Raw genomic sequence first — 180,246 nt, 5'->3', positions numbered from 1 at the left:
ACATGTTGAATTTAAAGCGATGGGGTGATGACCAGAAGGCACGCAGAGTGCGCCGCGCGGCTTGGCAAGACGGCCAGTCTTCCCGGCGCCGCACAACACACTCTGCGAGCCTTCTGGTCATCATGCCGCCTGCGTAGCATGGATCAGAGCATCCCTAGCCAGTGGCACGATTCGAATTCATATTCATAGTGATCGGCTTCGCTTGCGTGAAGCCATTAGCGTGTTATGCGGCGATTGGTAACACTGATTTACGAAACACAGACACTGACCATGGTCGCCACTGACTTGGATGGCAGGATTTTCTAGATCTCGCCTACATACAACAGGCCGGAATTCAAAAAGAATAGGGCGACTAAGACTGAATCGCCATGCGTTATGCGCTGACAGGTTAATGACGTGAAAGCTGTTATCCAGCGCCGACTGACGCCTGTACTTGTATTGTTGTGTGCGGTGTTGGTGTTTGTGCTATTGGCATTGGTCGGCGGTGTCGGTCGCGATGTGCGGTGGAAACCTGCGTTGCCGATACGATCCGTCCCGATCCATTTGATTCATGAGCCGGGCCCGGTTACGCGGCCACTGGCTTCTATGCAGGATATCTGGCAGCACATCTTGTTCGAGCCATCACGCAAGCAGGCCGCGATGGTGGTGTTAGGCCAGCCGGCCGTGACGTTGGAAGGGCTCACATTGACAGGTTTGGTGCGGACGCCGTCGTTGCATGTTGCCCTGCTGCAGGATAGTTCCGGCAAGCCCTTACGCATTCCGCTTGATGGAATGTACCAGGGATGGCGGCTGTTGTCGCTCGAATCGCATCGTGTGGTGTTTGCACGCGGGGCCGACCGCGCAGAGCTCGTTTTTCCGAAACCAAAAGGCAAATTCGCCCCGGGGACCATGGATAGACCAGAGGGCACATCCTCAACGGTCATCGCAGCCGCACCACAGTCAGCGCCGATGTTGACAACCGCTTCCTCCCGGGAACCCGCACTCGAGTCCGTGGCAGCACCCGTAGATGATGTTGCCATTCGCCGGGCACGGATGGATGCATTGAAAAAGATTGTCATGCGGCGGCGGCAAGCCTCACCAACTTCGACAGGGAGCCCTTGACGATGCCACAGATGCAGTGCCGTCCCTTTTTGCTAGGAATGTTTCTGCTGGGAGTGTTACTGATCTCCGCCTGCGCAAAAAACCCCGCGCGGAATGACGCCATGCTGCAGGAAGCATTCAACGGTGTCGACAAGCCGGTGCCCGCGTCCTTGCCCATCACTACTTCCGAGACATATAGCGCTCATGATCGGGGCTCTCAGATGGGGCTCAACGTGGGTACCGGTGAGTTTGTTCGACCGATAGCGTTGCCCAGGCCGCGCCCATCGCCCAGCGGCGGTGAGCGCGTCAACTTCGATTTCGAGGATCAGCCGATCCAGGCTGCCGTAGGCGTCATCCTGGGCGATTTGCTTAAACAGCCTTATACCCTGGCGCCGGGCGTGCAGGGGCGGGTGACGTTTTCCACCGCCGAGCCGGTCGACCGCAGCCAGGCGCTGCCGATTCTACAGATGTTGCTTGCATGGACCGATAACGCACTGGTGCGTCAAGGTACTGGCTATATCGTGTTGCCGGCCAAGCAGGCGCTGGCGGGAAACGTGGTGCCGCGCGTCGGTACTCCTGCACCGCTAGAGGGATGGCAGGCGCGGCTGTATCCACTGCACTATATCGCCGCCAGCGAGATGCAGAAGCTGTTGACGCCTTTTGCCAAGCCCAATGCGATCCTACAGGCGGATGACCAACGCAACGTGCTCACGCTTGCTGGCAACAGCGAGGATCTGGAGAACTATCAGCGTGCCATCGAAGCGTTCGATGTGAACTGGTTGAAAGGCATGTCAGTGGCGCTATTCAACCTCCAGCACACCGATGCGAGCGGCGTGCAGGCGGAACTGGACAAGCTGTTCGGCGCTAACTCGGGCACGCCGGTTGCCGGCATGGTCCGCTTTATTCCGATGGAGCAGACCAATACATTGATCGCCATCAGCGGGCAGCCGGCCTATTTGGAAGAAGTGGGGCGCTGGGTGGAGCGCCTCGATCGTGGCCGGAGTCATCAGCCGCAGCTTTACGTCTATGACGCACGCAATATCGATGCCAGCGATTTGGCCGGATATCTCAACGATATCTACGGCTCGGGAGGATCTGGTTACGCGGCGCAAGCTCCCGCCAGCGTGGCACCTGGGCTGACGCCATCCACGATCACGGCGGCGGGCGGCTTCAGTGCGGCACCTCCTGGTCTGGGTAGCAACGCGGCAGGTTTTGGCGCCATCGACGCCTCCCGCCCGGCGGCCGCCGCAACATTGAAAAGCGCCTCCAAACGGGGTGGTCCCTCACAGACCTTAGACAACGGCATACGTGTCACGGCCACTGACACGGGCAACCAATTGCTGGTGCGTGCGGCAGCCGAGCAATGGGCCGAAATGCTGCCTGTCATCGAGCGCCTGGATATGTTGCCGTTGCAGGTGCAGGTGGAAATGCGCGTACTTGAGGTCAAGTTGACCGGTGAGTTTCAGTTTGGTGTGCAATGGTACCTGCAAGGTCTGGCAGGGGCTTCCGATGCTGCGGATAAATCCATCCATCCCCGTCAGGTGGCACTTGGACGTGGCGGCAGCGCTTACAGCGCCAACGACACGTTCTTCTATTCCTTCGTCAATAACTCTATGCGGGTGGCGCTGCATGCGATGGAAAGCAGCGGCACTACCAAGGTGTTATCGGCGCCTTCGGTGATCGTTGCAAACAAAGAATCGGCGCACGTGCAGGTAGGCAGCCGCATTCCGATCACGCAAAACTACCTCGATACCAACGGCAATGCCGACGCCACGGTGGGCAATGTGCAATACGAGGATACCGGCGTGATTCTGGATGTCACGCCACGCATCAATCCGGGGGGATTGGTTTATCTTACGGTAGGGCAGCAAGTGAGCAATGTCGATACCACGGCCAGCGCCGATGCCGTGGGCAACCCCACTATCCAGGAACGCCAGATCACCACCCATGCCATCGTGCGCAGCGGCCAGACAGTACTGCTTGGCGGCCTCATCCAGCAGGACGATTCGGAAGGACGCGCCAAGGTACCGTTGCTGGGAGATATCCCGTTGCTGAGTCAGTTGTTCGGTAACGTCGAGCGCAAACACGACCGCACTGAGCTGATCGTGCTGATCACGCCTACCGTGATTTCCAGCGGTGAAGACGCAAGGCGCATTACCGAAGAATACAAACGCAAGCTGAAAGCATTGCAGCCTTTGAGGGGCGGGAAAGAAAATTAAGTGAAGTCCGTGCCTGCTCGGCCCTCTGCCAGAGCGTTCAGCCTGGACGAACCGCTATTTCGCGAAGGGACAGTCTGCAAAACGGTTAGTCCAGCGTTGTGCGGTCGCCCGCTGATTTCCTTTTGTCTCCTGCGGAGGGCCTGCGTCGGATGCGGCGCGGGAGCGCGAGGAATATCTGGAAAAAGTACCGCGATTCGCTCCCCGCCACATGCCATCCAAACCGATCGGATCAATCGATCCCCAGCTTCTTCAACTTGTAGCGCAAGGCCCGGAACGTGATGCCGAGCTTCCGTGCCGCGGCCGTCTTGTTGTAGCGGGACTCTTCCAGCGCCTTCATGATCGCGGTGCGTTCGAGGTTGCTGATGTAGTCGTCCAGCGGCAGTTCGCTGGAGGGCGTATTCGCGGCCGTCGCCGTGGCGGGTGCCGGCGCAGGCGCGAAGCCGGGCGGCGCGTGATGGCCCAGGGCGGTGCCCATGTCGGCCGTGCCGTGGCGCGAGGGGCGCTGCGGCAGCATCAGGTCGCTGGCGTCGATACGATCGCCATCGCACATCGCCACGGCGCGTTCGAGGATGTTCTCCAGCTCGCGCACGTTGCCTGGAAAATCGTAGTCTTCCAGCGCCTGGCGCGCTTCGGGCAGCAACCGCACGGGAGCATTGCCGCCACTTTTCGTCGCCAGCTGGCGCAGCACGAAATCGGCCAGCAGCGGCACGTCGCCGCGGCGTTCGCGCAAGGGCGGTACGCGCAATTCGATCACGTTGATGCGATAGAACAGGTCCTGGCGGAACTGGCCCTGCTCGACCAGCGAAGCGAGATTCTTGTGGGTGGCCGAGAGGATGCGCACATCCACCGCGATTTCCTCGCGTGCGCCGATCGGACGCACCGCTTTTTCCTGGATCGCGCGCAGCAGCTTCACTTGCATGTGCAGCGGCAGTTCGGCCACTTCGTCCAGGAACAACGTGCCGCCGTGAGCGGCCTGGAACAGGCCTTCCTTGTCGGCGACCGCGCCGGTGAAGCTGCCTTTGCGATGGCCGAAGAACTCGCTTTCCATCAGCTCGGAGGGAATCGCGCCGCAATTCACCGGCACGAACGGACCGCTCGCGCGCGGACCCTGTTCGTGGATCAGCCGCGCCACCAGCTCCTTGCCCACGCCCGATTCGCCGGCGATATAGACCGGTGCCTGGTTGCGCGCGAGCTTGGCGATGGTGCCGCGCACCTGCTGCATGGTGGCGGAGTCGCCGATCAGCCGATCGCTGGAACGGGTAGCGGTGATGCCGGGCGCTGCGCCCGTGCGCTTTTCCTCGGCCAGCTTCAGCGCGGTGCGTACCAGCCGGCGCAACATCTGGATGTCGACCGGCTTGGACACGAAATCGAAGGCGCCGGCTTTCAGCGCCGTGACGGCGGCGTCGACGTTGCCGTAGGCGGTAATCATCGCCACCGGCGTTTCATCATGCTCGGCCGCAATCAGCTCGATGATCTCCTGGCCGCTGCCGTCGGGCAGGCGCATGTCGGTAAAGCACAGGTCGTAGCTGCGTTCGCCGAGTGCATGGCGCGCTTCGGCGACCGTGCCGACCGCATCGACTTTCAGGTCCATGCGGCCCAGCGTGATAGTCAGCAGTTCGCGAATGTCGCGTTCGTCGTCGATGACCAGGACGGTCTGTTGGCTCATGATTCGGAGGCGGGAGGGGGTTGTCGTTCAGGATACTCGCCATACCTGCAAGTGGCAAAGCGTGGTGTGTACATGTGGCGTCAGTGGCCTAGGTGATGTAGGAAAAATGTCGCGATCACGCGGTAGGCCTGCTGTGATTCGGGCAATTCGGGGTCCGAGAAGAACGAATGCCACATGCCTTCCCATACGTGTAGCTCGGTCGGCACGCCGGCCTGGTCGAGCAGCTGCTGGCTGTACAGCACCGAGCTCATGGTCATGTCGCGCGTGCCGGTGATCAACAGCGTGGGCGGGTACTTGGCCAGCAGCGCCGGCGACAGGCCCGGCTGCACCAGCGGATCGCGCGGATTGACGCCATGGAAATACGGCAGGTCCATCAGCTTCAGCTGATGCGCGGGCACGCCCGCGCCGTTCAACAGCGGGGCGACGTAGGACGAGTCGCCGTCGATGTCGAGCAGCGAGCCGCAGAAGGTGCCGATGGCGCCCGGCACCGGCAGCTTGTCGCTGATGAAGCGGGCCGTCGCCTCGGCGGTGAGCACGCCGCCGGCGGAACAGCCGTAGATGCCGATCTGGTTTGGCTTGTAATGCTTGAGCAGTGCGCGGTAGACCGCCTCCACGTCATCGCTGGCGGCGGGGAACGTGTGCTCGGGGCCTTGCCGGTAATCGACCGTGATCACCTTGATGCGGCCGAGGCTGGCGATCGGAATCGCTTCCACCAGCCCGCCGCTGTGCGCGCCCCACAGAAACGCGCCGCCGTGCAGGTTGACCAGTACCCGGTTGCGGTTTTCCGTCGATACGCCTTGCGCGGGCAGCACCACGTCGGTGCCGACGCCGGCGATGGTTTCGCTGTGGATGTTTACCGGATACATCTTTTCCATGCGCGCGGCGCGATCGCTGTTCATGCGGTCGTAGAACGCGCGGCTTTGCGCGATCGGGGCGGTGATCGGCGGCGCCTTGCTGCCGGCGGCGAGCATCTTGGGAAAGAACGCGCGCGCTTGGGGCGAGGCGTAGGCGGAATAGGGAATGGTGATGGCGGGCGAGGTAACGCTGCCATCGGCGTGGAAAGCGGGAGCGCTCGCCTGGGCGCAAGCGCTTGGGCTTACGACGCCGGCGAAGAGCATGGCCGCCGATGCGGCCAACGAAAAACGTAGTGTGCGCATGATGGAATTCCTCGAATCGGTCAACGATGACAAGCTTCGTGCCTCGCGCATCGTTCAGCCGGTGGCAGGATGCACGAGGTGTGGGGATCTGGCCGTTACGGCGTACTCGCCGGCGACTTGCCAGAACGGGCCGGCTTCCCGGCGTTGTCGCCCGCTATCTCGCGCAACATCAGGTATACCCCGTTGGTCCAGCCAAAGCCGATTACGTTCGCGGTGTAGCCCGCGCTGATGTTCACGTCGGCGTTGCCCAGCGCCATGTTGTATTTCTCGCGGATGGTGCCGTCAGCGGCGAAGCTGCGGTCGATCGTGGCATCGAACTTGGCGGCGATGCGCCGGGCATCGTCATGGAAGCCGTAGCTATCCAGGCCGGAGACAGCCAGCCAGTTGGTCGGCGCCCAGCCGTAGGGGCTGTCCCATTGCGCGCCGCTGGGGCGATCGTCCATGGTCAGGCCGCCGGGCAATTCGAACAGGGAGAGCTTGCCGCGCACCGCCGCCGCCTGTTGCGGGGACGCCGCGCCGGCCCATAGCGGATAGAACGTGGTGAGATAGGGCGTGGCAATAGGCTTGCCCGCGATGAAGTCGTAATCCCGGTACATGCCAAGCTCTGGCCGCCACAGGTATTTGTCCATGGCGGCCTTGCGTGCCGACGCGGCCTGCGCCCAGCGCTCGGCATCGGCGCTCTTGCCCAGTTGCATGGCGAAATCGTGCAGGTCGCGTTCGTAGCGATAAAGCAGGCTGTTCAGGCCGACCGCCGCGTAGTGATGGGTGGAACCGGCGAACGGACCAAAATGGAAATTGATATCGAATCCCGACTCGCGCATGGCCCGATCGCCATGGTAGTAGTCGGCGGTCAGCCGGTAGCCACCCAGCCAGTTGCCGGCGCAGACGCGGGAAGCGGCCAGGTCGCAGCTCTCCGTGCGCAGGCGCGCGCTTTCGGCGGCGTCCGGGTGTTCGGCGGCTTTGACCAGATAGCCCGGGTTTTCCGCCGGATGCGCGATCAGCCACTTGATCACGCCGCGATAGTAGGTGCTGTCCAGCGCCTCCAGCACCGGGCCATTGCCCAGGTCCTGGTAATGCGCCAGGCCGGTGTCGCCGGCACGATGCTCCGGCCGGGTCCAGATGTCATGGTTGCGCACCGCCAATGGATACGCCTGTTCGAGCCATGCCCGTTTTTCGGCGGCGCTGTGGAAGCTGGCCGGATCGTTCAGCACCGCCACCATCATCGCGGTCAGGAACGGCGGTTGCGAACGACTGAGGTAATAGGTGCGGTTCGCGTTCAGCACGCCACCGTAGTGCTGCACTTCGAACAGGGCGTTGTCGACCATGTCGCGGGCCAGCTCGGTCCGATGATCGGCTACCAGGCCCAGTACGATGAAGTAGCTGTCCCAGCCGTACATTTCGTTGAAGAAGCCGCCCGGCACGACATAAGGATGCGGCAGGTAAAGCAGTCCCTGCACCGGCAGCTTGGTCGCATCGACGTCGCCGAGCTGGTCGATGGTCCGTGGCAGCGCATGCACATCGATATTGCAGCGCTTTTCCGCCTGTGCCAGTTCCGGCGGCGTGGTGAACGGGGTGGGCACGTACAGCACCGGGCGTGCCTTGATCTTCGGATCGCGCAGCGACGCGCAATCGTCCATGGAGCGCGTCAAGGTGTTCCAGGCTTGGTCGATATAGGCGCGGGTTTTGGCTGGATCCGGTTGCGTCGTCGCGGCGGTGGCGACGAGGGCGGCCGATAACAGCAAGGCCAGGCATCCGGCGCGCATGGCAAGGCGCGATCCCTTGGCGTGGTTCCGAGTAAAGCGATGTGTGGTCGTCATGCCCATTCCCCGTTCGATGCAAACGGCGACCATGGCGGGCGCCGGTCGCGTGGTTCAACTTTCAAAGCGCTGTGCGCGTCAGCGTGACGTCTCCATTCGCGCCGCGCTTCAGTTCGATGTCGTAGTGTTCGCCACCAAAAGCGATGTGCTTGAGCGTCAATCCGGTCCAGTGCGCCGGCAGCATCGGCCGGTAGGCTTGCACCAGCCCTTGCTGCGCAATGCGCAGGCCTGTGAAGCCGTACAGGATGTTCTGCAGCAGGCCGCCGCTGGCGGTCAGGAAATAACCGGTATTGTTGCTGGCCGTTTCGGTGCGCACGTTGAAGGGTGGCTTGAGCACATGCGCGGTGATGTTGCGTTCGAACCATGCGTCGGCGGCGGTGCTGTCGCCGGCGGTCGATGCGGCGATCGACAGCGGCGCGATACCCATGCTGTTGGGATCGCGATGCAAGTGTTCGATCGGCTCCATGGCGTAGGCGTAGTCGTGGCGGCGAACGTCGGGCGGCATCGGCAGGTCCAGCGATGGCAAGGACAGCATGGGCAGCGAACTGCCGCTCCACGAATCGATGTCATGCGCGACCGATGGATCGAAATCGAGGTAACGCGCTTGCTGCGCGGAGAAAGGCAGGTACAGCCCTTTCGCTACCGTCTCCCAGTGCGGATCGGGCGGTTCGCCCACGACCGCGGCGGCTTGCGCGGCAATCTCCAGCGCCTTGCGCGCCAAGGCGTTGGTGAATGTGTCGTTCGGCACGTCGCTGTAGTCTTCGTCCACCGAGGTAACGTGCTCGATCTCATAGCGTTGCGTGGCCGCCACGTAGGTGGCGCGGCTGGCCCAGAAATCGGCCACGGCGCGGATCACCGGCCAGCCATGCTGGACCAGCCAGTCGCGATCACGGGTGGCCAGGTAGTACTGCCATTGCGCGATGGCGATATCGGCGTTGACGTGGATCTCGTGTTCGTCCAGCAACTGGGCGAAGTGCGGTGTTTGCGAGCTGCCGTTATCCGGATCAGCCTCCCATGGATACATCGCGCCGCGCAGGCCGCGCGCACGCGCACGCTGTTCCGCCTGCGCCAGGGTGGCGGCGCGGAACGTCACCAGCGATTTCGCGCGCTCCGGATGCAGCAAGAGCAAGGCGGGGAACACCCACGAATCGCTGTCCCAGAAAATGTGCCCGGTGTAGCCGGGCGTCATGCCGCAGGCGCCGATTGGCCAGGCGGTATCGGGCGTAACGTTCGAGAGCAGGTAATACAGGTCCGAATGCACGATCTGCTGCGCCTTGGGATCGCCCTCGATCACGATGTCCGATTGCCACAGCGCATGCCATGCGGCCTGCTGGTTCGCGAGCAGGCTGTCGTAGCCGCCGGCGCGTGCGGCCGTGGCCAGCGCCAGGTCCTGCTGCGCATCGCCGCCCCAGTGATCGCGGGAGATGGCGACATATTTGGTGAATGTGTACGTATGGCCTTTGCGTACATCGATGCGAATATCCAGCGCAAGGCGATACGCATCGCGCTGGAGCCGCACCGACTCCGCGTGCATGCCTTGCGGCAGCGACACGGCCGCGGCTGCCGCCATGCGCGCGCCCTGCTCGGCATGGCCGTTGAGCCATAGCGTCAAGGACCTGGTATCGCCGTCGCTTTCCAGCACGTGCGTATCGCCGTGATACCAGAGCGGCGCGCGGTCGGGCGTGGCCGGCGGGATCGGTTGCAGCTTCAGGTTGTTGGCGGCCACGGCTTCTTGCATTTGCGCGCCGTCCAGTTGCGCGAGCGCAAAGCGCGGCTGGTGCGGCGCCCACAGATCGAAGGCGAAGGACAGTTCCACTTCGCCATCAAAATCCGGCGTCATCGACAACTGGGTAGCCGCCAGGTGCGGTGAAGCCTGGCTTACCAGCGTGGCGACCTTGATCGCGGTGCTCTTGCGTCCGTCGATGTAGCGATAACTGGTGGTGAGTACGCCGTCGTGCATGTCCAGGGTCTGGTGGTAATCCTGGAAGTGCGCAGCGTTGAGATCGACCTGGTTGAGCCAGAACTGTCCGGCGTGCGACGGGCCGGTGCTGTAGTCGATGCCGGTCCAGCCCGGGATCGCGGCGGGACGCGAGACGTCGCCCTTGGCGTAATCCATGAAGGCGACCATGTAGGCCAGATTGCCTTCGGTGCCGCGCGGTGCGGTCAGGGTCGAGATATAGCCGTTGCCCAATTGGCCGGGAAAATACGCATCCAGATCCTTCCAGGTCGCGGTGAGCTGGAAGCTGGGATCGGTCGCGGCACATACCCGGCCGGCCAGCCATGCCAGCGATAGCAGCATGTACCGCGACCTCTTCATGTCAATGCTCCCGGGATCACGTCGAACGCGACCGTAAGCCGGGCCCGGTCGCTGTGGAACGGCACGGTGCCGTGCCAGAAATAAGATGGAAACAACACCAGCCTGCCTGCTTCGGGCCGCACTACATGCTCGGCCTGCAAGGCAGGAACCGTCATCACGCTGGGTACGCCGAACGCAAGGCAGCCGTCTGGCGTGGACGCATCGCCCATGCCGTCGGGCAGGTCCACGTAGCAGGCCGAGGAAATCCAGCCACGCGGATGCACGTGGCTGGTGTGATAACCCGCGCGGCGCAGCCGCACCGACCAGCTGCCGTTGAAACGATAGCTGCTGCGATTGCGGCGCCGCAGCGGATCGTCGCCATGGCCGAGGTATGCGAGATAGTCGCGGATCGGCGCATCGAATGCCTCGAACAGCGCGCGGATCAGCGGATCGGCATGACGGGTCAGGTCTTCGGTAGTTTCCGTGCCGTGGCGCAGCGATTGGAATAGCAGCGGATGTCCATCCGGCGGATGCAGGCGTTCGAGGCGGTCTTTCAGTTCGGCCAGGAAACTGGCGAGGTCCGGCCACGCCGATGGTGTTTGCAGCAGGTATTGCCGCACCAGCTGTGGGTAATCGCAGAACAGGTCATAGCGCGCGTCGCCAAGCAGGCGCCAGGCGGTGGTCTGGAGTGCGATCAGGTATTGATCGTCGGGCGCGTTGACGCGCAAGGCCTCGACATGCAGTAACGCTCCGCGCGCATCGCCGACCCCGAGCAAGGCGGCGGCCAGCAGATTTCGCGCAGCCGTGGCGGATGGCGACAGGCGCAGCGCCCGTTCGGCCAATGCCCGCGCCGTGTCCGGATCGAATTCCAGCGCGGCCAGTCCGGCGCGCACCAGCAAGGCGGGCGTGGCCTGTGCGCGCGCAGCCTGCGCGGACAGGCTTGCATAGGCGCCACGCGCATCGCCCGCGCCTTGCAGCACGGCGGCTTTCGCGGCAAGCAGTGCGTCATCGCCGGGGAATGCCTGCAAGGCCTGATCGAGCGTCGCGATGGCTTGCGCATGATCGCCGGTGCGCATCCATACCAGCCGGGCGAGATGATTGTGCGCCTCGATGTGGCGTGGTTCGCGTTGCAGGCAATCGCGCAGGGCCGTTTCGGCGCGATCGAAATCGCCGAGTGCGACCAGGTTGCTCGCATGGGTGAAGTAGACGGCGGCGGTGGTGTGTCCGCGCGCCAGCGCGTGACTGCTTGCGTGTTCGGCTTCGGCATGCAGGGCGGCAGCGCCGAGCGCGATCGCCAGCGCGTGCGCCGCAGCCGGACTGTCGGGCGCAGCGTCAGCCGCTCGACGATAGAACGCGAGCGCTTCGTGCTGGCGTCCCAGCGCGGCCAGCGCCGTGACATGTTGGGTGACCCATTCGGCATCGGCCTGGCCGGACGCACATAACGGCGCGACCAGTGCGAGCGCTTCGGCCGGACGCTGCTGGGCATTGCAATGGCGTGCAAGCAACAAGGCGGCTTGCGGCAGGCGCTGCGCGGCGCGGCGCAAGAGCGACTCGGCTTCGTCATGCCGGCCGCTGTTGAGCAGCAGTTCGCCCAAGGTTGCGAAGGTCGGCGCCCAGCCGGGATCGATCGCCATGGCCTTGCGCAGGAATGCCTCCGCGCTTTCGTGGTCGCCGAAGGCCTGGCGGACGCCGCCGAGCAGGCGCCATGCTTCGGCGTAGTCCGGATGGTGCTCGACGATCGACTCAAGCCGATCCTGCGCGCGGCGCAGGTCGCCGGCTTGCAGCAGCGTGCCGACCTGCCGCATCGCGTCGAGCAGCGTAGCCGGGAAAGTGGGCGTCGAATCGCTCATGCGCGTATGCAGCTATCGATCGGACGAAAGTAGCAGCGTGCCTGATGACGCCGCGTGCGGCGCGACCGAAAGCGGCGATGGCGTCCACCTGTCACAGCGGTCGCCGTACCAAGGTGGTCTTGCCGCTTGCGTCACGCTCGACCGTCACATCGTACTGGTGGCCGCGAAAGCTCACGCGCTTGAGCGTGAGCGATTTCCACGTTGGCGGCAGCACCGGCGCATAGGCGGCGTCCAGCCCCTTGTCGTCGATGCGCAGGCCGGTCAGGCCATACAGCATGCTTTGCAGGAAGCCGGCCGAGGTGGCGAGGATGTAGCCCGCGTTATTGGCGACGGTCTCGGTGCGCACATTGAACGGCGGCTTGAGAAAGCCGGTCAGGTTGCGCTGGATCCAGTCGCCGGCGCTCTTCGCGTCGCCCAGCTCGGAGGCGCCGACGGCCAGCATCACCATCATCATTTCGTTGGGATCGTCGCCATGCACTTTCAGTTCGTGCAACTGGAAGTCGAAGTCGTTGCGCCGCACCGTGTCCGACATGGGAAGGTCGAGGTTGGGATACATCAGCCACACCAGCGAGGAGCCCATCCAGGTGATCTTGTCGTGCGGTACCGAAGCGTCGAAATCGAGATGGCGCTGATCCTGGGCCAGGAACGGGATGTACATCTTCGCCGCGATCGCCGCCCATTGCGGATCGGCCGGTTCGCCAACCTGCCTGGCAGCCTCGATGGCAATCTGCAAGGCCTTGCGCGCGGCGGCGTTGGTGAACGAGTCGTTCGGTACGTCGTCGTAGGCTTCGTCGGGTGAGGTGACATGCAGGATCTCGTAGCGATCCTGCGCCTTGTCGTAGGTCACGCGGCTGCTCCAGAACTGGGCGATCTCGCGGATTACCGGCCAGCCGTACTGTTTCAACCAGGCCTTGTCGCCGCTGGCGAGGTAATACTGCCATTGCGCGATGGCGATGTCGGCGTTGACGTGGATCTCGCGGAACACGCCATAGGCAAAGTGCGGCGTGTTGTCCACGCCGGTCTGCGGATCGGCTTCCCACGGATACATCGTGCCCTTGGCGCCATACTGGATCGCGCGCTCGCGCGCGGGCTGCATGGTGCGGTGACGGAACATCACGATGGGCTTGGCCCGTTCCGGATGCAACAGCAGCAGCGCCGGGAATACCCATGAATCGCTGTCCCAGAATGCATGGCCGGCGTAGTTCGGCGTCAGCGCGCAGGCGCCCATCGGCCACGCGGTGCCTGTCGTGGTGTTGGACAGCAGGTAATACAGATCGGAGTGCACCGCCTTCTGCACTTGCGGATCGCCGTCTACCACGATGTCCGATTTCCACAGTTCATGCCACGCAGCCTGGTGCCGGGCCAGCAAGCTGTCGAAGCCGCGCTGCCGCGCCTGTTTGGCGAGCGTGACATCCGCGTTGGCGTCGCCGCCCCAATCCTGGCGGGAAGCGGCGAGATACTTGTTGAAGGTATAGGTATTTCCATTCCTGACCTTGGCGATGACATGCAGCGACAACAGTTCGGCGGTTTTCTCGAGCTTGACGTTCTCGATAGCCAGGCCCTTGGGCAGCTCGATCGCTGCCGCCTCGGCCATCTCCAGGCCCTGTTTGGCGCGGCCATCGAGCCATAGCGTCAAGTCGTGGGTGTCGCCGTCGCTGGATAGCACTTGCGTGTAGCCGGGATACCACACCGGCGCGCGGTCGGGCGTGGGAATCGGCTTGTTGTCCAGGTTCTGCCCGCTGGCGATCACCGCCGCGATCATCTGGTCGCCGCTCATGCTGCCGATCGGGAAGCGCGGCTGGTGTTCGGACCACAGGCGGATCGGAAAGGTGAGTTCCACGCTGCCGTCGAAGTGCGGGGTGATCGATAGCTGGGTCGCGGCGAGATGATGGTCGGCCTGGCTGACGAAGGTGACGACCTTTACGTCGGTCGATTTGTTGGCGTAGTCGAAGCGATAGCGCGTGGTGAGCGTGCCGTCGTACATATCCAGCGCCTGGGCATAGCCGGCGAAGATTTTCTTGTCCAGCCGGGTGGAGTTGATCCAGCCGCCGCCTGGGTTGTAATCGATCTCGCTCCAGCCGGGGATCGCCGCCGGGCGTGAAATGTCATCCTTGCTGTAATCCATGAAGGCGACCATGTAGGCCCGCGACGGTTCGGTACCGCGCGGCGAAGTCATGGTCGAGAAATAGCCGTTCGCAAGGTAGCCGGGAAAGTAGCTGCCGAACTGATCGGATGACGCGGTAAGCACGAAGCCGGGATCGGTGGCCTGGGCCAGCAGCGGCGAACCGGGAGCGAGCAGCGGCAGGACAACCCAGGCGCGTCGCCATGCACGCGGCCATGATCGATGCATGAATCGGATCAAGCTTCTACTCACTTCTCATTCCCCTTGCTCGACGGCGACTTTCACGGTTTCGCGCTTGAACAGAAACAGCGTGATCAGGATCAGCAGCATCGGCAGCAGCGAGAAATAGAACGCATGGATGCCGTCGAAGCGCGAAAAGACCATCGCCGTGATGCGTGAGCCGAGCGTGCCGCCCAGGGCGGAAAAGATCACGATCAGGCCGGTCATGGGCGCGTGCGAAGGCTTGGGCAGCGAGCTGAGCGCCACCGAATTGATGACCGGATAGATCGGCGCCATCAGCAGGCCGATCAGCGGAATCAGGTACGCGGCGACCGGTGCATTCAGCCAGCCTGCGTCGGCGCGTGCGGTCACGCCCTGCGCCAGCGGCAGGGTCAGCGTGACCAGCAAGCCCATGCCGACGACGCAGATATTCAGCAGTACGTACCAGCGTATGCGCCGCAACAGCTGGCCCGCCGCAAGGCGACCGATGGCCGAGGCGCCGGCCAGGATGGTCGCAAGCTGGATGCTCATGGCGTTCGGCAGCTTGAGAATCTCGTTGTTGAACGTCGGCAGCCAGGTGCTGAAGCTCTGCTCGATCAGCACATAAAGAAATGCCGAAGCGAGGAACACATACACCAGCGGCCGCAGGAACAGATGCAGCATCTCCAGCAGCGAGCCATGCATGGTCCTGGTTTCCCTGGAATGTGCCGCCGATTCGTCCAGGCGCGACACGGCGAGCAGCACGATCACCAGCAAGCAGACCAGGGCAAGCACCCAGTACACATTGAGCCACGCAGGATCGGCCGGTGCCGAGCGATCGACGAACGCGCTGAACAGCCAGCCGGCGAGCAGCACGCCCACCATGAAAAGACCCTCGACCGTATTGGTGAGCCGTCCATGCTCGCTGCGATCGCCGGTCAGCAGGCCGATCGACGAATACACCGCCACCTTGACCAGCGCGAACGAAATGCCGACGCAGGTGAACAGCAATTCCGTGGTGTGGAAGCCCGGGAAGAGCGGCATCAGCACACAGGCGCAGGCAACCATGCCCAGTGCGATCATCATCGCGCGCCGGTAACCGAGCAGGGGAAGAAAAGACGCGACCAGGAAAGAGGTGATCGCAATCGGCAAATCCTTGAACAACTCCAGCAGGCTCGCCTGCGGCTTGTCCACGCCGAAGGTGTAGATCGACTGCAGGATGACCGTGCCGACGCTGTTGAGCAGGATCGCGAAGAGCATGTACGTCAACGCCAGCGCGGCAATGATGCGGAATCGATTCATGTCATGGCGACCTGCTTGCTGGTGAATGCACGAGCCTGGACATGATCGTCACCGTCGCCTTGGATCGGCGAACCGTGCATGCACGGGCGCGTCCTTGGAAAAAAGACCATGACCGTCCGGTCCACTTTACAACCTGCTTCGTATGGAAAGTCCATGGCCGGGTAGTTTGCCCCCGGCCATGGGTGCCCCAGGGAGGGGAGGGCGGCTAACACATTGTTCGGCACTGGCATCGCCGTTCGGCGCGCTTCCCTGGATGTTTCGCGGAGAGCGCGCCGAACGTTATTCATGCTGCGATGCCGAGGTCCGGGCGTTGCTTAGAAGTTGTATTTGATTTGACCGTTCACCTCGCGGCCTTCGATCGAGCGGGCCAGGATCACGCCATTGCTGCTGGCAAAGCCGAACAGGCGCGAGTTGCCTTCGGTGATGCCGATCTGGTTGGTGAGATTGGTGCCTTGCACGCTGTACTGCCAGTGTTGTCCCACGTCGGCACGCACGCCGAAACTGAGGTCGTAGTAATGGCCCAGCGGCTGTTGTTCGATCAGGTCGCCGTAGCGGTCGCCCACGTATTCATACGTCAGCCATACCTTGAAGTCGCCCCAGCTCGTGGGCATGTCGTAGGCAGGGGTGACGCGCCCCTGGAACTTCGGCTGGCGCTGCAACTGCATGCCGTCGAGGCTGGCGCAGGCCTGGATGTTGTCGATGGTCGTATACGGCGTGCAGGCCTGGTTGTGGGTGTAATGGCCATCCATGTAATCGCCGCCGAAGGCAATCGTCACGTGTTCGATCGGCTTGAACGTGGTGTTGAAGTTGATGCCCTTGGTGGCCGAACCGTAGTCGAACGAATACTGTCCGGTGGTCAGGGTGATGGTGTACGGCACGTTGTAGAACAGGCGGCGATAGGCGTTGACGTCGAGGAATACCCAGTCAGCCTGGTACTTGAAGCCGACTTCCATGTTGTGGATCTTCTGTACCGGTGTGTCCGGCAAGCCGCGCAGATCGTCGAAGCCAGGGAAATGCACGCCGTCATTGATGCGCACGTAGGCGCTCATGTTCGGGTCGAATTCGTAGTTGGCGCCGATGGTCCAGGACGGCGCGGTCTTCTGGTAATGGATGTAGCTCAAGCCCGGGGCGAAATACGGCGAGTTGTTGTTGTAGAGCGTAGCCGGGTTGTCATCCAGGTCGCCGGTCGCCGTATTGGCGATGCCGCCGTTGGCGCGCTGCTGTTCGACACGCACGCCGCCGTCGAACAACCAGTTGTCGAGCTTCCAGGTATCGGTCAGGAAGAACGCGGTGTTGAAGCCATTCCAGCGTTCGCCGATCGCGCCGGAAGTGGCGCCGGTGACGAAGCCTTGGGGACTGCTCAGCTGGTCGCCGTTGCTGAGGTCGACCACGATCGGGTTGGGGTTGTTCTGAGCCTGCAGCAGCATTTCGTTGCCGAGATACCAGGTGTCGTGGTCGCTGTAGACGGCGGTGTAATTGCCGAACGTCAACGTATTGCCATCGAACAGCTCTTTGCTGATGTGGAACTCATTGCTGATCGAGGCGATGCGCTTGTGCACGTACCACAGGCCTTGCGTGGTGACCTGCTGGTTCATGCTGGCCGTCTGCCCATTGGTGTAGGTGGCGGTGGCGGGCAGGCCCGCAATGGTGGGGTCGGCAGCTTCCGCGCCGGCAATATAGTCGCCCAGCGATTCGGGATTGGTGCCGGTGCTGAAGAACGAGATGGTGTTCATCTGGCCGCCGGTGAAGCCCAGCTTGTCCGACAGGGTCAGGCCATTGCCGAAATCCCAATCGAAGTTGGCGCCGAATTCATGGATATCCGAACCGCGCCCCTTGGCCAGGTTCACCGGAATACCGCCCGGGGTACAACCCGGGGTGCCGCATGGCGTGGTCTGGATGAATTCGTATTGATCGGCCTTGCTCCCGAAGGTGCCGGTCAGCGGGCTGAATCCGGGATAGTCGGAGTATTGGCCGCGGCCCGGGTTGAGGATCGGCGTATCGGTAACGAACTGGTTGTGATCTTTCAGGGCGCGCGCGTAGAACATCAGCGAGCCGCTATCCCAGTCGCGCGACAGTGTGGCGGTCAGCTGGCCGCCATTGTCGGCCGGGAATTGCGGATTGCGCACACCGTCGGAGCGGCGCCAGAAACCGCCGATGCTGCCGTACCAGCCGTCGGCCACCTTGAAGCCCAGAAAGCCGTCCAGTCGCTCCATGCCTTCGGAGCCGTAGGTAAAGCCGATGTCGCCCGAAGGCACGTCGGTGCCTTCCTTGAGCAGGAAGTTCGCGGTCAGGCCCGGCTGCCCGTTGCCGTATAGCACCGCCGGGCCGCCCTGCACGAATTCCGCATGGTCGATGGTGTCATCGAGCCGGAACATCGAGGAGTTGTCCATGAAGGACAGCGAGGACTGCGCGAAGATCGGCGAACCATTGAGCTGGAAGCTGACATACGGCGCATCGCCGCCACCGGGGAAGCCGGCCACTTCGATGTTTGCGCCGGTCTGGCCACCGGACGATTCCGGGAACACGCCGGGCGACGCCTTCAGCAGGTCGGCGGCGCTCTTGGGGTTCGCTTCCTTGATCTGGTCCGCGGTGAGCGAGGTGATCGAATAGCTTGCGTCGATCTTCTTGACGCCACCGAGGGTCGCGGTACCGGTCACGACCACTTGCTGCAACGTGGCTGCATTCTTGGCATTGGCCTGCTGCGCGGCAGAACTCTGCGGATTAGCGTTGGCCGGCGGTTGCGTGCCGGCGTTTTGCGGATTGGCGGGGACGGGCGCCGGGCTCGGCGCCTGCTGCGCATACACGGCGCCGGACATGAGCGTGGCCGCGATCGCCGCCGATAACGTTACACGTGCTAATGGCTTGGTCTTCATCAAACGTTCTCCCCAACGATTCGTATGTGATGGCGCGGCGTCACCGCGCCTGTTAGCCGCTTATGTCGTAAATCGGCTGATGTCGAACGCGGCGACGTCCGGCAGCAGCAGGTCCGCTCCGGCCAGGGCTTGCGCCTGGCCGATTCCCACCGCTCTCATTCCCGCAGAGTGGATACTGGCAATTCCTGCCGCGGCGTCCTCCACGCCGAGGCATTCACCCGGTGCCAGCCCGAGACCGCGCGCGGCGGCCAGGAAAATTTCGGGATCGGGTTTGGCGCGACTGATGTGGTTGGCATCCACCACGTAGTCGAACAAATCGGCGATACCGAGCCTTTCCAGCAAAAGTGGTGCGTTGCGGCTGGCCGAGGCCAGCGCCGTCTTCAAGCCCGCGCGGCGCACCGATTCCACCGCGGCGCGCGCGCCGGGCAGCAGGTTTTGTGGCCCGAAGCTTTCGATCTGTTGCCGGTAATAATCGTTCTTGCGCGCGGCGAGGGCTTCTTTCTCATCTTCGGAGTAAGCATGCGGCGCATGCTCGAGCAGAATGTCCAGCGAGCCGCGCCGATCGACGCCCTTGAGTCGCTCGCCGACGTTGTCGTCGAAAGGAAGGCCGATCTCGGCGGCAAGTTTTTTCCACGCCGCGTGATGCACGATGGCCGTGTCGGCGATCACGCCGTCGAGATCGAAGATCACTCCCTTCAGCGCTTGTGATAGTGCGTGCAGCGGCACGCTGACCGGCTGGCCGGCGCGCAGCGCCAGCGTGGCCCCGCGATGCAGGATCTCCAGTTGCGCGCCCTGGGTAAGCGCGTAGGTCACGCGCTCCTTGTCGACCTCAACCCGGATGTGATGGTCGCGCCAGCGAATACCAAAGCGATAGCCGTTCCACGCCGCGGGCAATACCGGTGCAAATGCCGGGCGTCCATCGATCGGCCGCAGGCCGCCGAAGCCCCACGCCAGCGACAGCCAGCTGCCGGCCATCGCGGCCATGTGCACGCCGTGCGAGGTATTGCCGTGCAAGTTGTCGATGTCCACGCGCAGGGTGTCGAGGAAGTAGTTGTAGGCCTTCCTGGCGTAACCGACCTCCGCGGCCACGATGCTGAAGGTCGACGCCGACAGCGTGGAATCGTGCACGGTGACGGCTTCGTAGTAATCGAAGTTGCGCCGCTTGCTGTCTTTGTCGATGGCATGGCCGGCCAGCACGAAGGCTTGCAGCACGTCGGCCTGCTTGCATACCTGATGGCGATAGATCGTCAGCGGATGCAGTTGCAGCAGCAGCGGGCGATGGCCATGTTCGCCCGGATGCGCAATCGGCAGGCGTGGCTTGTTGAGGAAGTCGTCGTCCTGCGGAAAGATGCCCAGCACCGGGTCGACCGGCAGGTACATCGCATCCGCCGCGCCGAGCCAGGCGGCGATTTCGCGATCGGACAGATCGATCGACGCGGCGATCCGCGCGTAATCGTGCGGCCGTTCGCGGCCCAGTTGCGAGGCCACGTCGGCGGCGTAGCGCAGGTGCTGCTGCGCCATGTGGTTGGTGTAGTAGTTGTTGTCGACCAGCGCGGTGTATTCGTCGGGACCGGTCACCTGGCAGATGCAGAAAGCATTATTGCGGCGCGCGTTGTAGTAGCCGACCTGGTGCCACAGGCGCGCGGTCTCGAACAGCATTTCCGCGCCGCCGCGAACCAGGAAATCGATATCCCCGGTCACGTCCACATACAGGCGGATCGCGAACGCAATCGCCGCATTGATGTGGTACTGCGCCGAACCGGATGGAAAATAAGCCGAGCATTCGTCGCCGCTGATCGTGCGCCAGGCGTAGAGCGCGCCGACCGGGTGGTTCATCTCGCGCGCATGGTTGCGGGCGCGGTCCAATGTGTTGACGCGGTATTGCAGCATGCTGCGCGCCTGCTCGGGCGAGGTGAGCGCCAGCACAGGCAGCACGAAGGCTTCGGTGTCCCAGAAGTAGTGGCCTTCGTAGCCTTCGCCGGTGAGCCCCTTGGCCGCCGCGCTGCCGCTGCCGTCGCGGCCGGTGGATTGCAGCAGGTGGAACAAGTTGAAGCGCAATGCTTGTTCGACTGCCGTGTCGCCGTCGATCTGCAGGTCCGCCGCTTGCCAGAATGCTTCGCAGGCGCGCGCCTGCTCCGCCCGATGCGCGTCGAAATCCAGGGTCAGCGCGCGCTCCAGGCTGGTGGCGACGGTGTCGAGCAAGGACGCCTCGGTGTCGCCGCCTTCCGGGCGGCTCCAGGCGTAGGCGACGAATTTTTCCAGCACCACGCTGTCGCCCGGCTGTAGCTCGGCGGCGTAATGCTGCTGCACGCCCTGGCCGTCTTCGATGATGGCGCGGGCAAAGGCGAGGTTCGGCCGCACGGCGCGATGGCGTTGACCGCTGGCCAGGCGGATGGAGCTGTTCTGCGTGCGCTGGCAGATCGAGGCGAGGGTGCGGTCCGCATCGGATGCGGTGATGCTCAGTCCGCCGCTGACGCGCGTGCCGATGCGCGGATCGTCGCCTTGTTCGGCGGCGGTATTGTTGGCGACCAGGGCCGATTCGAGGGTGATCGGACCGCTGTAGTCGATAGAGGTGACGCGGTAACGGATGCACAGCAGGTTGGGCGTGTGCAGGGGAACAATCCGTTCCGCGTCGATCTGCAAGGTGACGCCCGTGGGGGAGCGCCAGCGCAGCTTTCTTTCCAGGCAGCCGGTACGCAGGTCCAGCGCCTGCTCGAAGGCTTGCCATTCGCCCTCGCCCAGATCGATCGGCGCCTCGCCCAGGCGCACGCCGATGCGCACGCCATCGGGAACCGGAATGCGCGTATCGGTGCTGCGGGCGAAGCCGGGGAAGCGTTCGTGGTATTCGATCGGCGTGCGTTCCCACACGCCAGTGAGGAAGCTGCCCTGGCTGGGGCTGCGGCCCTCTTCCAGGCCGCCGCGCACGCCCAAGGTGCCGTTGGCCAGCGCGAACAAACTTTCCAGTTTGGCCTGCTCGCTTTCGGCCGGGCGATGCGTGTGCGCCAGCCGCCATGGATCGGCGGTCACCTGATAGGCCGGTTCCATGGCTATGGCAGGTGCTTCGTGGCGGTGCACGCATTCTCCCCTTGGCATGTGCTGGGTCTTCTCATGGGGCCGGCGGCCTCTGTGCGGCGAGCATAAGTTGGGATGATATCGATATCAAGATATCGATATCATTGTCGCGGCGCATCATTCTGCCGCGCTCGGCGTGGTCAAAACGTGGTCGCATTTGGACGAAAGGATGCTGTCGGGCACACTTGCGAGGTTTCTACCGGCCGATGCCGCCGCACTCCGATCCGAGGGTCGCCTCTTGACGCACGCCAAGAAGAAACAACCCCTTGCGCAACGCCCCAGCCTGACCATGGCGGACTTGGCCGAGTTGGCCGGGGTTTCCAAGATCACTGTGTCACGCGCGCTCAGCGAAAGCCCGCTGGTCAATGCCGACACCCGCGAACGGGTGCAGGCGCTGGCGCGCAAGCATGGTTACAAGTTGAACGTCAGCGCGCGCAATCTGCGCCTGCGTCGCAGCCATACGGTGGCGGTGATCGTGGAGATGAAGCCGTCATCGGGCCGCACCATGTGGGACCCGTACCCGCTGTCCCTGCTGGGCGGCATTTCCCAGGAGCTGACGTCGGCTGGCTACAGCGTGCTGCTGACCACCCGCCAGGGCGCGGCCGATGCCGCGGTGCAGGCCGCCGACGGGCTGATCCTGCTGGGCCAGGGCGTGCGCCAGGATGCGGTGCGCCTGTACGACAAGCTCGGGCTGCCGATGGTGGTGTGGGGCGCGGCCGCCCAAGGCGGCGACAACCATATCGTGGTCGGCAGCGACAACCGCCAGGGCGGGGTAAGCGTGGCCGAGCGCTTTCTTTCCATCGGACGGCGCAATCCCGTGTTCATTGGCAACCCGGATCACCCCGAAATGGCGCAGCGCCTGTTCGGCTTCGTCGATGAACTGGCCGGCCACGGCATCAAGCCGCTGCTGCTCAGGCGCGTGGACTTCACCTTGGAATCGGGGGTCGATGCGGTGCGCTCGCTGTCCGCGCGCAAGGTGCGCTTCGATGCGATCTTCGCCTGCAGCGACTTGCTGGCGATGGGCGCCATCCGTGCGCTGGTCGAACTCGGGCAGTCGGTGCCAAACGACGTCTCGGTGATCGGTTACGACGACACGCCGCTGGGCGCAAGCTTCCTGCCACCGCTAAGCACCGTGCGGCAGAACTGGCAGGAGGGCGGCGTGCTGCTGGCGCGCAAGGTGCTGTCGCTGATCCAGGGACATAGCGTGCCGTCGCAGATGATGGCGACCACCCTGGTGGTGCGTTCCACCTGAGCCGTTGCTGCCGGCATCAGGGCATGGCGCGCGGGAAATCCGGCTGGCTCAAACAGTCGGTTCGATGCGTGCCGGCGGCGTCAACACCAGCCGGAAACAACTGCCGCCGCCGGCGACCCGCACGTATTCCAGCGCGGCCTGGTTCGCCTCGGCCATCTGGCGCGCGAGATACAGACCCAGGCCAGTGCCGTACTCGTGCGTGGTGTAGAACGGCTCGAAGATCTGTGCCGCCACTTTCGGCGCGATGCCCGGACCGCGATCGATGACCTCCAGGATCGGCACGCCATGTTCGCCATGCCGCACCACCACCATCACGCGGGCCGGCTCGCCCGGCATGCGTCCATAACGCAGCGCGTTCTGCACCAGGTTCCATACCACCTGCTGCAATTGCTGCGGATCGGCCACCGCGGCGACCGGCGCGGCGCTGTTGTCGATCACGCGCAGCGAATCGCCGCCCAGGTCGTTGCCCTGCTTGTATTCCTCGACGAAGGCGTGCGACCAGTCGCCGAGGTTGAGTGTTTCCGGGCGTGAGCGCTCGCGCCGCGACAATTGCAGGATGTTCTCGATGATCTCGTTGAGCCGGCTGCAGTGGTTGTTGATGATCTCCACCATGCGCAGGTCGGTGGCATTCATCTCGTTCGACTCGGCCAGCAGCTGCGCGGAGTAGCGGATCGCCGCGAGCGGGTTGCGGATCTCGTGCGCGATCGAGGCCGACAGCCGGCCCAGCGAACTGAGCGTAAGTTCTTCCGCGCGCCGCGATACCAGCGAAGTGTCGTCGAGGAAGATCAATACCAGCGAATCGTCGTTCGGCGCGAGACGGCTGAAACGCGGTACCACTTCGGGCATGCCGTCGGCCAATTGCGTGGCGGTTTCGTCGAGCTTGCCCGAGGTGATCCAGTGATACAGGCGGCGCGACAGCTCCGGCGCGCAGCGTCCGAGGTCGCGCTGGTCGGACGAAGGATTGCCCAGCAGCATCCAGGCCGATTCGTTGATCTGGTGGATGCGGTTGGCGTCGTCCACCAGCATCACGCCGGTCTTCATGCGGCGGATGATCAATTCGTTGACCTGCGAGAGATTGACCAGGTCGATGCTGCGCTGCTCGGCCAGCGCTTCGCTGGCGCGCAACTGGCGGCCCAGCACGTTGCACAACACCACGATCGCGAAATAGGCCATGCCGAACAGGCCCGATTCCAGGAAATCGCGGTCATCCGCGCTCACCACGTGCGGCAGCGACAGCAGGGTGCGGCCGAGCACGCCCAGGGTGGCGAGCGCCGCCAGGAACAACGCCAGCCGCAGCGGCAGCAGCAGCGCGCCGGCGGCCAGGTTCACCGCCAGCATCATGGCGATGCCGATGCGCGCATCGTTCATGGCGGCGATCGCCAGCACGGCCGCGACGATGTCCACGAACAAGGTGCCGAGAATCCCCAGCCAGCCCAGCGACCGGGTCAGATGGGTAATGGCGACCACTGCGACGGCGAACAGCAGGTAGCTGACGGCGACCAGGCGCGCCAGGCCGATATTGTCCAGGTGCGGCCAGCCCATGCCCGCGGGCGTGAAGGCGAGCCCGACGTAAACCAGCCCCTGGGCCAGCCGGAAGTAATTCAGGAACAGCAATTCATGGCGGGTCGTAGTGCTGTTGGTCGAGTCGGACATCGCGCGGCTGGACACGGGTTTGGGCACTCGGCAGGAAGGATGGGTGCGGCATTTCCCCGCTCCCGTTTCGGGAGGTGGCGCGGGGGGCGGGGCCAGTCTTGCGGGTCGATTACAGCGACGCGGAAACTCGCTTTAGTCTCGCCACTTTCGCAAGATTGGCCCCGCACCTCAATCCTCCTCGCCGGCGGGAGCGGGCCGCAAGCCAGGCGACTTTCTTACGTGCCCCTTTCCATCGGGTCCCGCTTCCGCGAAAATACCCGGCCGTATTGCGCGGTTTTTGCCATGTTGACGCATGGCCGCGGCGCACTGCACGCCGGTAGTGCGTTCCAACGCCGTCCGTTCTCCCAAGCCTGCGCTGTTGTCACCGCAAGGGCTCGATCCTTCCCCATTCACTCGAGGTATCGAATGAATTTCCACGAGTACCAGGCCAAAGAGCTGTTCGCGCAGTACGGCATTGCCGTGCCGCCGGGCAAAGTCGCCAATTCCCCCGACGCCGCCGTCGACGCCGCCAAGCACCTGGGCGGTTCCCAATGGATGGTCAAGGCCCAGATCCATGCCGGTGGCCGCGGCAAGGCCGGTGGCGTCAAGTTCTGCAAGAGCCTGGATGACGTCCACGCCGCCGCCAAGGGCATGCTGGGCAAGAACATGGAAACCTACCAGTCCGCCGGCCGCGCGCTGCCGGTGAACCTGGTGCTGGTCACCGATGCCACCAACATCGCCAAAGAGCTGTATCTGTCGATCCTGGTCGACCGCGACAGCAAGGCGGTCACCTTCATCGCCTCCAAGCATGGCGGCGTGGACATCGAACAGGTGGCGAAGGAAACGCCGGACGACATCCACACCATCGTGGTCGATTTCGTCGAAGGCCTGCAGCCCTACCAGTGCCGCCAGCTCGGCTTCGCGATGGACCTCAATCCCAAGCAGGTCACGCAGCTGACCAAGATCATGCTGGGCCTGTACAAGCTGTTCAACGAGAAAGACCTGTCGCTGGTCGAGCTCAATCCGCTCGCCATCCTCGAAGACGGCAACCTCGCCGCGCTCGACGGCAAGGTCAACTCCGACGATAACGCCGAGTTCCGCCATGCGGACCTGGCCAAGATGCGCGACCTCACGCAGGAAGACGCCGCCGAAGCGGCCGCCGTGCAGCACAACCTCAACTACGTGACGATGGACGGCAACATCGGTTGCATGGTCAACGGCGCGGGTCTGGCGATGGCCACCATGGACGTGATCAAGCTGGCGGGCGGCGAGCCGGCCAACTTCCTCGACGTCGGCGGCGGCGCCACCAAGGAGCGCGTGACCGAGGCGTTCAAGCTGATTCTTTCCTCCGACAAGGTGCGCGCCATCCTGGTGAACATCTTCGGCGGCATCGTGCGCTGCGACCTGATCGCCGAAGGCATCATCGCCGCGGTGAAGGAAGTGGGCCTGACGATTCCGGTGGTGGTGCGCCTGCAGGGCACCAACGTGGAGAAGGGCCGCGAACTGCTGGCCAACTCCGGTCTGGCGATTACGCCGGCTGACGATCTCAACGACGCGGCCAAGAAAGCCGTGACTGCCGCGAAGTGAGGAGCATCTAAGTCATGAGCGTACTTGTTAATAAGAACACCAAGGTGATCGTGCAGGGCTTCACCGGCCAGCAGGGCACCTTCCACGCCGAACAGGCGATCGACTACGGCACCAAGGTGGTCGGTGGCGTAACCCCGGGCAAGGGCGGCAGCGAGCACATCGGCCTGCCGGTCTTCAACAGCGTGGCCGAGGCGGTCGACGAAACCGGCGCCGATGCGTCGGTGATCTTCGTGCCGCCGCCGTTCGCGGCCGATTCGATCCTGGAAGCGATCGACGCCGGCGTGCGCGTGATCGTCACCATCACCGAAGGCATCCCGGTGCTGGACATGCTGCGCGTGAAGAACGTGCTGGCGCAGCATCCGGAAACCGTGCTGATCGGGCCGAACTGCCCCGGCATCATCACGCCGGGCGAATGCAAGATCGGCATCATGCCGGGCCACATCCACAAGCCGGGCAAGGTCGGCATCGTGTCGCGTTCCGGCACGCTGACCTATGAAGCCGTGTTCCAGACCACCAACGAAGGCCTGGGCCAGTCCACCTGCATCGGCATCGGCGGCGACCCGATCAACGGCCTGAACTTCATCGACTGCCTGAAGCTGTTCCAGGACGATCCGCAGACCGAAGGCATCATCATGGTCGGTGAAATCGGCGGCAGCGCTGAAGAGGAAGCCGCCGAATTCATCGGCGAATACGTCAAGAAGCCGGTGGTCTCGTTCATCGCGGGCGCCTCGGCGCCGGCCGGCAAGCGCATGGGCCATGCCGGTGCGATCATCTCCGGCGGCAAGGGCACGGCGGCGGCGAAGTTCGCGGCGCTGGAAAAGGCCGGCGTGACGACGGTGAAGTCGCCTGCCGACCTGGGCAAGACCTTGGCTGGATTGTTGAAGAAGTAATCGATCGCCCATGTCGATCGTTATGAGGGCCGCGGTGACGCGGCCCTTTTTCATACGTATCCCATCGGTCCGGGCCCCGCGCCGTCGTACGGGATTGAAATTGAAATCGATATGGCGCTGATGGCCTCTGCCGCGCTTGTTCCCCGCGGCTTCCACTACCATTTAGCGCCAGTTGACCCTGGAATACGTACCCGATGGCTGTCCTCCGCCTGGCGCTGGCCCAACACGATTTTCCCGTCGGCGCGGTCGCCGCCAATACCGCCAAGGTTCGCGAGCTGATGGCGCGCGCCCGTGCTGGCGGCGCGGCGCTGGCGGTCTTTCCCGAGCTCACCATCAGCGGCTATCCGCCGGAAGATCTGTTGCTTCGCCCCAGCTTCCTGGCCGCGTGCCAGGAAGCCATGCAGCAGTTGGCCGAAGGCACGAACGGACTGGCCGCCATCGTTGGTTTCCCGCACAGCCTGGGCGAGGTGTATAACGCCGCCGCCTTCCTGCGCGGCGGCGAGATCGCGCAGGTTACGCACAAGCAGGCGTTGCCCAATTACGGCGTGTTCGACGACAAGCGCTATTTCCGCCCGGGACGCACCAGCGCGGTGGCGGTGATCGAGGGCATCAGGGTCGGGTATCTGGTGTGCGAGGACATTTGGCAGGCCGAGCCCGCCGCCGCCGCCGCCGCGGCCGGTGCGGAATTGATCGTGGTGATCAATGCCTCGCCCTGGGACGATGCCAAGCAGTCGGCGCGCGAAGAAGTATTGGTGGCGCGCGCGAAGGAGACCGGCTGCGCGCTCATCTATCTCAATCTCGTCGGCGGGCAGGACGAAGTCGTCTATGACGGTGGATCGCTGCTGGTCAATGGCGATGGCCGCATTGCAGCGCGCGCGCCGTCGTTCGTGGATGCGCTGCTGTGGGCCGATTTCAATCCGGCCGATCGCAGCTTGCATGCGCGGGACTGGCCGACCGTTCCGGATGCCTCGCGCGAAGCGACGTTGTACGCCGCGCTGGTGCGCGGCGTCCGCGACTACATCAATAAAAACGGTTTCGGCGGCATCCTGCTCGGCCTTTCCGGCGGCATCGATTCGGCGTTGACGTTGGCGCTGGCCGTGGATGCGCTCGGTCCCGACCGCGTCACCGCGGTGATGATGCCGATGCGCTATACCTCGCAGCTCTCACTCGATGGTGCGCGTGAGCAGGCCGAGCGCCTGGGCGTGGATTACCACGTGATCGGCATCGAACCTGCCTACGCAGCCTTCATGGATGCGCTTGCGCCTCTGTTCGGCGGCAAGCAAGCGGATACCACCGAGGAGAACCTGCAGTCGCGCACGCGCGGCGTGATGCTGATGGCGCTGTCGAACAAGCATGGCCGGTTGCTGCTGGCCACCGGCAACAAGAGCGAGATGGCGGTCGGCTACGCCACGCTTTATGGCGACATGTGCGGGGCCTATGCGCCGCTCAAGGATGTCTACAAGACCGAGGTGTACCGGCTTTCGCGTTGGCGCAACCAGGAGCAGGCGCGCCAGACCGGCAACGCCGGCGACTGGATGATTCCGCCGGCCGTGATCGAACGGCCGCCATCGGCCGAATTGCGCGACAACCAGACCGACCAGGATTCGCTGCCGCCTTACGACGAACTCGATGCGATCCTCGCCCGCTTTATCGAGGACGAGCAATCGCAGGCGGAAATCATCGCAGCCGGCTTCGACGAAAACATCGTGCATCGCGTGGTACGGCTGGTATTGGTGAATGAATTCAAGCGGCGGCAATCCGCGCCCGGACCGCGCGTGACCACCCGCGCCTTCGGGCGCGAGCGGCGCTATCCAATCACTTCCGGCTGGAAATGACCGCATAGCGCAAAGCAGGAGCCAGGCAGCCTTGCGGCTTGCACTTGCATCCACCTGTGCGATCGGTTTCGGAAGCCCAAACAAAAAAAGCCGGTGGCCCATGGCGCACCGGCTTTTTCGTTTGGCGATGAAGATCGCTGCTCAGTAATGGCCCGAGAACGGGATCATCTTGCGCAGGATCGACGGCGAACGCGGCCACTTTGGATCCTTCAGGTACGGATGATCCGGATAATTGAGCGCCAGTACCTTGCGTACCTGCGCGGCCAGCTGCTTCTGGTTGAGGCTCAGGTAGCTGCGGCACAGGATCGCCAGTGCATCGCCGTCCTCAGGCGATTCCTGGTAGTGCTCGATCACGTACTGGGCGCGGTCGGCCGAGGCTACATAGGCCTTGTTGCGCAGGTAGAACTTGGCCACGTTGATTTCGAACTGCGCCAGCACGTTGCGCAGGTAGATCATGCGCTGGCGCGCATCGGCGGCGTAGGCGCTGTCGGGAAAGCGGCGGCTGAGCTCGGAGAAATCGTCGAACGATTTCAGGTTGTAGCCCTGGTCGCGTCGCGACTGGGCGCCGGTGCGCTCGCTGGCAAAGGCGCGCTCGAACACGCCGGTGGTACGGTCGAAGTTGATCAGGCCGCGCAAGTAATAGGCATAATCCACATGTTTGTTGAGCGGATAGGTCCTGATGAAGCGGTTGATGGTGGAATAAGCATCATCCGGCTTGTTGTTCTTGTATTGCGCGTAGGCCAGCTCCAACTGGGCCTGTTCGTTGAACGGGCCGGAAGGGAACCGCGCGATCAGACGCTGGTACGCTTTCTCGGCCGCCGAATAATCGGAATGGATCACATCGTTGTGGGCCCTGGCGTAAAGCTGCGGCAAGGGCAGGGTATCGAGTGGATCACCATTGTGCCGGAACCATGAGCAGGCGCTCATCGTCAAAACCAGGACAAGCACGATCAGTACTTTAAGGGCAGATGTCGGGACGGCCGGCAGCTTGGTTACGCGCATGAGTAAGAGGTTCAGATGTTTGAGCGAAAAGAGATGATAGCTGATAGAGCCGGGGCCCGGGACTTGGGACAGGGCGCTCGGCAAAGCAGCATCGGCGGATGGACGTTTTCGGGTTCCTTTGGGACAACGGCGGCGGGATCTTGCCAGTGGCGATGCGGCGTGCGGGCCTTGCCCCGGGGCGTGGCGGCATGACCACCATTCGTCACGAGGCGGTCGTTCCCCTTTCGGCTGCAGGCCGGAGGTTCGACCAGGCGCTGGCCGAGATGTTCCCGGACTATTCGCGCTCCCGTCTCACCGCATGGGTGAAAGCCGGCGCGATCACCCTGGACGGCGCGCCGGCACTGCCGCGCTATCTGCTGCGGGGCGGCGAGCAGGTACGGCTGGAGGCGGAGCTGGAAACCGAGGTAACCAGCGCGCCGGAAGCCATCGCGCTGGACATCGTCCACGAAGACGATCATCTGCTGGTACTGAACAAGCCGGCCGGACTGGTGGTGCATCCGGGCGCCGGCAACCCCGCCGGTACGGTGCTGAACGCCCTGTTGCACCATGAGGCCCGGCTGGCCGAGCTGCCGCGCGGCGGCATCGTGCACCGTCTGGACAAGGACACTTCCGGCCTGATGGTGGTCGCCAAGACGCTGGCCACGCATACGGCCCTGGTCGACATGCTGTCGCGCCATGCGGTCGGGCGCCAATACGAAGCCGTGGTGCTGGGCACCCTGATCGCCGGCGGCACCGTCGATGCCCCGATCGGTCGCCACCTGAGCGACCGGCTGCGCCAGGCCGTGCGCGACGAGGAGGACGGCAAGCATGCGGTCACCCACTATCGCCTGCGCGAGCGGTTCCGCGCGCATACGCTGATCCAATGCAACCTGGAGACCGGGCGCACGCACCAGATCCGCGTGCACCTGGCGCACATCGGGCATTCGCTGGTCGGCGATCCGCTGTACGGCGGCGGCCTCAAATTGCCCCGGCGCGCCACGCCCGAGCTGACCGCTGCGCTGCGTGGATTCCGCCGCCAGGCGCTGCATGCCGAGCGCCTGTCGTTCGAGCATCCTGCCACTGGCGAACCGCTGGCATTCGACGCCGCGCGCCCGCCGGACATGGATGCGCTGCTCGATGCCCTGCGCGCCGATCTTGCCGCCAATGGCCCGGACGAGGCCTGATGCCGTGCCTGCGATGAGCGATGCCTGGCTTTTTCCCGATTGGCCCGCGCCGCCCAATGTGGGGGCGGTGGTCACCATGCGCGATGGTCCCGGCGTATCGCAGCCGCCGTTCGGGCGCTTCAATCTCGGCCTGCGTAGCGGCGAGGACCGGCAAACGGTTTGCAGCAATCGCAGCGCGTTGCGCCAAGCGCTGAACCTGCCGGCCGAACCGCGCTGGCTGCGGCAGGTGCATGGCGCGGCGGTGGCCGAGCTCGGTCCTTTGCCCAGCCAGGAAGAACCCGAAGCGGATGCCGCGGTTTCGCATCTGCCCGGCACGGTGTTGGCGATTCTCACTGCCGATTGCCTGCCGGTACTGCTGTGCGCCAACGATGGCAGCACGATCGGCGCCGCCCATGCCGGCTGGCGCGGGTTGGCCGCGGGCGTGCTGGAGGAAACCGTCGAGCAGATGCAGCTGCCTCCCGCCGGCATGATGGCGTGGCTCGGTCCCTGCATCGGCGCGGCTTCCTATGAGGTGGGCGAGGAAGTGCGCAAGGCGTTCGTGCAGCACGACCCGGCCGCCGTCGAGGCTTTCATCGCGACCCGCGCCGGGCATTGGTGGTGCGATCTTGCCGCGCTGGCGCGCCAGCGCCTGCACGCCGCGGGCGTCACCCGCATCTACGGCGGTGGCTTCGACACCCGCACCGATGCGCGGTTTTATTCCTACCGTCGCGAAGGCGCGCGCAGCGGGCGCTTCGGCAGTCTGGTCTGGTTGAACTAGGCTCGGCTTGCCTGGCGCGCAAACAGCTCTCGGCGCGGACCACGCATAAGCCCTGGCGGCAAATCGCACGGCAAAAACCAGCAGCATCGTGCGGTCCTGCATTGGATGGATAAGTGCCTGCGTTTCCCCAGGCATCCGCTGGCAGAGGATTTCCCAACTGAACCCGGATGCGGAGCGCGCCCCGCGCCAGGCTTGAATCATCCCCCTCCGTCCGCATTTTTGCCGGCAGTGGCGGCGTGTCCGCCAAACCTCTTTTGGGGATACACCGATGCGAATGGACAAACTCACCTCGCGTTTCCAGCAGGCGCTCGCCGACGCCCAGTCACTGGCAGTGGGACGCGACCACAACATGCTCGAGCCGGTGCATGTGATGGCGGCGCTACTGGACCAGCAGGGCGGCTCGACCGGGCCGCTGCTGACCCAGGCCCGCGTCAACGTGCCGGCGTTTCGCCAGCGCGTGACCGAAATGCTCGAACGGCTGCCGAAAGTCAGCGGGCAGGAAGGAAACATCCATGCCGGCAACGAGCTGACGCGCCTGCTCAACCTCACCGACAAACTCGCGCAGCAACGCGGCGACCAGTTCATCGCCAGCGAATTGTTCGTGCTTGCCGCGCTGGAAGATAAAGGCGAACTCGGTGCCGCGCTGAAAGCGGCCGGCGCCACCCAGTCCAATCTGGAAACGGCGATCGACAAGCTGCGCGGCGGCGAAAAGGTGCAGAGCGAGAATGCCGAAGAGCAGCGCCAGGCGCTGGAGAAATACTGCATCGACCTGACCGCGCGAGCCGAAAGCGGCAAGCTCGATCCGGTGATTGGCCGCGACGAGGAAATCCGCCGCACCATCCAGGTGCTGCAGCGGCGCACCAAGAACAATCCGGTGTTGATCGGCGAACCCGGCGTGGGCAAGACCGCCATCGTCGAAGGGCTGGCGCAACGCATCGTCAAAGGCGAAGTGCCCGAAGGGCTGCGCGACCGCCGCGTGCTGGCGCTCGACATGGGCGCCCTGATCGCCGGCGCGAAATTCCGCGGCGAATTCGAAGAGCGGCTCAAGGCCGTGCTCAATGACCTGGCCAAGAACGAAGGCCAGATCATCCTGTTCATCGACGAGCTGCATACCATGGTCGGCGCCGGCAAGGCCGAAGGCGCGATGGACGCCGGCAACATGCTCAAGCCCGCGCTGGCGCGTGGCGAACTGCATTGCATCGGCGCCACCACGCTGGACGAATACCGCAAGTACATCGAGAAGGACGCGGCGCTGGAGCGCCGCTTCCAGAAGGTGTTCGTGGGCGAGCCGAGCGTGGAAGACACCATCGCGATCCTGCGCGGCCTGAAGGAACGCTACGCGGTGCATCACGGCGTGGAAATCACCGACCCGGCCCTCGTCGCCGCGGCCACGCTGTCGAACCGCTACATCACCGATCGCCAGCTGCCGGACAAGGCCATCGATCTGATGGACGAAGCCGCCTCGCGCATCCGCATGGAAATCGATTCCAAGCCGGAAGAACTCGATCGCCTCGAACGCCGTCTGATCCAGCTGAAGATCCAGCGCGAGATGCTGAAGAAGGAAACCGACGAAGCATCCAGGAAACGCCTGGCCGACCTCGATGCCGATATCGCCAAGCTGGAGCGAGAATTTTCCGACCTCAACGAAGTATGGAAATCCGAAAAGGCCGCGCTGCAAGGCACAACCAAGGTCAAGGAACAGATCGAGCAGGCGCGCCTGGAACTGGAATCGGCGCAGCGCCGGCAGGATTACGCCAAGATGAGCGAGATCCAGTACGGCAAGCTGCCCGAGCTGGAAAAACAGCTGGCCGCCGCGCAGGCCGCCGAGCAGCAGGATTTCAAGCTGGTGCAGGATCGCGTCACCGAAGAGGAAATCGCCGAGGTGGTATCGCGCTGGACCGGCATTCCGGTCAGCAAGATGCTCGAAGGTGAGCGCGACAAGCTGCTGCATATGGAAGCCTCGCTGCATCAGCGCGTGGTCGGCCAGGACGAAGCGGTGCGCGCGGTGTCCGATGCGATCCGCCGCGCCCGCGCGGGCCTGTCCGATCCAAACCGGCCTTATGGTTCGTTCCTGTTCCTCGGCCCCACTGGCGTGGGCAAGACCGAGCTATGCAAGGCGCTGGCCGAATTCCTGTTCGACACCCAGGACGCGATGGTGCGCATCGACATGAGCGAATTCATGGAAAAACATTCCGTGAGCCGCTTGATCGGCGCTCCCCCGGGCTATGTAGGCTACGAAGAAGGCGGCTATCTCACCGAGGCCGTGCGTCGCCGTCCGTATAGCGTGATCCTGCTGGACGAAGTGGAGAAGGCGCATCCGGATGTCTTCAACATTCTGTTGCAGGTACTCGACGATGGACGTCTCACCGACGGCCAGGGGCGCACGGTGGATTTCCGCAATACCGTGATCGTGATGACCTCCAACCTCGGCTCGCAACTGATCCAGGAGCAGGCCGGCGATTCGGAGGCCGATTACTTGCAGATGAAGGCTTCGGTGCTGGGCGTGGTGCAGGCACACTTCCGCCCGGAATTCATCAATCGGCTGGATGAGCTGGTGGTGTTCCGTCCGTTGCAGAAGACGCAGATTCGTGCCATCGCCAAGATCCAGCTGGCCTCGCTGGAAAAGCGACTGGCCGAGCGTCAGCTGAAACTGGAGATCGGCGACAAGGCCCTGGACCTGTTGGGCAACGTCGGCTTCGATCCGGTGTATGGCGCGCGGCCGCTCAAGCGTGCCATCCAGCAGCAACTGGAAAATCCGCTGGCCAGGGAAATCCTGGAAGGCCGCTTTGCTCCGGGCGCGACTATTGCAGTCGATGCGGAGCACGGTCATCTGATCTTTGGCCAGTACTGAACTGCCGACCTCCTCTCTCCTGCGGGGGAGAGGATCGAGGTGAGGGGCAATCTTGCGGTGAAGTTCATCAGAGCCAAGTTCTGCATCAATGTCTCGGCAAGATTGACCCCTCATCCCAGCCTTCTCCCCGGCGGGGAGCAGGAGTTAAAAGCAACGATCGCGTCTTGCGCCAGTACTGAACTGCCGACCTCCTCTCCCCTGCGGGGAGAGGATCGAGGTGAGGGGCAATCTTGCGGTGAAGTTCATCAGAGCCAAGCTCTGAATCAATGTCTCGGCAAGATCGACCCCTCATCCCAACCTTCTCCCCGGAGGGGAGAAGGAGTTGAAAGCAACAGTCGCGTCTTGCGCCATCCCGGCTATTTTTCAGTGCGGCGGCTCGGTGGTGCTGGGCAAACCGTTTTCCATGTGGCCGCAAAGCCGGCGCGACCAATTGCTCACTTCCGCGACCGTCGCCTTGAGGTCGTACCAGTTGGCGGTACTGCCCAGCTCCCAGGTATCGCTGACGCTGCCGCCCGCAGGTACGCTGTAGATGCGCACGTCTTCGGTGTCGTAGCCATTGCTGACGGTCATGGTGCAGGTGCTGCTGCCGGCGTTGGTCATCTTCAGCTGCACGCTATTGCCGGCAGGGTTGTAGACGATCTGCGTTTCGGGCATCACCGCGGCGGCCTCGGCGCTGCCTTGCCAGTGGCGCACGAAGCCGTTCGGCCCGTGTGCCTCCAGCGCATAGATGCCGCTGTTGAACACGCTGCCGTTCCAATAGTCCGACACGCTGCTGCCGGCACCGACCGTGTAGGTCCACGGGCCGGTCGAGCTGCTGCGATTCAGCGCATAAACCTGGAACACCGCACCGACGGTGCCGCTGTTGATGAAATCGATATCGAACTGGTTGGCCGAGGTATTGATGCTGCCCTGCGCGTCCAGCGCATAAGGCAGCGCGCAGGCCGGATACGTACCCGCCTCGGCGCTCGGCATGGCCTGCGTGGAAGGTACCGTCGGCGCAGGCAGGTCCGAGCATTCCGTGCTCGACTGCGAAACGTAGTTCGCGGTCGAGGGCAGGCTCGGCCAGCTGGTGTTGCTGCCGCTGAAATCGAATGCCGAGGTGAGGTCGCCGCATACCGCGCGACGCCACGCGCTGATATTGGTTTCCGATACGCCCGTCCACTGCTCCAGGAATTGCAGCACGGAGGTATGGTCGAACACTTGTGAGCACACGCGGCCGCCAAAGGTCCACGGCGAGATGATGATCATCGGCACGCGGTAGCCCAGTCCGATTGGCGAGGACGTGATCGTATCGCCGCTTTCGTTGACCGTGGTCAGTTCGCCCGCGGTACTGACGGTGGACTTGCCGCCCAGGATGCCCGAGGGCGGACATGGTGGCGGCACGTGGTCGAAGAAGCCGCCGTTCTCGTCGTAGTTGAGGAAAAACACCGTGCTCGCATAGACGCCGGGGTTGGATGCCAGCGCGGCGATCAGCTGCGCGCTGAGATTTTCGCCATCCGGCGGCTGGTAGTTCGGATGCTCCGATTGTGCCGCCGGCGCGACGATCCACGATACCTGCGGCAGGGTATTGTTGGTGACGTCATCCTGGAACGCGGTGACGATACTGGAGACCGTCGCCATCCCGTTCTTGTACAGCGCCGAGCTGGACTTGGCGTTCTTGAAATTGGCAAACCAGGCCAGCGCGTTGTCGTCGAAGTTGTCGGTCTGCTGATAAACCTTCCAGCTGATGCCGGCCGATTGCAGCCGTTCGGCGTAAGTGCTCCAGGTCCAGCCCGAACTGGATTCGGTGTCGTCCAGCACCGGCGAATCGCCTGCCGAAAGCCCATTGCTGCCGGTAAACAGGAACAGGCGGTTAGGGTTGGTATCGGTCAGCGTGGAGCAGAAATACTGGTCGCAGATCGTGAAGCTGTCGGCCAGGGCGTAATAGAACGGCAGATCGCTGCGGTTATAGAAGCCCATGCCCATGCCCGCCGAACGCGCGGTATTCCACGCATTGAACTTGCCGCCGTTGTTGATCGCCGTATCCGTGGTGAAACCCATCGACGATGCGTTGACGCAGGTGGCGCTGGTCTTGGTGGTGTCCAGGTGGAACGGCAGCATGTAGCCGGCGGCATTGCCGGTATACGGCTGGTACCAGACGCTTTGGCCGGTCAGCGCCGTGCTCGGCAGCGGATGCGGCACGGGATCGTTGAAGCCGCGCACGCCGGGGCGGCTGCCGTAGTAATGATCGAAGGAGCGGTTCTCCTGCATGAAGATCACCACGTGCTTGACGTCGGCGATCGTGCCGCTTTCGGTCGCGGCCGGCGTGGCCAGGGCCTGGCGGATCGCCGGTGGCAACATCGACATGGCGGTCAGCCCGCCCGCCGCGCCCGCCGTCAACTTCAGGAACCGCCGCCGCTTGATATCGTCGATCTCGCTCATGTCGCCCTCCCACCGTAGTTGCCGGCCCACGCCGGCCCACGCGCAGCACAACGCAATGCTGTTGCAGCCGGTTGCCAGCGGCAGGTCAATGCAGGGACATCAATTGGATGGGTATTGGCGGTTGTCGCTTGTCGTCGACAAGTGGGCCGCGGCTTCACTCGTCCATCACGACGCGGTACACGCTTTGCGTGCGTGTGCGGCGCATGGTGGCGCCGGCAGGCATGCATGCAGTGCGATCGCGAAAAAAAATCCCGGCCGGAGCCGGGATGTTCGATGCGATGCATCGCAGGAGTTTGGCAGTGGGTCGAATCACCAGTGATAGATCACTTTGGTGTAATAGTAGCGCCCATTGAAGCCGTCGGGTGAAAATTCTGAATAAGGAATCGTGCCGTTGGTGCTGTTCGCGGCGATCACCGTGTCCGGATAACTGTTGGTCGCGTTGTCCACGCCCAGCGTAAACGTCCAGTTGTCGAGGTTGTAGCTGCCGGCGATATCCAGCACCCATTGCGGACTGAAGGTCTGGTTGAGCAGGTAAGTGCTGTTGCTGTATGCGGTGAAAGTGCCGTAGCGGGTCAGGTTGCCGTTGAAGCTCCAATGGCCCAGCGTGTAGTTCTCATTGAAGATCAGCTTGCTGCGCGGGGTGGAATTGGCCAGCAGTCCCTTGATGTCACGGTAGCTCACCCGTTCCAGTTGCAGGCCGAGCGCTTGCAGCTGCGGCGGATTGGGCGCCACGCCGCTGACTTGCGTGCGGTTGTAGTTGTAGCTCAACGTGCTGTTCAGCACGCCGGCATTGCCGAAGTCGGAACGGTAGCTCGCCACCAGGTCGCCGCCCTGGGTGCGCGTGTTCACCGCGTTGGTGAAGTACTGCGCCGAGCTGTAGGCGACGTCGGTAACGCCGTTGGCGGCCAGGTAAGCCACCACCGCCGGATCGTTCAGCCCGCTGAGCGTGCTGGACAGCACGATGCGGTGATAAATCTGGATCTGGTAGATATCGAAGGTGAGCGTCAGCGGATCGAGCGGATTGAACACCGCGCCCACGGTGTAGTTGTGCGACTTCTCCGGCCGCAACGATTGGGCGCCCAGCAATTGCGCCACCGGATTGCTCACCGGCAGCAGGCCGGTCTGGTAGATGCCTGGCGTGACGCCGGGTCCCGCATTGCTCGGGGTCAGATACAACGAGCCGATCTGCGAATAATCCTCCTGCGCCAGCGATGGCGCGCGGAAGCCGGTGGATGCGCTGGCGCGCAAGGCAAAGCGATCGGTGAAATCGTAGCGGGCGGCCAGCGCGCCGGACACGGTATTGCCGAAGTCGTTGTAATCCTCATGGCGCACGGCGAACGAGGCGCCGAGTTTGTCGGTGAGATTGGTTTCCAGGCTTACGTACTGCGCCACGTCGCTGCGGCTCCATGCGCCCACGTTCACCGGGCTGTAGCCGCTGAAACCTTGTGCGCCGCCGCTCACGCCGGACGTTCCCACGTAATAGGAATCCGGATTGCCGGCGCTGATGCTGTAGGTATCGCGCAAGTATTCCGCGCCGAAGGCGAGCGTCACCGCATTGGGCAGCCAGTTGACGCTGAAATCCTTGGCGATGTCCACATCCACCGCTTGTTGCGCCGCCGACACGACACCGTCGAAGAAGCTGTTGGGCGTGTAGCCGAAATCATTGAGGAAGGCGTAGTTGGCGCTATGGATGGTATCCAGCGATACGCGATTGCCACCGTAATTGCCGCTTACGTCCCAGCGCCAGCCGCCGTCGGTGGTGCCGCGCACGCCGGCGACCAGCGCCTGGTCGGTGCTGTGCGACTGCAGCAGGGGCTGGTAGCCGCCAGGGTAGAGCGCGTCGAGCAGCGAGGTGACCGCACCGGGATAACCGTAGGGATTGCGATACAGCTCATCGGAAATCGCATCGCGCTCGTGGTAGCTGCCGAAGGCATAGAACTGTACGTGACGGGTGATGTCGTACTGCGTGTTGAGGAACAGGTTGTGCTGGCTTACCGAAGGGTCGCCGAATACCTGCTTTTCGCCCAGTTGCGGATAGCGCACATCCGCCCCGCCGTGGTTGGTCGGGTCCTGGTGTCCATCGTCCAGGCTGATGCGCAGCCAGCCTTTGTCGCCACCAAGCGGGATGCCGAAATTGGCCGAGCCCAGCCATTGGCGTCCGCCGCCGCGCTGGAACTGGCCGCCGTCGAGTTCGATCGAGCCGCCTTGCGCGCCATGCTTGAGGATGATGTTGATCACGCCGGCGATGGCATCGGAGCCGTACTGGGCCGACGCGCCATCGCGCAACACTTCAATGTGGTCGATGGCGGAAAGCGGGATGGTGTTCAAATCCACCGGCGCCGAGCCGCGGCCGATGCTGCCGTCGGTGTTTACCAGCGCGCTGGTGTGCCAGCGCTTGCCATCCACCAGCACCAGCACTTCGTCCGGCGCCAGGCCGCGCAGCTGCGCGGGGCGTTGCGAGTCGGTGGTGTCGGTGGCGGCGGGGCGCGGAAAGTTCAGCGACGGAATCAGGCGCGCCAGGGCGGTAGCCAGTTCATTGCTGCCGGTGCTTTGCAGCGCGGTCGCCGGGATCACGTCGATCGGCGACAGCGAGGTGCTGTCGGTACGGTTTTGCGCGCGCGTACCGGTCACGATCACGGCTTGCAGGTTTTTCGCGTTGCCGGATGAGGGGCTTTGCGTAGCGTCCTGTGCGGCGGCGGTGCCGGTGAGGGCGAGCAGTACCGCGGCGGTGAGGCATGCCGTGGCGTGCCGGTCGAGCTTTTTATAGTGATAAGTGCGCTTGCCTGTCTTCATTAGCGAAATCCCCTGGCATGTCATTGCTGCGAAGCAGCAATTTCAGATTAGTGACAGCGGTGCCCGGCATCAAATCGACGATTGGGCGCCTAAAAGTCCAGATGGGAATATCCATATCGAACATCCGGTTAGCCGCCCCGTTCGGACCGGCGCGGCCCTCTCTCGGCAACCGGCAAAGACGCTGGACATGAGAATACGCTTCCCTCGCGCGCGTCTCGAGCATCGTTATACGCACGTAGAAAGGTTGTGTAGAAACATCCGGCGTGCTGCTAGGCGCGGTGCTGGGCAGGCACTAAGATGCTTCGGCCTGAGGTGACCATCGGCAGGCAGTCGATGGTTGAAACGGGAATCCGGTGACGCCGCGTCACGGCCAGTCCGGAGCTGCCCCCGCAACGGTAGGCGAGCAACGCGATCCGCTGATAGCCACTGTGCAGCGTGCATGGGAAGGCGTGGATCGGAAGGTTCTTCCTTCGCTCGCGAGCCCGGAGACCGGCCTCAAGGCATCACCGGACAGGCGGAGGGCCCGTTTAGGAACCGCTGCGTTCGCAGCCGTGCCTTCTCACTGTCCATGCAGCAATGCGCAAGTGGCGCGTGAGGAGTATTGAAGCGATGAAACCCTTGTCCCGGACCACCTTTGCGTGGCTGTGCGCGATGTTGGCGCTGTTGATGGTCACCACGCGCTTCAAGCATTTCGGCGATGCGTTGCATTTGCCGGATGCCTCGATGGCGGTGTTCTTCCTGGGCGGCCTGTATCTGCGCCGGCATCTGGCCTTCGTATGTTTTGTACTGCTGGCCGTGCTGCTCGACGAAGTATCGATCCATTACGCAGGCATCAGCGATTTCTGTGTGACAGCCGCCTATGCCTTCCTGCCGCTGGCTTATGCCGCACTCTGGTATGGCGGCCGGCTTTATGCCGATCGGTTGTGCGCCACCGTGCCGTCGCTGCTGGGTGCTTTCGGAGTTGCCGTGCTCAGCGCGGTGTTGTCGTTCGCCATTTCCAATGGCTCGTTTTATTGGCTGGGTGGCCGCTACGCGCACCCGCATATGGCCGAGTATGTGCAGCGCCTGTGGCAATGGGGACCCTTGTTTGTGCGCACGACGCTGACTTACGTGGCGGTGGCGTTGCTGGTGCAGGGCTTGTTGCAGCGGCTGAGCGCGCGCGTGGCCGCGCCGGGGGCGCGCGCATGAGCGAGCAACCGCCACGCGCCGGGATGACACCGGAGCAGCGCCATCGCGAGCGCATGCAACGCAAGAAGGAATTGGTGGATCGCAAGATCGCCCGCGCCACCATCGATCGCGGCGTGCTGGTAGTAAATACCGGCAATGGCAAGGGCAAGAGTTCGTCCGGCTTCGGCATGCTGGCGCGCTCGCTCGGGCACGGCTTCAAATGCGGCGTGGTGCAGTTCATCAAGGGCACTTTCTCCACCGGTGAAGAAGCCTTCTTTCGCCGCCTCGCCGGCGACCAGCTCGATTATCGCGTGATGGGCGAGGGCTTCACCTGGGAAACCCAGGACAAGGCACGCGACATTGCCGCCGCGCAGGCAGCCTGGACCATCGCCGCCGGCATGCTGGCCGATCCGGCCTACGACTTCGTATTGCTGGACGAACTCAACATCGCGCTGGTCAAGCAATACGTGCAGCTGGAGCACGTGCTGGCGGCCGTGGCAGCGCGCCCGCCGCGCCAGCATGTGGTGATCACCGGCCGTGGCGCGCCGGATGGACTCATCGCCGTGGCCGATACCGTGACCGAGATGCGCATGGTCAAGCATGCGTTCGATGCCGGCATCATGGCGCAAAAGGGCGTGGAGCTGTGATCGCCACCGCTCAAGGATGCCTTCGTCCGTGCGCGGCACGGGTGCCGGTCGCATGACGCAATCCGCCACTCGGCACTGCCCGGCATGGCTGGTTTCCGCGCCGGCATCGGGGCAGGGCAAAACCTCGGTGACAGCCGCGCTGGCACGCTGGCACACGCGCCAGGGCCGGCGCGTGCGCGTGTTCAAGACCGGGCCGGATTTCCTCGATCCGATGGTGCTCGAACGCGCCGCAGGTACGCCTGCCTATCAACTCGACCTGTGGATGTGCGGCGAAGCGGATGTACGTTCGCGCCTGTTCGCTGCTGCCGGCGCTGCCGACCTGATTTTGGTCGAGGGCGTCATGGGTCTGTTCGACGGCTCGCCCTCCAGCGCCGATCTGGCGCAGCAGCTGGGCCTGCCGGTGATGGCGGTGATCGACGGCTCCGCGATGGCGCAGACGTTTGGTGCGCTTGCGTGCGGACTGGCGGCGTACCGCGAAGGCTTGCCGATGCATGGCGTGGCGGCGAACCGCATCGGCAGCGCCTATCACGCGCAATTGTTGCAAGAGAGCCTGCCCGCATCGCTGCCGTGGCTGGGTGCGCTGCCGCGCGCGGAGGCGCTGGCCTTGCCCGAGCGGCACCTCGGCCTGACTGCCGCCGCGGAAGTGGACGATATCGATGCACGCCTCGATGCCCTGGCTGATGCGTGGGCGCAGCACGCCACGGCAGCGTTGCCGCCGGCGGTCACGTTCCAGGCGCCAGTGAACACGCCGGTGCCGGCGTTGTTGCGCGGACAGCGCATCGCGGTGGCGCGCGATGATGCGTTCTGCTTTCTTTATCCAGCCAACCTCGAGCTGCTGCGCGAAGCCGGCGCCGAGCTGTGCTTCTTTTCGCCACTGGCTGGTGATGCATTGCCGGCATGCGATGCGGTATGGCTGCCGGGCGGGTATCCGGAACTGCATCTGGACGCCCTGTCGCAGCAAAAAATGTTGCATGACGCGCTGCGCGCGCATCGCGATGCCGGCAAGCCGATGCTGGCCGAATGCGGTGGCCTGCTGTGCTTGCTGGATTCGCTGGCCGACCGTGCGGGCCGCGAGGCACCGATGGCCGGCCTGCTGCCAGGTCGCGCCGCGTTGCAATCACGGCTCACGGCGCTGGGCCTGCAAAGCGTGGCGCTGCCGGAAGGCACCCTGCGCGGCCATACTTTCCACTATGCGCGCGCCTGGATCGATGCGCCGGCGCTTGCGCATGCGTCCAATCCAAATAATGGTCCCAGCGCGGAAGCGGTATATCGCGATCGCCGGCTCACCGCCAGCTTCGTGCACTTCTATTTTCCTTCCCATCCACGCGCGGCATTGCGCTTGTTCCTGCCATGAACACGGTCTGCGCGATGCTGGCGGCGGTGTTGCTCGATGCATGGCTGGGCGAGCCGCGCCGCGCGCATCCGCTGGTCGGCTTCGGTCGTCTCGCGCAGTGGATCGAAAAACATGGCTACGCGAACCGTCGGGCGTCGGGCGTACTGGCCTGGACATTGTCGGTAGTGCCGCCAGTGTTATTGCTCGGCGGCCTGCAGCGATGCGTGCCGGCGTGGATTTCGTGGTGCCTGGCCGTGCTGGTGCTCTATGCGGCATTGGGATGGCGCAGCCTGCACGAACATGCGCGTCCGGTCGCCGATGCCTTGGTAATGGACGATCTTGCTGCGGCACGCCGTGCGGTGGGACGCATGGTAAGCCGCGACACTGCTGTGTTGAACGCTTCGCAAGTCGCCGCCGCCGCGACCGAATCGGTGCTGGAGAACGGCAACGACGCCGTGTTCGGCGCACTGTTCTGGTTCGCCTTGCTGGGTGCGCCAGGCGTGCTGCTTTACCGGCTGGCCAATACGCTCGATGCCATGTGGGGCTATCGCACGCCGCGCTACGCACAGTTCGGCTGGGCTGCCGCGCGCATCGATGATGTGCTGAACTTCCTGCCGGCACGGCTTACCGCGTGCACGTATGCATGCTGCGGACATGTCGAGGCAGCGCTTCGCTGCTGGCGCACGCAGGCGCCGCAGTGGGACAGCCCCAATGCCGGCCCGGTGATGGCGGCGGGCGCGGGTGCGCTGGGCGTGCGCCTCGGTGGCGCGGCGCCTTATCACGGCGTGTGGGAAGAGCGGCCGCAACTGGGCGAAGGTGACGCGCCGGATGCGCATTCCATCCGGTGCGCACTGCGATTGCTGCGCCGTGGCGTGCTGATCTGGCTGATCGTTGCGTTACTGCTCGGCTTTGTCCTGCGCGGAGGCATGCATGCTTGAGCATGGCGGTCGCTTGCAGCGCGCGGTGCGCGAATACGGCATTCCCGCCGAGCAATGGCTGGATCTTTCTACCGGCATCAGCCCGTTCGGCTGGCCGGTGCCGGCGATACCGCCATCCGCATGGCAGCGCCTCCCGCAAGATGACGATGGCCTGCTCGAGGTGGCGTGCGCTTACTACCACGCACCGCACGTATTGCCGGTGGCGGGTTCGCAGGCGGCTATCCAGGCCTTGCCACGGTTGCGGCCGGCATCGCGGGTCGGCGTGATCGCGCCTGGTTACGCCGAGCATGCGCAAGCGTGGCAACGCGCGGGACATAACGTGTCGTGTCTCGCCGCCGAGGCGCTATTGGCCGATCCGCAGCAGTGGGATGTCGTGGTATTGATCCATCCGAACAATCCCGGCGCGGAGCGTTTCGATCCGCAGACGCTGTTGCGCGTGCACGCCGCGCTCGCCATGCGCGGCGGATGGCTGGTGATCGACGAGGCATTCATGGACACGACGCCGCAGCACAGTCTTTGCGCCCATACGGATCGCGATGGATTGGTGGTACTGCGTTCGGTCGGCAAGTTCTTCGGCCTGGCCGGCGCTCGCGCCGGATTTGTCTGCGCGGCGCCCGCCTTGCTCGACGCCTTGCGCGAGCAGCTTGGCCCTTGGACGGTGAGCGGACCGGCGCGCTACGTATTAGGGCGTGCGCTGGCCGACCACGCATGGCAGGCCCAGGCGCGCACGCGCCTGGCCGATGCCAGTCGCCGGCTCGCTGACTTGCTTGCTCGCCATGGCCTCGCTCCTGCCGCGGGCTGCGACTTGTTTCAATGGTGCCGTCGTGACGATGCTTCAGCGCTGCATCGTGCCCTCGCACGGCGCGGCATTCTCACCCGCCTGTTCGAAACCCCGGCCAGCCTGCGCTTCGGTCTGCCGCCGGATGGCGCGGCTGCCGAACGCCTGGCGCGGGCCTTGGCCGAGATAGCGCCATGACCGCGCGCGTGCTGATGGTGCAAGGCTGCACCTCCGATGCCGGCAAGAGCGCCCTGGTGACGGCGCTGTGCCGCTGGGCGCACCGGCGCGGCCTGCGCGTTGCGCCGTTCAAGCCACAGAACATGGCCTTGAATTCGGCGGTGACCGTGGACGGCGGCGAGATCGGCCGCGCGCAAGCTGTGCAGGCGCAGGCGTGCGGACTGGCGCCGCAGGTCGATTTCAATCCCGTGCTGCTGAAGCCTAATAGCGATACCGGCGCACAGGTGATCGTGCACGGCCATGCCGTGGCGAACATGGGTGCGCGCGATTATCACGATTACAAGCGCCTTGCCTTCGACGCAGTGATGGCTTCGCACCAGCGGCTGGCGGCGAACTACGAGGCGATCGTCGTGGAGGGCGCCGGCAGTCCGGCGGAGATCAACCTGCGCGATCGCGATATCGCCAACATGGGTTACGCCGAAGCGGTGGATTGCCCAGTGATCCTGATCGCCGATATCGATCGCGGCGGTGTTTTCGCGCATCTGGTGGGTACGCTGGCGTTGCTGTCGGCGAGCGAGCGGGCGCGCGTCGTCGGCTTCGTGATCAATCGTTTTCGCGGTGATATCGCCTTGCTGCAGCCGGGGCTGGATTGGCTGGAGCGCGAGACCGGCAAGCCAGTGATCGGCGTGTTGCCGTATCTGCATGGCCTGTATCTTGAAGCCGAAGATGCCTTGCCGCGCGAACCCGCAAGCAAGCCGCAAGCGCGCGTGCGGGTGGCGGTGCCGGCCTTGCCGCGCATCAGCAACCATACTGATTTCGACGCGCTGCGCGCGCATCCGCAGGTCGATCTGCAACTGATCGGACCGGGTGAAGCGTTGCCGGCGTGCGATGTGATCGTGCTGCCGGGCTCCAAATCCACGCGCGCCGATCTGGCGTGGCTGCGTGCACAAGGTTGGGATGCCGCGTTGGCGCGACACCTGCGCTATGGCGGCAAGGTGATCGGCATCTGCGGCGGCCTGCAGATGCTTGGCCGTGCCGTGCATGATCCGCATGGCATCGAGGGCGATCCGGGCTCCAGCGAGGGCCTGGGCTGGCTCGACCTGGAAACCACGTTGCAACCTGGCAAGCAGCTGCATCGCGTGCAAGGTCGCCTTGGCTTCGCGGAAGCCGCCGTGCAAGGCTATGAAATCCATTGCGGCGTCAGTCGCGGCCCGGCCTTGGCGCACCCATTCGCGCAACTCGACGACGGCCGCCACGACGGCGCGCTTTCGGCGGACGGCCAGCTGCTGGGCAGCTACCTGCATGGCCTGTTCGACCACCCCGAGGCATTGCGCGCCTTGCTGGTATGGGCCGGCTTGCGTGACGCTGCAGCATTGGATGTGCACGCGCTGCGCGAAGCCAGCATCGATCGCTTGGCCGACGCCGTGCAGTCCCACCTGGATACCGCCACATTGGAGCGATGGCTGGGAATGAACGCATGCGTACCCTGATCCTCGGCGGTGCCCGTTCGGGCAAGAGCGCACTGGCCGAACAGCTGGCCGCCGTCAGCGGCAAAGAACGGGTGTACATCGCCACCGCTCAGGCCGGCGATGCGGAAATGGCCGCGCGCATCGCGCATCATCGCGCGCGGCGCTCCGCGCAATGGCGCTGCGTGGAAGAACCGTTACGGCTTGCGGATGCGTTGCGCGAACACGCGCGCGCCGACCGCTGCTTGCTGGTCGATTGCCTCACGTTGTGGCTCAGCAACGTGCTCGGCGATGCGGATCCGGCATGTTTTCCACGGCAGCGCGCGTCGCTGCTGGAAGCCTTGCATGGCTTGCCCGGCGAGACGTTGATGGTCAGCAACGAAGTCGGCCTCGGCGTCGTGCCGATGGGCGAGCTGACCCGGCGCTTCGTCGACGAAGCCGGCCGCTTGCATCAATCTATCGCCGCGGCGAGCGAGCGTGTGCTGTTCGTCGCCGCGGGCCTGCCGCTTGTCTTGAAAGGAACCCTCGCATGAGTTTTGACTGGCTCAACGCGCCGTGCGCCCAGCCCGATGCCGCGCTCGCCGAAGCGGCGCGCGCGCATCAGTTGCAATTGACCAAGCCGCCTGGATCGCTCGGCATGCTGGAAACACTGGCGATCCAGTTGGCATCGTTGCAACGCACGCCGCGGCCAAGCGCGGATCGCGTCTGGATCAGCGTGTTCGCCGGCGATCACGGCGTGGCGGATGAAGGCGTCTCGGCATTCCCGCAGGCGGTGACCGGCGAAATGGTACGCAACTTCGCCAGCGGCGGCGCGGCGATCAGCGTGCTGGCGCGCAGCCTGGGCGCCAGCCTGGAAGTGGTGAACCTGGGCACGGTGAATGATCCAGGCGAAATCGCAGGCGTGCGCCGCGCGATCATCGCGCCTTCGACCGCGAATTTCTGCGTGGAACCGGCGATGACCGAAGCGCAGTTGCAAGCCGCGCTTGCTGCGGGCGCCGAAAGCGTGCGGTTGGCTCAGGCCGCGAACGCGCAGCTGTTCCTCGGCGGGGAAATGGGCATCGCCAATACCACCTCCGCGGCGGCGCTGGCCAGCATCCTGCTCCACGAACCGCCGTCGAGCCTTGCTGGCGCCGGCACCGGACTTGATCCGGCGGGCGTGCTGCACAAGGTGACCGTGCTCGAACGTGCGCTGGCCCGGCATGCGCAAGCGACCCGCGCGCTGGAGCCATTGCGCTGCCTGGGAGGCTTCGAGATCGCCGCACTGGTCGGCGCTTATATCGCCGCCGCGCAAGCGGGGTTGCCGGTGCTGGTCGATGGTTTCATTACCACCACGGCCGCGTTGGCGGCGGTGGCGATCCAGCCGGAGGTGCGTGCATGGCTGCTGTTTGCGCATCGCTCGAAAGAACATGGACACTCGCGCCTGCTGCGCGCACTGGACGCCGAGCCGTTGCTCGACCTCGGCATGCGGCTGGGCGAGGCCAGCGGCGCGGCCAGCGCGGTGCCGCTGCTGCGCCTTGCGTGTGCCTTGCATGCCGGCATGGCGACGTTCGAGCAGGCGGGCGTATCGACCGCATGAGCGCGCGCATCGACCTGCTGCGTCACGGTGATACCGGGCAGCGCAGCTATCGCGGCCAGCTCGATGATGCCTTGAGCGATGCCGGCTGGGCACAACTGCGCGCGGCGGTCGAAGGACGCGCGTGGGACCTCATCGTTTCATCCACGCTGCAACGTTGCGCCGCGTTCGCGCAGGAATTGTCGCTGGCGCGCGGCGTGCCTTTGCATCTCGATGCGCGGCTGGCCGAATACCATTTCGGCACGTGGCAGGGCATGCCGATCGAACGGATCGCCGAACAGCAAGGCGATGCATTGGCGCAGTTCTGGGCCGATCCGGTGGCGCATCCGCCGCCGGGCGCGGAGACCTTCGCGGCGTTTCGCGAGCGGCTCGGCGCGGCGCTCGACGACGTCGCCGCGCAAGCTCCCGATCGACGAGTGCTGGTGATCACCCACGGCGGCGCCATCCGCTTGTTGCGTTGCCTGGTGGAAAAGCGCAGCTACGGCGACATGGCCGGCATCGACGTGCCGCATGCTTCGCTGCATGCGCTGCCCTGGCGTGCGGCGGTGAGCGTGCGATGAATGGCCTGTGGGCGGCCATCGCTTTTCTCACCCGGTTGCCGGCGCCGGCCGGTGCTTGCGACGATGCGCGCGCGCGGACCGCGTCGCTGGCATGGTACCCGCTGGTCGGCCTGTTGATCGGCCTGCTATTGGCAGTGCTCGCGTGGCTGTTGCGCGATACGGCGCGCGTGCTGTCGGCCGCCGTCGTGGTGGCGGCGTGGGTGGCGCTGACCGGCGCGTTGCACCTGGACGGGCTGGCCGACAGTGCCGATGCCTGGATCGGCGGCCTCGGCGATCGCGAAAAGACCCTGGACATCATGAAAGATCCGCGCTGCGGCCCAGCCGGGGTGGTGGCGTTGGTGCTGGTATTGCTGCTGAAGTTCGCCGCGCTCGCCAGCCTGCGGGCGGCTCCATGGTCCGCTTTGGTGCTGGCGCCATTGCTGGCGCGCGCCGCGCTCACCGCCTTGTTCCTGACCACGCCCTATGTGCGCAGCGGCGGCTTGGGCTCGGCGCTGGCCGCGGCGCCGCGCAATGCGTGCGCGGTGGCGCTGGCCGTCACCGCCGGCTTTTGCTTGCTCGGCCGATGGCATGGCCTGCTGGCGCTGCTGGCCGCGGCGATCGTGTTTGCCGTCTGGCGACAGGCGTGCCTGCGGCGGCTGGGCGGTGTCACCGGCGATACGGCCGGTGCCATGGCCGAAATGATCGAAGCGGTGGTGCTGATCGTCCTGGCGGTACGCTGAGGCCCGGTTGAAATCGCCGCTGCTGGCCCGATAATCACCGGCTGCCATCGGCTCTCGGCCATGGCATAGCGGAGTGTGTGTCCATGCCCATCTACGAATTCCAGTGCAACGCCTGCGGCCATCGTTTCGACCGGCTGCAGAAGCTGTCCGATCCTGATCCGTCCGATTGCCCGTCCTGCGGCGCGGCGCAGGTGCAGCGCCAGTTGAGCGCGCCCCAGTTCCGGCTGGCCGGCGGCGGCTGGTACGAAACCGATTTCAAGAAAGACGGCGACAAGAAACGCAACCTGGCTGGCGATGCGGCCGCCAGCAAGCCGGCGGAGAGCGCTCCAGCCCCGGCGCCGGCATCCGCCGAAAGCAAGCCGGCCGCGAAGGAAAGCAAACCGGCCAGCACGTCCGCGCCCAGCGAATAAGTACTAAAACGCGAGCCTCTTCTCCCCCTCGGGGAAGAAGGCTGGGACGAAGGGACAGCCGCGCTGCAGGAGTAATGGAGAGCGTGCTTTGATGGAAGATCGGAGCCAGTCCCTGCCCCAGATGCAAAGAGCCTTGCTTCAACGGTGCTAAGATTCCGGGCCTTTTCCATGCCTGATTCGCCGCCCTGGCGGCCCGGAGTCCCTTTTCGTATGCGCACGCATTACTGCGGCCTTATCAATGAGTCGCTGGTCGGCCAGACCGTTACCTTGTGCGGCTGGGTCAATACCCTGCGCCTGCAAAGCCACGTCGCCTTCGTCGACCTGCGCGACCACGAGGGCCTGGCCCAGGTGGTGATCGAGCGCGAGAACGCCGCCGCTTTCGCTGTTGCCGGCGAGCTGGGCTATGAATATTGCGTGCGCGTCACCGGCAGCATCCGCAAGCGCCTGTCGGCCAACGACAAGCTCAAGACCGGCACGGTCGAGCTGCTGGCCGAGCAGGTGCAGATTCTCAACGCCGCGAAGGACCTGCCATTCGCGTTGCACGAGCATCCCAACGAGGACATGCGGATGACCTACCGCTACCTCGATCTGCGCCGCCCCGACATGCAGGCGATGCTGCGCACCCGCATCAAGCTGGTGCAGGCGCTGCGCCGCTACCTGGATGCGCGCGGCTTCCAGGATATTGAAACCCCGATCCTTACCAAGGCCACGCCGGAAGGCGCGCGCGATTACCTGGTGCCCAGCCGTGTGCATCCGGGCCAGTTCTATGCCTTGCCGCAGTCGCCGCAGTTGTTCAAGCAGATCCTGATGATGGCCGGTTTCGATCGCTACTATCAGATCGCCCGCTGCTTCCGCGACGAAGACCTGCGCGCCGACCGCCAGCCGGAATTCACCCAGCTCGATCTCGAATTCGCCTTCGTCGAAGAACAGGACGTGCAGGATTTCGTCGAGGGCCTGATCCGCCACGTGTTCAAGGAAGTGGTGGAGGTGGAACTGGCCGCCGTCTTCCCGCGCATGACCTGGGCGGAGGCGATGCGCCGTTTCGGTTCCGACAAGCCAGACCTGCGCATCGCGCTGGAATTGGTCGACGTGGCCGACGCGCTCAAGCAGGTCGAATTCAAGGTGTTTGCCGAACCGGCCAATGATCCGGCCGGCCGGGTGGCCGCGCTGCGCGTGCCGGGCGGCGCCACGCTGAGCCGCAAGGAGATCGACCAGCTCACCGAATACGTTGCCAAATATGGCGCGAAGGGCCTGGCCTGGATCAAGGTGGAAGACCTCGGCAAGGGGCGCGAGGGCGTCCATTCGCCGGTAGCGAAATTCCTCGACGATGCGGCGCTCGACGCGGTGCTGAAGGCGACCGGGGCCGAGTCCGGCGACATGCTGTTCCTTGGCGCGGGCAAGTGGAAAACCGTCACCGATTTCATGGGCGCGTTGCGCCTGAAGGTCGGCAAGGATCGCGGCCTGGTCGAAAACAGCTGGAAGCCGCTGTGGGTCACCGACTTCCCGATGTTCGAGTACGACGACGAAGAAAAGCGCTTCGTCGCCCTGCATCATCCGTTCACCGCACCCAAGGTCGACGATATCGCCGATCTGCGCGCCCATGCGGCCGTCGCGGTAAGCCGCGGCTATGACATGGTGCTCAACGGCAACGAGATCGGCGGCGGTTCGATCCGTATCCATCGCCCCGACATGCAGAGCGCGGTGTTCGAACTGCTCGGCATCGGCGCGGAGGAGGCGGAAATGAAATTCGGCTTCCTGCTCAAGGCTCTGAAGTTCGGCGCGCCGCCGCACGGAGGCCTGGCCTTCGGCATCGATCGCATCGCGGCGCTGATGGCGGGCACCGAATCGATCCGCGATGTGATCGCGTTCCCCAAGACGACCAGTGCACAAGACCTGATGACCGATGCGCCGTCGCCGGTCGGCGAGGCGCAGTTGAAAGAGCTGCACGTAGCGGTGGCTGCCACCGAGGCGACCAAGGCTTGAGTTGAGCTTCCTCTCCCCTCCGGGGAGAGGATCGAGGTGAGGGGCAAGCTTGCGTCAAAAGTGACTCAGGGCGGCGCATGATTGAAGTCCATCGCGAGCGTGACCCCGCATCCCGCCCTCCTTCCCGGAGGGAAGAGGCGCTGACCGGCTGCGGCGAGATTAGGAAGCCATGACCGAACACATCATCCTGTTGCACGGCCTGTGGATGCGCGGCTTCGCGCTGGGGCTGCTGCATCGGCGCCTGATGGAAGCAGGTTTTCGCGTCCACCGCTTCGACTACATGAGCGTGGCGGCGACGCAGCAGCACATCCTGGCGCGCCTGCACACGGGGATGCTCGACTGCGCGCCCGGCCCGGTGCACCTGGTGGGGCACAGCCTTGGCGGCCTGCTGGCGCTGCGGGCTTGCCTGGAGTCCGAAGATCTGCCGCCAGGGCGTATCGTCTGCCTCGGATCGCCGCTGAAGGGCAGTGCGGCGGCGCGCGCCTTCGCCGGCTGGGGCCGCGGCGGGGAGGTTCTGCTGGGACATAACCGCGACCTGCTGGAACAGGGGCTGGAGGCATGGCACGGCTCGCGCGAGGTCGGGGTCATTGCCGGCTGCACCCCGATCGGACTGGGCGCCATGCTCAGCCATATCGAGGGCCAACACGATGGCACCATCGCCGTGGAAGAAACCCTGCTGCCAGGCCTGGCCGGCCATTGCGTGGTCGAGACCAGCCATACCGGCCTGCTGCTTTCGGCCGAAGTGGCGCGGCTGACCACCCAGTTCCTGCGCGAAGGCCGCTTCGATGCCAACGGGCCGGGCGCGGACGAGCGCGCCTCGTGAGCGCCAAGCCCTACATTCGGTGGCGATACGCCGGCGCCGGTCCCGGCATCCCGCAATGCAGTAAAATCGCCCGCTTGTCATTGGATCCAACCAGGAATCGCCATGGGTAGAGGGCCGTCCATCGAAGGTCGCAAGAATGCCGAAGACGCCAAGCGCGCCAAGGTGTTCACCAAGCTGATCCGCGAAATTACCGTCGCCACCCGTGCCGGCGTGGCCGACCCGGCGCTCAACCCGCGCCTGCGCGCGGCCGTGGACAAGGCGCTGACCGCCAACATGTCCAAGGACACCATCGAGCGCGCGATCAAGCGCGGCTCCGGCGCCGATGGCGGCGCAAAGATGGAAGAGCTGCGCTACGAGGGCTATGGCCCGGCCGGCATTGCGCTGATCATCGAGTGCTTCACCGACAATCCCACCCGGACCGTCGCCGACGTGCGCCATGCGCTGACCAAGCACGGCGGCAACCTGGGCACCAGCGGCTCGGTGGCATTCCAGTTCACCCGTTGCGGCGAGCTGGTGTTTGCCACCGGCGGCGATGCGGCGGCGGAGGAAAAGGTGCTGGAGGCGGCGCTCGAAGCTGGCGCGGACGATGTCATCAACGAAAACGGCGAAAGCACCGTGCTCTGCGCGCCGGAAAACTTCGAGACCGTGCAGCAGGCACTCATCGATGCCAAGCTCGATGCGCAACACGCCGGCGTGGTGATGCGCCCGAACAATCGCGCGGCGGTCACCGGCGAGGCGCTCGAAACGCTCACCGACCTGCTGGAAAAGCTCGATTCGCTCGATGACGTCAGCGAGGTCTATCACAACGCCTTGCTGCCGGCCGACGCCGGCTAAATGACGATGCCGTTGCCGCTGGCCAGCTCGCGATGATTCGCATCCTAGGCATTGATCCGGGCAGCCAGCGCACGGGCATCGGCATTGTCGATGTCGATGCGGCCGGCAAGCTGTCGCATGTGTTTCATGTGGCCCTGGCGGTAGCCGGCGAGGACAGCTTCCCGCAGCGCCTGAAGCGCATTTTCGAAGGGGTCGATGACGTCATCGCGGCGCACCGCCCGGTCGAATGCGGCATCGAGCGCGTGTTCATGGCGCGCAACGCCGATTCGGCGCTCAAGCTCGGGCAGGCGCGCGGCGCCGCGATCTGCGCGGTGGTGCATCGGGGTATCGCGGTGCACGAATACGCGGCCACCGAAGTAAAGAAAGCGGTGGTCGGCGGTGGCCGCAGCGACAAGAGCCAGGTGCAGCACATGATCGGCATCTTGCTCGGCCTGAAGGGGCCGATCCAGGCGGACGCGGCCGACGCGCTGGCGATCGCCGTGGCGCACGCGCATACCCGTTCCAGTCTCGAGCGCGTGGGTATTGCGCGCACTGCATGGAGGCGTCGCTGGTGATCGGCCGACTTAGAGGCACGCTGATTTCGAAGCAGCCACCGTGGCTGCTGGTGGAAGTGGGTGGCGTGGGCTACGAGCTGGAAGCGCCGATGTCCACCATCTACGACCTGCCCGCTACCGGCAAGGAAGTGACCTTGCTCACGCATTACGCGGTAAAGGAAGACAGCGTGGCGCTGTATGGATTCCTGCACGAGTCGGAGCGCGCATTGTTCCGCAGCCTGCAGAAAGTCAGCGGTATCGGCGCGAAGATTTCGCTGGCCGTGCTGTCGGGGGTGTCGACGCAGGATTTCGCGCGCCTGGTGCAGGCGGGCGATGTGGTGGCGTTGACCAAGATTCCAGGCATCGGCAAGAAGACCGCCGAGCGCATCGTGGTGGAACTGCGCGACCGCGTGGATGGCCTGGGCACCAGCTTGCCCGGCATGTCCGCGCGTAGCGATGCGCCGCTCGATCCGTCCGCCGAAGCCACCGTGGCGTTGCAGCAGTTGGGCTACAAGCCGGCCGAAGTCACGCGGCTGGTGCAAAAAGTTGCCGAACCGGGCGACAGCGCCGAAACCATCATCCGCAAGGCGCTGCGCGCCGCGCTCGGGAGTTGATCGTGGGTCATGACATGCATTACGGCGCAGCCGAGGCCGAAACCAGGAAGCGGCTGGCCGCATTGTCGCTGGGCGCCATCGGCGTGGTGTACGGCGACATCGGCACCAGTCCGCTCTATACCTTGCAGACCACGCTCAGCCACGATGGCATGCATGCCACGCACGAAAGCATCTATGGCGTGCTGTCGCTGATCTTCTGGGCGCAGATCATCGTGGTGTCGCTGAAGTACGTGGTGTTCATCATGCGCGCCGACAACAAAGGCGAGGGCGGCATCATGGCATTGATGGCGCTGGCCCTGCGCGGCGTGGGCGGTAAGCCCAAACTGCGCTGGCTGCTGGCGATCATCGGCATTTTCGGTGCGTCGCTGTTCTATGGCGACGGCGTGATTACGCCGGCGATCTCGGTGTTGTCCGCCGTCGAGGGCGTAAAGGTCGCCGCGCCGGGGCTGGCGCAGTGGGTGGTGCCGGTCACCGCGGTCATCCTGTTCCTGTTGTTCGCGCTGCAGCGCTATGGCACCGAACGGGTAGGGCGGCTGTTCGGACCGGTGATGGTGGTGTGGTTCATCGTCATTGCCGTGCTCGGCGTCATGATGATCGCGCGCAATCCGCATGTGCTGTGGGCGGTACTGCCCAGCTACGGGTTCCACTTCTTCCAGACGCATGGCGTGCAGGCGTTCGTCGCCCTGGGCGGCGTGGTGCTGGCGCTGACCGGCGCCGAGGCGCTGTACGCCGACATGGGGCATTTCGGCAAGCGGCCGATCCGGCTGGCTTGGTTCAACTTCGTGCTGCCGGCGCTGATCCTCAATTATTTCGGCCAGGGCGCGCTGCTGCTGGAACATCCCGAGGCGATCGACAACCCGTTCTTCAAGCTGGTGCCGTCCATGCTGCTGTATCCGATGATCGGCCTGGCCTGCGTGGCAACGGTGATCGCGTCGCAGGCGGTGATCTCCGGCGCGTTCTCGATGACGCGCGAGGCGATGTCGCTGGGCTATTCGATGCGCATGCCGGTGGTGCATACGTCACGCGAGATGTCCGGCCAGATCTTTGTGCCGTGGGTGAATGCGTTCCTGCTGGTGATGGTGCTGGTCGCGGTGTTCCACTTCGGCAGTTCGGAACGGCTGAGCGCGGCCTACGGCATTGCCGTGACCGGCACGATGACCATCACCACGGTGCTCGCCTTGTTCGTGGCACGTCATCAGTGGGGCTGGCGCCTGCCGGTCGTGCTGGTTGCCGGCGCCTGCCTGCTGACCATCGACATCTCGTTCTTCAGCGCCAACCTGATCAAGGTGGAGTACGGCGGCTGGTTCCCGCTGGTGCTCGGCCTGGCGGTATTCGTGGTGATGACCACCTGGCGCCGCGGCCGCGAGCTGGTGGTGCGCGAGATCAAACAGGGCGGCCTGGCCTTGCTGCCTTTCATCGAGAACATCAACGAACATCCGCCGCTGCGGGTGCCGGGTACGGCGGTGTTCCTTACCGCCAACCAGAACTCCGTGCCGCACGCGCTGCTGCATAACCTCAAGCACAACAAGGTGCTGCACGAACGCAACGTGATGTTGACGGTGGAAATCCTGGAGTCGCCCGTCGCCGACGTGGAGGAACGCATCCATCTGATTACCCTGGACGGCGAATTCTATGGCTTGGAGCTGCGCTTCGGTTTCGCCGAGGATCCCAACATTCCCTACGCGCTGTCCAAGTGCGCGCGCAGCGGATTGCCGTTCGACCTGATGGATACCACCTTCTTCCTTTCGCGCGAAAACGTAGTGGCCGACAAGCGTCGCCCCGGCATGGCCTTGTGGCGCGATCGCCTGTTCGCCTTCATGTCGCGCAATGCCTTGCCGGCCACGGCGTTCTTCCAGATTCCGGGCAACCGACTGATCGAGCTGGGCACACAGGTAGAAATCTAGCGAATGGAGTGAATCGAGAAATCGTGAAAGGCCAGCGCGCGGTTTGCGCCGACACGCGATTTTGTTTGCCTGGGCCGGCCTTTGCTCTCACTATCCACGTCATCGGATCCACTGTTCCCCTTTCATGACCGACCGCATCATCACCGCTGCCGCCCACCTGGACGACGACGCCCTGGAAGCTTCCATCCGTCCCAGGCGGCTTGCCGAATACCTCGGCCAGCAGGCGGTGCGCGAGCAGTTGTCGATCTATATCGAAGCGGCGAAGAAGCGCGGCGGCGCCTTGGACCATGTGCTGATCTTCGGGCCGCCGGGCCTGGGCAAGACCACCTTGAGCCATGTGATCGCCAATGAGCTGGGCGTCAACGTGCGCTCCACCTCGGGCCCGGTACTGGAGCGCGCGGGCGATCTCGCCGCGTTGCTCACCAACCTCGAAGCGCACGACGTGCTGTTCGTGGACGAGATCCATCGCCTTTCGCCGGTGGTCGAGGAAGTGCTCTATCCGGCGATGGAAGATTTCCAGATCGATATCATGATCGGCGAAGGCCCCGCCGCGCGCTCGATCAAGCTGGACCTGCCGCCGTTCACCCTGATCGGCGCCACCACGCGCGCCGGCCTGCTGACCGCGCCCTTGCGCGACCGCTTCGGCATCGTGCAGCGGCTGGAGTTCTATTCGCCGGACGAGCTGACCGCGATCGTGCGCCGCTCGGCGCGCATCCTTGGCATCGCCTGCGAACTCGACGGCGCGCAGGAAATCGCGCGCCGCTCGCGCGGAACGCCGCGCATCGCCAATCGGCTGCTGCGCCGCGTGCGCGACTACGCCGAAGTGCGGGCAGGCGGGCATATCACGCGCGAGGTCGCGCAAGCGGCCATGTCCATGCTCAAGGTCGATGCCGAAGGCTTCGACGAACTGGACCGCCGGCTGCTCGTCATCATCATCGAGAATTTCGACGGCGGCCCGGTCGGCGTGGAATCGCTGGCCGCCGCGCTCAGCGAGGATCGCGGCACGCTGGAAGATGTGGTCGAACCCTATCTGATCCAGCAAGGTTTCCTGGTCCGTACCGCCCGCGGGCGCATGGCCAGTGCGAAGGCATGGCGCCACCTGGGACTCACGCCGCCGCCACGCCAGCCGCAGGCGGCCGACCTGTTTGGCGGCGACCACGATGCCTGACGTGTCGATGTTTACCTGGCCGGTCCGTGTTTACTGGGAAGATACCGATGCCGGCGGCGTGGTCTACCACGCCAGTTACCTGCGCTTCCTCGAGCGCGCCCGCAGCGAATGGCTGCGCGGCCTGGGCGTGGACCAACTGGCGCTCAAGCAGGCCACCGGACTGGCCTTCATGGTGCATCGGATGGAAATCGACTTTCTCAAGCCCGCCCTGCTGGACGATGAACTGGCCGTGACAGTGGAAGTCAAAGAACAGCGTTCAGCCAGTATCCTTTTCGCGCAGACGATCACCCGGGCCGATGGCGCCACTCTCATCCAGGCACAGGTACGCGCCGCGTGCGTGGACCTCAAGCGGATGCTGCCGGCGCGCATCCCGGGCGACATTACCGAACGGATCACCCGGGATTGAACATCATCCCGGTGTAATCCAAGTATCCAAAGACCTATCCATGTGGTGGAGAACCCCCAAGCCATGAACGGTGGACTGAACGTTTTCGAGATCCTTGCGGACGCAAGCTTGCCAGTGAAACTGGTGATGCTGGTGTTGGTAATCGGGTCCTTCCTGTCCTGGGTGATCATCATCCGCAAGTATTCGCAGCTGAAGGCGGCGATGGAAAACGCCGAGTCCTTCGAGGAGCGTTTCTGGTCCGGCGCGGACCTGGCGCAGCTGTTCCGCGAAGTGAGCAACAGCGGTGGCGACAACGGCGGCATGGAGAACATCTTCGAATCGGGCTTTCGCGAATTCGTGCGCCAGCGCCAGCGCCGCGCGAGCGACATGCGCACGGTGGTGGAAGGCTCCGAGCGGGCGATGCGCGTGGCCGGCACCAAGGAAATCAGCGCGCTGGAACGCAACCTGGAATTCCTCGCCAACGTAGGTTCGATCAGTCCCTACGTCGGCCTGTTCGGCACGGTGTGGGGCATCATGGGCGCATTTCAGGGCCTGGGCGAAATGAAGGACGTCACCATCGCCGTGGTCGCGCCGCATATTTCCGAGGCGCTGATCGCCACGGCGATGGGCCTGTTCGCCGCCATTCCCGCAGTGTGGGCCTATAACCGCTATGCCAACAAGGTCGAGCGCGTGGCATCGCGCTACGAGGTATTCCAGGAAGAGTTCTCCTCGGTGCTGCAACGGCAGATCCAGATCGACGAAACGAACTGATCGAGGCCCGCGACCATGCTTAGTTCCGCGCGCCACAAGCGCCTCAAGCTGAAATCCGAGATCAACGTCGTGCCTTATATCGACGTGATGCTGGTGCTGTTGATCATCTTCATGGTCACCGCGCCCATGCTCAACGCGAACGTCGACGTGAACCTGCCGCAGGCCAACGCCAAGTCGCTGCATGACAAGAAGGATCCGGTGATCGTGTCGGTGGATAGCCAGGGCCATATGTACCTGACCCTGGGCACCAGCAAAAAGGAGCCGATTGATGCCGATGCGTTGAAGGTCAAGGTCGGCGCCTTCGTGCAGCAGAATCCGGATGTCAGCGTGCTGGTCGCGGGCGATCGCGACGGCAAGTACGACGGCGTCTACCAGGTATTGGCCTTGTTGCAGCAGGCTGGCGTGGCCAAGGTCGGTTTGATGAGTGCGCCGGAGACAGGCAGCCCGAATGGACGACCGTAATCAGCGCCTGCTTTCTTGTTCCAAGCGCCACGCGCCGCTTCCAGGCGGACGCCGGCTGATGGCGCGTGGCGGAACGCCAGGTCAAAACGCGCGCGGCCGCATGGCGGCGATCCCGATGCAAAGCCTCGGGCCGGTTCCGTTTGTCCGCCACGCTGCGTCATCGCTCGAAGGCAAAGCGACAGACGCATCCTCGTCCGGGCCTGCCTTGCGCGCAGGCGGCTGCTGGCGCGGGGTGCCTGGAACATGAAAACAGACTCTCGTGGCATGCCGCTGGCGGTAGTCCTGTCTGCCGTGCTTCATCTGGGCATCGTGGCGTTTCTGTTTCTCGCCATGCTGCCGTGTTCCTCGTATGAGAAGTTCCTGACCGCGCTGCACCTGCCCAATCCGATTACCTGCACGCCGCCCCCGCTGCAGCTGACCGGGCCGGTGATCGAGGCCACGCTGCTGGGCAATACCGGCGCGCCGCCACCGAAAGCGGTGAAGGTGAAGCCGGTGCCGAACACGGTGCCGCCGCCGCCATCGGTGCCGCCGCCGCCCCCGCCGCCGCAAGTGCAGCCGCCGAAAACGCCAAGCCAGTTGCCGCCGCCACCGGAGCATCCGGATACGGTGGACCAGGAGCGCGTGGTGCAGGACGCGCTCGAAAAAGCCGAGGACGCCAAGAAGGAACAGGAAGAGAAGGAACGCCAGCGCCAGGCCGAACTGGACGCCCAGGCGGCCAAGAAGAAAGCCGAGCAGGAAAAAGTGGATCAGCTGTTCAAGCAACTGGACGCCGCTTCCTCGCAAACGCAGAAACTGGACAGCAAGGCCAAGCAGGCCAGGCAGCAGCTGGCCGAGCTGAAGAATGCGCAGGACAACGGCCAGGCCGACCTGCCCAATGCGGCGCAGCGCCAATCCGGCAACAACGCCAAGAACAGCGATCTGATGTCCCAGTACGCCGCCGCCATTCAGAACGCCGTCACACAGAATTGGACTCGCCCGAATAACATGCCCAGCGTTCCGTGCATCGTTCACATCGTGCAGCTGCCCGGCGGCAACGTGATGAGCGCCAAGGTATCGTCCAGCTGCCCGTATGACGAGGCCGGCAAGCGATCCGTCGAGAATGCCGTGCTGCGCGCGCAGCCGTTGCCCTATAAGGGTTTCGAAAGCGTGTTCCAGCGTGAAATCGATTTCACCTTCACCCCGCAGTGAGCAAGCCCATGCGCAGATCTTCCCGATCGCTACTTACCCTTATCCTGCTGTTGATCGCAGGCCTGGTCGCGGGTCCCGCCGCGGCGCAGTCGTTGAACGTGCAGATCGTCGGCGGCGTCAAGACCGCTACGCCGGTCGCGGTAGTGCCGTTCGCCCAGCAGGGCGGCTCGCCATTGCCGACCGACGTCGCCGATGTGATCCGCAATGATCTCAACCGCTGCGGCAAATTCCGCTCGCTGGCGGTCAGCGAGATCGTCGAGCAGCCCAGCCAGGGTTCGGACATCAAGTTCGCCACCTGGCGCCTGCTCAAGCAGGATTACATCGTGATCGGCCGCATCAAGGATGCCGGCAACGGCATGGTGTCGGTGGAATACGAGCTGTGGGACGTCAACCGCCAGCAGCGCCTGCTCGGCAAGGCGATGCCGCCGGCGTCGGTCAGCGACCTGCGCAGCGTGGCGCACCAGATCGCCGACGATATCTTCCAGCAGGTCACCGGCGTCCCCGGCGCCTTCTGGACCCGGATCGCGTACATCACCGCGGTCGGTACCGGCAACAACATGACCTATTCGCTGATCGTGGCCGATTCGGACGGCTACAACCCGCAGGTGGTGGCGCGTTCGCACGAATCGCTGCTGTCGCCGAAGTGGTCGCCGGATGGCACCCGCATTGCCTATGTGTCGTTCGAAAGCGGCAACTCGGCGGTCTATATCCAGAACATTTCGACCGGCGCGCGCCAGCTCGTTTCCGGCCGTTCCAAGGGCATCAACAGCGCGCCGGCCTGGTCGCCGGACGGTACCAAGCTCGCGTTGTCGCTGTCGTATACCGGCAATCCCGAGATCTACGTCATGGACCTGGCTTCCCGCCAGGAAACCCGCCTCACGCGCAGCCTGGCGATCAATACCGAGCCGGTCTGGTCGCCGGACGGGCAGAGCATCTACTTCACCTCCGACCGCTCGGGCCGTCCGCAGATTTACCGCATGTCCGCTTCCGGCGGCACGCCCGAGCGCGTCACCTTCCAGGGCCAGCAGAATCTGGATGCGGCGATCAGCTACGACAGCAAGCAGATTGCCATGGTGCAGGCCAGCGGGAACGTGTATCGTATTGCCATCATGGACCAGAGCCTCGGCGGACAGGTGCGTTTCATCTCGCCCGGTCCGATCGACGAATCGCCAAGCTTTGCACCCAACGCCAGCATGCTGATCTACGCCGCCACCGATGGAGCTCGAGATGTGCTGTACGCCGTCTCGGACGATGGCATGGTGCGGCAGCGTCTGGTGTTGGCCAATGGCGACGTCCGGCAGCCGGCTTGGGGACCCTATCGTAAAAACTGAGTCCGATCCGGTCGCCCCTCGCCAGGAGCGGCCGGCTGACCTTAGGAGGGGTCCGGGGCATGCCGAATGTCCCGGCCATGAAGGGTCGCGGCGGTTTTGCCACACCCTGTTTAATGGCCTCTGCAGTACAATGCGTGGCCGTAGTTGAAGGTGTAGAAAAATAAAGAGAACAGCCGGTCCACCGGCGATTACTGTCCCGTAACCGCAATCGTCATTGACTGTCGGAAAATCAAACCCGTTTGAAGGAACGTCACCCATGAATAAGACCGTTCGTATCGCTCTGGTCGCCCTGCTTTGCGTTGGTGCGGCAGCCTGTTCCAAGAAGCAGGAAGTGAAGCCCCAGCCGCAGCAGCAGGAAACCACCCAGGAAGCCCCGGCTCAGCAGGGCACTGGCAAGTACACCCCGGCTGACCTCGAGACCGACGCTTGCCTGCGCCAGCGCGTCGTGTACTTCGACTTCGACAAGGACGAAGTGAAGCCGGAGTTCCAGCAGATCATGCAGTGCCACGCCAAGTACCTGCAGGATCGCCCGACCGCGCAGATGCGTCTGGAAGGCAACACCGACGAGCGCGGTACACGTGAATACAACCTCGGCCTCGGCGAGCGCCGCGGCAACGCCGTGTCCAGCGCGCTGCAGGCCAATGGCGCCTCGGCCAGCCAGGTCAGCGTGATCAGCTACGGCAAAGAAAAGCCGGTGTGCCGCGAGCACAACGAGGATTGCTGGAGCAAGAATCGCCGCGTCGAGATCGTCTACACGGCTGAGTAATGGTGTTTCGACTGGCTAATCGTTTCACGGCCAGTTTCGGCATGGCGGGCGCCTTGGCGTCCGCCATGCTGTTTATGGCTCCCGCCCACGCCCAGGATTCGCCGATGAGCCTGGCCGACCGGGTCGCTCGCCTGGAGCAGCAGGCACAGAGCCAGGACCAGAACCGGGGCAACCTGCTCAATCAGTTGCAGCAGATGCAATCGCAGATGCGCGACATGCAGGGCCAGATCGAAGAGCTGCAACATCAGGTGCAGCAGCTGCAGGACCAGGGCAAGGCCCAGTACACCGACCTGGACAGCCGCATCGGCCGCCTGGAAAAAGGCGCCGGCGCCAATCCTGCTCCCGCCGCCTCCGCGTCGCCGGATCCCGCGGGCTCTGCCGCCATGGCCAATGCCGCGACTGCGCCCACGCCCGCCGCCCCCGCCGCCATGATGCCGCCCGCGCCATCGGCTCCGGCCGAATCGGCCGCGCAGAAGGCTGCCGCGCTCAACGCCTACAACACCGCTTTCAAATCCTTGCGCGCAGGCGACTACGTCTCCTCCTCGCGGGGCTTCCGGGAATTCATCCAGAAATACCCGGACGATGCGCTGACGCCGAATGCCTTCTACTGGCTGGGCGAGTCCTACTACGCCACCACCAATTACCAAGTTGCCGTGGAAGCCTTCCGCCACCTGCTGAGCCAGTATCCGCAGAGCGACAAGGCGCCGGACGCCATGCTCAAGCTCGGCTACAGCCAGCTGGAAATGAAGCAGACGGATGCCGGCACTGCCACCTTGAAGTCGGTGCTGGCGAAATATCCCAATGCCAACGCGGCCAAGCTGGCCCAGGAGCGGCTGCGCAGGCTTTCGCAGCAGCCGGTCCACTGAGGTCATGGTGGTGAGTGGTCCTGCAGCGAGCGTGGAAGCGGCCACGTCGGCTCCGTCGACGGCCGAGCGCCTGCGCATCACCGAGATCTTCCATTCGATCCAGGGCGAGGCAGATGCGATCGGCTGGCGCACCGTGTTCGTGCGCCTGACCGGCTGTCCGCTGCGCTGCGTGTGGTGCGATACCGAATATTCCTTCTATGGCGGCCAGTGGCGCGATATCGACGACATGCTGGCCGAAGTGGCTTCGCACGGTGCCAGGCACGTCTGCGTAACCGGCGGCGAACCGCTGGCGCAGAAGCGTTGCCTGGTCCTGCTGCAAAAGCTGTGCGATGCCGGCTACGAGGTGTCGCTGGAAACCTCCGGCGCGCTCGACGTCTCCATGGTCGATCCGCGCGTGCGCAAGGTCATGGACCTGAAGCCGCCGGATTCCGGCGAAAGCAAGCGCAACCTGTGGTCGAATCTGGACCACCTGCTGCCGCACGACCAGGTAAAGGTCGTGATCGCCAGCCGCGCGGACTACGAGTGGGCGCGCGCTGCCGTTGCCGAACATCGCATCGATCAACGCTGCATGGTGCTGTTCTCGCCCGTGCATGGCGCGGTTGAGCCGCGCGCGCTGGCCGAATGGATCATCCAAGACAAGTTGCCGGTGCGCTTCCAGTTGCAGTTGCACAAGCTGCTTTGGAACGACGCGCCAGGACATTGATACCGTGGCGGCCCGAACGCGACGGCGGTATGAAAGCATTTCCGCGCACCGGCCTGTGTCGCCGGCAGCGTTCTCCGGCCGGTGACCGGCCGCTCCATCCGTTGGAATTCCATCATGTCAACACCTACTTCCCGCAGGGCCGTCATCCTCGTTTCCGGAGGCATGGACTCGGCCGTCACCATCGCCATCGCGCGCCAGCAAGGCTATGAGGTGCATGCCCTGAGCGTGGCCTACGGGCAACGGCACAGTTCCGAACTGGAAGCTGCCGCGCGCGTGGCAACCATGCTTGGCGCGGTCGAGCACAAGACCGTGCACGTCGACCTGCGCAGCATCGGCGGCTCCGCGTTGACGGCGGATATCGATGTACCCGAGCAGGGCGGCGAAGGCATTCCGGTCACCTATGTGCCGGCCCGCAACACCATCATGCTGTCGATCGCACTGGGATGGGCCGAAGTGCTCGGCTCCGCCGATATCTGGTGCGGTGTCAACGCGGTCGACTATTCCGGCTATCCCGATTGCCGGCCCGCTTTCGTCGAAGCCTTCGAGCGCCTCGCCAATGTGGCCACCAAGGCCGGCGTGGAAGGCGCGGGCATCCGCATCCACGCGCCGCTGATGGCCATGAGCAAGGCCGACATCGCCCGCGAAGGCCAGCGCCTGGGCGTCGACTTCTCCGCCACCGTCAGCTGCTACCAGGCCGATGCCGAGGGCCGCGCCTGCGGCCACTGCGACGCCTGCCGCCTGCGCGCGCAAGGCTTTCGCGAAGCCGGCCAGCCCGATCCCACCCGATATGCCTGATTTGCTTGTGCCCAAAGCCGCCAGGCCATAAAATTGCCAGCTCACTTTTTTGCGGGCCGTTAGCTCAGTCGGTAGAGCAGTAGACTTTTAATCTATTGGTCCCGAGTTCGAATCTCGGACGGCCCACCAATTACGACGAAGGACTCACGGCGACGTGGGTCCTTCGTCGTTTCGCGGTCCTGGCATTGCGTCAAAGCGCAGCGAGTGCGTTCTGTATCACGACCGACAGCGGTATCGAGCTGGTGTATTTCCTTTGCAGCAACAAATAACTCGTTCCTGCGGAACTGGTTGGAGCACACAGGCCTGTAGGCGACTGGGGCGGGCATGGCGTCGAGCGATCATCAGCATCAAGTGCACCCGTGAGCACAGGACTATGCGCATCATTTGCCAGGGCAGGGTATTTCTCGCGGGCGGGAACGAGGCCGATTATGCAGCGTGAGAATAGGTCTGGATTTTTTCCAGCTCTGCTTCGATTTGATCCTTCGTCATAGCGCGATCGTAGTCGTCCTGCAGACCGGTCCAGAAGCCTTCGTTCATACCGAAGAACTTGGACAGACGCAGGCCAGTATCCGCGGTGATCGCACGCTTGCCGGCGATGATCTCGCCAACACGGGTCTGGGAAATGCCGATGGCCTTGGCCAAGCGGTAGGGCGTGATATCCATGGGTTTGAGGAACTCCTCGGCCAGGATTTCACCAGGATGGGGATAGGGAAGCTTGCGCATGGGATTCACCGTTCTGTCTGATTCTGAAGCACGCCGGTTTTAGTGATAGTCAACGATTTCCACCTCGTATGCATCGCCATCTTTCCACTTAAAGCACACCTGGAATTGATCGTTGATCCGGATGCTGTACTGTCCTTTGCGGTTGCCTTTGAGAGCTTCCAGACGATTAGCCGGCGGAATCTTCAGCTCGTCGAGTTGCTTCACCCGGTTGAGCATGGCCAGCTTACGCATGGCGACCGTTTCGATAGAGGTTCAACGACGGATCCGCGCGCCCTCGTAAGAAGCATAAGATTTATGCCATTTGCGAGAAATGCCATGCGCATCAACCTGCCAAACGAAATGGCTGAGCTAGTACGAGCCAAAGTAGCCACGGGGGAATACGCGACAGAAAGCGAAGTGATCCGAGATGGCCTGCGAACACTGGTTGCGCGTGACAAGGCCATGGAAGCCTGGTTGCGTGACCAGGTTGTGCCTGCCGCCAAAGCCCTGCAAGCCGATCCTTCGCGCAGGCGCACAAGTGAACAAGTGCGTGGGCATCTGGCGAAGAAGCGGGCGCACATTAACCAAACGGAGGCATGAGCTATACCGTTGTGTCCGGCCCCGAAGTGCTGGGCCGGTTAGAGGCTCTTGAGCATTCATCGCGGGCAACGGATCACCGGTAAACGCTGCGCGCTACGTCGACGCCATCGTTGCGTATCGCGAGAGTCTCGCCACGGTCCCGCTACGCGGCGCAGCGCGCGCGGACCTGCTGCCAGGTCTGCGCATCACCAACTACCGGCACAGCGCCGTGGTCGCTTTCCTGGTGGACCAGCATAGAGAGACCGTATTCATTGTGGACATATTTTACGGTGGGCAGGATTACGAAGACGCCCTGCGCGGCGAGGACATAAGGCCGGATCCATAAAGACCGCGGCCCACTCTGCGAAAAAGTACTTGATGACTCTTCGCTTCACTTCCGCCACGAGCGATCAAACATACATTTCGCTCGATTTCGCGCTTTTTGTTCCTATAACCGCCTTGCTCAGGACCGATCCGGCGGATCATCCGCGCGTGGCGTCGAAGGATGCCAGCGCGATTTGCCTCGCTCCAGCGCCAGCGGCACCAGCGAAAGCAGGGCGAGCACACCTAGCGGCAGCATGACACTGGGATCGAAGATAAGCCCGAAGCCGAACTGCTGTCCGTTGCTGAGCGCGTGACCCAGCCCCGCGCCGACCGATGTTTCGAACACCAGCATCAATGTGCCGCCGAACCAGGTGGCACCGAGGAACAGCCACAGCGAACAGCGCAGCCATGCCAGCGCCACGGTGATCAAGCCGAACGGCGCCACCGGAACCAGGCGCAGGAACAAGGTGTAGACCACGGGATGGCGTTCGAAACCATGATGCAGTTTTTCCGCGAGCGCAGGCGCATGTTTGCTGCCGGCGCCGAAGGCGTAGCGACTGGCGAGAAACAGGATGAGCGAGCCCAGCGTGAGCCCGATCGAGGAATAGGCGGTGCCTTCGACCACGCCAAAGGCAAAACCGCCGGCGAGGATCAGCACGATGGTCACGGGAATGCCGGTGCAGGTCGCCAGCGTCAGCAGGCCCATGTAGACCAGCCGGCTCAGCCAGGGGTTTTCATTGATGCGCGCGCGCACTTCGCGCTGGTGCGCGACCAGTTGCTCCGGATGGATGCGGTCGAACACGCCCGAGGCGATCAGCACGATGCCCGCGACGATCAGCAGGAGCAGCGGCAACGCTGCGCGCAGGCGGTTCAATAGCTCGCCCCGGTGGCGCCGTAAGCGGCAAGGACAGTGCGTGCCTCATCGCGCAGGATATCCCGGCGCACGGCGATGCCACGGCGTTCCAGTTCGCCGATCCAGTCCGCGGGCAGGGGACCTTCGTCGAACTCAGTGAGTGCTTCCACATCTTCGGCGCGCGCGCCGATCAGCAGCGTATCGATGCCGGCCCAGACCGTCGCGCCATAGCACTGGCAACAGGGCTGCGCGCTGGTGGCGAGCGTGTAGTGGCCGCCTTGTTCGTTCAGGCGATAACTCGCCAGGCGCTGCTGGGCGGCCATGAAGGCCAGCATTTCCGCATGCGCGACCGAGCAGGTCTGCGGCACCACCCGATTGGCCGCGGCGGAAATCAGCCGTCCGTGCTCGTCGAACACGGCGGCGCCAAAAGGGCCGCCGCTGCCGTATTCGATGTTGTGTCGCGAAAGCTCGATCGCCAGCCCCACGCGCTCCTCATCGGTGAGATAGCGCCGGCTGGTGTCGGCCACCTCTTCGATCCAGGGCGGCAGGGTGAGGTGCACTTGCAACGGCAGCATGCTCAACCCGCCTGCCTGGCCCAGGTATCGCGCAGGGTGACGGTGCGATTGAACACCGGTGCGTCCGCGCGATGGTCGAGGCGGTCCGCCACGAAATAGCCCAGGCGCTCGAACTGGTAGCGCTGCTCCGGCGCCGCCTGGGCCGCCGCCGGTTCCAGCCAGCCGCGCACGATGCGCTTGGCCTCCGGATTGATATGGTCGGTCCAGCGCTTGCCGTCGCTTTCGTCATCCGGCGTGGCCACGTTGAACAGCCGGTCGTACAAGCGAATGTCTGCCGCAACGCCATGCTTGGCACTGACCCAGTGAATGGTGCCCTTCACCTTGCGCTCCGCGCCGGGCATGCCCGAGCGGGATTCGAGGTCCAGCGTGCCATGCACTTCGGTCACGCTGCCGTCGGCGCCCTTGACGATGTGCTCGCACTTCACGATGCCTACGCCGCGCAAACGCACTTCGCCGTCGGGCTTCAGGCGATGGAAACCCTTGGGCGGTACTTCGGCGAAATCGTCGCGCTCGATCCACACCTCGCGCGAGAACGGCACCTGGCGGGTGCCGAAGCTTTCGTCCTTGGGATGGTTCGAAAAGCTCAGCGTTTCCTCGTGACCTTCCGGCAGGTTGGTGATCACCAGCTTCAAGGGATCGATCACCGCCATGCGCCGGGCCGCGCTGGCGTCGAGATCCTCGCGCACGCAATTCTCGAAGATGGCGTAGTCGATCACGCTGTTCTGCTTGCTCACGCCCAGGCGCTCGATCAGCAAGCGGATGCCGCCCGGGGTAAAGCCGCGGCGACGCAGGCCGCGCAACGTGTTCATGCGCGGATCGTCCCAGCCGTCCACCAAGCCTTCGTTCACCAGCTGCGCCAGCTTGCGCTTGCTGGTGATGGAATAGCTGAGGTTGAGGCGCGAGAACTCGATCTGCCGCGGCTTGGCCGGCTCGGTACGGAAACCTGCCTCGCGCATGTGCTGCCAAAGCTCCGGATGGTTCGGCAGGTCCACGTTGTCCACGAACCAGTCGTAGAGCGGGCGGTGATCTTCGAATTCCAGCGTGCACAGCGAATGGGTGATGCCTTCCAGCGCATCGGACAGGCAGTGCGCATAGTCGTACATCGGATAGATCGGCCACGCATCGCCGGTATTCTGGTGCGTGACCTTGCGGATGCGGTAGATCGCCGGATCGCGCAGATTGATATTGCCCGAGCCCATGTCGATCCTCGCGCGCAGCGTCTTGCTGCCATCGGCGAATTCGCCCGCGCGCATGCGGCGGAACAAATCCAGGTTTTCCTCGACGCTGCGATCGCGGAAGGGCGAATGGCGGCCCGGCTCGGTAAGCGTGCCGCGGTATTCGCGCAGCTGTTCGGCGGTCAGGTCGTCGACGTAGGCGTGGCCGTCCTCGATCAGCTTGAGCGCGGCGCGGTAGAACACCTCGAAATAATCGGACGCATGGCGCAGGTCGTGCCACTCATAGCCCAGCCAGCGCACGTCGTCCTTGATGCCCTCGACGAACTCGGGGTCTTCCTTGCCGGGATTGGTGTCATCCAGGCGCAGGTTGCACCAGCCGCCAAACTCGCGGGCAATGCCGAAATCCAGGCAGATCGCCTTGGCGTGGCCGATATGCAGGTAACCGTTGGGCTCCGGCGGAAAGCGCGTGCGGATCGCCGCGTGCTTGCCGCGGGTAAGGTCCTCGCGAACGATCTGGCGGATGAAATCGCGCGGCGCGTAGGTCTCGGGGCTTTCGGCAGGCTTGGCGGCGGCGGATTCGATGGACATCAGGTCAATGCTTCGCGCGAGGGGCGGGAACCCCCAAGTTTAACCGTTTGAAGGATTTGCGTAAGCGTCGGCCATTTTTCTCCCTCTCCCCTCCGGGGAGAGGCCGGGGTGAGGGACCACACCTGCGGGAAATCCGCGCAGATACGCGCCGCTCACCGCTCCCATTTCACACAACAAAATGAAGCGAAGCCAGCATCAGCGCCACCTATTTCCTCCCTCTCCCCTCCGGGGAGAGGGCTGGGGTGAGGGGCCGCACTTGCGGCGAACCCACATAGATACGCATCAATCACGCCCTGACCTAAAGTAGCCAGGCCAGCCTCAACGCCGAGCGCCAGCCAAAGCCAGATAGCGCCGATGCAAATCGGCCACCTGGGCATCCAATGCCGATTCAGGGCCATCGTTATCGATCACATCATCGGCCAGTGCCAAGCGAGCTGAACGCGGTGCCTGGCTGGCCAGGATGCGGGCCGCAAGGCCTTCCTCGATTCCATCGCGCCCCACCAGGCGCAAGATCTGGGTGGTTTCCGGCACATCCACCACCACGATCCGGTCGACCCAGCGGTAATGCCCGATATTCTCCGCAAGCAGCGGAATCGCCAGCACCGCATACGCGCCAACGTCAGCCTGTGCCGCCTCCAGCATCCATTGCCGCACCCGCGGATGCACGATCGCCTCTAGCGTCTTGCGTGCGGCGCGATCACTGAAAATGCGCTGGCGCATCGCCGGCCGGTCGAGCCGCCCCTGCGCATCGAGCACCTCATCGCCAAAAGCCGTGACGATCGCCGCCAACCCATCGCTGCCAGGCTCGACCACCACCCGTGCCGCATGATCGGCGTCATACACATGCACGCCATGCGCCTTGAAGCGCTGTTCCACCGCGCTCTTGCCGGCGGCGATGCCGCCCGTCAGGGCGACCGTGAACGGCATGGTCCGGCTCATTGAATACCGCTGAAACTCAGGTAGGCGTGCAGCAACCGGTCACCGGCGATAAACCAGACCCACCCGGCCATCGCGATAAACGGCCCGAACGGCATCGGCACCTCACGTCCATGCTTGCGCAAGGCGATCATCGTTCCGCCGATCAGCGCGCCAATAAACGAAGAAAGCAGGATCACCGGCAGCAACGACACCGGTCCCATCCAGGCGCCCAGCGCGGCGAGCAATTTGAAATCGCCAAAACCCATGCCTTCCTTGCCCGTCAGCAGCTTGAACAGCCAATACACGCTCCACAGGCTGAGGTAGCCGATGGCCGCGCCGAGGATGGACGAAGGCGGCTCGATAAACAGATGGCACAAGCTGAGCAGAAGCCCCGCCCACAACAACGGCAAGGTGATCTGATCCGGCAGCAACTGGGTGCGGAAATCAATGCCGGACAAGGCGACCAGCGCCCAGGTAAAAAACAATCCCGCCAGGGCGGGCCATGTCGGTCCCAATTTCCAGACCACCGCGGCGCTCAATATCGCGGTAAGCAGCTCGACCAGCGGATACTGGATCGAAATCGGCGCCTGGCAATAACGGCAGCGCCCGCGCAGCAGCAGCCAGCCAAACAGCGGAATGTTGTCGCGGGCGGAAAGTGGATGCTGGCACTGCGGACAATGCGACGGTTCGCGCACCACGCCGGGCGGAAGCGGCGATTGCGCTCCCTCCAGGCCCAACACATCGTTCGCTTCCTGGCGCCACTGGGCTTCCAGCCGCCGGGGCAGGCGCAAGATAACCACATTGAGAAAGCTGCCGATCACCAGGCCGAGCACGCCGGCCAAGGCTACCCACGCAATCAACGGCAAGTCGGGCATGCCCGGCTCCAAGTGCAAATGAGGGAAGATGCCGATATTAGCCGGCAACCGCGCCCGCGAGCTTGAAGATCGGCAGATACAGCGACACCACCATGCCGCCCACCAGCGTGCCCAGGATCACCATGATCAACGGTTCGAGCAGGGTGGAGAGGGTGTCGACCGAGTTGTTGACTTCTTCTTCGTAGAATTCCGCCACCTTGAACAGCATGCTGTCCAGCGCGCCGGATTCCTCGCCGATGGCGGTCATCTGCACCACCATGTTGGGGAACAGCCCGGTCTGGCGCATGGCCAATTGCAGCTGGTGGCCGACGGCGACGTCATCGCGCATAAGCTTGATCGCATCGCTGTACACCACGCTGCCGGTGGCGCCGGCAACCGAATCGAGCGCTTCCACCAGCGGCACGCCCGCGTGGAAGGTTACCCCCAAGGTGCGCGAGAAACGCGCAATGGCCGAATTGCGCAGGATGTTGCCGATCACCGGAAAGCGCAGCATCACGCGATCCAGGAAGTGGGCGAATTTCTCGGAACGCCGCTTGCCCTGGACCAGGCCCACCACGCCGACAACTACCGCTCCGATCACCACCCACCAATAGCTCTGCATGAATTGCGAGGCGCTCACCACCACCTGGGTCGGCGCCGGCAAGGCAGCGCCCGCGTCCTGGAAGGTCTTGGCGAATACCGGCACCACGAACAGCAGCATGATCATGCAAACTAGCATAGCCACTACCAGCACCATCACTGGATAGAACAAGGCCTTCTTGATCTTGCTCTTGATGCTCTCCATGCGCTCCTTATAGGTAGCGACGGTATCGAGCACGGTATCGAGCACACCCGCGGATTCGCCCGCGCGCACCAGGTTGCGGTACAGCTCGTCGAACTGCACGGGATACAGATTCAGTGCCTCGTGCAGCGAAGAGCCACCCTCGATGCCCTGCTTCACATCGATCAGCATGGTCTTGAAGCGCGGATTGCGCTGGCCGTCGGCAATGATGTCGAAGGCCTGCACCATCGGCACGCCCGAGGCCATCATGGTGGCGATCTGGCGGCTGAAGATCGCCACGTCGCGCGGCTTGACGGATTTGCCCGAGCCGCCGAACAGCGGCTTCGAACGCTCCTTCACGTTCTGCGGGTTCATGCCCTGGCGGCGCAGCTCGGCCTTTACCAGCGTGGCATTCTTGGACTGCATCGAGCCCTTCATGCGCTTGCCGCGCTTATCCAGCGCGACCCAGTCGTAAGTGGGCATCTGGGTAACCTGGGCGCGCTGGGCGGCCTGGTTCCGGGTATTACTTCTGGCGGCTGTTACCGTGGCCATGCGCGATTCCCCCAATGATTCCAGTCCAAGGCCGGCGCGAGCGCGCCAGGCAGGACACACACCAGCTTACGTTACTTCAGGCGGCTGTTCCGTGGTCTCCGGCGCAAGTCCGGCAGGTGAACGGCCGAAAAGCTTGACCGGGTCCTCAATCCTTGGTGACACGGTCGATTTCCGCCAGGCTCGTCACGCCGTCCTTGACCTTCTTCAGGGCCGAGGCACGCAGATCGTTGATGCCGGCCTTCTTCGCCACTTCGGCGATCTGCAAGGCGTTGGCGCCCTGCAGGATGATCTTCTGGATATCCTCCAGCATCGGCATCACCTGATAGATGCCCACGCGGCCCTTGTAACCCTCGTTGCATTCACTGCAGCCGGCCGCCTCGTAGACCGTAAAGCCGGCATCGACTTCCTGTTGCGTGAAGCCGGCATCCAGCAGCACCTGCGGCGGCAGCTGCATCGGCTTCTTGCAGCTATGCAGCCGGCGCGCTAGGCGCTGCGCAATCACCAGCGTCACCGACGAGGTGATGTTGTACGGCGCAATGCCCATGTTCATCAGGCGCGCCACCGTCTGCGGCGCGTCGTTGGTGTGCAGGGTGGACAGCACCATGTGGCCGGTCTGCGCCGCCTTGATCGCGATTTCGGCCGTCTCCAGGTCGCGGATTTCGCCGACCATGATCACGTCCGGATCCTGGCGCAGGAACGAGCGCAAGGCCGCGGCGAAGGTCATGCCGCGCTTTACGTTCTGCTGCACCTGGTTGATGCCTTCCACGCGGATTTCCACCGGGTCTTCCACCGTGGAGATATTGCGCTCGGCGGTATTGAGGATATTGAGCGCGGTATACAGCGACACCGTTTTGCCCGAGCCGGTAGGGCCGGTGACCAGCACCATGCCGTAAGGCTTGTGGATGGCATCCAGGTACAGCTGCTTCTGCTCTTCCTCATAGCCCAGCTTGTCGATGCCCAGCTTGGCCGACGAGCTATCCAGGATACGCAGCACCACCTTTTCACCGAACAGGGTCGGCAGGGTGCTCACGCGGAAATCCATCGCGTGGCTCTTGGACAGGTTCAGCTTGATGCGTCCGTCCTGCGGCACCCGGCGCTCGGCGATATCCAGGCCGGCCATCACCTTCAGGCGCGCGGAAATGCGGCTGGCCAGCTTCATCGGCGGGCTGGCGACCGCGCGTAGCATGCCGTCCATACGCAGGCGCACGCGATATTGGCTTTCAAACGGCTCGAAATGGATATCCGAAGCGCCGCGGCGAATCGCATCCACCAGGATCTTGTTGACGAACTTCACCACCGGCGCGTCGGAATTGGCGTCGATATCGCTACCGGTACTGCCGGCGCCCTCGTCATCGGTGCCCGATTCCAGCGCCAGCTCATCCAGGTCGCCACCGCCCATATCGGGCATGGCACTGCTCATGGTGTTGATCGCGCTATCGATGGCCCGGGTGAGCTGGATTCGCTCCACCAGGATCGGTTCCACCATGCAGTTGGAATGGAATTTGATCTCGTCCAGCGCATGCAACTGCATCGGGTCGGCGATGCCCACGAACAGCCGCTTGCCGCGCTTGAGCAGCGGCAGCGCCTGGTGCTTGCTGATCAGCTCCTGGCTGATCAGGTTAAGCGGCATGCTGGACGGCGCCATCGCCGTCACGTCCACCATCGGCATGCCGAACTCCGCCGAAGCCACCTGGGCCAGCCGATGACTGTCGACCAGGTTTTGCTCCAGCAGCCAGCCGGTCAGCGTTTTCTTGTTCTGGGCGCAATCGACCACCGCCTTGCGCGCATCGGCTTCCGGCAGCAGCCCCTCGGACACCAGGCGGCGGGCCATGCCCGACAGCCCTACGGCGGATGGTTGTAATTGTGAAGACATGAAACTGGCCCAGCCCCCTGATTGGTAGGGAATTTAGCGCACATTACCCGCGCAGGCCATCGCTAATCCGTGGCCTGCTAGGCACCCACAGTACTCCGTGCCGCCAAGGTACGGTGGCGGGCTCGCCCGTTGGTCGACCGCGGGCGCTATCCACGATCTTGACGGACCGGCCATCCCGGTTGCGGTGCTTTCCCTATCGGCCTTGACCCAGGCGTTCTTGAAGGGAAGGGTAGAGGGAGGTGCGCAGACGGTGGTGAACAGCAGCGCTCGCCATGGCATGTGCCAACAGAAGGCGCCGACAAGCGGGTCGATAAACAGGAAGCCCAATCAGGCCTCCGCCCCATGCGCATTAGCCCAGGGCGTGCCGCCGTGCTCGGATAAGCCCCTGGTTACGAGCAATCCCGCGCGCCATTTTTCTTCGCCAGCAACTCGCCGCCGCATCCAAAAAAACATGCATCATCGCGACACGCACAAGCCAAGTCGCCAAGCGCTGACATATCGGCACACCATCATTTGCTACGTTCGGCCCCGTCATCGACGCCATCTCTCATAGGGCAACGTCGACGACCCTTGCAGCAATGCACGGAAGAAGCGCGGATCGTGAGAGCGGCAACTCCCACGACCCGCTGACCACAACCAACTGAAAGAGAGTTGATCATGGCTAACCCGGATCATACGGCACACGCACGTCCATCCAAATCCGCACCCACATCCTTCGAGCGTAACTTCCAGTTCCTGGAAGCGGTGAAAGAAACGCCGCCCACGCGCCAGACCGCGCTTGCCGGCACCTCGCTGGCCTTCGTGGTCATCCAGGGCTTGCTCGATTACAACCAAGCCTTCGAACGCGCCCAGACCCGCGGCAAGCACCCCGAGTTGCATCCATGGCCGCTCACCCAAGCGCAAACCAACGGCCTGCACGCCGCGATCCACTTCCTTCGCCAGTACGTCGAACTGCTCAAGCCTGAGCCGGGTGGCTGATCCGTTCGTGTGCGGATGATCCTTTTCGCGGCGCATCGCATGAGGAACGGTGTGCCGCCTTTGGGAAAGAATTATTCGGATGTGGGCTCGGACGCACGGACAAGCCATCGCACAAATTCCTTTTGTTCGTTATGGTATCCATCGCCAGGATGTTCAGGGGCGCGCAGGGAGGAACAGTACAGATGGCTATCGGATCGCCGCGAATATTCGCAAAGTCACATCACAATCGTGCGCCACGGCTGGCAGGACGTGTGAAAGATAATCGCGATAGGGCGTTGCTTGGCGCTTTTGCGTGGCTATTGACGCCATCAGTCCGGGTGCGCTTTGAAACGCGCCAATTAACCGAGAAGTGTGCTTAAAAATACTTGAGCACGCGACATGAAATCGCTCGAAGATCGGTCGTTGGACTAATCAGGGCGCACATTAAAGGGAGCATCACTACCATGAGGTTCGGTCCTGCGAAAGGCTATAGCGAGATGGTCCGTTTATTGAAATTTCCTTTTTTAACTTCCATCAAATGCATGCTTTGTGCGTGGCTGCTTATGAGCACTTCGCCAAGCCTCAACGCTGCTGACTACACCTGGACTGCAAACATTGGAAATCTGGGGGCCTTTCCTTCTGCGGCGGCTGCATGTCATGCGGCCTATGATTACTACAATGTCACTACCGTACAATCGGCGGACTTTCAGGCCTATTACGGTCCTGTATTCCTTTACCCATATCAGGCTCCTATTCCAAACGTTTTCAATTCCGGTCCTTCGTCAAAAATGTGCGTTCTGGATTTCGGGACGGCCAGTTTTTTCAGCGGAGGAGGTGGTGCGATATTGACGCGCACTGGCGATAGTTGCCCTGACGGCACTCTAAACAATTCCATCGAAGGCGATTGCGAAGACCCCACCCAACCCATTGCACGCAAGCAAATGGGAGCGCCGATCGATCCGATGGGCGGCCCCTCGCCGTGCCAAGGCGATCCCATCAATTCGGCCACGGGCAATGAATTCGAGTCGGAGGTGGATTATCAAGGAACCGATCCCTTTCCACTTCGCTTCGTTCGCTACTACAACAGTGCCGATGGCTTATGGCGGCACAGCTATTCCACGCATCTTTCCATCGCTGCCGATGGCATCGAACTCATCCGCGATGACGGGAGCGCTGCGTTATTCACGCTCGCCAACGGCGTTGCTTCCCCAGAGGCCACGGAATTAGGACAGCTTGATAAAGTGAATGGCAGTTGGGTTTACGTTTCTCCCGAAGGACTTGCACAGACGTTCGACAGTCAAGGGCGCCTGGTCAAGATGCAACAGAGGAATGGCCTCACCCAAACGATTAGCTATTCGGTATACGGCACCACCACTACGGGCACGGTGACGGACGCGCGTGGCCGTACCTTGAGCTTCCAGGAAGATAGCAATTACCGTCCGCTCAGCTTCAGCGTCCACGGGCTTAGTGCAAATTACAGCTATAACGCACCCGGTGGCCTGACCTCCGCCGCTTTTACATGGTCAGGAGGCTCCGCGACGCGGCAGTACATGTATGAAGACAGCAGCAACATTGGGCTGCTGACAGGCCTTATCGATGAAAGCGGCACTCGTTACTCGACCTGGACCTACGATAGCCAGGGCAGGGCAATATCCAGCACGCACAGCAACGGCATCGACCAGGTTACGCTGACCTACAACAGCGATGGATCGACCACGGCGACCAATCCCCTGGGACATACGGTTACTTACCAGTACCAGGTCGTGCAAGGTATTGGGCATATCAGCGCCGCCCAAGGCGCAGCGACGGCCAACTGTCCCGTTAGCAATTCCAGCTATACCTATAACGGAATAGGGCAAGTTGCATCGAGCCAGGATGGCTTGGGAACAACGACCCAATACATGAATAACCCGGCGGGATTATTGACGCAGAAGGTGGATGCTTCGGGAACGCCGATTCAGCGCACCACGAACTTCACCTGGAACACCACCCTGCGCGTGCCGCTGACTCGCAGCGTGCTGGACGCCTCCGGCAATCCCGTCAGCGCCACGCAATGGGCCTACAACGCCACCGGCCAAACCCTGGCCCGCTGCGATATCGATCCCACCAACAGCGCTGCTGCCGGCTATAGCTGCTCGGCATCGGGCTCGGCACCTTCGGGCGTGCGCCGCACCACTTACACCTACTGCACCGCCGTCGACACCGTGCAATGCCCGCTGCCCGGCCTGCTGCTTACCGTCACCGGCCCACGCACCGACCTTTCGTCCACCGCCACCTACAGCTATTACCTGGCCGCCAGCGCGGTGAACTGCGGCACGCCCGGCGCGGCCTGCTACCAGCCCGGCGACCTGCACACCGTCACCGATGCGGCCGGCCACGTCACCACCATCGCCTCCTACGACGCCGATGGCCGCATCACCCGCCTCACCGATGCCAACGGCGTCAACACCGATCTCACCTACACCCCGCGCGGCTGGCTCGCCACGCGCACGGTTGGCGGGCGCCAGATCACCTTCGGCTACACCCCCTACGGCGCGGTGTCCAGCATCACCGATGCGGACGGCCTCACCACCACCTACACCTATGACGCGGCCCATCGCCTGATCCAGATCGCCGATGCCGAAGGCAATGCCATCCACTACACCCTCGACGCCGCCGGCGACAAAACCGCCGAGCAGGTGTTCGATGCCAACGGCACCCTGCACAAGAGCCTCAGCCGCACCTTCAACACCCTGGGCCAGCTCACCGGCGTGGTCGATGGCCTCAACCACAGCGTGTTCAACGCCAGCGCCAGCAACAGCTACGACGCCAACGGCAACCTGGTGCAAAGCGCCGACGCGCTGGGCGTACAACGCCAGCTCGGCTACGACGCGCTCAACCGGCTGGTGCAGACGATCGACAACTACAACGGTAGCGATACTGCGACCCAGAACACCACCGCCCACTACGCCTACGACAGCCTGGACCGCCTGACCCAGGTCACCGACCCCAGCAGCCTCGCCACCATCTACAGCTACGATGGCCTGAGCGACGCGACCGGCCAAGTGAGCCCCGACACCGGTATCACCAGCCGGACCTTCGATGCCGCCGGCAACGTACTGACCCGCACCGATGCCAAAGGCATCACCGCCACCTACGGCTACGACGCCCTGAACCGGCTGACCAGCACGAGTTACCCGGACAGCACCCAGAACATCACCTACACCTACGACGAGGCCAACAGCATCACCGGCTGCGCCAGCAGCGCGCCGCTGGGACGGCTGACCCGCATCCTCGAAACCGCCGTGACCACCGTGTACTGCTACGACCCGCAGGGCGAGGTGATCCAGAAACAGCAGATCACGGCAGCCGGCACCGACACCACGACCTATAGCTACACCGCAGCGGGACGGCTGAGCAGCATCGCGTATCCCAGCGGCACGCGGGTGAGCTACACCCGCGACGGCGATGGGCGCATCCAGGCTATCGCTGTTACCCCGCCCAACGGCACCGCCAGCACGGTGGTGAGCAACGTCACCTACCAGCCATTCGGACCGGTCGCCAGCTACACACTCGGCAACGGGCAAACCGTCACCCGCACCTATGATGCGAATTACCGGCTCACCGACCTGACCAGTCCGGCGTTCACCCTGCACGTGGCAAGGGATGCGATGGGGGATATCACGGCGATTGGTAATGCACCCGGTGCGAGTCCGGCTACCGAGACCTATGCCTATGATCCGCTGTATCGGTTGCTCAGCGTGACCCAGGCGAACGGCAACACCCTCGAAAGCGTGACCTACAACCCGACCGGTGACCGACTGAGCAAGACCGGCTCGGGGCTCGATACCGGTACGTACTCCTATAACTCTGGTACGCACCAGCTCAGCGCCGTGGGCAGCAACGCTTTCAGCGTGGATGCCGATGGCAACACCACGGCGATGACGCAAGCTGGAACTACCTACGGCTTTGGATACAGCGACCGCAACCGCATGGCCGTTGCGCAAGTGGCTGGTGCTACGGTGGGAAGCTATACGTATAACGCACTCAACCAGCGCATCCAGAAAGTCTCCGGCGCGGCGACGGAACGCTACGACTACAACGAAGCCAGTCAGATGCTCGGTGAGTACGGCGCTACCAACCGCGACTACATCTGGATGGACGGCATTCCGGTTGCCAACGTTGATACGCCAGGCTCGACCAGCACCATTGCCTATGTGACAGCGGACCAACTCGGCACACCGCGCGCCATCGCGGATGTTGACGGCAACACTACATGGCAGAACCCGTATCAGGGCAATCCGTGGGATGAAGTCGCGCCAGCCTCGACCGGATACACCTATAACCTGCGATTCCCCGGCCAATACTTCGATGCGGAGACGGGAATGAGCTACAACGTTCACCGCGATTACGACCCAGCGACAGGACGTTACCTTCAAAGTGATCCGATCGGGCGTCGGGGAGGCGCCAATACCTTCACCTATGTCGCAGGTAATCCACTTTCATATCGAGATCAGACCGGTCTTTATCTGACCTCGGTGGATGCCTTTTGTGCGCAAGCGATGGAGTTCTGTGCAGAACTGTGGGGCGATATCTCCCACAGCGAGGCGGTTGTACAAAGAAAATTAGGCAATGCCTGCGCCGCGGAAACGGCAGATGCCGTCGGCGATATCTTCGATACAGGGGCAACAGCCGCCAAGTTCCTGCCCTACGTGAAAATCTTCGCAAGCGTCGGAGCGGCCGCGGCAAGCGCACCGTCCTGGGGTGAAGCATGGGATGCGGCCAAGGACGAAGGCATGGACCAGGCGGGAGACTGGGCCGAGGATCAAGCGAAAGACAATGCTCTGGGCATCCTGGGTAACTCCCTGGTGCCGGGAGCAACCTTCAACGAGGCGGTCAGGGAACAGGTCGACGAAGACTTGGCGCCTTTCGTGGCAACGGCTGAGCTAGTCAAATCTTCGGTGGTAAAAAACGGCGCAAAAGGTCAGGGCGAAAGCAAGCATTAGACGCCGCCATGTCAGTCCCGGGGCGATAACGCTGGAAAGACGAGGTAGGTAGATTACCTTCCTATGTATGCACGAAAGGCCCAAGGTATGATTCGTTCATACCTTGGGAGTACCGACTTGCCTCGTCTCAGCATTATCTTGCCGGCCAAAAACGAAGCCCCCGCGCTTGCCGATCTGCTGCCGCGCCTTAAAGCGGCCCAGCCTTCCGCGGAGATCATCGTAGTCGACGACGGTTCCACCGATGACACTGCGGCGCTTTGCGCCGGTCATGGGGTAGGCTGTCTTTCCTCTCCTTATTCCATGGGCAACGGGGCGGCGATCAAGCGTGGTGTCCGTGCTGCGACCGGTGAAATACTGGTTTTCATGGATGGCGACGGCCAGCACGATCCTGAAGACGTCGCGCGCATGTTGGAAAAGCTCGATCAGGGTTACGACATGGTGGTCGGCGCGCGCGACTGGGACAGTCAAGCTGGTGTGGGGCGCGGCTTAGCCAACCAGCTCTATAACTGGTTGGCTTCAAACATGACGGGGCACACGGTGGCTGACCTTACCTCGGGCTTTCGTGCGGTGCGCGCGAACAGGTTTCGGGAGTTCCTGCATTTGCTGCCAAATGGCTTTAGCTATCCAACTACCAGCACCATGGCCTTCTTTCGTAGTGCATATCCGATCTCGTACTTGCCTATCAAGGCAGCCCAACGTGTAGGAAAGAGCCATATCAGGCCTCTGCGCGATGGTCTGCGTTTCCTACTCATCATTTTCAAGATTGCGACGTTGTACTCGCCATTGAAGCTGTTTGCGCCGGCAAGCGCGCTGTTTTTTTTACTAGGTCTCATTAATTACGCATGGACATTTGTGTATGAAGGACGCTTGACGAACATGAGTACGCTTATGTGGAGCGCGGCGGTGATCATATTTCTTATCGGATTGGTGTCTGAGCAAATCACGGCATTGACGTATCGCCACGATGATTGAGACACGAAGACGCATTCTTATCGTTACCCGCAATCTACCCCCCTTGGTGGGAGGTATGGAACGGCTTAACTGGTACATGGCTAAGGAGCTGGCGAGCAAGAGTGATGTCTGCGTCATCGGGCCTTGCGGAGCAGCTGCACAGGCGCCGCCCGGAGTGCGGGTTATTGAGGTTCCACTCAAGCCATTATGGTGCTTTCTGCTGGGTGCAACGCTGGCAACGTTTCGAGAGATATGGCGCTTTCGACCGCAACTAATGCTTGCCGGGAGCGGTTTGACTGCGCCCATCATTTTTCTTTTAGGCCGCATGGTGCATGCTTCGACTGCGGTATATATTCACGGCCTAGATATATCGGTCCAACATATTGTTTATCGTTCTTTGTGGCTTCCAGCCATTCGTCGCATGCATAAGATCATCACCAACAGCAGCGCCACGGCAGAGCTTGCTCGTAGGGCGGGTATTGAAGTTTCTCGAATCAGCATCGTGCATCCTGGCGTCCAGTTGCCTGAATCAGATTACGATAGGGCGACGACGGAAGCGTTTCGTCGGGAAAAAGGGTTTGGCGATCGGACTATTCTCTTGTCGGTCGGTCGCCTGAGCGAGCGCAAAGGTATTGCCGAATTTGTAGCGAGAGCACTTCCGTCGATTATTCAGCAGAGATCTGATGTTTTACTTTTGGTCGCCGGGGATACGCCTCGGAACGCACTCAATGCACGTGTGCAGGCACCGCAGGACATCCTTGCATTGGCTGAGCAAAAGGGACTGTCTGAGCATATTCGATTGCTGGGCGCAGTGAGTGATCGAGAATTGCAGCTTCTTTTCAAGATCAGCCGGGTGCATGTGTTCCCGATACGTGATATTCCGGGGGATCCTGAAGGATTCGGCATGGTGGCCGTGGAGGCTGCTGCACACGGAGTGCCGACGATTGCGTTCGCCACAGGGGGCGTAGTTGATGCTGTATCAGAGGGGGTATCGGGTCGATTGATCCAGTCTGGAGACTACGTGGGAATCGCACGGGCCGTGCTTGAAGTTATCTCAGGGCGTAAGCAAGATACCTTCGCCTGTCTCGAATTTGCGCGACAATTCGTATGGCCTAGGTTTGGTGAGCGGCTTACAAATGAGCTGTTTGGTCTATGAGCCACCAAACAAAGCGACTAGAGCATAGCGTGCAAGGTTGCGACGCACAGCGCAAACCGCATGCTGTGTTGGACATGGCATCTCGTCGCCTGAAAGCGATGAAAATCGAGCAGCTTCTGGGGCTTGTGGATAATCATCGTCCAATTCGTCTACTTGAAGTGGGAACTGGCTCGGGCGGCATTGCTCATTATTTCGGCACCCTGCCCGATGGACGTTATAGCGTGGACGCCGTCGACATTTATGATAGCCGCTTGGTAAAGGATGGGTATCGCTATACGCAGGTCGAAGGCACGGTGCTACCTTTTCCGGACGCATCTTTCGATGTCGTATTGACTAATCATGTGATCGAACACGTTGGTGAACGGGCAGCTCAGCTTCATCACCTAGAAGAGGTACGCAGGGTGCTTAAGCAGACAGGCGTTGCATATTTGGCAGTGCCGAATCGCTGGATGCTGATCGAACCGCACTATCGCCTAGCATTTCTTAGCTGGCTGCCATCTAAATTGCGTACGCCTTATCTAAAATGGATGGATAAAGGTGAACTCTACGATTGTGAGCCTCTTCAAATGAAGCAGTTAGAAAGGATGCTTGATGAGACCGGATTCAAGTGGAAGAATCTCTGCCTGGCCGCTTGGCGTGCCACATTGAATATTGAACATCCAGACTCGTTTCAGGCTCGCCTGGTGCGCCAAGTTCCCGACTTCATGCTTTTTCCCGTTAAGCGAATCATTCCAACATTGATCTATCGCATGGAGCGCGGATAAGTATGAGTAGTATTGATTATGCGTTGCTCGGCACGGTTACTGTGACGTTCAACCCTGACATACTATTACTCAAGGCTCAGTTTAGAGCGTTGCCTTCGGAGTCGCCGAAGGTCGTTGTTGATAATGCATCTGATCAAGCCCTTATGCTGCAGATTGAGCAGCTTTCGGAGGAATTTGAACATGTGGCCATCGTTCGCAACGAAAAAAATATTGGTTTGGCCGCGGCTATAAATCAAGGTGTTCAGCAGTTATCGGCGATGGCGCCCAAAACGTTGTACGTGTTGTTACTCGATCAAGACAGCGTGCCGATAGCACAAAGTGTCTATACGCTTCTTGCGGTCTACAATGCACTTGCGGCGAAAGATAAAAACGTTGGATGCGTTGGCCCATATCTGTTCGATCCTGCAACACAACTTGCGCATGGATTCCATCAGGTCAGGCGGTGGCATTGGAAGCGCGTTTATCCGCCAAGGGGTTCTAGCGAAGCAGTGGCCTGTGTAAATCTCAACGGTAGCGGAACACTAACTTCGATTGAATTGTTTCAAGCCCTTGGCGGTGTGGATGAGAAATTATTTATAGATCACGTCGACACCGATTGGGCTTTCCGTGTGCAAGCATCAGGTCATACCCTGTGGGGAGCGCCCTCAGCCATATTCGAGCATTGCATGGGTCAGAATTCCGTCCGTTTGTGGTGCTTTGGGTGGCGTCTTTGGCCACTACGCACACCAAAGAGGCAGTATTTTTTGTATAGAAACGCCATTTTTCTCATGAAAAAGCCTTATGTGCCTTCGGTGTGGAAAGTATGGGCCATTGCAAAACTGATTTTGACCATGCTCATCACCGCGGTTGTTGGGCCGGAACGTAATAAGCAAATTCGCAATATGCTCAAAGGCATTGTGGATGGAGTTCAGGGGGGCGAGTAGGAATTTATGTCTTGAAGTGCTTCTTCACGGCTTCGACAAAATGTGCAACTGCTTCCCTGTTTTTTTTGGAAGTTTCCTGCATGAAGCATAAGAGAGCAGGCCGGGTGGTCACAGCATGCTCTGTGTCGCTTTCCCCATAAGCGACACCAAGACGCCCCTTTTCTTCAGGAACCCACTGCTCCTTGGTTACGCCGGGAAGAGGTACAACGATTGGAATGCAGCCGCAAATGGCCGCGTATTGTGCATATGCAGTGTAGGTGTCGTACAAGTAACAAAATTTGCATTCATTAAATACTTTGGCGAGTTCCTCATGGCTTAGATCATCAACGACCCATTGATGTTTAAGGTCGGGGAGGTCGGGGCGAGCTCTTCCTTTCCTGACTATGAAACATGTTTTAATGCGTTCGCCATAGTTGGTCTGTTTGTAAATGTCCAGAAGGGTGTCGCCTATAGTAAGCGAGCCTCCATGGACCATGTCCCTACAGTTTTTATGGAATGCTTCCTGGTAACAGAAATAGAGATCTCCTGGAGAGTATTTGAAATGCCCTTCATGAAAGCCAGGTCTGTGCAGCAGCCATCTGACGTATTTTTCGGCACGAAGCGGGTTGCCGCTGACAATTTCAGGATAGATGACAATGCTACCTTGAATGTCCCTTTGCTTAGCGAGGGGCGTATTATATTTGGCATTTGTTGCATATTTGCCACGATAAGCACGCGCCAAGAGATAGGCGAACGTCATGCGCGGTGAGCGGAACAAGGCGGATGGCAGGGAGAGAGGTTTCCATAAGGGATAAAGGAGCGCTGAATAACCCATATCATTAAGGACGTCACACAATTTATGCATAACAATCGCGCCGCCCGAATTGTCACGGTAACGCGGTGCGTAAATAACGAAGCGAAGTTCGTCATTAGGATATTTGGTGACATCTCTGGCATAAATCATGGGTCGTGCCTGGAGGACGTCTTTTTTGAATAGGCCTCCCCTACAAGTTTTAGCACATGAATTATCTCGATTAGAGCTGGATGCTTGCTTAGCCTTGCCATGCCTACGTAAACCACAATTGCGCTGCAAACGGCTGCCAGCGTCATGACAATGCCCTCTGGAGCCCAGTGCAATATTGCCCAGGCAGGGAGCATCGCGATTAATGTGATTAGCAATGTACTTTTCAGGTCGACAATCTGTTGAAGAAGACCGTAGTCAAATGTCCTTTTTGAATACCAGGTATTGATCCAAGCTGCGCATATACCTGCGACAAGCATGGCTGCGGCAACGGCCGTGGGTCCAAATAAGCTGGCCAACAGCGTGACTGCCACGACGACTATATTTTTAATCAGTTCAAGTCGTAAGAAGCGATCGGAGCGCCCGCAGGCACTCAGCGCCAATAGATTAAGTACGTGTATGGGCCAGATGGAGGCGGCCAGTGCCAGAAGGGTGAGCATTGGGGTCGCCGGCGTCCATTGCGCGCCGTACATCATAGTGACAAACGGTTTCGCGATCATGGCCAAACCTAACATGCATGGAAAGAAGACAAACATGGACGCTTGCAGTGATACCTGTAGAGCGAGACGAAGTTGTGCTCGATCGTGAGCCATGGATGAAAATACAGGCAGTCCTATGCGATTCAGCAATATAGCAACGACAGAGGATGGGGCTGCCTGAGTATTCTGGGCGAGGACATAATAACCAAGGTCGCGAGCAGTGAATAACTTGCCGATGACCAGTGACTGAAGTCTGCTAGAAATGGTGCTGAGTACACCTGCCAGCAGCATGTAGCCGCCGAAGTTGAATAGGGCTCTGAATGAATCGACACGAAACCGCCCTCTTGGCATCCAGCGGGAAAATTGCCACATGAAAAAAGTGCGTAATACTGTCTCGGTCATGCCCTGCCACGCCAAGCTCCATACTCCGAACTTTTGCAGGGCAAGAATGATAGCCAGGGCGCCAGATACTATTGAGGACAAGGCTTGTGCACGGGTACGAGCATTGAAATCAAGACGTTTGGTTAAAAGTGCGTCTGGTACTGCACCCGCCGAACCAAAAAACAGCGCCCAAGCCATGAATTTGGTAAGCGGTGCAAGGGTCGGCTTATTGTAAAAATCAGCAATGATATTTGCCGTCAAATAAAGTATCAATGTGGCGGCGAAGCCCGTGCCGAGCGAGATGAAAAACATCGTGGTTTCATCATCAATGGTGTGTTCTCGCCGCTGAATCAGCGCAGTGCCAAATCCGGCGTCGGCAAGTAACGCCCCAACGCTCGTAAAGACCAGCAATATAGCTATGAGCCCGAAGTCATCAGGGACAAGCAGCCTAGCTAGAATGACAGTTACGGCAATCTGGACACCGTAACGGACGGCAATTTCAAGCCCTCCCCAAAAGCTGGCATGGAGTCCCCTATGTCCAATATTGGCCATGCAATTTCACTCAGATACATACTCTTGCTAAGTTGAAGCGTTTAAGGGAATTGAATGGTCGAGTCTGAAAGTGAGCATTGCTCCTATCTGCCAGCTTGATGGGCGTTTAGTGATCGCTACGGTATTCGAATAACGATACGCCCCAAGATAAACCAACGCCGAAACCTATCGCCATGACCAACTCCCTATCCTTTAGCTCTTGCCAGTGGTCAAGCAGTAGCAGCGGAATGGAGGCCGATACGGTATTCCCTAGATGTTCGCAATTCTGAGGCGCTTGCTCGGCGCTGATGTGCAATTTTTGAGTAAGTTTTCCGATCATGAAGCTATTTGCTTGATGGAAGGCGAAGAGGCGTATTTGCTCTATCGTGAGTCCATTGGCTTTCAGTGCCTGGTGGATCGCTTCAGGTACCACGTGCAGTGCAAAGTTGAGAATGCCCGGGCCATCCATGTAGATGCCGGCAGAGTGGTCTGGATCGATGCGCGTGGCGGAATTTCGTGCGACAAAAGCATCGTAGCCATTTCCGTTCGCGAAACATCGGTTATAAATCACCCGCAGCCCAGGGGGCTGTGTAGAGAACATTGACGCTGTCGCTGCATCGCCAAACAAAACACGGGTTGCCAAGTCATTTGGTCGAATGAGCCGCGAGTAGGTATCCGCATTGATCAATACGGCCGAATCGCTAGATGAGCGCAATAAAGCCGTTACTGTTTGCGTGCCAACTACAAAGCCCGAGCAACCTTGATTGATATCGAACACGAGGCATTCTTCGGGAAAGCCGAGTTCGCCGTGGACGCGCGAAGAAACACCTGGTATCAAGTGATCCGGTGTTTGCGTGCAAACTAATAGCGTTTGAATCGCGCTAGCTGAAGTATTTAACTTGCGAAGCAGTTCGCTTGTCGCCATGCAAGATAGGTCGCTAGTGAATTGTCCGGGTAGCGCGATGGTGCGGCCACGCACCCCGGTCTTCTTCACTATGCGTTCGCAGTCTTCCTGCGGTTGATGGAGATTATTAGCGTTGTTCTGCTCGATCTTGCCGCCAAGTGCTGAGGCGATCGCATTGAGGTAGATGTCAGGCACCATGTTTGCCATATGCGATGACTTTTGCGGGGAGACCGAAGACGGTTGTATCCGCCTGAACGTTTCTTACCGCCACTGAGCCTGCGCCGACAATGGCCCTCTCGCCCACGAATACGCTAGGTAGAACGGCGGCATTGGGATGGACTGTGCAGTTTTCACCTAGTGTCGCGCCTCCCCCAACAAAGCCATGTGCGCCCACAGTTACCCCATCCATGATGGTTACGTCATGCCCTATGCTTGCGAAACCGTGAATTAGTAGATCGTTGCCAAGCGTCACATTGTTGGAAATGCCAATATGCCCCAACAAGATGCAGTTGCTCAGTCCATCCAAAGAAGACGCGGACCTTACTTGCGGATCGAAAAAATTAGCAAAACGTGCGCCATTGTTCTCTAGAATCTTCCGCACTCTGTTGCGAGACAAACCTGAGCCGAAGCACGTTAGATAAAGCGCATCCTTTCTTGGTTTGTGCTCAACGATGGGGCCGATGATCTCTGGGGAATTCTTTTCATCGTCGATAAATCCAAGTAGCTTAAAAGGCAGGTCAAGAACACTAATCCATGTCGCTACTTCTCGGCCAAAGCGCCCGCCGCCGACGAGAATGAGATTTTGCTTGGTCATTGGATTGAGTACCCTCCATCGGCGACTAGTTCGGTGCCCGTTATGAATGAAGACTCGTCTGACAACAAGAAGCGTACAACTGTAGCTACCTCCCTGGCCTCAGCAAAGCGCTTGCCAAGCGGATACTTTTGCATGTCGATCCGCAAGGACTCTTCAGAAACCTGATGTTGGTTGGTGATAAGTGCCGTGTTTACCATGCCGGGGGAGACACAGTTGACTCGAATGGATTTGTGGGCCAACTCCAATGCCATGACCTTTGCATATGCAGTCAATGCTGCTTTGGTTGCAGCGTATGCTGCGGTTCCTTTCATGCCAATTCTTGGCCCAAGAATGGAAGAAATAAATACGATCGATGAGGCTGGATTTAGGCAGCCGGCGCGCACGAGCTCTGATACCAATACGATGGGCGCAGTTTGATTAATATCTATTACTTTTTGATATTTTTCCAGCGAGAAAAAGCGAAGTGGATTGCTATCAGTGATGCCGGCTGAATAGACGAGTCCATCGATAGTGCCGATATCTGTCAAGACGGCTTTGTGATCGGCAAATTGTGTTAGATCAAAACGGATAATTTTGACGCGGGATGGCGCCTGCGTTTTCAGAACATCAAGCCTATCGGAATTTCTGCCAACGGCAACAATACTGGCTCCGGCGCCAAGGAGGTCTTGACATATTGCCGCGCCGATGCCCGATGTGGCGCCGGTTACCAATATCGTTTTTTTATTGAGCATGGATCATGTGCCTGTTGTAGAAATCGTGAAAGTGCGACACGCGATCCTCTATGGCTTGTAGTTGTACGCTGCGCATTTCACTTGAAATGCCTATCTGGCAGGACTCGACCATGGTTCTGTCTTCCTCCAGTGTGGTTTGTGAAAATTGGATAGCTTCATTTCGTACGTGCTCGCGGACGGGTGCGGGAAGCGCGAAGAGTTGCGGCAATTCAAACAGTTCCCAAGAAAGCTGCGTAGTCTTTTCATCTAAGGGAATAATGTGACTAATGAAGCCAACTAAATCGTTAGTGTTTGAAATGAAGAGATTGGGAAATATATATGCGTGTCGATATACGTGCGCCGCGTTCCTTGCGAGCCGTCTAATCGCAGTTGTTTTATCCGTGCTTGGCAAAGGAGTGATAGAGGCTAAATTGACGTAATCTTCTGCCGCCCATTCGTGGATTGATGTAGACGTGAATCCTGATTTAAGAAAAGTATTTCGATGTACAAAATTCAGGTGGTAGCTCTCGAGGATATTTTCGACAAGCAATTTCCAGTTGCACTTGTGCAAAATGTGCTCTTTGTGGAACGGAGCACTCACCGTCATCCCGATCTTTTCAAGTGCGCCCGGTACTTTATCGACGATGGGTAAGGCACCGGACAATCCCGTAAAGAGTAGCCCCCCCGATTCGATGATTGGGAACGAGGCCAGGTTCCGATTCTTTATGCAGCTTCTTTCGGAAAATGGTGCCAGCGACAATTCGCCATTTGCATCGTAGCTCCAACCGTGAAAGCCACAACTGAAATGGCGTTTTCCTTCGCCAAGCGGATCTATGATGTTGCTGCGATGAAGACAGACGTTCGCAAAGGCTTTGATTCCAGCAGCAGTTTTACGCACCGTTACAATTTTCTTGCCAAGTGCAAAGCTCTTGTATGTATCGATTTCCTTGAAGCTTGCCGCGTTACCGACGAAAAACCTCTGCTCGAACAGTGACGAAATCTCTTGGTCGAACGCTGAGCGTTCCGAATACGAGCGAAGATCAATAGGCATCATCCGTCTCCAATACGGGCAGTACCGATCCTTTCGGTATCATCAGTGTTGCACTAGCCCAAGAGAGGCCGACGCCAAAACCACACACGACGATGAATTTCTCCGTCGTGAATTCGTTGGCATGGGCGCATAGAGTCAAAGGGATCGATGCCGAGCTCGTATTTCCGTATTGCGACAATGTAGACAGCGCTTGGAGCGCCGAAAAGCCTGCCTTCTTGGTGACCGTGTCGTTGATCATCCTATTGGCCTGGTGGAGCAAGAGAAAGTCTGTGTCCACGGGAGATCTTTCTGCCTTATCCAAGACACGCTTTATGCTCGGTGCGGCTTTTGTTATGGCGAAACTAAAGATGTCTGCGCCGCGAAGAACAAGGTTGTCGGGCCGCCTAAGTATTCCATCAGGTCCTGACTCTTCGGCAATAGGTCCGGCTCCTGGAGGCCTTCGGGAAGCCAATCCGCCTCCTGGAACGATGATGGCGTCTTTCCCGGAACCGTCCGACATCAGGTCGAAATGCATGGCTGGAGCGTCAGCACGAAGTTCAAGCGCCGTGGCAGAACCTGCATCTCCAAATAACGGCCACGCGCTTTTATCATGAATGGCGCAGACCCGGCTGGATACATCACCCATCAGCAACAACGCACGACTTATTCCGAGTGATTGCATCATTGAACTGGCAACGGCTATGCCGTAGGGGTACGCCGAGCATCCGAGGTTTATGTCAAATGCGGCGCACTCTTGCGATAAGCCAAGCTTATGCTGTAGAACGACTGCCGTGGCAGGGATAGGCTGGTCGGCTGTTTGCGTAATCAGAATGAGTGCGCCGATGCTTTGTCGATCCCATTGCAGATGATCCAGCGCTCGGATCGCAGCGGCAGCGCATAGGTCCGAAGCGTATTGTGTTGCTGGAGAAACTCGCCGCTCAGCTATTCCGGTCGCCTTTTGGAAGCGCAGTCGATCGTGTTCAGCCATGAACTCATAGTCCTGCGTTCGCGCTATCGCGATGGGTACCGCGGCAGATATGGCGCGAATGGCTACACCGGAAACGGCTTTCATGTCGTGACCATCTTGGCTCGAACAATTTGCCATAGGTCCCCTATCGTGCGGCTTTGTTCCACGTCTTGGCCGCTTATCGCGACATTGAAATCTGCATCTGCCATGGCGATAACAGATAGGGCATTCAACGAATCCCAGATGTCGAGTGCTTTGTATTCGGTGTCCGCACTCAGTGTTTCCGGAGATGTTTCAATGGCGAATGAAAATTTATCGATAAATGTTTCAATACTCACGTACAAACTCCCTTAATTGACGCAAGCGCCAATAACGTCAGAAATGGTTCGGATTTCACTATTGGACAACGTCGTGCCGTTCGGAAGCACGATAACTTTTTTAGCGACCTGTTCCGTGTTGGGTAACATCAATCTTGCATGCGGAAACAGATCACGATAAGGTTTCATGGCATGCGTACCAGGCCAGAAATACTTGCGGGCCAATATGTTTTCTGCATGTAGCGCTATTACGATCTGATCTCTATCGACCCGACAGTCGTTGTCTACTTCAACAACAATGTAGTGATGACTATTGCGCTCGACGGAGCCGTAAGTAAGTAGCGATATGCCCGGTATGCCTGCCAATGCTTCAGCATAAGCTGCGTGATTGCGAGCGTTGCAAGCAACCACGTCGGCATGTGATTCAAGATTGGTGAGGCCCATGATGGCGCACATTTCAATCATCTTGCCGTTGGTTCCAGGATGGATGACATTGTCGTAACCCGCGAAGCCGAAGTTCCTCATGAGTCGTATCGTTTCTGCCAACTCATCGTCATTGGTGACGACGGCGCCTCCTTCGAAAGTGTTGAATGACTTCGTGGCGTGAAAGCTCAATACTTCACACATACCGAAGCCGCCTATCATTTTTCCGCCGTGCGTGCTGCCGAATGCGTGCGCTGCGTCGAACAGCAACTTCACTCCGTGCTCGTCCGCAATGGCTTGCAATTCCTCGATCGGAGCGGCGCGGCCCCAAAGGTGTACGCCGATGATTCCGCTGGTACGTGGGGTGATCATGCGACGCACGGCGAGGGGATCAATATTATGGGTCGTGGGGTCAATGTCGGCAAAGATAGGGGTTATCCCTTGCCAATACAGGGCATGGGCAGTAGCGACAAAGGTCCATGAAGGTACGATGACCTCGCCTTCGAGGCGCAAGGCACGAATGGCAATTTCTAGCGCGATGGTGCCGTTGCACATGGCGACGCAGTGCTTTACGCCTAAATGGTCAGCAATGCATCGTTCAAATTCGGTCACCATAGGACCGTTATTTGTCAGCCATTGGCTGTCGAGAACTTGACTGACCCGTTGCATGAACGCGCCGCGGTCACCGATATTGGGGCGTCCTACGTGCAGCGGCTCACTGAACGCCGGAACGGCGCCGTTTATGGCGAGATCGGCTTTGCTGCAAATAAGCTTGAGTGGCACGGTCACGTTGCTCCCGGATTTACCTGACTATGGCAATCAGTTGTGGTCCTAATTTATGCCAGGCAAATTTTCCAGACCCACCAAGGTATTGTCCAGGCGCCCTCCAATGTTGAGCGCCTTTAGCTGGTTCAGCGCTAGACGCGCCTTCTCAGTCTGTCCAGAAGCAGCTAGCATTCGTACTTGGGTAATTCGGTAGGCAGGCTCGCTGGGGGCTGCGGCGATTGCTCCGTTAATCATACGTAACCCTAGATGATGATCTTGCAGAACATTCCAAGCATAGTCGCCGTATGATGATAACAGTCGAGCGCTGGGCCGGGGGTGGGAGAGTGCCGCTTCATAAGCGTCAACCATTCGCTGTTTCGGAAGGACACAGTCGCCATCGCGAGCGCATTGAGTCAGCGCGCTAAGTGAACTTTCATCTTGCACGGTCGGCTCACGTCTTCTCAGCGTATCAATCATACTGTTCCACCACGCATTCTTGAGCGGTAGACTCATGCGCGCGTTCATAAAAATGAGCGCTTGCTCGGGCAGGATCGAAGAGCCGGGAAGCGCCGCTGCGCGTTCCAATGGGGCATATGCCATTTGCGTGAATGGCGACAACGGATCGTAATGCGAATAGATAATATACGTGCGTCCTAGCTCATACTCGGCCCGAGGCGAATAGGGCGCCCGCCAGGCGAGCACCTCGGCCAGCTTCAACGGGTCGCCCCAGGCACGGGCGGTAAGAGCAGTCTCTGTCGACCAGAGCAGCAGTAAGCAGACAAGTATGCTGTAGCGTACCCACAGAATCCGTGGAGTCGCGCCGGTTTGCGTCGATGAATCCGGAACGAGAGGGGGGATGATAGCAAGCAACACACCATAGCTTGCAAAATAGTTACGGTGCTCGTAGACCAGTTCCAAAGGCAGAATGGTACCGGTAAGCAAATGGCTACCGAGAAAGAGCGCAATGCCTAAGGTGACCAGCGGACGACTTCTACGGAAAGCGGGCACCGTGACGGCGAGCGCAAGCAGCGTGAGCAGACTTACTAGCGTGCTCCAAGGATTGAGCAGTCCCGCGGAAACATTGAAATCGTCGTGATAAAACGACAATGCATGCGGCGTGGGTAGTACTATCCAGGCGATATAGCCGACCACGACGCGAGCTTCAGTCAGCATCCGGGTCTGAAGATTGAAATTTCGCACTGCCCATGTGGCGGGTGCCAAGATACTCGGCAACAATGCCGCGAGGCCGATAATGGCTGGCAAGATAAGTGTCACAACGAACAGAATCAAGATTCGCGTGTCGTATTCCGGCTGCTTGTGACTTGCCCAGGCTGCATTGCGCTTTTTGCGAAAGCCGAAGAGTATCCATTCGCACAAGCACGCATACAGCGGCAGCATAACGGCCGTTTCCTTGGCCAAAAGGCCAAGGATCGTTGGGACGGTCAGGCTAAGAACGCAAAGCCGATACCCTCCATGCTGGCCGCCTCCAAATTGTGACGTTGGCGAGTCGACGCCAAATATACGAATGCGGCCAGCAAGGTATCCAATGAGGCCAAGCAACACAAATAAATTGGCCATGCTCTCCATGCGCTGGACGGTGTAGAGCACGGCAGTCAAATTGATCGGCAGCACAAGCCAGCCGCCTGCGATCAGTAACGCAACCCATTCGTTGCGGCGCTGATCGGAAGCAGGTGTCGCGACGGCAAGCAGCTGTCTGGAGAGCATGAAGAAGAGCAGGCCGTTCAAGAGATGAATGACCAGGTTGCTCAACTTCATCCAGAACGGATCAAGGCCGGTGATAAGAAAATTCAGCGCGAAGCTCAGTGAGGCAAGCGGGCGCTTGAAATCGCTGGCAGGCGACGACAGCGCCGCGCTCACCAGTGAGCCCAGATTGATGTGTTGGGGTTGCACGCCAGGGTTGTCGACAATGTTCGGGTAATCGTCGAACAGCCAACTTCCAGACAGGCCCGGCCAATAGACGATAGCGGTCAACAGCAGCGCGGCAGCTAGCAACCAGTAAGATGAGCGTGGGATGGTCGGCATAATTACAGCTTATGACAAGCGCGACTTTTGTTCACCGCCTATATTCCATGCGATGATTCTTTTAGTTTGCGACTGTGGCCAGTATCGAAGGGACAGAGGTAGTCGAGGCGTGGCTTAGCTTGTCAAGTCTGGCCTGCCATGCCGAATTCTTGGCTTGTTGCGGGTCTTGCCGCTCAACTTCGGCAATTACCGCGGATGCCTCGTAATAACGTTGATTAGCAATCAAATAGTTCGCCAACTGGCCGGCGTAGCTCGGATCACTCTTTTCTAGGTCCAAGACCTTGCACCACTGGTTAGCGGCAAGTGGCAAATCGTTTAGCGCCAAGCTCGCTAGTTCGGCATATTGCGCATGTAGACTGACACGGCGAGGATTGCGCGTGATCGCGATGTCATAGGAGCGGCTTAACTGAGCAGCATCGATAGCAATTTGTCCGTGAATCCTGGCTTGTTGTAGATCAAACAAGGTACGGTAGTTGTCTGGTATCAGATGACCATCGCGTAATTTGCGTTCAAGGCTATCCCAAAAGAGTTTGGGATCGAGCTGCGGGTCAGGATGATTGGCGGCCTGGATCAACAGGCCTTCCTCCGGAAGAATTGAATCATTCGTTAGCGTTGCGCCGCGCCGCAGTTCCTGGATACCAAGAGAGTACAGCGGATTGCTCGGATTGTTTCCCGACATGGCGACGTAGCGCCTGGCCATATCTAACGCCGCGCGGGTAGATTGCGGATCCGTCTGGGCTAACGTTGTTGCCAACAGCAGCGGGCTCCCCCATGTCAGGGCGCGCAGTATTGTAAGGAACGCGAATGCAATAGTAGCGAGTATGCCAACGATGCCGGGAGCCATGGAGCGCGAGCGTTGGGTTAGCCATTGCAGTACATCGGCTATGGCGAGCAGTGGACCAAGCAGCGCAGGATAGTTACGGTGTTCGAACACCAACTCGAGGGGAACTGGGCTGCTGGTGAGAGCGTGCGCCACGAAAAACCAGCTGATACCCACCGTCAAGAGAGGACGCCGATGGCGAAATGCGACGGCGAGTATTAGTAATGTGAGTAGTAATAACCCACCCAACAAAGTGCTGATTGGATGCAGCCAGCCCGTAGAGGCTATGTAACTATCGTAATAAAAGTGTAGATGGTCGGGCAGTGGAAGCACAATCCAACTTAGGTAAAGCGGCAGCACGCGCAACTGAGTGAGCTCCCGCTGCCAAGCAGTATAGTCACGGCCCGCGTATGCTTGTGCGCTGGCGTAGTGAGGCAGTAGATAGAAGGCAAAGGCTGCCATTGCGAGTGCGCAGCCCACTATATAAAAAATTTTCCAAGCGCTCTGCACGGATGGGCGCGTCGCCGTGAACCTTAATACGGTCAGCTCCAGCAGGAGCGCATAGCCCGGAACCAAAACGGCGGTTTCCTTAGCCTCAAAGCCAATGACTGTCAGGAATAGACATAAAAGCAACCAGATGCTGCCGCGCTTGTTTTCCTGTTGGAGACGCCGAGCTCGCCAGTAAGCCAGCAGGGCCAGCAATACGAAGCCAAATCCCATCAGCTCCATACGCTGCACTACGTACATGACTGCCGACACCTGCAATGGGTGCATAGCCCATGCGGCGGCAACGCAAAGTGCCCAGCCTTCGAATCTGCTGTGACGTGTTGGCGGCGAGTCAGAACGAGTTGCGGTCCAGCACGCGATCAATAAGCGTGAGACTAATAAGTAGACAAGTACCGTATTAAAAAGATGAATGACGAGATTGGTCGCTTTGAATCCCCAGCTATCGCTGCCTAACGCATAGTTTAAGGCATAGCTAAATATCGCGAGCGGGCGCTGGATGTTGGTGTGCGACCAGGCCCAGACTTGCTGCCAGGCTGACCAATGCCAACTGGTAACATGGATAATTGGATTTTCGACGAAGATAAGATAATCGTCGAAAAGAAAGCCGCCAGAAAGTGCCGGAGCAAAGACCACTGAGGTTATCAATAAAACGATCGTCAGTCCTGCATATGCAGACCACGGGATATGGCGTTCAGTGGACGTGGACATTCTGCAAGGGCCTGAAAAAAATGACCAAAAAGAAGGTCGCCAATAGGCGACCCTCCATTGAAGCGAGAGCCAAGCGGCTATCAGGTGCCCGTGTTTGGACAGCTGGCCGGGGCGTACGTTACGCCCACATTCGTCGAGCAACTCCAAGAGCCGCTTCCGGTACGGGTCCAGATCACTTTGTCGCCGGTGATTTTGGCGTTCGCGTGGTGCGTGGTATCGGACGCCAGAGTTGCAGTAATGGTGCCATTTGCACCATCCGCCCAGACCGGATGGCCGCCCGACAACAGATCGGAAGAGCCACTGGTATCAACGCAGCTGGTGTTGGCGGTAAAGGTCGTGTAGCCATTGTTGAGGCAATCCTCAACCGCTACCTTCATATCGCCGGCCTCACCCATGGCACGGGTAACCTGCGAGCGGACCACGTAGGTCTGGTACTGCGGAATGGCAATAGCCGCCAGGATGGCGATGATCGCGACCACGATCATCAGTTCGATCAGGGTGAAGCCCTTTTGCACGCTCTTCATGATGGTTCCTCTGTTTAGGTCGAATGACCGTTTCTGACGCCCCCTGCGCCCCGCCCGGGTCCCCATTTGCGGGTCCGGTCCCCACACGAGGTCAGGAACAATCAGGAAGCTCTAGCTACGTTTAGCACTATATATGCCACCTCCACTGCCGTTAGTGGACTATTACTCTGGAGGTGTCGGGATTGTGCATGGGGTCGCACTAGTCAACAAGCGATGGACATGGTGAAACGATGAAAATGTGGACTTCGTCGGGTAGGAATGCAATGACTGGACGCGATGAGGCAAATAGTGACGTTATTGGTCACTGCTAAATGGGTCAGTCCTATCCTCCGCAGTTGGGGGGAAGTGCCTCGATGGGGACCTGGGTAGAGGTACAAGTCCAGTTTCCGTTCGCGTCACGCATCAGTTCGATTTGACCATTGGTGATTAACGCGGACTTAGTCAATTGGCAACTGATGCTGCCTACTCCATTGTTGAGCGCAGAGACGGAGATCTGAGAGCAGCGCGCGGTACTGGTTGGAAGTTCCAGGTTATTGACGTTTGCATAGGTATCGCTGTCCACCACGCCTGCATTTATCAATAGCTCGTAAGCGGTTCGCCCGGGCGTGATCTCAGCCAGGGCCGCCGTCACCTGCGAACGGGCGACATAAATCTGATACATCGGTATCGCAATCGCCGCCAGAATAGCGATGATCGCCACCACGATCATCAGTTCGATCAAGGTAAAGCCCGCGGATAGGCGTTGGCGCGACATTGGAATTTCCCCTCGGTAACACGTCTGCACGTCGCACGTTCTGTGCCAAGGCCTTCGGGCAAATGTGATCGATTGCGCTGTTCCTGCCATGGCTTGGTTTGGGCCTGTCTAATTGTGGAGCTTGCGTGAAACCGTGGCCCCGCTTACCGTCCGGAGCTTCCGGACAAAAAACCTCAAGGAGCTGCCATGAAACCCCTGCTTGCTGCGCTGTTGCTGGCGCTGGCGATACCTGCCGTGGCGACGGATGCGCCCCAGGGCGTGCCGGTCGAAAGCCGTTTTCCGCATCCTTTCAACGTGCGCGACCTGGTGATGCTGGAGCGCGTCAGCGATCCGCAGCTGTCGCCGGATGGCCATTACGCGGCTTTCAGTGTGCGCAGCACGGACTACGCGGCCAACAAGGGCGTCAATGCGCTTTACGTGCTGGAGCTGTCCCGCGCGGGAAGCCAGCCGGTGAAGCTGGCGGTCAAGGGGGCTTCGTCGCCGCGCTGGTCGGCGGATGGGCATAGTCTTTATTACATGGCGGCGGGCGATACCACGCAGCTATGGCGGCTGGATTTTCCGTCAGCCGACGGCGGGCTGGTGCTTCAGCCTGGTGCACCTGTGCAAGTCAGCCATGGCCCCCTGGATATCGAGGACTACAAGCTCTCGCCCGATGGCAAGAGCGTGCTGTTGTCCTACGCGGTATTCACCGATTGCCATGATCTGGCGTGCACCAGGGAGCGTCTGGACGGCCGCGCCAAGGACAAGGCCACCGGCACGCTTTACAGCAAGCTGTTCGTGCGTCACTGGGACACCTGGTCGGATGGCCGCCGTAACCAGCTTTATATCGCCCGTTTCGGTGCGGATGGCAGCTTGCCCGTCGAGCCTATCCTCTTGAGCCATGGCATCGACGGCGATGTTCCCAGCAAACCATTCGGCGACGAGAACGAATTCGCCTTCTCGCCTGATGGCCAGACGGTGTATTTCGATGCGCGCATCGCCGGCAGCAGCGAACCGTGGTCGACCAATTTCGATGTGTACAAAGTGGCCGCGGACGGTTCTTCCGCGCCGCAGAACCTGACTGCGGAAAACAAGGCGTGGGATGCCTATCCGGTGCCTTCGCCGGATGGCAAAACGCTTTACTACCTGGCGATGAAGACGCCGGCGTTCGAGGCGGATCGCTTTGCGATCATGGCCTTGAACCTGGCGACAGGCGCGAAGCGTGAAGTGGATCCGGCGTGGGATCGTTCGCCGGGCAGCATGCAGGTGAGCGCGGATGGCAAAACCTTGTTGGTAACCGCGGACGACCAGGGCCAGCATCCGCTGTTCGCCGTGGACGTGGCGAGCGGGAAGGTCGACAAGCTGGTCGGTGAGGGTTCGGTCGCGGCTTACACCCTGGCCGGCAAACATGTGCTGCTGGCGCGCGACGACCTGAAGCATCCCGCCGACCTCTACACCGTTAATCTGGACGGCCGCGATCTGAAGCAGGTGACGCATTTCAACCAGCAGCGCCTGAAGCCGGTGCGCATGGGCGACGTGCAGTTCTTCACCTTCAAGGGTTGGAACAACGAGACCGTGCAGGGTTATGTGGTCAAGCCGGCGGACTACCAATCCGGGCACAAGTATCCCGTCGCCTTCATCATCCATGGCGGCCCGCAGGGGGCGATGAACAACGATTGGAGCTATCGCTGGAATCCGCAGACTTACGCGGGGCAAGGCTTCGCCGTGGTCACCATCAATTTCCATGGTTCGACCGGATACGGCCAGGCTTTCACCGATGCCATCTCGGGCGATTGGGGCGGCAAGCCGCTGGATGATCTGAAGCTGGGCTGGCAGGCGGCGCTGGATAAATACAGCTTCCTGGACGGCAATCGCGCGTGCGCGCTCGGCGCCAGCTACGGTGGCTATATGACCTATTGGATCGCCGGCGTATGGAACAAGCCGTGGAAATGCCTGGTCGATCATGATGGCGTGTTCGATGCGCGGATGATGTATTACGCCACGGACGAACTGTGGTTCGAGGAGCATGAGAACGGCGGCGCGCAGTTCAACGTTCCGGAGAACTACGAGAAATTCAATCCCATCAACCACGTAAAGGATTGGCGCGTGCCGATGCTGGTTGTTCATTCGGGTGATGATTTCCGCATTCCCATTACGCAGGGCTTGGGTGCGTTTACGGCGCTGCAACGGCAGGGCATTCCCAGTGAATTCCTCACGTTCCCCGACGAGAACCACTGGGTGCTCAAGCCGCAGAACAGCGTGTTGTGGCACGAGACGGTGAATGCGTGGTTGAAGAAGTGGACGGCGGAAGGTACATCGTCGAACTCATATTGAGCCCGAACGCCTGTCGCTTTCGTTTATTGCGAAAGAAGGTTGACTTGCCAGCAATCAGGTCACCATGAGTTCCCTTGCTTGCGTAAAGCAGGGGAACTCGTCGGCGTTTTAGTCTGGGCAAAAAAATGGACGGCGCTACATGCTCAGTGAATATTAATCCGCTTGGAAAAGTTCAAAGGCAACCGAAGCTCAATTGAGTGGCTGCCTCAGGATGATCGCGGTGAATGGATCTGCTTCCGTTGTGCATTCACCCTATCTAACAAATTTCTTGACTGGGAATCGTCGGGCTTCAGCAAAATTGCCGCGCGGAGAACTTTCTCTGCATCATCTAGCTTATTCTCCAGTACCAGCATTCGAGCGGTCTGGAAGTAATAACGTAAGCTCCCCCAGTTCCTGGACATACAGAAAGTAGAACTTTCTGGCATCTTTTCCGCCAGGAGGTTCCATGAAGAAATCGAAATTCAGCGAGGCGCAGATCGTCTCGATTCTTAAGCAGGGTGATGCCGGTGTACCGGTAAAGGATTTGTGCCGGCAGGCGGGGATCAGTTCGGCGACGTACTACCAGTGGAAATCAAAGTACGGCGGCATGGACGCTTCTGACCTGAAGCGAGTCAAGGAGCTGGAAGCGGAGAACGCCAAGCTCAAGCGAATGTATGCCGAGCTGGCGCTGGACAATGCGGCGATGAAGGACCTGATTGCAAAAAAATTGTAGGGCCGGCGCAGAAGCGCGAAGCGGTGCGCTTCCTCGTCGAGGTGCATGCGCGTCCCTTGCGTCGGTCCTGCGACTGCGTCGGACTGTCCCGCGCGGCGTGGTACGCGCCACCCTTGGACTGGACGGTGCGGGACGCCGAGGTTATCGCGGCATTGGCCAAGTTGGTCGAGGCCAAGCCCAGCCGGGGCTTCGACAAGTGTCGCCAGATTCTTGAAAGAACCCATCCGCAATGGAATCACAAGCGCATTTACCGAGTGTACTGTGACATGAAACTCAACCTTCGCCGAGCCGCGAGGCGGCGCTTGCCCAAACGCGAACGTGTGCCTTTGTACGTGCCGGAGCACCCGGACATGGTGTGGTCGGCCGACTTCATGCTGGATGCCCTGATCTGCGGACGCCCATTGCGTACCTTCAACATCGTCGACGACTTTAATCGCGAGGCCGTGCATATCGAGATCGATACCTCGATCACGTCGGCACGCCTGGTGCGCATCTTCGAACGCATCGCTCAGGAGCGTGCGTTGCCCCAAGTGCTCCGAACGGATAACGGGCCGGAGTTCCTTGGCGAAGTGTTCACGCAATGGGCCAAGGCGCATGGCATGGCCATCCAGTACACCCAGCCGGGCAAGCCCAACCAGAACGCCTACATCGAACGATTCAACCGCACCTACCGCGAGGAGGTGCTCGATCAATATCTTTTCACCCGCCTCGACGACGTGCGCGAGGCTACGTGGCAGTTCCTGATCGACTACAACGAGCAACGCCCCCACGATGCACTCGGCGGTATGACCCCCGCCGAATATCGTGATCAATATGCCAAAAGCTCTACTTCTGAAATGTCCGCTTGACGGGGGAGCTTACGATAAGAATGCAGCATGTCGCCGAGGGCGAGAAGGGGGGAGTGCTCCAACTTCTTAAGTGCCTCGCTCGCACGCGGAATATCTCCATCGTCGATCGCTAGTTTGGCAATAAAAATCATACAGCTGGCGCAAGGGGCCGGGTCACTAAGGATCTCGCTCCCGAGTGCGTGAGCTGCATCATAGTTCCGATCACGAATGTACGCATGGAGTAAATTGCCTTTGGCTTGTGATGCATGAGGGTTTACCGTGTGCGCCCACTGCCAAAGGCTTATATCGTTCGCCCACATGGGAAGAATTACGCGAATATCTACTATAGAAAAGGAAAACCACAAGAAGGCCGCGCTGATGAATATTAGAAAGGCCAATCGTTTAAGTGTTTGTATCGATGGCGGAGAGGGGTGGCGCAATAGAACAAGCATGGGGCACGTAACTGCTAAGGCGACTGTTGCATATCGCTCATGATAGAGGCTAAGTTCAAACTGAACGGGTATTATATGTAGGACGGGTAATAGAGCGAAGGTCGCAGTCAAGATAATCAATCCAGCGGGATGGTTGTGTCTAACGGAGAAATAAGAACTTAAGATAAAAATGCCAATGGCGAATACCATCATGAGTAACGAATGCGAAGACAGTGCGGTAAATGCCGCAAGGTTAGCGGGATGAATCGGATTCATTCCGGAAATGGGCCATACGATAATTTTCAAATAATGTAAATAGACGAAACAAATTTCTTGCAGTCGAGCAACCAAGGGCAGAGGAGGGGCTTCAAATCCGCTCGTTACCGTGCCTAGCGCCCAGTGGCGGAAGACTAGATAGGCGCCGCCGGCTAAAAGCATTCCCGCATAAATCAACCAGTTCCGGCAAAGCATGCTGCGCACAGCAGCAAAGAAATTTGCTTCTTGGACTCTGGCGAAAAACGCCCAATCGAATGCAATTATGAGTAAGGGAAACGAGATGGCGGATTCTTTGGAGCAGGCGGCCAGAAAGAAAATTATAGAAAGGGCGGCTGCGCGAGGAATGTTGCGCCGAATTGATATGTTTGCAATTAACCCTAACAGCGTTAGCATGGTGAGGATGAGGTCGAACTGACATCCGATCCAGGCGACGGGCTCTATAAGGGCAGGATGAAGGCCATAAAGTGCCATACAAGACGGAACTGCCCAGGCTGCTCTTCTGGCATCACTTCCTGAGACTTTGGCCAAGCGCCATGCCAGCACACCTACGAGTGTAGTGTTGACTATATGGATTCCCAATGAGACAGCGTGCATAGGTCCTGGCGTACTTTCAAATAATCGCACTTGCAGCGTAAAAAATGCTACAACCAAAGGTCTGAAATAAAATGTCCAAGAATTGAAATCACGGAAGATGTAATGCGTCCATTGGCTCCCTTGAGTTAACCAAGGCGTATCGTGAAAGGATGCCCAGTCGTCCCAAATGAAATCTGCATGGATTACCGGCCAATATATTATACTGACAAGAATAAGAATAATGGAACCAAATAGATAAGTAAGCCCTTTTGATGATCTCTCTTCCGTGGTTGGGGAATTTGCAATATTTGCATTATTCATTATTTGATTTACTCTGTGTAACGAAAAAATATCCACAATTTTAGCTCTTCAAAAATGTGTGATTTATTTGGCGCGCATCCAGTTGTTTTTCCTATTTGTGGATGCATCCAAATTATCAGAGCCATTTGGCTCGCTTCAATGCCAGATAGATGCTTCCAACTAGCGCCGCCACCACGGCCGTAATGACCGGATAAGCCCACGGTTTAGTCAGCTCGGGCATATGCGTGAAATTCATCCCATACCAGCTGGTGATCAAGGTTGGGGCGGCGAGCATGGCAGCCCATCCGGCGAGCTTTTTCATCACTTCGTTCTGGCCGAAGGTCACCAGCGACAGGTTGACGTTGATGGCGGCGGCGAGCATTTCGCGCATGGCGCTGATCGATTCGTTGACGCGGAATACGTGGTCGTAGACGTCGCGGAAGTAGACGCGCAGCTCGTCGGGAATCAGTTCCGGATGCAGGCGCACCAGCTGGTTGATGACATCCTGCATGGGGGCGACGGCGAGCCGCAAGGTCATCAGATCGCGTTGCATGTCATAAAGCCGGCGCACCGTGCCGCGATTGAAGGTGTCGGCAAAGATATCGTTTTCCAGCGTCTGCAGCTCTTCGCGGAATTCGCGCACGATCGGCAGCAGGTTGTCGACGATGTAGTCGAGCACCGCATACAGGCCATAGCTTGGTCCGCGCGCCAGCAGTTCGGGCGACTTTTCGCAAGCTTGGCGTGCGGGAGTGTACGAGAGCGAGGCGCCATGCCGCACCGTAATCAGGTAGCGCTTGCCAAGAAAGATGTGGGTTTCGCCGAAAGCGATGTTGCCACCGATCAATTGCGCGGTTTGCACCACGATAAATAGTGAATTGCCGTAGGTTTCGACCTTGGTGCGCTGGTGTGCTTGTTGCGCGTCTTCGATAGCCAGGTCGTGCAGGTCGAATTCTTCCTGCAACTGCATCAACAATGCTTCATCGGGTTCGTGCAACCCAACCCATACAAATGTGTCCGGCTGTTGCAACGCATCGCTGATAGAAGCGATGTCGATGTCTTTCAGGCGCGTGCCATCGTTTCGATAGGCTACGCAATTGACAACCATTCCTGTGGCGGGCGCGTGGCCGGTTGAGTTTGAGGGGCTGGGCGTTGTCATGGCCGGATCATGCCGCGTTTGCCGTGCAGCGAGCAATTGGGCCAGTTCGAGACTGTGCCAGGCCCCGCACGCGGCACCCGCGGACGTGGTTACTATGGCGTCACGTGCAGGGCGCATTGCAACCAGGGGGAATCGTGGGATGGAGGGCAACAACGACTATCGCCTTGGCTATCGAAGTGACATAGAAGGACTTCGAGCCATTGCCATCCTGCTGGTCGTCGGCGTCCATGCGGGAGTGCCCTGGCTTGGTGGCGGCTTTATTGGCGTCGATATTTTTTTCGTGCTTTCGGGATTCTTGATCACCGGCCTGCTGGTCCAGGAAATTGCCCGGACTGGGACCTTGCGATTTGCCGATTTCTACTTGCGGCGTCTTCGTCGCTTGCTGCCCGCTTTGATCGTGATGTTGCTCGGCAGTGCCCTGGTTGCATCCATCCTGCTTGCGCCGGGAGAGCAGGCGGCGCAGGCCATAGCCGGCGCGACCGCCGCCGCCTGGTGCAGCAATGTCCATTTTGCTTTCCAGCGACTGGATTACTTTGCGGCGGGGGCGGAAACCAACCTCTACCTGCATACGTGGTCGCTGGGTGTCGAGGAACAGTTTTATCTGATCTGGCCGGCGCTGGTTTATCTGCTGATCCGACGAAGAGGTGCTACTTCGGGTTTTGCGCGGCTTCGCCTGGGTTTGCTCGCCGTAGTCGTGATCAGCTTGGTTGCCAGTGTGTTGGCAACCGCTTTCCCCAATTCGCCTTTTACATGATGCCTTTGCGGGCGTGGCAATTTGGCATGGGCGCGCTGGTATGGCTGGCGTCTCGGCATGAATCCGGCATCCTGCACGTGCTGATGCGAGGAAAGCTGGCAAGCGCCGCGGGCTGGCTGGGCCTGGCATCGCTGCTGGGGGCGGGTTTGCTATTAAGTGCGAATAAGCCGTACCCCGGATTCTTTGCCCTTATTCCCACTTGTGCTGCGGCGCTCGTCATTGCATCGGGTAGCTGCGCAAGCAAGGCGACCGTGCAGCGTGTTTTGTCGTGGCGGCCATTGCAGGGTATCGGCCGTGTTTCTTATTCCTGGTATCTCTGGCATTGGCCGGTACTTTTGCTTGGCCCCGCATTGACAGGATCGAATGCTCCGGTATACCGCGGCATCTACGTAGCCATGTCACTGCTGCTCGCTTTTATCTCGTATCGATTCGTCGAATCTCCCATTCGGCAACAACGTTGGTGGCTGGCTCGTCCGCGTGTTGGGTATTACACCGCATTTGCGCTTGTCATCTTGTCCGTTCTTGGTTTTCTGCAATGGTCAGTGGGTGCTGACAAGGCGGCGAGCAGTCCTGCGCAAATGCGCATTGCCTTTTCGCACGGCGACACGCCGGCGATCTATCCAATGGGTTGCGACGATTGGTACCTGAGCGATCGCGTCAGGCCATGTGTTTTTGGAGACAGGCATGCGGCGCACACGGCGCTGTTGCTGGGTGACAGCATCGCTGGACAGTGGTTTCCCGCGGTCGCCAGGATTTTTAATCGACCGGGCTGGCGCTTGGTCGTGCTGACCAAGTCATCGTGTCCGATGGTCGATCAGTCCTTTTTCTATGCGCGGATCGGTCGCGTTTATAGCGAGTGCGCCAACTGGCGAAAGGCTGTCTTGCAGGATATGGCGCAACTGAAGCCCGATATGGTGTTGATGAGTTCATCGTCCACCGCGACTTTCACGCAAAAGGAATGGGAAAAGGGTTCGGCCAGCGTGTTGCGGCCGATCAGTGAGGCCGCGGCCCATGTCTATGTGCTGCGCTCGACACCCCATTTGCCCTTTGATGGCCCTGATTGCCTGGCTGGGTATGCCGGCAGGCCCAGTTGGTTGCTGGGGAAGCGAACGTGCAACGCCTCCGCCGCGGATGATCATGCGGACCTTGTCTACGCATCCATCCAACAAGCTGCCCGTCAATTTGGAAATGTAGAAACGTTGGATCTGGACGATCGGGTATGCCCGAACGATAAGTGTCATGCGGAGCTGGATGGCACGATTGTCTTCCGCGATTCGCAGCATATGACGGCCACCTTCGCCGCTTCGCTGGCGCCGGCATTGGCTGCCCGGTTGCGGCTCGACCATGACGCGGGCATCGCCAAGCAGCCAACGCCTGGCATGCCGAGTCAATGACGCGATGCTTTGCGAATGGTCCAGGCCAACGCCAGCCAGCAAGGCAGGGCAAACAGAATCCATGGCTGGTTCTGCTGCACGATGCCGGGTAGCGCGTGCAGGCCTATGGAAATAAGCAGGGCGACCAGCTGAAGCAGTAGTACGCCATTGGCGAAAGGTGACAGACCCATGCCGTGGCGCGCTCGCCACACCGGCCGCAACAACACGAAGGCCAGTGGATTGAACAGCAGCAGATTGGCGTTGGCCCAGGCGGAATGGTGGGCGGTCAACGTCCACAGGGCGAGCATCAGTAAGCCGGCGATACCGGCCATTAACAGGAACAGGTTGCCGAGCAGGGCGTAGAGCAGCGAGACCTGGCGCCAGGCGACCACCAATAACGCAGCGAACAACAGGCCGGCGATGCCTAGCGGAATGCGCAGGTCCGGCGCGGTGGCCGGCGGTACCGCGAGATGATTCGGTGATAGCAGCTGTTCGCTTTGAACGAGCGGCTGCGCGCCGCCGTGACTATCCGCAACAGTTATGTTGCGCAGGTTTTTCTGCAGTTCGTCCGGCAGGAAGCTTTCCTGCCATGCATTGAGCGGCTGGTCGGCGTAAGGGCCAAGGCCAAGGTCGAGGGTCAGCATCAGCCACGGCTGCGCGCTCATCAGGCGCACGGTTTGCTGGCGATAGGTCATGCCGCCGGGCAACGTGGTGAGCCGCGCCTTGATGATGCCGCCGAGGGCGCGGTCCAGCGCATCGCGCACGCGAGTGGTGCAGTTGTCGACGTAATAGTCGTAGTTGTAGCCGGCGTTTTCGGGGCGCAGATTCCAGAACAGGAAGTCGCGCAGGGCGGCGGCTTGCTGCGGCGTCAGGGCGAGGCGCTGCTGGGTGATGGAGCGGCCGGCTTGCCGATAAAAGGCTTCTTCGTCGGTGGTGGCTTCGGCGTCGATCAGGTAATGCATGCGGCCGCGCGCAAAGTTGAGGAAGAAGTTCTTCTCTTCGAAATTGAATACGCCGTAGTTGAAGTTCACCTCTTCTCCGCTGGCGGTATCGCGCAGTTCGATGGCGTCGTGGCCGAAGCGTTCCCAGTAGATATCGCCGGGACCGTAGGTGACCAGGGAGATTTCGAGGTTGGCTCCGGGGGCGTCGACGACATCGGCGTGCGCCGTGAGGCAAGCGCTGCACAGGAACAATACAAGGGTCAGCAGCAGGCGGCCGGCAAGCTTCATGGGAGAACCGTTGAGAGGAAAGTGGGTAGCTTATCGGGAAGTTTCGGTGCGCTGTGGATAGGCAGGTTGTGAGTTCTATGCTCTTCCGGAGAGGCGCGGCTTTCAGTTCCACCTTCTTCTTGCGTGGAGAGGTTTGGCTTTTCCTCCTCTCCCCTCGTGCATGTGTGCTGCCTTTCTTCCTCTCCCTGTGGGGAGAGGATCGAGGTGAGGGGGCAATCTAGCGAAGATGTTGAATAAAAATCCGCTTCGAGGATGAGTTCAATGCAAGAGCCGCCCCTCACCCCAACCCTCGAAGGGGAGAGGGAGCCCATCGCGCAAGTACACCGCTTTCTTTCTCTCCCCACGTGCAAGTGTGCTGCCTTTCTTCCTCTCCCCTGCGGGGAGAGGGCTTTTGGCGAGAGGCTTGGCAGCGCAGCAGGGCTAGCGGCGGACGACCCGAAATTGCTGCACGCGGCGGTCGTCGGCCTGGGTGACGTGGAATTCGAAATCACCGATGGCGATCTGCTCGCCCACTTCCGGCAGGTGGCCGAGTTCGGAGGTAGCCATGCCGCCGATGGTGTCGAATTCTTCGTCGGAGAAGGCGGCGCCGATCTCGGCGTTGAAATCGGCGATCGGGGTGAGTGCATCCACGATCCATTCGCCCTCGGACTGCGCGTGCATCCGGTCGGGCGCTTCTTCGTCGTCATGCTCGTCGTCGATTTCGCCGACGATTTCTTCCAGCACGTCTTCGATGGTGATCAGGCCGGCGACGCCGCCGTACTCGTCCACCACCAGCGCCATGTGATTGCGGCTGCGGCGAAATTCCGCCAGCAGCACATTCAGGCGCATCGATTCGGGGATCAGCACGGCCGGGCGCAGGATCGCGCGCAGGTCGAAATCGTGGCCGTTGCCGAAGTACTTCAGCAGGTCCTTGGCCAGCAGGATGCCGAGGATGTCGTCCTTGTCCTCGCCATGCACGGGGAAGCGGGAATGCCCGGATTCCACTACGGCGGCCAGTATCTCGGGGAGCGGCGAATCGACGTCGATCATTACGATCTGTACGCGGGGCACCATCACGTCGTCGACGTTCAGTTCGGTGACTCGCAGCGCGCCTTCCAGCATGGGAAGGGTGTCGGCGCTAAGCAGGCCGTTGGCCTGGGCGGTGCGCAACTCGTCGATCAGTTCTTCGCGGTTGCGGGGTTCGCCGGAAAACAGGTGGCCCAGTCGATCCCACCAGGTGCGGTGGGCCGGGCCGCTGGTACTGCCAGGGTCCTCGTTCATTACGCTTGCGGATGCTGCCCAGGATCGGGCGGAAGAGCGAGTCTAGCGGAAATATCGTGACAATTCAGGGAGCAAGGCGCTGTCCGGGGGCGGCGGTTGTCCGTGCAAGCGGGGCTCGCCGGTCGGCCTGGATGGTGGCGGTTATCCGGCATCTGGGCGGCTGCGCAGGTTGGCGGGCCGGTGCCGGCGCCGTGGCCTTTGGCTAGTGCGTGCGAAGGATGGGCTGGCCGGTGAAGGGATTCCAGCCCTCGGCCGCCAGCGCCGTCCAGGCGGTCGCGCCCAGATGCGGCAGGTGATAGTAGAAAAAATCGGCGTAGGTCGAGGTGGGGCCGATCGCGAAATCGGTGCTGATGCGGGCCTGTGGAGTGGCGTAGAGCATGCCGTCGCCGCTGCGCTGGGCGGCGAGCAGCCGCCACAGCGTAGCGGGGACCGGTTTGCCGCTGGCCTGCAGGGCGGCGGCAACCTGTGCGCTGCCTTCGGTCCAGATGCCATCGGGATGGCGGCGATAACCGTAGCCGTCGCCGCTGCGGTGCTGCGTGTCGACCCATGTCCACACGTCGTTCCATGGCGCCGGATGCGGCTGGAAGGCAAGCAGCGGCCACACTTGCGCATCCAGCCCGGATTTGTCGCGGGACAGCGTCTTGCCGTCGTCGAGCGTGCCGACCAGGAAGCGATGCTGCGTGTTGTCCCACATGGCGTCGACGAAGCGGCCGGCCAGCCTGGCCTGCTGTGCAAGGGTCGCGTCGCCGCTGGCGCGCGCGGCCCAGGTGGCGGCCGCATAGACGTCGATATGGTGTTCGGTGGCTTTCCAGTGCTGCGCGCGCTGGGCATTGTCGTAGCCGAAGAAGCCGCCCTCGTAGCCAGCCGGCGCGGCTGTGCCGGCCACATGCGTCTGGATCCAATGCAATTGCGCGATGGCGCCGTCCAGATAGCGCCGGTCATGCGTGTTGTCGTACACGGTCAGCAGTAACAACGCAGCCCAGGCCACGTTGCCGGTGGCTGTGCCGACCTGGTATGGGTCCTGACTCCAGTAACTGCCATGGCTTTGCCAATAGCCGGGAAGCTCGACCTTGTTGCCTTCGATGGCGCCGCTGCGATAGGCGTTGCGCAAGCGCCCGTCCTTGAAGCTGGGATCGCGTGCGGCGGCGAGCAGCAAGGCATCGGCGATGCGCCGGGCCTGCGCCGGTTGTCCGCAGGCGGTGAGCGCGATGCCGGCCAGGGCGTTGTCGTAGACGAAGGCCACGTTTTCCAGCGCGCGGGTGGCGTCGTCGCCGTGCTTCAAGCTGGGATAACTCGCCAGCAACATCGGGCCTGCGCCAGGTATCGCAGCGGCGGCCGAGCGCAGCGCTGTGCAACTGCTATCGGCCAGCTGCTGCTGGACGACGTCGGCGGCGCAGGCGAACGTCGATATCATCATCGCGAAGAGCAGGCAGGCGCAGGCGACGACCTGCTTTCGCATCGCTTTGGCCTGAGAGGCGTTCGGCGACAGATATGGACGTCTAAACGTCATGGTCGATGGCATAGGGATCGTGGATGCCGAGCTTGGCGAGGATACGGGTTTCCAGGGTTTCCATCGCTTCCGCTTCGGCGTCCGCCAGGTGATCGTAGCCCAGCAAATGCAGCACGCCGTGCACGGTCATGTGCGCCCAATGGTCGCGCGCCGGTTTGCCTTGCTCGGCCGCTTCGCGTTGGACGACGGGCGCGCAGATGGCAAGGTCGCCGATCAGCGGCAGCGCCATGCCGGGCGGCAGCTCGGCGGGAAACGACAATACGTTCGTGGCGTAATCCTTGCCGCGGTAATCGCGGTTGAGGCGGCGTCCTTCGCGCGTGCCGACGATGCGAATCGCCAGTTCGGTGGCTTTGCGCCGCCTGGCGCCGGCAAGTGCGGCGTCCACCCAGCGCCGGAAACTCGCTGGAGCAGGCACGCCTGCGCGCGGGAGGCCAAAGCTCAGGTGCACGATCGAACCGGGCGGTGGTTGGCCTGCCATCGATCAGTTTCCGCGCATCGGCTTGTCCACGCGGCCTTTGCCCGATGGCTCGGTATCCGCCTGTTCGAAGGCCTCATACGCCCGCACGATCTTCGCCACCAGCGGATGGCGCACCACATCGCGCGAGGTGAAGAACGTAAAGCTGATGCCGTCCACGCCGCGCAGCACTTCCACCGCATGGCGCAAGCCCGAACGGATGTGGCGCGGCAGGTCGATCTGGCTGACATCGCCGGTGATCACCGCCACCGAGCCGAAGCCGATGCGGGTGAGGAACATCTTCATCTGCTCGACGGTAGTGTTCTGCGCTTCGTCGAGGATCACGTAGGAATCGTTGAGGGTGCGGCCGCGCATATACGCCAGCGGGGCGATCTCGATCACGTTGCGTTCGATCAGCTTGGCGACTTTCTCGAAGCCGAGCATTTCATAGAGCGCGTCGTACAGCGGACGCAGGTAGGGATCGACTTTTTGCGACAGGTCGCCCGGCAGAAAACCGAGCTTCTCGCCGGCCTCGACCGCCGGACGCACCAACAGCAGGCGCTGCACGCGATTGGCTTCCAGCGCCTCCACGGCGCTGGCGACAGCGAGGTACGTCTTGCCGGTGCCGGCCGGGCCTACGCCGAAATTGATGTCGTGTGTGGTGATCGCATGCAGGTAGCGCGCCTGGTTGGGGCCGCGTCCCTTGATCACGCCGCGCTTCACCTTGATCGTCACTTCCTGCGCGCCTTCGGCGGCTTCCTCGGTGATCGCGTCGATCCCGGATTCGGCCAGGTGCAGGTTGATCCTGGCGCCGCTGAGCGCTTCGCTTTCGGTGGCGGCATACAGCGCCTTCAATACTTTTTCGCCGGCGCGCGTGGCGCCTTCTTCGCCGATCACCTGGAACAGGTTGCCGCGGTGGTCGATCTCCACGCCCAGGCGCAGTTCCACCTGGCGCAGGTGTTCGTCGAACGGACCGCACAGGTTGGCAAGCCGGGCGTTATCTTCCGGGTCGAGGGCGAAGTCGCGTTGGTTCAGGCCGTTGGTCATGAGTGGTGTCGAGCATGGCAGGATGGCGCTGGGGCCATTTGATTGAAGGGGCGCCGTGGCCGGGCAAATCGAACAGGCCACGGTTGACGTAGTAGTTGTTGCGGCCTGTGCGCGATTTTTCCAGTACGCCATCGACGGCCGGCAGTCGCAGCGGACGCATCATCACAGTTGTACCTGATGAAGGAGCGCTTTCTCGATATCCCGATGCGCTGCCACCGTTGCCATGGGCACCTTGCCGGGAGATGGATGGAGTTTGAAAATCCGATGCATTTGAGGGCTGGCGCCGGAATCCGGCGGCGCGCCGTGGGCCGGTCGGCTGCTCAGGCAGCCTGGCTGTCCGCGCCATGGATCCGGCCGCGCAGTGAGTTGCTCATGGCCTCGGTGATCAGCACGTCGATGAACTGGCCGATCAGCCGCGCGGGGCCGGGGAAGTTCACGTAGCGCATGTTCTCGCTGCGGCCGGTCAGCTCGTTCGGGTTTTTCTTGCTGGGTTTTTCCACCAGCACCCGCTGCACGGTGCCGACCATCGCCTCGTTGATCTTCCTGGCGTTGTCGTTAAGCACCGACTGCAGGCGCGCCAGGCGCGCGCTTTTTACCGATGCCGGCGTGTCGTCGGCGAGGTTCGCCGCCGGCGTGCCGGGGCGGGAGGAAAAGATGAAGGAGAAGCTTTGGTCGAAGCCGACGTCGTCGATCAGCTTCATGGTCTTTTCGAAATCCTCGTCCGTTTCGCCGGGGAAGCCCACGATGAAATCCGAGGAGATGCAGATATCCGGGCGCACCGCGCGCAGCTTGCGGATCTTCTGCTTGAATTCCAGCGCCGTGTAGCCGCGCTTCATCGCGGTGAGGATGCGGTCCGAGCCGGCTTGCACCGGCAGGTGCAGGAAGTTGGCCAGCTGCGGCACGTTGGCGTAGGCCTCGATCAGCGAATCGGAAAACTCCAGCGGATGCGAGGTGGTGAAGCGGATGCGGCCGATGCCGTCGAGCTGCGCGATGGCATGGATCAGCACGGCCAGGTCCGCGCTGCCGCCATCGTGCGTGGGGCCACGGTAAGCGTTGACGTTCTGGCCGAGCAGGATCACTTCGCGCACGCCCTGGTCGGCCAGTTGCGCCACTTCCACGATCACGTCGTCGAACGGGCGGCTGATTTCCTCGCCGCGGGTGTAGGGCACCACGCAGTAAGAGCAGTACTTGGAGCAGCCTTCCATGATCGAGACGAAGGCGGTGGGGCCTTCGGCGCGCGGCTCGGGCAGGCGGTCGAATTTCTCGATCTCGGGAAAGCTGATATCGACCTGCGGCTTGCCGGTGGCGCGCTTGGCCTCGATCAGCGCGGGCAGGCGGTGCAGGGTTTGCGGACCGAATACCAGGTCCACGTAAGGGGCGCGCTTGATGATCGCCTCGCCTTCCTGCGACGCCACGCAGCCGCCGACGCCGATCAGCACGGGCTTGCCGCCCTGCTTGTGTTCCTTCCAGCGGCCGAGCTGGCTGAAGACCTTTTCCTGCGCCTTTTCGCGGATCGAGCAGGTGTTGATCAGGATCACGTCCGCTTCCGTCTCGTCCTGGGTCAATTCCAGGCCGTGCGACGCTTTCAGCACGTCGGCCATCTTGGCCGAGTCGTACTCGTTCATCTGGCAACCGTGGGTCTTGATGAAAAGCTTGCCGCTCATGGCGTTCGGTACCGTGGAATCGAAGGGCGCGACGTCGGAAGGTGCATGCTGCTTGCGTCGAACCGCGTATTTTACTAGCCCGGTGCCCGGGCCGCCACTGACAATAAAGACAGATCAAGCACTTGCGAACCCGCTCTGGCGCACGAAATCGGCAAGGCGGGCTTGGCCTGGGGCGGCGGCGGGGGCAAACTGCCGGCATGCCCGTCGCCGAGTGCCAAAGGGGAGGCGTCGGTCCCCAGGCAGCCTGCCTCCCCATGTTGTGGATGACCCTGCTGCAGGTCGCGCTGGTTTGCGGCTGCGTGCTGGCCGCGCTTGGCGCCAGGCCTGCGCATGCCGCCACGCTCTTCCGTTGCGCGGGTTCGCAGGGCGAGATCGTTTTCACCGGGACGGCGGCGGGTTATCGCGACTGCAAGCCATTGGGTTCGTTCGCCCCGGCCGCAGTGCATGCCGCGCCGAAGCGATCGGCATCGAGCCAGGTCAGCTCCCTGGCCTGGGTTACCGGCTGGGCGGAAACCAGCGCCGAACCGATCGCGCCGATGGTCGCATCGCTGGACCGCGTCGAAGGCGAGGTGCAGACCACCGCACAGGTGGCGCCCAAGCCCGCTCCCTTCACCGGCAAGCCGGGGCAGTGGACGTACAGCGAAGCGCGAGGAGAAGGAATAACGGCGGCGCTACCTTCGGCCGACGCGACCGATTCGCCGGACAACCGCGTCCTGCGCGGCGCCGTCTACCGGGTCGTGCGTCGCGATGGCAGCGTGGAATACACCAATATTCCCCCGGGGGGAACACAGGCGCGCAACGTCACCCGGCTCTTCAGCTATATCGCCACGTGCATGGCGTGCAACCTGCACTCGCCGATCAACTGGGGCACCGTGCACCTGGACCTGACCGACTACGCCGCGGCGATCCACGATGCGAGCCTGGAGTCGGGCGTGGATGAAGCGCTGCTGCGCGCCATCATCCATGCGGAGAGCGCTTTCAATCCGCGCGCGATGTCGCTCAAGGGGGCGCAGGGCCTGATGCAGCTGATGCCGGGCACCGCCAATGACATGGGCGTGCTCGATGCGTTCGACCCCACCCAGAACATTCGCGGCGGTGCACGCTACCTCCAACTGTTGCTGAAGAATTTCAATGGCGACGCCCGGCTGGCCGCTGCCGCGTACAACGCCGGGCCGGCAGCGGTACAGCACTACAACGGCGTGCCGCCGTTCGCGGAAACGCAGGTTTACGTGCAGCGCGTAGGGGAATTGTTGAAGCGCTATACGAAGGCATTGCATCCGCCGCTGGATGCGAGCCTTTAAGGATGCTTGCTTTTCTAGCGCAAGCGTCGGCGGCGATGCCGCTCGCGAAACACATCGAAGCGGGCGCCTGTGCCTGGGCGCCGGGTTGTCCTTTGGCAACCCATCTTTACTGATCAGCCCACGATATCGCTGCCGCTGCTCGATGCGGAGGCCGCGGTAGGCGTTTGCGGCGGGCGCTGGATCACGTTGACCAGCACATGGAAGGGCACGCCGTTGCGCAGCCCGGAAACTTCGACGCGACTGCCGGGCTTGAGCGCCGCCTCGCGCCGGCTGAGGTCGGCCGGATCGCGGATGTTGTCCTCGCCCAGGCGCAGCAGGATGTCGTGTGGCTGGATGCCGGCCGCCGCGGCCGGGCCGCCGGTATAGACGTCGGTGACTTGCGCGCCCCGCGCCGCCGCGGCCGGCAGGCCGCTGTCGGCCGCGATCGGCACGAAGCCGTAGTTCGCGCCGAGCCAGCCGCGCACCACGTGGCCGGTTGCGATTAATTGTCGCAGGACGTTGGTGGCCGTATCGACCGGGATAGCGAAACCGATACCCTCGGCATTGGCGGCCTTGCCGATCAGCAGGGTGTTGATGCCGACCAGGTCGCCGTTGCTGTTGACCAGCGCGCCGCCGGAATTGCCGAGGTTGATGGCGGCATCGGTCTGGATGAAATCTTCCGGGCTGCTGTTGCTCAGCTGTCGGCCGATGGCGCTGATGATGCCCATCGTCACCGTTTGATTGAGGTTGAGTGGATTGCCGATGGCCAGCACGACATCACCTACGCGAAGACGTTTCGGATCGGCCATCTGGATCACCGGCAGGTTGCCGGCGTCGAGGATCTTCAGCACGGCAAGGTCGGTTTCCTCGTCCGCGCCGACCAGCCTGGCCTTGGCGACACGTCCGTCGTACAGCAGCACTTGTATGTCATCGGCATTGGCGATCACATGGTTATTGGTCAATACATAGCCATTCGCGCTGACGATCACGCCCGAGCCCAGGTTTTGTTCGCGCCGCTTGACGGTGCCCATCGGCGTGCCGCCGAACAACTGCTGCATCAGCGGGTCGGTGAACATGCGCACGGCTTGTTCGGTGACCACTTTGTTTGCGTAGATATTGACCACCGACGGCGCGGCTTTGGTCACGGCATCCGCGTAGGAGGCCGGCGCGCCGGTGGAAGAGGGCGCCGTCTGCGTGGTCACCTGTGCCACGCTGGTGGAAGCGGCGGGCATCGATTGCAGGCCGAAGCGCGTGCGCAAGCGATCGCCGACTCCCGGCCAAACCAGACTGATCACGAACGCTATCGCCAGGCCCAATACGACGAATCGGGCAATAAAGGCGACGATGCCGGCGGCATGCTTCATGTCGTAATGCAATCCGTGGAATCGATGCGTGGAGTGTGGCGGAGCGACGTGACCGCCTGTGCGGTTTTATTGTAGGGTTCTTGACCTGAGGCTAGACTAACGCGATTTTTGTAGGTAACGCGATTTTTGCAGGGGCACGATCCTGGGGCGGTCGGCGAAGCGCAATCTTTTTCGTCCACGGCGGCAGAATCTGGTTTCTGCATTCTCAATGGCATGCAATACCGGAGAGCCTGATGGCGAACGAAGTCGTCGATCAAGGCCGCCGCCGCTTTCTCACCACGACCACGGCTGTGGTTGGGGGAGTCGGCGTAGTGGCGGCAGCTGTGCCCTTCATCAAATCATGGGAACCCAGTGCAAGAGCCAAGGCGGCCGGCGCTCCCGTTACGCAATCACTGAAGAAGATCGAACCCGGCCAGCAGTTGATCGTGGCCTGGCGCAGCCTTCCGGTATTCATCGTCAATCGCACGCCGGCGCAACTTGCCGCGTTGCCCAACCAGGATCCTCGCCTGGTCGATCCGAAATCCGATGGTGCCTCGGCCGACCAGCAGCCGAAATACGCGCAGAACGAAACACGTTCGATCAAGCCCGAGTGGCTGGTGATGGTCGGCATCTGCACGCATCTGGGCTGCGTGCCCAATTTCGTGGGCGAGATGAAGCCCGAGCCGTTCGACCCGAACTGGCAGGGCGGCTATTACTGTCCCTGCCACCACTCGCGCTACGACATGGCCGGGCGCGTGTATCAGGGCGTGCCGGCACCGAAGAACATGGTGATCCCGCCGTATCACTTCGTCGATGACAGCACGGTGCAGATCGGCGTCGATCCGCAGGGGGCAGCGTAATGGCGAACGTCTTCTCGACTATCGGCGACTGGGTCAGCGAGCGCGCCCCCGGCTTGATGCCGGTGTATCGCAAGCATATGACCGAGTACTACGCGCCGAAGAATTTCAATCTTTGGTATTACTTCGGTTCGCTTGCCTTGCTGGTGCTGGTCAACCAGATCGTCACCGGCATCTTCCTCACCATGAACTACGACCCGAGCGCGGCCGGCGCCTTCGACTCGGTGCAGTACATCATGCGCGACGTGGAATGGGGCTGGCTGATCCGCTACATGCACACCACCGGAGCGTCGCTGTTCTTCGTGGTGGTCTACCTGCACATGTTCCGCGGCATCATGTACGGCTCGTACCAGAAGCCGCGCGAGCTGGTGTGGCTGCTCGGCATGCTGATCTTCCTGGTGCTGATGGCCGAAGCCTTCATGGGCTACGTGCTGCCGTGGGGCAACATGTCGTTCTGGGGCGCCAAGGTGATCGTTTCGCTGTTCGGCACGATTCCGGTGATCGGCAAGGATCTGGTCGAGTGGATCATGGGTGACTTCCTGCCTGCCGATGCCACCCTCAACCGTTTCTTCGCCCTGCACGTGATCGCGCTGCCGCTGGTATTGCTGCTGCTGGTGGTGCTGCATCTGGCGGCGCTGCACGAGGTGGGCTCCAACAACCCGGACGGCGTGGACGTCAAGCATGGGCCGAAGGGGAATCGCTGGGATCCGACCAAGCCGGCCGACGGCATTCCGTTCCACCCGTATTACACGGTGAAGGATCTGGTCGGCGTCGGGCTGTTCCTGGCCATTGCCGCCTTCATCATCTTCTTCCAGCCGACCTTCGGCGGCTGGTTCCTCGAGCACGACAACTCGATCGCGGCGAACAATCTGGTCACGCCCGCGCAGATCAAGCCGGTGTGGTACTTCACGGCGTTCTACGCGATCGTGCGCATGATCCCTTCCGCCCTGGGTACCGCGGTATGGGGCGTGCTGGGCATGTTCGGCTCGATCGCGCTGCTGTTCGCGATGCCGTGGATCGACGGCGGCAAGGTCCGGTCGGTGCGCTATCGCGGCACGGGCTACAAGGTGGCGCTGACGCTGTTCGTGCTGGCGTTCCTGGGCCTGGTGATGATCGGCACGGACTTTACCGACGAACTCTTTCCCCAGCTGTTCGGCAGCGATATCGACATCACTGCCTGGGATAACGTGTTCGGTCGCGTGATGACGCTGATCTACTTCGGCTTCTTCGTGTTCCTGTGGTTCTACACGCATCTTGGCTGGGAAAAGACCAAGCCGGTTCCGGAACGGGTGACGACGCATGACTAAGCGCTACATTTCCATCATGGCGCTGGCACTTGGCCTGCTGCTCGGGGCCGCCACGGCAGTCGCCGACGAGGGTCCGGAACTGCCGTCGGCCGGTACCAATATCCGCGATACGGCTTCGTTGCAACGCGGCGCCCACCTGTTCTTCAACTACTGCGTGGGTTGCCATTCGCTCAAGTACATGCGCTACGAGCGCATCGCGGACGACCTCGGCCTGACCGAGGACGATGTGATGAAGAACTTCAACTTCACCGGCGCCAAGTTCGGCGATCCGGTGATCTCGCACATGCCGCCGGACGATGCGCCGAAGTTCTTCGGCAAGGCGCCGCCGGACCTGTCGCTGGAAGTCAGCGCCAAGGGTGCCGATTGGGTGTTCGCGTACCTCAACTCGTTCTACCTCGATCCCAAGAGCCCGATCGGCTGGAACAACACCATCCTGCCGAATGCCGCCATGCCGTTCCCCTTGTGGGAGCTGCAGGGCGAGCAGGTGCCGGTGATGAAACAGGTCAAGCCGGGCGAAGATCCGCAGATCGAAAAACTGACGCTGGCGCATCCGGGCAAGCTCACGCCCGAGCAGTACCAGCAAGCGGCCCGCGACGTTACCAATTTCCTTGATTACGTATCGGAGCCGGCTGCCTTGCAGCGGCGCCACTACGGCATCTGGGTGGTGCTGTTCCTGCTCGGTTTCACCTTCCTGGCCTATTTGCTCAAGAAGGAATACTGGAAGGACGTGCATTGACCGGGTGAGGTAAGGCTCGCCACGAACCGGCGCTGCCATGCTCCGGTTCGTGGTCCGGTGTCGGCCTTGCGTCGGTTCGCAGGGGCGTCCTGATAGAAAGGACTTGTGGCCGCAGGGCACAAAAAGCCATCCTTGCGCCCATCTCAATAGGGAGATCGTGCATGGTCCAGAACGCCCGTTCCCGGACGGTACTTGCCCTGTACTCCGCCGCCGATGACATTCAATGCCATCGCGTGCGGTTGGTGCTGGCGGCGAAAGGGGTCAGCTATGACCTGATCCAGGTCGATCCGGCCAAACCGCCGCAGGACCTGATCGACCTCAATCCCTATAACACCCTGCCGACCCTGGTCGATCGCGACCTCACGCTCTACGACACGGCGGTGGTGTGCGAGTACCTTGACGAACGCTATCCGCATCCGCCCCTGATGCCGATCGATCCGCTGTCCCGCGCCCGCCTGCGGCTGGCTACCGTGCGCATCGAGCGTGACTGGCTGCCCGAGGTGGCCCACATTCGCGAGGGCGGCCGTCTGGCCGACGCGGCGCGCAAGCGGCTGCGCGAGCAACTGCTATCGGCGCTGCCGTTGTTCAAGGCCTCGCGGTTCTTCCTCAATCCGGAAATGAGCCTGGCCGATTGCCTGGTAACGCCCGTGGTATGGCGATTGCCGTCCCTGGGTATCGACCTCGGACGCGAGGGCAAGCCGATCATCGATTACGGCGAGCGCCTGTTCCACAGCCAGGGCTATGCCCGCAGCCTCACCGCGGAAGAAAAAGCGTTGCGGGCGATCTGACCGGTGCTGTCCGGAATGGTTGTTCTGGACATCCCCCGCCATTTCAAATCCAATACGTCGGGGCCGGCTCGCCGGTTCCTACTCTTTCGGCCCGCCAGCATGCCAGGCAATCTGCCCGCGCAACGCCGGGGCCGGTGACGTTTACGCAGTAACCATCAGAGCGCCCGTCCGGTGACCCAGCAGGAAAACCATGGCATGACCTCCAATCGTCCGTACCTGCTGCGGGCGATCTACGACTGGATCAGCGACAACAATCTCACGCCTTACCTGCTGGTCGATGCCTCACGCAGCGGCGTGCGCGTGCCGGCGCATGTGATCAAGAACGGGCAGGTGGTGCTCAACCTGGCGATGCGCGCGGTCGCCAATCTCGACCTCGGCAATGAGTGGATCAGTTTCCAGGCACGCTTTTCAGGCGTCAGCCATAGCATCCAGATTCCGATTCCCGCCGTGCTGGCGCTGTATGCGCAGGAAAACGGGCAGGGCATGATGTTTCCGGCCGATGAGGACGGTGGCGATCCGCCGTCCGATACGCCGCCATCCCCGCCAGCACCCGAACCGCCGGGCGAAGGCGACAAGCCCAAGCGGGGCGGTTCGCATTTGCGCGTGGTGAAATAGCCGGGCGGTCGCCGCGTTGCCGGCGGCCCGGGCACCCGGGAATGCCGCGGCATTGGGTGAGGTCGCGGCTACCGTGCGGCGGGCGCTATCGCAGTGCATCCATCGTGCGCGCGAGTTTCAATGACGGGGATCGCGGTCGCCGGCGCGGCGCCGGAATGGCAGGACATTTCCGCCTTCCCCGAGGGTGGCCTGCTCGGCCGGATGAGCCGGCTGCTCCGGCGTGTACAGTTCGATGGTGGGCAGCACGAGCGCGGTCAGCACCTGGCCGATCATCCACAGATGGCCGGCCTCGCGGTCGTTGCCATCCACACTCACTTCAAAGCTGTAGCGTCGCTCCACCACGCGCCGGCCGCTCAGGCGACGCAGGCGCAGCCCGCTTAGCCCGACGGTTTCGTCCAGCAGCTGCAAGCCATGCTGCTGGCAACGCGAGCGTGCTTCGAAGATGGCGCGATCGCGGGCGCGGCTGAGCGTCAGCCACGCACCGGCCAGGCCGAACAGGATGAGCAGCAAAAGGAGAGTAGCGAGATCGCCCATCCCAGCAGTGTGTGGGCGTGCCTGCCACGCCGCAAGTCACTCGATCTTCAGGCGCAGCGAAAGATCGATGGCTCGCAGGTTTTTGGTCAATGCGCCGACCGAGATGTAATCCACGCCAGTCCGGGCATAGTCGCCAATCGTTTGCAGGTCGACGTTGCCGGAAATCTCCAGCGGTACGCGGCCGGCGGTCTGCGCGACCGCTTCGCGCATCAACGGCAGGGTGAAATTGTCGAGCATGATGCGGTCTACGCCGGCATCCAGCGCCTGTTGCAACTCGTCGAGATTTTCCACTTCCACTTCCAGCAGCAGGGCGGGATGGAGCTGGCGCGCGGCCAGCACTACCGCGGCGATGCTGCCGGCGGCGATGATGTGGTTCTCCTTCACCAGGATCGCGTCGTACAGGCCGATGCGGTGGTTGTGCCCACCGCCGCAGCGCACGGCGTATTTCTGCGCCATGCGCAGGCCCGGGACCGTCTTGCGGGTATCGAGCACGCGCACGCGGGTGCCGGCCACGGCGGCGACGTAGGCGGCAGTAATGGTTGCCGTGCCTGACAGCATCTGCAGGAAGTTCAGCGCAGAGCGCTCGGCGCTGACGACGGCCCGCGCATGCCCGCGGATATCGCAGACGATGGCGCCCGGCTGGATGCGATCGCCGTCGCGCACTTGCCACTCGATGCGCGCATCCGGATCAAGCTTGTGCACGCAAGCGTCGAACCAGGGGATGCCGGCGATGACCGCTTCTTCGCGACAGACGAGTTGCGCGGTGGCCTGCGCGTCGGCCGGCAGCAGGCTGGCGGTGGCATCGCCCCGGCCGAGGTCTTCGGCAAAGGCGCGTTCCACATCGGCGTTGATCGAGGCTTGGTCGGGCGGGGTGAAGCGAAGTGCTGTAGTAGTCATTCCGTATCGTTGGTTCGGCCGTCTTCATGGCTCAGTCTGTCCACGATGGCGTCCATCGCGCGATCAAACAAGGCATTGGAGGCGAGCACGCGGGCGCGCCCTTCCGCCATCACGGTGGCCAGTTCGTAAGGAGAGTAATCGGCCACCTTCAGGCCGCGGCGGTTGACGAACAGGTAGCGTCCGCTCATCGGGCTGACCCAGGACAGCTTGGCGCGCTCGAAGTGAGCGTCCGCGTTGCTGAATTCCAGCCACGTCCCCGGCTTGAGCGCGGTGACCCGTTCCAGTTCCTCGCGCACTTCCGGCGCGATGGCGGCCAGGTCGGGCTCGGCCTGGGCAGGATCGTCCTCCAGGTCGGCCATGCTCTCGGCCAGCGGCTGGATGCTATCGGGGATCGGCAACGGCGCGGGGGCGCTGTCGGCGGCCTGCGCGGGCTCGGCCGCAGGGGCCGCATCGCCCAATTGCTGGCGATAGTAGGCATGCAACTGGCCGAGCAGGCGCTCGATGTCGGCGTCCTGGAACGCGACGTTGGTCAGGCCCTTGCGCAATGCACGCTCGATACCGGGCAATAGCTGGCGCAGGTCGCGCTTGGCCTCGGGCGTGCGCACCGGCCGGGTGCTGGCGATGAATGCGTCGACAAAACGCAGCGCTTCGCGGAACTCGTTGGATTCCTCGCCCTTGCGCAGGATGGTGAGCACCATGTAATTGGCCCACGCGCGCGACAGCACGCCATGCACCAGCGGCGGCAGCACGTGGTCGCCGATGCGATTGAGGATTTCGCGTGCCGCGCGGCGGCGGGCCTGCTCAAGCTTTTCCCGGCCGCGCGTGGATTCGGCCACGCGCTGCTCGGCCAGTTCGGCGCGGCGGCGGTTGGATTCCTGGAATTGCTGCAGTTCGGCGGACAGGCGATCGAAGATCGTCATGTCGTCGTCGAATTCCTGCAGCAGGCGTTCGACGATGGCCTTGACGGTGTCGTGCAGGCGACCGTCGCGATCGGATTCCTCCGACCAGCTCTTGGCCGCGTCGGCCAGGCCATCGAGCAGCCGGCGCGCGGGATGCTGGCGGTGCGCGAACAGCTTGCGGTCGAGAATCGCAGCCTTGAGATAAGGAATCTGCAGGCGCGCCAGCAGTACCTGCATCGGCGGTGGCAGGTTGCGATCTTCGAGGATGAACTCGAACAGCATGCCGACCAGGTCGATGGTGTCTTCGTCGATGGTGGCGATCTGGCCCGGACGCTGGCCGCGCAGGGAACCGAGCTGCGTCAGCAGCTGTTCCTTCAGTTGCAGCACCTGCTCGGTGATGTCCAGCATGGTGGCATCGACCGGCAGCGACGCCACGGGCACGGTGGCGGCCTGGCTCTGGAGCACGCTGAGGGCGCCGATCAATTCGTTGGCGGTGGGCAGCGGGCCTTGCGTCATGGCCGAGAGCGGCACCGTCGGATGCGCGCGACGCGCGCCAAACAACGTGCGCAGGGTCTGCAGCAATTCGGCCGAGGCGTCGCTGTCGCCGGCCGGCAAGGTGGCGGGCACCTCGCCCGCGGCGGTGGTTCCCGCGCCGCTGGCGGTGGCGCCGCCGGCGGTGTTGCGCAGTACTTCGTGCCGCAATTGCGGCAACACGCCCGCGCGCATCAGTTCGGCGTTGGTTTCCTGGTACAGCTCGTCCAGCGCCGTCATCACATAGCGGTCGAACAGCTTGTAGATGATCAGCTTCACGCGCATGTCGGCGCTGAGTTCGCGCATCGACTGGCGGAACGCCTGGGCGAGCAGGGCCGGACCGATCGGATTGGTGGCGTCTTCGATACGCGCGCCGCCGCAGATCACCGAGAGCCGCTGGTTCACCGCGAACAGGTCACGGGTGAGGCGGGTCTCGTTCTTGCCGATCATGCTGGTGATGGCCAGCGATTCTTCCAGCTCGTTGTCGGCCACCAGCGACAGCTCGATGGAACCGGCGACCGGGGCAGGACTGCCGCCCTGGCTGGTGGAGCGCTGGCCATTGACGAAATCATTGAGCTCACGCGCGACGTGCGCCAGGAAGCTGCGCTCGATCACCGGACGACGCTTGCGCACTTCGCGCATGCCGTCGAAGTAATGCATCTGTGCGGCGTTGTTCTCGGCTTTTTCGGCCAGGTCGAACAGCGCGTCGTCCACGTGTTCGAACATGTTGCCGATGTACTGCTGCAGGCGGCGCGAGGCGATACTGCGGACCGCGTTCAGCAGGTCGCCTCCGCGGCCGCTGGAAGGGTCCAGTCGCTGGCTGATATTGACGATGTTCGATGGCTCGTTGGCTTCTTTCATCGCCACACCCCTGTGGTTTACCAATCTGCCGACCATAAGCGAAAACGGGCGTTCCCGCCATGCCGGGCTTCATGATCCGTGATTTGCGTTCAGCCGGCGCCGTAGCGGCCGGGGTGGTGCTTACGGGCTGCCGGGAAAGTCAGTGAACTGGGTGGTGCCGATGCCTTCCTCGGGCAACATCACCGGAATGCCGTCTTCGATCCGGTAGATGACCTTGCGGTCGACGGTGATCAAGCCTTCGGCCAAGCGGCCTTGCACCGTGGTGCCGGCCACGCTGAGCACCTGGCCGCCGTCGATCGCCCGGTTCAACGCACCCAGTTCGCTGGTGTTGAGCGGACGCACCGGAGTCTTGCTCACCGGGCAGCACAGGATGTCGAGCAAACGCTTGTCCATAGATGTAACGGGTATCGTTGTGGTGCGGGGAAGCTCGTACAATATCCCCTTTTGGACGACCGGACCATGACGGGAACAGCGGTGGCACCGCGGGTAGGGGTGGTAATGGGCTCGCGTTCGGATTGGGAAACCATGACGCATGCGGCCGACGTGCTGCAGGAGCTGGGCGTGCCGCACGAGGTGCGGGTGGTCTCCGCGCATCGCACTCCGGACCTCTTGTTCCACTATGCCCAGGAAGCGGTCGCCCGCGGCATCCAGGTCATCATTGCCGGTGCCGGCGGCGCCGCCCACCTGCCGGGCATGCTGGCGGCCAAGACACGGGTGCCGGTGTTCGGGGTGCCGGTGCAGTCCAAGGCGCTCAACGGCATGGATTCGCTGCTTTCCATCGCGCAGATGCCGGCGGGCATTCCGGTCGGCACGCTGGCGATCGGCCGGGCCGGGGCGGTCAATGCCGGCTTGCTCGCCGCGGCGGTGCTGGCGCTGCATGATCCGGCGCTGGCCGCGGCCGTGGAGGCCTATCGCTCCCGCCAGACGCAAACGGTCCTGGACAACCCGGATCCGCGCTCGTGAGCCGCCGTCAGCCCACACTTGGCATCCTGGGCGGCGGCCAGCTGGCGCGCATGCTGGCGCTCGCCGCCGCGCCGCTGGGCGTCAACACGCTGGTAGTGGATAGTGCCGCCGATGCCTGCGCCGGGCAGGTGGCGCCGCTTCGGCTCGCCGACTGGACCGATTACGCCGCGCTGGAAAAATTCGCGGCGGAAGTCGACGTGGTGACCTTCGATTTCGAAAACGTGCCGGCCGAATCCGCCCACTGGCTGGCCGAGCGCGTGGCCGTATTTCCCGATCCGCGCGCGCTGGCGGTGGCGCAGGATCGGCTGGCCGAAAAGACGTTGTTCCGCGAATGCGGCTTGCAGACGCCGGCTTTCCAGGCAGTCGATACCCGCGAGGACCTGGACCGTGCGCTGGCGACCATCGGCGCGCCCGCCATCCTCAAGACGCGCCGGCTCGGCTATGACGGCAAGGGGCAGTTCCGCATCAAGCAACGGTCGGACGCGGATGCGGCCTGGGCGGCGCTGGGCGCGAACGCGCACGGCCTGATCCTGGAAGCGTTCGTGCCGTTCGAGCGCGAGCTGTCGGTGTTGGCTGTGCGCACGCGCGATGGCGATTTCCGCATCTGGCCGCTTACCCAGAACTGGCACACCGACGGCGTGCTCAGCCTCAGCCTGGCGCCTGCGCCCGAAGTAGGCGCGCTGCAGTCACGCGCGGAAGCCTTGGCGCGTACCTTGGCCGAGCACCTCGGTTACGTGGGCGTTTTTGCGTTGGAGTTGTTCGTCAAGGATGGCGCGTTGCTCGGCAACGAAATGGCCCCGCGTGTGCACAATTCCGGCCACTGGACGATCGAAGGCGCGGTGACGAGCCAATTCGAAAACCATGTGCGCGCCGTACTGGGGCTGCCGCTTGGCAGCACTGCCGCACGCGGCTGCTCGGCGATGTTCAACTGGATTGGCGAGTTGCCCGATGCCGCGCCGGTGCTCAATGCGGTCGATGGGCATTGGCACGATTACGGCAAGCAGTCGCGGCCCGGACGCAAGGTAGGACACGCCACGGTGTGCGCGAATGATGCGAAGGCGCTCGCCACGCGCATCGACACCATCGCCAAGGCCTTGCAGCGCGATGAGCAGGCTGCGCCTGCGTTGCGTGCATTGGCAAAATAAAACTCCTCTCCCCGGCGGGAGAGGAGGCGCGCAAAAACGGCTTTTCAGGCGAGATTCTTCGCCGCGAAATCCCAATTCACCAGGTTCCAGAACGACTCCAGGTACTTCGGCCGCGCATTGCGGTAATCGATGTAATAGGCGTGTTCCCACACGTCGACGGTGAACAGCGGCTTGTCGTTGCCGGTGATCGGCGTGGCGGCGTTGGAGGTGTTGACGATGCCCAGCGAGCCATCGGCGCGCTGCACCAGCCAGGTCCAGCCCGATCCGAAATTGCCGGCGGCGGATTTGCTGAACTCTTCCTTGAACTTGTCGAACGAGCCGAACGCCTTGTCGATGGCGTCGGCCAGCTTGCCGCTGGGCGCGTTGTTGTCGCGCGGCGAGCGCATCGAGTGCCAGTAGAAGGTATGGTTCCAGGTCTGTGCTGCGTTGTTGAACACGCCGCCGGAGGACTTCTTGACGATGTCTTCCAGCGAGGCGTTCTCGAACTCGGTGCCCTTGATCAGATTGTTGAGGTTGGTCACATAGGCCTGGTGGTGCTTGCCATAGTGGAACTCCAGCGTTTCGGCCGAAATGTTCGGCTCGAGCGCGTTCTTTTCATAGGGCAGCGGGGGAAGTTCGATCGCCATGGGTAACTCCTGGGCGTTGGCTGAGGATGAACGACGCGGCGACCCGGATGGGACGCCAGGGCGGCTGGTACACTACCGATCCGGCTGCATTGTAGTGATGAATCTGAAGTTATGGACGTCAACGAACGAATCAAGGCGGTGCTCGCCGAGCATCCCATCGTGCTCTTCATGAAGGGTACGCCACAGTTCCCGATGTGCGGCTTCTCCAGTCGCGCGGTGCAGGCGCTTGAGGAATCGAACGCCATGTTTCATGCGGTGAACGTACTGGCCGATCCGGAAGTGCGCGCCGCGTTGCCGCATTACGCCAACTGGCCGACTTTCCCGCAGCTTTTCATCCAGGGCGAGTTGATCGGGGGTTGCGATATTGCCGAAGACCTCAAAGCCGCCGGCGAGCTTGCGCGGATGGCGCACGATGTCGCCAGCGAGCATCACGCATGAGCCTGCCCCTGCATCGCCTGCCGGCATCGTGGCCGCCCGCCGCCCGGCCGCTCGCTGGGCGCGTCGTGCTGGTCACGGGCGCCTATGGCGGATTGGGTGGTGCGGTGGCGCGCGCCGCGGCCCGCGCCGGCGCGACCGTGGTCGCCACGGGCAAGCGCAAGCGCCAGCTGGAACAGCTGTATGACGCCATGCTCGGCGAAGGCTTGCCCGAGCCGGTGATCCATCCGCTCGATATGGAATCGGCGACGCCACGCGACTACGAGGCGTTGGCCGAAGGTTTGCAGCGGGACCTGGGGCGGCTGGATGGCATCGTGCATGCCGCGGCGAGTTTCGCCGGTCTGATGCCGGTGGCCATGCACAAGCCCGATGCCTGGCTGCGCGCCTTGCACGTCAATGTATCGGCGCCGTTCGCACTGACCCAGGCGTGCCTGCCACTGCTGACCGCGGCACCCGACAGCGCGGCAGTGTTCGTGCTGGACAACCCCGAACTCGTACAGCGTGCGCACTGGGGCGCCTATGGCGTATCGAAGGCGGCGTTGGAACGCTTCGTTGCCATCCTCCATGACGAACACGACACCGGTCCCTTGCGGGTGCACGCCCTGCTGCCGGCGCCGATGCGGACCACCTTGCGTCGCGCCGCGTACTTTGGCGAGGACACCACCCGGCAGCCCTTGCCCGATGCCAGCGCCGATGCCGCGGTCTATCTGCTGAGCGACCAGGCTGCCGCCGCGCGCGGCGGCGTGCTCGACCTGCGCGTGCTTGCGCCCGAATCGCTATCGCAGGCATAAAGTCCGCACGACGCTGCGTTCAGAGCATCCCTTGGTTGCTTCACCACTTTCCATTCCTGGATAAAACAAATCATGGAAACGCAGATGACCACGCTGTCGGCGGCGATCCTGCTGTTCCTGATCATGGATCCGCTCGGCAATATTCCGATCTTCCTGAGCCTGCTCAAGGACGTGTCGCCCAAGCGGCGGCGCGTGGTGCTGGTACGCGAACTGCTGATCGCGTTGGGCGTGCTGCTGATGTTCCTGATGGGCGGCCAGTTGATTCTGAAGCTTTTGCAGTTGCGCCAGGAATCGATCAGCATCGCGGGCGGCATCGTGCTGTTCCTGATCGGTATTCGCATGGTGTTTCCGCCGGCCGAAGGCGGCATCTTCGGCAAGGCCGGCGAGGGTGAGCCTTTCATCGTGCCGATGGCTATTCCCGGCGTGGCCGGTCCGTCGGCGATGGCGGCGTTGCTGCTGCTGACCAACACGCAACCCGGCCGCACGGCCGATTGGGCGATCGCCTTGCTGTGTGCGTGGCTGGCGACGGCGGTCATCCTGCTCAGTTCCACTTACCTGTATCGCTGGCTGGGTGAAAGCGTGCTCACCGCGCTCGAGCGCGTCATGGGCATGTTGCTGATTGCCCTGTCGGTGCAGATGTTCCTGGGCGGCATTGCCGCCTATCTGCACCTGACCGTTTGAACATTTGTCCTGATTCAAAGTCGTCTTGCACCATGGCAGGAAGCCGGTCTTGCCGCGTGCCTGTGTTGGCCCTGCGAAGTGAGCGTTGCCGCATATCCAGTCTGCATGCCGTGCCGGCTTTGAACATGCTCTTAAGAAACCGCACCGACTGCTTCGGTTATTCTTGCGATCGACACAAGTTATAACGCGCGATTTCGCGCAGTTGTCACACTTGATCGGCAACATGGATTAAAACCAAGGGAGGCGGTCATGCTTAGCGTTGAACAGGCGCTTACCGAACGTCTGCCATGGCTTGCGCAGCATCCGATGATCCGTCGGCCCGTCGCTGGCATGCTTGGCCGACTTGCCGACGAAGCAGGATTCAACCGGGTGCTGGACCGGCTTGCCGATACGAAGGGCTTCGACTTCGTCGAACAAGTGCTTGATCTGCTGGGTTGCAGTTATCACGTCGTGCAGCGCGAGCGGGAAAACATTCCCGTGGAAGGCGCTGCGTTGATCGTTGCCAATCATCCGCTCGGCATGCTCGATGCCATGGCCTTGCTGCAACTGGTGGGCTCGGTGCGCCAGGATGTGCGCATCCTCGGCAATGACTGGCTGGCGGCCGTGCCGCAGCTCGGGCACCTGCTGTTGCCGGTGGACGTCTTTGGCGGCGGCGCGGCGTCGAAGCTGCGAAACGTTTATCGTGCGCTGGAACGTGGCGAGGCCCTGATCATTTTTCCGGCTGGCGAAGTGTCGCGCATGGGTCCGGCGGGCGTGCGCGATGCACGCTGGTCCGACGGCTTTGCGCGGCTTGCGATGCGCAGCAAGACACCGGTGTTGCCGATCCATGTGGCAGCCCGCAATTCGGCCATGTTCTACGGCCTGTCGATGTTGGCCAAGCCGCTCAGCACGGCCATGCTGCCGCGCGAGGCGGTGGCTACGGCGGTCAGCCGGATCGGTTTCAGCGTAGGCGCCTTGGTCAGTGCCGAGGAATTGTCCAGGCGCAGCAATGAATCGGCTCAGCGGGCCGCGGACCTGATGCGGCGTCACGTCTACCGGCTCGGCCGGCGACGTGGGCTGATCTTCGGTGGACAGGTGCCGCTGGCGCATCCGGAGCCGGTGGAGCGGGTCGCGTTCGAACTTGCCCAAGGCGAAAAATTGGCCGACCTGGCCGATGGAAAGCAACTGATCGTGCTGCGCGGATCGACTGACGGCGCTGCCTTGCGCGAGATTGGCCGCTTGCGCGAGCTGACCTTCCGCAAGGTCGGCGAGGGCACCAATGCCCGGCGCGACCTGGATACTTATGATGGACACTACGAGCACCTGGTGCTGTGGGATCCCAAGGCATTGCGCATTGTCGGCTCGTACCGGTTGGGGCATGGCGGCCGCCTGATCACTACGCGCGGCCTGAGCGGCCTCTACACCGCCAGCCTCTTTCAGTATTCGCCGGCACTCGAATCGCGGCTTGCGCAAGGCCTGGAACTCGGGCGCAGTTTCATCGCCCCGGCTTATTGGCGTTCGCGAGCGCTGGATCATTTATGGCAGGGCATCGGCCTCTATTTGCAGCGCCATCCGGAACTGCGTTACCTGTTCGGGCCGGTCAGCATGTCGGTCAGCCTGCCGCGCCAGGCACGCGAATGGATCGCCGCGGCACACCAGCACTACTTCGGCGCGCCGGGACTCGCCAGTGCGCGCCAACCGTTCAAGGTCTCGCCGGACGTGCTCGAAGGGGTGCGTCGCGAATTGGAGGGATTGGACCCGGCAAGCGGCCTTGGCCGGCTGCGCCATCATCTGGATGCCCTCGGCGTAACCCTGCCGGTGTTGTACCGCCAGTACGTCGACCTGGTTGAGCCGGATGGCGTGCAGTTCCTCGATTTTGGCGAGGATCCCGGTTTCTCCGGTTGCGTGGATGGCCTCGTCATGCTCGACCTGGCACGCCTGAAACCCGCCAAGCGCGCCCGCTACCTGGGCCAGGGCGGATGAGTCCCTGACATTCTCGGGATCGCTTGCGTGTCGTTCCGCCCAACGAATTCATGGCCACTTCCGGGTGCCGGTCTTGATGCATGGACAGGCTGGGCAAGTCATCCCCGAACTGCGATAGTTCTGTAAAATTAATGTAAAGCTTATGTGTGATTGTGCTAAGGTATCGCTAAGGATACGTGACCGCTTTCATCTCGCCTCGGCGTAAGCAACACCTGGGCAAAAGCGACGGACAGTTACTCACACGTGCCATCCGGGTTAGGGGTCGAAGCCTTTGGCGCTTCGTCTGCCAGAAGTTCGCAAAAACGCAAGGGTTCCAAGGAAAGGTTTTCGCGGCTCATGCAGCATGGGCCCGGGCCCTTTATTTGTGTCGAAGGAGCGCGTCGCTGTAGTCCAGATGGCCGGCTGACGGCGGGTTTGAAGGCAAGAGAAGTTTGAGCGGTCATTACAAGCGGTGCCAAGCAATCTCGAAATCAACAATTGGACTACGGGGCTCTTAATGAAACGAACGCATCTTTCCGCAGCGATTGCCGTTGCCTGTTATATGTCGATGGGCATCGCCATGGCGCAGACCGCCAACGGCGGCCAAGCGACAGCCCAGGGCACCCCCTCGCAGTCGTCCCAGGCCTCCGTGTCCAGCACGTCGAAGGTCTCGGCCGTAGCCACCAAGAGCGCGCGCGTACTGGATACGGTGAAGGTGACGGCCTCGGACCTGGCGCTCGGCGGCGGACTGATGACCGAACAGGATGCGCCCAAGGCGGTTTCGACCGTTACCCGCCAAGCCATCCAGCAGGCTGCACCTGGCGCCAACTTTACCCAGGCGATCGAAAGCATTCCGGGTGTGATCACATCCACCGACGATTTCACGGGTTTGAACGACGGCAACTACAGCATCCGTGGATTCACCAGCGATGAAATCGGCACGACCGTCAATGGTGCCCCCATCAACGACAGCGGCAGCTACCAGGTCTACGCCAGCGAATACGGCGATACCGAAAACATGGGCGACATCACTGTCCAGCAAGGCTGGCCTGACGTGGACCAGCCAATCTCGGGTGCGGCCGGCGGCTCGATCGGCTGGGCGACCATCGATCCCTCGCACACCGGCGGCGTGGACGTGAGCCAGACCTTGGGTGGCAATAGCTATCACCGCACCTTCGTGCGCTTGAACACGGGCGACATGGGCCCCGTGCGTTCGTGGATTTCTTTCTCCAACAACGAAGCCAACATCTGGGATGGCCCGGGCAAGCAAAAGGTCACCAAGGTTGACGGCAAGCTGCTGTGGACCATCGATGACCGTAATTCGGTGTCCTTCTCGATGCAGTACAACCGGGAAGTGAAGAACGATTACATGCACCTGACCAAGTTGCAGGCCGCGGAGCAGTACGACCAGAACTATTCCGGCTACTGGGGTTTTCCGCCGAACATCAAGGAAACCGCGGCGGCCTATTGCGGCCCCAATACCGCCTACAATGCGTGCTACTACGGCCTGCATACCAATCCGTTCAAGAGCGCGCTGTTCAGCGCCGACGGCGAATTCACGCTGACGGACAACCTGCACCTGTCGGTGGTGCCGTACTTCCAGTACGGTTCGGGCGGCGGCAGCGGCGCCACCACCTTCACCGAGTCGACCAGCGACCACAACGAATTCGAGTACGTCAACGCCGACCTCAACGGCGATGGCATCGTCACGAATGGCACCAAGGGCCTGGTCTATGACATCAACCAGTCCTATACCTACCGCCCGGGCGTGATCGCCAAGCTGAGCCAGGACTTCGGCAACAACGACACGCTGGTCTACGGCGTGTGGTGGGAGCGGCCGCGTGAGCAGCAGGACGAGGTCTACTCGCTGATCGATCCGGCGACGGGAGGCGTGGCGGACATCTGGGGCAATACCAACGTCATCCGTTATCCCGACGGACAGGTGATGCGCGCCTACAGCGAGTACACCGCCACGACGACCGAAAAAGCCTTTGCCACCAATACCTGGACGCCGACCGACGCTCTGACCGTGACTACCGGCGTGGCCTACATCTGGGCCAAGCGCCAGGGCTATGACTACGAAGATCCGGGCGCGAACTACGGCCCCACGTATGACCAGCAGTACGGCGGTCCGCTCAGCGTCACTTATCACGACTGGTCGCCGACGGCCGGTATCAAGTATCAGATCAACGACGCCAACCAGATCTTCCTGGGCGCGGGCCGCACGTTCCGCACGCCCGTCAATGGCGCGGTGATGGAGAACGGCGCGGCGGCGGAGCTTGCCGTGGTCGATCCGTATCCTGGCCATGAGTACGCCAGCGTCGAAAAGCCGGAGACCTCGACGACCGTCGACCTGGGATATCGCTTCTACTCCCAGCGCGTATCGGCCAGCCTGGATGCGTATGCCGCCAATTTCCACAATAAGCAGGTCAGCGGCTACGACGAGAACAGCGGCCTGACGGTTTATACCGAACTGCCCAATGTGCACATGCGCGGCCTCAACGGCGAGGCCAGCGTCCAGTTGAACGATCAGTTCACGCTATATGGTTCCTACACGTACACCATCTCGCGCCAGCAGGACAATGTGGACGCCGGCAACGACGGTATCTACTTCACCAAGGGCAAGACCCTCACCAACACGCCGCTCAATGCCGCGTACACGAGCCTGAACTTCCATCAGGGTCCGGTGTGGGCCAGCCTGAATGCGAAGTATCGCGGTGCGGTCTGGGGCGATTGGTCCAATACGCAGAAAGTGGGTGGCTATACGACCTTCAACCTCGATGCGGGCTACGACTTCAGCGACTTCAGCAGTTGGTTGCGCAAGCCGTACATCAAGCTCAACGTGTACAACCTGACCAACCACCACGCATTCACCTGGGCGTACAGCTCGCCGTTCCTGGCCAGCACGTCTGACGCCAGCGGTAACAACAAGCTGGGCCAGTACTACTCGCCTGCGACGTATTCGATCCTCCAGGAGCGCACGTGGATGGTGACAATCGGCGCGTCGTTCGACTGATCCATCGCCAGCAGCCATGTACCGATAAGCCGGTTCCGCGAGGGACCGGCTTTTTTTCGCTTGACCGTGCCGAGGCAGGCGCGTGAAGCTAGGGATGCTCTGATCCATGCTACGTAGGCGTCACCAGCTCTGTCTGTTCGCAGACCATAGGTTCGTCGGCGCACGCGGGGAGGGTACATGGATGTACCCGGCTTTGAGGAGCGAGGAAGGCAGACTGGCGGTCTGTCGAGACGATGGACCGCACGCGGGGAGAGTGCATGGATGCACTCGGCTTTGAGGAGCGAGGAAGGGATGCGGACAGACAGAGCTGGCCCCAACATGTTGAATTTAAAGCGATGGGGTGATGTCCAGAAGGCACGCAGAGTGCGCCGCGCGGCTTGGCAAGACGGCCAGTCTTCCCGGCGCCGCACAACACACTCTGCGAGCCTTCTGGTCATCAGGCCGCCTGCGTAGCATGGATCAGAGCATCCCTAGCGGGCCGCGCGCGCCCGGTGCGCTGGTGAAGTGTCGTACCAAGGAGATTTCCATGATCAATCTGCAATCCGGCACGGTCAGCGCGCGCATTTCGCCCGCCGGCGGCCTGGATATTCTGTCGCGCAACGAAGTGGCGCGACTGCGCGATGCCAGCGGTTCGGGCCTGCATGGCCTGCTGCGCCGTTGTGCGCTTGCGGTGCTGACCTCGGGAGAAGTGGGTGACGATCCGCGCGGCATGTTCGAGCAATACCCGGATTTCGACATCCAGGTGCTGCAGCAGGATCGCGGCATCAAGATCGAGCTGGCGCACGCGCCGGCCAGGGCCTTCGTGGACGGCCACATCATCCGCGGCATCAATGAGCTGCTGGTGGCGGTAGTGCGCGACATCGTGTACGTATCGACGCAGCTGGAGCAGGGCGGCTTCGACCTGCACGATACCGTCGGCATTACCCACGCCGTGTTCGAGATCCTGCGCAATGCGCGCATCCTCAAGCCACAGATCGATCCCAACCTGGCGGTCTGCTGGGGCGGCCATTCGATCTCACGCGACGAATACGAATACACCAAATCGGTCGGCTACCAGCTCGGCCTGCGCGGCCTGGATATCTGCACCGGTTGCGGCCCCGGCGCGATGAAAGGGCCCATGAAAGGCGCCACCATCGCGCACGCCAAGCAGCGGCGCCGCAACAACCGCTATATCGGCCTGACCGAGCCGGGCATCATCGCCGCCGAATCGCCCAATCCGATCGTGAACCAGCTGGTGATCATGCCGGATATCGAGAAGCGCCTGGAGGCTTTCGTGCGCATGGGCCACGGCATCATCGTGTTCCCTGGCGGCGTCGGTACCGCGGAAGAAATTCTCTATCTGCTCGGCATCCTGTTGCATCCGGACAACGCGGGAATTCCGTTCCCGCTGATCTTTACCGGGCCGAAACAGTCGGCCGCGTATTTCGAGCAGATCGATACGTTCCTCAAGCTGGCGCTGGGCGAAGAGGTGGCGCAGCGCTACAAGATCATCGTGGACGATCCGATCGCCGTGGCGCACACCATGGTGCGTGGCCTGGACAAAGTGCGCAATCATCGCCTGGACAACAAGGATGCCTTTTTCTTCAATTGGTCGCTCAGCATTCCGTTGACGTTCCAACAGCCGTTCGTGCCCACCCACGAGGCCATGCGCGCGCTGGCCATCCACCGCAACCGCCCTCGCCACGAACTGGCTGCCGACCTGCGCCGCGCCTTTTCAGGGATCGTGGCCGGCAATGTGAAAGACGAAGGCGTGCGGGCGATCGAACGGCATGGCCCGTTCGAAATCGACGGTGAAGCCGAGATCATGCGCGCCCTGGACCGCCTGCTGCAGGCATTCGTGCAGCAACATCGCATGAAGCTGCCGGGCGGCAGCGCCTACGTGCCTTGCTACCGCGTACTCAGTGCTTAAAGTCGGTTGAGAAAGCCGGTCGCCGGCTTGACAGGCCGGCCCCGGATTCCCCAAACTATGCAGCTCCCCGCCCGAATAGCTCAGCCGGTTAGAGCACTTGACTGTTAATCAGGGGGTCGTTGGTTCGAGTCCAACTTCGGGCGCCAAATATCAAGGGCTTACCTCGCGGTAGGCCCTTTTTATTTTTCAGCACATATTCAATGTCGACTGGGCGTTCATGTCGCGAAGTCGCGCCATTGCTGGGTCGCGCTTGGGAAAGGTGACTTGATTGTGGATGCTGGCTGCGGACGGGCAGCGCTCGCAAATACCGAGAAGAGCCGTCTGGATCAAGCGGCTCGCATTCATGCTGGGGCTTGGATTGGATGAGTGTCTGCTGCGGGTGGCGGACACCATCTCGTGGATCGAGGTAACGCCGTCATCGTTTCAAGTGGATCAAAATGTCTTGCGTGTTACCGAGCCCGATGTCACCCATGTCCCATCAAAGTATGAAAGTTCGTCATAGACGGTAATTGCACCGGCGCTCCCATTTAGCACCATGCTTACACTGGAACCAGGATTGCAGAACGAAGTGTTTCCAGAGATTTTAAACTGGATCGGCCTTCCGTCCTGCGCAAGGGCGGCGATGTGTGATCCGAATGCATTTGCGCCCTTTTGACTGTTAAAGTAACTGGAGCAAGATGTAAACGTTACGCCATGGATATCATTGACTTGGGGTGGAAGGCCACTTATTGAGGATGTGCTAGTTTGGAGTAGCCAACCTTCGCACTGATTGCTCTCGGCGCCACATGCGTTAAACGCTACTCCGACCATATTTGTCATTGCGTAGCCCCAAACATTTTTATCGGAGCCGCAGGCTGTAAATGATGAATATGTCATGCCATTCAACGACCAACCAATCCCTGTGTTGGAGCTTGCATAGCATCGATTCACATCGATCGAAGTGTGGTAGCCGGCAAAAAGAAAACCTATATCGCCATTGGATGCCGACCAGCAATCCGAGACCGTGCCCATGTAGGCATTGATGAGGAAAAACCCATTTCCCCCACAATTCTGTACACGGAGATTTTTTAAGGAGAAGAAGGAGCAATAACTGGAAGAGCCCACGGAATTTCCGTTGCCTATGACCACTCCGTTTCCAGGAGCGCCATTTATCATTAAATCCTCGATGCCAAATTGCGCTCCTGCATCGAACGTTATCCCTGGAGCTGCGGAGCCTGCGGAGGTAAAGTCAATGACCGTACATTGTGGGCCATCGCCTCTGACAATTATGTTGTGAACATCGCCCTCGCTGTACGCGACAAAAGATAAGGACGAACTACATTTATACTGACCGGCCGGAAAGTATAGGATACCGCCGCGGTAGTCGTTATTTTGCTGAAGAGCACTAATTGCAGCATAGATAGCCGCCGTGTCATCTGTAGCCCCATCCCCTACAGCTCCATGCGCTTTGACGTTGGTCCATATGCCTGAGTTTTGTTCCGACTGGGCAGCTACTTGGCCGGGGTGCATTAACAATGCGCTGCCCGCAGCGATAGGAAAGACTCCGAGGAACTTGCGTCGCTCCATACAACCTCCGAATTGTCGCGGTTTCGATTAAATTGACGCTTGGCATGGATCAGCCAATCCACAGGCGCCACATCCACTTGATGTCCGCAAAATAACCTGAAACAGGTTTCATCTGAAAGAAAATTCCGCCGCCGCGTATATCCGCGGCAACTCGGCTCCAAGAGGGTTATGTGGTTCTATTAAAAATGCTCGCTTTGGACGCATTGCTCACGGCCATCTTATACAGGCGCTTGGCTAGATTCCCATTAAGGTTGGTGAGCGCAAAGGGAAAGAATCGTCGCGACGACTTTTTATTTACCGAATCCTTGCTGATGAAAGCCAAGTGATTTCGATGAGTTCGTCAATGCGAGCTTGGTACCGCCAGCCACTGGATCGCTAAAAAGAAGTGCATCCGGAATCGGAATAGGGACGTCGGAGATCTCTTCACTCGCTTGATCCTGTCTCTGTTGTTTGCCTCATGCGAAGGCGGGCATCTACGCAGCTCATCCGATTTGTTACGTCACCACGAGAAGCGAAGGGGCTGTTGCGCTAATAAGCTTCGCCACAGCGAATGTTACCAGGCGCTGCCCACGACACCTTTGATCCATTGGGCATGGAAAGGAGATGCGGGAACTGGAAAAAGTCTGCCCGCAGATACCCTGGCGGAAGCTGCCTGAGCGGGTTGCGACCACATCTTTTCGTTCCCGTCGAGGCCATGCGTTACGCCTGCCAGTTTCCATATTCCGTGGTCTTCGATCAGCAGGGGTCCGCCGCTATCACCACCGCCGCCGACGCCTTCCAACGGAAGCGCTTTCACACCGCAGTCGAAGCGGTAGACCAGCCATTGCTGGTTGGCGCCGGTAATCTGGTTGTACGCCTTGCGTAGTTCGCCAGGGTAGGGCGCCGTGGGATTCGCGCCACGGGACTCACATCTTCGACGGGGCGGGTTAGTTCGATAAGCGCGATATCGTGCATGGAAGCGCGGGCAGCTGCATACCTCGCTAGCCAGGTGGTGACATCCGTGGATTTCATCGCCTGGAAAAGTTGATCCCATGTGACCGAAGCAGCCGCGTAGTCGGGATACAGGACGATCCTGGCGACGTCTCTGCGCTTACCGTTGATCACCACGTAATCATGCTCCGGCATGGCTCGCATCATCGCGGTGGCATGCGCGGCGGTGACGACCCATCGTTTCGCGATCAATACGCCATGTCCTTCCATCGGCAGGTCGACCAGGGCCGGTAAGTCGGTCGCGGATACGAGGTATCTGACATCGGGTACATCGTGCCGGATGACGATGGCATGAGCCGTCACGGCAATGATCAATAGGGCTGCGGGTGCATAGCGAAGAGGCTCCCAAGGTGATGGAGTTCGGGTTTTGGTCGCGCTCGCCATGAGCGCCGCTGTCGCACATTGACGGATGTGGGCATTGCGGTTTTCGTGCTGGATGCGCCTTTGTGCATTCCCAATGGGCAGATACCCCCAAGGAAGTCATGACTGAGGAAATAGTCAAGTTCTCATCCGGTGTTGCGCTTGCAAATTGAAACTGCCCACCATTTGGCCTTCGACTTCGTACACGATGCGATGACTGCAGCAGCGGATAGAACTCTCGCAGCCCATGAGATGGAATCAGACTCTTCCTAAATAAATAGCCTTTAGCCTATAGAAAATAGGGATGTTTTCCTACACGAGGTATTCGCGCAATTCACGAAAAAATGACACATAGTGGCGCGCAATGGTTGCACTGCAAAAGCAGTCTTGGGGCAGAATCTGGGGCGGCTCGCGTTCGTGAAGGGTAAGCCGGTCACGTCATCCAAACGCGTAAGTGCGGCCATTCGAATGGCGGCGCATCAAGGAGGGGGGCATGCGTTACCTATGTCTTGCGGTGCTGGCGTTTTGCCTCTCAATCTGTCTTATCGGAGTTGCCGGAGCTCAAACGGGTTCAGGCACTACGTATTATGGGCCTCCTTACGCAACACCGGGGAGCCAGGCTTGGCCTGCGTGCCACCCTGGTCAACAGAGTGGCCCCGCTGACGCAACAGTTCAGGCGGCCATTACAGATTGGCTTTACGGTATGCAGACCAATGCCTGCAGTGAAGCAGGTTTCCAAGTTGCGTCGTTCTGCAATTACACGTTGTACCCAGGAATTACGAATACTAATTGGATTTTGACTGTAGACGTTGCCTGCGGCGACGGACAAACGGTTTGGGTCTCTGCGACGGAATATCCTTATGACCCGGGTAAAAGTCTCGGTAATCCTGGGTGCCAGTGTGCAGGTGATCCGATTGATCTTGGAACAGGTAACGAATATCGCGACGATACAGATGCAAATCTAGGTGATTTAAGCTTTCACCGATATTACAACAGCCATGTGGCGGCTATGTCTGGAAGTGTTGGTGCACATTGGCAAAGCAACTTCGACCGCAATATTATCTTCTCATCCCTGACTGATCCGAGCGCGGATTGGCCTGAAACGGCCGTGGCAATGCGTTCTGACGGCAAGCAAATCACTTTTAAATCCGTGTCAACATCTGGTCCATGGACAACATCTTCAGATGTTTCTGATCAGCTTACTTCGCAAACTAATAGCGCTGGCACCCTGATGGGGTGGACGTACTTCGACGCTGCTGCGCGCGACACGGAGACCTACAACGCCAGTGGTGAATTGACATCAATCACTGATCGTAATGGCGAAGTCACGACACTTACGTATGGACCAGCCAGCGATCCTTCGCAATGGGCAGGGAATCTAATAAAAGTTACTGATCCGCGGGGGCGCTCGCTGTCCTTTACTTACGTTCAATCGGGGATCAGTCAGCCTAAATCAGGGGCCGTTCCTAACGGCGGCTACCCCATATACAGCGTACAAACCATCACTTTGCCCGACGGAGGAAACATCACCTATTCGTACGACACGAACGGCAATTTAGTTAAGGTGACGTATCCCGATAATTCGGTCAGGCAGTATGTATACAACGAGGGCGCGCTGACGGGAGGGACCAATCTTCCGAATGCTCTGACAGGTGATATCGACGAAACCGGAACGCGCTACACCAGCATAGGGTACAACGCGCAAGGGCAAGCAACGATGTCGACGTTGCCATCTGGCGTGAATCAGACTCAGTTGACTTTCAATAGTAGCGGTACCACGACGGCGCAATATGCCCTGGGTGCTCAAGTAACGTTGAGCTTTTTAACAACGAGTGGATCCATACATACGAACACGGTCAGTGGTCCATGTGGCCCTTCTTGCCATCAGCCTAATGCTTCTGCCACCTATGATGCCAACGGATATCTCTCTTCACGTACTGACTTTAATGGCAACGTCACAAAGACAACCTACGACGCCACCGGCTTGCTAGATCAGGAGGTGGATGCGCAGGGGACATCCAGTCAGCGAACGATTACCACGACGTGGAATACCTCACTACGCGTTCCACTCACTCGCGCGGTCAGTAATGCGGGTGGCACTATCGTAGCCAGTACCCAATGGGTCTATAACGCTATTGGTCAAACATTGGCCCGCTGCGACATTGACCCTGCCAACAGCGCAGCCACCGGCTACAGCTGTAGCAGTACCGGCGCCGTGCCTGCCGGGGTGCGTCGCTGGGCCTACACATATTGCTCGACGGTTAGCAGTAATTGCCCGCTGGTTGGGTTGATTCTGACGGCCACTGGTCCGCGCACAGACCTAACGCAAACCACCACCTACAGCTATTACACGAGCAGTAGCGCAGTGAGTTGCGGCACGCCCGGCGCGGCCTGCTATCAACTCGGAGATCTGTATCAGGTGACCGACGCGCTGAGTCATGTCACTACCATCGCTTCCTATGATGCCGATGGGCGTATCACCCGTACGACCGATGCCAACGGCGTCAACACTGATATGACCTATACCCAACGCGGTTGGCTGGCCTCTCGCACGGTAGGTGGGGCCAAGACAAGCTTTACTTATACGCCTTATGGGGCAGTCCAGACTGTTACCGATCCGGATGGTATCACCACCACCTACAACTATGACGCCGCCCATCGCCTCAACAAAATCACGGATGCATTGGGCAACTACATTCAGTACACGCTTGATGCGGCTGGCGATAAAACGGGTGAACAGATCTACGACCGTGGCGGTGACCTGCACAAAAGTCTTGCCCGGAAATACAACGCTCTCGGCCAACTCATCACCGTGATCGATGGGCTTAACAATACGGTTTTCAGTGCCGCCGCCAGTAACAGCTACGACGCGAACGGCAACCTAGTTCTGAGCAGCGATGCCTTAGGTGTTCAGCGCCAACTGGGTTACGACGCTCTTAACCGCCTAGTTCAGACTCTGGATAATTACGATGGTGTAGATACGGCAACACAGAACACCAAAACTGCCTATGGCTACGATAGCCTGAACCGACTATCTCAGGTCACCGATCCCAGCAGCCTTGACACCGCATATAGCTACGATGGCCTGGGTGATGCGACAGGACAGGTCAGCCCCGACACCGGCTCCACTGGCAACACGTTCGATGCCGCCGGCAACCTGATCAGCAAAACCGACGCGCGTGGCGTGATCACGCAGTACAGGTATGATGCGCTCAATCGCCTGATCGGCGTGAGCTATCCGGCGCAGTCTGCCCTCAACATAACCTACACGTACGATCAGGCTACGCCGATCAGCGGCTGCACGGGTTATAACATCGGTCACCGCACTGGCATGACCGATGCATCCGGCACTACCGCATGGTGCTATACCAATCAGGGCGATATCCAGGAAGTGCGTCAGGTGATCCATGGCACTTGGTACACTTATGGTTATGCCTACACCCCCGGCCGCCGCGTTGCATGGCTGCAATACCCCTCAGGTTTTGATCTGCAGTACGGCCACGACGGTGATGGTCGCATCACCACGATCAACTATCGCCAGCAGTCCGGCCCTTACGGCAGCTACACTAACGCGACACTCACGCCGCTGGTTACTAATGTTACCTATCTGCCCTTCGGGCCGGTCAGTGGCTACACGTTCCCGGGCGGCCAGTCGGTCACGCGTAGCTACGACGCCAATTATCGGCTTACCGATTTGGTGAGCACGGGCCTTACCCTGCACTTCCTGCGCGATGCGAAGGGACGCATCCAGGCCGAAGGTAACAATGCAGGCGCCAACCCGCCCAGCGAAACTTACCAGTACGATCCGCTGGATCGTCTCACCGCCACGCTCAATGCCGGTGGCGCGTTGGAACAAAGCCTCACTTATAACCCGACCGGTGACCGTCTTAGCACGACCACGCCGCAAGGCACGCAGACCTACACCTACAACCCCGGCACACATCAGTTGATCAATATCGCAGGTCAGGCGCGCAACGTGGACGTCAACGGCAACACCACTGCGATGGTCGATCCCAACGGCGCGGTGATGGGTCTTGGCTATGACAATCGCAATCGCCTTACCGCCGTCACCAGCGGGAGCACTACGATTGCCACATACCAGTACAACGGCGACGGCCAGCGTGTGTGGCGCACGGTCACCACACCGAGTACCGGACAGATCGCCACGGTGTATGACCCCAACGGCACCGGCAATCTCTATGGCGAGTACTTCACCGCCACGAATTTTCGCGAATACGTCTATGTCGACGGCATCGTGATGGCCAGCGCTACCGATGCGGGTGTTACCGCGCCGGGTATCAATAACCTTTACGCAGATCACTTGGGCACGCTGCGGGCAGCGTTGACGACCGGCGGTACCACGGTTTACAGCTGGCCGTGGTTGAACAATGCGTTTGGGCAGCAGTCGTATTCGGGGACGAATGCGTTCTATAGTCGATTCCCCGGCCAGTACTTCGATGAAGAGACAGGGTTGTTTTACAACGTTAATCGGGACTATGACTCCGCGACGGGACGGTATGTCGAGAGCGACCCGCTAGGATTGATCGGTGGCATCAATAGCTATGCCTATGTTGGTACCAACCCGTTGAATGTTGCTGATCCAAGAGGACTTGCTTACCCGATTTGCATGGGAGTGTGTCCGGTAGGATCGTTAGCGTTAACGCCGGACCCCAATGCAAGCCCAAATTATAATCCGAACTTAGCAAGCAACATGGGAGCAGGCGCAGAGGTTGGGATTACTGGTGGCGCTCTATTAGGGGGTGCCGTTGTCGCCAACATCATTGGATTTCCGGAAGTGGAGCTTGGCGAAGCTGCGGCTGCCGCCGTAGGCGTCGAAGGCGTAGCTAGTTTAGAAGCTATGGACGCAATTGCTGGAGAGCCGATCGCCTCACTTGCCATTGGGGCAATAGCCGGTGGTGCCGCCGGTAGCGTCGGGGGTGAGGCGGCTGGCTATGCTCTAACACCCCCCATGTCTCCTCCACAACAGTCAATTCCGACACAAACTGCCACGGGTCCGTGGGACACTGGCGACTGTCCTAATTGATGATGGGATGCTTGCATCATGAATATGCTAAAACGAGTCATTGGTTCAAAATTCATGACGTGGGCAAGTAGGTCTGCTCTCGGAAACGTGGCTTTAGCCGGAATTGCCATTGGGCTTCCAACCTTTCTTGTGTTTTTTTTTAAAAGTCATGCTCAAGGGATATTAACGTTGGATCGCATTATCCGTATTCTGGTTGTCAGCACATTCGAGTCTATTTTCGTAGGTGGAGGGCTATGGATGACGATGACAAAGCCGATATTGGACAGAAGATCGAAACGGTGAAGAGTCAATAGCGCTAGAAAACCCCTGAATCGGCGAAAGTTGAAACCTTGGGCCCGGCAGGTGACCCTGAACGGGAGGTACGAAGTATCTGGCATCGGGTACATCGTGCCGGATGACGATGGCATGAGCCGTCACGGCAATGATCAATAAGGCTGCGGGTGCATAGCGAAGTGGCTTCAAGGTCAGTGCTTCCCAAGGTGATGGAGTTTTGGTTTGGTCGCGCTCGCCATGAGCGCCGCTGTTGCGCATTGGCGGATGTGGGCATTGCGGCTCCCGTGCTGATACGCCGTTGTGCATTCCCAATGGGGCAGATACTCCTCAACCGAGGGTGGTTGCAGCGCTTGGATTCATGCAGGCGTGCCCATCGCGGACATGGACGTGCAGTAACCCATCAACGATGGGTGGCAGGCGCAAACGAAAACGGCGTTGTCGGGAAGCCGAGTCAAGACAATTGCCACGCCGGGCGTTCGAAAGCTTTGCCGGAAATGACATCCAGCCCAGAGCCAAACGAGCCCGTTTGGGGCCGCCCGCCACCGAGGGCGTTGGGACAAGGCTGCATGCTGTCAACGCCGTGTGATGGCTATCCGGCCCGATTTGTGCTTGTTTATGCGACCGGCCGACTGGCGCCAAACGGATGACGCTCGTGTTGCTGTTGCAAGCTCCTCTTGACCTGACTGACGAAAAGCCGCCACTTCGGCCCCGGCGCGATCCCGCGCGGAACGCGGCGCGCCTCCCGATGGCTGCTGGCGGCGGTCTGCCGGGTAGTCCGTCGGGGCCAAGAGTGACCCAGCGCGTCCTGCTCTGCGCGCCGGCCACCTTCAGGGGGCAACGGACCGGCGCCTTACCGCCACCTTCCGGCCAGAAGATCTTGTTCGTGGACCCGCGCGGCTGGGCTGCCGGACGCCATGTTCCGGTGGGCCTGGATCGTCTCACTTGCAGCCCATGCACCGCGCGTCCATGGCGGATGCGCAGTGTTGCCTACGGCACATCGTTGCCCCGGGCGGCGAGTGACATGTCCACGCTGTTGCTGGCCGCCCGGCGCCACGTCAGCACCTGCCGGCAACCCGCGGCCAATACGTTGGCGATCGCCGCGAGTACGGCGGTGGTGGCGATCGTGACGTATTACTGGCATTCGCCAGGTTTGCCGCCCATACCCGTGGCGATGAGCATCGAGCCGCCCGCGTTGACGGCGCCGCTGGCGCCCATGCCGATGATTGGCGCGCCGCATCTCACCGCGCGCCTTTCCCGGCGCTCGCCATGGTCGAGTCCCGTGCTGCCGTCGATTTTGTCCGGCAGCGACATGCGGCGCCTGGTGATGGCGGCGCCGGTACAGGCACTGCGTGACGGCGGATTCAATCTCGATATCACCTCGCCGACCAGTCTGTGGGCCAAGGCTGGTGCGCGTTACCGTATCGATCCGGTGTTGATCTATGCCGTGGCCCTGGTCGAAACCAAAAGCGCGCAAGCGGATGGTTCGATCGCGCCTTCGCCGTGGGTCGTGCGCATCAATGGGCGCCTGCACTCGGGTTCGCGCGCCGATTCCGAACACGCCATCCAGCTGGCGCATCTGCTGGCCCTGCCGGTACAGGATGTTGGCATCATGCAGGTGTATTACCCGATGCACCGCAATATCGAACCCGATCCGATCGCCTTGCTCAATCCGGTCCGCAACATCGACGTGGGTACCGGTCTGCTGCGCCAGGCCATGCAGGAAAGCCGCGATCCGGTGCTGCGCATCGGCTACTACCACAGTCACGATGTGGCACTGGCGCGCGGCTATGGGCAGGCGGTGCTGGGCGTCTATCGTGCGCTGAAGACGGCGTTGGGAAGCTCGCCTTCGGGCGCAATGGTGCTGGCACGCGCGTCATCGCAGGGGCAGGCGGCGCATCCGGGCGGTTGATGCCGGACAGGGCTGGCCTGGAGGCCGGTTCCCGCCACAGGCGGCCGTTTAATTCGACTGCATGTCCGGGCCGATGTATTCATTTCTTATCGTTCCGCCTGCGCGCCTGCACGTAGAAGGAATTGCCGCGTGTTCCATTTCCCTGGCGGTATTCGGCCTGGGCGTCGTGCCGCCATTGCATTCTCCCGGTCGATGGCCATGCTGCGAAAGAAGGTGCCAAGGCGGATGCCCTCGTGGTGGCGGTGATCCTGACGTCTTGCTGCCAGGCGGCTAAACTCCACGCTTTGCCCTCATCGGCTACATCATGTCGCAACCTTTCGTCGTGCAATTCGATCCGGTCGCCCTGCATCTGGGGCCGGTGCAGATCCATTGGTACGGGCTGATGTACCTGCTCGGTTTCGTCGGCGGCTGGATGCTGGGCGAATACCGGCGCCGGCAGGGGCGGCTGCCGGTCAATCGCGATGCGCTGGGCGACCTGGTCTTTTACGCGATGATGGGTGTGATCGTCGGCGGGCGGATCTGGTACATGCTGTTCTATTACGCGGACGGCATCCGCTGGATCTGGACCGAGCCGCAGGCATTGTTCCGCGTATGGGACGGCGGCATGAGCTTCCACGGCGGCTTGCTGGGCGTGCTGGTGGCGGGGTTCTGGTGGTCGCGCCGTCACAGGCTGCATTTCTTCGATACGGTGGACTTTGTCGCGCCGCTGGTGCCGATCGGGCTTGGGCTGGGCCGGCTGGGCAACTTCATCAATGGCGAGCTATGGGGCAAGCCCGGTTCGGTGCCATGGGCGATGATTTTCCCCAATGCCCACGATGAAGACGCGGCGCTGGCTGCCAGCCATCCGCAGTTTGCCCGGCTGATGCAGCAATACGGCGGCCTGCCGCGGCATCCCTCGCAACTCTATGAAATGGCACTGGAGGGCGTGGTGATGTTCACGGTGCTGTGGCTGGTGTCGATGAAGCCGCGCCCGCGTTACCTGATTTCCGGGTTGTTCGCGTTGCTGTACGGCTGCTTCCGTTTCATGGTGGAGTTCGTGCGCGTGCCGGATGCCCAGCTGGGTTATCTGGCATGGGGGTGGTTGACCATGGGCCAGATCCAGTCGTTGCCGTTGATTGCCATCGGCCTGTGGCTGCTCTGGTTATCACGCCGCGCACCGACGCTACCGCTGGCGAGCGCCGGCATAGCCAAGTCAGCGTAGACTCCGGCCCATGCGCGCTTACCTCGACCTGCTTCGCCATGTGCTGGAACACGGCACGGAAAAGACCGATCGCACCGGTACGGGTACGCGCAGCGTGTTCGGCTGGCAGATGCGCTTCGATCTCAACCAGGGTTTTCCGCTGGTTACTACCAAGAAGCTGCACCTGAAGTCCATCGTGCACGAGCTGATCTGGTTCCTGCGTGGCGATACCAACATCGCGTATTTGAAAGAACACGGGGTCAGCATCTGGGACGAATGGGCCGACGAGCACGGCGATCTTGGCCCGGTCTACGGCAAGCAGTGGCGTGCGTGGCCGACGCCGGACGGCCGCACGGTCGACCAGATCCGTTGGGTCGTCGACGAGATCAAGCGCAATCCCGACTCGCGTCGCCTGCTGGTCAGCGCATGGAACGTGGGCGAGCTGTCGAAGATGGCGCTGATGCCGTGCCATGCGCTGTTCCAGTTCTACGTGGCGGAAGGCAAGCTCAGCTGCCAGCTGTACCAGCGCTCCGGCGATATCTTTCTCGGCGTGCCTTTCAACATCGCCAGTTATGCCTTGCTGACCCACATGATTGCGCAAGTGTGCGGCCTGGGCGTGGGCGATTTCGTGCATACGCTGGGTGATGCGCACCTGTACAGCAATCACCTGGAGCAGGCGCGCTTGCAGTTGACGCGCGAGCCCCGGGCGTTGCCGCGGCTGACGCTTAATCCGGATGTCGCTTCGATCTTCGATTTCCGCTTCGAGGACATCGCGATCGAGGAATACCACCCGCACGCGGCCATCAAGGCGCCGGTGGCGGTCTGACCGGGGCGCAGGCGCTCCCTTCCCGGTCGAAGACGAATGGAAGCGGATCGCGGATGCGATCCCGGGCCTGCGGCCGTCATGGGCATGAAATTCGTTCGGCGATCATGGCGGCTTCCGTTCCGAACGCTATAATGGCCGGTCTGCGTGGCCGGCAATGGAGCTGGCCGCCTGTGTCGTTCGACCCACCCGTCACCAGCCGGAGCTTCCATGGCCATTTCGTTGATTGCAGCCCTCGACGAGAATTTCGCAATCGGTCGCAAGGGCCAGCTTCCCTGGCATCTTCCGGATGACCTGAAGTGGTTCAAGCAGTTGACGGTCGGCAAATACGTGCTGATGGGTTACAACACGGCGGTGTCGATCGGGCGGGCGCTGCCGGAACGCGAGAATCTGGTGCTGTCGCACCGGCACGAGGCGCCGTTTCCCGGCCAGGTCACCGTGCGTTCGATCGAGGAAGCGCAGGCGCGCTCCAATGGCACCGGCCTGATGGTGATCGGTGGCGGCAAGGTGTTCCAGGACGCGCTGCCCGCGGCGCAGCGGCTGTATCTCACCTGGGTCAGCGCGGCGGTCGACGGCGCCGATACCTTCTTCCCCGGCATCCATTTCAGTGACTGGACCGAGGTCAAGCGCACGCATCACAAGAAAGACAGCGACCATAGCTACGACTTCGACATGGTCGAGTACATCCGCAATCACTGATCGCATCCCGTGAGCAATCGTGCCGGCGCACCGATGCACGTGATGGCCGGCATATTGCGCGATGCGCAGGGCAGGGTACTGCTGGCGCAACGTCCCGAAGGCAAGCATCTGGCGGGCTCGTGGGAATTCCCGGGCGGCAAGCGCGAACCGGGTGAGCGCCCGCAGGATGCTTTGGCGCGTGAGCTGCGCGAGGAATTGGGTATCCATATCGATCCCGTCGATGGGATGCCGCTGATTCGCGTGCCCTGGCGCTACGGCGAGCGCGATCTGCTGCTGGACGCATGGCAATTCACGCGCTGGGTCGGTATCCCGGATTCCCTTGAAGGCCAGGCTTTGCACTGGACGCTGCCTTCCGCGGCCAGGCTTGCCGGTCTCGCTCCGGCCGACCGGCCTATTTTGCAGGCGATACGCTTGCCGCCGCTGTATGCGATTACGCCGGCGGATGCGATAGCCGGGCAGATCGAGCTATGGCAGGCGCGCGTCGAGGCGGCGCTGGCGCGAGGCGTCCGCCTGATCCAATTGCGGTTTCCGCGCTGGCCGATCGAGCAAGTGCGCAAGCTGGCGGCGCGTCTGCAGCCGCGCGCCATGGCGTGCGATGCCTGCCTGTTGCTCAATGGCGATATCGACGGCGCGCGCCTCCTTGGTCCGGGCGTTGGCGCGCATCTGACGTCCTCGCAACTGCTTACCTTGACGCACCGTCCGTTGCCGTGGACGCAGTTGATCGGGGCGAGTTGTCACGATGAGGCCCAACTCACCGAGAGTGCACGCATCGCCGACTTCGCCACGCTTTCTCCAGTAGCTCCAACCGGCAGCCACCCGGACGCCGTGACGCTGGGCTGGTCCTCGTTTGCGGCCATGGCCGAAACGGCTGCGCTACCGGTATACGCGCTCGGCGGCATGACTCCGGGGCACGTCGATGAAGCGCGTCGGCATGGCGGCCAGGGAGTCGCCGGCATTAGTGCTTTCTGGTGACATGCTTGCCCGGCGAGGCGAGCGGCAGTAGCGTGCATCCATGCGCATTGTTTACCGAGCCCGGAACCTGATTGACGCCCACCTGGTGAAGGATGCGCTCGAAGGCGCCGAGATACCTGCTTTTATCGCCGGCGAATACCTGACGGGGGGTGTCGGACAGCTGCCTGCATTGGACTATGTCGCGGTGCTGGTACCCGAGTCGAGCCTGGAAGCGGCCGAGCCGGTCATCCGCGAGATCGAGCATGCACTGGCCGAGGCCCGCCAGGCGATCATGGAACTGGATGACGATCCGGGCGATTTGTTGCCAGCGCCGGGTTAAATCCAATGCCTGAAGCATCCACTGCGGCGGCGTGCGCGGACGCCGGCCACGACCTGCCCGGACGCGCCGCCATCGTCCAGATGGCCATCGGCGCAGCGTTGCTCTCCAGCACCAGCCTGTTCGTGGTCTATGCACACGCCGCGCCCACGGTATCCGCTTTTTACCGGATGCTTTTCGGTGGTGCCATATTGCTGGCATGGGTGGCGATGAGCGGTGGATGGCAACGGATCGGATGGCGTGATGCCTGGCTGGCTGCGCTCCCGGCGGCGGGATTTTCCGCCGATCTGATCCAATGGCACCGCAGCATCCTGTGGGTGGGACCGGGCATCGCCACGCTGCTCACCAATTTGCAGGTTTTCCTGATGGCACTGGTTGGATTCGCGTTCTTGCGCGAGCGTCCCGCCCGCGGCTTCCTGCCGGGCATGCTGCTGGCGATGATCGGCTTGTGGCTGCTGGTCGGAGCACATTGGTCGATGTTCGATGCCCGGCATCGATCGGGCGTTTGGCTGGGGCTCGGCAGCGGCGTGGCTTACACGGTCTATCTGTTGAGTTTCCGCCACGCACTGAAAACGCACGCCTACCTGCCGCCAGCGCAATTCCTCGGCTTGATGAGCCTGCTCAGTGCGGGTCTGCTATGGCTGTGGGGGCAGGGCGAAGGCGATTCCTTCGCGTTGCACGGATGGCGCAGCTGGAGTGCCTTGATCGCGCTTGGCTTCTTCGGCCAGGTGCTCGCATGGCTACTGATGGTGCGGGCCATGCCGCGACTGCCGGCTTCACTGGTCGGCCTGTTGCTGCTGTTGCAGCCGGCGTTGGCGTTCGTGCTTGATGTGGTCTTGCTCGGTCGGCCGACCGGTTACGGCGATTGGAGCGGACTGATCCTTGCGCTGGCGGGTATCCTATTCGGCGCGTTGCGTCCGCGCCGACGCGCCGCGACCGCCTGAAAGTCGACTGGAGTATGCATGAGCTCATTTGAAAGCCTGATCCGCGCCGTGCCCGATTTTCCGAAACCGGGCGTGGTCTTCCGCGACATCACGCCGCTGCTTGCCGATGCCTCCGCTTTTGCGCGTTGCGTGGACGCCATGGCCGAGCCGTGGCGCGATGCGCAGGTGCAGGCGGTGTGCGGCGTCGAATCGCGAGGCTTCATCTTTGCCGCGGCGATCGCCCAGAAACTGGGCGCCGGCTTTGTGCCGCTGCGCAAGCCCGGCAAACTGCCGCCGCCGGTGATGCATGCGGACTACCAGCTGGAATATGGCACCGATCGGCTGGAAGCTCGCGTAGACACCTTGCGGCAGCGCGAGCGTGTGTTGCTGGTGGATGACGTGCTGGCCACCGGCGGTACCCTGGGCGCGGCGCGCAATCTGCTTGGGCAGCTTGGCGCGGACTTGGTTGGCGCCTCGGTGGTGATCGAACTGCTGGCCTTGCAAGGGCGCGCGTTGTGGCCCGACAGCGTACCGCTGCATGCGTTATTGCACTATTGACGGTTGCGTGACCGATTTCCGGCTATACCTGGAATCCATTGCCGCAGTCGGACGGAAAGGAGGGTACGGTCATGCTTGGTATCGGTGCCTGGAAACAACGCCTGCCTCGCCCCGAGCAAGCCTTGTCCGGTCGCAAACAATCGCTGGTGCCTTCCGCCCGCCATCATGTGCATGGCCGGGCGCTGCAACAGGAGGCGTTTCCCGGCAGCGAAAGCGTGCTGTTCGGCATGGGCTGCTTCTGGGGCGCGGAGCGCAAGTTCTGGAGCCTTCCCGGCGTGCTCACTACGGCGGTGGGCTACGCCGGCGGCTACACGCCCAATCCCAGCTATCGCGAAGTGTGCTCGGGCATGACGGGTCATGCCGAGGTGGTGCAGGTTGTTTACGATCCGGGCTCGATATCGTTGGACGCGCTGTTGAAAGTGTTCTGGGAAAGTCACGATCCGACCCAGGGCATGCGACAGGGTAATGACACCGGCACGCAATATCGTTCGGCCATCTATACGTCCAGCGTGGCGCAACGCGAGGCTGCCGAGGCGTCGGCCAGGCGCTTCCAGGCGGAACTCGCGCGCGCGGGCCATGGCGCCATTACTACCGAGATCGCCATGGCCGCACCGTTCTATTTTGCCGAAGACGAACACCAGCAATACCTGTCGAAACATCCGGATGGCTATTGCGGCTTGGGCGGGACTGGCGTGTCGTGTCCGGTGGGAGTTTGAGATAGCCGGCAGTGATGCTGCCCAACGCAGGGCACGCGGGCAGCGCGCAATCCTTTCGCGCCATGCTTAAGCATGGATGCCAGTGTTACGGTGGCCGGCTCACGACGCTAGTGCGTTCATGCTCTTATTCGCGCCAGCCGTTACCGCCGCGTAGTTCAATCTTGCGTTGATCGGCAACGATCAGGCGATACGGCGCCGCCTGCCCGGCGCGCTCACGGCGCTGTGCGGATCGAGCAAGCCGTGCGGCAAGCTCCTGAATACTTCCGCCAGTTGTTGCAGGAAATCGCCCATCGCCGAGCTCTTGCGCCACACCATCGCAATGCGGCGACTGGGCGGATGGCCGCTGAATTCGATCAATTGCAGGTTCGGTGCCTGCGCCACCGGCGGTTTCACCGCGAGCGTGGGCAACAGCGTAATGCCAACATTGGAGGCAACCATCTGGCGCAGCGTCTCGAGGCTGGTGGCGCGAAAGCCGCTCTTCTCGCCAGCGCCGGCCATATGGCAGACCTCCAGCGCCTGGTCGCGCAGGCAATGACCGTCTTCTAGCAGCAGCAGGTTCTGATCGGAAAGATCGGAGAGCTTCAGCTGGGTCCGGTGAGCCAGGGGATGCGATTGCGGTACGGCCAACAGGAACGGTTCCTCGAACAGGAATTCGGCGTGCAGGTTATCGTCGTGCAGCGGAAGGGCGAGAATGCCGGCGTCCAGTTTTCCTTCGCGGAGGCGGTGCAAGACCGTTTCGGTCTTTTCCTCCACCAGCAGCAACTCCAGGCGCGGAAAACGCTTGCCTAGCATCGGTACCACATGGGGCAGCAGGTAAGGACCCAGCGTAGGAAAGATGCCCAGCTTTACCGTGCCCGCTTCCGGATCCACCGTGCGCCGCGCGATACCCTTGATCTGCTCGATCTCATTCAATACATCGCGTGCCCGGTTGGCGATCTCGCGGCCTACTTCGGTCAGCAATACCTTGCGCGGCGTGCGCTCGACCAGGGCGACGCCCAGCTCGTCCTCCAGCTTCTTGATCTGTGTGGAAAGGGTTGGCTGGCTGACAAAGCATGCCTCCGCGGCACGTCCGAAATGCCGATGCTCGGCAAGGGAAACCAGATAGTGGAGGTCGCGCAGATTCATGGCCTGTCCCCGGAGTGATCGCCCGATAATAGGCCATGGCTATGAACCCTGTGGTAACAATCGATGTAGACAATGCAAGTTCGATCGGCGCACGTCATCGCCGGTATTTTTCTTCGCGGGCGCCGCATGGCGATCGCGTTCTTAAAAAAAGACCCCGGCGCACGGCCGGGGTCTTCGGTAATGCCCTTTGCAGGAGGTTTTTTTTTCAGGGCTTGTAAGCAGCCAGCACCGAAACGTTGGTGAAGTTGTACACCTGTGTATCGGCTTTCTTCGCCGCCAGCAGAATGTAGTAGGTGGCCGCCTGCGGCTTGGGAATGACGACAGCTTCGTTGTTGCCCGGCTTGGCCGAGACGAAATCCGCATTGCTGCCATCGGCGCTGGGCGCGCTGCCGGCCTTTACGTACAGCGTCGTGTCGCCCGAACCACCGAGGCTGCGGATATTCAGCGTGGTGGCGCCAGCGGGTACGACGATCGAGTAAAGAATGCTGCCGTTGTAGCCTGCGGATTGACCCGGCAGGATGACGCCGTTGGTTAGCGCAATGGCATTCGCGCCATCATCGGGATTGCCACTGTCATTACCCAGCGCGGCATTGACGGCGGCGGCGGCGTCGACAATGCCCGCGCCGATCGGATGGTCTTCGGCCACCGGGAAGGGACGTGCCGAGCCGACCAGCATGTTTTTGATGTCCGCAGGCGACGGTGCAGCCAAACCGGCGGCTTGCGCCGCGCTCAACATCAGGGCAACCGTGCCGGCCACGTGCGGCGTGGCTTGCGAGGTTCCGGCGTAACCGCCGTAGGTGGGATTCTCCGGAGTCGTATCACCGTCATTGATGGCAGACCACACGAATCCCTCATTCACCTGCTGGCCCGAACTGGCATCGTTCGCATAGATGCCGCCGCCTGGAGCGGCGAGCGTGACACCCGCGCCATAGTTGGAATAGAACGCGCGCTTGCCGGTAATGCCGCTCGACGCCACGGCGATCACGCCCGGACAGCTTGCCGGTGAAAAATTCGCTACGTCGGCGCCGGAATTGCCGGCCGCGACCACCACGGTCGTACCGCGGCCCAATGCATCCGCTACCGCTACGCCGGTCGCGTCGTTAGCCGTGCATGCATCACCGCTGCCGAGGCTCATGTTGATCACTTGTGCAACATGCGTATTGTCCGGGACGCCTTCCACATGGCCGCCCGATGCCCATTCGATTGCATCGACGATATCGGAGGTGTAGCCGCCGCAATGGCCGAGTGCGCGCAAGGGCAGGACTTTGGCGTTGTACGCCGTGCCGGCCATGCCGATACCATTGTTGGTCAGCTCGGCAACCGTGCCGGCGACATGCGTGCCATGCCAGCTGCTGGGTTCGGCCGGGTTGTCGGCACTCACGCAAGTGGTATCGCTGAGATAGGGTTCGGTAGTGGTCCAGTCGCCAAGGTCCCAGCCGCCTGGTGCGCGATCGTCGGTGTCCCGGCCGGATACGTAAGCATCGCTGATGAAATCGTAGCCTTCGTCCGCCAATGACAGGTCGAGATCCGGGTGCTGGGTGATGCCGGTGTCGATCACCGCCACGGTAACGCCAGTGCCATCGGCCAGTTCCCATGCATTATTGGTATTGGCGCCGCCGGTGGCATCCCAGTAATCCCACTGATATTGCGCATAGTTGGGATCGTCGGGCGTAAAGGCCTGCATCGCGGCCTGGGCGCGCGCCTGCAAGTCGGCAGGAGCCGCGATATCGCGTACCGCATGCATCTTGAAATCCGGTTGCACATGCGCAACCGCGGGGTCCGCAGCGATCTGCCGCATCAAGCTGTTTGCCTCGCTTTGGTTCAAGGCGCGCGAGGTGCGGATCAAGTCGGCGCCGATGGCCAGCTTGCGCTGGTAACTGGCTTGCAGCGGCGCGATCGTGGCGCCGGTGGATGAAATCGTTGCGCGGCCGAGGCCCGCGCGGCCGATGGCGGCGTTGATGTTCTGCACGGCGTTATTGCGGTTGCTGCGTTCGCTGGTGCCATCGCGATAGGTCACGATGAAACGGTTGTAGGTCTGGTTTGCTTCGGTTGCCACGCTCAGCCTGGCAAGCGCTTTTGGCGCAGGCAGGGCGGAAGCGTCGGCCGCCTGGGCCGTTGGAATGGCGACGGCAAGGGCAGCGACGATGGCGCTGATGCGAATGGAAGGGAATGGCTTCATATGAGGTTCCTTGAAGTGAGGAGACCGGGGCTTCCGCGCCCCGGATGGATGAAAGGAAATCAGCGCCACACTGGCGTGGCGCGCAAAGCGCGCCCTGTCCCGGAAGCAGGACAGGGCGCGAACCGTTACCAGCCGAAACTGACGCCGACCGTGCCGCTGGCTTCGCCGCCGCCGGACACCGAGCCGCCGACCAGCACCGCGCCGTTGCTGCCGATACGGCGAGAGATGCCAACCGCCAGGGCACCTTCGCCGCCATACGTGCCGGCCGCCGCACTGATGCGGTTGTCGGTACCGGGCGCCGCGGCAATGGCGCCGGCCATGCCGGCCATCGCCGTACTCATGGCGCCCACGCGATTCAGGCGCTGGTTGACGGCGTGGAACTGGTTGTTCACCGAGTCGCGGAATGCGTTGAAGTCATCGCTGCTTACGGTGTTGGCCAGTTTCGAATCGGTATAGGCATTGGCCTTGCTCAACGTCTGCGCGTCACCGTTGTCGGCATAGGCCTGTGCCGCATCGATGGCTTGCTGGGTAGCGGCAGTCACCTGGCTTACGTTTGCCGCATCCGTGGGATTCACGCCCGCGGCCACGTTGGTGATCTGGCGCTCGTTGCCGGCGCTGCCGACCGATACGGCATTTGGCTGATCCGCCATGGAGCCGGTGCCGATGGCAACGGTGTTCGAAGGGTTGCCGTTTGCATCGCCATTGCCGTGGTGATGGCCATGTTCTGGATGGCGGACGGAACCGTCGGAATCCGAGGAGCCGATTTTCGATTCCAGCGAGCCCACCCGGTTGCCCAATGCGGTAACCGCACTGTCCACGGCACCGAAGGCGTCGCCGACGTTGCCATAGCTGGCACCCTGGATGTTGAAGATGGGTGCGCTCATCAACCCATCGGCACCGATGGCGGCGCCCCCGCCGATCGTCCTGGCCAGCGAGTTGTACTGGTCGACATTGACCGCATCGCTACCCTGGATACCCGCTGCGACGTTAGAGAGCGTCGTGCCGTGTGTTCCGCCGAAGGTCATCCTGTCCATATTGCTGCCGCCGTCATAGGTCACGGCCTGCAGCAAACTGCCGTTGCCGTCGGTCATGCCGATCTGCTTGAGCTGGGCCAGGTTGACGGCGTCGGTGTCCGCGGTGCCGGCGGCTACGTGGGTGATCTGGCGTTCCGCACCGGTACGACCCACCGCAACCGCATTGTCGCGATCCGCAATGCTGCCGTTACCCAGGGCAACGCTGTTGTAGCCCAGGCTGGTGCTGTAGGCGCCCAGTGCGAGACTGGCATTGCCGCTGGCGTTGGCGCTGAAACCCACCGCGGTGCTTTGCACTGCGGAGGCCGTGCTCCATCCACCCAGGGCTACGGAACCATCGGCCGTTGCCTTGGCGTTGGCGCCGCTGGCTACCGCCTGCACGCCGCCGGCGAGTGCGTCGTCCGTATCGTCATTCTTGCCATTGGCCTTGAAGTAACGATTGGTCGGGGCGCCTGCATCGGCCACTGCATTCAACTGCGACAGGTTGACCGCGTCGGTTGCTTCGGTGCCAGCGGCTACATGGGTGACCTGGCGTTCCGCCCCGTCACTTCCCACCGAGACGCTGTTGTCGCGGTCGGCGACCGACAGGGCGCCCAGCGCGACAGCATTCGCACCGCTGACCTTGCTCAGTTCGCCAATGGCGACGCTCTGATCGGTGAGGCCATCGAGGCCTGCTCCCGCGCCCAGGGCGACGGAACGATTCCCCGCAGCGCTGGCACCGGTGCCGATGGCGACGCTTTCGTCACCCGTGGCTTGTGAAGCGCCACCCAAAGCGACTGCACTCAATCCCGTTGCGAGCGCGCCGCCGAGATGGATGGTGCCGGTGGTCTGGTCGAAGAACACGCCGTATCCGCCCAGGGCGACCGCGAAATGGTTTGCGGCGATGGCGTTGGCGCCCACGGCGATCGCGCCTTGCGCACCGTTGATGACGGAGGCTGCGGGACCCAGTGCCATCGAGCTGAGCGAGCCCTCGCTGACATAGGAGCCGTAACCGATGGCGGTGCCGAAGTTGGCGCCGTTGCCGACGGCACCTCCGTTCATGGCCAGCGAATAATCACCGTTGGCGGACGAGCCCGCACCGACCGCATTGGACATCACGCCATTTGCTGCCGCGTTGGCGCCCAGCGCGATCGTGCTCGACGCATTGGCATTGGCGCCGCTGCCTACCGCCACGCTGTCATCGCCCACGGCGCTGCTGCCATAACCGGACGCGGTGCTGAAATCGCCGATGGCGTTGGCGCCGCTGCCGAAAGCCGAGGCACCCGTGCCCTTGGCATAGCTGCCGGAACCCGCGGCAGTCGCATAGGCGCCGTCGGCCAATGCATCATCCGAGCCGTCGTCGTTGCCATTCGCCTTGAAGTAATGGTTGCTCGCGTTGGTGCCGGCAGTGGCCTCCTTCAGCTGGCCAAGGTTCACCGCATCGTTGTCTTCCGTGGCGTCGGCAACGTGGGTGATCTGGCGTTCCGCGCCGGCGCTACCTACCGATACGGCGTTATCGCGCTCGGCTATCGCGCCGCTGCCAAGGGCCACACTGTTGTCGCCAACCGCGCTGCTACCGAAGCCGATCGCGACGCTTTGTTCGCCCAGCGTGCGGCTGTAGGTGCCGAGCGCAAGGCTATAGGTGCCATAGCTCGTTGCGCGAAAGCCGAGCGCGGTGGAACCGGGGCTATACGCGGTGGAAGCATGGCCCAGCGCGGTAGTTTCGTCACCGACGGCCCAGGCGCCGGTACCCAGCGCCGTGCCGCCGAAGCCATCGGCGTCGCTGCCGTTACCCAATGCCACGCTCAAATCGCCGATCGAACGGCTGTAGGCGCCGAGCGCTACCGAGCCTGCGCCACGCGATACCGCATCGAAGCCTGCGGCCAGCGTGTATTCACCCGATGCAAGCGCGTCGCTGCCGATGGCGGTTGCTTGCGGCGCAATCGCGGCGGCACGGTTACCGACTGCCACGCTGCGCACGCCGGTGGCTTCGGTATTTGCACCGATCGCGGTCGTCTGATTATCGTTCGCTGCAGCGCCCGCACCGACGGCCACGCTATCGTCGCCGATCGCATTGCTGCCGTAGCCCGATGCAGTGCTGAATTGACCGATGGCATTGGCGCCACTGCCGAAGGCCGATGCGCCCGTGCCCATGGCGTAGCTGCCCGAGCCTGCGGCGGTGCCGTACTGGCCATCGGCGACAGCGTCATCGTTACCGTCGCCATTCGCCTTGAAGTAATGGCTGGAGCTTGCCGTGGCGTCTTTCAGCTGGCCCATGTTCACCGCATCGGTGTCCGCTGTGCCTGCGGCCACGTTGGTGATCTGGCGTTCCGCGCCGGCACTGCCGACTGAAACCGTGTTGGCGCGATCGGCAACCGAGTAATCGCCCAAGGCCACCGAATGATCGACGCCGGCATCGCTGTACGCGCCCAGGCCTATCGAACCTTCGCCATAAGCGCCGGCGCCGGTGCCCAAGGCCGCCGCATTAGTGCCGCTCGCGTGAGCCAGTCCGCCGAACGCCATGGAGCCATGCCCCACGGCAGCTGCCAGCGGACCGAACGCCATCGATACCTCGCCGGTTGCTTGCGCGAAGGAGCCCAGGGCGAGCGAGCCATACGCGGCGCGCGACTGGTAGCCAAGGGCCACGGATAGATCACCGTTCGCTTGTGCGTGCGGGCCAAGCGCGATCCCCGATTGCCCATCAGCGATAGACGAATCGCCGATGGCGATGCTCTGCGTGCCATTGGCGTTGGCGTTATTGCCCATGGCCACGCTCTTGTCGCCGTGTGCCGCGCTTCCCGCGCCGGATGCGGTGGCATATGCGCCGTCGGCTACGGCGTCATCCGTACCGTCGTTTTTGCCGTTGGCTGCAAAGTAGTGTTGCGCGTCGCTTACGCTGCCGCTCAACGCATCGAGCTGCGATTTGTTCACGGCATCGGTGGCTTCGGTACCCGCGGCTACGCCGGTGATCTGGCGGGTGGTGCCGGTCAGTTCATTGCCGACGGCGATGGAGTTGTCGCGCAGTGACAGCGAGTTGTTGCCGAGGGCTACGGAATCGGCGCCGCCCGCTGTCGCGTTCGCGCCGAGCGCGGTGGCGCCGTCGGCGACCGCCATCGCGCCGGCACCCAGCGCGGTGCTGTACCGGCCCGACGCCGAGGTATTGCGGAAGTTCTCCTCGTACACGCCGCCGATGGCGACCGATCCATCGCCGTAGGCGGAACTCAATGAACCCATGGCGACCCCAAAGCGCCCGAGGGTCGAGGCTTCCGTGCCCAGGGCGGCACCGCCGAAACCGCTTTCGCCGACATAGGCATTGGTACCTAGCGCCACGCTATTGTCGGCAAGGGCAGTGCTTTGGCTGCCAATGGCCGTCGTCGCCGTCTTGGCCGCGTGCGCACCGGCGCCGAAAGCGCTGGCGAGTTCTTCGCCGTCAGCAAGGCTCCGGGCGCCGATGGCCGTATTGCCGGTGCCGCTGGCGCGCGCGCGGTTGCCGAGGGCCGCCGTATCTGCGCCGGCGGCTGCTGCCTGATTGCCGATGGCAACCGCATCGTCGGCGTTGGTGACTGCGTCCTGGCCGATGGCGATCGCGCGTAGTCCATCGGCCGTTGCTGCGTGGCCCATGGCGATACTGTCATTGGCATTGGCGCGGCTGTCGGCGCCGATGGCGATGGCGTTGTCGCCGACGGCCAGTGCATCGTCCGTACCGTCGTTTTTGCCGTTGGCCGCGAAATAGCGATGGGTTGAGTTGGCGACATCGACCACTTCATCCAGCTGCGACTTGTTGACGGCGTCGGTGGGTTCGGTGCCGGCAGCGACATTGGTGATCTGGCGATCGATGGCCTTGAACCCGGTGCCGTCCAGGCCTTGCCAATCATGTGCCGCGCCGACCGACACCGAGTTGGGACGTTCGGCCAAGGATCCCTGGCCGAGCGCAACGCTGTTTTCACCCTGCGCCCATGCATTCGCGCCCACGGCGGTGGAATTGTCGCTGATCCCCCAGGCGTTGTAGCCGAGCGCGGTGCTTTGCTCGCCTTGAGCCCAGCTTTCCATGCCGAATGCGCTGCCCGCGACGCCGGCTGCGGTATTGACGCCCACGGCCGTGCCCCTGCTTTCGGCGTAACTGTTCACGCCGGTGGCGGTGGCGAAGTCTTCGGCGGTAGCGCCCAGGCCGACGGCAGTGCTGTTTACGCCGCTGGCCGTGGCAAAGGTGCCAAGGGCAGTGCTCTGGTAGTTGCTTGCCTCGGCGAAGAAACCAATCGCGGTACTGCCAATGCCATTGGTTTGCGCATTGCCGCCAATGGCTACGGCATAGGCTCCGGCGCTCATCGCCGAACTGCCAATGGCAATGCTCGAGCTGCCCAGGCTTTGCGCGTTGACGCCGAGCGAGACACTGTTACTGCCGTAGGCAACGCTGCCAAAGCCGACTGCCGTGCTGAACAGTTCGTCTGCCGAAGCGCCATTGCCGATGGCCGTCGCACCTGGTTGCCGTGCATAGCTGCTGCCGCCCAGTGCCATGGCGAAATCGCCCTCGGCCTTGGCCTGATCACCGACCGCGAGTGCTTGATAGCCATCCGCCTTGCTGTTGCCGCCGATCGCTACAGTGCCGTCGGTCAGTGCGGCAGACTCATTGCCGATGGCGATGGCGGCGTTACCGACGGCCGCTGCATCATGCCCGGTGGCCACGCTGAACGTACCGGCGGCAAGGCTGTAGGCGCCGTTGGCGACGCTCGCTTCGCCGTAGGCGTTGGCGCCGAAGCCGGCCGCGAGGCTTCCATTGCCGATGGCGCTGGCAGCACCGCCGACTGCCGTGGAGCCGGTACCCGATGCTTCACTAAGCGCGCCCAATGCGGTCGCAGCCTGGTCTGCGTCGGCCACGGCCGAGGCCCCCAGGGCCGTGTTGCCGAAGCCCCATGCGAGGGTGCTTTGTCCGATGGCGACGGAGGCATCGCCAAAAGCCAGCGCATTCTGTCCAAACGCGGAGCTGCCAATGCCGAAGGCGACCGCCTGGGCGCCCACGGCGGTGGCGGCGTTGGCATTGGCCAGGCTGTCCGCGCCGGCGGCTACGGCGCTGTCGCCGTTCACTTGCGCGTCGTCGCTGCCATCCTGCTTGCCGCTGGCCTTGAAGTAATGCTGCGCCCCGCCCACGCTGCCGGCCAGGGCATCCAACTGCTGCTTGTTGATGGCGTCATAGGGATCCACGGCATCGGCCACGTGGGTGATGCGGCGTTCGTGCCCATCGCTGCCTACCGAGACGGTATTGGCCTGGTCCGCCAGCGAGCCTTGGCCGAGTGCGACACTGTTATCCGCCAATGCCTGGCTGTCCTGGCCGAGCGCTACGCTTGCTTCCCCATAGGCGGAGGCGCCGAAGCCCGCGGCGAGGCTTTCGTCGCCGATGGCACTGGCCGCGCTGCCGAGCGCCGTGGATCCGGTTCCCGATGCTTCGCTCAGCGTACCCAGGGCGGTGGCACCCTGGTCCGCGTCGGCCAGGGCAGAAGCGCCCAAGGCAATATTGCCGAAGCCCCATGCGGCGGCGCGTTGCCCGACGGCAACGGAAGCGTCGCCATAGGCCACCGCATTCTGCCCAAAGGCGGAGCTGCCAATGCCGAAGGCGATCGCCTGGTTGCCCACGGCCGTGGCGGCGTTGGCGTTGGCCAGGCTGTCCGCGCCGGCGGCTACGGCGTTGTCGCCATTCACCTGGGCATCGTCGCTGCCGTCCTGCCTGCCGCTGGCCTTGAAGTAGTGCTGTGCTTCGCTCACGCTGCCGGCCAGCGTATCCAGCTGGCGCTTGTTGATGGCGTCATAGGGATCCACGGCATCGGCCACGTGCGTGACGCGGCGTTCGTGCCCATCGCTGCCCACCGAGACCGTGTTGGCCTGGTCCGCCAGCGAACCCTGGCCGAGTGCGACGCTGTTGTCCGCCGATGCTTCGCTATCCCGGCCAATGGCCACGCTGGAAAGGCCGGAAGCGAGGGCATCATGCCCGATGGCCACGCTGTGGGAGCCACGCGCCTGGGCGGCATATCCAAATGCCGTGGCGTACTCGCCGGAAGCAAGTGAGCGATTGCCCATGGCCGTGGCGTAATTGCCGCTCGCCAGCGCCAGGCTGCCGCAAGCGAATGCGTTGGAAGCGGCGATGGGTTCCATGCCGGCTGCAAAGGTGCCGGTGCATACATCCGCGCGCGCCACGGAGGGCAGCAGTATCAGCCCGATGACTGCGGCGAGCGTGCTGCGGGCGATGACTCGCGCGGTACGCGCGTGACTGCCGATAACGACAGTGTTGTTGCTTGCATGTTCGGATGCGACCACGACGATGCCGAGCGCGGCATTCCATATTTTGCTGTAGATCTTGTTCATTCCCTTCCTCTCCATGTGCATGAGCCGCATGCGCATCGATCTGTGCATGCGGTGTCGAGATGCGGTGTCTGTATGAGAGCCACTGCGTGTTTTTTTTCGCTTGGCGCCGCTTGGTCCTGGGATGGGATGAGCGATCGCGCTTACGCGGAGCATTGATTCCGCCGAGCGGGGGTGTCACGCACGCAACCTCACCGACTCTCACGCTTTCTCACATTCGCGTGCGTTGCGTCAGGTCGCGACGCTAGAGCGATGAAAGCTTTCGTTATTGACGGAAAATGCGGCGCGCGCGCTTTCTCGCCGCGCAGGACGACACGGTGCCGAAAGAGAATCGAGTTTCCATGAAGGAATTGGCTTACATCGAAATGGTTAAACGATTTACACGCTGTTCGGCGTTATTGCCGGTTCGAACAGGTCATGACGACAGCGTCATCGACGAATCGCTGTCACAGGCAAGCATGTAGCCACTTCCGCGCACAGTGACGAGCGGAAGTATTTCATTGGCGATCGAAAGCGCTTTGCGGCGCAAGCGGTGGATCGTCATCTCCAGCCGATGCGGATCGAAAAAGTCGCAGGCGTTCTGGCTGAGCGCGCAAATCAATGCGTCACGCGATACCGGTTGTCCGTGCGCCGCGGCCAGTGTCGCTGCAATGCATTGTTCCATTGCGGTGAGCGCAACGACCTTCCCGCGCGGCGATACCAGTCGCCAGCCGCCGGCCTCGAGCCGCCAACGCAAGGGCTGCATGGGTATTGGCGCCGCATCGCGCACTTGCCTCGCAGGCAGGCGCCGGGCGAGGTTTTGCACGGTGGCGGCCAGCAGGTCCAGGTCGACTGGCTTGACGAGGTAGAAATCAGCGCCGCTCTGCAACGCGCGCAGATGATGATGCCGTCCTTCGTGCCCGGTCAGGATCACGATGCCGATGTCCGACACGGAGCGCAGGTGCTTCGCTACGGCAAGGCCATCCTCGTCGGGAAGGCCGATATCCAGCACCACGATATCGAAACGCTGCGCAAGCATGAGGCGGTAGAACTCGGCGGCGGTAGCGGCGCCCTGCACGCGAAAGCCATGCGCGCGCAGCGCGGGCAGCAGAACTTCCCGGCGCAGTTCTTCATGGTCTTCCAATACGAAGACATGCACCGGCTGCGCGGTGGAATAGGCAGTTGGCGGCCGGTGATCCAGCATCGACACGACGCTCGTAGGTAAGTCGGCATTAAGCTTATGCAGGTCTGGTCGTTCCGATCAGAGGGCTATGCCCTATGGCACTGTGGCAAAGCGCCTACGTGGGCTAGCGTCATTCCTTTTTGACGCCGTAAGCGAGGCTCGCCATGCAACGTTTTATCCGCCCCTTGTTCTTCACCGCACTGGCCAGCTGCTGCGCTGGGGCGTTTGCTGCGACGCCCAATGACCAGGCGCCGCACGGCCGATTGCCGGCGTGGGCGGTGCCGCAGTCGTACCAGCTTGCCTTCAAGGTGGATCCCTCGCAGGCGGAATTTTCCGGCGTCACCACCATCAAGCTCGACTTGAAGCAGGCGGCGGATCACGTATGGCTGGATGGCGCGGACCTTCGCGTCAGCAAAGTCACCGTCACCGAAGCGAACGGCAGCACGCACGACGCCAAATACGTTGCCGCCGCGCCCAAGGAGGGCGTGGCGCGCGTGGACTTCGGCGCCACCCTGAAACCGCAGCAGTTGAGCTTGACCTTTACTTACTCCGCACCGCTCAACCAGCAATTGCAAGGCTTGTACAAAGTCAGCCACGCCGGCGTGCCGTATGCGATGACGCAGATGGAGCCGATCAGCGCGCGCTTCGCCTTTCCCGGTTTCGATGAGCCGGGATTCAAGACGCCGTATGACCTCACGCTGACCATTCCGTCGGATCTCACCGCGGTCGCCAACACCAGGCAGATCAACGAGACGGCGGCAGCACCGGGCTGGAAAACCGTGGCCTTTGCGCAGACCCGTCCGCTGCCGACTTACCTGGTCGCCTTCGCGGTGGGTCCATGGGATATCGCGAACGGCCCGGACATCGCGCCGGACGATTACCGCAGCGAAGTGCTGCCATTGCGCGGTGTTGCCGCGCACGGCGAAGCGCATCGCATGCAGCACGTGCTGAGCGAAACGCCAAGCATCATCCATACACTGGAAAACTATTACGGCTTCGGTTATCCGTTCGGCAAGCTCGATTTGCTCGCCGCGCCGGATTTCGCTGCCGGCGCCATGGAAAACCCGGGCCTGGTCACCTTCCGCGACTGGCTGCTGCTGCTCGATCCCGATTCGCCGGCGCAATACGTGCGTGGTTCCTTCAATGTGACCGCGCATGAGCTCGCGCACCAGTGGACCGGCGATACGGTCACGCTGGCATGGTGGAACGACATCTGGCTCAACGAAGCTTTCGCTACCTGGATGCAGCAAAAAGTCACCATGAAGGTGCATCCGGAATACCGGGCCGACCTGGATCGCGTCAGCGGAGCGGAAAAGGCGATGCAGAACGACAGCCTCACCAGTGCGCGCACGATCCGCCAGCCGATCACCGGCAACGGCGATATCCAGACCGCGTTCGACGGCATCACCTACCAGAAAGGTGCGGCGGTGATCGGCATGTTCGAAGGTTATGTTGGCGAGAGCACTTTCCAGAAAGGCATGCGCGCGTACATCCAGGCGCACAAGTTCGGCAATGCCACCGCCAGCGACCTGGTCGACGCCATCGCTGCCGCGGCCGGCCAGGGCGGCACGTTCAAGCATGCCTTCGACAGCTTCCTGGACCAATCCGGCGTGCCTTACGTACAGGCGAAGCTGGAACAGAAGAACGGCAAGGCCGTGCTGCAGTTGAGCCAGGATCGCTACCTGCCATTCGGCAGCACCGGCAATACGAATCGTACCTGGGGTATTCCTGTGTGCGTGCGCTACGGTGCTACCGATGGCGTCAAGACCAGTTGCCAGATGCTCGACCAGTCCACCGGCAGCATGGTGCTGCCGGACGCCGCCGCAGCGACCTGGGTGATGCCTAATGCCGATGCGCGCGGTTATTACCGTTTCAGCCTCGGCAAGCAGGAGTGGGCCGAGCTTACCCGGCACATCGGCGCGCTGAACGACAAGGAACAATTAGCCTATGCCGACAGCATCGACGCGGGATTCCGCAAGGCGCAATGGAATGCGGGCGAAGCGATGGCCGCATTGAAACCGCTGACCAGCGTGGCGACCCGCGATGTGGTGGTCGCGCCGCTGGATACTGTCGAATGGATCTACCGCAACGAAGCCGTTACCGATGCGCAGCGCGCCAGGGTAGTGGCCTGGGTGAAAGATGCTTATCTGCCGCGCATGCAGCAGCTGGGTTATCAGCGCAAGCCCGGCGAGAACAGCGCCGACGAGCTGTTGCGCAGCGAATTGGCCAATGTGCTCGCCCTGGAGTTCAAGGTGCCGGAGGTTCGTGCCGCGTTGCTCAAGCAAGGCGATGCCGCGCTTGCCAAACAGGCTGACGGGCATTTGAGCCTCGATGCGGCGAATCCGGATCTGCTCGGCATGGCGCTCGCCGTTGCCGTGCAGGAGCGTGGCAAGCCGGCCGTGGACACCTTGATTGCCGAGTTGCCCAAGACCACCAGTCCCGACCTGCGCAATGCCATGCTGACCGGCCTCAGCGCCGTCGAAGATCCGGCGCTGGCCGATCAAGTGCGCGACTTCGCGCTGAGCCAACAGGTGAAGGTGGGCGAGATGGCGATGATCCTGCGCGGCAGCCATGCCACGCCCGCAGCGCGCAACGGCCTGTGGACATGGTTCACCGGCCACTACCCGCAGGTGCTGGCGCGTACCGGCAGTTTTGCCGGCGGCATGTTGCCGGGACTGGTTGGTGGCGGCGGCTGCTCCAAGGCCGAAGCCGATCGCCTGCAGGCGTACTTCGCGCCGCGTCTGAAGGACATCTCCGGCGCGGATCGCGGCCTGGCGCAGACGCGCGAACAGACGTTGCTGTGCGCGGCGCTGAAGTCCAGGCAGGATCCTGCTGCCATCCTGCGCTGATCGTCGGCACGCCATGGCCACGGTACGCGAAGCTTTGCTGGCGGCCACGCATCGACTCGGCGACCGGGTCGATGCGGACGTGTTGCTGGCATACGCCATGGAACAGCCGCGGAGTTGGTTGATCGCCCATGCTGAGGATGTGCTTTCACCAGAACATGCGTCGGCCTACGCGGTGCTGATCGATCGGCGCGGGAAGGGCGAACCGGTTGCCTATATCACCGGTCGACGCGGCTTCTGGTCGCTGGAACTGGAAGTCACGCCGGCGACGCTGGTGCCACGAGCCGAAACCGAGCTGCTGGTCGAACTGGCGCTGGAGCGCCTGCCGCCGGATGCGCAATCGGAGGTGCTGGACCTGGGCACCGGCAGCGGCGCGATCGCGCTGGCGCTGGCGCATGAGCGCCCGCATGCGCGCGTGGTGGCTTCCGATATCAGCGTCGACGCACTCGCGGTGGCGCAACGCAATGCAGCGCGTCATCGCATCGATAACGTCACGTTCCTTAAGGGCGACTGGTTCTCGCCGTTGGGCGAGCGGCGTTTCGGCATGATCGTCTCCAACCCGCCTTACATCGAGAGCGACGACCCGCATCTGCAGCAGGGCGACCTGCGCTTCGAGCCGATGAGTGCGCTGGCATCCGGGTTCGATGGCCTGGACGACATTCGCCGCATCGTGCACGAAGCCCGTCGCCATCTGCTGCCCGGCGGATGGCTGCTGTTCGAACACGGCTGGAACCAGGGCGATGCAGCGCGCGCGCTGCTGCGCAACGCGGGTTTCGCCGACATCTTCACCGCCCGCGACCTGGAACAGCGCGACCGCGTCAGTGCGGCGCGGTGGACGTAAGCGCAAGCCATACGGTTCGCGTGACTCTCGCCCCGGGGGCGAGTGGTCACCGGGATCGAAACCAAAGCTGATCCGGGGGGTCGAGTCTGTTTTCCAGCAGCGGGCGTCATCACCGGGTCGTGTACGGAGGTACACGACCGCGCCAACCCGGGAAACAGGCCTAGTGCCCGGTGCCGCTGACCTGCACCGGTGGCTTGATCGCATAGAGCAAGGCTGGCAGGAAAACGAAGGTAGCCAGCAATACCGCCACCAGGCTCACCAGCAGCATGCGGCCCATGCTCGCCATGCCCAGATCGTGCGACAGCGCCAGTGAGCCGAACGCGGTGCCGGTGGTCAGCGCCGAGAACAGCACCGCGCGCGCGGACGCCGAACTCACGAAGCGCCGCATGCCCGCGCGCCAGTTCATCACAAAGTACACGTTGAATGACACGCCTACGCCCAGCAGCAACGGCAGCGCGATGATGTTGGCGTAGTTCACCGCCATGCCCAGCAGGCGCGCGAACAGCGCGGTGAGCAAGGCGGACATGCCGAGCGTCAACAGCACGATGCCCGCGTCCTGCAGGCGGCGGATCACCAGCAGCAGCACGATGGCGATGGCGATGGTGGCCAGTACGGCCGCCTGCTTGAACGCCCGCATGATGGTATCGGCCGAGGCGATGGTGGTCACCGCCGGACCGCCGGCATCCGGTGCAATACGCTGCACGGCCTCCACGAAGCGGCGCAAGCCCGCCGTATCCTGTTCGTTGACCGTCGGCGAAACCTGGATGCGCACCTGGCCGTTGGGACTGACCCAATCGCGCTTGATCGACTCGGGCAGTGTTGCCAGGGTGACCGCTTTCGCGTTGAGCGCATCGCGCAGGCTCGCCAGCTGCGCCGGCAGGAAACGGCTCACCGCTTCGTTCATGGCCAGCAGCCGGTCGTCCGGCGCCTTGGCCAGTCGTTGCAGCGCGGCGTCGATGCTGCGCAGCGGAGAATCGGCCGGCATTTGCGCATTGGCATCGACGATGGCGTCATGCGTGTCGGCAATGGCCGAGCGCAATGCCGCTGCCGTCAGCGGCGGCGCGGAAGGGTCGACGTCCAGCGAAGGCAGCATCAGCACTTGCGCCTGGTCCAACTGGTCGAGCGAGGCTTGCTGGTCCGCCGGCACGAAGGTGGCGGCTGAAATCACGCTGGATACTTCCGGCAGCTTCGACAGCTGGTCGGTCAGGGCGCGTGCGCGTTCCAGCGTCGGCACCATGATGTTGATGTTGAAGGGATTGGTGATCGGATTGTCGGCCATGCTGCGCAAGGTGCGCATCGGCTCGGAGTGCGGGTCTTGCGTATTGAGCGGGTTGGCATCGAACGGCATCCGCACCGCCGCCACCAGGCCGATCACGCCAAGCATCGCGAAGACGATCAATACCGGCTTGTGGCGATGATGCAAGGCCGCGTCCAGCCGCGGGCCGAAGGGTAGCGAGAGCTCCTTGCTCTGGCGCGCCGGTTTGAGCAGGCTCAGCAGCGCGGGCAACAGGGTGAGCGTACACACCAGCGCAATGCCCATGCCGACGCCGGCAATGGTGCCAAGTTCGGCGACGCCGACGAAACTGGTCGGCGAGAACGCCAGGAAGCCGCACGCGGTGGCGGCGGCGGCGACCGCGATCTGGCTGCCGGATACGCGCGCGCCTTCGGCCAGCGCCACGTCGATCTCGGGATGGATCATGCGCATTTCGCGCAGGCGCACCGCGAACTGGATGCCGAAATCCACCGCCAGGCCCACGAACAGTACGGCGAACGCCACCGAAATCACGTTCAAGGTACCCACTGCCAGCGCGGCGAAGCCGATCGTCAGCGCGAAGCCCACCAGCAAGGTCAGCAGGATCGGAATGATGCGGCGGAGCGAATGCATCGCCAGGTACAGCCACAGCGCAAGCAGCAGCAGGCTTACCACGGTGCTGGCGACGATGCCCTTGGTCAGCGCGCCGAATTGCACATCGGCCAGCGCCACCGAACCGGTGTAGTCGATGCGCACGCGGCCGCTTTTCGCGTCCGGCAGGGTGTCGCGGATACGTTCCAGGGCCTTGGTGGCGGCGCGGCCCGGCTGCAGCGAACCTTCTTCGAGCACGGGATGGGTAAGTACGAGGCGCACGTTGTCCGGCTGCTGCGTGACGTCGGAACCGAGCAGGTTTTGCCAGGACAGCGGCGTGGGGTGTCCGTCGGCGGCGTTGTTGAGCACCTGGCGCAACTGATCCAGCGCCGGTTTGTAAGGGCTGAGGTCGGCGTGCTGGATACGCACGCCCGCCGCCATCAGCGATACCCCGTTCAACAACCCGCGCGCGGACGGATCGGCCGCCAGCGGGCCGAGCAGGGGCTGCGCATTCATCAGCGAGGTGAGCAGCTTGGACAGATCATCCGGATCGAGCAGCAGCAGGCCTTCCTGGCGGAAAAACGGATCGGCGTCCGGACGGCTCACGTCCCGGAAATGCTGCTTGTCCGCTGCCATCGCCTTCGCCAGCTGGGCGGCCGTTTCGTCGGATTCCTCCGGCGTCGCGCCACGCACCACCGCCACCAATACATCGTTGAACTGCGGGAATTCGCGGTCGAAGGCCATCGCATGCTGCCGCCAAGGCAGGTTGCTGGCAAAAAGATTGTCGGTGTTGGTGTCCACGCCCAGGCGGTGCGCGGCTACCCAGATGCTGACCGCCCCCAGCGCAAAGAACACCAGCACGACGAAAGCGGCGAAACGCCGGCAGAACTGGACGAGACGGACGATAAATTCGGTCACGGGCCAAACGGTCCTCAATCAAAAGTGGCAAAAACCAGGATTGCCCAACATGGCCGCCTCCTCACGTGGGCTCCGGGAGCCGGTCCATCCATGGACTCTCCCTGCTTTCGCGGGGGAGAAGGGGCGCGCGCAAAGGCCATATTCACGCCTCTTGCCCTGGTTCCTGAAGGGCCAGGAACGCAGGTTGCGGCACTTTCAACAACGTTCTTCGTGCTTCAGGCGCCCGCCTGGTTCAAACGGCCCGCGTGTGGAAAGCGGGCCAGGATAGCCTTGCGGAGGCCGGGAAGGTCCAGTCCGGCGTCGCTCAATACTTCTTCGCGGCTGCCGTGTTCCAGGTATGCATCGGGCAGGCCCAGGTGCAGGAGCGGCAATGTTACGCCATGTGCCCCCAGACATTCGGCAATCCCCGAACCGGCGCCACCGGCGATGGCGTTGTCCTCGATCGTGACGAAGGCGTCATGGCTGGCGGCCAGTTCGAGGATCATGGTCTCGTCCAGCGGCTTTACGAACCGCATATTCACCAGGGTGGCGTCGAATTCCGCCGCGATGTCGGCGGCCGGGGCGAGCATGGCGCCAAAGGCCAGGATCGCCAGGTACCGCCCACGGCGGCGCAACTGGGCCTTGCCGATGGGCAGTGCCTCAAGCTCGCTGCGCACCGCCACACCAGGCCCGACGCCGCGCGGATAGCGGATCGCCGCCGGACCGGGATGGCGGAAGCCGGTGGTGAGCATGCGGCGGCATTCGTCTTCGTCGGCCGGCGCCATGAGCACCATGTTCGGCAGGCAGCGCAGGAAACTCAGGTCGAAGCTGCCCGCATGCGTGGCGCCATCCGGCCCGACCACGCCGGCGCGATCGATGGCGAAGGTCACGTCAAGATTCTGCAACGCCACGTCATGGATCACCTGATCGTAGGCGCGCTGCAGGAAGGTGGAATAGATCGCCACTACCGGCTTGGCGCCTTCGCAGGCCATGCCGGCGGCCAGCGTTACCGCATGCTGCTCGGCAATCGCCACGTCGAAATAGCGCTGCGGATAGGCCTGCGAAAAGCGCACCAGGCCCGAGCCTTCGCGCATGGCTGGAGTAATGCCGAACAGGCGCTCGTCGATGGCGGCCATATCGCATAGCCAGTCGCTGAAAATATCGCTGTAGGTCGGCCTCGAAGGACCCGCCTTCTTCAGCACGCCCGCCCGCGGGTCGAACGGGCCGACCGCGTGGTATTCGATCTGCGCCTGTTCGGCCAGCGCATAACCCTTGCCCTTGGTGCTGATCACATGCAGCAGTTGCGGGCCGGGCAGATCCTTGACCGTGCGCAAGGCATCAAGCAGCCGTGGCAGGTCATGCCCATCGATCGGGCCGCTGTAGCGGAAACCCAGTTCCTCGAACATCGTGCTCGGCACGGAAACGCCTTCGACGCGCTTTTCCAGGCGCCGCGCCAGGCCACCCACGTTCTCGCTGATCGACATGCCGTTGTCGTTGAATACCACGATCAGGTTTGCGCCCAGGTCGCCGGCGTGGTTCAAGGCTTCGAAGGCCATGCCGGCGGTCATCGCGCCATCGCCGATCACCGCCACGAATTTGCGCGGATCGCCCTTGCGCTGCGCCGCGATCGCCATTCCCAGCGCGGCGGAAATCGAGGTCGACGAATGGCCGACGCCGAAGCTGTCGTACTCGCTTTCCTCGCGGCGTGGGAATGGCGCCAATCCGCCTTTTTTCTTGATCGTGGTGATGCGGTCGCGGCGACCGGTGAGGATCTTGTGCGGATAACACTGATGGCCCACGTCCCAGATCAGCCGATCGTTCGGCGTGTCGAATACCCGGTGCAACGCCACCGTCAGTTCCACCACGCCCAGGCCAGCCCCAAAATGGCCGCCGGAGCTGGCCACGGCTTCAATCAGGTAGCGGCGCAGCTCATCCGCAACGGCCGGCAATTGCCTGTCGGGGACGCGGCGCAGATCGCCCGGCGCCTGGATCGCGGACAACAGGGGATAACGAGACAAATCGATCATCAGGGTATTGTTGGCCCTGCTTCGAGGAGGGGCAAGGGCGCCACGGCTATGCCCGTCCGGCCTGTTCGCATTCCATCGGCGCGTGGGCCGCCTCGAACAGGCGCAAAAAGCCAGCATGAAGCGCAGCGGTAAAAACCGCTTACGCCATGGCTTCGCGCCGATGCCGCGGCAGATGGCTGACCAGGAATTCCATCTGATCAGCCAGGATATTGCGGTTGGACAGGATCAGGTGCTCCACCCAGCTGGGCCGGTAAGGTACGGCCAGCAGCGGCATGTTGGCCTCCTGCGGCGTGCGGTTGCTCTTCTTGAGATTGCAGGACAGGCAGGCGCTGACCACGTTTTCCCATTCGTCGCGGCCGCGCTTGGAAATCGGCAGTACGTGATCGCGGGTCAGTTCGCCGCGGCTGAAGCGTTCGCCGCAGTACATGCAAAGGTAGCGATCGCGGCCGAACAGGGCGCTGTTGGTCAGTGCGGGCGCCGGATCGATGGCGTGGTCGCGGCAGTGGCCGGTGCTGGCGACGATGGGGTGCAACTCGATGCGGCTTTGCATGCCCAGGCTGCGATTATGCCCGCCGTGCACGGTGAGGCAGGGATCGCCGAGGGTCCAGGCGACCGCCTCGCGGACATATAGGCAGACCGCGTCCTGCCAGCTGATCCAGTCAAGGATCCGGCCGGCGGCATCCAGCGACAGCACGCGGGTCGAATTAAGGTCGCCCCGATTTGGCACTTCCATAAGCATGCGTTTCGTCCTTCACCCAGTAGCGAAAGAGCGCCCCATCCTATGCAACGGTGCTCGGTTTTTCCGCAGCATAGACCAAGTCGATTGCAAAACGCATGCAAAAACAGTCCGCTGGAGCCTCGAAAGCGAGGGCTGGACTGATTCGCCCCGGGAACCCCGCGCTGATATAGTGGCTGTTCATCTGTAGACCCGACGCCGGGTTTGGGAGGGGAAGCCTGGGTGGCGGCCCCGGCACGGCGGGGCAGAGGTAAGTAACGTGGCTGAAGTACTTTTCTACGAACGGCCGGTGCCGCTCAACCGCACCGCCCACAAGGATCTGCGCATCAAGGGCGTGCAGAACCTCAAATTCGCGCACGGCGTGCATTCCGTGCCGCTGACCTGCACCGAATTTCCCGTCGCGGCGCGCGATATCCCGATCCTGTTCGCCGGCACCGACATGGCCAATGCCGGTCCGATGGCCTTGCTCGGCTTGCGCCAGAATGAAAACCTGTTCCTGGACACCGACGGCCAATGGGCGCCGGGCGTCTACATCCCTGCTTTCGTGCGCCGCTATCCGTTCGTGCTGGCGGAAAAGCCGGCCGGCGCGGAAGGTGACGATTTCACGGTGTTCCTCGACGAAAGCTATGAAGGCTTCAGCGACCAGGAGGGCGAGCGCCTGTTCAAGGACGACGGCACCGAAACCGACATGCTGAAGAACGCCGTGAACTTCCTCGGCGAATTCCAGCAGCACGTGGCGCGCACCAGGCAGTTCATGGCCGATCTGCAGCAGTACGACCTGCTTGAGCCGCGCAATATCCACTTGCAGCGCAACGGCAACGTGCTCAACCTCAATGGCCTGTTCGTGGTCAGCGAGGAAAAGCTGCGCAAGCTCGACGCGGAAACCACGCACCGCTTCCTCACCGATGGCACCTTGGGTTGGATCTACGCCCATCTGCTGTCGCTGGCGAACATCGATCGCGTGGGTCAGCGCCTGGCGCAGCGCGAAGAGGTCGAGGCGGCGAACGCTACCAAGAACTGACGACCTTCCAATATCGTTTAAAAAGAAGCCGCCGATGGGCGGCTTCTTTTTTGCCTTGAATTTGCCAGGGTGCTGATCGTGCCGACAAACGGCAATCGATTGCCTGGCGGATCGTGGACCGTGAGTTCCCTGGCCTCCAAGGCGTGGACCGAATGACATGGCAAGTTACACGCTGCTTCCTCCGCCCGAGACCGGGAACTGTCCGCGTGAATCGATACGGCGACTGGCCGCTGCAACGGCGCCATGCCCTTATGGATGCATGGCGGCAACCTCGGCGGCGCTGATGCTATCGGTGTAATGATTGCCAAAATGCGTGCGCACGTAGTTGACGACTTCCGCGATCTGCGCGTCGCTCAGTTTGGCGTCGTAGTTGCGGATGGATGCCGGCGTGGTTTCGAAAGACGGCATGTCGTGCCGTCCGAACAGGATCACCGCGGCCATGTAAGGTGCGGACACCAGTCGCGGGTCGCCGGCCAGCGCGGGATAGGTGCCGGCGCCGACGGCTCCTTTGGCGTCGGGCATATGGCAGCCTTGGCAGATGCTGCGAAAAATGGCTTCGCCGTTTGCATTCTTCAGCGTTGCGCGGGTGTAGAGCCCTTGATCGGAGGACTGTGCATGCAGCATGCCGATGCAGGCGAACAGCGCAGCCGCGCAGACCGAACGCCTGATATGACGACGATTCATGCCGAGGCTCCCGCGACGATCCGCTGATGGATTCGGCCGACCACGTCCAGTGCTGACGTCACCGCGCCTTCCTGCCATGCCGGCAGGTACGATGCGTGCTCGCCGGCCAGTGCGATGCGGCCGTCGACCTGGCACAAGTTTTGGTAATGCTTGGCACGCATCTCGTCCGACCAGGCGGCGAAGCAGCCCATGGTGAAGGGAACACGATGCCAGGCCACGGCCATGCCGTTTTCGAATTCCGCCTTGTATTGCGGATGAATCTGGCTGCCGTATGCCACCGCCCTGCGAATGCGTTCCCCGGGCGTCATGGCGGTGAATTGGTAGGCGTTGAGGCCCCAGAGGTAGCCGCCGAGCAGCACGCCCTTGCCGCTGCTGTTGAAGTCGTTGCTCGGGTAGCTGATGGTATTGATCGGAAGGTCGGTGGCGGTAATGCCGCCGTAGATGTCTTCGTCCTCTTCCCAGAAGCGGCGCTTGAATTGCAGGCCGATCTTGACCGTTGCCGCATAAGGCACGGCTCCGATCGCCGCGGCCATGGACGCGCCTACATTCATCGGGATCTGGCTAAGGATGGAAAGCGGAAGCGTGCAGATGCACCAGTCGCCGCGTGCTTTCATCGAACGACCGGGATGGCGCGCATCTTCGTAGACGGCAGTTACGCCATGCTCGTCCTGCTGGATGGCGGTCACCTTCGCGTTGTAGCGGATCACTGCTTCCAGTTCGCGGCCGAATGCTTCGCCGATTTTCCCCATGCCGCCGACCGGCTGGAACAGCGTGGTCTGGAATTCATATGTCTCGCCTTCGGTGAGGTTCGACCAGAGTCGTGAATCCAGTACGTCGTGCAGTTGCAGCGGCCGAGAATCCACCGGCTTGGCGGAAAGGCCGCCGCCGGGCGGTTTGTCGTATCCGCGGCGATTGCTGGCCGTGGCACCCGCTGCATAGGCGTAGTTCTGGTCGAGGGCACCCCACTGGCGCAACGAATCGAGCAGCAGTGCCTGATCATCCTTGCTCACTGCCGCATCGAGCTGGCTTTGCCGGGTCGCCTTCGCCAGTAATTCGGCCACGTGGCCGCGGTAATCCGCGTTGATCGTGCGGTAGCGCTGCGGCTTGCCGCCGAACGCATCGGCGCCATGCAGGTATGCGTTGTAGTTGACCTGCACGAACGGTTCCAGCGGTACGCCGAGCTTCTTGCAGTAATCGAGCAGACCGCGATGATGATAGGGAATGCGCCACGGTCCTGGATTGAAGTACAGCCCGCGCTCGAATTGGCAATGCTGCGTGTCGCCGCCCAGCTCCGTATACGTGTCGCCACCGCGCAGGGTCCAGTTCCTGCCGCCCGGACGATGGTTGTATTCCAGCACCTGCACCGTATAGCCCGCCCGGCGTAGTTCATAGGCGGCCACCATGCCGGCAAGGCCGGCGCCCAGGATCAGCACGGAAGTGCCGCGTGGCGCGCCTTGCAGCGCGGGCGGGCCTTGGTACGGCGAGTCGGCAGCAAAGCCGAGGCGATTCATCGCCTGATACATCGCGGCGCCGCCTGCACTCAGGCCGATCATGCGCAGCAGATCGCGGCGCGTCATCGACCGTTCGGAACCTTCCCCTTGCATGGCAATCCCGTCGAAATCCAAAGCGCCAGCACATCGCATCTGCCATCTTCGCGACAGTGACATAAGGCATGTCGCGTTTGCGCGGCGAGCGTGCGAGGCGCTGGCTCGACGCGCAATAAGGGCAGCGCGGCTTGTCTTGGCAAACCAGCCAAGCCCGCATCACGCACTACCACCTGACGGCCACGCAACGCTAACGCGGGCTACGCCGATGATGTGGACAGCCCTAAGGATGCTCTGATCAATGCTACGTAGGCGTCACCAGCTCTGTCTGTTCGCAGACCATAGGTTCGTCGGTGCACGCGGGGAGGGTACATGGATGTACCCGGCTTTGAGGAGCGAGGAAGGCAGACTGGCTGTCTGTCGAGACGACGGGCCGCACGCGGGGAGAGTGCATGGATGCACTCGGCTTTGAGGAGCGAGGAAGGGATGCGGACAGACAGAGCTGGCCCCGACATATTGAATTTAAAGCGATGGGGTGATGTCCAGAAGGCTCGCAGAGTGCGCCGCGCGGCTTGGCAAGACGGCCAGTCTTTCCGGCGCCGCCCAACACACTCTGCGAGCCTTCTGGACATCATGCCGCCTGCGTAGCATGGATCAGAGCATCCTTAATGCGCTGGCTTGGCCAGCCTCAGCAGGTCGACCTGATAGCCGGCGGCTTCGTACAGGGCACGCGCACGTTCATTGCCAGGAAACACCGCCAGGGTGATCAACTGGCATTGGTGCTCGCGCGCCCATGCCTCGGCGTGCGCCATCAGGGCCTTGCCGACGCCCTGGGTTTCGTGACGTGGGGCGACCGCGATATCCGAGATATGGCAATTGGTGCGGCCGGTGAAGTAATCCTGCGTTTTCTGCAGGTGGATGAAGCCTGCGCGCTCGCCGTCTTCGTTTTCGGCGACGAATACGTAGCTGTTGGCGGGTTGTTCGTCCAAGTGGCGACTGAGGTCCTTGCGGATACCCTCGATACATTCGTGCCGCTTGCGCCAGGCAGGCAGGAGGAAATCCACGAAGCGCGGAACCAGGCCAAGGATGAAGTCGTCATCATCCTCGGCGAGACGGATCAGGAAATGATGGTCGCTCATGCGTCGAACGGTCAGGAGGAACGGGTAGGTCGGTTCTACACCCAGGAGGCCGGGTAAGGAAGTCCTGGGATGGTTCGGCCGTGAGCACGCTGCTTTTCCTCCTCTCCCCTCCGGGGAGAGGATCGAGGTGAGGGGGCAATCTTGCGCCAGTGTTGAATGAGGCGCGTTCGCTGGATGAGTTCAACGCAAGAGCCGCCCCTCATCCCAACCCTCTCCCGGAGGGGAGAGGGAGCCAAGCATGCTGCGATCAATCGCTGATGACCGGCAGCGCGATATAGCTGGCCTGGCCTGCCGAGTGATAGATGCGTTGTGTCGCTGTCCGGTAATCGCCGGGCTTGGCCCAGAAGATGTTCGGGACGTAGGTCTGCGGATTGCGGTCGTACAGCGGGAACCAACTGGATTGCACCTGCACCATCAGCCGATGGCCGGGAAGAAAGACATGATTCGCCGTGGGCAGGTCGAAGCGGTAGGCCAGCGGCTGGTTGGCGGCCAGCGGTTGCGGATGGTCGAAACCTTCGCGATAGCGGCCACGGAAAATATCCATGGCCACGGCCAGCTGATAGCCGCCCAGCTCGGGCTGCGCGGCCACCTGGTCGGGATAGACATCGATCAACTTCACGACCCAATCGCTATCCGTGCCGCTGGTGGAGGCCACCAGATGCACCACCGGCGTGCCGCTGATGGTCAGCGGCCGGGTGAGGACGTCCGATACGTAGGTGACCACATCCGTGCGGCCGGATGCTTCGCGCTGGTCGTCCACCAGCCATTGCGGCCAGGTGAGGCCGTTGTCGTACCCGATGGGCTGGATCGGACGTGCCCGGAACGGCACCGGGTGTGCGGGATCGGAGATGTATTCGTCGTAGGCGGTGCCGGATGCCGGTGCGTTGAAGCTCAGCTTCTGCCCTGCTTGCAGATACAGCGCGCGACTTTTAGCGGTGCAACCGTCCTCGCAGGCCAGCGGCCAGCGGTCGAGCCGCTGCCATGTGTTGCTCCCGGTCTGGAAAGCGGTGACCGGCGCGATATCGGCCTTGGGCGCGCCGTCTTTCAGGTACTGCGCAAGGTAAGGACGCAGGATGTGTTCGCGGAAATATTTGGCGGTATCGCTGCCGAAACGGATTGCGCCGAGCGAGCTGCCTTCCTCGATTTCCTGGCCGTGATGCCATGGCCCCAGCACCAGCTTCACCATGTCGCCGCGCGTGTCTTTGGGCTTGATCGCGCGATAGACGGCCAGCGCGCCGTAGATATCCTCCTGGTCCCACAGGCTATGCACCAGCATCACCGGCACCTTCAACGGTTGTGCGGCAAGCACCTTGTCGACTGCCTGGTCGCTCCAGAATGAATCGTAGGCCGGATGCGCGATCACCTTGTTCCAGAAGCCGAGCTGCTCCATGCCGTACTGGCGGCCGAGTTCGCCGGCGGAACCGGCCTGCATGAACAGGTCGTATTCGTCGTGGTAGTTGGTCCACCATTTGTAGCTGTTGTCGCGGCTGGCGCTTTGTTCGTAGATGTAGGACATGTTCTGCTGGCGGAAGGCGCCGTGATGGAACCAGTCGTCACCCATCCAGCCATCCACCATCGGGTTCATCGGCACGGCGACCTTCAGTGCCGGATGCGGATGTACCAGCGACATCAAGGGTTCGAAACCGTCATAAGAGATACCGATGGTGCCGACCTTGCCGTTCGACTCCGGTACGTTCTTCACCAGCCAGTCGATGGTGTCGTAAGTATCGGTGGCATCGTCGACCGGGGTGGGATTGAGCGGACCGTGGATCGGCCGGTTCATCACGTAATCACCCTCGGAACCGTACTTGCCGCGGATATCCTGCACCACCCGGATGTAGCCGTCCTCCACCATGACATCGGCGGCGTTGTCGTAGCCTTCGAGCATGGGGCCAAGATGGCCGCTCAGGACGTGATGCGTAAGTTCCTTGGCGTCGTAGGGCGTGCGCGTCAGCACCATGCCCGCGTGATGGGCACCCTTGGGAATCAGGATCACCGTATGCAGTTTCACGCCGTCGCGCATCGGGATCATGACGTCGCGTTCGACATAATCGAAACGGCCGGTGGCCGGCGTGAAGCGAGTTGGTGTTTCGCTCGGATAGTTCGGGTATTGCTGCGGCGGCGCGTCATCCATGGCGAGCGCGGCGGCGCTCAGGCTAAGCAGCAGCGCAAGCAGCGCGGGTTTGAACGTGCGTATGGCTGTCGCGGCATGACTCGACTTCATGGTGGCTCCCCGTTGGATATGCGCTCATAGACTAGCCGCAATAGCGAGGGCCGGGCCTGCGTCGTGCCAGCCACGCTGGCGTCGAGCGGCTCCCTCTCCCCGCTGGGGAGAGGGTTGGGGTGAGGGGCGGGCTTGCGAAGACGTCGCGCATTGCCAGTAGGACGTTCGATGCATCGCCCCGGCTTGCCTTTTACTTGCCTAGGGATGCTCTGATCAATGCTACGTAGGCGTCACCAGCTCTGTCTGTTCGCAGACCATAGGTTCGTCGGCGCACGCGGGGAGGGTACATGGATGTACCCGGCTTTGAGGAGCGAGGAAGGCAGACTGGCTGTCTGTCG

The 180,246-nt window shown here is 61.9% G+C and carries 137 protein-coding genes, 2 tRNA genes and 1 riboswitch; of the genes, 77 read left to right on the top strand and 62 right to left on the bottom strand.

Annotated elements, in window-relative coordinates; genetic code table 11:
* Positions 1-396: 396 nt before the first annotated feature.
* Together ISP15_RS15630 and gspD are read left to right on the top strand one after the other, a co-directional pair.
* Complete coding sequence (locus ISP15_RS15630; protein ID WP_404548600.1) at positions 397-1,101, top strand: hypothetical protein; 705 nt, start codon at positions 397-399, stop codon at positions 1,099-1,101.
* Between the two features lie 101 nt (positions 1,102-1,202).
* Positions 1,203-3,299: a type II secretion system secretin GspD gene (gene gspD, locus ISP15_RS15625; protein ID WP_404548598.1), complete on the top strand. Its 2,097-nt coding sequence runs from the start codon at positions 1,203-1,205 to the stop codon at positions 3,297-3,299.
* Between the two features lie 229 nt (positions 3,300-3,528).
* Here gspD and ISP15_RS15620 read toward each other — a convergent pair whose 3' ends face one another.
* The 9 genes from ISP15_RS15620 to pgmB all read right to left on the bottom strand — a co-directional run bounded on the left by ISP15_RS15620 (position 3,529) and on the right by pgmB (position 21,655).
* Positions 3,529-4,965: a sigma-54-dependent transcriptional regulator gene (locus ISP15_RS15620; protein ID WP_404548597.1), complete on the bottom strand. Its 1,437-nt coding sequence runs from the start codon at positions 4,963-4,965 to the stop codon at positions 3,529-3,531.
* 80 nt (positions 4,966-5,045) lie between these two features.
* Positions 5,046-6,122: an alpha/beta hydrolase gene (locus tag ISP15_RS15615; protein ID WP_404548596.1), complete on the bottom strand. Its 1,077-nt coding sequence runs from the start codon at positions 6,120-6,122 to the stop codon at positions 5,046-5,048.
* A 95-nt stretch (positions 6,123-6,217) separates the two neighbouring features.
* Positions 6,218-7,939 (bottom strand): trehalase family glycosidase, encoded by a 1,722-nt coding sequence (locus tag ISP15_RS15610; protein ID WP_404548595.1) that lies wholly within the window; start codon positions 7,937-7,939, stop codon positions 6,218-6,220.
* Positions 7,940-8,000: 61 nt separating this feature from the next.
* The gene (locus ISP15_RS15605) at positions 8,001-10,256 is read right to left on the bottom strand and encodes a glycoside hydrolase family 65 protein (protein WP_404548594.1); all 2,256 of its coding nucleotides are present in this window, start codon (positions 10,254-10,256) and stop codon (positions 8,001-8,003) included.
* Positions 10,253-12,085, bottom strand: a complete 1,833-nt coding sequence (locus ISP15_RS15600; RefSeq protein ID WP_404548593.1) for a tetratricopeptide repeat protein — start codon at positions 12,083-12,085, stop codon at positions 10,253-10,255. Before ISP15_RS15600 ends, ISP15_RS15605 begins: the two co-directional genes overlap by 4 nt.
* Before the next feature lie 91 nt (positions 12,086-12,176).
* Positions 12,177-14,435 (bottom strand): glycosyl hydrolase family 95 catalytic domain-containing protein, encoded by a 2,259-nt coding sequence (locus ISP15_RS15595; protein WP_404548592.1) that lies wholly within the window; start codon positions 14,433-14,435, stop codon positions 12,177-12,179.
* A gap of 27 nt (positions 14,436-14,462) precedes the next feature.
* Positions 14,463-15,707: an MFS transporter gene (locus tag ISP15_RS15590; RefSeq protein WP_404548591.1), complete on the bottom strand. Its 1,245-nt coding sequence runs from the start codon at positions 15,705-15,707 to the stop codon at positions 14,463-14,465.
* 314 nt (positions 15,708-16,021) lie between these two features.
* The gene (locus ISP15_RS15585) at positions 16,022-18,580 is read right to left on the bottom strand and encodes a TonB-dependent receptor (RefSeq protein WP_404548590.1); all 2,559 of its coding nucleotides are present in this window, start codon (positions 18,578-18,580) and stop codon (positions 16,022-16,024) included.
* A 60-nt stretch (positions 18,581-18,640) separates the two neighbouring features.
* Entirely contained in the window at positions 18,641-21,655 is a 3,015-nt protein-coding gene (gene pgmB, locus ISP15_RS15580; RefSeq protein WP_404548589.1) for a beta-phosphoglucomutase, read from the bottom strand.
* Positions 21,656-21,941: 286 nt separating this feature from the next.
* Here pgmB and ISP15_RS15575 point away from each other — a divergent pair, with 286 nt between their 5' ends.
* Complete coding sequence (locus ISP15_RS15575) at positions 21,942-22,904, top strand: LacI family DNA-binding transcriptional regulator (RefSeq protein ID WP_404548609.1); 963 nt, start codon at positions 21,942-21,944, stop codon at positions 22,902-22,904.
* Positions 22,905-22,952: 48 nt separating this feature from the next.
* On the opposite strand, the gene ISP15_RS15570 is transcribed toward ISP15_RS15575, so the two are convergent.
* Positions 22,953-24,557, bottom strand: a complete 1,605-nt coding sequence (locus ISP15_RS15570; RefSeq protein ID WP_404548588.1) for a sensor histidine kinase — start codon at positions 24,555-24,557, stop codon at positions 22,953-22,955.
* Between the two features lie 405 nt (positions 24,558-24,962).
* Between ISP15_RS15570 and sucC the strand changes: the two genes are divergently transcribed.
* The 3 genes from sucC (at position 24,963) to ISP15_RS15555 (ending at position 28,848) form a co-directional block, all read left to right on the top strand.
* Positions 24,963-26,123 (top strand): ADP-forming succinate--CoA ligase subunit beta, encoded by a 1,161-nt coding sequence (sucC, locus tag ISP15_RS15565; protein WP_404548587.1) that lies wholly within the window; start codon positions 24,963-24,965, stop codon positions 26,121-26,123.
* A 14-nt stretch (positions 26,124-26,137) separates the two neighbouring features.
* Positions 26,138-27,013 carry a succinate--CoA ligase subunit alpha gene (gene sucD / locus ISP15_RS15560; protein ID WP_284331928.1) on the top strand — a complete coding sequence of 292 codons (876 nt, stop codon included), beginning with the start codon at positions 26,138-26,140 and terminating at the stop codon, positions 27,011-27,013.
* 194 nt (positions 27,014-27,207) lie between these two features.
* Positions 27,208-28,848, top strand: a complete 1,641-nt coding sequence (locus ISP15_RS15555; RefSeq protein ID WP_404548586.1) for an NAD+ synthase — start codon at positions 27,208-27,210, stop codon at positions 28,846-28,848.
* Positions 28,849-28,989: 141 nt separating this feature from the next.
* Here the strand turns inward: ISP15_RS15555 and ISP15_RS15550 are convergent, their stop codons facing one another.
* Complete coding sequence (locus ISP15_RS15550; RefSeq protein WP_404548585.1) at positions 28,990-29,850, bottom strand: outer membrane protein assembly factor BamD; 861 nt, start codon at positions 29,848-29,850, stop codon at positions 28,990-28,992.
* A gap of 188 nt (positions 29,851-30,038) precedes the next feature.
* On the opposite strand from ISP15_RS15550, the gene rluD reads away from it, so the two are divergent.
* The 3 genes from rluD (at position 30,039) to clpB (ending at position 34,621) form a co-directional block, all read left to right on the top strand.
* Complete coding sequence (gene rluD, locus ISP15_RS15545) at positions 30,039-31,013, top strand: 23S rRNA pseudouridine(1911/1915/1917) synthase RluD (protein WP_404548583.1); 975 nt, start codon at positions 30,039-30,041, stop codon at positions 31,011-31,013.
* Between the two features lie 13 nt (positions 31,014-31,026).
* Entirely contained in the window at positions 31,027-31,770 is a 744-nt protein-coding gene (gene pgeF, locus ISP15_RS15540) for a peptidoglycan editing factor PgeF (RefSeq protein ID WP_404548582.1), read from the top strand.
* Between the two features lie 268 nt (positions 31,771-32,038).
* The gene (clpB, locus tag ISP15_RS15535) at positions 32,039-34,621 is read left to right on the top strand and encodes an ATP-dependent chaperone ClpB (RefSeq protein WP_404548581.1); all 2,583 of its coding nucleotides are present in this window, start codon (positions 32,039-32,041) and stop codon (positions 34,619-34,621) included.
* A 363-nt stretch (positions 34,622-34,984) separates the two neighbouring features.
* Here the strand turns inward: clpB and ISP15_RS15530 are convergent, their stop codons facing one another.
* Positions 34,985-37,042: a phosphocholine-specific phospholipase C gene (locus ISP15_RS15530; protein ID WP_404548580.1), complete on the bottom strand. Its 2,058-nt coding sequence runs from the start codon at positions 37,040-37,042 to the stop codon at positions 34,985-34,987.
* Positions 37,043-37,351: 309 nt separating this feature from the next.
* Positions 37,352-39,835, bottom strand: a complete 2,484-nt coding sequence (locus ISP15_RS15525) for a TonB-dependent receptor plug domain-containing protein (protein ID WP_404548579.1) — start codon at positions 39,833-39,835, stop codon at positions 37,352-37,354.
* A 293-nt stretch (positions 39,836-40,128) separates the two neighbouring features.
* Positions 40,129-40,347: riboswitch (cobalamin riboswitch) on the top strand.
* A gap of 97 nt (positions 40,348-40,444) precedes the next feature.
* Here ISP15_RS15525 and ISP15_RS15520 point away from each other — a divergent pair.
* The 28 genes from ISP15_RS15520 to ISP15_RS15385 all read left to right on the top strand — a co-directional run bounded on the left by ISP15_RS15520 (position 40,445) and on the right by ISP15_RS15385 (position 64,858).
* Positions 40,445-41,023: a hypothetical protein gene (locus tag ISP15_RS15520; RefSeq protein WP_404548578.1), complete on the top strand. Its 579-nt coding sequence runs from the start codon at positions 40,445-40,447 to the stop codon at positions 41,021-41,023.
* 23 nt (positions 41,024-41,046) lie between these two features.
* On the top strand, positions 41,047-41,649 hold the full coding sequence (gene cobO / locus ISP15_RS15515; protein WP_404548608.1) for a cob(I)yrinic acid a,c-diamide adenosyltransferase: 603 nt from the start codon (positions 41,047-41,049) through the stop codon (positions 41,647-41,649).
* Between the two features lie 52 nt (positions 41,650-41,701).
* Entirely contained in the window at positions 41,702-43,003 is a 1,302-nt protein-coding gene (locus tag ISP15_RS15510; protein WP_404548577.1) for a cobyrinate a,c-diamide synthase, read from the top strand.
* Positions 43,000-43,920 (top strand): adenosylcobinamide-phosphate synthase CbiB, encoded by a 921-nt coding sequence (gene cbiB / locus ISP15_RS15505; protein ID WP_404548576.1) that lies wholly within the window; start codon positions 43,000-43,002, stop codon positions 43,918-43,920. Before ISP15_RS15510 ends, cbiB begins: the two co-directional genes overlap by 4 nt.
* Positions 43,913-44,896, top strand: coding sequence for a threonine-phosphate decarboxylase CobD (gene cobD, locus ISP15_RS15500; protein ID WP_404548574.1), 984 nt, complete (start codon positions 43,913-43,915; stop codon positions 44,894-44,896). The genes cbiB and cobD overlap by 8 nt, the downstream gene beginning before the upstream one ends.
* A complete protein-coding gene (locus ISP15_RS15495) occupies positions 44,893-46,365 on the top strand; it encodes a cobyric acid synthase (RefSeq protein WP_404548573.1) in 1,473 nt (490 codons plus the stop codon). Before cobD ends, ISP15_RS15495 begins: the two co-directional genes overlap by 4 nt.
* Positions 46,353-46,874 (top strand): bifunctional adenosylcobinamide kinase/adenosylcobinamide-phosphate guanylyltransferase, encoded by a 522-nt coding sequence (gene cobU, locus ISP15_RS15490; RefSeq protein ID WP_404548572.1) that lies wholly within the window; start codon positions 46,353-46,355, stop codon positions 46,872-46,874. Before ISP15_RS15495 ends, cobU begins: the two co-directional genes overlap by 13 nt.
* Complete coding sequence (gene cobT / locus ISP15_RS15485; RefSeq protein WP_404548571.1) at positions 46,871-47,917, top strand: nicotinate-nucleotide--dimethylbenzimidazole phosphoribosyltransferase; 1,047 nt, start codon at positions 46,871-46,873, stop codon at positions 47,915-47,917. The genes cobU and cobT overlap by 4 nt, the downstream gene beginning before the upstream one ends.
* Entirely contained in the window at positions 47,914-48,474 is a 561-nt protein-coding gene (locus tag ISP15_RS15480; RefSeq protein WP_404548570.1) for a histidine phosphatase family protein, read from the top strand. Before cobT ends, ISP15_RS15480 begins: the two co-directional genes overlap by 4 nt.
* Positions 48,471-49,193 carry an adenosylcobinamide-GDP ribazoletransferase gene (locus ISP15_RS15475; protein ID WP_404548569.1) on the top strand — a complete coding sequence of 241 codons (723 nt, stop codon included), beginning with the start codon at positions 48,471-48,473 and terminating at the stop codon, positions 49,191-49,193. The genes ISP15_RS15480 and ISP15_RS15475 overlap by 4 nt, the downstream gene beginning before the upstream one ends.
* Before the next feature lie 83 nt (positions 49,194-49,276).
* A complete protein-coding gene (locus tag ISP15_RS15470; RefSeq protein WP_404548567.1) occupies positions 49,277-49,603 on the top strand; it encodes an FmdB family zinc ribbon protein in 327 nt (108 codons plus the stop codon).
* Positions 49,604-49,813: 210 nt separating this feature from the next.
* On the top strand, positions 49,814-51,586 hold the full coding sequence (gene aspS / locus ISP15_RS15465) for an aspartate--tRNA ligase (RefSeq protein WP_404548565.1): 1,773 nt from the start codon (positions 49,814-49,816) through the stop codon (positions 51,584-51,586).
* A 169-nt stretch (positions 51,587-51,755) separates the two neighbouring features.
* A complete protein-coding gene (locus tag ISP15_RS15460) occupies positions 51,756-52,409 on the top strand; it encodes an esterase/lipase family protein (RefSeq protein WP_404548563.1) in 654 nt (217 codons plus the stop codon).
* 102 nt (positions 52,410-52,511) lie between these two features.
* Positions 52,512-53,243, top strand: coding sequence for a YebC/PmpR family DNA-binding transcriptional regulator (locus ISP15_RS15455; protein ID WP_404548561.1), 732 nt, complete (start codon positions 52,512-52,514; stop codon positions 53,241-53,243).
* A 32-nt stretch (positions 53,244-53,275) separates the two neighbouring features.
* Positions 53,276-53,797 (top strand): crossover junction endodeoxyribonuclease RuvC, encoded by a 522-nt coding sequence (ruvC, locus tag ISP15_RS15450; RefSeq protein WP_404548559.1) that lies wholly within the window; start codon positions 53,276-53,278, stop codon positions 53,795-53,797.
* Entirely contained in the window at positions 53,794-54,390 is a 597-nt protein-coding gene (gene ruvA / locus ISP15_RS15445; protein WP_404548557.1) for a Holliday junction branch migration protein RuvA, read from the top strand. Before ruvC ends, ruvA begins: the two co-directional genes overlap by 4 nt.
* 14 nt (positions 54,391-54,404) lie before the next feature.
* Positions 54,405-56,294 (top strand): potassium transporter Kup, encoded by a 1,890-nt coding sequence (locus ISP15_RS15440; RefSeq protein WP_404548607.1) that lies wholly within the window; start codon positions 54,405-54,407, stop codon positions 56,292-56,294.
* Between the two features lie 124 nt (positions 56,295-56,418).
* The gene (gene ruvB / locus ISP15_RS15435; RefSeq protein ID WP_404548556.1) at positions 56,419-57,462 is read left to right on the top strand and encodes a Holliday junction branch migration DNA helicase RuvB; all 1,044 of its coding nucleotides are present in this window, start codon (positions 56,419-56,421) and stop codon (positions 57,460-57,462) included.
* Entirely contained in the window at positions 57,455-57,868 is a 414-nt protein-coding gene (gene ybgC, locus ISP15_RS15430) for a tol-pal system-associated acyl-CoA thioesterase (protein ID WP_404548555.1), read from the top strand. Before ruvB ends, ybgC begins: the two co-directional genes overlap by 8 nt.
* Positions 57,869-57,931: 63 nt before the next feature.
* On the top strand, positions 57,932-58,618 hold the full coding sequence (tolQ, locus tag ISP15_RS15425; RefSeq protein ID WP_404548554.1) for a protein TolQ: 687 nt from the start codon (positions 57,932-57,934) through the stop codon (positions 58,616-58,618).
* A 15-nt stretch (positions 58,619-58,633) separates the two neighbouring features.
* The gene (tolR, locus tag ISP15_RS15420) at positions 58,634-59,080 is read left to right on the top strand and encodes a protein TolR (protein ID WP_404548553.1); all 447 of its coding nucleotides are present in this window, start codon (positions 58,634-58,636) and stop codon (positions 59,078-59,080) included.
* 243 nt (positions 59,081-59,323) lie between these two features.
* Positions 59,324-60,268, top strand: coding sequence for a cell envelope integrity protein TolA (tolA, locus tag ISP15_RS15415; RefSeq protein ID WP_404548552.1), 945 nt, complete (start codon positions 59,324-59,326; stop codon positions 60,266-60,268).
* An 8-nt stretch (positions 60,269-60,276) separates the two neighbouring features.
* Positions 60,277-61,599: a Tol-Pal system beta propeller repeat protein TolB gene (gene tolB / locus ISP15_RS15410; protein ID WP_404548551.1), complete on the top strand. Its 1,323-nt coding sequence runs from the start codon at positions 60,277-60,279 to the stop codon at positions 61,597-61,599.
* A gap of 256 nt (positions 61,600-61,855) precedes the next feature.
* Complete coding sequence (gene pal / locus ISP15_RS15405; protein ID WP_404548550.1) at positions 61,856-62,365, top strand: peptidoglycan-associated lipoprotein Pal; 510 nt, start codon at positions 61,856-61,858, stop codon at positions 62,363-62,365.
* Positions 62,365-63,231: a tol-pal system protein YbgF gene (gene ybgF, locus ISP15_RS15400; protein ID WP_404548549.1), complete on the top strand. Its 867-nt coding sequence runs from the start codon at positions 62,365-62,367 to the stop codon at positions 63,229-63,231. The genes pal and ybgF overlap by 1 nt, the downstream gene beginning before the upstream one ends.
* Positions 63,232-63,235: 4 nt before the next feature.
* Positions 63,236-63,934, top strand: coding sequence for a 7-carboxy-7-deazaguanine synthase QueE (queE, locus tag ISP15_RS15395; RefSeq protein ID WP_404548548.1), 699 nt, complete (start codon positions 63,236-63,238; stop codon positions 63,932-63,934).
* 114 nt (positions 63,935-64,048) lie between these two features.
* Positions 64,049-64,729, top strand: a complete 681-nt coding sequence (gene queC / locus ISP15_RS15390; protein WP_404548547.1) for a 7-cyano-7-deazaguanine synthase QueC — start codon at positions 64,049-64,051, stop codon at positions 64,727-64,729.
* Positions 64,730-64,782: 53 nt separating this feature from the next.
* Positions 64,783-64,858, top strand: a tRNA-Lys gene (locus ISP15_RS15385).
* Positions 64,859-65,155: 297 nt separating this feature from the next.
* Here the strand turns inward: ISP15_RS15385 and ISP15_RS15380 are convergent.
* Together ISP15_RS15380 and ISP15_RS15375 are read right to left on the bottom strand one after the other, a co-directional pair.
* The gene (locus ISP15_RS15380) at positions 65,156-65,452 is read right to left on the bottom strand and encodes a HigA family addiction module antitoxin (RefSeq protein WP_404548546.1); all 297 of its coding nucleotides are present in this window, start codon (positions 65,450-65,452) and stop codon (positions 65,156-65,158) included.
* A gap of 39 nt (positions 65,453-65,491) precedes the next feature.
* Complete coding sequence (locus ISP15_RS15375; RefSeq protein ID WP_404548606.1) at positions 65,492-65,698, bottom strand: type II toxin-antitoxin system RelE/ParE family toxin; 207 nt, start codon at positions 65,696-65,698, stop codon at positions 65,492-65,494.
* Between the two features lie 69 nt (positions 65,699-65,767).
* On the opposite strand from ISP15_RS15375, the gene ISP15_RS15370 reads away from it, so the two are divergent.
* Together ISP15_RS15370 and ISP15_RS15365 are read left to right on the top strand one after the other, a co-directional pair.
* Positions 65,768-66,031, top strand: a complete 264-nt coding sequence (locus ISP15_RS15370; RefSeq protein WP_404548545.1) for a ribbon-helix-helix domain-containing protein — start codon at positions 65,768-65,770, stop codon at positions 66,029-66,031.
* A 58-nt stretch (positions 66,032-66,089) separates the two neighbouring features.
* Positions 66,090-66,356 (top strand): type II toxin-antitoxin system RelE/ParE family toxin, encoded by a 267-nt coding sequence (locus ISP15_RS15365; protein ID WP_404548605.1) that lies wholly within the window; start codon positions 66,090-66,092, stop codon positions 66,354-66,356.
* 117 nt (positions 66,357-66,473) lie between these two features.
* On the opposite strand, the gene ISP15_RS15360 is transcribed toward ISP15_RS15365, so the two are convergent.
* The 7 genes from ISP15_RS15360 to pilB all read right to left on the bottom strand — a co-directional run bounded on the left by ISP15_RS15360 (position 66,474) and on the right by pilB (position 74,503).
* The gene (locus ISP15_RS15360; protein WP_404548544.1) at positions 66,474-67,208 is read right to left on the bottom strand and encodes a TVP38/TMEM64 family protein; all 735 of its coding nucleotides are present in this window, start codon (positions 67,206-67,208) and stop codon (positions 66,474-66,476) included.
* Positions 67,205-67,762, bottom strand: coding sequence for a nucleoside deaminase (locus ISP15_RS15355; protein ID WP_404548543.1), 558 nt, complete (start codon positions 67,760-67,762; stop codon positions 67,205-67,207). The genes ISP15_RS15360 and ISP15_RS15355 overlap by 4 nt, the downstream gene beginning before the upstream one ends.
* A gap of 2 nt (positions 67,763-67,764) precedes the next feature.
* Positions 67,765-69,525 carry a glutamine--tRNA ligase/YqeY domain fusion protein gene (locus tag ISP15_RS15350; RefSeq protein WP_404548541.1) on the bottom strand — a complete coding sequence of 587 codons (1,761 nt, stop codon included), beginning with the start codon at positions 69,523-69,525 and terminating at the stop codon, positions 67,765-67,767.
* Positions 69,526-69,843: 318 nt separating this feature from the next.
* Entirely contained in the window at positions 69,844-70,452 is a 609-nt protein-coding gene (coaE, locus tag ISP15_RS15345; RefSeq protein WP_404548540.1) for a dephospho-CoA kinase, read from the bottom strand.
* A gap of 8 nt (positions 70,453-70,460) precedes the next feature.
* Positions 70,461-71,318 carry a prepilin peptidase gene (locus tag ISP15_RS15340; RefSeq protein WP_404548539.1) on the bottom strand — a complete coding sequence of 286 codons (858 nt, stop codon included), beginning with the start codon at positions 71,316-71,318 and terminating at the stop codon, positions 70,461-70,463.
* Between the two features lie 37 nt (positions 71,319-71,355).
* Complete coding sequence (locus tag ISP15_RS15335; protein WP_404548538.1) at positions 71,356-72,630, bottom strand: type II secretion system F family protein; 1,275 nt, start codon at positions 72,628-72,630, stop codon at positions 71,356-71,358.
* A gap of 145 nt (positions 72,631-72,775) precedes the next feature.
* Positions 72,776-74,503 (bottom strand): type IV-A pilus assembly ATPase PilB, encoded by a 1,728-nt coding sequence (pilB, locus tag ISP15_RS15330; protein WP_404548537.1) that lies wholly within the window; start codon positions 74,501-74,503, stop codon positions 72,776-72,778.
* Between the two features lie 657 nt (positions 74,504-75,160).
* Between pilB and ISP15_RS15325 the strand changes: the two genes are divergently transcribed.
* The 6 genes from ISP15_RS15325 (at position 75,161) to ISP15_RS15300 (ending at position 84,239) form a co-directional block, all read left to right on the top strand.
* Positions 75,161-75,481 carry a hypothetical protein gene (locus tag ISP15_RS15325; RefSeq protein ID WP_404548535.1) on the top strand — a complete coding sequence of 107 codons (321 nt, stop codon included), beginning with the start codon at positions 75,161-75,163 and terminating at the stop codon, positions 75,479-75,481.
* Between the two features lie 824 nt (positions 75,482-76,305).
* Positions 76,306-80,445 (top strand): RHS repeat-associated core domain-containing protein, encoded by a 4,140-nt coding sequence (locus ISP15_RS15320; protein WP_404548533.1) that lies wholly within the window; start codon positions 76,306-76,308, stop codon positions 80,443-80,445.
* Positions 80,446-80,562: 117 nt separating this feature from the next.
* Positions 80,563-81,417 carry a glycosyltransferase family 2 protein gene (locus tag ISP15_RS15315; protein ID WP_404548531.1) on the top strand — a complete coding sequence of 285 codons (855 nt, stop codon included), beginning with the start codon at positions 80,563-80,565 and terminating at the stop codon, positions 81,415-81,417.
* Positions 81,410-82,552 (top strand): glycosyltransferase family 4 protein, encoded by a 1,143-nt coding sequence (locus tag ISP15_RS15310; protein WP_404548530.1) that lies wholly within the window; start codon positions 81,410-81,412, stop codon positions 82,550-82,552. Before ISP15_RS15315 ends, ISP15_RS15310 begins: the two co-directional genes overlap by 8 nt.
* Positions 82,549-83,316 carry a class I SAM-dependent methyltransferase gene (locus ISP15_RS15305; RefSeq protein WP_404548529.1) on the top strand — a complete coding sequence of 256 codons (768 nt, stop codon included), beginning with the start codon at positions 82,549-82,551 and terminating at the stop codon, positions 83,314-83,316. Before ISP15_RS15310 ends, ISP15_RS15305 begins: the two co-directional genes overlap by 4 nt.
* 2 nt (positions 83,317-83,318) lie before the next feature.
* Positions 83,319-84,239, top strand: a complete 921-nt coding sequence (locus ISP15_RS15300; RefSeq protein ID WP_404548528.1) for a glycosyltransferase — start codon at positions 83,319-83,321, stop codon at positions 84,237-84,239.
* Positions 84,240-84,243: 4 nt separating this feature from the next.
* Here the strand turns inward: ISP15_RS15300 and ISP15_RS15295 are convergent, their stop codons facing one another.
* The 13 genes from ISP15_RS15295 to ISP15_RS15235 all read right to left on the bottom strand — a co-directional run bounded on the left by ISP15_RS15295 (position 84,244) and on the right by ISP15_RS15235 (position 97,916).
* The gene (locus ISP15_RS15295) at positions 84,244-85,182 is read right to left on the bottom strand and encodes a hypothetical protein (protein WP_404548526.1); all 939 of its coding nucleotides are present in this window, start codon (positions 85,180-85,182) and stop codon (positions 84,244-84,246) included.
* Positions 85,179-86,651, bottom strand: a complete 1,473-nt coding sequence (locus ISP15_RS15290) for a lipopolysaccharide biosynthesis protein (RefSeq protein WP_404548525.1) — start codon at positions 86,649-86,651, stop codon at positions 85,179-85,181. Before ISP15_RS15290 ends, ISP15_RS15295 begins: the two co-directional genes overlap by 4 nt.
* A gap of 106 nt (positions 86,652-86,757) precedes the next feature.
* Positions 86,758-87,732, bottom strand: a complete 975-nt coding sequence (locus tag ISP15_RS15285) for a ketoacyl-ACP synthase III (protein WP_404548523.1) — start codon at positions 87,730-87,732, stop codon at positions 86,758-86,760.
* The gene (locus ISP15_RS15280; protein ID WP_404548521.1) at positions 87,722-88,348 is read right to left on the bottom strand and encodes an LbetaH domain-containing protein; all 627 of its coding nucleotides are present in this window, start codon (positions 88,346-88,348) and stop codon (positions 87,722-87,724) included. Before ISP15_RS15280 ends, ISP15_RS15285 begins: the two co-directional genes overlap by 11 nt.
* Complete coding sequence (locus tag ISP15_RS15275; protein ID WP_404548519.1) at positions 88,345-89,079, bottom strand: SDR family NAD(P)-dependent oxidoreductase; 735 nt, start codon at positions 89,077-89,079, stop codon at positions 88,345-88,347. The genes ISP15_RS15280 and ISP15_RS15275 overlap by 4 nt, the downstream gene beginning before the upstream one ends.
* A complete protein-coding gene (locus ISP15_RS15270) occupies positions 89,069-90,109 on the bottom strand; it encodes an aromatic ring-hydroxylating oxygenase subunit alpha (RefSeq protein ID WP_404548518.1) in 1,041 nt (346 codons plus the stop codon). Before ISP15_RS15270 ends, ISP15_RS15275 begins: the two co-directional genes overlap by 11 nt.
* Positions 90,099-91,160: a 3-oxoacyl-ACP synthase III family protein gene (locus ISP15_RS15265; RefSeq protein WP_404548517.1), complete on the bottom strand. Its 1,062-nt coding sequence runs from the start codon at positions 91,158-91,160 to the stop codon at positions 90,099-90,101. The genes ISP15_RS15270 and ISP15_RS15265 overlap by 11 nt, the downstream gene beginning before the upstream one ends.
* Entirely contained in the window at positions 91,157-91,393 is a 237-nt protein-coding gene (locus ISP15_RS15260) for a phosphopantetheine-binding protein (protein WP_404548516.1), read from the bottom strand. Before ISP15_RS15260 ends, ISP15_RS15265 begins: the two co-directional genes overlap by 4 nt.
* 12 nt (positions 91,394-91,405) lie before the next feature.
* Complete coding sequence (locus tag ISP15_RS15255; RefSeq protein ID WP_404548515.1) at positions 91,406-92,584, bottom strand: DegT/DnrJ/EryC1/StrS family aminotransferase; 1,179 nt, start codon at positions 92,582-92,584, stop codon at positions 91,406-91,408.
* Between the two features lie 42 nt (positions 92,585-92,626).
* Positions 92,627-94,603 carry a hypothetical protein gene (locus ISP15_RS15250; protein ID WP_404548513.1) on the bottom strand — a complete coding sequence of 659 codons (1,977 nt, stop codon included), beginning with the start codon at positions 94,601-94,603 and terminating at the stop codon, positions 92,627-92,629.
* Positions 94,604-94,664: 61 nt separating this feature from the next.
* Positions 94,665-96,638: a tetratricopeptide repeat protein gene (locus ISP15_RS15245; RefSeq protein ID WP_404548511.1), complete on the bottom strand. Its 1,974-nt coding sequence runs from the start codon at positions 96,636-96,638 to the stop codon at positions 94,665-94,667.
* An 80-nt stretch (positions 96,639-96,718) separates the two neighbouring features.
* The gene (locus ISP15_RS15240) at positions 96,719-97,162 is read right to left on the bottom strand and encodes a pilin (RefSeq protein WP_404548510.1); all 444 of its coding nucleotides are present in this window, start codon (positions 97,160-97,162) and stop codon (positions 96,719-96,721) included.
* A 322-nt stretch (positions 97,163-97,484) separates the two neighbouring features.
* Positions 97,485-97,916 (bottom strand): pilin, encoded by a 432-nt coding sequence (locus ISP15_RS15235; RefSeq protein ID WP_404548509.1) that lies wholly within the window; start codon positions 97,914-97,916, stop codon positions 97,485-97,487.
* Positions 97,917-98,102: 186 nt separating this feature from the next.
* On the opposite strand from ISP15_RS15235, the gene ISP15_RS15230 reads away from it, so the two are divergent.
* Complete coding sequence (locus ISP15_RS15230; protein WP_404548507.1) at positions 98,103-100,229, top strand: prolyl oligopeptidase family serine peptidase; 2,127 nt, start codon at positions 98,103-98,105, stop codon at positions 100,227-100,229.
* Positions 100,230-100,674: 445 nt separating this feature from the next.
* Positions 100,675-101,789, top strand: a protein-coding gene (locus ISP15_RS15225; RefSeq protein WP_404548506.1) for an IS3 family transposase whose coding sequence is annotated in 2 segments (ribosomal slippage) — positions 100,675-100,927 and positions 100,927-101,789 — 1,116 coding nt in all. Because the reading frame shifts where the segments join, the coding sequence is not laid out codon by codon here.
* Here the strand turns inward: ISP15_RS15225 and ISP15_RS15220 are convergent.
* Both ISP15_RS15220 and corA read right to left on the bottom strand, forming a co-directional pair.
* Positions 101,750-103,369, bottom strand: coding sequence for a tetratricopeptide repeat protein (locus tag ISP15_RS15220; protein WP_404548505.1), 1,620 nt, complete (start codon positions 103,367-103,369; stop codon positions 101,750-101,752). The two genes, ISP15_RS15225 and ISP15_RS15220, sit on opposite strands and share 40 nt — an antisense overlap.
* Positions 103,370-103,484: 115 nt before the next feature.
* Positions 103,485-104,504 carry a magnesium/cobalt transporter CorA gene (corA, locus tag ISP15_RS15215; protein ID WP_404548504.1) on the bottom strand — a complete coding sequence of 340 codons (1,020 nt, stop codon included), beginning with the start codon at positions 104,502-104,504 and terminating at the stop codon, positions 103,485-103,487.
* A 139-nt stretch (positions 104,505-104,643) separates the two neighbouring features.
* Between corA and ISP15_RS15210 the strand changes: the two genes are divergently transcribed.
* Entirely contained in the window at positions 104,644-105,258 is a 615-nt protein-coding gene (locus ISP15_RS15210; RefSeq protein WP_404548503.1) for an acyltransferase family protein, read from the top strand.
* Between the two features lie 26 nt (positions 105,259-105,284).
* Positions 105,285-106,652: an acyltransferase family protein gene (locus tag ISP15_RS15205; RefSeq protein WP_404548502.1), complete on the top strand. Its 1,368-nt coding sequence runs from the start codon at positions 105,285-105,287 to the stop codon at positions 106,650-106,652.
* Here the strand turns inward: ISP15_RS15205 and ISP15_RS15200 are convergent.
* The 6 genes from ISP15_RS15200 to miaB form a co-directional block, all read right to left on the bottom strand.
* Positions 106,646-107,860 carry a lipoprotein N-acyltransferase Lnb domain-containing protein gene (locus ISP15_RS15200; protein ID WP_404548501.1) on the bottom strand — a complete coding sequence of 405 codons (1,215 nt, stop codon included), beginning with the start codon at positions 107,858-107,860 and terminating at the stop codon, positions 106,646-106,648. The two genes, ISP15_RS15205 and ISP15_RS15200, sit on opposite strands and share 7 nt — an antisense overlap.
* Positions 107,861-108,280: 420 nt before the next feature.
* Positions 108,281-109,120, bottom strand: coding sequence for an HlyC/CorC family transporter (locus ISP15_RS15195; protein ID WP_404548500.1), 840 nt, complete (start codon positions 109,118-109,120; stop codon positions 108,281-108,283).
* Positions 109,121-109,322: 202 nt separating this feature from the next.
* On the bottom strand, positions 109,323-110,579 hold the full coding sequence (locus ISP15_RS15190) for a hypothetical protein (protein ID WP_404548499.1): 1,257 nt from the start codon (positions 110,577-110,579) through the stop codon (positions 109,323-109,325).
* 40 nt (positions 110,580-110,619) lie between these two features.
* Positions 110,620-111,108 (bottom strand): rRNA maturation RNase YbeY, encoded by a 489-nt coding sequence (ybeY, locus tag ISP15_RS15185; protein WP_404548497.1) that lies wholly within the window; start codon positions 111,106-111,108, stop codon positions 110,620-110,622.
* A gap of 3 nt (positions 111,109-111,111) precedes the next feature.
* Complete coding sequence (locus ISP15_RS15180) at positions 111,112-112,131, bottom strand: PhoH family protein (protein WP_404548496.1); 1,020 nt, start codon at positions 112,129-112,131, stop codon at positions 111,112-111,114.
* 320 nt (positions 112,132-112,451) lie between these two features.
* Positions 112,452-113,795 (bottom strand): tRNA (N6-isopentenyl adenosine(37)-C2)-methylthiotransferase MiaB, encoded by a 1,344-nt coding sequence (miaB, locus tag ISP15_RS15175; protein ID WP_404548495.1) that lies wholly within the window; start codon positions 113,793-113,795, stop codon positions 112,452-112,454.
* Between the two features lie 254 nt (positions 113,796-114,049).
* Between miaB and ISP15_RS15170 the strand changes: the two genes are divergently transcribed.
* Positions 114,050-115,096 (top strand): lytic transglycosylase domain-containing protein, encoded by a 1,047-nt coding sequence (locus ISP15_RS15170; protein ID WP_404548493.1) that lies wholly within the window; start codon positions 114,050-114,052, stop codon positions 115,094-115,096.
* Between the two features lie 113 nt (positions 115,097-115,209).
* On the opposite strand, the gene ISP15_RS15165 is transcribed toward ISP15_RS15170, so the two are convergent.
* The gene (locus ISP15_RS15165; RefSeq protein ID WP_404548491.1) at positions 115,210-116,439 is read right to left on the bottom strand and encodes a S1C family serine protease; all 1,230 of its coding nucleotides are present in this window, start codon (positions 116,437-116,439) and stop codon (positions 115,210-115,212) included.
* Between the two features lie 233 nt (positions 116,440-116,672).
* Here ISP15_RS15165 and petA point away from each other — a divergent pair, with 233 nt between their 5' ends.
* The 5 genes from petA (at position 116,673) to ISP15_RS15140 (ending at position 120,721) form a co-directional block, all read left to right on the top strand.
* Positions 116,673-117,278 (top strand): ubiquinol-cytochrome c reductase iron-sulfur subunit, encoded by a 606-nt coding sequence (gene petA, locus ISP15_RS15160; RefSeq protein ID WP_404548489.1) that lies wholly within the window; start codon positions 116,673-116,675, stop codon positions 117,276-117,278.
* On the top strand, positions 117,278-118,582 hold the full coding sequence (locus tag ISP15_RS15155; protein ID WP_404548487.1) for a cytochrome b: 1,305 nt from the start codon (positions 117,278-117,280) through the stop codon (positions 118,580-118,582). Before petA ends, ISP15_RS15155 begins: the two co-directional genes overlap by 1 nt.
* Positions 118,575-119,318, top strand: coding sequence for a cytochrome c1 (locus ISP15_RS15150; protein WP_404548485.1), 744 nt, complete (start codon positions 118,575-118,577; stop codon positions 119,316-119,318). The genes ISP15_RS15155 and ISP15_RS15150 overlap by 8 nt, the downstream gene beginning before the upstream one ends.
* 161 nt (positions 119,319-119,479) lie before the next feature.
* Positions 119,480-120,106: a glutathione S-transferase N-terminal domain-containing protein gene (locus tag ISP15_RS15145; protein ID WP_404548483.1), complete on the top strand. Its 627-nt coding sequence runs from the start codon at positions 119,480-119,482 to the stop codon at positions 120,104-120,106.
* A 195-nt stretch (positions 120,107-120,301) separates the two neighbouring features.
* Positions 120,302-120,721 (top strand): ClpXP protease specificity-enhancing factor, encoded by a 420-nt coding sequence (locus ISP15_RS15140; RefSeq protein ID WP_404548481.1) that lies wholly within the window; start codon positions 120,302-120,304, stop codon positions 120,719-120,721.
* 117 nt (positions 120,722-120,838) lie between these two features.
* Here ISP15_RS15140 and ISP15_RS15135 read toward each other — a convergent pair whose 3' ends face one another.
* The 4 genes from ISP15_RS15135 to ISP15_RS15120 all read right to left on the bottom strand — a co-directional run bounded on the left by ISP15_RS15135 (position 120,839) and on the right by ISP15_RS15120 (position 124,836).
* Positions 120,839-121,255: a DUF3301 domain-containing protein gene (locus ISP15_RS15135; RefSeq protein WP_404548479.1), complete on the bottom strand. Its 417-nt coding sequence runs from the start codon at positions 121,253-121,255 to the stop codon at positions 120,839-120,841.
* A 36-nt stretch (positions 121,256-121,291) separates the two neighbouring features.
* A complete protein-coding gene (gene nadC, locus ISP15_RS15130; protein WP_404548478.1) occupies positions 121,292-122,152 on the bottom strand; it encodes a carboxylating nicotinate-nucleotide diphosphorylase in 861 nt (286 codons plus the stop codon).
* Positions 122,149-124,443 (bottom strand): DUF1631 domain-containing protein, encoded by a 2,295-nt coding sequence (locus ISP15_RS15125; protein WP_404548477.1) that lies wholly within the window; start codon positions 124,441-124,443, stop codon positions 122,149-122,151. The genes nadC and ISP15_RS15125 overlap by 4 nt, the downstream gene beginning before the upstream one ends.
* A gap of 120 nt (positions 124,444-124,563) precedes the next feature.
* Positions 124,564-124,836, bottom strand: a complete 273-nt coding sequence (locus ISP15_RS15120; RefSeq protein WP_404548476.1) for a Trm112 family protein — start codon at positions 124,834-124,836, stop codon at positions 124,564-124,566.
* Between the two features lie 66 nt (positions 124,837-124,902).
* Between ISP15_RS15120 and purE the strand changes: the two genes are divergently transcribed.
* Together purE and ISP15_RS15110 are read left to right on the top strand one after the other, a co-directional pair.
* Positions 124,903-125,406 carry a 5-(carboxyamino)imidazole ribonucleotide mutase gene (gene purE, locus ISP15_RS15115; protein WP_404548475.1) on the top strand — a complete coding sequence of 168 codons (504 nt, stop codon included), beginning with the start codon at positions 124,903-124,905 and terminating at the stop codon, positions 125,404-125,406.
* A 50-nt stretch (positions 125,407-125,456) separates the two neighbouring features.
* Positions 125,457-126,551 carry a 5-(carboxyamino)imidazole ribonucleotide synthase gene (locus tag ISP15_RS15110; RefSeq protein WP_404548604.1) on the top strand — a complete coding sequence of 365 codons (1,095 nt, stop codon included), beginning with the start codon at positions 125,457-125,459 and terminating at the stop codon, positions 126,549-126,551.
* A 44-nt stretch (positions 126,552-126,595) separates the two neighbouring features.
* Here ISP15_RS15110 and ISP15_RS15105 read toward each other — a convergent pair whose 3' ends face one another.
* On the bottom strand, positions 126,596-127,177 hold the full coding sequence (locus ISP15_RS15105) for a superoxide dismutase (RefSeq protein ID WP_404548474.1): 582 nt from the start codon (positions 127,175-127,177) through the stop codon (positions 126,596-126,598).
* Between the two features lie 111 nt (positions 127,178-127,288).
* On the opposite strand from ISP15_RS15105, the gene grxD reads away from it, so the two are divergent.
* The 7 genes from grxD to ISP15_RS15070 all read left to right on the top strand — a co-directional run bounded on the left by grxD (position 127,289) and on the right by ISP15_RS15070 (position 136,096).
* The gene (gene grxD / locus ISP15_RS15100; protein WP_404548473.1) at positions 127,289-127,615 is read left to right on the top strand and encodes a Grx4 family monothiol glutaredoxin; all 327 of its coding nucleotides are present in this window, start codon (positions 127,289-127,291) and stop codon (positions 127,613-127,615) included.
* Entirely contained in the window at positions 127,612-128,403 is a 792-nt protein-coding gene (locus tag ISP15_RS15095) for an SDR family NAD(P)-dependent oxidoreductase (protein WP_404548472.1), read from the top strand. The genes grxD and ISP15_RS15095 overlap by 4 nt, the downstream gene beginning before the upstream one ends.
* A gap of 84 nt (positions 128,404-128,487) precedes the next feature.
* Entirely contained in the window at positions 128,488-129,084 is a 597-nt protein-coding gene (locus ISP15_RS15090; RefSeq protein WP_404548602.1) for a YhgN family NAAT transporter, read from the top strand.
* A 249-nt stretch (positions 129,085-129,333) separates the two neighbouring features.
* Positions 129,334-131,046 (top strand): GNAT family N-acyltransferase, encoded by a 1,713-nt coding sequence (locus ISP15_RS15085; protein ID WP_404548471.1) that lies wholly within the window; start codon positions 129,334-129,336, stop codon positions 131,044-131,046.
* A gap of 496 nt (positions 131,047-131,542) precedes the next feature.
* Positions 131,543-134,041, top strand: coding sequence for a TonB-dependent receptor (locus ISP15_RS15080; RefSeq protein ID WP_404548470.1), 2,499 nt, complete (start codon positions 131,543-131,545; stop codon positions 134,039-134,041).
* A gap of 526 nt (positions 134,042-134,567) precedes the next feature.
* Complete coding sequence (ppnN, locus tag ISP15_RS15075; RefSeq protein ID WP_404548468.1) at positions 134,568-135,950, top strand: nucleotide 5'-monophosphate nucleosidase PpnN; 1,383 nt, start codon at positions 134,568-134,570, stop codon at positions 135,948-135,950.
* A 69-nt stretch (positions 135,951-136,019) separates the two neighbouring features.
* Positions 136,020-136,096: transfer RNA gene (locus tag ISP15_RS15070), tRNA-Asn, on the top strand.
* A gap of 286 nt (positions 136,097-136,382) precedes the next feature.
* On the opposite strand, the gene ISP15_RS15065 is transcribed toward ISP15_RS15070, so the two are convergent.
* Together ISP15_RS15065 and ISP15_RS15060 are read right to left on the bottom strand one after the other, a co-directional pair.
* Positions 136,383-137,516 carry a glycosyl hydrolase family 28-related protein gene (locus tag ISP15_RS15065; protein WP_404548466.1) on the bottom strand — a complete coding sequence of 378 codons (1,134 nt, stop codon included), beginning with the start codon at positions 137,514-137,516 and terminating at the stop codon, positions 136,383-136,385.
* A 792-nt stretch (positions 137,517-138,308) separates the two neighbouring features.
* Positions 138,309-138,821 (bottom strand): trypsin-like serine protease, encoded by a 513-nt coding sequence (locus ISP15_RS15060; protein ID WP_404548465.1) that lies wholly within the window; start codon positions 138,819-138,821, stop codon positions 138,309-138,311.
* A gap of 748 nt (positions 138,822-139,569) precedes the next feature.
* Between ISP15_RS15060 and ISP15_RS15055 the strand changes: the two genes are divergently transcribed.
* The 10 genes from ISP15_RS15055 (at position 139,570) to msrA (ending at position 152,279) form a co-directional block, all read left to right on the top strand.
* Positions 139,570-143,910: an RHS repeat-associated core domain-containing protein gene (locus ISP15_RS15055; protein ID WP_404548464.1), complete on the top strand. Its 4,341-nt coding sequence runs from the start codon at positions 139,570-139,572 to the stop codon at positions 143,908-143,910.
* Between the two features lie 1,294 nt (positions 143,911-145,204).
* Complete coding sequence (locus tag ISP15_RS15050; RefSeq protein WP_404548463.1) at positions 145,205-146,092, top strand: transglycosylase SLT domain-containing protein; 888 nt, start codon at positions 145,205-145,207, stop codon at positions 146,090-146,092.
* A 304-nt stretch (positions 146,093-146,396) separates the two neighbouring features.
* Positions 146,397-147,293, top strand: coding sequence for a prolipoprotein diacylglyceryl transferase (lgt, locus tag ISP15_RS15045; RefSeq protein WP_404548462.1), 897 nt, complete (start codon positions 146,397-146,399; stop codon positions 147,291-147,293).
* 10 nt (positions 147,294-147,303) lie between these two features.
* Positions 147,304-148,098, top strand: a complete 795-nt coding sequence (locus ISP15_RS15040; protein WP_404548461.1) for a thymidylate synthase — start codon at positions 147,304-147,306, stop codon at positions 148,096-148,098.
* A gap of 207 nt (positions 148,099-148,305) precedes the next feature.
* The gene (locus tag ISP15_RS15035; RefSeq protein ID WP_404548460.1) at positions 148,306-148,794 is read left to right on the top strand and encodes a dihydrofolate reductase; all 489 of its coding nucleotides are present in this window, start codon (positions 148,306-148,308) and stop codon (positions 148,792-148,794) included.
* A gap of 9 nt (positions 148,795-148,803) precedes the next feature.
* Positions 148,804-149,766: a Nudix family hydrolase gene (locus ISP15_RS15030; RefSeq protein ID WP_404548459.1), complete on the top strand. Its 963-nt coding sequence runs from the start codon at positions 148,804-148,806 to the stop codon at positions 149,764-149,766.
* Positions 149,767-149,806: 40 nt separating this feature from the next.
* On the top strand, positions 149,807-150,085 hold the full coding sequence (locus tag ISP15_RS15025) for a putative signal transducing protein (protein ID WP_404548458.1): 279 nt from the start codon (positions 149,807-149,809) through the stop codon (positions 150,083-150,085).
* Between the two features lie 5 nt (positions 150,086-150,090).
* Positions 150,091-151,026: a DMT family transporter gene (locus tag ISP15_RS15020; RefSeq protein ID WP_404548457.1), complete on the top strand. Its 936-nt coding sequence runs from the start codon at positions 150,091-150,093 to the stop codon at positions 151,024-151,026.
* Positions 151,027-151,044: 18 nt separating this feature from the next.
* The gene (locus tag ISP15_RS15015; RefSeq protein WP_404548456.1) at positions 151,045-151,563 is read left to right on the top strand and encodes an adenine phosphoribosyltransferase; all 519 of its coding nucleotides are present in this window, start codon (positions 151,045-151,047) and stop codon (positions 151,561-151,563) included.
* 71 nt (positions 151,564-151,634) lie between these two features.
* Positions 151,635-152,279, top strand: coding sequence for a peptide-methionine (S)-S-oxide reductase MsrA (gene msrA, locus ISP15_RS15010; RefSeq protein ID WP_404548455.1), 645 nt, complete (start codon positions 151,635-151,637; stop codon positions 152,277-152,279).
* A 180-nt stretch (positions 152,280-152,459) separates the two neighbouring features.
* Here msrA and oxyR read toward each other — a convergent pair whose 3' ends face one another.
* The 4 genes from oxyR to ISP15_RS14990 form a co-directional block, all read right to left on the bottom strand.
* Complete coding sequence (gene oxyR, locus ISP15_RS15005) at positions 152,460-153,404, bottom strand: DNA-binding transcriptional regulator OxyR (RefSeq protein ID WP_404548454.1); 945 nt, start codon at positions 153,402-153,404, stop codon at positions 152,460-152,462.
* 205 nt (positions 153,405-153,609) lie between these two features.
* A complete protein-coding gene (locus tag ISP15_RS15000; RefSeq protein WP_404548453.1) occupies positions 153,610-155,583 on the bottom strand; it encodes a S8 family peptidase in 1,974 nt (657 codons plus the stop codon).
* Between the two features lie 125 nt (positions 155,584-155,708).
* Positions 155,709-162,947 carry an ESPR-type extended signal peptide-containing protein gene (locus tag ISP15_RS14995; RefSeq protein ID WP_404548452.1) on the bottom strand — a complete coding sequence of 2,413 codons (7,239 nt, stop codon included), beginning with the start codon at positions 162,945-162,947 and terminating at the stop codon, positions 155,709-155,711.
* A 412-nt stretch (positions 162,948-163,359) separates the two neighbouring features.
* On the bottom strand, positions 163,360-164,127 hold the full coding sequence (locus tag ISP15_RS14990; RefSeq protein ID WP_404548601.1) for a response regulator transcription factor: 768 nt from the start codon (positions 164,125-164,127) through the stop codon (positions 163,360-163,362).
* A gap of 143 nt (positions 164,128-164,270) precedes the next feature.
* On the opposite strand from ISP15_RS14990, the gene ISP15_RS14985 reads away from it, so the two are divergent.
* Complete coding sequence (locus tag ISP15_RS14985) at positions 164,271-166,955, top strand: M1 family metallopeptidase (RefSeq protein ID WP_404548450.1); 2,685 nt, start codon at positions 164,271-164,273, stop codon at positions 166,953-166,955.
* 13 nt (positions 166,956-166,968) lie between these two features.
* The gene (gene prmC / locus ISP15_RS14980) at positions 166,969-167,793 is read left to right on the top strand and encodes a peptide chain release factor N(5)-glutamine methyltransferase (protein ID WP_404548449.1); all 825 of its coding nucleotides are present in this window, start codon (positions 166,969-166,971) and stop codon (positions 167,791-167,793) included.
* Between the two features lie 160 nt (positions 167,794-167,953).
* Here prmC and ISP15_RS14975 read toward each other — a convergent pair whose 3' ends face one another.
* The 3 genes from ISP15_RS14975 to ISP15_RS14965 form a co-directional block, all read right to left on the bottom strand.
* Complete coding sequence (locus ISP15_RS14975) at positions 167,954-170,554, bottom strand: MMPL family transporter (RefSeq protein WP_404548448.1); 2,601 nt, start codon at positions 170,552-170,554, stop codon at positions 167,954-167,956.
* 215 nt (positions 170,555-170,769) lie between these two features.
* On the bottom strand, positions 170,770-172,560 hold the full coding sequence (gene dxs, locus ISP15_RS14970; protein WP_404548447.1) for a 1-deoxy-D-xylulose-5-phosphate synthase: 1,791 nt from the start codon (positions 172,558-172,560) through the stop codon (positions 170,770-170,772).
* 139 nt (positions 172,561-172,699) lie between these two features.
* Positions 172,700-173,299 carry an HNH endonuclease gene (locus tag ISP15_RS14965; protein WP_404548445.1) on the bottom strand — a complete coding sequence of 200 codons (600 nt, stop codon included), beginning with the start codon at positions 173,297-173,299 and terminating at the stop codon, positions 172,700-172,702.
* A 256-nt stretch (positions 173,300-173,555) separates the two neighbouring features.
* Between ISP15_RS14965 and ISP15_RS14960 the strand changes: the two genes are divergently transcribed.
* Positions 173,556-174,317 carry a SapC family protein gene (locus tag ISP15_RS14960; RefSeq protein ID WP_404548442.1) on the top strand — a complete coding sequence of 254 codons (762 nt, stop codon included), beginning with the start codon at positions 173,556-173,558 and terminating at the stop codon, positions 174,315-174,317.
* A gap of 249 nt (positions 174,318-174,566) precedes the next feature.
* Here ISP15_RS14960 and ISP15_RS14955 read toward each other — a convergent pair whose 3' ends face one another.
* The 4 genes from ISP15_RS14955 to ISP15_RS14940 all read right to left on the bottom strand — a co-directional run bounded on the left by ISP15_RS14955 (position 174,567) and on the right by ISP15_RS14940 (position 179,908).
* Complete coding sequence (locus ISP15_RS14955) at positions 174,567-175,001, bottom strand: c-type cytochrome (protein WP_404548441.1); 435 nt, start codon at positions 174,999-175,001, stop codon at positions 174,567-174,569.
* Positions 174,998-176,605, bottom strand: a complete 1,608-nt coding sequence (locus ISP15_RS14950) for a flavin monoamine oxidase family protein (protein ID WP_404548439.1) — start codon at positions 176,603-176,605, stop codon at positions 174,998-175,000. The genes ISP15_RS14955 and ISP15_RS14950 overlap by 4 nt, the downstream gene beginning before the upstream one ends.
* Before the next feature lie 605 nt (positions 176,606-177,210).
* A complete protein-coding gene (locus ISP15_RS14945) occupies positions 177,211-177,684 on the bottom strand; it encodes a GNAT family N-acetyltransferase (RefSeq protein ID WP_404548438.1) in 474 nt (157 codons plus the stop codon).
* Positions 177,685-177,931: 247 nt separating this feature from the next.
* Complete coding sequence (locus tag ISP15_RS14940) at positions 177,932-179,908, bottom strand: CocE/NonD family hydrolase (RefSeq protein ID WP_404548437.1); 1,977 nt, start codon at positions 179,906-179,908, stop codon at positions 177,932-177,934.
* Between the last annotated feature and the right edge of the window lie 338 nt (positions 179,909-180,246).

The organism is Dyella jejuensis (genome assembly GCF_044904675.1).
GTDB lineage: Bacteria > Pseudomonadota > Gammaproteobacteria > Xanthomonadales > Rhodanobacteraceae > Dyella_B > Dyella_B jejuensis.
This window is presented reverse-complemented; position numbering and strand designations above follow the sequence as displayed.

Coding starts and splice junctions, on each gene's coding strand:
- gspD (WP_404548598.1), top strand. CDS start 1,203: ATGCTGCAGGAAGCATTCAACGGTGTCGACAAGCCGGTGCCCGCGTCC.
- ISP15_RS15620 (WP_404548597.1), bottom strand. CDS start 4,965: ATGAGCCAACAGACCGTCCTGGTCATCGACGACGAACGCGACATTCGC.
- ISP15_RS15615 (WP_404548596.1), bottom strand. CDS start 6,122: ATGCGCACACTACGTTTTTCGTTGGCCGCATCGGCGGCCATGCTCTTC.
- ISP15_RS15610 (WP_404548595.1), bottom strand. CDS start 7,939: ATGACGACCACACATCGCTTTACTCGGAACCACGCCAAGGGATCGCGC.
- ISP15_RS15605 (WP_404548594.1), bottom strand. CDS start 10,256: ATGAAGAGGTCGCGGTACATGCTGCTATCGCTGGCATGGCTGGCCGGC.
- ISP15_RS15600 (WP_404548593.1), bottom strand. CDS start 12,085: ATGAGCGATTCGACGCCCACTTTCCCGGCTACGCTGCTCGACGCGATG.
- ISP15_RS15595 (WP_404548592.1), bottom strand. CDS start 14,435: ATGCATCGATCATGGCCGCGTGCATGGCGACGCGCCTGGGTTGTCCTG.
- ISP15_RS15590 (WP_404548591.1), bottom strand. CDS start 15,707: ATGAATCGATTCCGCATCATTGCCGCGCTGGCGTTGACGTACATGCTC.
- ISP15_RS15585 (WP_404548590.1), bottom strand. CDS start 18,580: ATGAAGACCAAGCCATTAGCACGTGTAACGTTATCGGCGGCGATCGCG.
- ISP15_RS15575 (WP_404548609.1), top strand. CDS start 21,942: ATGGCGGACTTGGCCGAGTTGGCCGGGGTTTCCAAGATCACTGTGTCA.
- ISP15_RS15570 (WP_404548588.1), bottom strand. CDS start 24,557: ATGTCCGACTCGACCAACAGCACTACGACCCGCCATGAATTGCTGTTC.
- sucC (WP_404548587.1), top strand. CDS start 24,963: ATGAATTTCCACGAGTACCAGGCCAAAGAGCTGTTCGCGCAGTACGGC.
- sucD (WP_284331928.1), top strand. CDS start 26,138: ATGAGCGTACTTGTTAATAAGAACACCAAGGTGATCGTGCAGGGCTTC.
- ISP15_RS15555 (WP_404548586.1), top strand. CDS start 27,208: ATGGCTGTCCTCCGCCTGGCGCTGGCCCAACACGATTTTCCCGTCGGC.
- ISP15_RS15550 (WP_404548585.1), bottom strand. CDS start 29,850: ATGCGCGTAACCAAGCTGCCGGCCGTCCCGACATCTGCCCTTAAAGTA.
- rluD (WP_404548583.1), top strand. CDS start 30,039: ATGACCACCATTCGTCACGAGGCGGTCGTTCCCCTTTCGGCTGCAGGC.
- pgeF (WP_404548582.1), top strand. CDS start 31,027: ATGAGCGATGCCTGGCTTTTTCCCGATTGGCCCGCGCCGCCCAATGTG.
- clpB (WP_404548581.1), top strand. CDS start 32,039: ATGCGAATGGACAAACTCACCTCGCGTTTCCAGCAGGCGCTCGCCGAC.
- ISP15_RS15530 (WP_404548580.1), bottom strand. CDS start 37,042: ATGAGCGAGATCGACGATATCAAGCGGCGGCGGTTCCTGAAGTTGACG.
- ISP15_RS15525 (WP_404548579.1), bottom strand. CDS start 39,835: ATGAAGACAGGCAAGCGCACTTATCACTATAAAAAGCTCGACCGGCAC.
- ISP15_RS15520 (WP_404548578.1), top strand. CDS start 40,445: ATGAAACCCTTGTCCCGGACCACCTTTGCGTGGCTGTGCGCGATGTTG.
- cobO (WP_404548608.1), top strand. CDS start 41,047: ATGACACCGGAGCAGCGCCATCGCGAGCGCATGCAACGCAAGAAGGAA.
- ISP15_RS15510 (WP_404548577.1), top strand. CDS start 41,702: ATGACGCAATCCGCCACTCGGCACTGCCCGGCATGGCTGGTTTCCGCG.
- cbiB (WP_404548576.1), top strand. CDS start 43,000: ATGAACACGGTCTGCGCGATGCTGGCGGCGGTGTTGCTCGATGCATGG.
- cobD (WP_404548574.1), top strand. CDS start 43,913: ATGCTTGAGCATGGCGGTCGCTTGCAGCGCGCGGTGCGCGAATACGGC.
- ISP15_RS15495 (WP_404548573.1), top strand. CDS start 44,893: ATGACCGCGCGCGTGCTGATGGTGCAAGGCTGCACCTCCGATGCCGGC.
- cobU (WP_404548572.1), top strand. CDS start 46,353: ATGCGTACCCTGATCCTCGGCGGTGCCCGTTCGGGCAAGAGCGCACTG.
- cobT (WP_404548571.1), top strand. CDS start 46,871: ATGAGTTTTGACTGGCTCAACGCGCCGTGCGCCCAGCCCGATGCCGCG.
- ISP15_RS15480 (WP_404548570.1), top strand. CDS start 47,914: ATGAGCGCGCGCATCGACCTGCTGCGTCACGGTGATACCGGGCAGCGC.
- ISP15_RS15475 (WP_404548569.1), top strand. CDS start 48,471: ATGAATGGCCTGTGGGCGGCCATCGCTTTTCTCACCCGGTTGCCGGCG.
- ISP15_RS15470 (WP_404548567.1), top strand. CDS start 49,277: ATGCCCATCTACGAATTCCAGTGCAACGCCTGCGGCCATCGTTTCGAC.
- aspS (WP_404548565.1), top strand. CDS start 49,814: ATGCGCACGCATTACTGCGGCCTTATCAATGAGTCGCTGGTCGGCCAG.
- ISP15_RS15460 (WP_404548563.1), top strand. CDS start 51,756: ATGACCGAACACATCATCCTGTTGCACGGCCTGTGGATGCGCGGCTTC.
- ISP15_RS15455 (WP_404548561.1), top strand. CDS start 52,512: ATGGGTAGAGGGCCGTCCATCGAAGGTCGCAAGAATGCCGAAGACGCC.
- ruvC (WP_404548559.1), top strand. CDS start 53,276: ATGATTCGCATCCTAGGCATTGATCCGGGCAGCCAGCGCACGGGCATC.
- ISP15_RS15440 (WP_404548607.1), top strand. CDS start 54,405: ATGCATTACGGCGCAGCCGAGGCCGAAACCAGGAAGCGGCTGGCCGCA.
- ruvB (WP_404548556.1), top strand. CDS start 56,419: ATGACCGACCGCATCATCACCGCTGCCGCCCACCTGGACGACGACGCC.
- ybgC (WP_404548555.1), top strand. CDS start 57,455: ATGCCTGACGTGTCGATGTTTACCTGGCCGGTCCGTGTTTACTGGGAA.
- tolQ (WP_404548554.1), top strand. CDS start 57,932: ATGAACGGTGGACTGAACGTTTTCGAGATCCTTGCGGACGCAAGCTTG.
- tolR (WP_404548553.1), top strand. CDS start 58,634: ATGCTTAGTTCCGCGCGCCACAAGCGCCTCAAGCTGAAATCCGAGATC.
- tolA (WP_404548552.1), top strand. CDS start 59,324: ATGAAAACAGACTCTCGTGGCATGCCGCTGGCGGTAGTCCTGTCTGCC.
- tolB (WP_404548551.1), top strand. CDS start 60,277: ATGCGCAGATCTTCCCGATCGCTACTTACCCTTATCCTGCTGTTGATC.
- pal (WP_404548550.1), top strand. CDS start 61,856: ATGAATAAGACCGTTCGTATCGCTCTGGTCGCCCTGCTTTGCGTTGGT.
- ybgF (WP_404548549.1), top strand. CDS start 62,365: ATGGTGTTTCGACTGGCTAATCGTTTCACGGCCAGTTTCGGCATGGCG.
- queE (WP_404548548.1), top strand. CDS start 63,236: ATGGTGGTGAGTGGTCCTGCAGCGAGCGTGGAAGCGGCCACGTCGGCT.
- queC (WP_404548547.1), top strand. CDS start 64,049: ATGTCAACACCTACTTCCCGCAGGGCCGTCATCCTCGTTTCCGGAGGC.
- ISP15_RS15380 (WP_404548546.1), bottom strand. CDS start 65,452: ATGCGCAAGCTTCCCTATCCCCATCCTGGTGAAATCCTGGCCGAGGAG.
- ISP15_RS15370 (WP_404548545.1), top strand. CDS start 65,768: ATGCGCATCAACCTGCCAAACGAAATGGCTGAGCTAGTACGAGCCAAA.
- ISP15_RS15355 (WP_404548543.1), bottom strand. CDS start 67,762: ATGCTGCCGTTGCAAGTGCACCTCACCCTGCCGCCCTGGATCGAAGAG.
- ISP15_RS15350 (WP_404548541.1), bottom strand. CDS start 69,525: ATGTCCATCGAATCCGCCGCCGCCAAGCCTGCCGAAAGCCCCGAGACC.
- coaE (WP_404548540.1), bottom strand. CDS start 70,452: ATGCCGTTCACGGTCGCCCTGACGGGCGGCATCGCCGCCGGCAAGAGC.
- ISP15_RS15340 (WP_404548539.1), bottom strand. CDS start 71,318: ATGCCCGACTTGCCGTTGATTGCGTGGGTAGCCTTGGCCGGCGTGCTC.
- ISP15_RS15335 (WP_404548538.1), bottom strand. CDS start 72,630: ATGGCCACGGTAACAGCCGCCAGAAGTAATACCCGGAACCAGGCCGCC.
- pilB (WP_404548537.1), bottom strand. CDS start 74,503: ATGTCTTCACAATTACAACCATCCGCCGTAGGGCTGTCGGGCATGGCC.
- ISP15_RS15325 (WP_404548535.1), top strand. CDS start 75,161: ATGGCTAACCCGGATCATACGGCACACGCACGTCCATCCAAATCCGCA.
- ISP15_RS15310 (WP_404548530.1), top strand. CDS start 81,410: ATGATTGAGACACGAAGACGCATTCTTATCGTTACCCGCAATCTACCC.
- ISP15_RS15305 (WP_404548529.1), top strand. CDS start 82,549: ATGAGCCACCAAACAAAGCGACTAGAGCATAGCGTGCAAGGTTGCGAC.
- ISP15_RS15300 (WP_404548528.1), top strand. CDS start 83,319: ATGAGTAGTATTGATTATGCGTTGCTCGGCACGGTTACTGTGACGTTC.
- ISP15_RS15295 (WP_404548526.1), bottom strand. CDS start 85,182: ATGATTTATGCCAGAGATGTCACCAAATATCCTAATGACGAACTTCGC.
- ISP15_RS15290 (WP_404548525.1), bottom strand. CDS start 86,651: ATGGCCAATATTGGACATAGGGGACTCCATGCCAGCTTTTGGGGAGGG.
- ISP15_RS15285 (WP_404548523.1), bottom strand. CDS start 87,732: ATGGTGCCTGACATCTACCTCAATGCGATCGCCTCAGCACTTGGCGGC.
- ISP15_RS15280 (WP_404548521.1), bottom strand. CDS start 88,348: ATGACCAAGCAAAATCTCATTCTCGTCGGCGGCGGGCGCTTTGGCCGA.
- ISP15_RS15275 (WP_404548519.1), bottom strand. CDS start 89,079: ATGCTCAATAAAAAAACGATATTGGTAACCGGCGCCACATCGGGCATC.
- ISP15_RS15270 (WP_404548518.1), bottom strand. CDS start 90,109: ATGCCTATTGATCTTCGCTCGTATTCGGAACGCTCAGCGTTCGACCAA.
- ISP15_RS15265 (WP_404548517.1), bottom strand. CDS start 91,160: ATGAAAGCCGTTTCCGGTGTAGCCATTCGCGCCATATCTGCCGCGGTA.
- ISP15_RS15250 (WP_404548513.1), bottom strand. CDS start 94,603: ATGCCGACCATCCCACGCTCATCTTACTGGTTGCTAGCTGCCGCGCTG.
- ISP15_RS15245 (WP_404548511.1), bottom strand. CDS start 96,638: ATGTCCACGTCCACTGAACGCCATATCCCGTGGTCTGCATATGCAGGA.
- ISP15_RS15240 (WP_404548510.1), bottom strand. CDS start 97,162: ATGAAGAGCGTGCAAAAGGGCTTCACCCTGATCGAACTGATGATCGTG.
- ISP15_RS15235 (WP_404548509.1), bottom strand. CDS start 97,916: ATGTCGCGCCAACGCCTATCCGCGGGCTTTACCTTGATCGAACTGATG.
- ISP15_RS15230 (WP_404548507.1), top strand. CDS start 98,103: ATGAAACCCCTGCTTGCTGCGCTGTTGCTGGCGCTGGCGATACCTGCC.
- ISP15_RS15220 (WP_404548505.1), bottom strand. CDS start 103,369: ATGAATAATGCAAATATTGCAAATTCCCCAACCACGGAAGAGAGATCA.
- corA (WP_404548504.1), bottom strand. CDS start 104,504: ATGACAACGCCCAGCCCCTCAAACTCAACCGGCCACGCGCCCGCCACA.
- ISP15_RS15210 (WP_404548503.1), top strand. CDS start 104,644: ATGGAGGGCAACAACGACTATCGCCTTGGCTATCGAAGTGACATAGAA.
- ISP15_RS15205 (WP_404548502.1), top strand. CDS start 105,285: ATGGGCGCGCTGGTATGGCTGGCGTCTCGGCATGAATCCGGCATCCTG.
- ISP15_RS15200 (WP_404548501.1), bottom strand. CDS start 107,860: ATGAAGCTTGCCGGCCGCCTGCTGCTGACCCTTGTATTGTTCCTGTGC.
- ISP15_RS15195 (WP_404548500.1), bottom strand. CDS start 109,120: ATGAACGAGGACCCTGGCAGTACCAGCGGCCCGGCCCACCGCACCTGG.
- ISP15_RS15190 (WP_404548499.1), bottom strand. CDS start 110,579: ATGCGAAAGCAGGTCGTCGCCTGCGCCTGCCTGCTCTTCGCGATGATG.
- ybeY (WP_404548497.1), bottom strand. CDS start 111,108: ATGGCAGGCCAACCACCGCCCGGTTCGATCGTGCACCTGAGCTTTGGC.
- ISP15_RS15180 (WP_404548496.1), bottom strand. CDS start 112,131: ATGACCAACGGCCTGAACCAACGCGACTTCGCCCTCGACCCGGAAGAT.
- miaB (WP_404548495.1), bottom strand. CDS start 113,795: ATGAGCGGCAAGCTTTTCATCAAGACCCACGGTTGCCAGATGAACGAG.
- ISP15_RS15170 (WP_404548493.1), top strand. CDS start 114,050: ATGTTGTGGATGACCCTGCTGCAGGTCGCGCTGGTTTGCGGCTGCGTG.
- ISP15_RS15165 (WP_404548491.1), bottom strand. CDS start 116,439: ATGAAGCATGCCGCCGGCATCGTCGCCTTTATTGCCCGATTCGTCGTA.
- petA (WP_404548489.1), top strand. CDS start 116,673: ATGGCGAACGAAGTCGTCGATCAAGGCCGCCGCCGCTTTCTCACCACG.
- ISP15_RS15155 (WP_404548487.1), top strand. CDS start 117,278: ATGGCGAACGTCTTCTCGACTATCGGCGACTGGGTCAGCGAGCGCGCC.
- ISP15_RS15150 (WP_404548485.1), top strand. CDS start 118,575: ATGACTAAGCGCTACATTTCCATCATGGCGCTGGCACTTGGCCTGCTG.
- ISP15_RS15145 (WP_404548483.1), top strand. CDS start 119,480: ATGGTCCAGAACGCCCGTTCCCGGACGGTACTTGCCCTGTACTCCGCC.
- ISP15_RS15140 (WP_404548481.1), top strand. CDS start 120,302: ATGACCTCCAATCGTCCGTACCTGCTGCGGGCGATCTACGACTGGATC.
- ISP15_RS15135 (WP_404548479.1), bottom strand. CDS start 121,255: ATGGGCGATCTCGCTACTCTCCTTTTGCTGCTCATCCTGTTCGGCCTG.
- nadC (WP_404548478.1), bottom strand. CDS start 122,152: ATGACTACTACAGCACTTCGCTTCACCCCGCCCGACCAAGCCTCGATC.
- ISP15_RS15125 (WP_404548477.1), bottom strand. CDS start 124,443: ATGAAAGAAGCCAACGAGCCATCGAACATCGTCAATATCAGCCAGCGA.
- ISP15_RS15120 (WP_404548476.1), bottom strand. CDS start 124,836: ATGGACAAGCGTTTGCTCGACATCCTGTGCTGCCCGGTGAGCAAGACT.
- purE (WP_404548475.1), top strand. CDS start 124,903: ATGACGGGAACAGCGGTGGCACCGCGGGTAGGGGTGGTAATGGGCTCG.
- ISP15_RS15110 (WP_404548604.1), top strand. CDS start 125,457: ATGCTGGCGCTCGCCGCCGCGCCGCTGGGCGTCAACACGCTGGTAGTG.
- ISP15_RS15105 (WP_404548474.1), bottom strand. CDS start 127,177: ATGGCGATCGAACTTCCCCCGCTGCCCTATGAAAAGAACGCGCTCGAG.
- grxD (WP_404548473.1), top strand. CDS start 127,289: ATGGACGTCAACGAACGAATCAAGGCGGTGCTCGCCGAGCATCCCATC.
- ISP15_RS15095 (WP_404548472.1), top strand. CDS start 127,612: ATGAGCCTGCCCCTGCATCGCCTGCCGGCATCGTGGCCGCCCGCCGCC.
- ISP15_RS15090 (WP_404548602.1), top strand. CDS start 128,488: ATGACCACGCTGTCGGCGGCGATCCTGCTGTTCCTGATCATGGATCCG.
- ISP15_RS15085 (WP_404548471.1), top strand. CDS start 129,334: ATGCTTAGCGTTGAACAGGCGCTTACCGAACGTCTGCCATGGCTTGCG.
- ISP15_RS15080 (WP_404548470.1), top strand. CDS start 131,543: ATGAAACGAACGCATCTTTCCGCAGCGATTGCCGTTGCCTGTTATATG.
- ppnN (WP_404548468.1), top strand. CDS start 134,568: ATGATCAATCTGCAATCCGGCACGGTCAGCGCGCGCATTTCGCCCGCC.
- ISP15_RS15065 (WP_404548466.1), bottom strand. CDS start 137,516: ATGGAGCGACGCAAGTTCCTCGGAGTCTTTCCTATCGCTGCGGGCAGC.
- ISP15_RS15055 (WP_404548464.1), top strand. CDS start 139,570: ATGCAGACCAATGCCTGCAGTGAAGCAGGTTTCCAAGTTGCGTCGTTC.
- ISP15_RS15050 (WP_404548463.1), top strand. CDS start 145,205: ATGTCCACGCTGTTGCTGGCCGCCCGGCGCCACGTCAGCACCTGCCGG.
- lgt (WP_404548462.1), top strand. CDS start 146,397: ATGTCGCAACCTTTCGTCGTGCAATTCGATCCGGTCGCCCTGCATCTG.
- ISP15_RS15040 (WP_404548461.1), top strand. CDS start 147,304: ATGCGCGCTTACCTCGACCTGCTTCGCCATGTGCTGGAACACGGCACG.
- ISP15_RS15035 (WP_404548460.1), top strand. CDS start 148,306: ATGGCCATTTCGTTGATTGCAGCCCTCGACGAGAATTTCGCAATCGGT.
- ISP15_RS15025 (WP_404548458.1), top strand. CDS start 149,807: ATGCGCATTGTTTACCGAGCCCGGAACCTGATTGACGCCCACCTGGTG.
- ISP15_RS15020 (WP_404548457.1), top strand. CDS start 150,091: ATGCCTGAAGCATCCACTGCGGCGGCGTGCGCGGACGCCGGCCACGAC.
- ISP15_RS15015 (WP_404548456.1), top strand. CDS start 151,045: ATGAGCTCATTTGAAAGCCTGATCCGCGCCGTGCCCGATTTTCCGAAA.
- msrA (WP_404548455.1), top strand. CDS start 151,635: ATGCTTGGTATCGGTGCCTGGAAACAACGCCTGCCTCGCCCCGAGCAA.
- oxyR (WP_404548454.1), bottom strand. CDS start 153,404: ATGAATCTGCGCGACCTCCACTATCTGGTTTCCCTTGCCGAGCATCGG.
- ISP15_RS15000 (WP_404548453.1), bottom strand. CDS start 155,583: ATGAAGCCATTCCCTTCCATTCGCATCAGCGCCATCGTCGCTGCCCTT.
- ISP15_RS14995 (WP_404548452.1), bottom strand. CDS start 162,947: ATGAACAAGATCTACAGCAAAATATGGAATGCCGCGCTCGGCATCGTC.
- ISP15_RS14990 (WP_404548601.1), bottom strand. CDS start 164,127: ATGCTGGATCACCGGCCGCCAACTGCCTATTCCACCGCGCAGCCGGTG.
- ISP15_RS14985 (WP_404548450.1), top strand. CDS start 164,271: ATGCAACGTTTTATCCGCCCCTTGTTCTTCACCGCACTGGCCAGCTGC.
- prmC (WP_404548449.1), top strand. CDS start 166,969: ATGGCCACGGTACGCGAAGCTTTGCTGGCGGCCACGCATCGACTCGGC.
- dxs (WP_404548447.1), bottom strand. CDS start 172,560: ATGATCGATTTGTCTCGTTATCCCCTGTTGTCCGCGATCCAGGCGCCG.
- ISP15_RS14965 (WP_404548445.1), bottom strand. CDS start 173,299: ATGCTTATGGAAGTGCCAAATCGGGGCGACCTTAATTCGACCCGCGTG.
- ISP15_RS14955 (WP_404548441.1), bottom strand. CDS start 175,001: ATGAATCGTCGTCATATCAGGCGTTCGGTCTGCGCGGCTGCGCTGTTC.
- ISP15_RS14950 (WP_404548439.1), bottom strand. CDS start 176,605: ATGCAAGGGGAAGGTTCCGAACGGTCGATGACGCGCCGCGATCTGCTG.
- ISP15_RS14945 (WP_404548438.1), bottom strand. CDS start 177,684: ATGAGCGACCATCATTTCCTGATCCGTCTCGCCGAGGATGATGACGAC.
- ISP15_RS14940 (WP_404548437.1), bottom strand. CDS start 179,908: ATGAAGTCGAGTCATGCCGCGACAGCCATACGCACGTTCAAACCCGCG.